The 230,686-nt window shown below is 61.2% G+C and carries 199 protein-coding genes, 3 tRNA genes, 3 rRNA genes and 6 pseudogenes (1 of these 211 running past the window's edge); 113 read left to right on the top strand and 98 right to left on the bottom strand.

Going from position 1 to position 230,686, the window contains the following annotated elements; all coding sequences use genetic code 11:
• Nucleotides 1-243 precede the first annotated feature (243 nt).
• The 11 genes from U5A08_RS03750 (at nt 244) to U5A08_RS03700 (ending at nt 7,427) form a co-directional block, all read left to right on the top strand.
• Complete coding sequence (locus tag U5A08_RS03750) at nt 244-1,170, top strand: sigma 54-interacting transcriptional regulator (protein WP_301294880.1); 927 nt, start codon at nt 244-246, stop codon at nt 1,168-1,170.
• Nucleotides 1,171-1,347: 177 nt separating this feature from the next.
• Complete coding sequence (locus U5A08_RS03745; RefSeq protein ID WP_253393304.1) at nt 1,348-1,557, top strand: hypothetical protein; 210 nt, start codon at nt 1,348-1,350, stop codon at nt 1,555-1,557.
• Nucleotides 1,558-1,676: 119 nt separating this feature from the next.
• A complete protein-coding gene (locus tag U5A08_RS03740; RefSeq protein WP_253393303.1) occupies nt 1,677-2,042 on the top strand; it encodes a hypothetical protein in 366 nt (121 codons plus the stop codon).
• 6 nt (nt 2,043-2,048) lie between these two features.
• Nucleotides 2,049-2,855, top strand: coding sequence for a type III secretion system inner membrane ring lipoprotein SctJ (gene sctJ, locus U5A08_RS03735; protein ID WP_321850373.1), 807 nt, complete (start codon nt 2,049-2,051; stop codon nt 2,853-2,855).
• Nucleotides 2,827-3,405, top strand: coding sequence for a type III secretion protein (locus U5A08_RS03730; RefSeq protein ID WP_321850371.1), 579 nt, complete (start codon nt 2,827-2,829; stop codon nt 3,403-3,405). Before sctJ ends, U5A08_RS03730 begins: the two co-directional genes overlap by 29 nt.
• Nucleotides 3,406-3,407: 2 nt before the next feature.
• Nucleotides 3,408-4,004 (top strand): type III secretion system stator protein SctL, encoded by a 597-nt coding sequence (gene sctL, locus U5A08_RS03725; RefSeq protein WP_253393300.1) that lies wholly within the window; start codon nt 3,408-3,410, stop codon nt 4,002-4,004.
• Nucleotides 4,005-4,090: 86 nt separating this feature from the next.
• Complete coding sequence (locus U5A08_RS03720) at nt 4,091-4,309, top strand: hypothetical protein (protein ID WP_247397449.1); 219 nt, start codon at nt 4,091-4,093, stop codon at nt 4,307-4,309.
• Between the two features lies 1 nt (nt 4,310).
• Entirely contained in the window at nt 4,311-4,703 is a 393-nt protein-coding gene (locus U5A08_RS03715; RefSeq protein ID WP_253393299.1) for a type III secretion protein, read from the top strand.
• A gap of 14 nt (nt 4,704-4,717) precedes the next feature.
• Nucleotides 4,718-6,859: a type III secretion system outer membrane ring subunit SctC gene (gene sctC / locus U5A08_RS03710; protein WP_253393298.1), complete on the top strand. Its 2,142-nt coding sequence runs from the start codon at nt 4,718-4,720 to the stop codon at nt 6,857-6,859.
• Entirely contained in the window at nt 6,856-7,059 is a 204-nt protein-coding gene (hrpT, locus tag U5A08_RS03705; protein WP_321850368.1) for an HrpT family type III secretion system protein, read from the top strand. Before sctC ends, hrpT begins: the two co-directional genes overlap by 4 nt.
• Nucleotides 7,056-7,427 (top strand): transcriptional regulator, encoded by a 372-nt coding sequence (locus U5A08_RS03700; RefSeq protein WP_253393297.1) that lies wholly within the window; start codon nt 7,056-7,058, stop codon nt 7,425-7,427. Before hrpT ends, U5A08_RS03700 begins: the two co-directional genes overlap by 4 nt.
• Here U5A08_RS03700 and sctU read toward each other — a convergent pair whose 3' ends face one another.
• Genes sctU through U5A08_RS03645 form a run of 11 tightly spaced genes read right to left on the bottom strand, consistent with a single transcriptional unit; the run spans nt 7,428 to nt 17,564 of the window.
• Entirely contained in the window at nt 7,428-8,525 is a 1,098-nt protein-coding gene (sctU, locus tag U5A08_RS03695) for a type III secretion system export apparatus subunit SctU (protein ID WP_321850365.1), read from the bottom strand.
• The gene (sctT, locus tag U5A08_RS03690) at nt 8,522-9,310 is read right to left on the bottom strand and encodes a type III secretion system export apparatus subunit SctT (protein WP_321850363.1); all 789 of its coding nucleotides are present in this window, start codon (nt 9,308-9,310) and stop codon (nt 8,522-8,524) included. Before sctT ends, sctU begins: the two co-directional genes overlap by 4 nt.
• A gap of 9 nt (nt 9,311-9,319) precedes the next feature.
• Nucleotides 9,320-9,583 (bottom strand): type III secretion system export apparatus subunit SctS, encoded by a 264-nt coding sequence (gene sctS, locus U5A08_RS03685; protein WP_247406579.1) that lies wholly within the window; start codon nt 9,581-9,583, stop codon nt 9,320-9,322.
• Nucleotides 9,584-9,590: 7 nt separating this feature from the next.
• On the bottom strand, nt 9,591-10,244 hold the full coding sequence (sctR, locus tag U5A08_RS03680) for a type III secretion system export apparatus subunit SctR (protein ID WP_253393294.1): 654 nt from the start codon (nt 10,242-10,244) through the stop codon (nt 9,591-9,593).
• A complete protein-coding gene (locus U5A08_RS03675) occupies nt 10,241-11,254 on the bottom strand; it encodes a FliM/FliN family flagellar motor switch protein (protein ID WP_321850359.1) in 1,014 nt (337 codons plus the stop codon). Before U5A08_RS03675 ends, sctR begins: the two co-directional genes overlap by 4 nt.
• The gene (locus U5A08_RS03670) at nt 11,251-11,709 is read right to left on the bottom strand and encodes a type III secretion system HrpP C-terminal domain-containing protein (protein WP_253393292.1); all 459 of its coding nucleotides are present in this window, start codon (nt 11,707-11,709) and stop codon (nt 11,251-11,253) included. Before U5A08_RS03670 ends, U5A08_RS03675 begins: the two co-directional genes overlap by 4 nt.
• The gene (gene sctO, locus U5A08_RS03665; RefSeq protein ID WP_321850356.1) at nt 11,706-12,134 is read right to left on the bottom strand and encodes a type III secretion system stalk subunit SctO; all 429 of its coding nucleotides are present in this window, start codon (nt 12,132-12,134) and stop codon (nt 11,706-11,708) included. The genes U5A08_RS03670 and sctO overlap by 4 nt, the downstream gene beginning before the upstream one ends.
• Nucleotides 12,121-13,479 carry a FliI/YscN family ATPase gene (locus U5A08_RS03660; protein WP_321850354.1) on the bottom strand — a complete coding sequence of 453 codons (1,359 nt, stop codon included), beginning with the start codon at nt 13,477-13,479 and terminating at the stop codon, nt 12,121-12,123. The genes sctO and U5A08_RS03660 overlap by 14 nt, the downstream gene beginning before the upstream one ends.
• Nucleotides 13,476-14,378, bottom strand: coding sequence for an FHA domain-containing protein (locus U5A08_RS03655; protein ID WP_253393290.1), 903 nt, complete (start codon nt 14,376-14,378; stop codon nt 13,476-13,478). The genes U5A08_RS03660 and U5A08_RS03655 overlap by 4 nt, the downstream gene beginning before the upstream one ends.
• A gap of 37 nt (nt 14,379-14,415) precedes the next feature.
• On the bottom strand, nt 14,416-16,509 hold the full coding sequence (gene sctV / locus U5A08_RS03650) for a type III secretion system export apparatus subunit SctV (protein ID WP_253393289.1): 2,094 nt from the start codon (nt 16,507-16,509) through the stop codon (nt 14,416-14,418).
• Nucleotides 16,506-17,564 carry a TyeA family type III secretion system gatekeeper subunit gene (locus U5A08_RS03645; protein WP_253393288.1) on the bottom strand — a complete coding sequence of 353 codons (1,059 nt, stop codon included), beginning with the start codon at nt 17,562-17,564 and terminating at the stop codon, nt 16,506-16,508. Before U5A08_RS03645 ends, sctV begins: the two co-directional genes overlap by 4 nt.
• A gap of 263 nt (nt 17,565-17,827) precedes the next feature.
• Here U5A08_RS03645 and U5A08_RS03640 point away from each other — a divergent pair, with 263 nt between their 5' ends.
• On the top strand, nt 17,828-18,379 hold the full coding sequence (locus U5A08_RS03640; protein ID WP_253393287.1) for an RNA polymerase sigma factor: 552 nt from the start codon (nt 17,828-17,830) through the stop codon (nt 18,377-18,379).
• 50 nt (nt 18,380-18,429) lie between these two features.
• Here U5A08_RS03640 and U5A08_RS03635 read toward each other — a convergent pair whose 3' ends face one another.
• Nucleotides 18,430-19,626, bottom strand: a complete 1,197-nt coding sequence (locus U5A08_RS03635; RefSeq protein WP_253393286.1) for an MFS transporter — start codon at nt 19,624-19,626, stop codon at nt 18,430-18,432.
• Between the two features lie 416 nt (nt 19,627-20,042).
• Between U5A08_RS03635 and U5A08_RS03630 the strand changes: the two genes are divergently transcribed.
• The 10 genes from U5A08_RS03630 (at nt 20,043) to U5A08_RS03585 (ending at nt 28,275) form a co-directional block, all read left to right on the top strand.
• Complete coding sequence (locus U5A08_RS03630) at nt 20,043-20,282, top strand: hypothetical protein (protein WP_247405696.1); 240 nt, start codon at nt 20,043-20,045, stop codon at nt 20,280-20,282.
• A gap of 152 nt (nt 20,283-20,434) precedes the next feature.
• Nucleotides 20,435-20,511: transfer RNA gene (locus U5A08_RS03625), tRNA-Met, on the top strand.
• A gap of 166 nt (nt 20,512-20,677) precedes the next feature.
• Nucleotides 20,678-21,919 carry a tyrosine-type recombinase/integrase gene (locus U5A08_RS03620; protein WP_321142545.1) on the top strand — a complete coding sequence of 414 codons (1,242 nt, stop codon included), beginning with the start codon at nt 20,678-20,680 and terminating at the stop codon, nt 21,917-21,919.
• Between the two features lie 555 nt (nt 21,920-22,474).
• On the top strand, nt 22,475-22,792 hold the full coding sequence (locus U5A08_RS03615; protein WP_083224186.1) for a helix-turn-helix transcriptional regulator: 318 nt from the start codon (nt 22,475-22,477) through the stop codon (nt 22,790-22,792).
• A complete protein-coding gene (locus U5A08_RS03610; protein WP_253393283.1) occupies nt 22,789-23,094 on the top strand; it encodes a hypothetical protein in 306 nt (101 codons plus the stop codon). Before U5A08_RS03615 ends, U5A08_RS03610 begins: the two co-directional genes overlap by 4 nt.
• Before the next feature lie 530 nt (nt 23,095-23,624).
• Nucleotides 23,625-23,909, top strand: coding sequence for a hypothetical protein (locus tag U5A08_RS03605; protein WP_321850344.1), 285 nt, complete (start codon nt 23,625-23,627; stop codon nt 23,907-23,909).
• A complete protein-coding gene (locus U5A08_RS03600; RefSeq protein ID WP_321850341.1) occupies nt 23,906-24,178 on the top strand; it encodes a DUF3077 domain-containing protein in 273 nt (90 codons plus the stop codon). The genes U5A08_RS03605 and U5A08_RS03600 overlap by 4 nt, the downstream gene beginning before the upstream one ends.
• The gene (locus tag U5A08_RS03595) at nt 24,175-27,063 is read left to right on the top strand and encodes a DUF927 domain-containing protein (protein ID WP_321850339.1); all 2,889 of its coding nucleotides are present in this window, start codon (nt 24,175-24,177) and stop codon (nt 27,061-27,063) included. Before U5A08_RS03600 ends, U5A08_RS03595 begins: the two co-directional genes overlap by 4 nt.
• Nucleotides 27,064-27,158: 95 nt before the next feature.
• Nucleotides 27,159-28,001 carry a chromosome segregation protein SMC gene (locus tag U5A08_RS03590; protein WP_321850337.1) on the top strand — a complete coding sequence of 281 codons (843 nt, stop codon included), beginning with the start codon at nt 27,159-27,161 and terminating at the stop codon, nt 27,999-28,001.
• A gap of 94 nt (nt 28,002-28,095) precedes the next feature.
• A complete protein-coding gene (locus tag U5A08_RS03585) occupies nt 28,096-28,275 on the top strand; it encodes a hypothetical protein (RefSeq protein ID WP_482221446.1) in 180 nt (59 codons plus the stop codon).
• A 91-nt stretch (nt 28,276-28,366) separates the two neighbouring features.
• Here U5A08_RS03585 and U5A08_RS03580 read toward each other — a convergent pair whose 3' ends face one another.
• The 7 genes from U5A08_RS03580 to U5A08_RS03550 form a co-directional block, all read right to left on the bottom strand.
• Nucleotides 28,367-28,810, bottom strand: a complete 444-nt coding sequence (locus tag U5A08_RS03580; protein WP_321850332.1) for a response regulator — start codon at nt 28,808-28,810, stop codon at nt 28,367-28,369.
• Nucleotides 28,807-29,565 (bottom strand): sensor histidine kinase, encoded by a 759-nt coding sequence (locus U5A08_RS03575; RefSeq protein ID WP_321850330.1) that lies wholly within the window; start codon nt 29,563-29,565, stop codon nt 28,807-28,809. The genes U5A08_RS03580 and U5A08_RS03575 overlap by 4 nt, the downstream gene beginning before the upstream one ends.
• Nucleotides 29,558-30,472: a restriction endonuclease gene (locus U5A08_RS03570; protein ID WP_321850328.1), complete on the bottom strand. Its 915-nt coding sequence runs from the start codon at nt 30,470-30,472 to the stop codon at nt 29,558-29,560. Before U5A08_RS03570 ends, U5A08_RS03575 begins: the two co-directional genes overlap by 8 nt.
• A gap of 52 nt (nt 30,473-30,524) precedes the next feature.
• Nucleotides 30,525-30,818: a DCL family protein gene (locus U5A08_RS03565; protein WP_321850327.1), complete on the bottom strand. Its 294-nt coding sequence runs from the start codon at nt 30,816-30,818 to the stop codon at nt 30,525-30,527.
• Between the two features lie 23 nt (nt 30,819-30,841).
• Nucleotides 30,842-33,430 carry a DEAD/DEAH box helicase gene (locus U5A08_RS03560; protein WP_321850325.1) on the bottom strand — a complete coding sequence of 863 codons (2,589 nt, stop codon included), beginning with the start codon at nt 33,428-33,430 and terminating at the stop codon, nt 30,842-30,844.
• Nucleotides 33,427-34,377, bottom strand: coding sequence for a HamA C-terminal domain-containing protein (locus U5A08_RS03555; protein ID WP_321850323.1), 951 nt, complete (start codon nt 34,375-34,377; stop codon nt 33,427-33,429). The genes U5A08_RS03560 and U5A08_RS03555 overlap by 4 nt, the downstream gene beginning before the upstream one ends.
• Before the next feature lie 1,724 nt (nt 34,378-36,101).
• A complete protein-coding gene (locus U5A08_RS03550; protein ID WP_321850321.1) occupies nt 36,102-36,539 on the bottom strand; it encodes a hypothetical protein in 438 nt (145 codons plus the stop codon).
• Nucleotides 36,540-36,908: 369 nt separating this feature from the next.
• Here U5A08_RS03550 and U5A08_RS03545 point away from each other — a divergent pair, with 369 nt between their 5' ends.
• Nucleotides 36,909-37,130 (top strand): hypothetical protein, encoded by a 222-nt coding sequence (locus U5A08_RS03545; RefSeq protein WP_321850319.1) that lies wholly within the window; start codon nt 36,909-36,911, stop codon nt 37,128-37,130.
• Nucleotides 37,131-37,687: 557 nt separating this feature from the next.
• Here U5A08_RS03545 and U5A08_RS03540 read toward each other — a convergent pair.
• Together U5A08_RS03540 and U5A08_RS03535 are read right to left on the bottom strand one after the other, a co-directional pair.
• Entirely contained in the window at nt 37,688-38,128 is a 441-nt protein-coding gene (locus tag U5A08_RS03540) for a hypothetical protein (RefSeq protein WP_321850317.1), read from the bottom strand.
• Between the two features lie 46 nt (nt 38,129-38,174).
• Entirely contained in the window at nt 38,175-38,477 is a 303-nt protein-coding gene (locus U5A08_RS03535) for a DUF7660 family protein (RefSeq protein ID WP_093121147.1), read from the bottom strand.
• A 20-nt stretch (nt 38,478-38,497) separates the two neighbouring features.
• Here U5A08_RS03535 and U5A08_RS03530 point away from each other — a divergent pair, with 20 nt between their 5' ends.
• Entirely contained in the window at nt 38,498-38,647 is a 150-nt protein-coding gene (locus U5A08_RS03530; RefSeq protein ID WP_321850310.1) for a hypothetical protein, read from the top strand.
• Between the two features lie 894 nt (nt 38,648-39,541).
• On the opposite strand, the gene U5A08_RS03525 is transcribed toward U5A08_RS03530, so the two are convergent.
• Nucleotides 39,542-40,102: a hypothetical protein gene (locus tag U5A08_RS03525; RefSeq protein WP_253393271.1), complete on the bottom strand. Its 561-nt coding sequence runs from the start codon at nt 40,100-40,102 to the stop codon at nt 39,542-39,544.
• Between the two features lie 238 nt (nt 40,103-40,340).
• Between U5A08_RS03525 and U5A08_RS03520 the strand changes: the two genes are divergently transcribed.
• The 4 genes and pseudogenes from U5A08_RS03520 (at nt 40,341) to U5A08_RS29790 (ending at nt 43,509) form a co-directional block, all read left to right on the top strand.
• Entirely contained in the window at nt 40,341-41,057 is a 717-nt protein-coding gene (locus tag U5A08_RS03520; protein ID WP_321850307.1) for a hypothetical protein, read from the top strand.
• 2 nt (nt 41,058-41,059) lie between these two features.
• A pseudogene (locus U5A08_RS03515) lies at nt 41,060-41,383 on the top strand (Fic family protein); the annotation flags it as partial.
• Nucleotides 41,384-41,634: 251 nt separating this feature from the next.
• Nucleotides 41,635-42,651: pseudogene (locus U5A08_RS29795) on the top strand (HAMP domain-containing protein); the annotation flags it as partial.
• Nucleotides 42,652-42,714: 63 nt separating this feature from the next.
• Nucleotides 42,715-43,509: a methyl-accepting chemotaxis protein gene (locus U5A08_RS29790; RefSeq protein ID WP_425262668.1), complete on the top strand. Its 795-nt coding sequence runs from the start codon at nt 42,715-42,717 to the stop codon at nt 43,507-43,509.
• Nucleotides 43,510-43,993: 484 nt separating this feature from the next.
• Here the strand turns inward: U5A08_RS29790 and U5A08_RS03505 are convergent, their stop codons facing one another.
• From U5A08_RS03505 to U5A08_RS03480, 6 genes are read right to left on the bottom strand one after another with little or no spacing between them, the layout of a single operon-like run.
• Entirely contained in the window at nt 43,994-44,761 is a 768-nt protein-coding gene (locus U5A08_RS03505) for an ABC transporter ATP-binding protein (RefSeq protein WP_253393269.1), read from the bottom strand.
• Nucleotides 44,762-44,767: 6 nt separating this feature from the next.
• The gene (locus U5A08_RS03500) at nt 44,768-46,099 is read right to left on the bottom strand and encodes an ABC transporter substrate-binding protein (RefSeq protein WP_253393268.1); all 1,332 of its coding nucleotides are present in this window, start codon (nt 46,097-46,099) and stop codon (nt 44,768-44,770) included.
• Between the two features lie 48 nt (nt 46,100-46,147).
• A complete protein-coding gene (locus U5A08_RS03495; protein WP_321850301.1) occupies nt 46,148-47,215 on the bottom strand; it encodes a branched-chain amino acid ABC transporter permease in 1,068 nt (355 codons plus the stop codon).
• A gap of 21 nt (nt 47,216-47,236) precedes the next feature.
• Nucleotides 47,237-48,118 carry a branched-chain amino acid ABC transporter permease gene (locus U5A08_RS03490; RefSeq protein WP_253393266.1) on the bottom strand — a complete coding sequence of 294 codons (882 nt, stop codon included), beginning with the start codon at nt 48,116-48,118 and terminating at the stop codon, nt 47,237-47,239.
• Between the two features lie 2 nt (nt 48,119-48,120).
• Complete coding sequence (locus U5A08_RS03485; RefSeq protein ID WP_253393265.1) at nt 48,121-48,921, bottom strand: ABC transporter ATP-binding protein; 801 nt, start codon at nt 48,919-48,921, stop codon at nt 48,121-48,123.
• A gap of 8 nt (nt 48,922-48,929) precedes the next feature.
• Nucleotides 48,930-50,021, bottom strand: a complete 1,092-nt coding sequence (locus U5A08_RS03480; protein WP_321850298.1) for an AMP-binding protein — start codon at nt 50,019-50,021, stop codon at nt 48,930-48,932.
• A gap of 432 nt (nt 50,022-50,453) precedes the next feature.
• Between U5A08_RS03480 and ssuD the strand changes: the two genes are divergently transcribed.
• From ssuD to U5A08_RS03440, 8 genes are all read left to right on the top strand, one after another.
• Nucleotides 50,454-51,599, top strand: coding sequence for an FMNH2-dependent alkanesulfonate monooxygenase (gene ssuD, locus U5A08_RS03475; RefSeq protein ID WP_128191646.1), 1,146 nt, complete (start codon nt 50,454-50,456; stop codon nt 51,597-51,599).
• Nucleotides 51,596-52,441: an amidohydrolase family protein gene (locus U5A08_RS03470; protein ID WP_321850294.1), complete on the top strand. Its 846-nt coding sequence runs from the start codon at nt 51,596-51,598 to the stop codon at nt 52,439-52,441. The genes ssuD and U5A08_RS03470 overlap by 4 nt, the downstream gene beginning before the upstream one ends.
• Before the next feature lie 79 nt (nt 52,442-52,520).
• Nucleotides 52,521-53,693: an acyl-CoA dehydrogenase family protein gene (locus U5A08_RS03465; protein ID WP_321850292.1), complete on the top strand. Its 1,173-nt coding sequence runs from the start codon at nt 52,521-52,523 to the stop codon at nt 53,691-53,693.
• A 200-nt stretch (nt 53,694-53,893) separates the two neighbouring features.
• A complete protein-coding gene (locus U5A08_RS03460; RefSeq protein ID WP_253393261.1) occupies nt 53,894-55,321 on the top strand; it encodes an LLM class flavin-dependent oxidoreductase in 1,428 nt (475 codons plus the stop codon).
• Nucleotides 55,322-55,352: 31 nt separating this feature from the next.
• Nucleotides 55,353-56,603: an acyl-CoA dehydrogenase family protein gene (locus tag U5A08_RS03455; protein ID WP_321850289.1), complete on the top strand. Its 1,251-nt coding sequence runs from the start codon at nt 55,353-55,355 to the stop codon at nt 56,601-56,603.
• Nucleotides 56,604-56,796: 193 nt separating this feature from the next.
• Nucleotides 56,797-57,576: a PhzF family phenazine biosynthesis protein gene (locus U5A08_RS03450; protein ID WP_321852169.1), complete on the top strand. Its 780-nt coding sequence runs from the start codon at nt 56,797-56,799 to the stop codon at nt 57,574-57,576.
• Between the two features lie 36 nt (nt 57,577-57,612).
• Nucleotides 57,613-59,442 (top strand): gamma-glutamyltransferase, encoded by a 1,830-nt coding sequence (ggt, locus tag U5A08_RS03445; protein ID WP_321850286.1) that lies wholly within the window; start codon nt 57,613-57,615, stop codon nt 59,440-59,442.
• 77 nt (nt 59,443-59,519) lie between these two features.
• The gene (locus U5A08_RS03440) at nt 59,520-59,699 is read left to right on the top strand and encodes a hypothetical protein (protein WP_276196373.1); all 180 of its coding nucleotides are present in this window, start codon (nt 59,520-59,522) and stop codon (nt 59,697-59,699) included.
• A 34-nt stretch (nt 59,700-59,733) separates the two neighbouring features.
• On the opposite strand, the gene ddlA is transcribed toward U5A08_RS03440, so the two are convergent.
• Entirely contained in the window at nt 59,734-60,828 is a 1,095-nt protein-coding gene (ddlA, locus tag U5A08_RS03435; RefSeq protein ID WP_253393257.1) for a D-alanine--D-alanine ligase, read from the bottom strand.
• Nucleotides 60,829-60,872: 44 nt separating this feature from the next.
• The gene (locus U5A08_RS03430) at nt 60,873-61,511 is read right to left on the bottom strand and encodes a LysE family transporter (RefSeq protein WP_321850282.1); all 639 of its coding nucleotides are present in this window, start codon (nt 61,509-61,511) and stop codon (nt 60,873-60,875) included.
• Between the two features lie 138 nt (nt 61,512-61,649).
• Between U5A08_RS03430 and U5A08_RS03425 the strand changes: the two genes are divergently transcribed.
• Complete coding sequence (locus U5A08_RS03425) at nt 61,650-62,459, top strand: AraC family transcriptional regulator (protein ID WP_253393255.1); 810 nt, start codon at nt 61,650-61,652, stop codon at nt 62,457-62,459.
• Nucleotides 62,460-62,465: 6 nt separating this feature from the next.
• Here the strand turns inward: U5A08_RS03425 and U5A08_RS03420 are convergent, their stop codons facing one another.
• The 4 genes and pseudogenes from U5A08_RS03420 to U5A08_RS03410 form a co-directional block, all read right to left on the bottom strand.
• Nucleotides 62,466-63,053, bottom strand: coding sequence for a flavin reductase family protein (locus U5A08_RS03420; RefSeq protein WP_321850279.1), 588 nt, complete (start codon nt 63,051-63,053; stop codon nt 62,466-62,468).
• A gap of 59 nt (nt 63,054-63,112) precedes the next feature.
• Nucleotides 63,113-63,541 (bottom strand): annotated as a pseudogene (locus tag U5A08_RS29785) (methyl-accepting chemotaxis protein); the annotation flags it as partial.
• Nucleotides 63,542-63,652: 111 nt separating this feature from the next.
• Nucleotides 63,653-64,339 (bottom strand): annotated as a pseudogene (locus U5A08_RS29780) (PAS domain-containing protein); the annotation flags it as partial.
• A gap of 195 nt (nt 64,340-64,534) precedes the next feature.
• Nucleotides 64,535-64,867, bottom strand: a complete 333-nt coding sequence (locus U5A08_RS03410) for a DUF2790 domain-containing protein (protein WP_321850275.1) — start codon at nt 64,865-64,867, stop codon at nt 64,535-64,537.
• A 607-nt stretch (nt 64,868-65,474) separates the two neighbouring features.
• Here U5A08_RS03410 and U5A08_RS03405 point away from each other — a divergent pair.
• Together U5A08_RS03405 and U5A08_RS03400 are read left to right on the top strand one after the other, a co-directional pair.
• A complete protein-coding gene (locus tag U5A08_RS03405) occupies nt 65,475-66,149 on the top strand; it encodes a heavy metal response regulator transcription factor (RefSeq protein WP_046384814.1) in 675 nt (224 codons plus the stop codon).
• Nucleotides 66,146-67,582, top strand: a complete 1,437-nt coding sequence (locus U5A08_RS03400) for a heavy metal sensor histidine kinase (RefSeq protein ID WP_321850273.1) — start codon at nt 66,146-66,148, stop codon at nt 67,580-67,582. The genes U5A08_RS03405 and U5A08_RS03400 overlap by 4 nt, the downstream gene beginning before the upstream one ends.
• Here the strand turns inward: U5A08_RS03400 and U5A08_RS03395 are convergent.
• The 5 genes from U5A08_RS03395 to U5A08_RS03375 form a co-directional block, all read right to left on the bottom strand.
• Complete coding sequence (locus U5A08_RS03395; RefSeq protein ID WP_321850270.1) at nt 67,497-70,652, bottom strand: CusA/CzcA family heavy metal efflux RND transporter; 3,156 nt, start codon at nt 70,650-70,652, stop codon at nt 67,497-67,499. The genes U5A08_RS03400 and U5A08_RS03395 overlap by 86 nt on opposite strands.
• A gap of 18 nt (nt 70,653-70,670) precedes the next feature.
• A complete protein-coding gene (locus tag U5A08_RS03390; protein WP_321850268.1) occupies nt 70,671-71,777 on the bottom strand; it encodes an efflux RND transporter periplasmic adaptor subunit in 1,107 nt (368 codons plus the stop codon).
• A gap of 16 nt (nt 71,778-71,793) precedes the next feature.
• The gene (locus U5A08_RS03385) at nt 71,794-73,017 is read right to left on the bottom strand and encodes a TolC family protein (RefSeq protein ID WP_321850265.1); all 1,224 of its coding nucleotides are present in this window, start codon (nt 73,015-73,017) and stop codon (nt 71,794-71,796) included.
• A 109-nt stretch (nt 73,018-73,126) separates the two neighbouring features.
• A complete protein-coding gene (locus U5A08_RS03380) occupies nt 73,127-74,032 on the bottom strand; it encodes a cation diffusion facilitator family transporter (RefSeq protein ID WP_321850263.1) in 906 nt (301 codons plus the stop codon).
• 85 nt (nt 74,033-74,117) lie between these two features.
• Entirely contained in the window at nt 74,118-75,407 is a 1,290-nt protein-coding gene (locus U5A08_RS03375; RefSeq protein ID WP_321850261.1) for an MFS transporter, read from the bottom strand.
• A gap of 185 nt (nt 75,408-75,592) precedes the next feature.
• Here U5A08_RS03375 and U5A08_RS03370 point away from each other — a divergent pair, with 185 nt between their 5' ends.
• From U5A08_RS03370 to U5A08_RS03355, 4 genes are all read left to right on the top strand, one after another.
• On the top strand, nt 75,593-77,011 hold the full coding sequence (locus U5A08_RS03370) for a short-chain fatty acid transporter (RefSeq protein ID WP_321850259.1): 1,419 nt from the start codon (nt 75,593-75,595) through the stop codon (nt 77,009-77,011).
• A 142-nt stretch (nt 77,012-77,153) separates the two neighbouring features.
• Nucleotides 77,154-78,854, top strand: a complete 1,701-nt coding sequence (locus tag U5A08_RS03365; RefSeq protein ID WP_321850257.1) for an acid phosphatase — start codon at nt 77,154-77,156, stop codon at nt 78,852-78,854.
• A gap of 122 nt (nt 78,855-78,976) precedes the next feature.
• A complete protein-coding gene (locus U5A08_RS03360; RefSeq protein WP_253393240.1) occupies nt 78,977-80,146 on the top strand; it encodes a hypothetical protein in 1,170 nt (389 codons plus the stop codon).
• Between the two features lie 145 nt (nt 80,147-80,291).
• Nucleotides 80,292-80,816, top strand: coding sequence for an SET domain-containing protein-lysine N-methyltransferase (locus U5A08_RS03355; protein ID WP_253393239.1), 525 nt, complete (start codon nt 80,292-80,294; stop codon nt 80,814-80,816).
• On the opposite strand, the gene can is transcribed toward U5A08_RS03355, so the two are convergent.
• Complete coding sequence (gene can, locus U5A08_RS03350; protein WP_253393238.1) at nt 80,813-81,457, bottom strand: carbonate dehydratase; 645 nt, start codon at nt 81,455-81,457, stop codon at nt 80,813-80,815. The genes U5A08_RS03355 and can overlap by 4 nt on opposite strands.
• A gap of 151 nt (nt 81,458-81,608) precedes the next feature.
• On the opposite strand from can, the gene U5A08_RS03345 reads away from it, so the two are divergent.
• Nucleotides 81,609-81,983, top strand: a complete 375-nt coding sequence (locus U5A08_RS03345) for a serine kinase/phosphatase (RefSeq protein WP_321850253.1) — start codon at nt 81,609-81,611, stop codon at nt 81,981-81,983.
• 113 nt (nt 81,984-82,096) lie between these two features.
• Here the strand turns inward: U5A08_RS03345 and rimI are convergent, their stop codons facing one another.
• Together rimI and U5A08_RS03335 are read right to left on the bottom strand one after the other, a co-directional pair.
• On the bottom strand, nt 82,097-82,549 hold the full coding sequence (rimI, locus tag U5A08_RS03340; protein WP_247405947.1) for a ribosomal protein S18-alanine N-acetyltransferase: 453 nt from the start codon (nt 82,547-82,549) through the stop codon (nt 82,097-82,099).
• A complete protein-coding gene (locus U5A08_RS03335) occupies nt 82,542-83,285 on the bottom strand; it encodes an energy transducer TonB (RefSeq protein WP_321852167.1) in 744 nt (247 codons plus the stop codon). Before U5A08_RS03335 ends, rimI begins: the two co-directional genes overlap by 8 nt.
• A 187-nt stretch (nt 83,286-83,472) precedes the next feature.
• Here U5A08_RS03335 and mksB point away from each other — a divergent pair, with 187 nt between their 5' ends.
• The 3 genes from mksB to mksF are packed head-to-tail and all read left to right on the top strand — an operon-like array spanning nt 83,473 to nt 88,284.
• Nucleotides 83,473-84,750, top strand: coding sequence for an Mks condensin complex protein MksB (gene mksB, locus U5A08_RS03330; RefSeq protein ID WP_253393236.1), 1,278 nt, complete (start codon nt 83,473-83,475; stop codon nt 84,748-84,750).
• Nucleotides 84,740-85,447: an Mks condensin complex protein MksE gene (gene mksE / locus U5A08_RS03325; RefSeq protein WP_247404127.1), complete on the top strand. Its 708-nt coding sequence runs from the start codon at nt 84,740-84,742 to the stop codon at nt 85,445-85,447. Before mksB ends, mksE begins: the two co-directional genes overlap by 11 nt.
• Nucleotides 85,444-88,284 (top strand): Mks condensin complex protein MksF, encoded by a 2,841-nt coding sequence (mksF, locus tag U5A08_RS03320; RefSeq protein WP_253393235.1) that lies wholly within the window; start codon nt 85,444-85,446, stop codon nt 88,282-88,284. The genes mksE and mksF overlap by 4 nt, the downstream gene beginning before the upstream one ends.
• A 186-nt stretch (nt 88,285-88,470) precedes the next feature.
• On the opposite strand, the gene U5A08_RS03315 is transcribed toward mksF, so the two are convergent.
• From U5A08_RS03315 to aptA, 10 genes are all read right to left on the bottom strand, one after another.
• On the bottom strand, nt 88,471-90,774 hold the full coding sequence (locus tag U5A08_RS03315) for a PqiB family protein (protein WP_321850249.1): 2,304 nt from the start codon (nt 90,772-90,774) through the stop codon (nt 88,471-88,473).
• Nucleotides 90,767-91,390 (bottom strand): paraquat-inducible protein A, encoded by a 624-nt coding sequence (locus tag U5A08_RS03310; RefSeq protein WP_046384829.1) that lies wholly within the window; start codon nt 91,388-91,390, stop codon nt 90,767-90,769. The genes U5A08_RS03315 and U5A08_RS03310 overlap by 8 nt, the downstream gene beginning before the upstream one ends.
• On the bottom strand, nt 91,377-92,036 hold the full coding sequence (locus U5A08_RS03305) for a paraquat-inducible protein A (protein ID WP_321850248.1): 660 nt from the start codon (nt 92,034-92,036) through the stop codon (nt 91,377-91,379). The genes U5A08_RS03310 and U5A08_RS03305 overlap by 14 nt, the downstream gene beginning before the upstream one ends.
• Before the next feature lie 168 nt (nt 92,037-92,204).
• A 5S ribosomal RNA gene (rrf, locus tag U5A08_RS03300) occupies nt 92,205-92,320 on the bottom strand.
• 157 nt (nt 92,321-92,477) lie between these two features.
• Nucleotides 92,478-95,368 (bottom strand): 23S ribosomal RNA (locus U5A08_RS03295).
• Nucleotides 95,369-95,615: 247 nt separating this feature from the next.
• Nucleotides 95,616-95,691: transfer RNA gene (locus U5A08_RS03290), tRNA-Ala, on the bottom strand.
• Between the two features lie 27 nt (nt 95,692-95,718).
• A tRNA-Ile gene (locus U5A08_RS03285) sits at nt 95,719-95,795 on the bottom strand.
• A gap of 82 nt (nt 95,796-95,877) precedes the next feature.
• A 16S ribosomal RNA gene (locus tag U5A08_RS03280) occupies nt 95,878-97,414 on the bottom strand.
• The 16S, 23S and 5S rRNA genes sit together here with 2 tRNA genes alongside, the layout of an rRNA operon.
• A gap of 623 nt (nt 97,415-98,037) precedes the next feature.
• A complete protein-coding gene (locus U5A08_RS03275) occupies nt 98,038-99,531 on the bottom strand; it encodes a CoA-acylating methylmalonate-semialdehyde dehydrogenase (protein ID WP_321850246.1) in 1,494 nt (497 codons plus the stop codon).
• Nucleotides 99,532-99,570: 39 nt separating this feature from the next.
• Nucleotides 99,571-100,920 (bottom strand): omega-aminotransferase AptA, encoded by a 1,350-nt coding sequence (gene aptA, locus U5A08_RS03270; protein ID WP_253393231.1) that lies wholly within the window; start codon nt 100,918-100,920, stop codon nt 99,571-99,573.
• 125 nt (nt 100,921-101,045) lie between these two features.
• Between aptA and U5A08_RS03265 the strand changes: the two genes are divergently transcribed.
• From U5A08_RS03265 to U5A08_RS03240, 6 genes are all read left to right on the top strand, one after another.
• The gene (locus U5A08_RS03265; protein ID WP_247402090.1) at nt 101,046-101,966 is read left to right on the top strand and encodes a LysR family transcriptional regulator; all 921 of its coding nucleotides are present in this window, start codon (nt 101,046-101,048) and stop codon (nt 101,964-101,966) included.
• 88 nt (nt 101,967-102,054) lie between these two features.
• The gene (locus tag U5A08_RS03260; RefSeq protein WP_253393230.1) at nt 102,055-103,446 is read left to right on the top strand and encodes a uracil-xanthine permease family protein; all 1,392 of its coding nucleotides are present in this window, start codon (nt 102,055-102,057) and stop codon (nt 103,444-103,446) included.
• Between the two features lie 87 nt (nt 103,447-103,533).
• Nucleotides 103,534-104,193 (top strand): TetR/AcrR family transcriptional regulator, encoded by a 660-nt coding sequence (locus U5A08_RS03255; protein WP_253393229.1) that lies wholly within the window; start codon nt 103,534-103,536, stop codon nt 104,191-104,193.
• 12 nt (nt 104,194-104,205) lie between these two features.
• Nucleotides 104,206-104,787 (top strand): IMPACT family protein, encoded by a 582-nt coding sequence (locus U5A08_RS03250; RefSeq protein ID WP_321850242.1) that lies wholly within the window; start codon nt 104,206-104,208, stop codon nt 104,785-104,787.
• A gap of 56 nt (nt 104,788-104,843) precedes the next feature.
• Complete coding sequence (locus tag U5A08_RS03245; RefSeq protein WP_247402083.1) at nt 104,844-105,530, top strand: SDR family oxidoreductase; 687 nt, start codon at nt 104,844-104,846, stop codon at nt 105,528-105,530.
• A 172-nt stretch (nt 105,531-105,702) separates the two neighbouring features.
• Nucleotides 105,703-107,061 (top strand): 8-oxoguanine deaminase, encoded by a 1,359-nt coding sequence (locus U5A08_RS03240; protein ID WP_253393227.1) that lies wholly within the window; start codon nt 105,703-105,705, stop codon nt 107,059-107,061.
• Between the two features lie 89 nt (nt 107,062-107,150).
• Here the strand turns inward: U5A08_RS03240 and U5A08_RS03235 are convergent, their stop codons facing one another.
• Entirely contained in the window at nt 107,151-108,239 is a 1,089-nt protein-coding gene (locus U5A08_RS03235; RefSeq protein WP_321850240.1) for a calcium:cation antiporter, read from the bottom strand.
• Between the two features lie 192 nt (nt 108,240-108,431).
• Between U5A08_RS03235 and U5A08_RS03230 the strand changes: the two genes are divergently transcribed.
• Nucleotides 108,432-109,385 (top strand): adenosine deaminase, encoded by a 954-nt coding sequence (locus U5A08_RS03230; protein ID WP_321850238.1) that lies wholly within the window; start codon nt 108,432-108,434, stop codon nt 109,383-109,385.
• A 64-nt stretch (nt 109,386-109,449) separates the two neighbouring features.
• Here the strand turns inward: U5A08_RS03230 and U5A08_RS03225 are convergent, their stop codons facing one another.
• The 3 genes from U5A08_RS03225 to U5A08_RS03215 all read right to left on the bottom strand — a co-directional run bounded on the left by U5A08_RS03225 (nt 109,450) and on the right by U5A08_RS03215 (nt 112,686).
• On the bottom strand, nt 109,450-110,820 hold the full coding sequence (locus tag U5A08_RS03225; RefSeq protein WP_321850237.1) for an MFS transporter: 1,371 nt from the start codon (nt 110,818-110,820) through the stop codon (nt 109,450-109,452).
• Nucleotides 110,821-110,926: 106 nt separating this feature from the next.
• Entirely contained in the window at nt 110,927-111,622 is a 696-nt protein-coding gene (locus U5A08_RS03220; protein WP_321850235.1) for an ArsR/SmtB family transcription factor, read from the bottom strand.
• A 137-nt stretch (nt 111,623-111,759) separates the two neighbouring features.
• The gene (locus U5A08_RS03215) at nt 111,760-112,686 is read right to left on the bottom strand and encodes a transcription regulator VimR (RefSeq protein WP_247402553.1); all 927 of its coding nucleotides are present in this window, start codon (nt 112,684-112,686) and stop codon (nt 111,760-111,762) included.
• 118 nt (nt 112,687-112,804) lie between these two features.
• Here U5A08_RS03215 and U5A08_RS03210 point away from each other — a divergent pair, with 118 nt between their 5' ends.
• The 3 genes from U5A08_RS03210 to U5A08_RS03200 all read left to right on the top strand — a co-directional run bounded on the left by U5A08_RS03210 (nt 112,805) and on the right by U5A08_RS03200 (nt 114,465).
• The gene (locus U5A08_RS03210; protein ID WP_321850234.1) at nt 112,805-113,098 is read left to right on the top strand and encodes a putative quinol monooxygenase; all 294 of its coding nucleotides are present in this window, start codon (nt 112,805-112,807) and stop codon (nt 113,096-113,098) included.
• A gap of 25 nt (nt 113,099-113,123) precedes the next feature.
• Nucleotides 113,124-114,137 (top strand): zinc-binding alcohol dehydrogenase family protein, encoded by a 1,014-nt coding sequence (locus U5A08_RS03205; RefSeq protein WP_247402559.1) that lies wholly within the window; start codon nt 113,124-113,126, stop codon nt 114,135-114,137.
• 145 nt (nt 114,138-114,282) lie between these two features.
• Nucleotides 114,283-114,465 (top strand): hypothetical protein, encoded by a 183-nt coding sequence (locus U5A08_RS03200; protein ID WP_253393220.1) that lies wholly within the window; start codon nt 114,283-114,285, stop codon nt 114,463-114,465.
• Nucleotides 114,466-114,477: 12 nt separating this feature from the next.
• Here the strand turns inward: U5A08_RS03200 and U5A08_RS03195 are convergent, their stop codons facing one another.
• Complete coding sequence (locus tag U5A08_RS03195; RefSeq protein ID WP_321850233.1) at nt 114,478-115,671, bottom strand: multidrug effflux MFS transporter; 1,194 nt, start codon at nt 115,669-115,671, stop codon at nt 114,478-114,480.
• Between the two features lie 83 nt (nt 115,672-115,754).
• Nucleotides 115,755-115,946, bottom strand: coding sequence for a heavy-metal-associated domain-containing protein (locus U5A08_RS03190; RefSeq protein WP_253393218.1), 192 nt, complete (start codon nt 115,944-115,946; stop codon nt 115,755-115,757).
• 147 nt (nt 115,947-116,093) lie between these two features.
• Between U5A08_RS03190 and U5A08_RS03185 the strand changes: the two genes are divergently transcribed.
• The 3 genes from U5A08_RS03185 (at nt 116,094) to cueR (ending at nt 119,146) form a co-directional block, all read left to right on the top strand.
• Complete coding sequence (locus U5A08_RS03185) at nt 116,094-116,474, top strand: hypothetical protein (RefSeq protein WP_253393217.1); 381 nt, start codon at nt 116,094-116,096, stop codon at nt 116,472-116,474.
• A 66-nt stretch (nt 116,475-116,540) separates the two neighbouring features.
• Entirely contained in the window at nt 116,541-118,742 is a 2,202-nt protein-coding gene (locus U5A08_RS03180; protein WP_321850231.1) for a heavy metal translocating P-type ATPase, read from the top strand.
• Nucleotides 118,743-118,744: 2 nt separating this feature from the next.
• Nucleotides 118,745-119,146, top strand: coding sequence for a Cu(I)-responsive transcriptional regulator (gene cueR, locus U5A08_RS03175; protein WP_253400332.1), 402 nt, complete (start codon nt 118,745-118,747; stop codon nt 119,144-119,146).
• Nucleotides 119,147-119,659: 513 nt separating this feature from the next.
• Here the strand turns inward: cueR and U5A08_RS03170 are convergent.
• Together U5A08_RS03170 and U5A08_RS03165 are read right to left on the bottom strand one after the other, a co-directional pair.
• Complete coding sequence (locus tag U5A08_RS03170; RefSeq protein WP_247404467.1) at nt 119,660-120,556, bottom strand: PA4780 family RIO1-like protein kinase; 897 nt, start codon at nt 120,554-120,556, stop codon at nt 119,660-119,662.
• A gap of 135 nt (nt 120,557-120,691) precedes the next feature.
• Nucleotides 120,692-121,969, bottom strand: coding sequence for an acetyl-CoA C-acetyltransferase (locus U5A08_RS03165; protein ID WP_253393215.1), 1,278 nt, complete (start codon nt 121,967-121,969; stop codon nt 120,692-120,694).
• 114 nt (nt 121,970-122,083) lie between these two features.
• Here U5A08_RS03165 and U5A08_RS03160 point away from each other — a divergent pair, with 114 nt between their 5' ends.
• Nucleotides 122,084-123,436 carry a 3-oxoacyl-ACP reductase gene (locus U5A08_RS03160; RefSeq protein WP_253393214.1) on the top strand — a complete coding sequence of 451 codons (1,353 nt, stop codon included), beginning with the start codon at nt 122,084-122,086 and terminating at the stop codon, nt 123,434-123,436.
• Between the two features lie 2 nt (nt 123,437-123,438).
• Complete coding sequence (locus tag U5A08_RS03155; RefSeq protein WP_321850228.1) at nt 123,439-124,287, top strand: MaoC family dehydratase; 849 nt, start codon at nt 123,439-123,441, stop codon at nt 124,285-124,287.
• A gap of 35 nt (nt 124,288-124,322) precedes the next feature.
• On the opposite strand, the gene U5A08_RS03150 is transcribed toward U5A08_RS03155, so the two are convergent.
• The 5 genes from U5A08_RS03150 to pbpC all read right to left on the bottom strand — a co-directional run bounded on the left by U5A08_RS03150 (nt 124,323) and on the right by pbpC (nt 129,073).
• Nucleotides 124,323-124,880, bottom strand: coding sequence for a DUF4136 domain-containing protein (locus U5A08_RS03150; protein WP_253393212.1), 558 nt, complete (start codon nt 124,878-124,880; stop codon nt 124,323-124,325).
• Nucleotides 124,881-124,925: 45 nt separating this feature from the next.
• The gene (locus U5A08_RS03145; RefSeq protein WP_321850227.1) at nt 124,926-125,528 is read right to left on the bottom strand and encodes a DUF4136 domain-containing protein; all 603 of its coding nucleotides are present in this window, start codon (nt 125,526-125,528) and stop codon (nt 124,926-124,928) included.
• 24 nt (nt 125,529-125,552) lie between these two features.
• Complete coding sequence (locus U5A08_RS03140; RefSeq protein ID WP_253393210.1) at nt 125,553-126,302, bottom strand: methyltransferase; 750 nt, start codon at nt 126,300-126,302, stop codon at nt 125,553-125,555.
• Nucleotides 126,295-126,603, bottom strand: coding sequence for a MazG-like family protein (locus U5A08_RS03135; RefSeq protein WP_038843772.1), 309 nt, complete (start codon nt 126,601-126,603; stop codon nt 126,295-126,297). The genes U5A08_RS03140 and U5A08_RS03135 overlap by 8 nt, the downstream gene beginning before the upstream one ends.
• A 157-nt stretch (nt 126,604-126,760) precedes the next feature.
• A complete protein-coding gene (gene pbpC, locus U5A08_RS03130) occupies nt 126,761-129,073 on the bottom strand; it encodes a peptidoglycan glycosyltransferase PbpC (RefSeq protein WP_321850224.1) in 2,313 nt (770 codons plus the stop codon).
• A 224-nt stretch (nt 129,074-129,297) separates the two neighbouring features.
• Between pbpC and U5A08_RS03125 the strand changes: the two genes are divergently transcribed.
• A complete protein-coding gene (locus tag U5A08_RS03125; protein WP_253393208.1) occupies nt 129,298-129,591 on the top strand; it encodes a hypothetical protein in 294 nt (97 codons plus the stop codon).
• Between the two features lie 158 nt (nt 129,592-129,749).
• Here the strand turns inward: U5A08_RS03125 and U5A08_RS03120 are convergent, their stop codons facing one another.
• Complete coding sequence (locus U5A08_RS03120; protein WP_321850222.1) at nt 129,750-134,648, bottom strand: alpha-2-macroglobulin family protein; 4,899 nt, start codon at nt 134,646-134,648, stop codon at nt 129,750-129,752.
• Between the two features lie 424 nt (nt 134,649-135,072).
• Between U5A08_RS03120 and U5A08_RS03115 the strand changes: the two genes are divergently transcribed.
• Together U5A08_RS03115 and U5A08_RS03110 are read left to right on the top strand one after the other, a co-directional pair.
• Nucleotides 135,073-136,422 carry an MATE family efflux transporter gene (locus tag U5A08_RS03115; protein ID WP_321850221.1) on the top strand — a complete coding sequence of 450 codons (1,350 nt, stop codon included), beginning with the start codon at nt 135,073-135,075 and terminating at the stop codon, nt 136,420-136,422.
• Nucleotides 136,423-136,527: 105 nt separating this feature from the next.
• Nucleotides 136,528-136,842: a hypothetical protein gene (locus U5A08_RS03110; RefSeq protein WP_253393205.1), complete on the top strand. Its 315-nt coding sequence runs from the start codon at nt 136,528-136,530 to the stop codon at nt 136,840-136,842.
• A gap of 73 nt (nt 136,843-136,915) precedes the next feature.
• Here the strand turns inward: U5A08_RS03110 and speA are convergent, their stop codons facing one another.
• Nucleotides 136,916-138,829 carry an arginine decarboxylase gene (gene speA / locus U5A08_RS03105; RefSeq protein ID WP_247400117.1) on the bottom strand — a complete coding sequence of 638 codons (1,914 nt, stop codon included), beginning with the start codon at nt 138,827-138,829 and terminating at the stop codon, nt 136,916-136,918.
• 144 nt (nt 138,830-138,973) lie between these two features.
• Nucleotides 138,974-139,345 (bottom strand): translation initiation factor Sui1, encoded by a 372-nt coding sequence (locus tag U5A08_RS03100; protein WP_017849660.1) that lies wholly within the window; start codon nt 139,343-139,345, stop codon nt 138,974-138,976.
• A gap of 134 nt (nt 139,346-139,479) precedes the next feature.
• Here U5A08_RS03100 and U5A08_RS03095 point away from each other — a divergent pair, with 134 nt between their 5' ends.
• Nucleotides 139,480-139,680 carry a hypothetical protein gene (locus U5A08_RS03095; protein WP_253393204.1) on the top strand — a complete coding sequence of 67 codons (201 nt, stop codon included), beginning with the start codon at nt 139,480-139,482 and terminating at the stop codon, nt 139,678-139,680.
• Here the strand turns inward: U5A08_RS03095 and U5A08_RS03090 are convergent.
• On the bottom strand, nt 139,669-140,205 hold the full coding sequence (locus U5A08_RS03090; protein ID WP_247400113.1) for an NUDIX hydrolase: 537 nt from the start codon (nt 140,203-140,205) through the stop codon (nt 139,669-139,671). The two genes, U5A08_RS03095 and U5A08_RS03090, sit on opposite strands and share 12 nt — an antisense overlap.
• A 2-nt stretch (nt 140,206-140,207) precedes the next feature.
• A complete protein-coding gene (locus tag U5A08_RS03085; protein ID WP_425262841.1) occupies nt 140,208-141,191 on the bottom strand; it encodes a DUF2333 family protein in 984 nt (327 codons plus the stop codon).
• 398 nt (nt 141,192-141,589) lie between these two features.
• Here U5A08_RS03085 and U5A08_RS03080 point away from each other — a divergent pair, with 398 nt between their 5' ends.
• The 10 genes from U5A08_RS03080 to purH all read left to right on the top strand — a co-directional run bounded on the left by U5A08_RS03080 (nt 141,590) and on the right by purH (nt 153,462).
• A complete protein-coding gene (locus U5A08_RS03080) occupies nt 141,590-143,260 on the top strand; it encodes a GGDEF domain-containing response regulator (RefSeq protein WP_321850218.1) in 1,671 nt (556 codons plus the stop codon).
• 53 nt (nt 143,261-143,313) lie between these two features.
• Entirely contained in the window at nt 143,314-145,275 is a 1,962-nt protein-coding gene (locus tag U5A08_RS03075; protein WP_321850217.1) for a methyl-accepting chemotaxis protein, read from the top strand.
• Between the two features lie 296 nt (nt 145,276-145,571).
• Nucleotides 145,572-146,027 carry a type II 3-dehydroquinate dehydratase gene (aroQ, locus tag U5A08_RS03070; protein ID WP_247408687.1) on the top strand — a complete coding sequence of 152 codons (456 nt, stop codon included), beginning with the start codon at nt 145,572-145,574 and terminating at the stop codon, nt 146,025-146,027.
• Between the two features lie 24 nt (nt 146,028-146,051).
• Nucleotides 146,052-146,507, top strand: a complete 456-nt coding sequence (gene accB / locus U5A08_RS03065; protein ID WP_253393200.1) for an acetyl-CoA carboxylase biotin carboxyl carrier protein — start codon at nt 146,052-146,054, stop codon at nt 146,505-146,507.
• 17 nt (nt 146,508-146,524) lie between these two features.
• The gene (gene accC / locus U5A08_RS03060; RefSeq protein ID WP_253393199.1) at nt 146,525-147,886 is read left to right on the top strand and encodes an acetyl-CoA carboxylase biotin carboxylase subunit; all 1,362 of its coding nucleotides are present in this window, start codon (nt 146,525-146,527) and stop codon (nt 147,884-147,886) included.
• Between the two features lie 217 nt (nt 147,887-148,103).
• Complete coding sequence (gene prmA / locus U5A08_RS03055) at nt 148,104-148,982, top strand: 50S ribosomal protein L11 methyltransferase (RefSeq protein WP_247408069.1); 879 nt, start codon at nt 148,104-148,106, stop codon at nt 148,980-148,982.
• 30 nt (nt 148,983-149,012) lie between these two features.
• Complete coding sequence (locus U5A08_RS03050) at nt 149,013-150,257, top strand: DUF3426 domain-containing protein (protein ID WP_253393198.1); 1,245 nt, start codon at nt 149,013-149,015, stop codon at nt 150,255-150,257.
• Nucleotides 150,258-150,442: 185 nt separating this feature from the next.
• Nucleotides 150,443-151,456, top strand: a complete 1,014-nt coding sequence (dusB, locus tag U5A08_RS03045) for a tRNA dihydrouridine synthase DusB (RefSeq protein ID WP_253393197.1) — start codon at nt 150,443-150,445, stop codon at nt 151,454-151,456.
• Complete coding sequence (gene fis, locus U5A08_RS03040; RefSeq protein WP_043049474.1) at nt 151,453-151,773, top strand: DNA-binding transcriptional regulator Fis; 321 nt, start codon at nt 151,453-151,455, stop codon at nt 151,771-151,773. The genes dusB and fis overlap by 4 nt, the downstream gene beginning before the upstream one ends.
• Nucleotides 151,774-151,854: 81 nt before the next feature.
• Nucleotides 151,855-153,462 (top strand): bifunctional phosphoribosylaminoimidazolecarboxamide formyltransferase/IMP cyclohydrolase, encoded by a 1,608-nt coding sequence (gene purH, locus U5A08_RS03035; RefSeq protein WP_321850215.1) that lies wholly within the window; start codon nt 151,855-151,857, stop codon nt 153,460-153,462.
• A 15-nt stretch (nt 153,463-153,477) separates the two neighbouring features.
• Here purH and U5A08_RS03030 read toward each other — a convergent pair.
• Nucleotides 153,478-153,591, bottom strand: a pseudogene (locus U5A08_RS03030) (outer membrane lipoprotein carrier protein LolA); the annotation flags it as partial.
• A gap of 21 nt (nt 153,592-153,612) precedes the next feature.
• Here U5A08_RS03030 and purD point away from each other — a divergent pair.
• The 3 genes from purD to U5A08_RS03015 all read left to right on the top strand — a co-directional run bounded on the left by purD (nt 153,613) and on the right by U5A08_RS03015 (nt 159,378).
• Entirely contained in the window at nt 153,613-154,905 is a 1,293-nt protein-coding gene (gene purD / locus U5A08_RS03025) for a phosphoribosylamine--glycine ligase (protein WP_253393195.1), read from the top strand.
• A gap of 101 nt (nt 154,906-155,006) precedes the next feature.
• A complete protein-coding gene (locus tag U5A08_RS03020) occupies nt 155,007-157,778 on the top strand; it encodes a hybrid sensor histidine kinase/response regulator (protein WP_253393194.1) in 2,772 nt (923 codons plus the stop codon).
• A 1,003-nt stretch (nt 157,779-158,781) separates the two neighbouring features.
• Complete coding sequence (locus U5A08_RS03015; protein WP_003171467.1) at nt 158,782-159,378, top strand: MarC family protein; 597 nt, start codon at nt 158,782-158,784, stop codon at nt 159,376-159,378.
• Here the strand turns inward: U5A08_RS03015 and U5A08_RS03010 are convergent.
• From U5A08_RS03010 to cobG, 5 genes are all read right to left on the bottom strand, one after another.
• Nucleotides 159,375-160,154, bottom strand: a complete 780-nt coding sequence (locus tag U5A08_RS03010) for a hypothetical protein (RefSeq protein ID WP_253393193.1) — start codon at nt 160,152-160,154, stop codon at nt 159,375-159,377. The genes U5A08_RS03015 and U5A08_RS03010 overlap by 4 nt on opposite strands.
• Before the next feature lie 227 nt (nt 160,155-160,381).
• On the bottom strand, nt 160,382-162,019 hold the full coding sequence (gene cobJ / locus U5A08_RS03005) for a precorrin-3B C(17)-methyltransferase (RefSeq protein ID WP_253393192.1): 1,638 nt from the start codon (nt 162,017-162,019) through the stop codon (nt 160,382-160,384).
• Nucleotides 162,019-162,753, bottom strand: coding sequence for a precorrin-2 C(20)-methyltransferase (locus U5A08_RS03000; protein ID WP_253400331.1), 735 nt, complete (start codon nt 162,751-162,753; stop codon nt 162,019-162,021). The genes cobJ and U5A08_RS03000 overlap by 1 nt, the downstream gene beginning before the upstream one ends.
• Nucleotides 162,750-163,376 carry a precorrin-8X methylmutase gene (locus tag U5A08_RS02995; protein ID WP_253393191.1) on the bottom strand — a complete coding sequence of 209 codons (627 nt, stop codon included), beginning with the start codon at nt 163,374-163,376 and terminating at the stop codon, nt 162,750-162,752. The genes U5A08_RS03000 and U5A08_RS02995 overlap by 4 nt, the downstream gene beginning before the upstream one ends.
• On the bottom strand, nt 163,369-164,721 hold the full coding sequence (gene cobG / locus U5A08_RS02990) for a precorrin-3B synthase (RefSeq protein WP_321850212.1): 1,353 nt from the start codon (nt 164,719-164,721) through the stop codon (nt 163,369-163,371). The genes U5A08_RS02995 and cobG overlap by 8 nt, the downstream gene beginning before the upstream one ends.
• 38 nt (nt 164,722-164,759) lie before the next feature.
• Here cobG and cbiE point away from each other — a divergent pair, with 38 nt between their 5' ends.
• From cbiE to U5A08_RS02950, 8 genes are all read left to right on the top strand, one after another.
• Nucleotides 164,760-165,965 (top strand): precorrin-6y C5,15-methyltransferase (decarboxylating) subunit CbiE, encoded by a 1,206-nt coding sequence (gene cbiE / locus U5A08_RS02985; protein ID WP_253393189.1) that lies wholly within the window; start codon nt 164,760-164,762, stop codon nt 165,963-165,965.
• A complete protein-coding gene (locus tag U5A08_RS02980) occupies nt 165,962-166,687 on the top strand; it encodes a cobalt-precorrin-6A reductase (protein ID WP_321850210.1) in 726 nt (241 codons plus the stop codon). The genes cbiE and U5A08_RS02980 overlap by 4 nt, the downstream gene beginning before the upstream one ends.
• A gap of 181 nt (nt 166,688-166,868) precedes the next feature.
• Entirely contained in the window at nt 166,869-167,192 is a 324-nt protein-coding gene (locus U5A08_RS02975) for a helix-turn-helix domain-containing transcriptional regulator (RefSeq protein WP_253393187.1), read from the top strand.
• 102 nt (nt 167,193-167,294) lie between these two features.
• Nucleotides 167,295-167,690, top strand: coding sequence for a DUF2946 domain-containing protein (locus tag U5A08_RS02970; protein WP_253393186.1), 396 nt, complete (start codon nt 167,295-167,297; stop codon nt 167,688-167,690).
• Between the two features lie 47 nt (nt 167,691-167,737).
• Entirely contained in the window at nt 167,738-168,220 is a 483-nt protein-coding gene (locus U5A08_RS02965; protein ID WP_247407431.1) for a copper chaperone PCu(A)C, read from the top strand.
• 11 nt (nt 168,221-168,231) lie between these two features.
• Entirely contained in the window at nt 168,232-168,645 is a 414-nt protein-coding gene (locus U5A08_RS02960) for a DUF2946 domain-containing protein (RefSeq protein ID WP_253393185.1), read from the top strand.
• Nucleotides 168,646-168,738: 93 nt separating this feature from the next.
• Nucleotides 168,739-170,814 carry a TonB-dependent copper receptor gene (locus tag U5A08_RS02955; protein WP_253393184.1) on the top strand — a complete coding sequence of 692 codons (2,076 nt, stop codon included), beginning with the start codon at nt 168,739-168,741 and terminating at the stop codon, nt 170,812-170,814.
• A gap of 114 nt (nt 170,815-170,928) precedes the next feature.
• Nucleotides 170,929-172,299 (top strand): PepSY-associated TM helix domain-containing protein, encoded by a 1,371-nt coding sequence (locus U5A08_RS02950; RefSeq protein WP_253393183.1) that lies wholly within the window; start codon nt 170,929-170,931, stop codon nt 172,297-172,299.
• Between the two features lie 62 nt (nt 172,300-172,361).
• On the opposite strand, the gene U5A08_RS02945 is transcribed toward U5A08_RS02950, so the two are convergent.
• Nucleotides 172,362-177,002, bottom strand: coding sequence for a DUF4329 domain-containing protein (locus U5A08_RS02945; RefSeq protein ID WP_321850205.1), 4,641 nt, complete (start codon nt 177,000-177,002; stop codon nt 172,362-172,364).
• A 279-nt stretch (nt 177,003-177,281) separates the two neighbouring features.
• On the opposite strand from U5A08_RS02945, the gene urtA reads away from it, so the two are divergent.
• The 12 genes and pseudogenes from urtA to ureC all read left to right on the top strand — a co-directional run bounded on the left by urtA (nt 177,282) and on the right by ureC (nt 187,612).
• Nucleotides 177,282-178,547 (top strand): urea ABC transporter substrate-binding protein, encoded by a 1,266-nt coding sequence (gene urtA, locus U5A08_RS02940; protein WP_247404496.1) that lies wholly within the window; start codon nt 177,282-177,284, stop codon nt 178,545-178,547.
• Nucleotides 178,548-178,691: 144 nt separating this feature from the next.
• On the top strand, nt 178,692-180,194 hold the full coding sequence (urtB, locus tag U5A08_RS02935; RefSeq protein WP_321850204.1) for an urea ABC transporter permease subunit UrtB: 1,503 nt from the start codon (nt 178,692-178,694) through the stop codon (nt 180,192-180,194).
• Nucleotides 180,194-181,273, top strand: coding sequence for an urea ABC transporter permease subunit UrtC (gene urtC, locus U5A08_RS02930; RefSeq protein ID WP_321850203.1), 1,080 nt, complete (start codon nt 180,194-180,196; stop codon nt 181,271-181,273). Before urtB ends, urtC begins: the two co-directional genes overlap by 1 nt.
• Nucleotides 181,270-182,118: an urea ABC transporter ATP-binding protein UrtD gene (urtD, locus tag U5A08_RS02925; RefSeq protein WP_321850202.1), complete on the top strand. Its 849-nt coding sequence runs from the start codon at nt 181,270-181,272 to the stop codon at nt 182,116-182,118. The genes urtC and urtD overlap by 4 nt, the downstream gene beginning before the upstream one ends.
• A 24-nt stretch (nt 182,119-182,142) precedes the next feature.
• A pseudogene (locus tag U5A08_RS02920) lies at nt 182,143-182,229 on the top strand (outer membrane lipoprotein carrier protein LolA); the annotation flags it as partial.
• A 22-nt stretch (nt 182,230-182,251) separates the two neighbouring features.
• Nucleotides 182,252-182,950, top strand: a complete 699-nt coding sequence (gene urtE / locus U5A08_RS02915) for an urea ABC transporter ATP-binding subunit UrtE (protein ID WP_321850201.1) — start codon at nt 182,252-182,254, stop codon at nt 182,948-182,950.
• A 30-nt stretch (nt 182,951-182,980) separates the two neighbouring features.
• The gene (locus tag U5A08_RS02910) at nt 182,981-183,820 is read left to right on the top strand and encodes an urease accessory protein UreD (RefSeq protein ID WP_321850200.1); all 840 of its coding nucleotides are present in this window, start codon (nt 182,981-182,983) and stop codon (nt 183,818-183,820) included.
• 147 nt (nt 183,821-183,967) lie between these two features.
• Entirely contained in the window at nt 183,968-184,270 is a 303-nt protein-coding gene (locus tag U5A08_RS02905) for an urease subunit gamma (protein ID WP_010213535.1), read from the top strand.
• Nucleotides 184,271-184,279: 9 nt separating this feature from the next.
• Complete coding sequence (locus U5A08_RS02900) at nt 184,280-184,792, top strand: GNAT family N-acetyltransferase (protein WP_247400810.1); 513 nt, start codon at nt 184,280-184,282, stop codon at nt 184,790-184,792.
• A 5-nt stretch (nt 184,793-184,797) separates the two neighbouring features.
• On the top strand, nt 184,798-185,331 hold the full coding sequence (locus U5A08_RS02895; protein WP_253393174.1) for a GNAT family N-acetyltransferase: 534 nt from the start codon (nt 184,798-184,800) through the stop codon (nt 185,329-185,331).
• The gene (locus tag U5A08_RS02890; protein ID WP_017849702.1) at nt 185,328-185,633 is read left to right on the top strand and encodes an urease subunit beta; all 306 of its coding nucleotides are present in this window, start codon (nt 185,328-185,330) and stop codon (nt 185,631-185,633) included. Before U5A08_RS02895 ends, U5A08_RS02890 begins: the two co-directional genes overlap by 4 nt.
• Before the next feature lie 278 nt (nt 185,634-185,911).
• Nucleotides 185,912-187,612: an urease subunit alpha gene (gene ureC / locus U5A08_RS02885; RefSeq protein ID WP_321850199.1), complete on the top strand. Its 1,701-nt coding sequence runs from the start codon at nt 185,912-185,914 to the stop codon at nt 187,610-187,612.
• A 58-nt stretch (nt 187,613-187,670) separates the two neighbouring features.
• Here ureC and U5A08_RS02880 read toward each other — a convergent pair whose 3' ends face one another.
• Nucleotides 187,671-192,842, bottom strand: a complete 5,172-nt coding sequence (locus U5A08_RS02880; RefSeq protein WP_321850197.1) for an NEL-type E3 ubiquitin ligase domain-containing protein — start codon at nt 192,840-192,842, stop codon at nt 187,671-187,673.
• 87 nt (nt 192,843-192,929) lie between these two features.
• Nucleotides 192,930-193,874: a DnaJ C-terminal domain-containing protein gene (locus U5A08_RS02875; protein WP_253393171.1), complete on the bottom strand. Its 945-nt coding sequence runs from the start codon at nt 193,872-193,874 to the stop codon at nt 192,930-192,932.
• Nucleotides 193,875-194,161: 287 nt separating this feature from the next.
• On the opposite strand from U5A08_RS02875, the gene U5A08_RS02870 reads away from it, so the two are divergent.
• A complete protein-coding gene (locus tag U5A08_RS02870; RefSeq protein WP_321850195.1) occupies nt 194,162-195,430 on the top strand; it encodes an Hsp70 family protein in 1,269 nt (422 codons plus the stop codon).
• A gap of 110 nt (nt 195,431-195,540) precedes the next feature.
• Here the strand turns inward: U5A08_RS02870 and U5A08_RS02865 are convergent, their stop codons facing one another.
• The 3 genes from U5A08_RS02865 to U5A08_RS02855 all read right to left on the bottom strand — a co-directional run bounded on the left by U5A08_RS02865 (nt 195,541) and on the right by U5A08_RS02855 (nt 197,875).
• A complete protein-coding gene (locus tag U5A08_RS02865; protein WP_247400743.1) occupies nt 195,541-196,554 on the bottom strand; it encodes an AI-2E family transporter in 1,014 nt (337 codons plus the stop codon).
• Nucleotides 196,555-196,715: 161 nt separating this feature from the next.
• Nucleotides 196,716-197,015 carry a PsiF family protein gene (locus tag U5A08_RS02860; protein WP_253393169.1) on the bottom strand — a complete coding sequence of 100 codons (300 nt, stop codon included), beginning with the start codon at nt 197,013-197,015 and terminating at the stop codon, nt 196,716-196,718.
• 71 nt (nt 197,016-197,086) lie between these two features.
• Nucleotides 197,087-197,875 carry an AraC family transcriptional regulator gene (locus tag U5A08_RS02855; protein ID WP_253393168.1) on the bottom strand — a complete coding sequence of 263 codons (789 nt, stop codon included), beginning with the start codon at nt 197,873-197,875 and terminating at the stop codon, nt 197,087-197,089.
• A 97-nt stretch (nt 197,876-197,972) separates the two neighbouring features.
• Between U5A08_RS02855 and U5A08_RS02850 the strand changes: the two genes are divergently transcribed.
• Complete coding sequence (locus tag U5A08_RS02850; protein WP_321850191.1) at nt 197,973-198,860, top strand: DMT family transporter; 888 nt, start codon at nt 197,973-197,975, stop codon at nt 198,858-198,860.
• A gap of 112 nt (nt 198,861-198,972) precedes the next feature.
• Here U5A08_RS02850 and U5A08_RS02845 read toward each other — a convergent pair whose 3' ends face one another.
• On the bottom strand, nt 198,973-199,863 hold the full coding sequence (locus U5A08_RS02845; RefSeq protein ID WP_321850189.1) for an esterase/lipase family protein: 891 nt from the start codon (nt 199,861-199,863) through the stop codon (nt 198,973-198,975).
• Between the two features lie 176 nt (nt 199,864-200,039).
• Between U5A08_RS02845 and U5A08_RS02840 the strand changes: the two genes are divergently transcribed.
• The gene (locus U5A08_RS02840; RefSeq protein ID WP_321850187.1) at nt 200,040-200,570 is read left to right on the top strand and encodes a ferritin-like domain-containing protein; all 531 of its coding nucleotides are present in this window, start codon (nt 200,040-200,042) and stop codon (nt 200,568-200,570) included.
• Nucleotides 200,571-200,714: 144 nt separating this feature from the next.
• Here the strand turns inward: U5A08_RS02840 and U5A08_RS02835 are convergent, their stop codons facing one another.
• On the bottom strand, nt 200,715-202,784 hold the full coding sequence (locus tag U5A08_RS02835) for an AsmA family protein (protein ID WP_253393164.1): 2,070 nt from the start codon (nt 202,782-202,784) through the stop codon (nt 200,715-200,717).
• A gap of 358 nt (nt 202,785-203,142) precedes the next feature.
• Between U5A08_RS02835 and U5A08_RS02830 the strand changes: the two genes are divergently transcribed.
• Together U5A08_RS02830 and U5A08_RS02825 are read left to right on the top strand one after the other, a co-directional pair.
• Complete coding sequence (locus U5A08_RS02830) at nt 203,143-203,514, top strand: hypothetical protein (protein WP_321850185.1); 372 nt, start codon at nt 203,143-203,145, stop codon at nt 203,512-203,514.
• Nucleotides 203,515-203,675: 161 nt separating this feature from the next.
• Complete coding sequence (locus U5A08_RS02825; RefSeq protein ID WP_253393162.1) at nt 203,676-204,308, top strand: TetR family transcriptional regulator; 633 nt, start codon at nt 203,676-203,678, stop codon at nt 204,306-204,308.
• A 4-nt stretch (nt 204,309-204,312) separates the two neighbouring features.
• Here the strand turns inward: U5A08_RS02825 and U5A08_RS02820 are convergent, their stop codons facing one another.
• Complete coding sequence (locus U5A08_RS02820; RefSeq protein ID WP_253400330.1) at nt 204,313-204,819, bottom strand: C40 family peptidase; 507 nt, start codon at nt 204,817-204,819, stop codon at nt 204,313-204,315.
• 339 nt (nt 204,820-205,158) lie between these two features.
• Here U5A08_RS02820 and ureE point away from each other — a divergent pair, with 339 nt between their 5' ends.
• The 5 genes from ureE (at nt 205,159) to U5A08_RS02795 (ending at nt 208,842) form a co-directional block, all read left to right on the top strand.
• On the top strand, nt 205,159-205,659 hold the full coding sequence (gene ureE / locus U5A08_RS02815; protein WP_253393161.1) for an urease accessory protein UreE: 501 nt from the start codon (nt 205,159-205,161) through the stop codon (nt 205,657-205,659).
• Complete coding sequence (locus tag U5A08_RS02810) at nt 205,656-206,330, top strand: urease accessory protein UreF (RefSeq protein WP_253393160.1); 675 nt, start codon at nt 205,656-205,658, stop codon at nt 206,328-206,330. The genes ureE and U5A08_RS02810 overlap by 4 nt, the downstream gene beginning before the upstream one ends.
• Nucleotides 206,331-206,339: 9 nt before the next feature.
• Entirely contained in the window at nt 206,340-206,954 is a 615-nt protein-coding gene (gene ureG, locus U5A08_RS02805; RefSeq protein ID WP_017849719.1) for an urease accessory protein UreG, read from the top strand.
• 22 nt (nt 206,955-206,976) lie between these two features.
• Nucleotides 206,977-207,549 carry a HupE/UreJ family protein gene (locus tag U5A08_RS02800; protein WP_321850179.1) on the top strand — a complete coding sequence of 191 codons (573 nt, stop codon included), beginning with the start codon at nt 206,977-206,979 and terminating at the stop codon, nt 207,547-207,549.
• Nucleotides 207,550-207,720: 171 nt separating this feature from the next.
• On the top strand, nt 207,721-208,842 hold the full coding sequence (locus tag U5A08_RS02795; protein WP_321850177.1) for an AGE family epimerase/isomerase: 1,122 nt from the start codon (nt 207,721-207,723) through the stop codon (nt 208,840-208,842).
• Between the two features lie 141 nt (nt 208,843-208,983).
• Here U5A08_RS02795 and U5A08_RS02790 read toward each other — a convergent pair whose 3' ends face one another.
• The 8 genes from U5A08_RS02790 to amaB all read right to left on the bottom strand — a co-directional run bounded on the left by U5A08_RS02790 (nt 208,984) and on the right by amaB (nt 218,925).
• On the bottom strand, nt 208,984-209,748 hold the full coding sequence (locus tag U5A08_RS02790) for an SDR family oxidoreductase (RefSeq protein ID WP_321850175.1): 765 nt from the start codon (nt 209,746-209,748) through the stop codon (nt 208,984-208,986).
• Between the two features lie 727 nt (nt 209,749-210,475).
• Complete coding sequence (locus tag U5A08_RS02785) at nt 210,476-211,192, bottom strand: ABC transporter ATP-binding protein (RefSeq protein WP_253393157.1); 717 nt, start codon at nt 211,190-211,192, stop codon at nt 210,476-210,478.
• Entirely contained in the window at nt 211,189-212,064 is an 876-nt protein-coding gene (locus U5A08_RS02780; RefSeq protein WP_253393156.1) for an ABC transporter ATP-binding protein, read from the bottom strand. The genes U5A08_RS02785 and U5A08_RS02780 overlap by 4 nt, the downstream gene beginning before the upstream one ends.
• Complete coding sequence (gene livM, locus U5A08_RS02775; RefSeq protein WP_017849725.1) at nt 212,061-213,338, bottom strand: high-affinity branched-chain amino acid ABC transporter permease LivM; 1,278 nt, start codon at nt 213,336-213,338, stop codon at nt 212,061-212,063. The genes U5A08_RS02780 and livM overlap by 4 nt, the downstream gene beginning before the upstream one ends.
• A gap of 2 nt (nt 213,339-213,340) precedes the next feature.
• Entirely contained in the window at nt 213,341-214,255 is a 915-nt protein-coding gene (locus tag U5A08_RS02770) for an ABC transporter permease subunit (RefSeq protein ID WP_012721939.1), read from the bottom strand.
• Between the two features lie 200 nt (nt 214,256-214,455).
• The gene (locus U5A08_RS02765; protein WP_253393155.1) at nt 214,456-215,592 is read right to left on the bottom strand and encodes a branched-chain amino acid ABC transporter substrate-binding protein; all 1,137 of its coding nucleotides are present in this window, start codon (nt 215,590-215,592) and stop codon (nt 214,456-214,458) included.
• 386 nt (nt 215,593-215,978) lie between these two features.
• Nucleotides 215,979-217,262, bottom strand: a complete 1,284-nt coding sequence (gene amaA, locus U5A08_RS02760; protein WP_253393154.1) for an L-pipecolate oxidase — start codon at nt 217,260-217,262, stop codon at nt 215,979-215,981.
• A 172-nt stretch (nt 217,263-217,434) separates the two neighbouring features.
• Nucleotides 217,435-218,925, bottom strand: coding sequence for an L-piperidine-6-carboxylate dehydrogenase (gene amaB, locus U5A08_RS02755; RefSeq protein WP_253393153.1), 1,491 nt, complete (start codon nt 218,923-218,925; stop codon nt 217,435-217,437).
• Between the two features lie 154 nt (nt 218,926-219,079).
• Here amaB and U5A08_RS02750 point away from each other — a divergent pair, with 154 nt between their 5' ends.
• The 3 genes from U5A08_RS02750 to nadE all read left to right on the top strand — a co-directional run bounded on the left by U5A08_RS02750 (nt 219,080) and on the right by nadE (nt 222,238).
• Nucleotides 219,080-219,970, top strand: a complete 891-nt coding sequence (locus U5A08_RS02750; protein ID WP_253393152.1) for a LysR family transcriptional regulator — start codon at nt 219,080-219,082, stop codon at nt 219,968-219,970.
• Nucleotides 219,971-220,192: 222 nt separating this feature from the next.
• A complete protein-coding gene (pncB, locus tag U5A08_RS02745) occupies nt 220,193-221,407 on the top strand; it encodes a nicotinate phosphoribosyltransferase (RefSeq protein WP_253393151.1) in 1,215 nt (404 codons plus the stop codon).
• Nucleotides 221,408-221,410: 3 nt separating this feature from the next.
• Nucleotides 221,411-222,238 (top strand): NAD(+) synthase, encoded by an 828-nt coding sequence (gene nadE / locus U5A08_RS02740; RefSeq protein ID WP_253393149.1) that lies wholly within the window; start codon nt 221,411-221,413, stop codon nt 222,236-222,238.
• 136 nt (nt 222,239-222,374) lie between these two features.
• Here the strand turns inward: nadE and azu are convergent, their stop codons facing one another.
• Nucleotides 222,375-222,821, bottom strand: a complete 447-nt coding sequence (azu, locus tag U5A08_RS02735) for an azurin (protein ID WP_253393147.1) — start codon at nt 222,819-222,821, stop codon at nt 222,375-222,377.
• 333 nt (nt 222,822-223,154) lie between these two features.
• Here azu and U5A08_RS02730 point away from each other — a divergent pair, with 333 nt between their 5' ends.
• Nucleotides 223,155-223,337, top strand: a complete 183-nt coding sequence (locus U5A08_RS02730) for a DUF3510 domain-containing protein (RefSeq protein ID WP_253393146.1) — start codon at nt 223,155-223,157, stop codon at nt 223,335-223,337.
• A gap of 102 nt (nt 223,338-223,439) precedes the next feature.
• On the opposite strand, the gene U5A08_RS02725 is transcribed toward U5A08_RS02730, so the two are convergent.
• From U5A08_RS02725 to U5A08_RS02710, 4 genes are all read right to left on the bottom strand, one after another.
• Nucleotides 223,440-224,330 carry a transglutaminase family protein gene (locus U5A08_RS02725; protein WP_321850172.1) on the bottom strand — a complete coding sequence of 297 codons (891 nt, stop codon included), beginning with the start codon at nt 224,328-224,330 and terminating at the stop codon, nt 223,440-223,442.
• Complete coding sequence (locus tag U5A08_RS02720) at nt 224,330-226,816, bottom strand: circularly permuted type 2 ATP-grasp protein (protein WP_253393135.1); 2,487 nt, start codon at nt 226,814-226,816, stop codon at nt 224,330-224,332. The genes U5A08_RS02725 and U5A08_RS02720 overlap by 1 nt, the downstream gene beginning before the upstream one ends.
• 174 nt (nt 226,817-226,990) lie before the next feature.
• Nucleotides 226,991-230,281: a transglutaminase family protein gene (locus tag U5A08_RS02715; RefSeq protein ID WP_253393133.1), complete on the bottom strand. Its 3,291-nt coding sequence runs from the start codon at nt 230,279-230,281 to the stop codon at nt 226,991-226,993.
• A 201-nt stretch (nt 230,282-230,482) separates the two neighbouring features.
• Nucleotides 230,483-230,686, bottom strand: partial view of a hypothetical protein gene (locus U5A08_RS02710; protein ID WP_253393131.1) — the 3' portion only. The gene runs 291 nt beyond the window's last position; 204 of the gene's 495 nt are visible here — the last part of the coding sequence; the start codon falls outside the window, past its right edge; it ends in the stop codon at nt 230,483-230,485.

Here is a 230,686-nt window from a genome sequence, read left to right as displayed (position 1 = left end):
ATATCTGCCCCCTCATCAGACTCCCCAACTATTCTTCATCACTCTAAGATTTGTCTTACACTAACCACGGGCAACTAGCCCAAGCAGCACTTGCAACTTTATAGTTCTTGCGGTTCAAATACCCGAGCGTCTCTACAGCTCAAGCAGCGCATCATGACAACACTAAGGTTTCCTGTTTAACTGCGCGCCGGACCATAGGTTAATTGCCCCCCTGAAGTGGCAACAGTATCGGAGCACAACACTATGTCGACGCTCTGCGAAAACGGTCCTATAACGGACATGGCCTTTAGCGATTGCCCGGTCATCGAAATGACGGTCAACAACACGGCCGTTCTCGATATCGACATTCTGCTATTGGGAGAAACCGGCACAGGTAAAGATACGTTGGCGCAACGCATACACCACCTGTCCCGTCGCAAAGGGAACTTCGTTGCAGTTAACTGTGCTGCCATCCCGGAAACCCTTGCGGAAAGCCAATTGTTCGGCGTCAACAGCGGCGCCTATACGGGCGCCATGCAATCGCGGGCGGGGTTTGTCGAAGCCGCCCATCTGGGCACCCTATACCTCGACGAAATCGACAGCATGCCGCTGTCACTGCAAGCCAAGCTGTTACGTGTATTGGAATCGCGCGGGGTCGAACGCCTGGGTTCCACACGCTTTATCCCGGTAGACATGCGCGTGATCGCCTCGGCCCAGCACGCCTTGCACGAAATGGTCGAGCAAGGCACTTTCCGACGCGACCTCTACTTCCGTCTGAATGTCGTCAATATCCACCTGCCAGCCTTGCGGGATCGGCGAGAGCGGATCATTCCCTTGTTCCTGAGCATGATTGAGCAAGAGGCCGAGCACTTCCGGCTCGCCGCACCTTCGCCCCCCGGCAAGCAGCTATTACAACAACTGCTGTGCCACCCGTGGAAGGGCAATGTGCGCGAACTGCGCTCGACGGCCAAGCGCTTCGTGTTGGGCCTGCCGCCGTTATCAACGGCGGTGATAACCCGACATGAACTTGAAATGAACCTGAAGACGCGACTGCAACAGATGGAGAAATCGCTGATTGAAGAGTCGCTTCGTCAACACGACCACTGTGTGGACAGTGTGGCAATAGCGTTAGGCGTCGCCAAGCGAACGCTCTACCACCGAATAAAGCATTTGGGAATATCACTAAGCTGAGACATGACAACCTTGCCGAACGTAAATACATTTTTTGAAACATACCCACCCGCCATCCATGGAACGCATAAAAAACATCAACCACATAAGTTATGGAACAGCGGTGCAAGTGTGCAATCGCGTCGTTTGATGCATCGCTGAACCCAGTGAACTAACATTAAGCATGGAGAAAAAAACATGACTATTGGTGCGATCGGTGGGGGCTATTCAGCTATGGCCAATGCAGCTTCATCTATGGGTGGCGACATGTCTGCTGAAGAGGCAGATGCAGGTATGGAGGCTGCAGAATCAAAGAAGCGCATAGACGGCGTAAAAAACGCATTTAAAGCAGCAGAGAACGCTAATACCAACGGTATTAAAGCAGCTGCTGACATGCTCCGTCTGTAATAGCTGAACCTTTGCTGACCTTCCCGACAGGCTATGCCGGGAAGGTCACGCCGCCACGAGCGTTGTCAGCAACAACCCTAAACACGCTCATCTTCTAACCCTTATCTAACAGGGGCAACATGATGATAGGAAGCATCCGCTCGACTGAAACCAATCAACTCCCTGGCGCCTCCGGAACACAGGAGGCATCCACCTCGGCCACCGATGTAAACTTTTTCAACTCAACTCTCACGCCGTCCTCACTCCCGAGTACGGCGATCAATCATGCGATGCCACAGAGCATGCTTTCCGAGGCCGCAGGCAAGCTGAATTCCGTGACTGAGCGTATGACCAAAAGCCTGCGTGCATTAAGCAGCAAGAACAAACTGGACGAGGCGCGAAAATATCCCGGCCAACTTTCCGATGCCCTCCTGCTGACGCATATGTTATCGAAGAGCGTCGGTAAAACCGCGCAGTGCATCGATAAAATCAGCAACCTGCAGTAGGCCAACATGACTCGCCCGCTGCTTATCCTGGTAATCCTGTCGCTCTCATTCTTGCTCAATGCCTGCAGTGATCGTGTCGAACTTCATCGTCAGTTAACCGAACAGGAGGCCAATGAGGTCGTTGCCGAACTGGCAGACAAACATATCCGCGCCACCAAAGTTCCCGCGAAAGATGGCGTTGTCGTGGTGGTCAACGCCACCGATATCGGCCGCGCCGTGCGAACGCTGGAGGCCGCCGGCCTCCCTCGGGTCGCGCGCGCGACGCTGGGCGACACCTTTCGCAAAGAAGGCGTGATCTCTACGCCGCTTGAAGAACGCGCACGCTACATCTATGCCTTGTCCCAAGAGCTGGAAACCACGTTATCGAACATCGATGGCGTCATCGTCGCTCGCGTACACGTGGTGCTGCCCGAGCGCGTCGCTCCGGGAGAACCCGTACAACCGGCGTCCGCCTCGGTGTTCATCAAACATGACCCCCGACTCGACCCCGACAACATCAGGGCCCGTGTGCGCAGGATGGTTGCGAGCAGTATCCCGGGGATGACCGCCGCAGTGGAAAACCCGCAAAAACTGACCGTCGTCTTCGTACCTGCGACCGCCTATTTGGAGCAGCAAAAACTGGCTTACTTCGGGCCTTTCCTGGTGCCCGGAGATGACATCGGTTTTTGGCGGGCCAGCGTGATATTCGCACTGATCGCCTTGGTGCTGATGGTTGCTGGGGGCGTGTTCTGGCATAGACGCACACAAAGAGCCGCAGACGCGCTGCCGGACGGCCCATCCCCTGATGCGCCTGTCCATGCACGCAATGAGTAATCTCTCATGGGCCCAATGGTGGGCCACGCCTTGGTTGTGTGCCCACGAAGACTGGAAAACCCCCGATCAACACGCCGCGCTAACTGAGCTGCATCGCAGCCGGCAGGTCGTCGCGGGCACACCTTATGGTGTTGCCCCGTGCCTGCCGCCAATGCCCGATCCCGCACTCCTGCAACTGGCACTCGCCTCAGCGAATCAACTCGACCTGGGGCTCGCACTGATTGACGGCATCTGCCGTCCCGCCTATGCAACAGCACTCGATGACAACCATCGGCAGTGGTGCAACAGGCTGTCCAAGGCCCTGCCTCTGGATATGGTGCAGCCCGACAATGACCCGCTGCAATTGCTCTGCGCCTGGGTCACACCGGCCACCTGGCAGCGCATCAGGTTGCGCTTTCCCCGCCGGCGCATTTTGGATCTGGAAGAAAAGGCGCTTTCGCTCGGTGACTCCCATAGCCGCCTCGACACCCTTTGGCATGCGGTGGTGTGGCGTATTGGCGCAATGAACAGGAACGGTAGTGCTGCTGCCTCAAAGGAGCACGGAGATTAACGATGTTATGTCGATATAAAATCAACTCGCCAGGCGGCGCGCCGCCCCTGCCGGGGAGCATGATCTCTTGCGAAACACTGGCGAGCTACACACAGGCCAGCAGTGTGGTGGATCAGGCAAAGGCCGAGGCCAGGCAATTGCTGAAGGCGGCACACGCCCAGCGCGAAGAGCTGCTCGAAAAAGCCAGCCTGGAAGTATGGCAACGTGCCAACGCGCAACTCAAACGCTGGGAAGTCGAGCGTCAGGCCTTGTGTGACAACCTTGAACGATACGCCACCGCCATCGCCAACCAGGCCATTCACCTGCTGCTTGAAGACACCCCCGCCCCCCAACGCATGGCTGCCCTGATCAAGCAGTTGCTGGCGAGCCATGTGCCAGCGGTCAAGGCCGCACTGGTTTGCCATCCGCTCGAACTGGAAGCCGTGCGGGCCTGCCTGGCCAACCGCGGCAGTACGCACTGGACACTGCGCGCGGACAATACGATCAAACCGCAATCGCTCATATTGAATACCGAAGAGGGGGACTTTCGGATCGACTGGACGTCCTTGGTCAACCTATTCCTGAAGCCTGACGACAGCCATTCAAACGATGGGCTTTAAACACACTTAATGAAATATAAATTGCCACACATGGAACCAATTCGACATACAAACCAAAAAGGAGAACATCCCAACGGAGTGAATCCATGAACTATTACGACGGTTATACCAATCGGCTTCTAAACGACGCACGGGTGGTTAAAAGAGACCTCACCCAAGCAGCAGAAAGCAATTCCGGGGCGGACGAAGACATGGCGTTTTTTTTCGATCTCGTCGCCAAGCATCGAACATCCGAATACGTCTTCAACGAACACACCCGCGTAAAACATATGCTCCTGAAGTCCGGCCTGGACAGCGGACAGTAAATTGAAAGCGCTGCTGGCCGAGTGCTTGAGACGCGGCACTGGAGAGTTAAGGTTATTCGAAAACAATGACGAAATTGTCCTGCGTCATTGTTCGAACAGCCTGCTGCTAAGTGTTCAGCTGACCCCACTTCGCCCAGATAAATCACTGCTGATGACCTGGCTGCGACTGGGCGAGGTCAGCCTGGATCACTTTCAGGGCGCTCTCGCTCAGGCGCCAGCCAGTGGCGCGCTCTGGCTGCTGCATTGCCTGCATGACAAGCACGACGAACAGCTGCTGCAGCGCTGTCTCGAGTCCCTGCTCAACCAACGCGATACCTGGCGCGCCACCGTCGCGCGCCTTCACAGAGCGGCGCCTCAACGCAACCCCACCTCCCTACGTTCGTTGCTGTACTAATCAGAGAAGCCTCTATGCACAACAAGATCCACAAGCGCGACAGCTTGCGCATTGACCCGCCTGAAACTTCATCACGACGAGCCGATTGGCGGTACCTGATCGCCCTGACCTGTTTGCTGGCCCCGGCGCAAGACGCCCTCGCCGCCATCCCCGCAGAATGGAAGAACACGGCATACGCCTATGAAGCCCAGTACAAGCCACTGCGTGAAGTCCTCGAGGATTTTGCCCAGACATTTGGCACCCAACTCCAGATCGAGGGCCTGCTGGAGGGCAACGTCAATGGCAAGATACGCGCCAATACCCCGCAGTCGCTGCTCGACAGGCTTGGCGTAGAACACCGCTTCCAGTGGTATCTCTACAACAACACCCTGCACATCAGCACCCTTGATCAGCAGGAGTCCGCACGCCTGGAGGTGTCGTCCGAAACCATTGCCGACCTCAAGCAAGCACTGACCGATATCGGCCTGCTCGACAGTCGTTTTGGCTGGGGTGAATTGCCGGAGGACGGCGTCGTCCTGGTCTCCGGTCCCCGGCGCTATATCGAACAGATCAAGCAGTTCAGCAGCCAGCGCCGCTCCCCGGACGAAAAGCAGAGCGTGTTGAGCTACCCGCTCAAGTTCGCCAATGCCGCAGACCGCCAAATTGAATACCGCAACGAAAGAATCACCCTCCCAGGCGTCGCCACCATGCTGCGCGGGCTGCTGGACCCGCGTAATCCCACGATGCTCACGGGCATGGCTCAACGCTCCGCCGCGCAGTCCCAGCCCGCGCCGCTGGCGCCTGCGTTCCCGCGCCTGAGCAACCCGCTGCTGGGGCAAATGCTCAGCACACCCGCGCCCACCGGGCCGGTGGACGCCGGCATATCGGTGACTTCCCGGGCGCCGGTCAACCCCAGCCGAATCCGCGTCGAGGCCGACGTGCGCAACAACGCGGTTCTGATTTATGACCTGCCGGAGCGTCAGGGGATGTACCGCGACCTGATCAGTCAGCTCGATGTGGCGCGCAAGCTGGTGGAAATCGACGCAATCATCCTCGACATCGAACGCTCGCAATTAAGCGAATTCGGCGTCAACTGGGGGTTTCAAAACAGTCGCTTCCGCGGCGCCGTCAACATGGCACCCGGCACCTCATCACAATTGTCGATCGAAAATCGCGAGCGTTTTTACGCCGACGTGCGCGCCCTGGAAGCTCGCGGGCTGGCAACCATGGTTTCCAACCCGTCAGTGCTCACCCTGGAAAACCAACCGGCGGTGATTGATTTCAACCGCACCCAATACCTGACGGCCGGCACCGAAAACGCGACCATCTTGCCCATCACCGTCGGCACCAGTTTCCAGGTCGTGCCCCGCGTCATCACCAGCCGCGGCGGCCATCAGATCCATCTGGCGGTGGATATCGAAGACGGTAACTTCGACGAGTCCAACCCCGAACGCTTCGGCCCCGATGTGCGTCGAGGCAAGATCAGCACCCAGGCCGTCATGGCGGAAAAACGCTCACTGGTGGTGGGCGGGTTCCATGTGACGAATAGTGCGGACAGGCAAAACAAGATCCCCTTGCTGGGGGATATTCCGTTGCTGGGCAAAGCGCTGTTCTCCTCGACGGAGCGCCAGAACAACCGGCGCGAACGGTTGTTCATTCTCACCCCACGCGTGATCGGCGATCAGTCCGACCCGTCACGTTATTTGCCTCAAGCCGACCAACGCGAGTTGCAAGCCGCGCTAAAACCCTTGGCACGACGCCTGGAGCCGCATCAGCCGGTGATCAACCGCAACGAAATCACCAGCACCCTGGCGCACCTGGTCAGCGGCCAAGTGCCCAAGGCCTTCAAGGCCGCAGCGATGCCGCTGGCGTTGAACACGTTGTGTGCCCCTCGCGAGCTGTTGGCGCTCAATAGCGAGCGCAGCCAGTGGTACACCGGGCCGCAGTTCAATGTGGCCGTCGTGGTGCTGCGCAATCAGTACAAGCGCAATGTGCGCATCGATGAAAAGGAATGCAGCAACAGCCAGACCCTGGCGGTCACCGTTTGGCCGCGCGCCTGGCTCAGGCCGGGTGAAGAAGCCGAAGTGTTTATCGCCATGCGCCCCGTGGTGAAGGATGAACACCTGAATGTGCCGCGCCCATCCCTGCTCACGCCAACCCGGAAGACCACGCCATGAAGCCAAGACTGTTGTGCGCCACCCTGATGACTGCCGTGTTGTTCATCAGCGGTTGCACCCCGACCTGCAAAGGGGACTCCTGCTCACGCCCACAATCGACCAGCGATAAGATGGTGATCTGGTGGCCGCCACAGATGCGCGTCGAACCCGGCCCGGCCGGGGAGCGTTCGGACTATCAAACGGTGTCGCTGGAGCGATGAACACCGGGAGGGTGCCTGACGATGAGCGGCATCGGCGGGCATTCTTCGATAGCCTGGTGAGCGGCGATGCCGCTCATCTGCCGTTGTGCCAGGGCATCTCCCTGCACACACAGCATGCCAACGCCCGCCCGGGGTTGGCCTTGAAAATCACCCAGGCGGCCTTGCGCGCCGGGCAACTGCAACGCGTGCTGGAGCGCCGCTTCGATCAGGCAATGGCGTTTGACGGCTGCTATATCTGCCTCGATACCCAGGGCGCACTGCTCATCTGGCACGCCCTGCCTGCCCAGCGTGAGGCCGTGGATCAAATCCTCAGCCGGATGCTGTCGCTGGCCGACCTTGAAGCCTTGGATGGGTTCGCCAGCCGCTGATCAGCGCTGCTCCAACTCCGGCAACTCAAGGGTTTCACGCTTGGCCTCATCGTCAAGGTCGCGCAAGGTCCGGTAGATCAACGCCACCGCGTGCAAGGTCTCGCGCGGAATGCTCGCCCCCAGTTTTGCCTCGTACAGCGTGCGGGCCAACCATACGCATTGAATCACCGGGACATCCGCCGCCTTGGCTCGATCGATCAGCTTACGCGCATTCGCGTCCGTGCCCTTGGCCACCAATTTCGGCAGCGGCGTTTGGCCGGGGCGGTAATACAACGCGACGGCAAAGTGCGTCGGGTTGACCACCAGCATGTCCGACTCCTCCAGCTTGGGCAGTTTTTTCTTGGGTTCTTCCTGGGCCAATTGATAGGCCAACGAGCGCCGTTGGCCTTTGACGTGGGGGTCGCCCTCCATGTCTTTGTACTCTTTGACCACCTCGACCTGGGTCATACGCATGCGCTTGGCAAAAAAGTATTTCTGCAACGTCAGGTCGATCAGCGCCAGCACCAACAGCACCCCCAGACACGCATGCAACAAGTGCCGAAAGAGTGTGATCAGCGCGAGGATGTAGGTTTGCAGATCGCTGTTGGCAAGGTTGATCAAGGCCCCCAGTGACGGGCCAATCACCACGTAGAGTATCAAGCCCAGGAGCAATGACTTGCCGATGCCCATCAACAAGTTCATCAGGGACTGGGCGGAGAACATCTGCTTGAGCTGGGTAAGCGGGTTCACGCGATTGAAGTCCAGCTTCAGGGACTCGGGGGCGAACAGCAGCCCGAACTGCATCCAACTGCTGATCAACTTCACCCCGATCGCGACCCCGACCATCATCAGGCCGAAGGAGAAAAACAACACCAACGCCTCCGTCAGCACCTCTTCCAGGGCACGCACAAACGGTTGCCCAATTCGCGCTATCGGCAGCGCCATCATCTGCTGGAAGCGCTGCATGCTGGTGTCGGCCGTGAACAAGGCGATCTCGCTCAAGGCCGTCAGCACCAGCAACTTGGGCACGTCCTGGCTCTGCGCGACCTGGCCTTTCTTGCGCTGATCACGCAGTTTCTTGGCACTGGCGGGGTGTTTTTTTTCCCCCGAGTCACTCATGTCCAAGGCCCCTTGAACAGCAGGCGCAGGAAGTGCTTGAGGTCACCGAGCAGCGCCATGCGTCCGACGATCAAGTCCTGCAGCAGCGCGAAATACAGCAGCAAAATACCGATGCCGGCCAGGCACTTGATCGGCGGGGCCAGCGTACTCACCTGCAGTTGCGGGCTGTAGATCCCCAGTAGCGCGACGCCGAACTCGAGCAACAGCAGCACGGCGATAAAGGGCGCGGCGTACAGCATCATGTGGGTGAAGGTGTCGCCGACCAGCTCGACAAACACACTGAAGCCATTGGCCGCCGGCAATGGAAACCACACCGTAGGCGGCCAGATCAGGTAGCTGTCCCAGATCACCTGAGTCAGCGCGCCCAGGCCCAGGCTGACCATCAATAAAAAAATCGCCAGTTGCTTGAACATGTGCCCTATTGGCGTTGCGTCGGGACCCAGCGACGGGTTGAGCTGGCCACCGGCCAAAGCCCCCCGCTGGTTATCCAGCAGCGCCCCGACCGACTCGAACATCCAGAACGGCATCGATAGCAACACGCCCAGCAAAAAGCCGAGGATCGCCTCCTTGAACACCAGCGCGCCCAACATCATCGCGGAGAGCTCCTGGCCCGCCAGCGCCGCGTGAATACCCGGCGCCGGCATCAATGCCATGACCATCACCACGGCGTGCCTGGGCATGCCGCGGATGTGCTGGAAACAGAACGCCGCGACGAGAAAAGCGCAGGGGTAAATGCGAGCCATGCCAATCAGCAGGCTCGGCATAAAATCAAGATAGAGCAGCATGGGCACGCCTCAATTCAAAGCCGAACGGGCGATCATGTCGAACGTCAGGTTGATCAACTGGACCAACTCCAGGCCAATCCAGCGCCCGGTCACCACCAGCGTGATGCCAACGGCGACCAGCTTGATACCGAAGGGCAGCGTCTGGTCTTGTATCTGCATCAACGCCTGGATCAGCGACGTCAGGACGCCCACGATCACCGCGACAATCAGCGGCGGCGCCGTCAGCACCACCACCAGCAGCATGCCCTGCTTGAACAGTACAATCGGTTCCATAGGCAGCTCAGAGATAGGAAAGGAACAGGCTGTCCAGCAGCCGCGACCAGCCGGACACCATCACAAACAGCAGTAATTTGAGCGGCAGCGAAATGGTCATGGGCGAGACCATTTGCATACCCAGCGCCAGCAGCAGGTTGGAGACAATCAGGTCAATCACGATAAAGGGGATGTAGATCAGGAACCCGATCTCGAACCCCGCCTGCAACTGCGACAACACATACGCCGGGACCAGCAGGATCAGGTCTTCACGCTGGACCTCCTGCGCCATGGCCGGCGGCCACATGCGCGCGGTGTTTTCCAGCAGGTGGGTGAGGATGTCCGGGTCACTGTTACGCACCATAAAAGCCCGCAACGGCTGCACCGCTTCAAGCCCGGTCTGTTGCAGCGTGCTCACACTGCTCAAGTCCAGGGGCGTCACCTTGACGACCTCCGCGATCTCATACCCCACGGGCGCCATGATGAACAGGGTCGCCGCCAACGCGATGCCGTTGATGGCCATGCTCGGCGGCACCTGCTGCACACCGATCGCGTTGCGGGTGATCATCAGCACAATCACGATCTTCAAGAACGCGGTGCAGACGATCAACAGCATGGGCATCAACGACAATGCGCCCACGAACATGGCCAGAACAATCGGGTCTATCCCTTGAAAACTCATCGGGAAAAGATCACACGAGACATCTGCAACCCCAAGCGCCCGTCCACTTCCACCAATTGCCCCACGCCCAGCGGGCGGTCGCCGTAATACAACCCGGCCATGCCCGGCGCATACCCGGAAATGCCCAGCACCGCGCCGGGCGCCAGGTTGCGCAGCTCGCCGAGGGTCAGGTTGAGCGTGCCGCATCGCACATTGAGCGCCATGCTCAGTTCGTCGAACGGTTCATGCCCGAAGACATCCACCACCGGCGTGTCGTCTTCATGCCCCGAGTAGGGCGGTGTTGCAAAATCGTCGTCCAAAGGCGCTTCCTCGATCGAAGTAAGGGTCAGGCAGATAGGCCCGGATTCATCATCAATAAACACACACAGACGGTGCCCGCCGACCTGCACATGACCCTCGCCATGGGCTTGGAAAAACGCCTGTTCGAACACCAGCACGTCGCCGGCCCGCAGACCGCGCAATTGGCTGAGGGGGACGCGCAGGCGCCCGATCGTCACGGGCAGCGCCAACTGAAAACGCGCCGGCATCGGGCTGGCCATGCGGCGCCACGCCCCCGCCTCGCACAACGCCAGAAAGCTCTGCGCCGACAGCCACAGGTAACCCACGACGTGGGACGCGCCGAGCGTCACGCACAGCCGGCAACCGAAGTTCAAAGGCCGCGCAGAGGGCAGTAGCCGCAAATGCCCCAACAGCGCCCGCACCTGGGCGCTCAAATGATGCTGAAACAAGGCCCAGAACCAGGAGTCCGGATCGTTGCCCGCCTGTGCCAACGTCACCGGGCATTCACCCAGCAAGCTGAATTGCGGCCCCGGCTCACTGAACCCCAATACGCCGCAGGCGGTTTCGAAACACAGCGGCTGGATGCCCACGGGGGCAGCGCCGGGCTCCAGCCGTAACTCGCCACGCAGCTCGCCCACCTGATACGGCATACGCAATCCGCGCCCCAACCGCAGACGGGCCGCCGCCACATCGCCCTTGACCGAGGGCAACGCCAGAGCGGGCATCATCATGCCCGCGCCGTGGGGGTTAAGCGCAGGCTGACAGGCCGCGCGAGGCTCTCGGCAAGCCTTTGCTCACACTGCTGCCGTACCCCGCTGAGCCAGCGCGTCGTGCTCTCGCGCTCGGCCTGCAACTCAATCGTCCAGGCGCCCTGCTCTCGACCGATGCTGCTGTCGATCCGCCCCAGGTGCGGCAAGTACAAGACCGCCGTCAGCGGCCACTGCGAAGCGCCGTCAATCCGCGAAACCAGGCGCTCGCTCAACGCATCGACCAGGGAGATATCGCCTGAAGCCTTGATTCCGGCCAGGGACGGCCATTGGCCTGCGTCGTGGCTGTCATCATTCAACAACTGGGCAAACAGTCGCCGGTCCTCCCACGGCACCAAGGCGTCGATCACCGGTACACGATCTAGCCGAAACTCACGCAGGTTCAGGCGTTCAGGCGAGATGGCGGAAACGGGGTTCATAGCGGTTCCTGCGTCAGCAAATGGGAGAGCTCCTGGATTTTTTCCACCTGGCGCAGACACAACGTCACCTGTTTTTGCGCACTGCCGACCTGCACCGCCTGCTCTTCGCGCTGCCCTTGCAGGTCCTTCAACTGGCTTTCTTCGCGGCGGGTGCCGGCCGACAAGTGGTGTTCCTTGGCGCTCCAGGTTTTCAGCGCCTTGAAGGTCACCACCTGCCCCTGGTGTTCACTCAACAGCTGCGCGCATTGTCGGGCCTCTTCCAGGCGCGTTTGCTCAAGCGTCGCCTGGGCCTGCTGGATATGCGCGACCAGCGCTTGCTGCGCTCGCTTGGCCTCGCGCAGCGCACGTTCGGCGCGGTCTGCGCGGTAGCGACGCAAACGCCGCAAGGTGTCGATTTCACCCGACAAGACTTCAGAAAGGGACATAGGCAGTCAGCTCCATCAAGTGATCCAGGGTCGTGGCGATCGGCGAGGGCTCACGTAAGTCCTGGCGCAAGAAACCATCCACCGCCTGGCGGCTGTCCACGGCCAGATCGGTCAGCTCATCGTTACCGGGCTGGTACTCGCCCAACTTGAGCATCAGCTCGATCTGCTGGTAAGCCGACAACAGACGACGCAACGCCGTACCGGCCTGGATGTGCCCAGGCTCGGCAACGTTGCTCAAAATTCGCGAAAGGCTGGCCAACACATCCACCGCCGGGTAGTGGCCACGCTCGGCCAGCTTGCGGGACAGCACGATATGGCCGTCGAGCAGCGAACGAACTTCATCGGCCACCGGATCGCTCATCGAGTCCTGCTCGATCAGCACGGTGTAGATCGCGGTGATCACGCCTTCGCGCGTTAACCCGGCGCGCTCCACCAAGCGCGGCAACAAGCTGTACACCGAGGGCGGCAAACCGCCGCGGCCCAAGGGTTCGCCGGCGGCCAGGCCGATTTCGCGCTGGGCCCTGGCGAAACGGGTCAAGGAGTCGATCAGCAACAACACGCGCTTGCCCTTGCGCCGGAAACCTTCGGCCAGTGCGGTCGCCGTGAACGCGGCCCGCGCCCGTTCCATGCTGGAGCGGTCGGACGTGGCGCACACCAGCACGGCTTTGGCGCGCAATTGGTCATCCAGTTCGTGATCGAGGAACTCGCGCAATTCACGGCCCCGCTCACCGATCAAGCCGAACACAATCACATCGCACTCCACGTTACGGGCGATCTCGGCCAACAACGTGGTTTTGCCGCAACCGGCGCCGGCAAACAGCCCGACGCGCTGGCCCTCGCCCAACGTCAGCAGACCATCGATCGAGCGCACGCCAGTGCCCAACGCGCGGCTGATGCGCGGGCGCTCCGTGGGCAATGGCGCCTCGCACAACACTGCAGTCGCGTCGGGCGTATCCGCTTCGACAAACGCACTCGGGCCCTCGCCTGCGATCGGGCGACCAAAACCATCCAGCACCTGGCCCAACAGTTCATCACTGACCCGCACCCGGTGCGGCACCCCCAGGCGCTCCACGGCGGCGCCGACGCGCACGCCCTCCAGATTGCCCAGGGCACTGAGCACCGCATCCTGCTGATCAAACCCGATGATTTCGGCCAGCATGTAATCGCCGGGGTTCTTTTCGACCTGGCACAGATCACCGATACGCGCCTGTGGCAGCCGGCACTGCAGCAGCATGCCGTTGACGCGCTGGATACGACCGCGCATCGACACCGGCGCAAAACGGGCCAGCCCCTGGGACTGAATCAATTGCCACGCGTCGAGACGCTCCTGCACCGTGCCGCTCACCAGCTCACCTCAAAGCGTTGCGTGCCGTCGAACACCACCTTGCTGTTGTCGATCAACACCAACCGCAGGCCATCCACTTCATCGCCGACGAACAAACGATCGCCGTGTTCCAGCACCACATGGCCGCTCGGCCCGCCGACGATCTGCAAAATCTTGAACGGCAGGACGTTGTCACGCACCCGCACACGGCTGATCACCGGCACGGCGGTGTCGAACTGTTCACCAAACCGGCTGAGCATGCGCGCGACGAGCTCCACCTCCTCCTGGGACACATCGCCATTGAGGGCGATCTGCCCATTGATCACCTGCAAGCTGATCCGATGGTCCAGCTCGCGCTCGCCGAGCATCTTGAGCAACTGCTGGCGCACCTCGAACGGCGAAGCGAGGTTGGGCTTTTGCGGCACGACGGGCATCAGCGATGCCTGGGCCTCATGCTCGCCGGTGGACGCCATGCCGACCGCCACGATGATGACCGCGCACGCCAGCACCAGGCTGATCAGGCGCTTCTGCTGAAACGGCGGGATGGCCGACAACACCAGCGTTGCCGGCACCTCGCGGCGCGGCTCGGCTGCCGGGGGGGCCTGCGGGGCCGCTGCCCGGGGCCAAGGCTGATCGGCCAAGGCGACGCACAGGCGAATGCTGCCCAGCGAAAACGGCGTATTGAGCGCCAGGTCGGCGATCTGTGCCAGCGCCTGCCCGCTGCTGCTTTGCAACAGCCCGGCTTCAGCCTGCACCGACCAGAACCCGTCGGTCAGCCGCAACTGCGCGTGATACTCGACCACTCCCGCGTCGGTCAGCAGCAGATCCGCGTCAGCGTGGCAACCCAGGCTCCACTGCTCGCCAAACAACGGCAACGCAGCGCCCTGATTCAAACCTTCCAGCACGCGCAGCTCAAACATCAGCACGTCCTCCCCGGCGCGGTTATATAGGTTGCGCTCATGCCGCCGCTCCTCGCATCAGCTCTTCCTGGCCAAGGTCAAAGCGCCCCAGCACCTTGACCTTGGAGGCGCTCCCCAGCTCAGCAAACGACAGCACCGGCACATGGCTGAACTCTTCAATCAGTAACGTGCGCAAGGGGCTGCGCAGGTCCTGGGCCACCAACATCACACTCTTGCTTTTGGGCCGCACGGAAAACGCTTGGTTAAGCAGGTTGACCAACGAAGCGCCGCTGTCGCTATCGAGGGCGAAGAACACCCCGGTCTGGGTCTGGCGCAGCGCCTCGCGCAGCACGTTTTCGGTCTGCGGCGACAACAGCCAGGCATGCAGGCCGTCCGCTTCGCTGTACTGGTGGAAGATCTGCGATTTAAGCGCAATGCGCGCGTAGTCCGCCAAGGCGTCCGGCTCACGTTCATGCTGGCCGTACTCGATCAACGACTCGACGATCAAGCGCACGGCACGCAACGGCACACCTTCACCCGCGAGGCGCTGCAACACCGCCGAGAAGCGCGACAGCGGCATGATCCGCTGCAGCTCCTGCACCAGCTCTGGCTGGTTGTGCTCAAGCCAGCCGAGGATCGCCTTGCTCTCCTGAATCCCAAGAAACTGCGGGCCGCTGAGCATCATGGCCTGCTTCATGCGGTCGATGATCAGGCTGGTCGCGCTGAAGCGTTCCAACTGCGGGTCATCCAGCAGCGGATCGTCGGGCGGCAGCCACAGCCAGTCCTGCTCGTCGCGCTCGGCCAACCCCTGCACCGCGTGGGCCGGCTCGTCTGCCAGCGCCTTGCGTTCCACCGCCACCAGCATGACCACCGACGCCTTGATCATCGGCACTTCGTGGACGCAAAAACGCATCTCATCGTCGGCCAGCGAAGCATCGAGTTCGACTTCGAACGGCGGCAGCGTCAGGCCAATGTTGGCGACCATCGCATTGCGCGCCTGGCGAATCCCGTGGATGAGTTCCGTGACCTCGGGCGAGCCTTGTAGAACCGGTGAAAACTGCAACAGGTAGGGACGCGACGGATCGAACCCGCGCAAATCTTCCTCGCCGTTGTCTTCAGGGCGAACCACATCGGTGGCTTCCGCTTGCGGCTCTTCCTCGCGCTGGCGTTGACGCGCCAGGTAATAACCGAGGCTGCCCGTCATCATCGAAATGAGGATGAATACCAACGTAGGCATGCCAGGCAAGGCGGCAAAAGCCAGCATGCCCACCGACGCGATCATCCAGCTCTTGGGTTCGCTGGTCATCTGCCGGGCAATTTCCGCGCCCATGTTATTGGCACCCTTGCGCCCATCCGGCGCCGCACGGGTGATGATCATGCCGGCGGTCAGCGAGATCAGCAGCGCGGGGATTTGCGCAATCAGGCCGTCACCGATGGTCAGCACCGAATACAACGCCATCGAGTCGCCAGCGCTCATGCCGTGCTGGAACATCCCGGTGGAAAAACCGCCCAACAGGTTGATCACCACAATGACCAGCCCGGCAATCGCATCGCCTTTAACGAACTTCATCGCGCCGTCCATTGCGCCGAACAACTGGCTCTCGCGACCCAACTGCTCACGCTTGTCACGCGCCTGGCCGCCGTCGATCAAACCGGCACGCAGGTCGCTGTCGATGGACATCTGCTTGCCCGGCATCGCGTCGAGGCTGAAACGCGCCGCCACTTCGGCCACCCGCTCCGAGCCCTTGGTAATCACCAGGAAGTTGACGAGCGTCAGGATCATGAAAATCACCAGCCCCACCGCCAGGTTACCGCCCACCACGAAGTTGCCGAACGCTTCCACGATGTCGCCCGCGTCCTGCTCCAACAGGATCAAACGCGTGGTGGCAATCGACAGCGCCAGACGAAACATGGTGGTCAGCAGCAAAATCGAGGGGAAGGAAGAGAACGCCAACGGCCCGGGCAAATACAGCGCCAGCACGATCAACAGGCAGGAAATACAGATATTCAGCGCAATCAGAATATCCACCAGCCAGGTCGGCAACGGCACGATGAAGATGAACACAATGGCCATGACCACCACCGCGCCCAATACTTCGGCACGCCGCGCCACCTTGAGCAGCACAGCGTTGATGGTCGCCAGCACCTTCATGCGCTGCCCCTCAATTCGCTGGCAATGTGGGTGTTGCCCCGCTCCACTCGTGTGAACTCGTCCATCACCAACAAGAATTTGTGCAAGGCCTCCTGGCGCCCGCGGCTGTCACGCCACAAGGTCTGAGGCAGGCGCTGGATCACCGGGTACAGGCCGTTGAGGGACACCAGTTGGCCGCTCGCCAGCTCGCCACCGAGGTCTTCGGCCAGGCGCAAGACCTCGCCCGAATCGACACCCGTGGAGGTATATCCCAACAGGCGCTGCAACAGACTCACCGAATCCTCATCGGTGCTCAGGCGCTCCAGCAATGCCTGGCAATTGGCTAACACCCCGCCCAACTGAGCGCAGCTTTGCAGCCCCAGCAGCAACGTGCGCAAACGCGCCGTGGGCACCGAGGGCGAATGCGCGGCGATGTCATCGGCCAGGGCGCGGCGCATCACTTTGAGGCCGTCAGCGAAGCGGTCACCGCCGAACAGGCCCAACAACGATTGCATCATCGTTGCCAAGGATTGGCGCGTGACCACACTGGCGTAATACAGCCCTCGCACGGCCTGGCGCTCTTGCGGGTCGCCGGCGGCCTGCTCCAGCGCGGAGGCAATGTTCAGGCCGGCCTGGATCTCGCCCCTGTAGCGCACCTGCAACCGATCGATCGCCTCTTGCGCCAAGGCCACCTCGGTGGCGTGTGCCTCGGCTTGCGCTGCCACATACTTGAGCACCACGAACGCGCGGGCCGAGTCGCCGCCGGTCAGCGCCAGCCACTTGTCCGTGCTGACGTTGTGCGCCAGTTGCGAACGCACCCGGCGCGCCATTGACGCGAGGGGCTCCTGGGCCGGATGGCCGAGCTGATCATAGAGCCGCACGAGCTGCTCGACGGCAGGTACCGTCAGGCCCATCGAGCGCCGGCTCAGCGCCTGATTATTGAGCGCGACCTCTTGATTGAAAACCTGCGCAATGTCATCGAAACCTGTCGCCGTGGCCGCTGTTTTGTCAGGGCTGACGCGGGGAGGGTCCACGCGTTGGAGCTGTTGCACATCGTTGAGCGATTCGACTTTCATGGGGCGGGCCAGGACGTAGAGTTTGTGTCCCTATGTGGCAAACGCAGGCTTTACGGTTCCAACAAATTTCCCCTCTGCGGTATTTTGAAATTACCGGCACAAACCCGCCTGGGCTTTTGCAAAAAACCGCACAGAATTCTCTGAATAAAAAATATTTATTTATATAAATCAACGTCTTGTGATTTTTTTCTGGTTGGCACAGCCGGTGCAAAAGGGGTTCCCGTCGAAACCATTTCGATCGCGTCCACCCTGAGGAAAAAATCATGGATATCCCTATTGGTGCTTTAGCTCACCTTGTTGGCGGCTCGCCTCAATTCATGCTCCACCTGACGGACGACCAGCAAAAGAAGCTCCGGCGTTTCATACACAAGCGCGTGCTCAACCCGGAAGATGCGGACGATATTCTGCAGTTGACGTACCTGGAGGCCTGGCGCAACAGAGAGCGTTTCAGTGGCCAGGCGACCCTTAGCACCTGGATGTGCGGCATTGCGCAGAACCTGATCCGCAACCACTTCCGGCGCATGTACGCCAAACCGGTGCATTGCGAATTCGATGAAGCGCTGTGGCACGGCCAGGAAGACAGCCAGAACCTGGATTGGGAATTCGAGGTCAACCGCCGCCTGGAAAAAACCCTGGTCGCCATCAAGGACCTGCCCACCGAAATGCGTAAAACGCTGTACGCCTCGCTGGAAACCGACGGCAGCTATCAAGACACCGCCGATGCCCTGGACATCCCCATCGGCACCGTGCGCTCACGCCTGTCACGGGCGCGCGAACACCTCAAGCGCGCCACGCGCACCCCGTTGCAACCGTAGCCCAGCCTAGCTGGCAACCGTTGGGCGAGAGGGATATCTGCCCAACCGTATCAGACCTTTTTCGTGCGCGGCAGCAAGATCGCCAGCAGCCCGAACAGCGGCAAGAACGCGCATAGCCGGTACACGTACTCGATGCCGCGACTATCCGCCAGGTGCCCCAGCAGCGCCGCACCGATCCCGCCAAAACCGAACATCAGCCCGAAGAACACCCCGGCGATCATTCCCACATTGCCCGGCACCAACTCCTGCGCGTACACCACAATCGCCGAGAACGCCGAGGCCAGCACGAAGCCGATGATCACGCTGAGCACGCTGGTCCAGAATAGGTCCACATGGGGCATCAACAACGTGAACGGCGCCGCGCCAAGGATCGAAAACCAGATCACCGCCTTACGCCCGATCCGGTCGCCAATCGGCCCGCCAAAGAACGTCCCCGCCGCCACCGCGCCGAGGAACAGGAACAGGTGCAACTGCGAGCTGGCCACCGACAGGTCGAACTTCTCGATCAGGTAAAACGTGAAGTAACTGGTGATGCTCGCCATGTAGAAGTACTTGGAAAACACCAGCAGCCCCAGCACCACCAGCGCCGCCATCACGCGCTGTTTCGACAAGCCATGCGTCGCCGCCTGACCGGCCTTGAGCTTGAACAGGCTCAAGTGCGTGCGATACCAACGGCTGATCGCATACAGCAGCACCAGCGCAAAGACCGCGAACAGACCGAACCAGGCCACATTGCCCTGGCCGAACGGAATGATGATCGCCGCCGCCAGCAACGGGCCGAACGCCGAGCCCGCGTTGCCGCCGACCTGGAACGTCGACTGTGCCAGGCCATAGCGCCCGCCCGACGCCAGCCGCGCCACGCGGGACGCCTCCGGGTGAAAGGTCGACGAACCGATCCCGATCAACGCCGCCGCCAGCAAAATCAGCGGGAAGCTGCCGACCTGGGACATCATCACAATCCCCACCAGGGTGCAGACCATCCCGCACGGCAACAGAAACGGCTGGGGATGCCGATCGGTGTAATAACCCACCCACGGCTGCAACAGCGAAGCGGTGAGCTGGAACGTCAGGGTAATCAGCCCGACCTGGGTGAACGTCAGGCCATAGCTGGCCTTGAGCATCGGATAGATCGAGGGCAGCACTGACTGGATCAAGTCATTGATCAAATGCGCCAGCGCCACCGCGCCGATGATCCGCATGACCAGCGGGCTGGTTTGCCCGGCGGCGGGGGAATTGCCAAGAGCCATAAGAGGGTTCCGTACAGCGGGGGAATGCACAGGTGCAGGTGCGACAATGTGCCACTTTTACACGCAGCAAGGCTATCCCGTTAGGGAGCTAACGAGGTTGCGGTCATGCTTTGTAAAAGGCCAGCAGGGTGGATCGCTTTAATTTGAAGGACGTTTCCTAGACAATCCCCGGCGCCTTGTGCCTGTGGAAACCGCTGGCTAGTCTTCGATCCGTCACTGGAATCAGTGATCGGGTTTAGTCGCCCGGATTCTTAATCAGGCGCATGCACCTCCATGAGTTTTATGGTGGCTGTGCGCAGGGCACCTTCGGGTGCGCCGGGTTTTCCTGATTAGCCGGTCGACTAACCTGCGTACAGCCGCCACCCATTCGTTTAGTCGCGACGGGGCCGGCTTTTGACTTAATCAGGAGTTACACCATGACCAAAGCACTCCCCGATCCGCCCATCGACTGCCTCGCCGTCAACGAACACCTCAGCTTCGAAGACGCCCAGCTCTACATCGCCCACCTGATCCACAGCGCCTCGGCCACCGTGCTGGACTGCGGCGACCACCTGCCCCCCCACGACCGCGCCAAAATCCACGCCGTGTGGCACCTGCTGGAAATGGCCAAAACCGTGGTCGACCGCTCCATCGACTGCATGCCCCGCACGTCCTGACCGTCAACGCCGATCAACTGCGGGAGACCTGCAAATCCCCCACCACCCGTCGGCCCAGCCAGGGCTTTTCGTTAAACAGTTGAAAGCGTAGATAAAAATTCAATAAAAACGCTTGACGCTTTGTCGTTCTCCGCGAATAATGCGCGCCACTTGGCTACATAGCTCAGTTGGTTAGAGCATAGCATTCATAATGCTGGGGTCCGGGGTTCAAGTCCCTGTGTAGCCACCAAGTACCGATCCATAGATGTCTACAGCAGTCTATGAATCACCTCAAGAAGCCCGCCTAGTGCGGGCTTTCTTGTTTCTGGCTGTCCACCTCTATCTATCCCTATCCTTCCCCTCCGTGTATGCCCACGTGTATGCTTCATAAATAATTGAACTGAAGGCATACAAGGATGAAACGCACAGATATCAAGCGACGCCCTCTCGCTGACACGACACTTTCCAGCCTGGAGCCTGAGGCCGGGGCATACCGCGAACTAGATAGCCCAGGGCTATATTTCAGGGTCAAGCCAAACGGCCAAAAGTCCTGGGAATTACGCTACAAGAAGCCGGACGGCAAATGGTCATGGCTTGGTCTTGGCGGCTACCCGGAAGTGGGTGGCGCTTTCGCTCGACAGAAAGCGGCTGATCTACGCTCCGACGCATCGGAAGGTAAGAACCCGATCACCTCCAAGAAAGCTCGCCAAGCCGCCGAGATCGATGCGGCCAACGACACCTTTGAAGCATTGGCAAGGGAGTGGCACACGTCTCGCCTTAGCGGCTGGGATGCTGGTACGGCCAAAAGGATACTTGGCGCACTTGAACGCCATGTATTCCCCTCGCTAGGTAAACGCCCCTACACCTCAATCATGTCGATGGAGTGGATGGAGCTATTGAGAGGGCTTGAGCGTCAGGGGATTCTGGAACAGATGAGCCGTGTGAGGGCCTACTGCAAAGATATCTATGACCTAGCTCGAGTGACCGGCAGAGCAGTCAACAATCCGTTGGAGGGTGTGCATAAATTTCTGTCCTCGGGAAAGGCAGAGAACTACGCCCACGTCTCCCCCGATGAGCTTCCAGGGTTACTCCGAGCGATACGCTCCTATCCCCACGCCAAAGATGTTCAGCTTGGCCTAAGGCTGTTGACCCTGATGGCTGTACGCCCCAGCGAACTCCGAGAAGCACACTGGGTAGAGTTCGATTTCGACAAGAGGCTGTGGACTGTTCCAGTCGAGCGCAAGGGTCGCAAGAAAGGTCGTGAGCATCTGGTGCCACTATGCATTCAAGCAGTGGAAGCACTATTAGAGCTTCGGCAAATAACCGGCGCTTACCCACTTCTGTTTCCAGGTAGAAGCGACCGCACTAAACCCCGCAGCGATACCGTATTCCTAATGGCACTCAGACGCCTTGGTTACGAGGGCCGCCAGACCGGCCATGGCTTCCGCCACATCGCCAGCACGATCCTCAACGAGCACGGATATCCAGCTGACCATATCGAGGCCCAACTCAGCCACAAGGCACAAGGTGTTCGAGGGATTTACAACAAGGCTCAGTACCTTGAGCAACGCACACAGATGATGCAGTGGTACGCCGATCATCTCGATTCCCTAGAGGCCGGGAATGTAGTGCAAGGTCAATTTGGGAAGGCAGTGTGAGAGCACTTACCCTGCCCCCTCTAAATCCGGTGTAACGCGTGTTACTCGTGTAACGCCACTCGCCAAGCACCCGGATTCATTGGCTTTCACGCCCGTTACACAGTTGAGCGACATAGCGTACATCCGATGTAACGCAGCCCCAACGTGTAACGCAAAAGTCAGCGCTCTGGTGCTGCGGGCAGGCGTTTTTCGCCCGAGCCCACCAAGCGACCTTCGCTGGCTCCCCCCTTCAAGCGCAGGGCGTGGGACTTTCGGTTACACAGCGCCTGAGACACTTGGCAATGACTGATCGCCAAACCGTATTGCATTCGGCGCTAAGCCGCGGCCTGCTCAGATCTCTCTCAGCGCAACCGCTCTATGATCTCTGCCGTGGACAGGTCGCTGACGCCTGCCACCTGATCGACCAGTGCTAGCTGCGCAATTACTAAACCGCCGCGTTCACCCTGCGTTGCCCCCATATTGACTACACATTGACCGGTCTAGGGGAAAAGTAGTTTTCTTCATCTAGATAAATGTATAGATAGATACCCCTGTATCCATAACCAGGGGTTATCCATGAATGATCATAACTGCAAGTCCGCAAATCCCACCGAAATCCGCTCTTACGAAACAAGCGATCTGAACGCCAAGCGAACCAGTCATTTTGCCGCAGACCCTTCAGCAATTCTGATCCGCATGCCGGAAGTAATGGCCATAGTTGGGTTAGCGCGCCCAACGATTTACAAACTAATGCAGCAAGCGGATAGCGGCTTCCCACTTCCAGTAAAACTCAGCGCTAGTAACGCCCGTAGCGCTCCCGTCGCATGGGTACTGGCTGAAGTTTTAGATTGGACGCGTGCACGAATCGCAGCTCGAGACAGGGTGGCGGCATGAAAAATCGTGTCGCCAACAGGGCCATCTTGCAGCCCTTTTCTGTACTCAGAACAGTCGGATTTACCCCTCGCTGGATGCAACGCTTCGAACGCTACCGTACAGAGCAAAAACGCCTGAGCCGGGACGTTTTGGTGATGCGCTGGGCAGACGGCATCTGGTGCGTATTGTCAGTTCCTTGCCAAGCCCCGCAAGCAATCATCGTCGACGAAGGCCAACAGATATACGCCTACGAGGATGCACGCGCTTGCCTCGATAGCGACTTCTTGCCCTTTGTTTCCCTGAGCTGGGAAATCCATGCCTGAAATGAAAACGCCCCCGGCGGCAACCGGAGGCGTTGAGGTAAATCTACATGCCTGATCAATTTATGCCGCATCGAAAAAATCCGCAAGTGATCCGCACAGTTGCACTTTCAAAAACCGGGCGTTACTCTCTGGCTGTCGCTGCAAATTCAGCGACCGGGTTTGGCGACCCGGATAGAAAAGGCGCACAGGCGCCCCCATACCGATTGCAGGCGCTTTTTTTGTGCCCGCATTCCTATTTTATGGTGGCTGTGCGTGGGAGACCTTCGGGTCTGCCGGGTTCCTTTTCCCCGGTTCGCCAACCTGCGCACAGCTGCCACCCTAATTCGTTTGGCGACGATCAGTGGCAGCTCCTACACAGAAAAGGAGCTACACCACATGCACGCCCTCAATCCGTCCAAAATTCGCGCCGCCGCTCATCGAGCAATGGCTCTCGCCGCTTTACACGCCAACTCCAGCCTCGCTACACGCCTTTCCCGTTACAACGCCCATATGTCCAAGGCTCGCGCCCTGGAAGCCGCAGGGGGTGCCCAATGAGCATGCTCCCAGGCTTTGCACTACCCGAGGATCTGCTCTGCGTCAGCCAAGACGCCGAAGCCGGTCTGCCTATCGACGCCATCACCTGTGCGCTCGACCGTGCCGATTCAGTTCTCATGCTGTTGGAAGATCACTTAGACGGCGATAAACCCCTGCTGTCCAACCGCGTGCTGTCGTCTGTTATTTGGGACGTTCGCGGCACCTTGGGTTTGATCAAAACACTCACCATGTACGGTGATGCCTCTTCTGTGCCGATGGGCCAGAAAGGCGGTGTGCTGTGACCCACTCCAGCACGCGTGGACGCTCCGAGTTTTCCCCTGCCAACGGTAACGGCCAAAACCTGTTTCGGGTAAATGCCGGTATCCCGCTGGAGGACGCACTTGAAGCCGTCTCCCAGATTCTGCACCACGCCAATCAACTGATCCTCGATGCCGCCATCAGCGATACGGGCGAGCGTTTTAGCTGGCCTGCGTTCTACCTCGGCGAGATGGCCAAGGCGCTGATCGACGACGTGAACGAGGCGCTGCTTGAGTCGAGGACCGCACCATGACTCAGCGCACCGGCAACACCTCAAAACGTCCGAGCTTTGCCGACGTAAAAAGTGCCGCACTGAAGAACATCGACCGTGTACTTGCTCACTGGCTGCCGAACGGCAAACGCGTTGATGGAGGCAAGGAATTCACCGCACCGAACCCGACGCGCACGGACAAACGTGCGGGCTCACTCAAGGTCAATTTGAGCAAAGGCACCTGGGCGGATTTTGCCACCGGTGATAAGGGCGGTGACCTGATCGATCTGGTGCGCTATATCGACGGCGGCACCGATGTTGAGGCCTGCAAAAAACTGGCGGATATGTTCAGTGTTTCCGCTGGATCTGCGACCACCAAAGGCGCACCGGCTAAGAGCGCATCACCGGAGTGGATCGCCATTCAGCCAATCCCAGCCGAGGCCATGAACAAGTGCCCAGCCAAGCACCGGCAACACGGTGCTCCATCCAAGGTGTGGATCTATCGCGATGCTGAGGGCCAGCCGGTCATGGCGCTGTATCGTTTCGACCTCGGCCCCGATGAAGACGGCAAGCCGCGAAAGGTCTTTGCGCCGTTGACCTGGTGCAAGCGCTCCAATGGGCAAACCACACAATGGCGCTGGCAAGGCTTGCCTGAACCTCGGCCTTTGCTGCGCCTGGATGAGCTGGCACAGCGCGCCGATGCGCCCGTGGTGGTGTGTGAGGGAGAGAAAGCAGCTGATGCCGCTGCTGAGCTTATGCCGGACTACGTCTCCACCTGCTGGCCGAACGGCTCCAACTCTTGGCACAAGGCCGACCTGACGCCACTCAAAGGGCGAAGCGTTGTGCTGTGGCCGGATAACGATGCCAGCGGCAAGACCTGCATGGACGCCATCGCGCTCAAGTTGATTGAGCTGGGCGCCGCTTCGGTACAACGAATCTCGGTCGACGTATTCAAGCTCAAGCCCAGCAGCAAAGGCGGAAAGCCCACGCTCATCAAGGGTGGAAAATGGTCGGACGGCGACGACGCAGCGGATGCATTAGCCAAAGGCTGGACCGCTGGCCACGTCGCCGAGCTGGTGCGCAGCGGCGAGTTTTTCGGCACTGTCGCTGAGCCCACTGAGCCACAAGAACCGAAGGCTAAGGCGCCCGCCAAACGCCCTGCGAAGTTGAAAAATGACCTGTTGCCTGGGGGCTTTCGTCTGACGTCCGAAGGGGTGTTTTATTCCAGCGATGATGGTGAGGCGCGCCCCGTATGTTCGCCTCTCGAAATCATCGCTCGCACTCGCGACGACAAGGGCCACAACTGGGGTTTGCTGGTCGAGTTCGACGACCCGGACGGCGCAAAAAAACGCTGGAATATTCCGGCCCGAACCATGACCGGCGACTTCGGCAAGGACGTACTCGGTCCACTGGTAGACATGGGCCTGCGCCTCGCGGGAAGCCGATCAGGACGCAATGCCCGCAATGACCTGCAGAGTTATCTCGGCGGCTTCGACAGCGCCCAGCGCGCACGCTTGGTGACTCGCCTGGGCTGGCACGACAATGCGTTCCTATTGCCCGAACAACAGATCGGCTCGCACGCCGAACACCTGCATTTTTATGAGGCCGGTGCCCAGTTACCACCGATCAGCGAGGCGGGCTCTCTGGAGCAGTGGCAGCAGCAAATCGGCGCGTTGTGCGTTGGTAACCATCGCTTGGCGTTTGTCGTCTCTGTGGCCTTTGCAGGGCCTCTGCTAAACCTGCTAGGTCATGAGTCGGGCGGCTTCCACCTGTATGGCGATAGTTCCGGGGGCAAGACCACTCACCTGCAAGTCGCTGCCTCGGTCTATGGAGGGCCGCGTCTGGTGCGTTCGTGGCGCTCGACCGATAACGCCTTGGAGTCCATCGCTGCTGCACACTCAGACGGCCTCCTGGTGCTGGATGAAATCGGCATGTGCGACCCGCGCATTATTGGCGAGACGGTCTACATGCTCGGCAACGGCACCGGTAAGGCCCGGGCGAATGATCGAGGGCAAGCAGGCCGACAGGTGCAGGAGTGGCGCTTGCTGTTTCTCTCGACCGGCGAGAAGACGTTGGCGCAGCACATGGCGGACGCAAACAAGGAATTGAAAGCGGGCATGGAGGTTCGCATGCTCGCCGTGCCTGCGGATGCGAGCAAAGGACTTGGCATGTTCGATGTGCTGAACGGCTTTGAGGACGCAGCCGCCCTTTCCGACGCGCTCAAGGCCCGTGTAGCCAAATACTACGGCACACCCCTCACCGCCTTCCTGCAAGCATTGTGTGCGCCTGGAGAAATGCTCAGGTGGTCGGTGATCGTTCGCCGCACGGTGGAGCAGTTCATCACCCAAAACCTGCCCGCCTCGGCCAGTGGTCAAGCCCAGCGTGCCGCCCTTCGCTTTGGCCTCGCAGCAGCGGCCGGAGAGTTGGCCACCGCCTTCGGTGTCACCGGATGGCCGGATGGCACGGCCACGACCGCCGCACGGGTATGTCTGCATGCGTGGCTGGCCGAACGCGGCGGCGCCGGTAACTTCGAGGGGGATGCGATTGTGGCTCGACTGCACCAGGTCATCGAACGCTTTGGAGAAAGCCGCTTTACCCGTTGGGAATCTGCCGCCGCCAAGATCGATGAACACGGCCCACGCACAATTGATCGGTTGGGCTTTCGTAAGACGATGGAACACGGCATGGGCGACGCCCTGCACACCACCAACACCTACTACGTTCTGCCTGAAGCCTGGAGGGCCGAGATCTTCAAGGGCATGAATATCAGTGCAGTGAACAAGGAGCTTCTGCAACGAGGTGCGCTGGAACCGTCCAGCGACGGCAAGGCGTCGAGTCTGGTTCGGTTACCCGGTCTGGGTCAGCAACGCTGCTACATCGTGAAGACGATTCCGGGCACGGATGAGAGCGAGGTCCGGGCTGCCTGACGGCATGCCTGCTGATCGAGGTAGCGCCGGCTCATCCCCGGCCTCGCCAGCCGTTCAACCATCCTTATCAATCGTAATGCACAGAGACAATACAGATGAACACTATCCAAGAACTGAAAGACCGCCGCGACAAAATGACCCTCGAAATGGAGAGCATTCAGCGCGATCTCGCGCCTTTGGAAGTAGCACTAGATAGCCCTGAGGTGATCCAGCAGCGCCGACAAAAGGCTGTGCAGGATGAAATCAACGATCACAAAAGACGCATCGACTCGCGAGGTCTTGAGATCCACCTCCTGAATCAAAAGATCGATCGCCTCGAGGCACTTGCGAACCGTGAGAGCTTGGCTGCGGGCTACATCAGCGCTATGGCGAACTGGAAAGCCGACGAGATGGAACTCAACGAAAAGCGCAACAGCATTGAGACACGGTTGCAGCAGGTCCGCCAGAGCGATAAGGAAGACATGGCAAAAGCTCGACAAGCTGAAACGGACGCTGCCACCGCTTATGCACAGGCTGTCGCCTGGGGCGATGTAGAGGGCGAGAAAGCCGCTAACGCCGAAGCTCAAAAGGCAGCAAAAAACCTCGCAGTTGCGGTTGAGCATCACCGCCGCCAACAACTACTCATCACCGCGCTGGAGCAGGAACTCGTGACGATTGATCAGCACATCACAGAGGCACAAAAAGAACGCGCCAAGATCGAGAACAAAGCGGCTCACCTGGCGAATACTGTGCTGGAAGAACAATGGAATGAGGCCGCGGAAGCACTGCTGGAGACCGGCGGCAAGCTGTGGGCTGCACGCAACCTGATTAGTCGGGACCCGGTTGCGTTGATGAAGCTAGATATTCCCGAACAGGGCGAGCGCTTTGGAAGCTGGACCTGGCAAGAACTTGCAGATCGCTCTCGCCAACACAGCCTGATTGATCTATTGGCCGCCTAAATTAAACCGTCCCCGAAGCAGCCTGCGAGAAACAGGTTGTTTCGGGCCTACCATCGGTCCAATCATGAACAAACCACCACAGAATAGCGCACAGATGCCTGATTACCTGAAGGCCCGAAAGCTTCATTTGAACGGGATAATTGTCGCCCTGGCCGGCATGAAAAAGTTGAATGCGAGCGCAAACAAAGACACTAAAGTCGAGACGCTCACGATTGATGCAATCAAGGCAGAGCTTGATTTCATTGACCTTCAACTCAAGAGAAAGGACGGGTAATTGAGAAGCGGAAGCCCATCAGGCTTCCGCTTACAGGTCTACTGCAATGTGATTCACCCAACGACATCTAGCCCCCCTCAGTGACTGACTGTTATGTTGCACCAGTAGCTTTAGGGTCAAACTCAGTCGCAGCCTTTATCGTGCCTTTTATAAGCTTCGGCCTTTGTTTAGAAACATATTCACAACCAAATTTTTCTATCTCCGCTGCAAGCTCTTCGGTTTGGTAAACCGAATATATTATAACTCTACGCTGGTTATTCCCAATATTTCTAGCAAACCTTGCTATGTGAAGCCCTGGATATTGATTGTATAACGTCGGCTCATTTCCTTGCGGATGAAAGCCCACACCTTTAGGGATATTCAAATCAACTATCACAGCCCTATAGTCGTCTGCTTGTAGTTTATTTATCGCTTCGCTTGCTGTTAAAGCAAGCTCAACATCAAAGCCTATATGCTTAATGTAGTCAATCAACCAGTCTAGGTTTGTTGGTTCATCGTCTGCAATGAGTATTGTTTTTTCGAGATAATTTTTCATGACAAATACCAAGACCCCTTCGGAAAAATCACAGTAAAAGTTGAAATTCCACGTTTTTTACTATGTCCTGCAATTACGTCCCCGTTGAAAAAGCTCCGCATAATCTCTCGACACAAATATAAACCGAGCCCTGTGCTCAGTGCGATGGATGACTTAGCCTCTACACTACGGAACCCTAACAAGAAAATATTTTCCGCATCGCTCGAAGAGAATCCAATACTGTGATTCTCAAACAAAACCCTTAGCGCTCCAGTCTTTTTTTGCACAGAGGGGGTGACAGTTATTGTTGTATTGGAAAGCCCGTACTTAACCGCATTATCAAACAAGTTCATGAAGACTTGCCTCAAAGCCTCAGGTCTTCCTTTGATTTTGTACTGGGTGACTTTATCCATCAAGCCGATCTTGATACTTCTCTTCGCTCCAAGCTCGGCGTAAAACTGAAGAGCTTCGATTATCGACTGAGGCAGAATAACAACTCCCTCTTTCTTCGGAGCACTTAAGATTTTTTGCTCAGACGAAATCTCCGAAAAAAACGCAAGGTTTTTTGTGAGGTGAATGCATTGTTCAATTTGCGCTCTAGCAGCGTTTATTTTTTGATTTATCTCCGCACCTTTGTATACTCCTTCAACAACATTATCTAAAGTTCCCGCCACACCATTCAAGGGATTAACCAGCTGATGAACGAAATTCCCTAAAAATAAAAGGTCAATACGCTGAGCTTCATTTCTTTGTTTATCTTCGTCGACATCACTCATATATTTTTATAACCCCTGCTTGGTGTTCGACCTGGAACGATCCCCAAAACGCTACAAGATTCAACAATTCAATATCACTCTTTGGTTGCATCGAGACATCTGCATCAATAATGAATGACCTATCTTGTTGAATTGAGTCAACATTGATCGTACCGCACTTTTTTATCATATGCACAAAGGCCAATATAGCTCTGAGCGCATATTTATCTACCGAGTATAATTTTTCCGCATAATTGTCGCATTCAAAACCGTCGATATCAGCCTTGAAGGGCGAGGGGCTTATTCGGCCTTCAAGTTCATATTGCAACATTTTTGCTTGCATCAACTCCGCAAGTGTCCCGGCAAATGTAAGCTCTAGATTCTCTTGATCTGTAGACTCTAGTGAGTCTCTACCCATAGCAGCGGCGGTTGCTTTCGCTACTGTTTGGGCTAATTCAAGGAATGCGGGGGGAACTATAGGCTGGTTTGAAGCAAGGCCATACTTCAAAAGAATTGATGGAAAAAGCTGGAGTGAGTTTTCAAGATAATATCCAGGCCACCACCTTATTTTTGGGTATTTGTGCATCCTGTTCCAGTTATTAACCTCATCCACGCAGTTAGTCGACAAATTTGAGGTGGTGATCATTAGGAGATAATCGGCGCCATTACTCATAGCGTAGGAAAGTTTACCGAATACGGTAGGCCAATCGATAGATGACTCATATCGCTTACATTCGATATACCATTTCTCAGTAAAACCAGTGCCGCTAAAGTCAATGACAGGGTTCTCGCCTTCTAAATCCCTACCTCTGTCAGCACCGGGTGTTCGCCATACTAAGTTAGTTATGCCCGACTGTATAAGAAGGTCATATGATAGGTTTTCAAACAATCTTGGATCGAGAGCCTTTAACTTGTCTAGTATACTCAACTGAAACTCCTTTTAAGTTTACCGTTCGGATGAGCCAGCACTAATCTGCTTATTAACCGTGAATGGCACCTGTGATGGAAAACTTCTCGGTCGTTCCGTCAGATCGATTCACCCAGAAGCACTTAGTGCCGTAGTCTGCACTTCGAACACTAAAGTCGGTGATACCGCACCCGATCTTTATGGCAGCATCTGGGTGGTGTTCTAATGCCGCTTGCAAAATCACTGCATCGTCGGCGTTGACCCGATCGCCAACGTCATACCGGCGAAGCATGGCCCTTAAGTGTTTGACGGCGTCTCCCCTTCTGTCGAATTCCAAAGGACCGAGGGTGATGGGTTTTGCAGGCATGTGTAACCTCCAATTCGGCGGGATTATTTGGCAAGCACGAGACGCTCACGGACTTCGCGGACGATGATGGCGGGGATATCCATCGCTTGCAGATGGTCCACGCGCTCAGTAATCCAGATTACGCACTCTTCTCTATTAAGGTCATCACGGGCAATTTTCTCGTACAAAGCGACAGCGCTCATGCGGGAAAGACCAAGCTCCATCAGCGAGAGAAGGGTGGTCGACGAAACACCGAACTCAAGCTGCGTTCCAATATCCAGACCGTCCTCGATCAGATCTTCGCGGCCAATTTCGCGAAGATGTAGATGTAGCACATCCATATAAGCCGAGAGGTACTTTGGTGCCTTAAATCGAGCGATCTGCTCAACTAATTCCATCGTGCTACGGATCAGCTCCGGCAGCTTGAAGGATCTATTAGCGTTTTGGTGCCATTCAATACTATCGCGAATAATCCTGGCCAACGAGTATCCCTTTAGCCATTTGAAGATGATCAGCGCATAGAGCCTGATACGGTTCTCGGGGGCGAAGGCGAGAAACAAGTGTTTATTAATCCGTCCCATAATAGTTACGAATCTATCGTAGCTGTCGTTACTCGCTACTTCAGCTGGCAGCAGATTTTCGACATCACCAGCGTAGGAACGGAAAGCTTCAAGAAGGCGCTGAAGGCCCAATGCGCTTACCCCAGGATGCCGAACGGCCAAATCAATGTTGATCTCAATCTGCGCTACCAAAACACTGAGAGCCTGGTCGAGCTTCGCGATTGTAGCCGCGTCATGCCGCTTCGCAAGACTCGCCGCTGATATGGAACCGAGACGCATGTAGGTGGTAAGCAGATAAGCACCGACCTGCTCGAATGTATCAGTGTCTTCAATGCTGGACAGATCCGATAGCCCACGCCGAAGTAGATAGTCCGCCATGCCGTCACCATGTTCGAGGACTGCGTCGCTTTCACGCTTAATGGGATAGCGCGCGCGGCGAGGAACGCCAGCGGGCCAAGCTTGTTTGTCCTCTGGATCTATGCAGATGATGTTTCCTTGGAATTCGTCACCCCATCGGCCTGCGCGGCCGGCCAAATTCCAGAAATCGTGAGGCTCCATCGGGTGCCCCTTCCCTTTGCGCGGTCCGCGCACCACGATTGAGCGACACGAAAGGTTCACTCCCTCGATCAGAGTTGAGGTGCATACAAGGAAGCGAATCTTCCCTGATCGGAATAGCCGTTCTATCTCTAACCGAAGTAGCGACGGCATATTGCCGTAGTGGAACGCCACACCTAACTCTACTAACGGTGCAAGGCGGAAGTCCTGGTGCACGCCCTTTCGAGCAAGCTCAGCGAGTTCCAGAAGCTCCGGATCAATGCCCTCAAGACTGGGCAAGAGTTGACTGATGAGATCAGCGACATCTTCTGCCTCGCTAGCGCCGTTGGTGTAAACGAGCGTTCCACCTCTCTCGCCGATTGCTGCGGCGATAAACGCGAGTCTCTTTTTGAGCCCATCGGGCGTACTCGCAAGCTGAAGAATCCCGATTGGTAACGTCGAATCCTGCTGTCGAAGTGTTAGCGACCATAGCTTCGCTTTTCGCGGCATCTGGGTTGCTACTATCAGGTTCTGAAGGACAGTGGAGGAATCACTATCAACTGCGATGGTCTGTACACCATCGGGCGCATCTGTCAGCAATTCTTCGGGGTTCTGGGTCGCCGGGCTGATAAATACAGCTTTCAGTTTTGGGTTAGCCCGAGTGGCCCGCTCTACTGCATCCTGCAAAATTACGCCGCGCTGGTTGTCACCGATTTTGTGTGCCTCATCCACAATGAGCAGGTCAATTGAGAACGAATTATTAAGAATGTTCGCGAGAAGGTGTAAACGTTCCTGAGTGAATACTAGGATCAATCGCGCACCGCCAGCGCGAGCAGCTTTGTATTTATCTGGGAGAGGAAGGGATGACACCACAACTAGCTCCGTATCACTAAGAAGCTCCGTAAGACTGGTTTCTATCTCAGAAACCAGTGCACGCGTTGGGGCGAGATACACCGCCACCCGGGTCTCACCCGTTATTACTTGATCGATCAGCCACTGAAGCACGAGAAACGTCTTGCCAGAAGCAGTTGGTGCGGACGCCGAGAGCCACCTATCCCCCGTCGCATTAGTCCAGAACCGTTGCTGAAAATCGTTTACTTGTAGCCAGGCGCCGCTCGATTGCACGAGGATAGAACGATCCATCTCGCGGCGCTGAGCTTCGAGACGCAACGCGACGCCTAGTCGCCCGTCGAGGCCAGGAGCCACTAGACCCCGTTCGACTGCTAACGCGATAGCGCGGAAATTAGAAAGCTTGCCCAACAGTACAGCACCCGCGTCCTTGTATGCCTGGTCTTCGGTCAATGAGATAGCAGCGGTTGCGATTCGAAGCGCTGCTTCTTGATCGACCCTTTGGCCGGATCGAGCCAGAATGCTGCCGGCGAGTAACAATCTGGGCCAATCAATAACTGAAGCAGAAGGAGCAGAGGAGTCGAGCGCCAGATTATCGAGCTCATTGCGTACCGTGAGTAGCGTAATCGCACTGAGATCTTCTCGCACACCATCCTCGAGAAGCCACGATTGAAGGGTGGCGAGGCTCATTGTCCTTTAATCCCCATAGCCTTGAGAAACGCGACGCGGAAGCCTTCAGCTGAAGGCAAAGGTACGCAAAACACCTCGATTTCCATCTGATCAAGCTTCTCCAACTTGAGCCGATTTCCGATACTTTTACTCCAGCCCGTAAGCTCTGCTCGGGAGGCATTGACGAGCTCCTCAGCAACTGCCTTTGCATTTTCTTGAGGGTAGAACGGTGCATCGAAGCCCACCAGTGCCACGCCGCAGTATTGAACCCGCTTAGACATGACCGATGACTTATCAAAATACTTCTTAAGCGCATCGGTGAGTGCTGGGTCACTAAGGTCGGCTTTGTCGCTCAGGAGCATTAGATCGCGCTCCCGTCCTGCGTCCTCGTGTTCGGGCTCAATCAGGAAAGGGGCAAGGGAATTAAAACAATCGCGAATCGCGGCACTCGGATCGGAGTATATTTTTGACTCCCCCCAGTAGAGCTTTAAGGTGCCTTCAGGTGAAACACCTGCATACACTCCATCTGCACCATGGAAGTGCATACGGGCGTCTGTCTTAAGATCCATTTTGCAGAGAATTTGTGGAAGCTTGAGGAAACGCTCAGCTAATAGAAACAGCAGCATTTCTCCACCCTCACCGGTCTTCGCCAAATCGGTGAACGAGCGCTTGGCGCGCTCGACGAGTTCGGCGACGGCCTCGGTGCTGTTAAACCTAGTGTCGCGTGCTTTCGCTTCGGCAAGCTTCGAGCGCGGGATTGCATAATCAACTATGGCGTTCCGCATGAATTCTGCTAGTCGATTTGGTTGAATACGGCCATTTCCATCGACCGAAAGACAGTGACAATGGATTTTGACTAAATGTCCGTCAATGGACACGTCTCGCTCTACTAGCGTGAGATGGACCTGAAGTGCCTCTGGATTTCCTGTCAGAGCACTCTCGAGATCGGTGGTAGTGATGGTCGACAAATAGCCTCCGTGGCGTCTATCCATCTGCCTTCAGATGGGGGTCGTATAAGCAGCAAATGTAACCGCCTGCGCCTTCTTAGTCCACGGACTTGCTGACGCTAGACGCCCGTTAGGCCAAGTCTCAGATCGTTTGAATTCTGCTGTAACACGTGCCGGGGTTGTAACACGACTTTCAATCAACGCCCGCCCAATGTGTAACATAAATTAATACCAATAAATTCAATCAGTTGCGAATCATCGTAACATTGGTAACACCCGTAACACGGGTTTCTGAGCGCCCCCCACACCCCGTAGGTAGTGCTCCCTCAGCGGAGAGGATGGCAACATAACGCTAAAGGTGCTGGAGGTTTGTCGGGGTCCCTGGCACATACTAAGAAGCACGGGGTAGGAAACCCGCGTGATCGTGTCAGCGGAAAGGTGCCCAGCTTAGTGAACAGGTGAACCAGATGAACTGCTGTTCACCAGTGCATTTGCCCTATGAATCGTAAAGCCGCTGGGGACCCTGGGCATTTCGGATAGACACGGGGCAAAGAACCCGCCGGATCTCGTTAGTGGCTGGGCTCCAAAGTTAGTTGACTGGTTGACTGAGTTGACCGAGCCATCCGTTCACAATCCTGAACAAAACCGAGGACCGTTACCGTTCCGGTAAGGATCCCCTTTTTTCTTCAAGATCCTTTCAATTTCAACGATTGAAATTTCAGTAACTTTCAGCACCTCCCACTAACTCAGTCCCGCGGGTTTCATGCCCCGTGTGAAGCTAAAGCTCTCAGGGTCCCCAGCGTGATTTCCTCTCATCGAAAGGCAGAGCCCGCGAAATTCGCTTGGTAGGCTTGAGCGCAAAGCGCCTGCCCACAACACCCGGATGCTGACTTTAGCGTTACACGCAGTGGCAGCGTTACATCGGAGGTACGCTATGTCGCTCAACTGTGTAACAGGCATGAAAGCCAATGAAACCGGGCGTTTGGTGAAGAGCGTTACACTCGTAACACCGGTTACACCAGTTTTGGAGGGGGCTGGATACGTGCTCTCATGCTGCCTTTCCAAATTGGCCCTACACCACACGGTTGGCCTCTAGGGTGGGTAATTGCACTCAACCTGACCACCCATTTACATTGCACTTGCCCACTCATTTGCATTCGACTTGGCAAGTCGTTCGCATCGGATTTGACCAGCACACTGGGTGGCCCTGATTGGCAGAAGTCGACCCAATGTGGATACTGCAGAGATGAAATCACGCTCGCTTAAAAGCAACCTTAATCGCCGCACCAGCTTGACCAGCGAGCAAAGCTATCTCAGAGTTGATGACAACCTCGCCCCAAGACAATTTGGTTGCGACGCACACTATTAAATATAGCTCACAGTAGCGCCCCCCGAGTTCGGTTTTGACCCAAGCAAGGGTGCCCCCTAAGGCAGCCATCGTGACTGGGATAGAGATATACCGGCTTCCGTCCGTCACTCGCATGCCGCCACGACGACATTCGAAGTGAACGGCCAGTCGTTCGTAGGTCTCAATGTCAATGCCATGCACGACGACGAAATAGCTTAAGCAATCATCTTGGCTCACTGTAGTGATCATATTTTTACAGCCTACCTCACAGGCCAACTCGTCATTGGTGTCATAGCAGATAAATTCCGCTTTTGGCCCACTCCTGCCAGTGGCGACCGGCTGTATTGGGTCGTTTTCTTCCGTCTCGCGACGGGCAGAAGACGACCCATAGCTGTCATTAAATTGAGGTAACGAAGCGGGTTTCGAGACCTACACTTACTGGCGGTAGCGCATTAATCAATACGACGGCGTCGTCGCCCTGGTTAAGGTAGATCAATGAGTCACCGGTCTCGAACGTAACTCTGAATCCGGCCAGCCAAGGCTCTTGCCCGTTGAAAGAGTCAAGAATCCCCTCAACTGCGCAAATTTTTGTGTTCTCGAGGTGGGTTGCTGATAGACCTGCAAGTAGGTTTTCCCTCTTCCAGGAGCAGGTCACGTTCGGCTCTATCTCGAAGGAAACCGGCGTATCACAAGGCAACAAGTCCGCGCCTACTCTCTCGCCATCACTCAAGAGATACATGGATACAACTTCTCGCTCGCCAAAACGCCACTCTAGAGAACCTATGTCTCCCAGATCTTTCTCGTCGTTGAAATAGTACTGATCGTGCAGCAGCACACTCAGCCGCTTTCCCAAAAGCGAACGTGCGTTTTGTAGGTCTAGGGCAGCTCTTGTAGGGGATGGGGAGTGTCGGCTAGACATCGGGCACCTCATACAGGTGGGAAGAGAGGCAGATACTACACAAACGCCATTACGTCCGCTTCTGGCCGTTTTCTGCCGATCAAGGCCACCCAGTGTGCTGGTCAAATCCGATGCAAACGATTGGTCAAGTCGAATGCAAATGGGTGGTCAAGTCCATGCAACTACGCATCTAGGGAATCGAGATGACCAGCGTGATTTCCAATCACCAGGTGGTGAGGACTGCTGATATGCAATGCGACTGGCTCGAGGTAGATTGACTACCTGAAAACACGGCGGGAGAACATCATGGAAGACACCCCTTTGCTTGCGTCATTACTCACGCGCATGAATGAAAACCAACTGGCGCTGGGGGCAGCTATCGAGGAGCTGTCAAACTGGGTTGAGCAAAGAGGATCTACAGAAGTGGCACAGAACATCCGTGGGGCACTAGAAACCCTGGATGGGAATGCAGGATTCATCACCCTTGCCCTCGCCTCATTGTCGGCAGAAAGTCGGACAAAAAAGTGACTACCTGGCCGAATGGCTATACATCACCTACCAACTGGTGGTGCTTTACCTAGCGGGGATACCAATACATCCGTAGGCAGAAGCATGCAGCGTGTATGCCCACGTGTATGCCTAACCGATAGGAACTTTACGAAACCCTTTAAATACAGTGCATTACAAGATCAGTTCAAATGACTGTGTACCACCAAGTACCGATCCATAGACGTCTACAGCAGTCTATGAATCACCTCAAGAAGCCCGCCTCGTGCGGGCTTTCTTGTTTCTGGCTGTTCACCTCTGTCTCCCCCTATCCGGCCATGCTGCAAAAATAACGGCGATCATTGCTGAGCTGGGTTAGTGCACGGACTTGCCCACCTATTTGCATTCGACCGGACCAGTCATTTGCATCGGATTTGACCAGTACGATTCGTGGGCATGACCGGCAATCGGCCGATTGTGTTGAAAAAGTCCGGCTTGGTTCCCACGGCTGAAAAGTACACGTCTGAGATTGAAATCCTTACCTTCAGCAGAGGCTGCCTGACTCGGATTTCACGTAGCAGCGTGCAAAAAAGGTGTTTTCACCCATCAATATTCGAGCAGTTTTGGAAAACCGACTTTTTCAACAGAATCGGCCGATATCCGCTACCACCCTGAAACTCACGCACTATCTGCACAACCAGCGGCTTCACATATTTCTCAATGGTATCAATCTCCGGCGGATCATCATGGCGCACCCACTCCCCCTGATCAAAGGCCTGATAAAGCGAGAAAGCAGGCTGCGGCATGTCATTGGTCATGCCCACATCAACGATGGCAGCGATGAGCCCGTTCATGACGCCATCGCAGAACTCGTAAGTCAAAGCCCCTGCCAAGTAGCCTTCAGCAACCGCTATGGATAGCTCGTTCAGCAAATTGCTGGGGGCCACGCCGAATTCCTCGCAGGTGGCAGCAAGATCATTCAACGTTAAACCGTAGGCTTCGGCTTCAACCAAAAGCTTATTGCGTTGGTTCTTTGGCAACCTCCCGTCCACGGTTCCCTTCCACGTTGCGGATGTCGTACCCGTGTCACTCATAATACTTCCCAGCCAGCAAAATGGCCGCACAGCGATGCCAAACATTGGGTATCGACCTATCCTCTTGGGCAAGTCGGGAACTGGCGTCTGCCCACGAAGCTGCCGCATCAAAAAACGCGTCAACGGACACATTTTCCCAGCCAAGAGCACTTGGCCCATAGACCGATGAAGGCGATGTCTTTTCAATTAAACGCCCGCTGGCGAAATCTACACCGAGGGCTTCGATAAATCGTATGAACGACGGTTCATCTCTGACGTGCGCCAACAACTCATGAAGATCTACAGGGCTATGCATAGGTTTCCTGGAAGCACTTAATGATTGATCACATGCTGCTGCACAGCATCGTGAACGGTCAACTCGGCTATCCAGGCTTTCAGGCCGGGGATGTGATGCGCAGTGACCGCTTCTGGCCGAGGCTGTGTAAAAACGTTTTTCAGCGCGACAGGTACTCAAAACCGGACTGAAGATCGCGCTTCTACGCGAAATCCACATCTGCTGACGTGCCGATAAATTTCAGATTTAACGTAGACGCGCACACTTCAATTTTGGCGAAGCGTTTTTACACACTCAGGGCCGGTAGCGGCCCTCTAAGCGAAAGCCCCTAATTTGATAACACCCTCCTTAATCATCACAAACCGCTCCTCCCAGAGCATTCATTGATGTAACACCTATTTGCCATGTAACACGCATATCGGCAAATCAGTCACAGCTGTGTAACGCCAAATAAATCATTTAAAATCATACAGTTATCTACTTCAGCAACACGCGCAACACCCGTAACACGGTTTTATCAGGGTATCCCCCTAGCCCCATTAGTATTGCTCCTCCAGCGAAGCGAGGCGGGTCATGCTCTTGGCTTTGGTTCGATAGTGGGGACCCTGGAGCATTCTTGAAGGTACGGGGCAAAGAACCCGCAGGATCGTGTTAGCGGAAAGTCACCCAGCTTAGTGAACAGGTGAACCAGGTGAACTCCAGTTCACGGTAATTGCACGGACTTGCCCACCTATTTGCATTCGACCGGACCAGTCATGTACATCGGATTTGACCAGCACGACTCGTGCGCATGACCGGCAGAAATCGGCCGATTGTGTTGAAAAAGTCGGCCATGGTTTCCACGGCAGAAAAGTATGCGCTTGAGATTGAAATCTTTACTTTGAGCAGAGGGTTCCGGGCTCAGATTTCGCGTAGCCGCGCACAAAAAAGGCATCTTCAGCAGTCAGTACATGCGCAGCCTGGAAGGATCGACTTTTTCAACACAATCGGCCAGAAACGGCCGTTCACCTGAGATAAATTTTGAACGTCCCAACGCTTGGAATGAGTCCCTCGTAGCCGCAAAACAAAGCCTGTTAACATGCCTCTCAACGCGTCGCACATTGACCTATCCGAAGAAAATCTTTAAGCGCCGCCTGATAGAGCGCCAATGGCTGATTGTCCGTATTGAATAGTGCAAACGGAATCATCGTGAGATGTGAAAACGACGTGGAGTTTATCGAGTAGGTTTTCTGCCTGCAAAAGCGCTGATCCTTATTCAATATAAAATCAAACTTGAAAAGGTTTGTCCGCGTACACCAACTGGGGATCAAACCCAGACTCAGGCCCGTCAAGTAATCTTGTCCGCAAGCGCCGCCAGATGAGAATTCCGAGATCTTTATTTCTAATGCCGGCAGGGTCGGGGCGGCAAGGCTGGAGCCCGTATCCTGTACATCGGGAATAACTTTGAGTGTCGCTGCGTATGCGTCCTTGCCGAAGCGACTGTCTTTCCATGGGGAGTTTATTGCGTAACTGAAGCTGGAGATGATTTCTTTTGTTTCGGGCTCAGCGGGTTCGTTGATTGTCGGCTGGGACGAATAAGATGTGCAGCCGGAACAGAGTATCGCAATGCTGACAAACACAAACCCGTTGGCTATTTTGCGACGCATACTCAGTTTTCCCTAACTATCAATTAGCCGACATTCCTGTCACTTAATGCCGTATAGCATTTTTTCTACACGCCGGATTGCTGAATCAGAATAACAGGACAGACTGTACGCGCGACACATCGGGAGAGAGAAAAGGCCGCCGCCATGCTTTTTTTGCCCCAATCCAATCCAATCCAATCCAATCCAATCCAATCCAATGCGAACCCGCGAACTTTGCGCCACTAACAGGGAGAAAATAATGAAGCAGGACGCCAGCAAGCGCTCATCAATTCATACCGGCTTGGGCACTGTCATCGCACGCCTGGGGCTGTTGCTCATCGTGCCGTTGGCTGTCGGGGGCTGCACCTTCAAGAAAACCGATGTCCAGAACCCGGCCGAGATGGCCAAGTACGACCCCGCCAGTACGGCGCGCATCCGCCTGATCAGCGGGCAAGGGGCATACGCAGGTTTCGTATCCGGCCAAAGTTGCGAGCAGTATTTCAACGACACTTACAGAAAAGCGCTGGCCGCCCGCGAGCGGCCGCAAGGATGGAATCCTTCGCGTATCGAGCCCAGCGGTCAGAGCACGGATATCTTCGGCATGTGGCCTTCCGACTACCAGAACAATGTCATCGGCATGCCGGCCTCCCCGGTCAGCGCGAAGATCGATGAGACGCGCAGGTACTTCGATGAACGTGTGGTCCCGGCCGGCCAGCCGCTGATCGTGTTTGTGGCGTTCGTCACGTCCGGGTCCAGTTGCTCTTCAGCGCCCGTGAGTTTCGTGCCACGCGCAGGCGCCGACTATGAAGTCCGGCAGGCATTCCAGTCGCAAACATTCCAGACAACGTGCCGCAATGAGGTGGTTGAGTTGAAAGCCGGCGAGGAAAAACCGATGTCCCCGAATTACTGCATCCAGGACTCGTCGGGCGATTATCACACCCGCAGCGTTACCCCTGTCAGCCAGGCTGGGCTATAGGATGGCTGACCAAATGCATACTCGTCCCTGCCGTGGCCTTCGCACGGGAACGAAAATGGATCACGGAGACGGAGGAGGCGGTGCTGTCGGCCGCCATAAAATTGAAGGTCGTAAAATCTGCAGATGTAGCAGCCGTACTCCCTCAGCAGTCGAGCAATCAACGGACTTACCTGATCAAAAAGCTGGTGGACCAAGGGATGCTTCTACCGCTAAACGCAGGCGCGAGGCAGTACACGATCGGATTTTCTAACAACTCTCTCATTCGAGGTGTAATCAAGTCTCTCAGGGAACAAGGCTTCATACCTGAGCCGCTGGAAAGCCCCTAAGCATCGATTAAAAACCGGATGAGCGGAAATCGCCCTTCGCTGTGCAGCAGTCCATGAATCACCTCAAGAAGCCCGCCTCGTGCGGGTTTTCTTGTTTTTGACTGCCTCTCCTTACCCCCCTCCACCTTCCCCCCGCATATCCCCTACCCCTCCAGCGCGGCCACCAACCCCTTCACACCTAAAGGTTTACCGGGCTACTGCCGATACGCTTGGACAGTCCCCCCCAAAAGACCCAGTGAACTCAATACGCCATGAATAAAAGTCTTCGTTTCAGTCACAAAATTCTTTTGGCCGTGTCGCTGATAGTGATGCTCGCCTTCACCCTATTCACGTTGTACAACGACTATTTACAGCGCAATGCCACTCGCACCAGCCTGGAAAACTATTTGACTGAAATGGGTGACTCTACCTCCACCAATATTCGCAACCTGCTGGAGGGGCGGATTAATTTGGTGAGGAATCTGGCACAGAACATTGCCAGGGAGCCTGCCAATGCCGAGACGCTGATGGATGAGAGCGTCCTGACCTCAAGTTTTCTCACCGACTACCTGGGCAAGGTCGACGGCAGTTTCAGTATTCGTCCGAACACCAAGATGCCCGATGGCTATGACCCGCGTTCCCGCGCTTGGTACAAGGACGGTATGAACGCCAACGGCGCCATACTGACTGAGCCTTATATTGATCTGGCCACCAACAAGATGGTCATTAGTGTCATCAGCAAGGTTTCCAACAGCATCGGTGTGGTCGGCGGTGACCTGGCGTTGGATGGTCTGGTGGAACTGATCAACTCGTTGAAGTTTGGCGGCATGGGCTATGCGTTCCTGGTCAACGATCAGGGCAAGATCCTAGTCCATCCGGACAAAGCGCTGGTCATGAAGTCGCTTTCGGATTTGTACCCTACACACACACCGAAACTTTCCGGTGAGCTGACCGAGGTCCAGTTCAACGGGCAAGCCCGCTTGCTGACCTTCGCACCGATCAAAGGTCTACCTTCCGCCAACTGGTACATCGGCCTGTCTATCGATAAAGACAAGGCTTACGCGACGCTGAGCCAATTCCGCTATTCGGCGGTGATTGCCACCATCGTTGCGGTGATCCTCATCATCGTCCTGCTGACTTTTCTGATCCGCGTACTGCTCCAACCGCTGCACGCGATGACCCGCGCAATGGAGGACATTGCCCAAGGCGAAGGTGACCTCACCAAACGCCTGGTTATCCACACGCAAGACGAGTTCGGCACCCTGGGCAATGCGTTCAACGATTTTGTCGAACGTATCCACACCTCGATCCGAGAAGTCTCCTCAGCGACCGAGCACGTCAACGAGGTGGCGATGCGCGTGGTCAGCGCCTCCAACTCATCGATGCTCAACTCCGACGAACAGGCCAGCCGTACCAACAGTGTTGCCGCTGCCATCAACGAACTCGGCGCTGCGGCTCAGGAAATAGCCCGTAATGCCGCTCAGGCCTCGCAACAGGCCAGCGACGCGCGGGGTATGGCTGAGCAGGGTCAGCAAGTGGTCGAGCGCAACATCAGCGCAATGAATCAGCTGTCGGAAATGCTCAGCGCATCGAGTACGAATATCGAATCGCTGAACAGCAAAACGGTGAATATCGGGCAGATCCTTGAGGTGATCACCAGTATTTCCCAACAAACCAACCTGCTCGCGCTCAACGCCGCTATCGAGGCCGCACGGGCCGGGGAAGCCGGACGCGGGTTTGCGGTGGTGGCCGATGAAGTACGCAACCTGGCGCATCGCACCCAGGAGTCGGCACAACAGGTGCAAAAAATGATCGAGGAGCTGCAAGTCGGCGCCCGGGATTCGGTCAGCACCATGGGCGACAGCCAGCGCCATAGCCAAGACAGCATGGAAATCGCCAACCTGGTCGGCGAGCGCTTGAACAGCGTGACCCAGCGCATCGGCGAGATCGATGGCATGAACCAGTCGGTCGCCACCGCCACCGAGGAACAGACCTCGGTGGTGGAGTCGATCAACATGGACATTACCGAGATCAACACGCTCAATCAGGAAGGCGTGGAAAACCTGCAATCGACCCTGCGCGCCTGCGCCGACCTGGAACAGCAGGCGGCACGGCTGAAGCATCTGGTGGGCAGTTTCCGCATCTGACCTATTCCAGGCGCCGATCCATAGACGTCCACGGTCGTCTATGAATCCCCAAGAAGCCCGCCTCGTGCGGGCTTTCTTGTTTCTGCGGTTCCACTCTATGGCTGGAATGGATGGCGCGGTTACAGCATGCGCAAATCCAGCGGCAACAGGCGGATATCACCGGCATGGAGTACCGGGCGCGGTAACGGCAAAAAACGCAGACAAAGCGGCGACTTTACGCATGATGTTCTCTTCAAATTATTAAGGCGGTAGGGATGCAAAAAATGCTGATCTTCCCGCAACAATCCGAAAAACATGCCAACACAATAAAATCATATATTTCAATTAGTTAAATAAACTTAACAACTATTTATCGCAGGTATTAATCCGCACTTTGTGAACTCGGCGTTGCACTGTAAACACTTGGCACACGTTAAGCTTGTCTGGCACACAAACAAAAAAAGGAAAGGCTTACGACCTTTCCTTTTTCAACACGCAACACCGCCTAAGCCTGCGCAGCGCCCAGGTAATAGTTCTGCATTTGCTTACGTGTCGCCAGTTCGGCTGCCGAGCCTTCGTCCACTACCCGACCGTTCTCCAGCACAAACGCGTAATGCGCGTAATCCAGGGCGATGTTGATGTTCTGCTCGGCCACCAGCAGGCTCAACCCCTCATTGCGATTGAGCCGGGCAAGGATCTCGAAGATTTCTTCGACCACCTGGGGCGCCAGGCCCATGGACGGTTCGTCCAGCAACAACAGGCACGGCTCGGACATCAGCGCACGACCGATCGCGACCATTTGCTGCTCGCCACCGGAGGTCAGGCCCGCCAGGCGTTTGCGCAGCAGGCGCAACCTTGGGAAGTAGCCGTAGATGCGCTCCAGACGCTGGTTCAACACCTTGCGCGACGGTCGCCCGGAAAAGCCGCCGATCAGCAGGTTCTGCTCGACCGTCAGGTGCGTGAAGCAATGTCGCCCTTCAAGCACCTGGGCCAACCCCGACAGCACCAGGTTGGCGGGGTCGCTCTCGGTGACCACGTGCCCTTGGTAAACCACCCGGCCCTCGGTCACTTCACCGCGCTCTGCGCGCACCAGGCTGGAGATGGCCTTGAGGGTGGTGCTTTTGCCCGCACCATTCGCCCCGAGCAACGCCACCATCTGCCCCTTGCCGACCTGTAGCGTGACGCCGCGCAAGGCGAGGATCGACTGTTCGTAGAAGACAACGACCTGCTCGACGCTCAGCAAGGGTGGGTTGGCGTATAGGCTCTGGCTCATCGGACCTTATTGCTCCTGGCTGCAATTGCGCGGGGTGATGCCTTTTTCCTTGGCGTACTGGGCAGCGGAAGCCTCGATGATCGGCCGCAACAACGCACGGTCGGCCTGGACCCAGTCGCTGATCAGGTTCCAGCGCTGGCCGTCCCATTGCTGAAAGCGCACCGCACCGCCGCCTTCATGATCGGCGCACGACAACTTCAACGGCTGCACCAGGCCCTTGGCGCCCAATGCCTGCAACCGCGCATCGTCGAGGTTCAGGTGTTCGAAGCCCCAACGCACCTGCTCGCCGGTCAATGGCTTGGCGCCGTATTTGGCCTGCGCAAGGCGCACGGCTTCGACGTTGAGAATGCCGTTCACCACACCGAGGTTGTAGTACACCGTACCGAAGCGCTTCGGATCGGCCAGGTTGCCCTTGCCGGCGTCCACCACGCTTTGCTTGATGCCCTGCAGCACCGGGAAATCTGTGCCGGAAGGGTGGGTGGTGATGGAAATGAAGCCTTTGGCGGCCGCGCCTGCCGGCACCACGTCCTCTTCCGAGTTACTCCAGATGTTGCCGATGATGTGATCCACCGGGTAACCGACCTTTTGCGCGGACTTCAGCGCCACCGGATTCATCACCCCCCAACCGCGCAGGATCACCCAGTCCGGCTTGAGGCGACGGATATTGAGCCACTGCGATTGCTGCTCGTTGCCGGGGTGCGGCACTTCCAGCAGGGTCAGTTCGAAACCGGCGTTCTTCGCCAGGGTTTCCAGGACGCCATTGGTTTCCTTGCCATACGGGGAGCCGTGGTACAGCACGGCGATTTTCTTGCCTTTGAGTTTGTCGGCCCCGCCTTCGCGCGTGCCGATGTAGTTGATGATTGCCGAGACTTCCGAATACGGGTTGAGCTGCAACGGGAACACGTAAGGGAACACGCTACCGTCGGTGGAGTCGGTGCGGCCGTGGTTGATGGTGATCAGTGGCAATTTGTCGGCCGTCGAACGGTCCAGCGTCGCGTAGGCAATGCCCACCGACAGCGGGTTGGTCGCGGCGGCCGGCGCACCATTAAGGCCGCCCTTGAGGCGCTCGTAGCATTCGACGCCCTTCTCCACCACATACTCCGTTTCGCACTCGCTCCAGGTCAGCTTGACGCCGTTCACTCCACCCTTTGCGTTGATGTATTGCAGGTAGTCGATAAAGCCGCCGAAGAAGCCGGTGCCACCGGCGGCGTAAGGTCCGACCCGATAGCTCTGCAAGGGGAAGTACTGTTCGTTGTCGGCGTGAGCGCCGGCACTGAGCCCGGCGGTGATCAAGGCCAAGCCTAATAGCAGGCGGCGCAGCGGTGTGCGGTGAGTCATGAAGGCAGTTCCTCGTGAACGAAGGATGGGGGTCAGGGATGAGAACAATCAGTAACGCAGCGGCCAGATCCGCGCCCGTTGGCGAAAGCGTTGCCACAGTCGGGCCAGGCCCTCGGGTTCCTTGATCAGAAAAGCGATGATCAACGCGCCAAAGAGCATTTTCTGCAGGTTTTCCAACTGGCCGGAATCGATCAGCCCGCCGGGCAACAGCCCGAAGAGGTTGGCCAGCAGAATCGGGAACAGCACGATAAAAGCGGCGCCCAGGACATTGCCGAGCACACTGCCCAGGCCGCCGATAATGATGATGAAGAGCACTTGAAATGAGCGGCTGAGATCGAAGCCGTGGGGCTCCACCGTGCCCAGGTAGGCAAACGCCCACAGCGAACCGGCAACCCCGAGGTAGAAGCCACTGATGGCAAACGCCAGCAGCTTGGCCTTGAACAGGCGGATGCCGATCACGGCGGCGGCGGTGTCCATGTCGCGCACGGCCATCCAGTTGCGGCCCAACTCGCTGCGCACCAGGTTTTTGCCCAGCCAGAACAGCACCACGACCACCGCCAGGGTCAGCAGATAACGCCCACGGGGCGAACTGAAATCCAGCCCCGCGATGAGCAGCGGTGGCGAGGTGATGACCCCGGAGGCGTTGTCGTTGGTAAACCAACTGAACCGGGTCAGTACCCACTCCACCACGAACTGCGCGGCCAGGGTCGCCACCAGCAGGTAAAAGCCCTTGATCCGCAGGCTCGGCAAACCGAAGAGCACAGCCACCAGCGCAGCAATCACTCCGCCCAGCGCGAAACTCACCAGCAGCGGCAAACCCGGCACGCGCAACTGCAGGTTGTAGGCCGCGAACGCCCCCACCGCCATGAACGCCGCCGACCCGAGGGACAGCTGCCCGGCATAACCGGTCAACAGGTTCAGCCCCAGCCCCGCCAGGGACAACACCAGCAGCGGCAACAGAATCGCACTGAACCAATAGTCATTGCCCAGCCAGGGCACCGCAATGAAGGCAACCCCCAAGAACAGCCACAGGCCTACGCGGTCCTGGCGCAAGCGGAACGTGCGCCGTTCCATCGCATAAGAGGTGCTCAGTTGACCGGCTTCTCGATAAAGCATGAAGGCATTCCTTGAAAAAAATCAGACCCGTTCGATCGCCCGCTCGCCGAATAACCCGGCAGGCCGCACCAACAGAAACAGCATGGCGAGGACGTAAGGCACCCAGTTTTCGATGCCGCTGCCGATGATCGGGCCGAGGTAAATCTCCGCGACTTTTTCCGCCGCACCGATGATCAACCCGCCGACAATCGCCCCGCCGATGGAGGAGAAACCGCCGATGATCAACACCGGCAAGGCCTTGAGCACCACCAATGACAAGGAGAACTGCACCCCCAGACGAGCGCCCCAGAGCAACCCGGCCACCAGCCCGACGAACCCCGCCACCGCCCAGACCAGCGCCCAGATGCGTGGCAGGCGGATGCCCACGGCCAGGGACGCCAACGGATCATCGGCAACCGCGCGCAGCGACAAACCGACCCGGGTCCGGTTGAACAGCAGCGACAAGGCGATCACCAAAGTGGCCGCCGTTCCGGCCGCAAACAGGTCGAATTGCGAGAGCAACATGCCGCGGATTTCCAGCGGCTCGTCGGCGATGCCCAATTCCAGACCGTGGACTTGAGCGCCCCAAAGAAACTGCGCAAAACCTTCGATCATGTAGGACAGCCCGAGCGTGGCCATGAACAGGATGATCGGTGCGCGATTGACCAGGGGCCGCAGCACCATTTTTTCGATCAGCAACGCCAGCACCACCATGCTCGCCAGCGTGACAACAAACGCCCACACGAACGGGAAGCCGCGTTCGAGCAGGCTGACAAAGGTCAGCGCGGCGAACAGCACCATTGCCCCCTGGGCGAAATTGAACACCCCGGAGGCCTTGTAGATCAGGACAAAACCAATCGCCACCAGGGAGTACATGACGCCCGCCAGCAGCCCGCCAATCAGCACTTCGAAGAAAAATTGCATGTTCAGTGGCTCTCCGCACGGGAACGCCGCGTGCCCAGGTAAGCGGCGATCACATCGGGATTGGCGCGCACTTGCTCGGGCGTGCCATCGCCGATCTTGCGGCCGTAATCGAGCACGACCACGTGGTCACACAAGCCCATGACCACCCCGATGTCGTGTTCGATCAGCACCACGGTGGTGCCGAACTCACGGTTGATGTCGCGGATGAATTGGCTCATCTGGCCCTTCTCTTCAGCGTTCATGCCGGCCATGGGTTCATCCAACAGCAACAACCTGGGCTCAGCGGCCAGGGCGCGGGCCAGTTCGACACGTTTCTGCAAGCCGTAAGGCAACTTGCCCACCAGCACATGGCGCCAAGGGTGGATGCGCAGAAACTCGATGATTTTTTCCGCGTGACGGCGCTGCTCGTCATCCTCGCGAGGCGCACGGCCCAGGCGCAGCACCTGTTCGACCCAACTGCTGCGGCGCTTGAGGTTGCGGCCGGTCAGCACGTTGTCGAGCACGCTCATGCCCTTGAACAGCGCGATGTTTTGAAAGGTCCGCGCAATACCGCGTTCGGCGGCCTGGTGCGGGCGCATGCGCCGCCGGGCCTGTCCGGCATAGGTGACGCTGCCGCTCTGGGCCTGGTAGACGCCGTTGATCACATTGAGCAGCGAACTTTTGCCCGCGCCGTTGGGGCCGATCAATGCACAGATTTCCCCAGCCTTCACGGCGAAGCTGATGGAGGTAATGGCCTTGACCCCCTTGAACGACAGGGAGATGTCATCGAGCCGCAGTAATTCGGATTCAGTGGTTGCGCTCATAGGGCTCGTCAGACGGATTGAGAAATCTGGGGGGTGCGGGTATCGGCACGCTCCTGCCGGGCGGACGGCTCCTGCCAGGTGCCCGGATGGATACCCAGGGCACCAAAAAAAGCCGCGCTCTCTTGGCTCAGCGCAGGCCCGACCAGCAACGGCACGCGCAGGCGGCTCATGCCCAACACATCGAGCAAGGGTCTGCGGATCAGCCAGTAGCCGAGCCAGCGTCGAAAAACCTGCGCGTCCGGCACCATCGCCCAGCGATACAAGCGATGACCGAGCGTGCCGGGCAACGGCAGACGCTCTCGCGCCCACTGCTCCAGACGGGCATAGGACTCACGCGTGCCCAGCACCAGGGTTGGCCCCAACTCACGGCGGTCGGCGTCGCGCGTGGCCATGGCTTCCGGGAAATTCAGGCAGAACCCGGCGCAAAGCCAGGGCGCCAGCAGGTAACGCGCCTGACCGCTGGCGGCGAACACACGGGCCGCCAAGGCTTCTTCGGCGCCGCTCAGGTGCTCGCGCGCCACCAGCTTGCGGGCGCCTCCCAGCAACTGCGCATGGCTCAACCGCAGGGAAGGCCCGTGCGTATCGGCATGGAACACGAAGGCGACGGCTGCAGAGTCAGTGGCGCAGGCCGGCGGTTCCGCCGCCACGCCCGCGGACAAATCGGTGTAAGCACTCAACCCCTTCCCGTCACCGGCATTCAGGCCGCGCCCGTCGAGGAACAGCAATACACAGGGTGGAAGATCGGCATGCCGGACCTGTTGCACGGCATCCTGGGCTTCGGCCAGCACGAAGCTCGGGCGCAAACGGGCCAGCAATGCGCGGTTGTCGCGTTCGGGGTCCAGCAGGGTGACGCTGCCGCCCAGCCACTGCGCGGCCAGGGCCAGCAACAAGGCTTCGGAACGCGCCTGGCTGATGATCAGTAAATCGTCGTGGCGACCGAACCCGCGCTGATGCAGCGCTGCCGCAAGACGGCCGACCTCCTGCGCCAACTCGCTCCAACTGCGGGTGTGCCAAATGCCCAGGCGTTTGTAGCGCAGGGCTATCGCCGAACCTCGGGCTTGGGCTTGCTGTAACAACGCCAGCGGCAGTGTCTGGGCCATGGGGACTATCCTTCAGAGTGCTATACAGCCACTTTTGCAGTCTCCATGCCAAGATTTAAATCGTTACTTATCAACAAGTTATATGCAATCTGCGTAAACAATCATGTATTGATTCGGCACAGCCTGCTTAAAGCCTGTTGCCCAGCGAACACTTCTCTCTTTGCGCCCAACTGTTTGCCAGGCAACAGCGTTTCAACACTTCTCCTCTTCCAGCGACAGTCATCGCCGCATACAAACCAATCATTACCTTATAAATCAACAAGTTGATCGGTTGGTACGATGCTTGCTCTCTTGGAACTATCGGCCACAGCCACAGACTTGTTCCAACAAGCGCCTCCATAGAGCCGGGCCGGCCCTGCGTTGCACAACCTGCTGCCGTCTTACCTTACCCAAGGCAGCGGGCTTCTTATTTTTGCAGCGAGGAGCATGTTGATGAGTCTTGATATTTTTTGGTTTCTGCCCACCTCCGGCGACACCCGTTATCTGGGCCGATCCGACAGCGGCCGCCCGGCCACCAACAAATACATGCAACAAATCGCGGTAGCCGCCGAGAGCCTGGGCTATGACGGGGTGTTGATTCCCACCGGCAGCAGTTGCCTGGACCCGTGGATTACCGCCGCCAGCCTGGTACCGGTCACCCATCGCCTGAAGTTGCTGGTGGCGCTGCGCACCTCGCTGGGCAACCCCACGGCGTCGGCCCGTCAGGCGGCCACACTGGACCAGGCCAGCAACGGCCGCCTGCTGCTCAACGTCGTACCCGGCGGCGATGCCACCGAGTTGGCCGCCGACGGTATTTTCCTCGACCACGACCAACGCTACGAAGCCGCTGGCGAGTTCCTGAGCGTTTGGCGGCGCTTGCTCAGTGGCGAGGTGGTGGATTTCACCGGTAAGCATGTGCGCGTCGAAGGCGCGCAGAACTTCTTCAAACCCGTGCAGCAACCGCACCCGCCCCTGTATTTTGGCGGGTCGTCCCCTGCCGCCCATGAGCTGGCGGCCCAACAGGTCGACGCCTACCTGACCTGGGGCGAACCGCCGGCGGCCGTGGCCGCGAAAATCGCCGATGTGCGCGAGCGTGCGAAAAAATATGGGCGCACCCTGCATTTCGGTGTGCGCCTGCATGTGATCGTGCGTGAAACCAACGAGCAGGCCTGGGCCGCGGCCGAAGAGCTGATCAGCCACCTCGACGACGATGTGATCGCCGACGCCCAAGAGAACTACGCCAAGATGGACTCCGAAGGCCAGCGCCGCATGGCCGCCCTGCACGGTGGACAGCGCGACAAGCTCGAGGTCTCGCCCAACCTGTGGGCCGGTGTCGGCCTCGTGCGCGGAGGCGCCGGTACGGCGCTGGTGGGCGACCCCGAGACCGTCGCCAAGCGTCTGCAGGAATATGCCGACCTCGGCGTAGACCGCTTTGTACTGTCCGGCTACCCGCACCTGGAAGAGGCTTTCCGCTTTGCCGAACTGGTGTTCCCGCTGTTGGGCAAACAGCCTGTCACGGTCCGCGACCAAGTACTCACCGGCGGCGCGTTCGACGTGCGGGCCGGCCATACATCGGCCAAGGAAGAGGCCACGGCATGAACGTGATTGATATGCGCTGCCGCCCGGCGTACCTGCACGATTTTTTCGGCGCCACCCCAGGCAGCGCCGAGACCGCCACCGCCCGCTGGCTGAACCGGCGGGTGGGCACGCGTGGCGACGACGAGCACTTCGCCCGCTCGCGCACACCCCAGGGGTTTCTCGATGAAGTGCGCGACGCCGGGTTGAGCCGGGCGGTGGTGGTCGGTCGGCACACACCCGGCCAGCATCTGCCCAACGACCTGATTCACAACATCGTGCGCGACCACACCGAGTTGCTCGGCATCGCCAGCATCGACCCGGCGCTGCAGGGTATCGAAGGCGCGCTGGGCGAGATCGAGCGCGCCATCTCGACACTGGGCCTGGCCGGGATCGACCTGGAGCCGGGGTTTGGCGAACCGGCCAGGCAGCCGGATGACCCGCTGTACTGGCCGATCTACGAGCATTTGCAGGCACGCGGCATTCCGCTGTTTCTGATGAGCGGGCCGACCACCCCGGACCCCGCCTTCAACAACCCCGAACACCTGGCCAAGGTCGCCCGGGCGTTCCCGCAGCTGTCGATCGTCTGCTACCACGGCTACTGGCCCAACGTGCAGCAAGCGCTGGGCGTGGCGTTCCGCTACCCGAACATCTACCTGGTGCCGGACATGTACCTGTTCCAGCCCGGCAGCGACGCCTACGTGCAAGCGACCAACGGCTTTCTGGCAGAGCAGTTGCTGTTCGGCTCGTCCTATCCGTTCCGCCCGATTCGTCAATCCATCGAGGATGTCCTGCGCCTGGGTTTCAAACCCGAGGTGCTCGACAACGTCCTCTACGGCAATGCCGCCCGGCTGTTTGGGCTGTAGAACACCTCGCGCTACACGCCGGGACCGGCCGTCATCCAGGGGCGGCCCGGCGCTGTTTTCAACATCAAGGAGTTCCCCTGTGACCACCCCCAACGATCCTGTGCACGTCGCCCGCCGTCTGGCGGCCGACTGGGCCAGTACGGCTGCCGAGCGTGACGAGCGCGGCGGCACGCCAAAACGCGAGCGTGATGCCCTGCGCGACAGCGGCCTGCTGACCCTGAGTATTCCCCGTGAATTCGGCGGCCTCGGCGCCAGTTGGAGCGACACGCTGAACATCGTGCGCGAGTTCGCCAAAGTCGACAGTTCGATGGCCCATGTGTTTGGTTTCCAACACTTGATGCTGGCCACTGTGCGCCTGTTCTCGCGGCCCGATCAGTGGCAGCCCTGGCTGGAACAGACCGTCCGCCAGCGCTGGTTCTGGGGCAACGCCCTCAACCCGCTGGACACCCGCACCGTGGCCACGCGCGTGGACGACGGGCGCGAGTTTTCCGGGATGAAAAGCTTCTGCTCCGGGGCCAGCGACTCCGACCGGCTGATTGCCTCGGCGCTGGAGGACAGTGGCGCAGGCAAACTGCTGATCGCCGCAATCCCCACTGACCGCGTCGGCATTACCCTGCTCAACGACTGGAACAATATGGGCCAACGCCAGACCGACAGCGGCAGCGCCCGTTTCGAACGCGTGCGGGTGGCCGAAGATGAACTGCTGCTCGACCCTGGCCCGCTGAGCACGGTGTTTTCCGGGCTGCGACCGCTGTTGGCGCAACTGACGTTCGTCAACCTGTTCCTCGGCATTGCCGAAGGCGCCTTTGAGCAGGCGCAGCACTACACCACCCACGAAGCACGCGCCTGGTTCAAGTCCGAGGTTGAGCGGGCGGTCGACGACCCTTATGTGCTGGCCCACTACGGCGAGTTTTGGGTCGGCCTGGAGGCGGTACGCGCCCTGGCCGAACGGGCCAATGCGTTGTTCGACAAGGCCTGGAACCGCGGCGAACAGCTGCGCGCCGAGGAGCGCGCGAACCTCGCCCTGGCCATCGGCAGCGCCAAGGTCCATGCCACCCGGGTCGGCCTGGACCTGAGTTCGAGGCTGTTTGAGGTGACAGGCGCCCGCGCCACCCATGCCTCGCGGCGCTTTGATCGCTACTGGCGAAACCTGCGGACCCAAACCTTGCACGACCCGGTGGACTACCGCATCCGCGAACTCGGCGAGTGGGCCTTGAAGCAGAAACCGCCGACGCCGAGTTTCTATTCCTGACCACACGCGCCGGGTGTTCGCCACCGTTCACCAGAACAACAAAGTGTTGCTCCAGTGATAGGCAGCCAGCCCCATGAACCGACAAAACCCAGGCATTACAGGCCTTTGGCACTCGGCATGAACTATGCAATCACCCCCTTAAACCACGATTGAACCGCCGTGCGTGCCCCATGAATCAAGACAACTGGAGTTAATCGACTATGGCTTCCCGCATTATCCTCAATGCGTTTGAAATGACCTGCGTGAGTCATCAGGCCGCGGGCACCTGGCGTCACCCGGACAGCCAGGCATGGAAATACAAAGACCTCGATTACTGGGTCGAGTTGGCCAAGCTGCTTGAGCGCGGCTATTTCGACTCAGTGTTTATCGCCGACGTTGTCGGCGTGTATGACATCTATCGCGGCTCGGTGGAAACCTCCCTGCTCGACGCCGACCAGGTGCCGGTCAACGATCCGTTCTTTCAAGTGCCGGCCATGGCTACCGTCACCAAGCACTTGGGCTTTGGCGTGACCTCGGCGCTGACCTACGAACAGCCTTACGCCCTGGCGCGAAAGTTCTCGACCCTCGACCACCTGACCAAGGGCCGCGTGGCGTGGAACGTGGTGACCTCGTACCTCAACAGCGCGGCGGTCAACCTGGGCCTCAAGCAACAGATTTCCCACGACGAACGCTACGACATCGCCGATGAGTTTCTGGACGTGACTTACAAACTGTGGGAAGGCTCCTGGGATGAAGACGCGGTGCTGCGTGACCGTGAACGCGGGATCTTTACCGACCCGAGCAAAGTCCACCCGATCGGTCACAAGGGCAAATACTACGATGTGCCGGGCATCCATTTGTCCGAGCCGTCGCCACAGCGCACCCCGGTGATTTTCCAGGCCGGCGCCTCCAGCCGTGGCCGCGCCTTTGCCGCCAAGCACGCCGAAGGGGTGTTCATCAGCCCGGCCACCGCAGAACAGGCGCGCGAGGTCTCCGATGACATCCGCAACCGCGCCGTGGAGGCGGGCCGTAGCCGTGATTCGGTCAAGGTGTTCACGCTGTTGACGGTGATCACCGCTGAAAGCGATGAAGCCGCGCAAGCCAAATACCGCGACTACCTGAGCTATGCCAACGGTGAAGGCATGTTGTCGTTTTACGGCGGCTGGACCGGCATCGATTTCTCCGAATACGACCCGGACCAACCCCTGGAGGCGATCGACAACGACAGCATCCGCTCGGTGCTGGAACTGCTCGCCACCGCCGACCCCGACCGCAAGTGGACGCCGCGCGACATCATCAAACACCGCAGCATCGGCGGCCTGGGCCCGGTGCTGGTGGGCGGCCCGAAAACGGTGGCCGACGAGATGGAGCGCTGGGTGGACGTCGGCGGGATCGATGGCTTCAACCTGGCCTATGCGATCACCCCGGGCACGTTCGAAGACCTCGTCGAGTTCATCGTTCCGGAGCTGCAACGCCGGGGCCGTGTCCGCACTTCCTATGAGGGCGACACCCTGCGCGAAAACCTGCTCGACGGCACTTCGCCGTATGCCGCAGACGACCATCCGGCGGCACGGTATCGCGGTGCATTCAAAACCGGCGCCAACGCCACCGATCACACCAAACCGTCCAGATTCTCTGACCTGACTTGACGCTTATCTGCGCTGAAGAGGAATCCATTCCATGTCCAGTTTCGCCACGCTGAACACACTGTCCGTCGGTACTGATTACGAGGCGCTCGCCGCGCGTTTTCGGCCGATCTTTACGCGTATTGCCGAAGGCGCGGTCGAGCGCGAACGCACTCGCACGCTGCCGTTCGAACCGATCCAATGGCTCAAACAAGCCGGGTTTGGCGCCGTGCGTGTGCCGGTCGAATTCGGCGGGGCCGGCGCCTCGCTGCCGCAACTGTTCCAACTGTTGATTGAACTGGCGGCTGCCGACTCCAACGTGACACAAGCCCTGCGCGGGCATTTTGCGTTTGTCGAAGACCGCCTCAACGCCCAGGCATTCAGCCCACAGAACGCCTGGTTCGAGCGGTTTGTGGCCGGGGAACTGGTCGGCAATGCCTGGACCGAAGTCGGCGACGTGAAGATCGGCCAGGTGATTACCCGCATCAGCCGCCAGGGCGAGCAATGGGTCGCCAACGGCACCAAGTTCTACAGCACCGGCAGCCTGTTCGCCGACTGGATCGACCTGTACGCCCAACGGGACGACACCGGTGCCGATGTGATCGCGGCGGTCCGCGTGCAGCAACCGGGTGTGCGGCAAAGCGACGATTGGGATGGCTTCGGTCAGCGCACCACCGGCAGCGGCACTTCCGTGTTTGAAAACGCAGTGGTCGAAGACGACCACCTGATCGATTTCTCCACGCGCTTTAAATACCAAACGGCGTTTTACCAACTGACCCTGCTGGCCGTGCTGGTCGGGTCGGGGCTGGCGGCCGTGCGAGAGGTGGCCCAACAGGTACGGGTTCGCGCCCGGGTGTTCAGCCATGGCAATGCGGCGGCGGTGCGTGACGATGCGCAGGTGCAGCAGGTGGTCGGCAAAGCCTCGGCGCAGGTCTACACGGCCGAAGCGGCGGCCCTGCGCGCCGCAGCGGCCTCGCAACGCGCCTATGTGGCGCACTTCGCCAAGGATGCGCAGGCCGAACGCGAAGCCAATATTGCCGCTGAGCTGGAGTCGGCCCAAGCGCAAGTGGTGATCGCCGATCTGGTGCTTCGCGCTACCAGCGACCTGTTCAACGCCTTGGGCGCATCCGCCGCACGCACGAGCCTGCAACTCGACCGCCACTGGCGCAATGCGCGCACCGCGGCCTCACATAATCCATTGATCTATAAAGAACGGATCATCGGCGACTGGGAAATCAACGGCACCGAACCGCCCTACGTGTGGCAGATCGGCAGTGGCGGCCAGCAAAACCACGCGCAGAAATAGCACCAGAGCGTGTAAAACCGCGAGTTGAAAATGCCCCGGCCTGTCGGGGCATTTTTCTGAGACACCGAAAAAGCTGCGCCGCGCCCTTCCCTGCAGCGTGCATGCGCGCAAAAAAACACGCCTTCTGTATTTTGACGCTCCCCAGAGCCCGCTGTTAGTGTCCAGCCTCCCCGAACGCATGGAGTACACCACGGTGAAACTGGACATCTACCAAGTCGACGCCTTTAGCCAACACCCCTTCGGCGGCAACCCCGCAGCGGTGTGCCCACTGACCGAATGGCTGAGCGACGCGCAACTGCAAAACATCGCCGCCGAAAACAACCTGTCCGAAACCGCCTACTTCGTGCCCCGTGACGATTTTTATGAGTTGCGCTGGTTCACCCCGACCGTCGAAGTCGACCTGTGCGGCCATGCCACACTCGCGGCGGCGTGGGTGTTGATCAATGCGTTGGCGGATGCGCCTGATGTGCTGCGATTTGCAACGCGCAGCGGCGAGCTGCGGGTAACCCGCGAGGGCGATGAACTGGCGATGGATTTCCCGGCGAAAGCGCCACACGCGTGCGAGCCACCGGCCGGAATGTTGAGCGCGCTGGGAATTGAACGCGCCGAGGTGTTCGGCACCGATGACTACATTGTGTTGCTCGACGATGAAGCCCAGGTTGCTGCGCTCACGCCGGACTTCGCCCAGCTCAAGGGCCTGCCCAAACGCGGGATTGCGGTGACGGCCAAGAGCACGCGGTGTGATTTCATGTCCCGTTGGTTCGGGCCGAATGTGGGGGTCAATGAAGACCCGGTCACCGGTTCCGCGCATACCTCACTGGCGCCGTTCTGGGCCGAGCGCCTGGGCAAGACAAGCCTGACCGCCGAGCAAGGCGGTGCGCGCAAAGGCCAGTTGCGCTGCGTACTCAAGGGCGACCGGGTGATTATTTCCGGCAAGGCCGTGCTGTATATGCAAGGCACGATTTACCTGTAAAAAGCAGCCCCCCTGGAACGACAGATCATTCTCAAAATGAACGGAGTTCAGCGCGTGTTTTCGATTGCCCGCCGTCAACTGACGGTCATTGCCGCAACCCTGGCCCTTGCGGCCTGCCACGCCCCGGTCAACGAACTGCCTCCGGCGCCGGAGCTAGGCTCGGGCTATCGCAGCGACCTCAGCCCGCGCCACGCCGAGCGCCATATGGCGGCGGCCGCCAACCCGCTGGCAGCCGAGGCCGGGCGTGAGATGTTGCGCCAGGGCGGTTCGGCCATCGATGCGGCGATTGCCATGCAGGCGGTGTTGACGCTGGTGGAGCCGCAGTCGTCGGGGATTGGCGGCGGTGCCTTCATCATGCTGTGGGACGGGCATACCGTGCACGCCTATGACGGCCGGGAAACCGCACCGGCCGGGGCGACGGAGCGCCTGTTCCTCAAGGCCGACGGTCAGCCGATGGGGTTCACCGCCGCGCAGATCGGCGGGCGCTCGGTGGGCACGCCGGGGGTGTTGCGAGCGCTGGAGATGGCGCACAAGAAGACCGGGCACCTGCCATGGGCCAAGTTGTTCGAGCCGGCGATCCGGCTGTCGGAACAGGGTTTCGCCCTCTCGCCGCGCTTGCACAGCCTGATTGCCGCAGACCGTTTTATCCCACAGTCGCCGGAGATGGCGGCCTACTTTCTGAACGCCGATGGCACACCCAAAGCCACCGGCACCCTGTTGAAAAACCCGGCGCTGGCTGCAGTGTTCAAACGCATCGCCAAGGAAGGCCCGGACGCGCTGTACCACGGTCCGATTGCCGACGAGATTGCGCGCAAGGTGCAGGGCCACCGCAACGCGGGCAGCCTGTCCGAGGCCGACCTTGAAGGCTACGCGGCCAAGGAACGTGCGCCGCTGTGTAGCGACTACAAGCGCTGGAAAATCTGTGGCATGCCGCCGCCGTCGTCGGGCGGGATTGCCATCGCGCAAATCATGGGCACGCTGCAGGCCCTGGAAGCCCGCGACCCGCGCCTGGCCATCGCGCCCATGACGCCGCTCAACAGCGCCTCGCTCGCCGGCCTTGAGCCCACGCCCGAGGCGGTTCACCTGATCGCCGAAGCCGGCCGCCTGGCCTTTGCCGACCGCGCACTGTATGTGGCCGATGCGGACTTTGTGCCGGTGCCGGTCGCAGGCCTGGTCGCCCCCGACTACCTGGCCCAGCGCGCCGCCTTGATCGGTGATCGCAGCCTGGGCATCGCGCAGCCGGGCCAACCGGCGGGCATTCAAGTGGCGTATGCCCCGGACCGCTCGCCGCTGCGCATCTCCACTTCGCAAGTAGTGGCGGTGGATGACCAGGGCGGTGCCGTGTCGATGACCACCACGGTGGAGGCCGCGTTCGGCTCGCACCTGATGGTCCAGGGCTTTTTGCTCAACAACCAGATGACCGACTTCTCGTTCATTCCCGAGGAAAACGGCCAGCCGGTGGCCAACCGCGTACAACCCGGCAAACGCCCGCGCTCGGCCATGGCGCCGACCCTGGTGTTCGACCGCCACAGCGGTGAATTGCTGGCTACGCTGGGGTCGCCAGGCGGTTCGCAGATCATCGAATACGTGAGCAAATCCCTGGTGGCGATGCTCGACTGGCAACTCGACCCGCAAGCCGCCATCAACCTGCCCAACTTCGGCAGCCGCAATGGCGCAACCGAACTGGAAAGCGGCATGTTCAGCCCGGCGTTGAAACAGGCACTCAAGGACAAGGGCCATGCACTGAGCGAGATCGAGATGACCAGCGGCATCCAGGCGATCGTTCGCACACGGGATGCGCAGGGCAAGGTGATGTTGAGCGGGGGTGCCGATCCTCGGCGGGAGGGCGAGGCGTTGGGTGATTGATGTTTACGCTGACGCCAAGGGCGCTACCGAGCATACTCCAGCGCATATCCTGTACAAGATCGCGAAGGACATGAAACATGCCACTCACTGAGAAACAGCTGAAGGAACGTGACGCCAAACGCAATATCGGCGAAGAGTTACTGACCGCCATTCAGGAGGTCAAAGCAGGGCTTTACGGCGCAGTACACCCGGTCGAAATCACTCGAGCCGCCGACACTAGAAGTAAGACCGGACGTTTTCCGGGAAGTCCTCAGTAACGCCTGATGGCGTTACTGACGCGCCGGCCGATGGCTATCGGCTGATCTTCAACCCCTTGCGCCCCGCATGCCGCTCCAACGCCAACTCAATCAAGCGGCTGACCAACTCGCTGTAGCTCATCCCCGCCGCCTGCCACAGCTTGGGGTACATGCTGATGCGGGTAAAACCCGGCAACGAGTTGATTTCGTTGATCAGCACTTCGCCGTCCTCGGTGAGGAACACATCGACCCGCGCCAACCCCGCGCACCCCAACACCTCGAACGCTTCGACGGCCAGGCGGCGAATCCGCTCGCTGGCTTGCACGCTGATATCGGCCGGCACCACCACCTGGGCCGCCTGGTCGTCGATGTATTTGCTGTCGTAGGAATAGAAGCCGCTGCTCACCACGATCTCGCCGCAACCGCTGGCGATGGGGTTGTCGTTGCCCAGCACCGCGCATTCGATCTCGCGGCCCTGGACGGCAGACTCCACCAGCACTTTCTCGTCAAAGCCCAGGGCCAGTTCGACGGCGGCGTGGTATTCGGCCTCGTCGTTCACTTTGCTCACGCCCACCGAGGAGCCTTGGTTGGCGGGTTTGACGAACATCGGCAAGCCGAGCGTGCGCACCGCCATGTCAAACGAGGTGCGTGCCGCGTTGTTGCGGTTGAGGGTGATAAACGGCGTGACGGCAATACCAGCGTCGCGCAGCAGGCGTTTGCTGATGTCCTTGTCCATGCACACTGCCGAGCCGAGCACGTCGGAGCCGACGAAAGGCAGGTCGGCCATGCGCAGCAGGCCTTGCAGGCAACCGTCCTCGCCGAGGGTGCCGTGGACGATGGGGAAGATCACGTCGATGTGGGCCAGCAGGCCGCTGCCGGTGGTTTCCACCACTTGCTGGCTGGCCTTGCCCGGCACCACCGCCAGTTCGCGGTTGGACTGGTTGAGGGCGATCAGCGCCGGGTTTTCCTGGTTGATCAGGAAGTTCGAGGTGTCGTTAAGGTGCCAGTGACCGGCCTTGTCGATGCCGATCAGCACCGGCTCAAAGCGCGAGCGGTCGAGGGCATCGACAATGTTGCGCGCCGACTGCAGCGAGACTTCGTGCTCGGCCGAACGGCCACCAAAAATAATCCCTACGCGCACCTTGCTCATGACCCGACCTCACTGTTGAAAGTAAGGCTTCTTACCATGAGCGGTCAGCGATTCGCTACCAGATGTACACCGAACAGCATGTAGCACCCCCCCGCAAAACGGTCGAGCCATTTGCGCGAGCGGCTGTAGAGGTCGGCCATGCGCGCACTGGAAAACACCAGGGCCACGCTGGAATACCAGCTGAACGACAAGGTGGCCATGATGATCACCGCCAGGGTCAACAGCATCGGCGATGGCGACGGCGGCATGGTGGACGCGAAGATGGTGGCGACGAACAACGCGGCCTTGGGATTGGACAGATTGCCCAGTAACCCTAGGCGCCAGGCGGAAAACAACGAGCGTCGAGGCCCGTCCGGCAACAGGCTCTGCCCCATCGCCGGCGCTGAGCGCTTGAACAGCTTCAACCCCAGGTAGATCAGGTAGCAGCCACCGATGATCTTGAACGCCAGGTACAGCATGGGTGCGGCGCTAAACAGCGACTTTATGCCCAGGCCACCCGCCACCCCCCACAGGATCGTACCCGTAGCCACACCCGCCGAGGCCACCACACCATGGCGGCGCGAACAACTGGCGGCCAGTTGCGCCGTGTTGAAAAAGTTGGGGCCAGGCGTGACCACCGCCACCGTCCACAGCAGGGCCAGCGAGCTCAGGGGCGCCACGTAGGCAGGGTTGAGGACATCCATGGGGGCGCTCCATCAGCACAAGGCACGAACAGCGATCATAGGCCTCGCCTGCCCTCCTGCACAATCGTACAAGACCCCGGCAGACAAGGGCTTCAGACTCGGCTAACGTGTTTCCACCTCTTCTTGTGACAAGTCACCATGGGTAAACCCACCCCCACCCTCGACTGGCTGCACCGCGCGCCGCACGCCAGCGGCCTGGACCGCATCGAGGCGTACTTTGCCGGCTTCGCGTTCGACCCGCATCGCCATGACACCTATGCCATCGGTCGTACCTTGTTCGGCGTGCAGAGTTTTCATTATCGCGGCGGCATGACTCACGGCCTGCCCGGCACCACCATGGTGATTCATCCCGACGAGACCCACGACGGCCGCGCCGGCAGCGAGGAAGGTTTCAAGTACCGCATGATCTACGTGGAGCCGGCGCTGATCCAACAGATCCTCGGCGGCAAGCCGTTGCCGTTTATCCCCGGCGGAGTGTCCACCGACCCGTGGTTGCACCGCGCCAGCGAAGTGTTGCTGCAAAGCCTGGACTGCCCGATCGACCCGTTGCAGGAGCAGGACGCGATGTTCGACCTGGCCCAGGCCTTGAGCAACGCCTCGGGAGCGATCACCACCCGCAAGACCTTCGATTACGTCGCCGCCGAACGCGCCCGGGAATTTATCCACAGCGCCCTGGGCCGCAGCATCACCCTGGATGAAATGGCCGAACACGCCGGTCGCGACCGCTGGGCCTTGTCGCGGGATTTTCGCTTGTTGTTCGGCACCAGCCCCTACCGCTACCTGACCATGCGCCGGCTGGATCTGGTACGCAGCCTGCTGGCCCAGGGCAAACCGCTGGTGGACGCGGCGATGCTCGCCGGCTTCACCGACCAGAGCCACATGACCCGGCAATTTCGCAGCACCTACGGCATGCCGCCGGCGCGCTGGGTGAAGATGCTCGGGCGCTGAACAGGCTCAACCGGCGGGCGTTAGCTGCTGCCCGTCAATCGGCTGGCCGATGGTGAGGAAATGCCCGCCCGCCACATGGTGCAGGCTGCGCAGTTGATCAAAGCCTTCGAAATGCCAACGCCCGTCGCTGAACACGCGCTCGTCGGCATACGCGGCAACCACTTCGCCGAGGAACAGGTCGTAGGTCTGCTGGGTATGCGGCTCGGGCAGCAGGCGGCATTCCAGCCAGGCGACGCAGCCTTCGAGCAAGGGCGCTTCAGTGTGTTCGCCATTGAAGGTGTGCAAATCATAGGCGGCGAATTTATCGAGATCGGCGCCGCTGGTCGTGCCCACGGTCTGTACGAGATCGGCCTGGGCCGCGCAGGGCACCTGCAGCACGAAGGTACCGGCGCGTTCCAGCAGTTGGCGGGTCCAGGTGGCCTTGTCCAGCACGACCGCGACTTTCGGCGGTTCGAAATCCAACGGCATGGCCCAGGCGGCGGCCATGATAGCGCGCTGGCCATTATGCGCGGCGCTGACCAGTACGGTCGGGCCGTGATTGAGCAAGCGGTAGGCCTTGGACAGCGGAACGGGGCGGCGGTGGTCAGGGCTCATGGAGGATCGGCTCTTCAATCGTGAAAAACCTACGATACCTCAAGCACAAGCCCTACGGGTCAGCTCGATAGCTGGTTAGCGAACTGTCCGACAGCACTGACGACCTTTTGCGCGCCGTCCTGGATTTCCACGATCACCGTGCCGGCTTCGGCGGCCAGGGCCAGGCCCTGCTCGGCTTGCTGGCGGCCGTCGGTCATCAGGTTCACGGCGTCGCGAGCCATGTCCTGGTTCTGACGCACCACCCCGACAATCTCTTCAGTGGCCTTGCTGGTGCGCGACGCCAGTTGGCGCACTTCGTCGGCCACGACCGCAAACCCGCGCCCCTGTTCGCCGGCACGCGCCGCTTCGATGGCCGCGTTGAGCGCCAGCAGGTTGGTCTGTTCGGCGATGCCACTGATGGTCTTGACGATGCTGCCGATCACTTGGGACTGGGCATTCAGCGCCTCGATGCCCTCGCCGGCCCGCTGCATGTGGTGGGCCAGCTCGCGCATCACGTCGACCGCCTGCGTCACTACCGTGGTGCCGCGCTGGGCACTGCTGTCGGTGTGCAGCGAGGTGCTGTAGGCAATGTTGGCCGCCTCGGCAATCGCCTGCTCACGGTTGACCTGCTCGGTGATCACGGTGGCGAACTTGACCACTTTGTACAGACGATCATTGGCATCCAGCACCGGGTTATAGGTGGCTTCAAGCCATACTGCGCGGCCATGGCTGTCCACGCGCTTGAAACGCTCTGCGACAAACTCGCCGGCGTTCAGGCGTTTCCAGAAGTTCTGGTACTCGGCGCTGTTGTATTCCGCCGGTTCGCAGAACATACGGTGATGTTTGCCCTGGATCTGCGCCAGGCTGTAACCCATCGCATTGAGAAAACGCTCGTTGGCGGTGAGCACATGCCCGTCCGGGTCGAACTCGATCACGGCCGTGGAGCGCACCAGCGCGGTGATCAGGTTTTCGTGCTCGCGCGACGCCTCGATGGTGCGCGTGAGGTCGCTGGAGAACATCGAAATATGCTTGATGCGCCCGTCCGAGCCGCGCACCGGCTGCACGATCGAACGCAACCACGCTTCCTTGCCGTTGCCGCGCAACAGGCGCACGGCACCGGCAAAGTGTTCGCCACGCACCAGTGCGTTCTTGAAGCGCTGCTGGAATTCGTCCTGACGCAGGTAGGCCGGCACCAATTCGTCAACGGGCCGCCCCAGCAGTTGCGACATCGAGTAAGCCAGTTCCTGCAGGAAGTTGGCATTCGCCCACTCCACCCGACCTTCAGCGTCCAGGGTCAGGCACAACATTTCGCTTTCCAGGCTTTCCTTGACCTGCTGCAAACTGGACAACTCTTCGCGAAGAGCGGACAGCTCCTGCTTCAAACGGGTGTTGAACATGAGACACCGATGGTCATGAGAAAAGGACGGATCTGACCTGCATCGGCGTGGCCGGCGTTTTCTGAAGAGCGGTTCAATGCCCGGCGTCACTCTTTTTTGCAGTGGTCAGCTGCCATTGTTTCGGCAGATACCCATCACTTGATATTCCAGGGTCTTGAGCTGGCCGCTGGCGTCTTCGTAGGTCATGCGCGAGGGCACGGGGCCGCATGCACGGACCGGTGGCGTCACGCTGACCACCTTGGCGATGTCCAGGGTCATGCCATAGCGATAGTTCTGCACCACCGGGGCCGCTTTGCCCTCTCTGGCCGCGTACTCGGTCATGGATTTTTCATTGCGCTCCATCATCAGCGCAAACGTGCGATCACCGCCGCCCTCGGCCAATGCACCGAAGGACAGGACGGCCGTCAATATACCCAGGCTAGTGTTATAAAAGTTCATTGTTCACTCCTCGACTGAAAGTTCAGTGTCGAGATTAACCAAACAACCCTGACGCGATGTTCACCAGAAGATTACGTATTTGTTAGGTGGCACTAAGGTTCCAGAATTGTAATGTTCGCGCAACACAACCGCTAACCACGGTTTGCAACTATCAGCCCGACGGTTTTATCGAAGGCAGCCGCCTGAACGTGCTGGCACGTAATGTTTACTTCAACCGCACCGGGAAGAAGTTCGGGTCATTATCGAGTATCCACTGGCGGCGCTCTAAGTAACGCTTACATTTACTTGCCGATGAAGTACATCTCTTCACAGGTTCAAATCTGTCAGAACTGTAATATCGGCCTCACCTTCGCGTTAAGTTGCAGTTTTTATACTGCTTATCGAACACATTCATCTCTGCAGCTTTTGTGTAGCTCCTTTGGAACGGAGATGAACTTTTACGCCCCGTATGGGGCGTTTTTTTGTTCACCCGCACAGCGACGAATCGTCGCAGTTGCCTGACGTGGCTTGACCCTAAAGCTACTTCACGGTTCAGAGTTTTCCTACAGCCCACTCGCCGCCTCTATGCGGCCATGCCCCTCTCCGTTTTCTTTGAAGGTAAATCCCCATGCGTATCCTTGTGGTTGAGGACGAGCAGAAAACCGCCGATTACTTGCAGCAGGGCCTGACCGAAAGTGGCTACGTCGTCGATTGCGCCGCCAGCGGTGTAGACGGCCTGCACCTGGCCCGGCAACACACCTATGAACTGGTGATCCTCGACGTGAACCTGCCCAACACCGACGGTTGGGAAGTGCTGGAACACCTGCGCCGCGACGGCAACCAGCGGGTCATGATGCTGACCGCCCGTGGCCGGCTGGCCGACAAGATCAAGGGCCTGGACATGGGCGCCGATGATTATCTGGTCAAGCCCTTCGAATTCCCCGAGCTGCTGGCCCGCGTGCGCACGCTGTTGCGCCGCAGCGAACACATCCCGCTGCCGGACGTGTTGCGCGTCGCCGACCTGGAACTGGACCCGCGCCGCCACCGCGCCTATCGCGGCACACGGCGGATCGACCTGACCACCAAGGAATTCGCCCTGCTGCACGTATTGATGCGCCAGGCCGGCGAGGTGATGACCCGCACGCAAATCATCTCCCTGGTGTGGGACATGAACTTCGACTGCGACACCAACGTCGTCGAAGTCTCCATCAGCCGCCTGCGCGGCAAGGTCGACGACCAGAGTGAGGTCAAGCTGATCCACACCATTCGCGGCGTCGGTTACGTGCTGGAGGCGCGCCAATGAGGACCACCAGCTTGTCGATGCGCCTGGGCCTGACGGTCAGCCTGATGGGTGCCGGCCTGGTGGTGCTGTTGGCGACCCTGGCGTACCTGGCTTTGACCCACGAGTTGGACAAGCTCGCGCGCAAGGGCCTGGAAAACAAGCTGGAGCAGTTGGAACACAGCCTGAGCCAGGGCCTCACCCCCCGCGACATCAGCAGCCGCCCCCACTCACTGCTGGATCTGGTGATGGGCCACGACAACATCTACCTGACCATCATGGGCACCCAGGCCGATGCGCCGGTGCTGCTGAGCGTGGGCGCGAAACCCCAGCAACCGTTGTTGCTCGACGTACCGGCCGGCAAGACCCTGGCCTACCTGAACTGGGTGGACGGGCACGGCGACCGCATCCTCAGCGCCACGCGCCTGGTGCCGTTGTACAGCGGCGAGAACGTGCGCGTGCTGCTGTCGCTGGACCGCTCCGATGATGAAGCGCTGCTCAGCGCCTACCTGCGCTCCACGGTGATCGCCCTGCCGCTGCTACTGATCCTGATCGGCATGGGCGCCTGGTGGCTGGTGCAGCGCGGGCTGGCGCCGTTGCAGCAGTTCAGCCGTGTGGCGGCCCAGGTCAGCACCCAGGACCTGACCCATCGCCTGGCGCTGGACAACCTGCCCAAGGAACTGGGTGAGTTGGCCCAGGGCATCAACTTCATGCTGCATCGCCTGGACGACGGCGTGCGGCAACTGTCGCAGTTCTCCGATGACCTGGCCCACGAACTGCGCGCGCCGTTGACCAACCTGATGGGCAAGGCGCAGGTGACGTTGTCCCGCGAGCGGCCTTCGCAGGAATACAAAGCCGGGCTGGAATCCTGCACCGAGGAAATGGAACGCCTGTCGCGCATCGTCTCCGACATGCTGTTTCTGGCCCAGGTCAGCCATCCGGCGGCGCGGGCCGGGTTTGCCCAGGTGTCGTTGGGCGAAGAAGCGCAGCGGGTGATGGAGCTGTTTGCCTTGAGCGCCGAAGACAAGCAGGTGACCCTGAACCTGCGCGGCGACGCCTGGATCATGGGCGATCGCCTGATGATCCAGCGGGCCATCTCCAATTTGCTCTCCAACGCCATCCGCCATACGCCGCAGGCCTCGACCGTGTTGCTGCTGGTGGAGACCTACGGCCAGAGCGTCTCGCTGTCGGTGGGCAACCCCGGCCGGGGCATCGAAGCGCACCACCTGCCGCACGTGTTCGAACGTTTCTACCGCGCCGACAGCAGTCGCACCCGCGCCGAGGGCGGCACCGGCCTGGGGCTGGCCATCGTGCAGTCGATCATGCACCTGCATCAGGGCCACGCCGACGTCAGCAGCCAGCCGGGGCGCTTTACGCGCTTGCGTCTGGTGTTTCCTCGTCCTTGCGATGCGCCCAGTGATACAACGCCGGCAGCACCAGCAAGGTCAGCAACGTAGAGGAAATAATCCCGCCGATCACCACCGTCGCCAGCGGCCGCTGCACCTCGGCGCCGGTGCCGGTGGCCAGGGCCATGGGGATAAACCCGAGGGACGCCACCAGCGCCGTCATCAACACCGGACGCAGCCGGGTCAGCGCGCCTTCGTTGATGGCCATCGACAACGAGCGCCCTTCCTCGCGCAGGTTGCGGATAAACGCGATCATCACCAGGCCGTTGAGCACCGCCACGCCGGACAAGGCGATAAAGCCCACCCCGGCCGAGATCGACAGCGGAATATCGCGCAGCCACAGCGCCATGATCCCACCGGTCAAGGCGAACGGAATCCCGGTGAACACCAACAGCCCATCCTTGAGGTTGTTGAACATCATGAACAACAGCCCGAACACCAACAGCAGCGCCACCGGCACCACGATGCGCAGGCGGTCGGAGGCCTCCTTCAACTGTTCGAACTGCCCGCCCCAGGTGGTCCAGTAGCCAACCGGCACTTTGACCTGGGCGCCGATGGCGGCTTCGGCCTCTTGGACAAACGAGCCGATATCGCGCCCCCGCACGTTGGCGCTGACGATCACCAGGCGCTTGCCGTTCTCGCGGCTGATCTGGTTCGGGCCCAGCACCAGGTCGAGGCTGGCAACCTGGGACAAGGCGATAAAGCCCAACTGCCCGGAGGCGTTACCCGCCAATGCCGGCACCGGGATCAACAACCGCGACAAGCCGTCGATATCGGTGCGCAGTGCGTCGGACAAACGCACGACCATGTCGAAACGCCGGTCGCCTTCGTACAACGTACCGGCCTGGCGCCCACCGACTGCGACGGCAATCGTGTCCTGCACATCGCCGACATTCAGGCCAAACCGCGCGGCCTTATCGCGGTCGATATTGATGGTCAGTATCGGCAGGCCGGAGGTCTGCTCGACCTTCACTTCCGAGGCGCCGTTCAGGCCTTGCAAGGTCTCGGCAATTTCCCCGGCGGTGGCATTGAGCACCGCCATGTCATCACCGAACACCTTCACCGCCACGTCGCTGCGCACCCCGGAAATCAGCTCGTTGAAACGCAGCTGGATCGGTTGTGACAATTCATACGCACTGCCCGGCACAATCGCACTGGCGCGCTGGATATCGGCGATCAGCGTTTCGCGGGACTTCTGCGGATCGGGCCACTGATCCTTGGGTTTGAGCATCACGTAGCTGTCGGAAATGTTCGGTGGCATCGGGTCGGAGGCAATCTCCGCAGTGCCGGTGCGGGCGAAGACCCGTTCGATTTCCGGCACCTGGGCCATCAAGGTTTTTTCCAACTGCTGTTGCATCTGCACCGACTGCGTCAGGCTGGTGCCGGGCACGCGCAAGGCTTGCTGGGCGAAGTCGCCTTCGCTGAGGCTGGGGATGAATTCGCTGCCCATGCGGCTGGCCACCAGCCCCGAGGCGACGATGGTCAACAGCGCCAAACCGAACACCAGCGGGCGCCGCGCCATCACCCAATCGAGCACTGGCGCATAGACCCGACGCGCACTGCGCATCACCAGGTTTTCTTCTTCCTTGACCTTGCCGGTGACAAACAGCGCAATCGCCGCCGGCACAAAGGTCACCGAGAGGATCATCGCGCCGAACAGGGCGATCACCACGGTGAAGGCCATGGGGTGGAACATTTTCCCGGCCACGCCGGTGAGGGCGAAGATCGGCAGGTACACCACCATGATGATCAGTTGCCCGAAGATCAGCGCGCGCCGCGCCTCCTTGGCCGCCGCGAACACTTCGTGCAGGCGCTCGCTGCGGGTCAACAGGCGGCCGTGACGCTGTTGCGCATGGGCCAGGCGGCGGATGGCGTTCTCGACGATCACCACCGCACCGTCGACGATGATGCCGAAGTCCAGTGCGCCGAGGCTCATCAGGTTGGCGCTGACTTTGTTGGTGAACATGCCGGTAAAGGTGAACAGCATCGCCAGCGGAATCACCATCGCGGTGATCAGCGCCGCACGGATGTTACCGAGGAACAGGAACAACACTGCGACCACCAGCAGCGCGCCTTCGAAGAGGTTTTTCTTCACCGTGGCGATGGCTTTTTCGACGAGGTTGGTGCGGTCGTAAACGGTAACGGCGACCACGCCCTCGGGCAGCGAGCGGTTGATCTGTTCGAGTCGCGAAGCCACGGCTTGGGACACGCTGCGGCTGTTTTCGCCGATCAACATGAACACCGTGCCCAGCACCACTTCACGACCGTTTTCGGTGGCGGCGCCGGTACGCAGCTCACGGCCGATCTCGACCTGGGCCACATTGCGCACGCGGATCGGCGTGCCGCCCGAGGTGGTGATGACGATGTTGGCGATATCGTCGATCGACGCCACTTGCCCTGGTGCGCGGATCAGCAACTGCTCGCCGCTGCGCTCGATGTAACCGGCACCGACGTTGGCGTTGTTGCGCTCCAGGGCGGTGACCAGATCGTTCAAGGTCAGGTTGTAGGCCGCCAGGCGCTTGGGGTCGGGGGCGATCTGGTATTCCTTGGCGAAGCCACCGATGGTATTGATCTCGGCCACGCCGGGCACGTTGCGCAGTTGCGGCTTGATGATCCAGTCCTGGATCACGCGCAGGTCGGTCGGCGTGTAGGGCGTGCCGTCGTCCTTGCGCGCGCCCTCTTCGGCTTCCACGGTCCATAGGAAAATTTCCCCTAGGCCGGTGGAAATCGGCCCCATCGCCGTTTCGATGCCGCTGGGCAATTGCTCACGGGCGACTTGCAGGCGTTCGTTGACCAACTGACGGGCGAAGAACAGGTCGGTGCCGTCCTTGAAGATCACCGTCACCTGGGACAAACCGGAGCGCGACAGCGAACGGGTCTGCTGCAACCCCGGCAACCCGGCCATGGCGGTTTCGATGGGAAAGGTGATGCGCTGTTCGGTTTCCAGCGGCGAAAAACCAGGCGCCGCCGAGTTGATCTGTACCTGCACATTGGTGATGTCGGGCACCGCGTCGATGGGCAGTTTCTGATAGCTGGCGATGCCGACACCGGCCATCAGCAGCACCGCCAGCAGCACGATGATGCGCTGCTCGATGGCGAATTGGATAAGGCGCTCAAACATGGGAAATCACTCGCGGGATCAATGGGCGTGTTCGGCCGAGCCTTTGCCCAGTTCGGACTTGAGGATGAAGCTGCCGACCGTGGCCACCTGCGCCCCGGCGTCGAGGCCCTGGCGCACTTCGACGTAGCCGTTTTCGCTGACGCCCAGTTCCAGATGGCGGGTGACGAAGCCGTCCGCCGTGCGCACGAACACCGAGGGTTTGTCCTCGACGGTCTGGATCGCGGCCTGGGGCACCGTGACCTTGGCCTGGTAGGTGTCGGTGGCGATCTGTACGGCGACGAACAACCCCGGGCGCCACACGTCATCGGGGTTGGGCACGCTCACGCGCACGGTGGCGGTGCGCGTCTGCTCGCCCAGCAAGTTGCCCACGTAGGCCACGGTGCCGAGCACTTCGGTGCCCATTTCGGTGGAGCTGACTTTCACCGGCTTGCCGACGCGAACCTTGTTCAAGTCCTTGGGAAAGACGCCGAAAGTGACCCACACCTGCGACAAGTCCGACAAGGTGAAGGCATTGCTGGTCTCGCTGACCACCTCGCCGACGCCCAGGTGTTTTTCCACCACCACGCCAGCGAACGGTGCGCGCAATTCGTAGCGATTGCCGCCGACCAGTACGGCGCTGCCGCTGAGGGCGGTCATCTTTTGGCGGGCGTTGTTCTGGGCGATTTCGGCTTCCTGCAAAGCCTGGCGCGCCAGCAGGTAATCCTGCTCGGCGGAGATCTTGTCCTGCCACAGTTGGCGCTCGCGCTGGAAGGTGGTGCGCGCCAGTTCGACCCGGCGCTGGCTGGCAGCCAGTTCGCTGCGCTGATCGGAAATCTGCTGGCTGGCGATCACCGCCAGCAGCTCGCCTTGCTTGACCGCCTGGCCGAGGTTGACCTTCACCGCCTCCACCACCCCCGCCGCACGCGGCACGATGTGCGAGGTGCGGTCTTCATCGAAGCGCACTTCACCCGGCAGCGACAGCACGCTGCTGATCGGCCGGGGCTGGGCCTGGGCCAGTTGAATACCGGCGGCCTCGATCTGCTGCTCGGTAAGTTCGAGCGTGCCTTCTTCTTCCTCGGCGTTTGCCAGGCCGGACAGCATCAGGCCCAGGACGACGGCAAGCGCCACGCCATGTTTAGTCTGCATAGAGGACTCCAAAAAATCAGAAACGGGCGAGGTCGCCGTAGATCCGTTCGATGCGCACCCAGGCGTCGGTGGCCTGGGCGGTCGCCGTGAGGTATTGGGTGCGGGCCGCGATCAAGGTGCGCTGGGCGTCGAGGACGTCGAGGAAGTTGAACTTGCCCATCTCGAAGCCACGGGTGGCGCTGTCCACCGCGCTCTGCGCGGCGGGCAGGATCTGCTGGTTGAATGCGCGCACTTCGGTGTTCGCGGTTTGCCACAGGTCCAGGGCCTGGCGGGTTTCGGTGCGCAGGCGCAGTTCGGCGGCGTTGCGCAGGTCACGGGCCTGGTCGGCGCGGCGGGTGGCGGCGAGGACGTTGCCCTGGTTGCGGTTGAACAGCGGGATCGGCATCGACACGCCCACCAGGTTCACGCGCTCGCGCACGCTGGCGTCGTACTGGCTGCCAATCGACACATCGAGGTCGGGGATGCGCTGGGCTTTTTCCAGGCCGACGCTGGCTTCGTTCTGTAGGATTTGCAGTTCGGCCAGGCGCAGCTCGGCGGTCTGCTCAAGACGCGCCAGCAGTTGCGCGGCGGGCGGCAACGTCGCCGGGACGCTGCTTGGCGTGGCGACGGCGGCGAAGTCGGGCGCGGCGCTGCCGGTGCTGGCAGCCAGGCGGCGATAGGCGTCGCTCACGCCCATTTGGGCGCGGTTGAGTTCCAGGCGGATTTCCGACAACTGCACCTGAGCGCGGGTGGCTTCGACCGGCGACGCTTTACCGGCGCTGACCCGGCCGTTGGCGACCACCAGACCGCGCTCGGCCAGTGCCAGGGAGCGTTGCGCCAGGTCGAGGCGTTCCTGGGCGCGAAGGGCGCCGTAATAGCGGTCGATCACCTCGGCGCGCAAGTCGTTGCGGCGCTGTTCCAAGGTCAGCGCCGCAACGTCCTGACCACGCGTCGCCAGCGCGATGCGCGCACCGCGCTTGCCGCCCAGTTCCAGGGTCTGGCTTAACTTGAGCGTGGTGGTGCGGGTGTCGCGGCGGGTGTCTTCGGCATCCCATGAGGCCACCGGGTTGGGGATCAGCCCCGCCTGCTGACGACCACCGCTGGCGATGTCGATCTCCCATTGCGCGGCGGCCAGGTCGGGGTTATTGGCGAAGGCGGTTTGCAGGGCGGCGTCGAGGCTCAGGGTCTGGGCGCCGACCCCTTGTGCCGTCGCCAGCAACACGACGATCGAGCACAGTAATGTTCTTGCACGAGTTGGCATAACGAGAGTTCCAGGCCCATGAAATGGCGGATAAATCCAAGCCGGGGCACTGTAACTTTCGGTACTTATCAGGGGGGTGGGGCGAACATTACAAATCCGTTAGCAAGGCTCAAGCATGGGCTTCTTCGAGCCCGTCACGATGAAAACCCTCGCCCTCGACCTGCAGCGTGACGTGGGAAATATCGAATTGTTCATGCAGCAATTGCGTCACTTGAGCGAGGACCTGTTGCTCGACGCCCGGCACCGCGTCCGCCACCAGATGGCTGCTCAGCACGTTCTTGCCACTGGTGAGCGCCCAGATATGCAGGTCATGTACATCCTTCACGCCAGGTACGCCACGTATGGCCTGTTCCACGCTGTCGATATCGATGCCGTCGGGCACACCTTGCAGCAGCACATTCATGCTCTCCTTGAGCAACACCCAGGTACGCGGTAACACCCAGAAACCAATTGCCGCCGCCACCACCGAGTCGACCCAACCCCAGCCGGTCAACATGATCACCACAGCCGCGATGATCACGCCGACAGAGCCGAGCATGTCGCTCCAGACCTCCAGGTACGCACCTTTGACATTCAGGCTTTCGCCGCTGCCGGCGCTGAGCAGGCGCATGGCGATCAGGTTGACGAGCAGCCCCAGCACGGCGATCACCAGCATGCCGGTCGACTGGATCTGCGCAGGCGCCTGCAGGCGTTGATAGGCCTCAAACAGGATGTAAAACGCCACCGCAAACAGCAGCAACGCATTGAAGGCCGCCGCCAGGATTTCAAAGCGGGCGTAACCGAACGTGCGCTTGCGGTCTGCGGGGCGCTTGGCGATCTGGATCGCCACCAGGGAAATCGCCATGGCCAGGGCGTCGGTCATCATGTGCGCGGCGTCGGACAACAGCGCCAGGCTGCCGGTGATAAAGGCACCGATCACCTCGGCAATCATGAAGCTGCTGGTCAGCCCGAGGGCGATCCATAACTGGCGTTCGTGACCGGCGCGTACCTGGGCGTGGTTGTGTCCTGCGCTCATGGAACATCCTCGTGGGGAGTGGTTGCATGAATCATAGCGCCATAGCAGAAGATTCGGATGTGCTCGGCACTTCCGGACCGCGCCCTCAGGCGGCTAACGTGTGGCGCTTGCTGAACAGCGCCACACTCACCACCCCCACCGCGCCCATCACCACGCAATAGCCCACGCAAATCCACGGGCTGGTCGGCATCAGTGCAATCAGGATCAAGGGCGTGGTGCTCGCCCACAGCGCGTAGGCAATGTTGTAGGTGAAGGAAATCCCCGACACCCGCACCGGCGCCGGGAACAACCCGACCATCACCGACGGCACTGCGCCAACCACGCCGCAGCTCAAGCCTGCCACGGCATACGCCGCGCCGAGCCAGACGCCACCGGCGATCAGGCTGGCGTATAACACCGCGATCCCCAGCGGCAGCAACAGGCTGTAGACCAGCACCGCGCGCCAGGCGCCGATGCGGTCCACCAACAGGCCGGCCAGGACGCAGCCGATGTTCAGGAACACGATGCCCAGCGCGCTCAGGGCGAAGGTGTGGCTGGGCGTCATGCCGAAGGTTTTCTGCATCATGGTTGGGGTGATGACCACCAGCACCACCACGGCGGAGGTGAGCACGCAGGTGAGGATCATCGCCGGCAGCAACACGCTGCGATGGTCGCGCAATACGGTGCGCAGCGGCATTTCGGCGGCGGCTTGGCGGCGCGCCTGCATTTCGAGGAACACCGGGGTTTCGTTGAGCCAGCGGCGCAGCCACACGCCGATCACGCCGAAGACACCACCGAGCAGGAAGGGGAAGCGCCAGGCGTAGTCGAGGATCTCCGCCGGGGTGAAAAGTTGCGCCAGCAGTGTGGCGGTCAGCGCGCCGAGCAGGTAGCCGAAGGTCAGGCCGGCTTGCAGGAAGCCCAAGGCGTAACCGCGGTGATGGGTCGGCGCATGCTCGGCGACGAAGGTCCAGGCGCTGGGCACTTCACCGCCCACCGCTGCGCCTTGCAGCACGCGCAGCACCAGCAGGATCAGCGGTGCGAAATAGCCGATCTGCGCGTAGGTCGGCATGATCCCGATCAGCAGGCAGGGCAAGGCCATCATCAGGATGCTCAGGCTGAACACGCGCTTGCGCCCCAGGTGATCGGCGAAGTGCGCCATCAGGATGCCGCCCAGCGGGCGCGCGAGGTAGCCGGTGACGAAGATCCCGAAACTTTGCAGCAGGCGCAGCCACTCGGGCATTTCCGGCGGGAAGAACAGTTGGCTGAGGGTCAGCGCGAAAAACACGAAGATGATGAAGTCGTAGATTTCCAGGGCACCGCCGAGGGCGGCCAGGCCCAGGGTTTTGTAGTCGGAGCGGGAAAAACGCTGCGCCTGTGCAAGCGAGGTGGCAGTCATGTTGAGGCTCGGCAGACAAACAAAATGGCGTGCAGGTTATGAGCTGAGGCGGATGATGGCAATCGCGGAGGATATATTTGTTTTCCTCATTGATCGATGAAGATAACTGCATTCCCCTATCAATGGCCGTAGCGGAACATGGCGTAAAACTACCAAAACCATAACAACTATAAGAGGAATGCCTCGTGGCCGATGCTCTCGAAGAAAGCCGCTATGCCCGATTTGCCCTGCGCTGCTCCAATTTCGCCGAACGCTGGTTTCCTGACTCCTGGGTGTTTGCCGCCCTCGCCGTGATCATTGTCGCCGTGGCGACCCTGGGCATGGGCGCCGCGCCGAGCGAGGCCGCCAAGGCGTTCGGCGATGGGTTCTGGAGCCTGATCCCGTTCACCATGCAGATGGCCTTCGTGGTGATCGGCGGTTATGTGGTCGCCAGTTCGCCGCCGGCGGTGAGGCTGATCGACCGCCTGGCGCGCATCCCGAAGAACGGCCGCTCGGCCGTGGCCTGGGTGGCGTTGATTTCCATGGTTGCCTCCTTGCTCAACTGGGGCCTGTCCCTGGTGTTCGGCGGTTTGTTGGTGCGCGCATTGGCGCGGCGCACGGACTTGCGCATGGACTACCGCGCTGCCGGCGCCGCGGCCTACCTGGGCCTCGGTGCGGTGTGGGCGTTGGGGCTGTCGTCGTCGGCCGCGCAGTTGCAGGCCAACCCGGCCAGCTTGCCGCCGTCGATCCTGTCGATCACCGGGGTGATCCCATTCACCGACACCATCTTCCTGTGGCAATCCGGCGTACTGTTGCTGGCGTTGATCGTGGTCTCGCTGATCATCGCCTACGCCACCGCGCCCGGCCCGAGCAGCGCCCGTGATGCCAAGGCCTGCGGGGTCGACCCAGCCTTCAACCTGCCCACGCCGCAGGCCCCGACACGCCCGGGCGAATGGCTGGAGCACAGCCCGGTGCTGACGATCCTGCTGGCGGTGCTGGCGGCGGGTTGGTTGTTCCACGAGTTTTCGACCAAGCCGGCGATCAGTGCCATCTCCGGGCTGAACACCTATAACTTCCTGTTCATCATGGTCGGTGCGTTGCTGCACTGGCGCCCGCGCAGCTTTCTCGATGCGGTCGCCCGCGCGGTGCCAACCACCACTGGCGTGCTGATCCAGTTCCCGCTGTACGGCTCGATTGCCGCGCTGATGACCGTGGTCAAGGGCGGCGACGGCCAGACGCTGGCTCACCATATCTCGACCTTCTTCACCTCCATCGCCTCCCACGACACCTATGCCCTGTTGATGGGGGTGTATTCGGCAGTGCTGGGCTTCTTTATCCCGTCGGGTGGCGGCAAGTGGATCATCGAAGCGCCCTATGTGATGCAAGTGGCCAATGACCTGCAATACCACCTGGGCTGGGCCGTGCAGATCTACAACGCGGCCGAGGCGCTGCCGAATTTGATCAACCCGTTTTATATGCTGCCGTTGCTGGGCGTGCTGGGGCTGAAGGCGCGGGATTTGATCGGGTTTTCGTTCGTGCAGTTGCTGGTACACGCGCCGTTGGTGTTGTTTTTGTTGTGGGCGTTGGGGACGACGTTGAAGTATTTGCCGCCGGTGATGCCTTAAACGCAGCGGCAAACTTGAGGTTTTTAGCTCCAGGCTTGCCGCTTAAAGCGTGTAACTTCGAGCTGTCTTCCCTGCGTCACATTCCACTGCTACCGTCCTGGCGAAATATCTTGCAACAAATAGCCAGCAAGGACTCCCCGCAATGAGTGACGAGCACGAAGACCGCCCTGCCTCTGATTCCATCGACCAACCGCCGGTAGACACCAGCCGGCGGCGCTTCCTCGGCGGCGCAGCGGTGTTGGGGGTGGGCGCGACCTTGAGTGGCTGCGGCAATTCCAGCGAAGCGCCGGGCAAACCGGTGGCGCGGCCGCTTACGCCGCAGGAGTTGGATAAAGCGTTACACGACCAAGTGAAAACCGTCGTGGTGATCTACGCCGAAAACCGCAGTTTCAACAACCTGTTTGCCGACTTCCCGGGGCTGGAGAAACCGCTGTCGGCGTTGTCCGCCGCCGACTATCAGCAGCGCGACCGCGACGCCAGCGTATTGACCACCCTGCCCCCGGTGTGGGGTGGCGTGTTGCAAGTCGGCTCGCAAAGCGTCGACGGGGTGACCTACCCCAGTGAAGTGCAATTCCAGGAGAACCTGCCCAACGCCCCGTTCGCCCTCAAGGGCCCGAACGCCGAAGACCTGCCCTTGAGCCTGGTCACCCGGGATTTGTGGCACGTGTTCTACCAGAACCAGATGCAGATCAACGGCGGCAAGAACGACGGCTTCGTCGCATGGGGCGATTCCGGCGGCCTGGTGATGGGGCATTACGCCCAGAGCCGTTATTCCCTGCGCCTGTGGGACGTGGCCAAGGAGTTTGTGCTCTGCGATAACTTCTTCCAGGGCGCATTTGGCGGCTCGTTCCTCAACCACCAATACCTGATCAGCGCCACCGCACCGGTTTATCCAAACGCGGCGCAGTCGGTGGCCAAGGCGCAGATCGCCACGCTGCAAAGCGATGATCCCAACGACCCACGCCTCAAGCCCCTGGACAAATCCCCGGCCAGCGCCATGAGCGGCCCGCCGCAGTTCGGCCCGAGCGCACTGACCCCGGACGGTTACGCCGTGAACACCCTGGCCCCGCCCTACTGGCCGACCTGGATTCGCGACCCGCAAAACCCGGACTACGCCAAGCCCGACCTGCCCAACGTGCTGGTGCCGCAGACCCACGAACACATCGGCGACAAGCTGTCGAAAAAGCACATCGACTGGGCCTGGTACGCCGGGGCCTGGCAGGCGACGCTGGAGCAGTTCAAGGACTCGGGCGGCATTCCGAAGATCCCCAACTTCCAGTACCACCACCAGCCGTTCAACTACTTCAAGCAACAGGGCCCGGAAAACCGCGCGGAGCGTGACAAGCGCCTGCGCGACGCGGGCCTGGGCGATGAGTCGAGCACCAACACGTTCTTTGCCGACGCGCAGGCGGGCAAGCTGCCCGCCGTGACCTTCTACAAACCCCAGGGCAACCTCAACATGCACGCCGGTTATGCCGATGTGGCCTCGGGTGATCGCCATATCACCCGCGCCCTGAAGGTGCTGCAGGAAAGCCCGCAGTGGAAAAACATGGTGGTGGTGGTGACCGTCGATGAAAACGGCGGCTGGTGGGACCATGTGGCACCGCCCAAGGGCGACCGCTGGGGCCCTGGCACGCGGGTTCCGGCGCTGGTGGTGTCGCCGTTCGCGCGCAAAGGCACGGTGGACCATACGGTGTACGACACGGCGTCGATCCTGCGCCTGATCACTCGCGTCTTTCAGCTAGAGACACTCGACGGGCTCAAGCAGCGCGACGACGCCATGATCGCCCGAGGCCAGAAACCGATGGGCGACTTGAGCAATGCGCTGCAGTTCGAGGTGTAGGACGGCTTATCCAATAGCGACACGCCCAGCAATTTTGCACGCGGTTTTCCTGGTCAGCCGCTACTGTGTGAGGGTGGGCTTTCACCCCGCACAGGCGGGCTTTCGCGGACAAGGAATCATCTATGTTTAAACCGACCAGGTTGTCCTTCACCTTGGCCGCACTGATGGCGAGTGCGGTCGTACAGGCCGACATCGAAGTGCCCCTGGGCAGCACGCAACGGGTTACCCAGTTGTTCGCTTACCCCAATAACTGCAATGTGATCTGCTTTCGGCCCTGGACGCTGGAGCAGACCGCCGAGCATTACCTGAACCAGAGCCTGCAGCGCGACGGTTACAGCCGCGCCAAGGTCAGCGTCAAAATCCATGATGGCCAGGTCGCGGCGACCTTCAGCGGCGTGCCCGAGAGCTATGGCCTTCCGCTGACGAGCTTGCTCGCGACCGCCGACCTGGCCTACCAAGGCGCGAGCCGGCTCAATAGCGACGGCAAGTGGGCCTACAACTGGTACTTGTTCCTGCCGCTGGGCATGGCCCTGGAAAACCGCAAAAGCATCGAGCTGCTGCACTTCCCGCCGGATTATTCACTGACCCAGGCCCAGGATTACCTGGAATCGGCCACCACCGACCGCTGGGCCACCCTGCTCGTCGACAATGGCATTCCGGCCAGCGAAACCCCGGCCTACCAGACCATCATCGACATCGCGCCGATCGCCGCGCCGTCCAACGCCGGTAAAGACCTGGAAAACGTCTACAGCTACTTCACCGACTACCAGACACGCATGGTCGCGGAGCTGAGCCTGCCGCCCAAAGGTGCATTGCCGATGGTGGCGTTCGGCGCGCCGGTGCGCAGTTGGATCAAGCAACAATACGGGCAAACCGTGGGCGTGCTGGGCCTGGCGCAGATCAGCCCGGCCCCCGGTAAAACCGTCTCGGTGCTGGGCGCCAACCACCCCAGTTACATCTGGTACGCGGCCAGCCCGGACACCTATGACGGTAACGCGCAGAAGGCCGACGAGGCCGGTTTGAAAGTGATGGGCCAGGACTTGAGCGCCGCCTGCTGGCAAGCCGGAATGGGCCAGAAGCCAGCGAGCGATGCGAATGTGCTGCTCAAGGCGTGCATGAACACCTGGCAAGTCACGCGCAAAGAGCAGACCTGCGAACTGTTCTACACCTCGGTGCGCGACCTGACCCCGGAGCAGGCGAACGCCAAATGCGCCACGCCCGCGATCAAAACCCAGCTCAAGCAACTGAAAGACGCCGCCCCCGCCCCGGCAATCACCGCCCCTGCGCTGTAAAGTGCAGAAAAAAGCCGATTTCTACTGTCAAACTTGACAGTAGAAATCGGCTTTATGTTCAGCGAGTCTTGATCCGGGCCCATCCGCTGCAAGACTGGCAGTCAGACACCACCCGCAGGTCGATGCAGCCCAACCAAGGAGAGTTATGAAGACTCGAGCCATGGATAAGGCTGTAAACGCTATGAATGATTGCCTTTATCCGTTCAAGACACTGTTCGTCGAGCAGGGCTACCCTTCGTCCAAACACTTCCAGGTCATCCGAACCACGGACGGCACCGGAGCCGGGATCAAGGCGCGCATTCCCTTTGACAGTCGCGTGCGCATTGCCAAGGTCTCCGGCTACGCGGTGAACGAGCGACGCCCGCACACCTTGCAGGTGTCGCCGCGCATCCACTTGTACGACTGTTGGTTCTGCGGCCTGTTGCACCACTCCTGCAACCCGAATGTATTTTTAGACACCACCTACCTGGAGCTCTGGACCGTGCAGTCCATCCCCGCCGACACCCGGCTGACCCTGGATTACGCCAGCACCGAGGACACGCTGTTCCGGCAGTTCGCTTGCCAATGCGGCGAGCTGAACTGCCGGGGCTGGATCACCGGCAGCCAGGAGCCGTTGAACGCCGAGGGGCAGGCGTTCATGACCGAGTGGCGCGAGCGCAAGCGCCCTTAGACTTCACCCAGCGGGCGCAAGCGATACTGCGGCGGTAACTGCTCAAAGCCACTGAGGGTGGTGTTCAAGCTCTTCCAGCGGCCATCCTTGATGCCGTAGATGCAGCCGTGGATCGACAGGCTCTGCCCACGGTGCCAGGCGTTTTGCACAATGCTGGTGTGACCGACGTTGGCCACCTGCTGAATCACATTCAGCTCGCACATGCGGTCGACGCGTTCTTCTTCACTCGGCAACTGCGCCAGCATCTCGCGGTTTTCGTAGTACAGGTCGCGAATGGTCCGCAGCCAGCCGTCGATCAGGCCGAACTGGCGGTCCTGCATCGACGCCCGCACGCCGCCGCAACCATAGTGACCGGTGACCAGGATGTGTTTGACCTTGAGCACATCGACGGCGTACTGGATCACCGACAGGCAGTTAAGGTCGGTGTGCAACACCACGTTGGCCACATTACGGTGTACGAACAGATCACCCGGCAGCATGCCGACGATCTCGTTGGCCGGTACACGGGCGTCTGAGCAGCCGATCCACAGGTATTCCGGGGCTTGCTGGCGGGCCAGCTTGGCGAAGAATTCGGGATCTTCCTGTGTGATCGCATCCGCCCAGCGTTCGTTGTTATCAAGCAGGTCTTGTAGTTCGTTCATCAGGGAAAGCCTCAGGAATGATGCGCAGCTTTGACAGACGACCGCCCGTCCGGGTCACGTAGGGAATAAAGATAGTCGGCGGGCAATTACTTGAATCTTGGGGCGCCAGGCCTGTCCACACACTATAAGCCCCACAGTATGAGGATTGGCCATGACTGAATCACGACGTCCATACGGTGCTACCCAGCCGGAACCGATTGATGACAACGAGGATCGCATGGGCTCAATGCGCGAGTTGGACTTTGACGAGGAAGAGCCAACGGCAGAAATCGGCGATGAAATGCCACGTGGCGAGCGCAAGCACCGGATGCCCGACGAACGGGTGGGCGAGGCCGAGACGACCGATGACGAGATGAGCCCGGAGAACCTGATCCGCGAGGACGGCGCACGGGATGCGCGGGAAGAAGGCGAAGGCGAACAGGCCGATTGGGACCTGAGCATCGTCGACGAAGATGATATTGGCGGCGGCAATGGCTTGGATGAAGCCGAACTGGCCGAGCGCGAGCCTGTCGACGGCAACCGCTGACACACCGTAGATCCAAATGTGGGAGGGGGCTTGCCCCCGATAGCACACTGTCAGCAATACATGTGTTGACTGACACACTGCCATCGGGGGCAAGCCCCCTCCCACATCTGTGTTCAGTCGACCAGGGTGCAGGCCATCACGACCGCATCTTCGCGACCGCCGACGGCCGGGTAGTAGTCGCGCCGACGCCCGATTTCATTGAAGCCATAGCGCTCGTACAGCCGGAACGCGCCGGTATTGCTGTCACGCACTTCGAGGAAACATTCCCGTGCAGTGGCGGCATAGGCGCGGGACATCAGGTGCTCCAGCAGCGCCAGGCCAAGGCCGCGGCCCTGGTTTTCCGGTTTGACGGTGATGTTCAGCAAATGCGCTTCATCGAGGATGATCTGCACCACCCCGTGGCCCACTTGCTGTTCACCTTCGAACATCAGCCAGATCTGGTACTTGCCCAACCCATCGAGAAAGATCCCGCGGGTCCAGGGGTGGCTGTACGCCGCGTATTCGATTTTCAGCACGGCGTCGAGGTCGGCCTCGGTCATCGGGCGAAAGGATAAAGCCTCACTCATCGGTTGTTTTCCAGCGCGCCATCAGCCGGCGCATGGCTTGCCAGACATCAGCCTTACGCTGTGGCTCTTCCATTAATAATTCCAGGCCCGGCAGGGCCCATACCGAGCCCAGGCCTTCGACCTGCAGCTCGCGGTACCAGACTTCGGCGTCGGCTTCGCCGGCAAACCGCACGGCGGGCAGGCCGATCAGCCACAGGCACACGCAGGGTTCGTCTTCCAGGCGCGCCGACACAAAACCTTGCACAAAATCTCGCGCGGCGTCCGGGCCCTGGTCCATCGTGCCGCGCACCAGCAGCGGCCAGCGCACCGGGTCGCCGACGATTTGCGGGCTGTCGGGCAAGCCGGCGGCGCGCAGCATGTCCTTGAGCAACATGTAGGCCGGGTCGCGGGTCTGGAAGCGCTCGCCGGTCGGCAGCTCCACCAGCAACAGGCAACGCCCGGCCCGCAGCAGTTGCAGGGCAAAACGCGGGGGTGGAACGACAGCCGCCTTGACCACCGGCACCGCCTCTTCAGCCACCACCGGTTTGGCCATCGGCAACGGGCGTGGCACCTCGACCTTGGCGCGTTCTACCACCGGGCGCACCGGCGGCTCAGGCTTGACCACCGCCACCGGCGCTGCGGCCTCTTCCCCCGAGGTCTCGAAGGCCTCATCGGGCTCGAGCGCCTGCAGCAGCTCGGGCCGCGACGGCGCGGCAAACGGCAGTTCGGTGCGGGGCAGCCAGTTGACCACCTGCATGGCGGTCAAGTAAGCGCGACGTCGGGACTCGATAAGCACAGCTCGGCCACTTGTGGATAAGTAAAGAGCGGGGATTCTACCGCTGTTCGGTAACAATCGCCCACTGCGCACTGACCGGCTGTGGATAAATCCCGCGCCTGATGCAGTACAATCGCGACTTTTAATCGCCAACCAGCCGGCCATTCCCATGATCGAACCCAAGCGCGTCCTGCGCGCCCTCGCCGAACACTGGGCCTTACTTGAGCCACTGTGCGAACACTTCGACCAAGGCACCCTGAGCCTCGGCGAGCTGCGCGCACAACTGGCCGCCCAACAACTGGACAGCACGCCCCAGGACATCACCAGCCTGCTGGACGTGTGGATTCGCCTGGATATCCTGGTGCCTGTCGCCAAGAGCCCGAACCGATTCGAGCTCAATGCGCAGATCCACGACTTCCTCGCCTATCTTCGCAAGGAGCACCGGCTCGGCCTGTGCCTGGAAATCGAAGCCTACCTGCGCCACCTCGAGCGCCTGGCCGGTTATATCCAGGACGCCTTCGACATCCGTGACGGCCACGACCTGGCCCGTCAACTGCGCCTGCTGGACATGCGCGTGCGCGATGTGCTGAAAAAGCTCGCCAACGACGAGCAGGCCCTCGTCGCCGTGGCCGACCGCGCCAAGACCAGCGATCGGCAGATCCCGTTGCGTCAGCGTTATGCCGAAGTGCTGGCGACCTGGGACGAATACGTCGAACCGATGATCCAACTGGTGAACGCCGACGGCGCCTTCGAACAGGGCGTGCGCAAGGTCGAAAACGTGCTGCTGCGCATGCTCACCGAGCAGCAGCGTCTTGGCCATCTGGTCGACGACGACATGCTGTTGCGCACCCACGCGCGCATCCTCGAAATGCAGACCAGCGCCCAACTGACCCTGCGTCACGCCCGCGAGCTGCTGCTGCCGTTGCGTGAAGAAGCACGTCGGCACAACGCCGTGACCCGTGGCGCAGCGCTTGCCCTGTCGGCCATTCGCCGTAAAGGCCTGGACGCGGTGCCGCAGGCCGCGATGCCGATGTTTACCCGGCCGCAAAGCACCTTTCTCGGCAGTGCCAGTCAGGTCGAAGCCTATGTGTATGCCCTGGCGAACTTCGAGCCGAAACCGGCGCGTTTCCCCAAGGCGCACAAGTCCCATACCGGCGAAGCCCAGCGCGCACCGCGCACGGTCAAGGAAATGCTCGAACGCTGCGAAGACGCGCTGCCGATGCCGGACCTGATGACCTGGCTGCTGGAACAGGAACCGGACGGCGCCACCGACGAATTGCTGTACTGGTTCTCGCGCCTGTCCCGCGAAAAACGCTTCAAGCGCGAGCGCCTGGAGCGCCGCGATTACCACACACACGAGCATCAGGTCAGCCTGCGCTCATTCGCCCTGCTCCCGGCCAGCACAGACGCGGCCGAGCATTCTGCGAGCACCCCTTATGCATCTTGATCTATCCGAACTGTCCCAACTGGCGCCGATCTTTCGCGAGCTGTTCAAGGGTTACCACGTCAGCCGCCGCGACCCGGAGCTGTACGCGCAACTGTCGAACTTCCAGGATCAGTACCGCACGCTGTTCAAGGCCCTGGGCTTTGAGCTGGTCTGCGATACGCGTGGTTTCTACTATTTCGTGCCGGACTCCGCCATCGCCAGCGCGCAGGTGAACAAGACCGCGCAACGCCTGGCGCTGTTCACCTTCATCATCGTCGAGCACCTGGCCGACCAGGGCCGCGACCCGATTGCCGTGCTCGACGGCGGCAGCCTCGGCCGCGATGAACTGCCGTCGCTTTTGGAGAAGTACCGCGACCTGTTTATCCAGGCCGAAGTGCAGACCCAGGAAGAGCTCGAAGAAAAAATCATGCGCCGCATGACCCAGCTGGGCTTTGCCAGCGAAGACAACGGCATCTATCGCTTCCTGCCGCCGATGCACCGTTTCCTCGATGTGTGCCTGTCGGTGCAGCAGGACCGCGACCTCGCGGCCAGCATCCACAGCGTGCTGCCATTGCCGGCGCCGGTGATCATCAACGAAGACAGCGACGAAAAACTGCTGGAAACCGATGACCCGCTGGACTTGAGCGACTTTGCCGACGACAGCGAAGAAGACGCCTTGGCCCGCGCCATTGCCGAAGAACAGGAGACCGATGCATGAGCAAGGAACGCTACGGCATCCGCCGCTTCGCCCTATTGAATACCGCCGGCTACAGCCTGGGTTTGTTTCCGCTGGAAGAACCGCTGTCGGTGTATGGCGCGAACAACCTGGGTAAATCGGCGTCGATCAACGCTTTGCAGTTCCCGATCCTGGCGCGCATGTCGGACATGAGTTTCGGCAAGTACACCCTGGAACAATCGCGGCGCTTCTACTTTGCCACCGACACCAGCTACATCCTCGTGGAAGTCTCCCTGCCCCACGGCCCACACGTGATCGGCGTGGTCGGACGCGGCCCGGGCGGTGGTTTCGGTCACCAGTTCTTTGCCTACGCCGGCAAGCTGGACCTGGCCCATTACCAGAAAAACGACACCTGCCTGCGCCAGAAAGAGCTGTTCACCAACCTTGAACGCGAGGGCCTGAAAGCCTACGAACTCAAGCCCGATGAACTACGTCGTTTGCTGGTGGGCGGCCACACGTCGATCCCACTGGACCTGACGCTGATCCCGCTGCGCTCCACAAGCGAACAGAGCCTGAAGACCTTCCGCGCGCTGTTTATCAACCTGCTGCACATGCGCGAAATCACTGCGGCCAAGCTCAAGCAATTGTTCCTCGATGCGTTCGAGCACAGCTTGCGTTCCGGCAGTGTCGATTACATCGCCGCGTGTGAAGAAGCCTTCCGCGACGTGCGACGCATGGAGCAGGACTACAACTCGCTGGTCGCCGCCGGCCCGTTGGTCGAGGCCCTGGCCAATGGCGTGAAACAACGCGACATCCTGCGCGGCAAATTGCATCGCCTGTCGCCGCTGTTGGACTCGCTGCTGGGCACCTGGTCGGACTACGCCGGTGCGCGCAAGGAAGAGCTGACCCTCCAGGCCGAGCACTACCGTAACGAGCAGGACGCGCTGCAGAACGACCAGCGCGGCGGCACCCAGGAGCTGATGCGCCTGGAGCGCGAAATCAGCGGTATCCAGCGTTGGCTGGGCGAGCTGTCGGTGCTCAAGCATCGCTTTGCGCTGGTCGATGACGTCAAGGTGCTGGAACAGCAACTGCTGGCGGCCAAGGATGCCCACGATGAACTCGCCGGCGCCCTGGCGCAGTCGCGGCAGTTCAGCGCCGAGGACTTGGACGAGCGCCTGCGCGACCTGGAAAAACGCTTGAAGTCGGTCAAGCAACAGCTCGACCACGCCGACAACAACAGCTACGCCAAACTGCGCGAGGAATTCTCACAGCAGGATGTCGAGCGTCTGATGCGTCTGTTCAACAGTTCGTTGTTCAGCCTGCCGTTGGGTGAGCATGGCATCACGCTGGATGAGGACGGCCAGTGGGTCAAATCCCTGGAACTGATCCTCGATGGGTTCAAGGGTGAGCGCTTTGAAGTGCCGGGGCTGTCCATCGACATCTCCCACATCGAGCCACCCGCCTTGCAGGCCCTGGCGGATCGCGCAGCCTTGCGCGACCAGAAAGAGCGTCTGGAAAAAGAACTCAAGCAGCTCAAGACGCAACAGGCGGTCGCCTCTGACCGCGCCGCGAGCAAAACCCAGACCGAAGCGCTGTACCAGCAAGTGCTGGACGCGCAAAAGGCCCTGGAAGATTTCCGCCGTGCGCAGACCCTGAGCGCCGAAGAAGGCGAGAAGCTGGAACAGCTGGCGCAGATGGAAGCGGCCCAGGATGAATTGAAGCGCTCCAGCGATGCGTTCACCGAACGCGTGCAGCAACTGTCGGCCAAGCTGCAACTGGTCGGTCGCCAGATCGGCGATATGGAAGCCAAGCAACGCACCCTGGATGACGCGTTGCGCCGTCGCCAGTTGCTGCCGGCGGACTTGCCGTTCGGCACGCCGTTCATGGACCCGGTCGACGATTCCATGGACAACCTGCTGCCACTGCTCAACGATTATCAGGACAGCTGGCAGGGCTTGCTGCGCGCCGATGGCCAGATCGAAGCGCTGTACGCCCAGGTACGCCTCAAGGGCGTGGCCAAGTTCGACAGCGAGGACGACATGGAGCGGCGCCTGCATCTGCTGATCAACGCGTATGCGCACCGGACCGACGAAGCCCTGACCCTGGGCAAGGCGCGGCGCGCGGCGGTCACCGACATCGCGCGGACCCTGCGCAATATCCGCAGCGACTACGACAGCCTGGAACACCAACTGGCCTTGTTCAACCGCGAGATCAACAAGCGCCAGGTGTCGAACCTGCAGAGTTTCCGCATCGTGCTCGCGCCGAACAAGGAAGCGCTCAAGCATATCGACCAGATCATCCACAGCGCCGGTCAGTACGAAGAAGGCGAAACCCTGTCGGTATTCGACTTGAGCCAGAGCGCCGAGCAGGACAACAAGAACGAAGAGGCCAAGGAATACCTGGCGCGCCTGGTGGCGGCCAACCATAACCAGTTGGGTCTCAAGGACTTGTTCGAGCTGGCGTTCGAGATCACCAAAGTGAATGGCCAGCCGGTGATTCACACCGACATCGACGGTGCGGCGTCCAACGGCACGACCATGACCATCAAGGCGCTGACCAACATGTATTTGTTGCTGCACTTGATGGACCGCGACCAGGCCGGGCGTGTGCGCTTGCCGTACTACCTCGATGAAGCGGCCGACATCGATGAGAAGAACCAGGCGGCGCTGCTGGAAACCAGCCTGCAATTGGGCTTCGTGCCGATCCTGGCGAGTGTGAAGCCGCAGGTGTCCGCCCAGGTGGCGATCGACCTGGAAGGCGGTAGCGGGCCGAATGGCATCTACATCGATGAGGCGGACTGGAAGTACATCCGTCGCCATGATGCGGTGAAGGTGACGGTGAATGTGCAGGCGGATGAGCCGGAGTTGGATGAGGTCTGACAGTTTGCGCTGAAAGACAGAAAGGCCGCGATCTTATGGATCGCGGCCTTTTTTGTGGGCTGGGGTTTGGTGGTGTTTTTTAGGGCCTCGTCGCGGGCAAGCCCCCTCCCACATTTGACCGAGTTTATCCTGTAGGAATGCGGTCGAATGTGGGAGGGGGCTTGCCCGCGACAGCCGCGCCTCGGTCTACTTACCCAGCGGAATCTTAGGTGCCCAGGTCAGCCACTCATCTTCAAACTTGTCGAACAGCGGGAAGGTTTGCTGCGGCCGTGCGGCGCTGCCCATGCGTTCGCCATCGGGCGTGGCAAAGGCGATGCCGCCGGCGACCAGGGTTTCCAGAGACTCGGTGCGCACCGTCGCGCCTTTGAACAGGCCGAAGTCGAGACCAAAGCCGCTGGAGTTCCAGAAGCGGCTGCCGCTGCGCACCAACGCCGCGTATTTGGGTTCGATCAGGATGTGGATCAACACGCGGTCGGCGGTCTGGCCCAACTCGTAGCCGGTGACTTTGCCCACGGTGACTTCGCGGTAAGTGACGGGCACGCCTTCTTTGAGCGAACCACGGCGTGCGGCGCTGAGTGTCAGGCTCAGGCCGGCCTCCTGGTGGGTGGCTTCGGGCGGTTGGTCCAGCGCAACAAAGCTCTTTTGTGGCCCGGCGTTTTTCACCGCGGGCAGCACCTCGATGTATTGGCCGGTGACCAGGGTTTCCAGGTTCGAGGTTTTCATCAGGCCCAGTTCCGGCTTGACCACCCAGAACTGGCTGCCGACGCGCGCGATGCGATCCGCGACCTGGGTGATGCGCGCACCGAGCAGCACCGATTGCATATCGGCGCTGAGGTCGACGCTCTCGATCTTACCGACGTCCAGGCCTTTGAATCGCACCGGGGTACCGGGGCGCAGGCCGTCGGCGCGGTCGACTTTGATAGTCACCAGGGTGCCACTCTGATTCGCCGCTTCACGATCGGTGAACAGGCGGAAACGTGGAATACGCTTTCTCAGCGGCACGTTCGGTTCCGGCGTTTCGAAGGCGATACCGCCGGATATCAGGCTGGCCAGGGATTCGCTTTTGACCTGGATACCGCCGGTGAGGCCGCCGGTCAGGGTTACACCGCTGGCATTCCAGAAACGCGTCGAGCCATTGACCAGGTTGGCGTATTCCTTCTCGATGTGGACACCAATCACCAGCTGTTTGTTTTTGCGTGAGAACTGGTAGCTCTGCACCGAGCCGACCTTGACCTGCTTGTAGAGGATCGGGCTGCCAACATCCAGGGAGCCGAGGTTGTCAGTGAACAGCACCATGTGCAGGCCAGGAGAACGCAGGTCCAAGGGCGGTGCCTTGGCCCGAGCCACGTACTCGCGTTGGGGTGCAGTGCCTTTGTCACCGGGACGAACCGCGATGTAGTTACCTTTGACCAACGCCTCGAGCCCAGTGATACCGGCCAGGGAAATCGACGGTTTGACCACCCAGAATTGGGTGTCCTGAACCAGGTAGTCTTCGGCCAATGGGTCGAGGGTCAGCTCGGCGTTGGCGCTGGACAGATCCGGGTCGATCTTCAGGGTTTTCAGGCTGCCGACCTGGATACCTTTGTACATCACCGGGGTACGCCCGGCCTGCAGGCCTTCGAAGTCGCTGAGTTTGACCTTGACCTTGATGCCGGCGGCGGCGGCGTCGAAGTCTTCATACAGGCGGAAGGGCAGGCTCGGGTCGGTCGGCGGGCTGTCCTTGCGATTCTCTGGGGTGGCGAAGGCGATACCGCCAGAGACGATGCTGGAGAGGGATTCGCTGCGCACCTTCACACCGGAGAAGTTGGCGTCGATGCTGATGCCGCTGGCGTTCCAGAAACGCGTGTGTTTGCGCACCAGGCTGGCGTAGGTCGGCTCGATGTAGACCTTGATCTCGACGGTGCTCTGGTCCTCGGACAATAGATAGCTTTTGACCTGGCCGACCTGGATCTGCTTGTAGAACACCGGGCTGCCGCGGTTTAGCGAGCCGAGGCGGTCGGCCTTGATGGTCAAGTGCAGGCCGGGCTTGGCGTCGGACAAGGGCGGCTCTTCGGACAGCGCCTTGAATTTGCGCGTGGACTCACCATCGCCAGGGCTGGCGGCAATGTAGTTACCCGACACCAGAGTCTCCAGGCCGGTGATGCCGGCGAGGCTGACGCTGGGCTTGACCAGCCAGAAGCGCGTGTTGGTCTTGAGGTATTGCTCGACGTCCTTGTTCATCTCGATGGTGGCAATCACCCCGCGATTGTTGCCTTCGTCGTCCAGGGCCAGGGTCTTGACCTTGCCCACGGGCATGCCTTTGTAGACCACCTCGGTCTTGTTGACCTGGATACCTTCGCCGCTTTCGAAGCGTACCTGGATCTCGATGCCCTGCTGGGAATAGGCACGCCAGCCCAACCAACCGCCGATGATCAGGGCGATCAGGGGCAGTACCCAAATGGCCGACCAGTTGGAGGCCGGGCGGGTTTTAGCTTTAGGCAAATTACTCATGGTCGTCGTCCGACTCCGTGTTATCCCAAATCAGTCGGGGATCAAAAGTTACTGCGGCAAGCATCGTCAAGATCACCACACTGGCGAACGCCGCCGCGCCGAGATTGGCCTCGACACTGGCAAGCCGCCCAAAGTTTACAACCGCCACCAGGATGGCGATCACGAAGATATCCAGCATGGACCAGCGGCCGATGAATTCGATAAAGCGGTACATGATAATCCGTTGTTGCGCGGACAACGGTTGGTGACGCTGCACCGAGAACAGTAGCAGACCAATGCCCACCAGTTTGAACGTCGGCACCAGGATGCTGGCAATGAACACCACCGCCGCGATGGGGAACATGCCGTGCTGCACCAGTTGGATCACGCCGGACATGATGGTACTGGGGTCACCCTGGCCGAGAGAGTTGACGGTCATGATCGGCAGCAGGTTGGCGGGGATATAGAGAATCGCGGCGGTGATCAGCAAGGCCCAGGTTCGCGTCAGGCTGTTGGGGCGACGGGCATGGACCAGCGCACCGCAACGCGTGCAGGTTTGCTCATCGGTGTCCGGTTCTTGCTTGTTCAATTCGTGGCATTCGGTACAAATCAGAATGCCTGCATCAATCGCCCGCATGATCATCCTCTCCTGACAGTGCTTGCCAGATCTGGTGGGGCGACATCACCACCTCAAGCAGAACCTGAACCATTAATAGGCTGATGAAGCAGACCAGACCCAGGCCAATCGTGATGGAGGCCATGTCGGCGAGCTTTACGATCGCCACCAGGACGCCCATCAGGTACACCTCCAACATCCCCCAATCTCGCAGGTGATGGTAAATGCGATAGAGCAGCAGCCCGTAACTGCGGCCGATGTTCCAGCGAATGCTGAGCAACACCGCCAATTGGCAGAGCAACTTGAGCAGGGGAATGCCCATGCTGCACAGGAACACAACGGCGGCGACGCCGCGCATGCCGGTGTCGAACAGGCCGACTACGCCGGTCCACACGGTGTCCTCTGAGGACTGCCCGAGTAGATTGAGCTGCATGATGGGCAAAAAGTTGGCGGGGATGTACAGCAACAGTGCTGCCAGCACTAAGGCGAGGCTTCGTTCGACGACGTTGTGGCGATGCGCGTACAGCTCGTAACCGCAACGCGGGCACTGGGCTTTTTCGCCGAGGGCGAGCACAGGTTTGCGCATCAATAAATCGCACTCATGGCATGCCACCAGGTCGTCCAGGGGTAAATCCGACACCTTGGGGGCATCATCCGGATCGGGCATAGATAGGGCTCGGACGCTAAAAAAGGTTAGGTGCCTATTCTAGTGGTCTGGTTCAGAAATAACTGTGCAAATTTGTCGGATGCCGGATCGTCGCAAGCCTCTTCGCACTTTTCGAGCGGACAAACAAAACCCCTGTCTGCGTAAGCAAACAGGGGTTCTGGAATTTAATCTTGACGATGACCTACTCTCACATGGGGAAACCCCACACTACCATCGGCGATGCATCGTTTCACTACTGAGTTCGGGATGGGATCAGGTGGTTCCAATGCTCTATGGTCGTCAAGAAATTCGGGTACTGAGTCGCTGCCAGTTGGCCTCGCTTCAGCAAATTGGGTATGTGATAGCTTTCGGTGTTTTGTAAGAGTCGAACTTTCGGTTCGTTTCGTCTTCACACACCGCAATCTGATGCTCTTTCGAGTAGTCAAATTGCTTGGGTGTTATATGGTCAAGCCTCACGGGCAATTAGTATTGGTTAGCTCAACGCCTCACAGCGCTTACACACCCAACCTATCAACGTCGTAGTCTTCGACGGCCCTTCAGGGGACTCAAGGTCCCAGTGAGATCTCATCTTGAGGCTAGTTTCCCGCTTAGATGCTTTCAGCGGTTATCTATTCCGAACATAGCTACCCGGCAATGCCACTGGCGTGACAACCGGAACACCAGAGGTTCGTCCACTCCGGTCCTCTCGTACTAGGAGCAGCCCCTCTCAAATCTCAAACGTCCACGGCAGATAGGGACCGAACTGTCTCACGACGTTCTAAACCCAGCTCGCGTACCACTTTAAATGGCGAACAGCCATACCCTTGGGACCGGCTTCAGCCCCAGGATGTGATGAGCCGACATCGAGGTGCCAAACACCGCCGTCGATATGAACTCTTGGGCGGTATCAGCCTGTTATCCCCGGAGTACCTTTTATCCGTTGAGCGATGGCCCTTCCATACAGAACCACCGGATCACTAAGACCTACTTTCGTACCTGCTCGACGTGTCTGTCTCGCAGTCAAGCGCGCTTTTGCCTTTATACTCTACGACCGATTTCCGACCGGTCTGAGCGCACCTTCGTACTCCTCCGTTACTCTTTAGGAGGAGACCGCCCCAGTCAAACTACCCACCATACACTGTCCTCGATCCGGATAACGGACCTGAGTTAGAACCTCAAAGTTGCCAGGGTGGTATTTCAAGGTTGGCTCCACGCGAACTGGCGTCCACGCTTCAAAGCCTCCCACCTATCCTACACAAGCAAATTCAAAGTCCAGTGCAAAGCTATAGTAAAGGTTCACGGGGTCTTTCCGTCTAGCCGCGGATACACTGCATCTTCACAGCGATTTCAATTTCACTGAGTCTCGGGTGGAGACAGCGCCGCCATCGTTACGCCATTCGTGCAGGTCGGAACTTACCCGACAAGGAATTTCGCTACCTTAGGACCGTTATAGTTACGGCCGCCGTTTACCGGGGCTTCGATCAAGAGCTTCGCGTTAGCTAACCCCATCAATTAACCTTCCGGCACCGGGCAGGCGTCACACCCTATACGTCCACTTTCGTGTTTGCAGAGTGCTGTGTTTTTAATAAACAGTCGCAGCGGCCTGGTATCTTCGACCGGCATGAGCTTACGGAGCAAGTCCTTCACCCTCACCGGCGCACCTTCTCCCGAAGTTACGGTGCCATTTTGCCTAGTTCCTTCACCCGAGTTCTCTCAAGCGCCTTGGTATTCTCTACCCAACCACCTGTGTCGGTTTGGGGTACGGTTCCTGGTTACCTGAAGCTTAGAAGCTTTTCTTGGAAGCATGGCATCAACCACTTCGTCATCTAAAAGATAACTCGTCATCAGCTCTCGGCCTTAGAATCCCGGATTTACCTAAGATTCCAGCCTACCACCTTAAACTTGGACAACCAACGCCAAGCTGGCCTAGCCTTCTCCGTCCCTCCATCGCAATAACCAGAAGTACAGGAATATTAACCTGTTTTCCATCGACTACGCTTTTCAGCCTCGCCTTAGGGACCGACTAACCCTGCGTCGATTAACGTTGCGCAGGAAACCTTGGTCTTTCGGCGTGGGTGTTTTTCACACCCATTATCGTTACTCATGTCAGCATTCGCACTTCTGATACCTCCAGCAAGCTTCTCAACTCACCTTCACAGGCTTACAGAACGCTCCTCTACCGCATCACCTAAGTGATACCCGTAGCTTCGGTGTATGGTTTGAGCCCCGTTACATCTTCCGCGCAGGCCGACTCGACTAGTGAGCTATTACGCTTTCTTTAAAGGGTGGCTGCTTCTAAGCCAACCTCCTAGCTGTCTAAGCCTTCCCACATCGTTTCCCACTTAACCATAACTTTGGGACCTTAGCTGACGGTCTGGGTTGTTTCCCTTTTCACGACGGACGTTAGCACCCGCCGTGTGTCTCCCATGCTCGGCACTTGTAGGTATTCGGAGTTTGCATCGGTTTGGTAAGTCGGGATGACCCCCTAGCCGAAACAGTGCTCTACCCCCTACAGTGATACATGAGGCGCTACCTAAATAGCTTTCGAGGAGAACCAGCTATCTCCGAGCTTGATTAGCCTTTCACTCCGATCCACAGGTCATCCGCTAACTTTTCAACGGTAGTCGGTTCGGTCCTCCAGTTAGTGTTACCCAACCTTCAACCTGCCCATGGATAGATCGCCCGGTTTCGGGTCTATTCCCAGCGACTAGACGCCCTATTAAGACTCGCTTTCGCTACGCCTCCCCTATTCGGTTAAGCTCGCCACTGAAAATAAGTCGCTGACCCATTATACAAAAGGTACGCAGTCACCTAACAAGTAGGCTCCCACTGCTTGTACGCATACGGTTTCAGGATCTATTTCACTCCCCTCTCCGGGGTTCTTTTCGCCTTTCCCTCACGGTACTAGTTCACTATCGGTCAGTCAGTAGTATTTAGCCTTGGAGGATGGTCCCCCCATATTCAGACAAAGTTTCTCGTGCTCCGTCCTACTCGATTTCATGACTAAGAGATTTTCGCGTACAGGGCTATCACCCACTATGGCCGCACTTTCCAGAGCGTTCCGCTAATCTCAAAGCCACTTAAGGGCTAGTCCCCGTTCGCTCGCCACTACTAAGGGAATCTCGGTTGATTTCTTTTCCTCAGGGTACTTAGATGTTTCAGTTCCCCTGGTTCGCCCCTTACACCTATGTATTCAGTGTAAGGTAACCATCTTATGATGGCTGGGTTCCCCCATTCAGACATCTCCGGATCAAAGTCTGTTTGCCGACTCCCCGAAGCTTTTCGCAGGCTACCACGTCTTTCATCGCCTCTGACTGCCAAGGCATCCACCGTATGCGCTTCTTCACTTGACCATATAACCCCAAGCAATCTGGTTATACTGTGAAGACGACATTCGCCGAAAATTCGAATTTCTCAATTAAGAGAACTCACAAATTTTACCTTAGCCTGATCCGTTACCAGTGAAAGTAACGTTCAGTCTATCTTTCTATCACATACCCAAATTTTTAAAGAACGATCTAATCAAAGACTAGAAATCAACATTCACCATCATCACGATGGAATGCTCATTTCTAAGCTTTCAAACTTCAGAAGCAGTAGTGGTGGAGCCAAACGGGATCGAACCGTTGACCTCCTGCGTGCAAGGCAGGCGCTCTCCCAGCTGAGCTATGGCCCCGTATTTCTACAGGTTCCCACACAAAATTGGTGGGTCTGGGCAGATTCGAACTGCCGACCTCACCCTTATCAGGGGTGCGCTCTAACCAACTGAGCTACAGACCCAATTTCGGGCTGCTTCTTATCGTCTTCTTCAATGAATCAAGCAATTCGTGTGGGAACTTATGGAGCAGCTGATGTCGTCGATTAAGGAGGTGATCCAGCCGCAGGTTCCCCTACGGCTACCTTGTTACGACTTCACCCCAGTCATGAATCACACCGTGGTAACCGTCCTCCCGAAGGTTAGACTAGCTACTTCTGGTGCAACCCACTCCCATGGTGTGACGGGCGGTGTGTACAAGGCCCGGGAACGTATTCACCGCGACATTCTGATTCGCGATTACTAGCGATTCCGACTTCACGCAGTCGAGTTGCAGACTGCGATCCGGACTACGATCGGTTTTCTGGGATTAGCTCCACCTCGCGGCTTGGCAACCCTCTGTACCGACCATTGTAGCACGTGTGTAGCCCAGGCCGTAAGGGCCATGATGACTTGACGTCATCCCCACCTTCCTCCGGTTTGTCACCGGCAGTCTCCTTAGAGTGCCCACCATGACGTGCTGGTAACTAAGGACAAGGGTTGCGCTCGTTACGGGACTTAACCCAACATCTCACGACACGAGCTGACGACAGCCATGCAGCACCTGTCTCAATGTTCCCGAAGGCACCAATCTATCTCTAGAAAGTTCATTGGATGTCAAGGCCTGGTAAGGTTCTTCGCGTTGCTTCGAATTAAACCACATGCTCCACCGCTTGTGCGGGCCCCCGTCAATTCATTTGAGTTTTAACCTTGCGGCCGTACTCCCCAGGCGGTCAACTTAATGCGTTAGCTGCGCCACTAAGAGCTCAAGGCTCCCAACGGCTAGTTGACATCGTTTACGGCGTGGACTACCAGGGTATCTAATCCTGTTTGCTCCCCACGCTTTCGCACCTCAGTGTCAGTATCAGTCCAGGTGGTCGCCTTCGCCACTGGTGTTCCTTCCTATATCTACGCATTTCACCGCTACACAGGAAATTCCACCACCCTCTACCATACTCTAGTCAGTCAGTTTTGAATGCAGTTCCCAGGTTGAGCCCGGGGATTTCACATCCAACTTAACTAACCACCTACGCGCGCTTTACGCCCAGTAATTCCGATTAACGCTTGCACCCTCTGTATTACCGCGGCTGCTGGCACAGAGTTAGCCGGTGCTTATTCTGTCGGTAACGTCAAAACAATCACGTATTAGGTAACTGCCCTTCCTCCCAACTTAAAGTGCTTTACAATCCGAAGACCTTCTTCACACACGCGGCATGGCTGGATCAGGCTTTCGCCCATTGTCCAATATTCCCCACTGCTGCCTCCCGTAGGAGTCTGGACCGTGTCTCAGTTCCAGTGTGACTGATCATCCTCTCAGACCAGTTACGGATCGTCGCCTTGGTGAGCCATTACCTCACCAACTAGCTAATCCGACCTAGGCTCATCTGATAGCGCAAGGCCCGAAGGTCCCCTGCTTTCTCCCGTAGGACGTATGCGGTATTAGCGTCCGTTTCCGAACGTTATCCCCCACTACCAGGCAGATTCCTAGGCATTACTCACCCGTCCGCCGCTCTCAAGAGAAGCAAGCTTCTCTCTACCGCTCGACTTGCATGTGTTAGGCCTGCCGCCAGCGTTCAATCTGAGCCATGATCAAACTCTTCAGTTCAAACATCTTTGGGTTTTTAAGAAACCCTAAACTTGGCTCAGCAATCGTTGGTTACATCTTTGATTTCTCGCGGAGTAACTTGTGATGCTGATAATCTTGTTGACTATCAGTCTGACTCCACAAGCACCCACACGAATTGCTTGATTCAGTTGTTAAAGAGCGGTTGGTTAAGATCTTTCGTCTCAACCGAGGCGCGCATTCTACAGCAGCCTCATTTGCTGTCAAGTGATTATTTTAAGAAGTTTTCAAAGTTTCCTTTGTAACTTCAACCACTTGCGCTTCCGATCTCTCGTTAGCGGGAGGCGAATTCTACAGCGTTACACGCTGCTGTCAACACCTCTTTTTCTCCGCTTTCGACCGAGAAGATCGAAACGTTAATAGAGCCAAACAACCCTGCTCTACCAACTCCCTCCAGGCTTCGATGAACTGAAGCGGGCCGCTGTCGAATCTTGCGTAACTCTTTGTTTACCAAGGAGTTTTCCGTTTCGACTGCGCCGGAAGTGGGGCGAATTATAGACGTCCAGGATTTGCCGTCAACACCTTTCTTCACAATTCTGTCATATAGGTCAAAAAGGCCCCAGAAACGCGAAAGCCGGCCCCAAAGGGCCGGCTTTCAACACGTCTTACAAGCTAGGGAAGGCAAACTGTGACGCTTCATGACTGGCCCGTTGCGGCCAGCGCTGGGTAATTGCCTTGCGCCGGGTATAGAAGCGCACCCCATCCGGCCCATAAGCATGCAAGTCACCAAACAACGAGCGCTTCCAGCCACCAAAGCTGTGGTAGGCCACTGGCACCGGCAGTGGAACGTTCACGCCGACCATGCCCACTTCAATCTCGTCACAGAACAGACGCGCCGCTTCACCGTCACGGGTGAAGATGCACGTGCCGTTGCCGTACTCGTGATCGTTGATCAACTGCATCGCCGCTTCCAGGCTATTGACCCGCACCACGCACAGCACCGGCCCGAATATCTCTTCTTTATAGATACGCATCTGCGGCGTCACGCGATCAAACAAACTGCCGCCAAGGAAGAAACCCTGCTCATGCCCGGCAACGCTCAAGCCGCGGCCATCGACCACCAGCTCAGCCCCCGCAGCCACGCCGTCTTCTATATAGCCACTGACCTTATCCCGCGCCTGGCCAGTGACCAGTGGCCCCATATCCAGACCGCACGACGTGCCCGCACCAATCTTCAGCGCCTTGATCTGCGGCACCAACTTGGCGATCAATGCATCCGCGACCTGGTCACCCACGCAGACAGCTACCGAGATCGCCATGCAACGCTCACCACAAGAACCATACGCCGCGCCCATCAAGGCACTGACCGCGTTATCCAGGTCCGCATCCGGCATCAGCACCGCATGGTTCTTCGCACCGCCCAGCGCTTGCACGCGTTTGCCGCGTTTGGTCGCTTCGGCGTAGATGTACTCGGCAATCGGCGTAGAACCCACAAAGCTCAAGGCCTTGACCTCCGGTGCTTCGATCAGCGCATCCACCGCACCTTTGTCGCCATGCACCACGCTCAGCACGCCCTTAGGCAGACCGGCCTCCTGCAGCAATTGCGCGATCAACAGCGTCGAACTCGGATCACGCTCCGACGGTTTGAGGATAAAGCAGTTGCCGCAGACGATCGCCAGCGGGTACATCCACAACGGCACCATCGCCGGGAAGTTGAACGGGGTAATCCCGGCAACCACGCCCAATGGCTGAAAATCCGACCAGGCATCGATGTTCGGCCCCACATTGCGGCTGTACTCGCCCTTGAGAATTTCCGGCGCCGAGCACGCGTATTCCACGTTCTCGATCCCACGCTTCAACTCCCCTGCCGCGTCTTCCAGGGTCTTGCCGTGCTCCTCGCTGATCAACTGCGAGATACGCGCTTCGTTCTGCTCCAGCAACTGCTTGAAACGGTACATCACCTGGGCACGCCTGGCCGCCGGCGTATTACGCCAGGCCGGGAACGCCGCCTTGGCCGAGTCGATCGCGCTTTGGATGGTTTCGCGACTGGCCAGCGGCACCTGGTGAATCACTTGGCCGGTGGACGGGTTGTACACGTCGGCAGTGCGACCGGACTCGCTGACCAACTGGCCGTTGATCAAATGCTGGATAAGGCTCATGCAGGGCTCCTGAAAAGTTGTTCTATATAGAAGGAGAAATCAGTCGATCTTGTTCAGCACTTCGCCGACCGCATCGAACAAGCGATCCAGGTCCTGCGGCTTGCTGTTGAAGGTCGGCCCGAACTGCAGGGTGTCGCCGCCAAAACGCACGTAGAAGCCGGCTTTCCACAAGGCCATGCCGGCCTCGAATGGACGCACGATGGCATCACCGTCACGCGGGGCAATCTGGATCGCGCCGGCCAGGCCGTAATTGCGGATATCGATCACGTTCTTGCTGCCCTTCACACCGTGCAGCGCATTCTCAAAGTGCGGCGCGACTTCGGCTACGCTCTGCACCAGGTTTTCCTTCTGCAGCAGGTCCAATGCCGCCAGCCCGGCCGCGCAAGCGACCGGATGCGCCGAGTAGGTGTAGCCGTGGGGAAATTCCACCGCGTACTCAGGCGTCGGCTGGTTCATGAACGTCTGATAGATCTCGCTGCTGGCAATCACCGCGCCCATCGGGATCGCGCCGTTGGTGACTTGCTTGGCGATGCACATCAGATCCGGGGTCACGCCGAAACTGTCGGCACCGAACATCGAGCCGGTACGACCGAAACCGGTGATCACTTCGTCGAACACCAACAGGATGTTGTGCTGGTCGCAAATCTCACGCAGACGCTTGAGGTAGCCCTGCGGCGGCACCAGCACGCCAGCGGAGCCAGCCATCGGCTCAACAAACACGGCGGCGATGTTCGACGCGTCGTGCAACTCGATCAACTTGAGCAGCTCATCGGCCAACGCAATACCGCCCTGCTCCGGCATGCCGCGCGAGAATGCATTGCTCGCCAGCAAGGTGTGAGGCAGATGGTCAACGTCCATCATCGCCTGACCAAACATCTTACGGTTGCCGTTGACGCCGCCCAGGCTGGTACCGGCGATGTTCACCCCGTGATAGCCACGGGCACGGCCAATCATCTTGGTCTTGGTGGCCTGACCTTTTAGGCGCCAGTACGCACGCACCATCTTCACCGCCGTATCGGCGCACTCGGAGCCGGAGTCAGTGAAGAACACATGGTTGAGGTTGCCAGGGGTCAGGTCGGTGATTTTTTCCGCCAGTTGAAACGACAACGGATGACCGTATTGGAAGGCCGGCGAGTAGTCCAAGGTACCCAGTTGCTTGGCGACCGCTTCCTGGATTTCCTTGCGGGTGTGCCCGGCGCCGCACGTCCACAAGCCCGACAACGAATCGTAGATCTTGCGGCCCTTGTCATCAGTCAACCAACTGCCTTCGGCGGCCACGATCAGGCGCGGGTCACGCTGGAAGTTACGGTTGGCGGTGTAAGGCATCCAGTGAGCGTCCAACTTCAGTTGGCTGGCCAGGGACGAAGGGGCGTTTTCGGGCATGTTCATCAGCAAAACCTCGCAAGGCAAAAGGCAGCGTCGGGATTGAAAAGCGTTCTTGCAGCTAAATTGCCATGGGGATAAAGTCGGTGAAATCCAACTTTTCTAACCTTCAGTCAGGTCTTCACTAAACTATGAGCATCCGTCGACCCGATCCGCTGGCCCAAGTCAGCGACTTCGATATTCGCCTGCTGCGCATCTTTCGCAGTGTGGTGGAGTGTGGCGGCTTCTCGGCGGCGGAAACCGTGCTCGGCATCGGGCGCTCGGCCATCAGTCAACAGATGAGCGATCTGGAACAACGCCTGGGATTACGCCTGTGCCAGCGCGGGCGTGCCGGATTCTCCCTGACCGAAGAAGGCCGCGAGGTCTATCAGTCGGCGCTGCAACTATTGAGTGCCCTGGAAAGCTTTCGCACCGAGGTCAACGGCCTGCACCAGCATTTGCGCGGCGAACTGACCATCGGCCTCACCGACAACCTCGTCACCCTGCCCCATATGCGCATCACCCACGCCCTGGCGCAGTTGAAGGAACGCGGCCCGGACGTGCAGATCCAGATCCGCATGATTGCCCCCAATGAAGTGGAACAGGGCGTGCTCGACGGCCGCCTGCATGTCGGCGTGGTGCCCCAGGCCAGCGCGCTGTCCGGCCTTGAATACCAGGCGCTGTACAGCGAACGCTCGCTGCTCTACTGCGCCGTCGGCCATCCGCTGTTCTACGCCGACGACAAGCAGTTGGACGATATACGGATCGACAGCCAGGATGCGATCGCCCCCACCTTTCGCCTGCCCGCCGAGATCCAGGCCCACTACCAGGCACTCAACTGCACCGCCAGCGCTTCGGACCGCGAAGGCATGGCGTTCCTGATCCTCACCGGCCGCTACATCGGCTACCTGCCCGATCACTACGCCAGCCTGTGGGTGCAACAAGGCCGACTACGCGCGCTGAAACCTACTACACGTTTTTACGATTTGAGCCTGGCATCGGTCACGCGCAAGGGGCGCCGCCCTCATTTGGTGCTGGAAAGTTTCCTCGAGAGCCTCGCGGCAACCCGCTAACTCGGGCCTTGCGCAAAAAGCTGAGCAAGTGGACAGCTTTTTGCAAGAGCACAAGGACCTAGAACCGTCCGACTCGAGTTTGCCCGCCATGCCACCAGAAACTTCCAGCCCCAGCGACCTGATCTACGGCCTCAACGACCGCCCAAAACCCCTGCCCGCCCTACTGGCCGCCCTGCAACACGTATTGGCCGCCTTCGTCGGCATCATCACGCCGCCATTGATCATCGGCTCCACCCTGGGCCTGGCGGCTCACCTGCCCTACCTGATCAGCATGGCGCTGATGGTCTCCGGTGTCGGCACGTTCATCCAGGCGCGTAGGCCGTTTGGCATCGGCGCCGGCATGATCTGCCTACAAGGCACCAGCTTTGCGTTTCTCGGCGCCGTCCTGTCGGCGGGCTTCCTGGTGAAGCAACGCGGCGGCAGCCCGGAAGACATCCTGGCGATGATCTTCGGCGTGTGCTTTTTCGGCGCCGCCGTACAAATCGTCCTGAGCCGGTTTATCGGGCAACTGCGCCGGGTGATCACGCCGCTGGTCACCGGGATCGTGATTACCCTGATCGGCATCAGCCTGATCAAAGTGGGTATCACCGACCTCGGCGGTGGTTTTAATGCCCCCGACTTCGGCGCGCCCCTCAACCTGGCATTGGGCCTGTTCGTGGTGTTGACGATCATCTTGCTCAACCGCTCGAACACACCCTGGGTACGCCTCTCGGCGATCATCATCGGCCTGGCCCTCGGCAGCCTCGCGGCCTGGTTCAGCGGAAAACTGGTGCCCCACGCCCTGCCCGACCTGCCGTTGATCAGCCTGCCGATGCCGTTTCGTTATGGTTTCAACTTCGACTGGAGCGCTTTCCTACCGATCGCGCTGATATATCTGATCAGCAGCATCGAAACCGTGGGTGACCTCACCGCCAACTGCATGATTGCCCGCCAGCCCATCAGCGGCCCTTCTTATATAAGCCGACTCAAGGGCGGCGTACTCGGCGACGGGGTGAGCTGCATGATCGCCGCGACCTTCAGCGCGTTCCCCAACACCACGTTCGCCCAGAACAATGGCGTGATCCAACTCACTGGCGTGGCCAGCCGTTATGTCGGCCTGTACATCGGCGTGGTGCTGTTTTGCCTCGGTTTGTTTCCGTCGATCGGCGCGGTGCTGCAGCAAATCCCCAAGCCGGTACTGGGCGGCGCGACCCTGGTGATGTTCGGCAGCGTGGCAGCCGCCGGCGTGCGTATTCTCGCCCAGGCGCCGCTGGACCGACGCAGCATGCTGATCATCGCCACCTCGTTTGGCGTCGGCCTGGGCATTGCCGCCCAACCGAACCTGCTGCACTTGATGCCGACGCTGGTACAAAACCTGTTCGACTCGGCCATCACCAGCGGCGGGCTGACCGCCATCGCGTTGTGCCTGTTACTGCCGGAAGCCAAAGCGAGCGCCGCCGCAAACGGCGCGCCGCAAAGCGATACGCTGGAACCGCTTTAATGGTTTTATTGCTTCAGGACTTGTCTGGGGCTTGAGGGTGGGTTATCTGTGCATACGTCGTCTCTATCGATCAGCACGGAAACCTCCATGAGCCTCGAAGTTCCTGCCCACAGCACCCACGCCGGGAAGCCCGCCAGCCGTATTCGGCAAAAGAACGAGCAAGCGATTCTTCAAGCGGCTGAAGACGAGTTCGCACGTCACGGCTACAAGGGCACCAGCATGAACACCATTGCTGCCAGCGCCGGGCTGCCCAAGGCCAACCTGCATTACTACTTCACCAACAAGCTGGGCCTGTACATCGCGGTGCTCAGCAATATCCTCGAACTGTGGGACAGCACCTTCAACGCGCTGACCGCCGAGGACGACCCGGCCGTGGCCCTCACCCGCTACATCCGCACCAAAATGGAATTTTCCCGACGACAGCCCCAGGCCTCGCGGATCTTCGCCATGGAGATCATCAGCGGCGGCGAATGCCTCACCGAATACTTCGGGCAGGACTACCGCGCCTGGTTCAGTGGCCGGGCGGCGGTGTTCCAGGCCTGGATCGACGCCGGCAAGATGGACCCCGTCGACCCCGTCCACCTGATCTTCCTGCTGTGGGGCAGCACCCAGCACTATGCCGACTTCGCCACCCAGATCTGCCGCGTCACCGGGCGCACCAAGCTGACCAAACAAGATATGGAAGACGCCGGCACCAACCTGATCCACATCATTCTCAAAGGCTGTGGCATCAAGCCTGCCCTCTAGACGACGCCTCTTATGCCTTTCACGCTCATCGGCTTTTGCGAATTTCGCGAAGAAATACGCAAAAGCCGCTTTATCACCCTCGCCGCACCGATCACCAGCGCGCAAGAAGCGCAGGCGTTCATCGAGCAGCACAGTGACCTGAACGCCACGCACAACTGCTGGGCCTGGAAGCTCGCCGACCAGTACCGCAGCAACGACGACGGCGAACCTGGCGGCACCGCCGGGCGACCGATCCTCGCCGCCATCGAGGCCCAGGGCTTCGATCAGGTGGTGGTGCTGGTGATTCGCTGGTACGGCGGCATCCAACTGGGCACGGGCGGGCTGGCGCGGGCGTATGGCGGCGGCGCGAATAAATGCCTGCAAATGGCCGAGCGCATTGAGCTGATCAGCCGCGTGCCGTTGAGCTGTGCCTGCGGGTTTTCCGAGCTGAACCTGGTCAAGTTGCGCGTCGCCGAACTCGGCGGGCTGGTGGTGGAGGAACACTTCACCGCCAACGGCGTGGAGCTGCAACTGGCCCTGGGCGAAGCACACATCGACACCCTGCAAAACCAACTTGCCGACCTGAGCCGGGGGCGTATCCTGCTGCAACGTTGAAACTGCTACTGTTGTTCGCTGAACTCCCTGAACCGCGACGCTAAAGGAAGCTCTTCATGTCTACGCCAAAAACCGCACTGATCATCGGCGCCTCACGCGGGCTGGGCCTTGGCCTGGTCAAGCAATTGCTCAAGGACGGCTGGGACGTGACCGCCACCGTGCGTGACCCGAACAAGGCCGACGCCCTGAAAGCCGTGGGCCCGGTACAGATCGAGAAACTCGACATGGACGATCAGCAAGCCGTGATCGCCCTCAGCCAGCGCCTCAAAGACCGCACGCTCGACCTGCTGTTCGTCAACGCCGGCGTCAAGGGCCCGGCGAACCAGGAGCCAGGCCACGCCACTCTGGCAGAGGTCGGCCAGTTGTTCTTCACCAACGCCGTAGCGCCGATCAACCTGGCCCAGCGCTTTGTCGGGCAGATCCGCAAGGACTCCGGCGTGCTGGCGTTCATGAGTTCAGTCCTGGGTAGCGTGACCATCCCCGACGGCTCCGACCTGGCGCTCTATAAAGCGAGCAAAGCGGCCCTCAACTCGATGACCAACAGCTTTATCACCCAGCTCGGCGAGCAAAAAATGACCGTGCTGTCGCTGCATCCAGGTTGGGTCAAGACCGACATGGGCGGCGAAAACGCGCTCATCGATGTCGAGACCAGCGTGCGCGGCCTGCTCGATCAGGTGAATGCCTACACCGGCAAAGGCGGCCACCACTTTGTGGACTACCGGGGCCATACCATTCCCTGGTAAGCCGCCATCAAAGGTGGGAACACGCTTCTCGAGAGCAGCGCGTTCCTACCGGTAGACCGGATCTGGAACTACACGTAATCTAGCCACCTCGCCCCCACCGGCGACCCTGGATCAGCAGACAGGGCAACACTGAGCTGGCAAACCTGAACCCATCATTCAGAGGAGCCGGCCCATGCCTGCGACCCGTATCTGGTTAAAAAACCCCCTCGCGATTTTCACTGCCAATGGCCTCGATGCCCGTGGTGGCCTGGTGCTGCAAGACGGTGTGATCAGCGAACTGCTGGGCATCGGGCAAGCGCCTGCACTGCCCTGTACACAGGTGTTCGACGCCCGCGAACATGTGGTCCTGCCGGGCCTGATCAACACCCATCATCACTTCTACCAGACCCTGACTCGCGCCTGGGCGCCGGTGGTCAATCAACCGTTGTTCCCCTGGTTGAAAACCCTGTACCCGGTGTGGGCGCGGCTGACCCCAGAAAAACTCGCCCTGGCCAGCAAAGTCGCGCTGGCGGAATTGCTGCTCTCAGGCTGCACCACGGCGGCAGACCACCACTACCTGTTCCCGGACGGCCTGGAACATGCCATCGACGTGCAAGTCGACGCGGTGCGCGAACTGGGCATGCGCGCCATGCTCACTCGCGGGTCCATGAGCCTGGGCGAAGCCGACGGCGGCTTGCCGCCGCAACAAACCGTGCAACAGGGCGCGGTGATTCTGGACGATAGCCAACGCCTGATCCGCCAGTACCACGAACGCGGCGACGGCGCGCAAATCCAGATCGCCCTGGCGCCCTGCTCGCCGTTTTCCGTCACCCCGCAAATCATGCAAGCCAGCGCCGAACTGGCCGAGAGCCTCGACGTGCGCCTACACACGCACTTGGCGGAAACCCTCGACGAGGAAGACTTCTGCCTACAACGCTTTGGCCTGCGCACCGTGGATTACCTCGACAGCGTCGGCTGGCTCGGCCCGCGCACCTGGCTGGCCCATGGCATTCACTTCAACCCGGATGAAATCGCCCGCCTGGGCGCCGCCGGCACCGGGATCTGCCATTGCCCAAGCTCGAACATGCGCCTGGCCTCCGGCATCTGCCCGACCCTGGACCTGCTCGCCGCCGGGGCCCCGATCGGCCTGGGCGTGGACGGCTCGGCGTCCAACGATGCGTCGAACATGATCCTCGAAGCCCGTCAGGCCCTGTACATCCAGCGCCTGCGTTATGGCGCGGAAAAAATCACCCCGCAAGGCGTGCTGGGCTGGGCGACCAAAGGTTCGGCGCAGTTGCTTGGCCGTTCGGATATCGGTGAGTTAGCCGTAGGAAAGCAGGCCGATCTGGCGCTGTTCAAACTGGACGAACTGCGCTTCTCCGGCAGTCACGATCCGATTTCGGCGCTGCTGTTGTGCGGCGCCGACCGGGCGGACCGGGTGATGATCGGCGGGAAGTGGCGGGTGATCGACGGCCAGGTTGAAGGCCTGGACCTCAAAGGCTTGATTGCCGATCACAGCCAGGCCGCCCGTAACCTGATCAATCCCTTGTAGGAGCGAGCTCGCTCGCGAAAAACGTCAACGATAACGCGGGCGTTCTGGTTCACGCGGCGCTCTCCGATTGTTCGCGAGCAAGCTCACGCCTACACCCCCAACAGCGACAACATGATAAAGGTCGCAAACAGCACAAAGTGGGTCATCCCTTCGATGGCGTTGGTTTCGCCATCGTTGAGGTTGATCGCACTGACGATCAGCGTGATCAACACCATCACGCTTTGCACCGGGCTCATTGCCATCTGGAACGGCTGGCCGGTGTAGAGCGCCATCGCTTCCATCACCGGTACGGTCAGGATCACCGTCGACAACGATGCGCCCAGTGCGATATTCACCACCGACTGCATGCGGTTGGCCAGGGCGGCGCGCAAGGCGGTCAGAATCTCCGGCGCCGCCGAGATGGCCGCGACCACAATCGCCGTCACCACCGGCGGTGCGCCCGTGCCTTCCAGGCCCAGGTCGAGTGTCTTGGACATCACCTCCGCCAGCGCCCCAATCACAATCACCCCGAACACCAGCGTACCGATGGAAAGTGCCAGGTTCACCGGCGGCGCCTGTTCTTCCGGCAACGTCTTGCGGCGTTTATCCGGGTAGCTGTAGCTGAAGAAATAACTGTGCGGGCCCACCTGCATGCGCAGGAACAGGGTGTAGAGCACCACCATCGCGCCGATGGTGAAGGCCGAGTAAATCTTCCAGTCCGCTTCGGGGATGAATTCCGGCACCACCATCGACACGCTCATGGCGGTGAGGATCATTACGCTGTAGGTCCGCGCCGAATCATCATTGTAGGACTGTTCACCATGCTTGATGCCGCCCATCAGCGCGGCCAGGCCGAGGATGCCGTTGATATCGAGCATGACCGCCGAGTAGATGGTGTCGCGCACCAGCGTCGGTGACGGTTCGTGACTCATCATGATCGCCAGGATCACCACTTCCACCAGCACGGCGGCCAGGGTCAAGATCATGGTGCCGTAGGGGTCGCCAACCTTTTCCGCGAGTTGCTCGGCATGGTGGGCGACGCGCATCGAGGCGACCACGATAAAGCCGATCAGCGCCATGCCGGCCAGCAGCGCGACCATTTGCCCGTTATGGAGCATCCAGTGCTCCAGCGGGTATGCGGCGATGGCGGCAATCAGCGCCAGCAGCATGAATTTTTCTTGCTTGAGGAGTGTGAGCATTGCGGGCCTTTTGTGCGGCAAATCAGTCGTGGATGGGGTACAGACTGCACCACACCGCTAACGTTTCGTTACATTTTAGTTCGCAGCGCCCTTGCGCGAATAGAACCAATACTCTCCTCCTGGTCAGGTTTTGCCGATTATTTCAGTCATCGCCTGTAGAATGCCGCCATTGCACCTGATGAGATTTTAGACATGTACGATTGGCTCAACGCCCTGCCCAAGGCTGAACTGCACCTGCACCTGGAAGGCTCGCTGGAGCCTGAGCTGCTGTTCGCCCTGGCCGAGCGCAACAAAATTGCGCTGCCCTGGAACGACGTCGACACCCTGCGCAAGGCCTACGCCTTCAACAACCTGCAAGAGTTTCTCGACCTGTATTACCAGGGCGCCGATGTGCTGCGCACCTCCCAGGACTTCTACGACCTGACCTGGGCCTACCTGCTGCGTTGCAAAGCGCAGAACGTGATCCACACCGAGCCTTTCTTCGACCCGCAAACCCACACCGACCGTGGCGTGCCGTTCGAAGTGGTGCTCAACGGCATCGCCGCCGCGCTCAAAGATGGCGAGCAGCAACTGGGCATCACCAGCGGTTTGATCCTCAGCTTCCTGCGCCACTTGAGCGAAGCCGAAGCCGAGAAAACCCTCGACCAGGCGCTGCCGTTCCGTGACGCGTTTGTGGCCGTGGGCCTGGACAGTTCGGAAATGGGCCACCCGCCGAGCAAGTTCCAGCGCGTGTTCGACCGTGCCCGCCACGAAGGCTTCCTCACCGTGGCCCACGCTGGCGAAGAAGGCCCGCCCGAGTACATCTGGGAAGCCATCGACCTGTTGAAAATCCAGCGTATCGACCATGGCGTGCGCGCCATCGAAGACGAGCGCCTGATGCAACGGATCATCGACGAACAGATCCCGCTGACCGTGTGCCCGCTGTCCAACACCAAGTTGCGCGTGTTCGACGACATGGCCCAGCACAACATCCTCGACATGCTCGAGCGTGGGGTGAAGGTGACAGTGAACTCGGACGATCCGGCGTACTTCGGCGGTTATGTCACCGAGAACTTCTATGCGCTGTACACCGCCCTGGGCATGACCCAGGACCAGGCCAAACGCCTGGCGCAAAACAGCCTGGATGCGCGGCTGGTGAAGCCATAACGGAATAAACACCGACCAACCATGTGGGAGCAGGCCCGCTCCCACATGTGTTGTGTATTACCGGTTAAATTTCGCTCAACTCTTCCAGCGTCTTCCCCTTCGTCTCCATCCCAAACAACCACACCACCAACGCCGCTACCGCAAAGCACAGCGCGCCGAGGGCAAACACCCCGCCCTGCCCGGTGATCGGGAACACCAGCCCGGTCACCAGCGGCCCGAGCAACGACCCGACCCGCCCGATCGCCGATGCAAACCCGGACCCCGTCGCCCGCGCCGAGGTGGGGTACAACTCCGGCGTGTAGGTGTACAGCACCGCCCACATGCCAAACAGAAAGAACTGCATCAACAGCCCCGACGTGATCAGCAGGCCAACATTGCCGCCGAACACTGCGCTTTGCCCATACAGAAACGCCATCACCCCACCGCCGAGCAACGTCACGACGCACACCGGCTTGCGCCCCCAACGCTCCACCAGCCAGGCCGCCATCAGGAAGCCGGGAATCCCGCCCAGGGAAATGATCACCGTGTAATACACCGACTGGGTCACCGCAAACCCCGACTGCTGCAACAACGCACTCAACCACGATGTCAGCCCGTAGAACCCGAGCAAGGCGAAGAACCACACACTCCAGATCATCATCGTGCGCTGGCGATACTGCGCCGACCATAACTGCTGGAACGCCGAGAAGAAGTTCCCCGGCACACTCTCCACCCGCGGCAGGCGAATGGGCTCCGGTAACTCGGCGCGGCCCAGGGAGTCCCGCACTTTCTGCTCGATCCCCAGCAACACCCTATCTGCTGCCGCGTGTCGCCCGGCCTGCTCCAGCCAGCGCGGCGACTCCGGGATAAAAAACCGAATCGCCAACACAAACACCGCCGGCACCGCCAGCACCAGGAAGATGTCGCGCCAGCCAATCACCGGCAGCAAAAAGTACGACAGAACCCCCGCGGCCACAAAACCCAACGGCCAGAAGCCATCCATCAACGCGATATAGCGCCCGCGCTTCTTGGCCGGAATCAGCTCCGAGAGCATCGACTGCGCGATGGGAAACTCCATGCCCATGCCAATCCCGAGCAGGATGCGAAACAGCGTCAGCGTCTCCACCGTCTGCGCCGTGGAACATAAGTAGCTGGCGATCCCCCACAACACGATGCTCCACTGGAACACCGGCTTGCGCCCGAAGCGATCCGCGAGCATCCCGGACAACGACGCGCCCACCACCATGCCGAAAAAACTCGAACTGGCCAGCAAGCCCGCCTGGGCAGTGCTCAGACCGAACTCGGTTTTGATCGAGCCGAGCAGGAAGGTCATCATTGCCAGATCCATGGAGTCGAAGAAAAACGCCAGGGCAATGATGATAAAAATGACTCGGTGGTAACCGCTGATGGGCAACCGTTCCAGCCGTTCTGCTGCGCTATAGCCGTGCGTACCCATGCCCCATCCCCCGTGTGAAAAATCCCTATTGGGAGTGTGGGGCATCGTTTTTCCGGGTTATTGCTGGGGGCGACCTGATCGCAACTCTGAACGACGCCATCCGGCATCAGAGCGCGTCGGGCCCGGCCAACCGCGTGATTTCCGCGAGCCCGACGCCACTGACCAGCAAGGCGCGGGACTCGTTGATCGCACTGATCCAGTTCGACTGCAAAAACAGTTGCAACAGCCCGGCCCCCAACGCGCCGCCCAGATGCGGTTGTTGCTGGCTCCAATCGAAACAGTCGCACACCAGCGGTAACGCCAGCGCCTGGGTAAAGATGCCCAGGCCGGCCAGGTGCTGCGCGCCTTTGACCGTGACTTGGGTGCGGTGCTCGCAGCGCTCGATCCAACCAGCCGCGATCATCCGCTGATACAGCTGCGCCGCCAGCTCGCCACCCAGGTGGCCATGGCATAACCGCGCATGACGCAGCAGCGCCGGGGCCGCTAGCGTCATCGGTGAAGCCTGCGGTGTGCTGCGCGCGGCACTGGCCATGGTGGTGCTGGCCAACGCATCGATCGCGGTGCTGACATCAGCCGCCGCCACACGAAACAGGCGCTTGCCGCGACGGGCCTCGACGCGCAGCAAACCACCCCCGGTAAGCCGCGCCAGATGCGCATTCGCCGAGGCCGGCGACAGCCCGACGAGCGTCGCCAGTTCGTGCGAAGACTTGGCCGAGCCGTCCATCAACGCCCAGAGCATAGCGGTGCGTTTTGGCTCGGCGAGCAAGCTGGCAATCTGACTGATGCAAGGTACCTGTTCCATCGGTTCACTCCTTGTTAGATCATTTGTCTGCTGTGGTTGGCGCCAAAGTATAGGTGCGCGAGCAGCCAGTTCCCCGGCGTCTGACAGCGCGGATAGGGACAGGATCTGAGTGAAATTTCCTGCTTTCGTGGAGGCTATTACCCACTGGTGAATTGTTCCGACCATTGCGCGGTCAATGTCGCACAGCGGGACACGAGCATTTCCCGCAGCAGATTGATGGGCTTACTCAACTGCGCACGATGGGCGCATAACAGGTTGAGCGGCGTACGTTCGCCGCGCAGCTCAGGCAGAATCACGCGTAAGCGCCCGGCGAGGACATCGCTGCTCACATCCAACCAGGACTTGTAGGCGATGCCCACGCCTGCCACCGCCCATCGCCGTACAACGTCAGCATCGTCACTGAAGCGGTCGCCGCCGACAGTCAGGCTGACTTCGCGTTTGCCGTCATGAAACGTCCAGTGGTCATGCACGCGACTGCCGAGCATATACAGCAGGCAATTGTGCTGCGCGAGTTGCTCCAGATGCCGCGGTTCGCCGTGGCGTGCGAGATAGCTGGGCGCCGCGCACAGCACGCGCACGTTATCCGGCGCGACAGGCAGCGCGACCAGGCTGGAATCTTCCGGTTCGCCATAGCGCAGGGCGATATCCACCGGCTGGCGGAACAGGTCGGCAATGCGGTCACCCAGCAACAGGCGCACGGTCAGTTGCGGGTATTCACGCTGGAACTCGTCAAGCCAGGGCAACAGCTGGTTGCGGCCAAAATCCGAGGGCGCCGACAGTTGCAACACGCCGCTGACACGGTCCTGGGCACTGGCCAATAAGCGTCGCCCCTCATCCAGAGAACTTAGCGCAGCGCGCGCATATTCGAGAAAGCCTTCACCTTCAGCGGTGAGGCGCAGGCTGCGGGTAGAGCGTGCCAGCAAGCGCGTGCCGAGTTGCTGTTCGATGCGCTTCAACGCCGCGCTGGCCACCGCCGGCGACAGGTCCATGACCCGCGCTGCGGCCGACAAACTACCCAGGTCCGCCGCGCGCACGAACAACTGCAAATCATCAAAGCGCAGCATCCAATCCCACCCATTATCAATATATTGTTGAAACAGCCTGCTGTTTTAGCCGCTTTTATCTGCACGGGAAATAGCCAATCATCTGCCCATCCCATATATCCCGCCTCAGGAGTTGAATATGTCCTCTGCCTTTAACGTCATCGCCACGCTGGTCGCCAAACCTGGCCAACAAGACATCCTCGAGCCTCTGCTGCGCGGCCTGCTGGAACCGACCCGCCAGGAAGCCGGTTGCGAGCAGTACGACCTGCACCAGGACCTGCAACATCCCGAGACGTTCTACATGCTCGAACGCTGGCGCGACGACGCCGCCCTGGCCGACCACGACCAGAGCGCACACATCCAGCGTTTCCGCACCAAGGCCGCCGACGTGCTGGCGCACTTCGAACTCAAGCGCCTGAAGTTTCTTGCCTGATCACCGCCCTTTTTCCGGAGCCCCCATGAAAGCCATTGCCTACTACGCCTCACTGCCGATCAACGATCCAAAATCCCTGCAAGACATCGAGTTGCCGGAACCGATCGCCGGCCCGCGCGACCTGCTGGTGGAAGTCAAAGCCATCTCGGTCAACCCGGTGGACACCAAGGTCCGTCAGAACGTCGCCCCGGAAAACGGCGCCGCCAAGGTGCTCGGCTGGGACGTGGCCGGTGTGGTCAAGGCCGTCGGCAGTGAAGTGACGCTGTTCAAGGCCGGTGACAAGGTGTTCTACGCCGGCTCCCTGGTACGTCCCGGCGGCAATAGCGAACGGCACACCGTGGACGAGCGCATCGTCGGCCATATGCCCAAGAGCCTGGGTTTTGCCGAAGCGGCCGCCTTGCCGCTGACCGCCATCACCGCCTGGGAACTGTTGTTCGAACGCCTGCAAGTGCGCGAGGGTCAAGCGGATGAAGGCCAGAGCCTGCTGATCGTCGGCGCCGCCGGCGGCGTGGGTTCGATCCTGACCCAACTGGCCAGCCGGCTCACCGCATTGAAGGTCATCGGCACCGCATCGCGCCCGGAGACCCAGGCCTGGGCCAAGGCCCTCGGCGCCGACCTGGTGATCGACCATCGCCAGCCGCTGAGCGAAGCCCTGAAACACGCCGGTGTGGCCCACGTGACCCACGTCGCCAGCCTGACCCAGACCGACCAGCATTTGGATCAACTGGTCGAAGCCCTGCAGCCCCAGGGCAAGCTGGCGCTGATCGACGATCCCAAGGCCCTGGACGTGAGCAAACTCAAGCGCAAGAGCCTGTCGCTGCACTGGGAGTTCATGTACACCCGTTCGATGTTCGAGACGCCGGACATGATCGAACAACACAACCTGCTCAATCGCGTGGCCGAACTGATCGATGCCGGCACCCTGAAAACCACGCTGGGCGAACACTTCGGGGTGATCAACGCCGAGAACCTGCGCCGCGCACATACGCTGCTGGAAAGCGGCAAGGCCAAGGGCAAGATCGTGCTGGAAGGGTTCTGAAAAAGGTCTGTCAGTGTCGTCCGTCATTCGTGTGAGTGATGGACGTGGCCACTAGTCAGAGAATTGACCTTTGTCATATTTGTGAGCGTATTCGGGTTTATATTGGCGGCCTTTGCCACGATTTTTTTACGTGAGGAAGTCAGCAATGAAGATCCTGATAAAAGCGTTAGCAAAATCCCCGGGCAACAAATGGCAGGTCCGTCTCGACGGCGACGCCATCACCTTCCGCAGTGAGGCCGAGGCCCGCGCCTTCGCCGAGACGCTGCAAGCGCGCATCCAGGCGCCCCACCGGTTCCCACTCGGCCAGCAACGTTCCGCCGCTGGCTGACCGACACTTTTTTCAGACCTGCGCCTGTAGGGCTCGTGCCCGTTGCAGGCGCTGGGTCGACATCGCAATCGTCACCGCCAAGACCCCGCACAAGCTGATGACCATGGCCATCGGCATCGCCGTGCCGTCGTGCAACACGCCCACCAACGAAGCCGCTCCCGCCGCCACGCCGAACTGAATGCAGCCGAGCATTGCCGAGGCGCTACCGGCCCGTGCGCCCTGCCCGCTCATGGCGCAAGCCGAGGTGTTGGGCAAAATGCAGCCCAGGCTGGCGATGCAGATAAACAGCGGCACCAGCAACGGCCACAACGCATCGGTGCGCAAGGCCGCAACGCCGAGCAGCGCCAACGCCGCCAGCATGTAGAGCCACACCGTGCGCGACAGCAAGAACGCCGGCCCGCGCTTGGCGAGCATGCGCGCATTGACTTGGGCCATGAGGATAAAGCCGGCGGCGTTGGAGCCGAATACCCAGCCGTAATGCTCGGCGGGCACGCCATAGAGTTTGATGAATACGAACGGAGAACCGGCGATGTAGGCAAACATCCCGGCAATCGAAATGCCCCCGGTCAGGGCGTAACCGAGATAGACCCGGTCCGACAACAGGTCGATATAGCGGCGCAGCGACCCGGACAACGGTTGCCGTGGCTGATGGGCCGGAAAGGTTTCCGGCAGGCCGACCGCCACCGCGATCGCGGCCATCACGCTGAACACCGTCAGGGCCAGGAAGATCGACTGCCAGCCCCACACACCGACCATCAACCCGCCCGCCAATGGCGCGAGGATCGGCGCCAGGCCGGTCACCAGCATCAGTTGCGAATACACCTTGGCCGAGGTCACCACATCACACTTGTCGCTGACCACCGCGCGGGAAATCACCATACCCGCGCAACCGCCGAGGGCCTGCACGAAGCGTGCGCCGATCAGCCATTCCAGGGACGGCGCATAGGCGCAGGCGAAGGAGGCCAGCGTAAACAACGTGACCCCGCTGAGCAGCGGCACACGGCGACCAAAGCGATCCGCCAGCGGACCGTAGATCAATTGACCGATGGCCAGCCCGCCGAAATACACCGCCAACGTCAGCTGGATATGTTTTTCATCGGTGGCAAACGCCGTGGCCATCGCCGGGAAGCCCGGCAGGTAAAAGTCGATCGCCAGCGGCGCGAAGGCGCTCAAGGCGCCCAAAATCAGGAGTATGCGCAGGTTCATCAGGCACCCAAGTGTGTCGGCAGCCCGACAGTCTAGCCGCGCTTGGGTGCGTTGAACATTACGATAGCTCGCTAACTATTAAATCAGGCGACGATGTAGCCTTCTTCGCGGATCAAGCCGGCGATCACGTCGCGGCTCAACTGGCTCTGCACGCTGACTTGCTTTGCCGCCAGGTCCACTTTCACTTCGGCTGCCGGGTCCTGATTCTGCACCGCCTGGGTCACCGCCCGGACGCAATGGCCACAGGTCATTCCTTTAACATCGAATACTTGCATGACATGACTCCTTGAATGAGGGTGGACGCAGTCTCGACCTTGCCACGATGGCAAGGTCAAGCGGCAAAAATAGCCGCCGGGCTGGTATTCGGTGACGCAGTCGGCCAAGCTTCACCCATCTTTGATGTGAACCACGGAGCATGCGCCATGCGCTGGTCGTTTTTTGCCCTTGTCGGCCTGATGAGTTTGTCTGCCGCTGCGCCCATGGCCAGCGCCGCCGAAGATTATGCGGTGTTGATCATTTCTCGCGAACGCCTGGAAGTACCGACCAACTGCGAGATCGGCCTGTACATCCAGGACCAGTTGGCCGGGCGCCTGTTCCAGGAACAGTCCACCTCGTTCAACCTGCCGGCCGGCAATGTGTCGCTGCGCCTGAAGCTGCTGCCGGGCCAAGCGCCGGGTTGCCTACCGGGCCTGCTGGCGCCAGCCGCGCAGAACATCACGCTGAAAGCCGGTGATGTGCGCAAATTGCGCATCGCCCAAGGCCCGGAAGGCATGTACCTCAAGCCTGCGACATTGGGATATTAAAGACGCTTGACCTTCCCCACAGGTCAAGGTTGATCCTAGGGGCAACTTCTTCAGGAGGACTGCCCCATGAATGGAACCACCACGTTTGACCTGCCCATCGGCGGCATGACCTGCGCCAGCTGCGCCGGGCGTGTCGAGCGCGCGCTGGGCAAGGTGCCGGGGGTGCAACGTGTCAGCGTGAACCTGGCCAACGAGCGCGCCCATATCGAGGTGCTCGGCCAGATGGACCCCGCCGTGTTGATCGCCGCCGTCGACAAGGCCGGCTACAGCGCGTCCCTGCCCCAAAGCGAAACCAAGACCGAGGCCGATCAAGCCCAGCGCCTGCACCACGAGCGCTGGGCGCTGTTGCTGGCGATTGTGCTCGCATTGCCGCTGGTGCTGCCGATGCTGGCACAGCCCTTCGGCCTGCACTGGATGCTGCCGGCCTGGGTACAGTTCGCCCTGGCCACGCCGGTGCAGTTCATCTTCGGTGCGCGCTTTTACATCGCCGCATGGAAAGCCGTGCGCGCCGGCGCCGGCAATATGGACCTGCTGGTCGCGATCGGCACCAGCGCCGGTTACGGCCTGAGCCTGTATGAATGGCTGACCGCGCCCGTCGGCAGCATGCCGCACCTGTATTTCGAAGCCTCGGCGGTGGTGATCGCGCTGGTGCTGCTCGGCAAATACCTGGAAAGCCGCGCCAAACGCCAGACCGCCAGCGCGATCCGGGCCCTGGAAGCCTTACGCCCGGAGCGCGCGATTCGGGTGGTTGACGGCCGCGAAGAAGACGTCGCCATCAGCGCGCTCAAACTCGGTGACCACGTGCTGGTCAAACCCGGCGAGCGCTTCCCGGTGGACGGCGAAGTGGTGGACGGTCAAAGCCATGCCGATGAAGCGCTGATCAGCGGCGAAAGCCTGCCGGTGCCGAAACAACCGGGCGACAAAGTCACCGGCGGCGCCATCAACGGCGAAGGGCGCTTGCTGGTGCGCACCGTGGCCCTCGGCGCGGAAAGCGTGCTGGCACGCATCATCCGCCTGGTGGAAGACGCCCAGGCGGCCAAGGCACCGATCCAGAAACTGGTGGACAAAGTCAGCCAGGTCTTCGTGCCGACGGTGCTCGTGCTGGCCTTGCTCACGCTGCTGGGCTGGTGGCTGTACGGCGCCTCGCTGGAGATCGCGATCATCAATGCGGTCGCCGTGCTGGTGATCGCCTGCCCCTGTGCCCTGGGCCTGGCCACACCGACCGCGATCATGGCCGGCACCGGCGTTGCCGCACGCCACGGCATTCTGATCAAGGATGCGGATGCGCTGGAGCGCGCCCATGCCGTGAGCGCGGTGGTCTTCGACAAGACCGGCACGCTCACCTCCGGCACGCCGAAGATCGCCCACTTGGCGGCAGTCGACGGCAACGAGCCGCTGCTGCTGCAACAGGCCGGCGCCTTGCAACGCGGCAGCGAACACCCGCTGGCCAAGGCGGTGCTGGATGCATGCCGCGAACAAGGGCTGAACGTCGCCGATGTGAGCGCCAGCCAGTCCCTGACCGGACGCGGCATTGCCGGCACCCTCGACGGTCGGCCGCTGGCCCTGGGCAACCGCCGTCTGCTGGAAGACAACGGGCTGGACGCGGGAGCACTGAACGCTTCGGCCAAGGCCTGGGAAGCCGAAGGCCGCACCTTGTCCTGGCTGATCGAGCAAGGCGCGCAACCGCGTGTACTCGGGTTGTTCGCCTTCGGCGACACGCTCAAGCCCGGCGCGCTGGAAGCCGTGGCCCAACTCAAGGCGCGGCACATCAGCAGCCATTTGCTCACCGGCGATAATCGCGGCAGTGCGCGGGTCGTCGCCGAGGCGCTGGGCATCGACGATGTCCACGCCGAAGTGCTCCCGGCCGATAAAGCCGCCACCGTCGCCGAACTGAAAAAAACCGGCGTAGTGGCGATGGTCGGCGACGGCATCAACGACGCCCCGGCCCTGGCCGCCGCCGATATCGGCATCGCCATGGGTGGCGGCACCGACGTGGCCATGCACGCCGCCGGCATCACCCTGATGCGCGGTGATCCACGCCTGGTGCCGGCCGCGCTGGAGATCAGCCGCAAGACCTACGCAAAGATCCGCCAGAACCTGTTCTGGGCCTTTGTGTATAACTTGATCGGCATTCCCCTGGCGGCGTTCGGCCTGCTCAATCCGGTGTTGGCCGGCGCGGCGATGGCGCTGTCGAGCGTCAGCGTGGTGAGCAATGCGTTGTTGTTGAAAACCTGGAAACCCAAGGATCTGGAGGACCCACATCCATGAGCATGAACATCGGCCAGGCGGCGCGTTCAAGCGGTTTGAGCGCCAAGATGATCCGCTATTACGAATCCATCGGGCTGTTGAAAGCGGCCCACCGTACCGACAGCGGCTACCGCGTGTACGGCCCCGACGACTTGCACACCCTGGCGTTTATCAAGCGTTCGCGGGACCTGGGGTTTTCCCTGGAAGAGGTCGGCAAGTTGCTGACCTTGTGGCAGGACCGACAGCGGGCCAGCGCCGATGTGAAGGCCTTGGCGCGCCAGCATATTGAAGAGCTGAATCAGAAGATTCGCGAACTGGGGCAGTTGCGCGATACGTTGCAGGACCTGGTGGCACACTGCCACGGCGATCATCGGCCGGATTGTCCGATTCTCAAGGAATTGGCGTCGGGTGGTTGCTGCGCCTGAAGGCGTAAAGGGTGTACACAAAACCAATGTGGGAGGGGGCTTGCTCCCGATAGCGGTGGACCAGTCAATGTAAGTATCGACTGACACGGCGCCATCGGGGGCAAGCCCCCTCCCACATTTAGATCTCCAATTGCCTGGAGATCACTTCCATACCTCGGGAAGTTGCTGCGACTGAAGGGGGAAGCGGTAAGGGGTGTACACAAAACCAATGTGGGAGGGGGCTTGCCCCCGATAGCAGTGGACCAGTCAATATAAGTATCGACTGACACGGCGCCATCGGGGGCAAGCCCCCTCCCACATTTAGATCTCCAATTGCCTGGAGATCACTTCCACACTTTTTAGATCTCCAATTGCCTGAAGATCACTTCTACACTTTTTAGATCTCCAATTGCCTGAAGATCACTTCTACACTTTTTAGATCTCCAATTGCCTGAAGATCACTTCCACACTTTTTAGATCTCCAATTGTTTGAAGATCACTTCTACACTTTTTAGATCTCCAACAGATTGAAGATCACTGCATCCAAGGCGGCGGCGGTTCTTCCGCTGTTTTGCTCGCGGGGGCATCATCCGCCGCGCGGATCGCCTGGCGCCGTTCGTCATCCAGTCGCGCCGCTTCGATCTCGCGGATCACGCCACCGACATCCGCCAGTTCTTCCGGTTCGTCGAACTCGCCGGTCAAGATGCTGCCAGGGTGCAAGGTGCCGGCTTCGTACAGCGCCCACATTTCCTTGGCGTACTTGGTGGTCTTCAACTCCGGGGCAAAACGCCCGAAGTAGGAAGCCATGTTGCCCACATCCCGCTCCAGCATGCTGAACGCGTGGTTGTTGCCCGCCGCATCCACCGCCTGGGGCAGGTCGATGATCACCGGACCCGTCGGCGTGAGCAGTACGTTGAACTCGGACAGGTCACCGTGCACCAGGCCGGTACACAGCATCAGCACGATCTGGGAGATCAGGAATGCGTGGTACTCGCGTGCCTGGTCCGGTTCCAGCGTCACGTCGTTCAGACGCGGCGCCGCATCGCCGTACTCGTCCGCCACCAGTTCCATCAACAGCACGCCTTCCAGGAAGTCATACGGCTGGGGCACGCGAACGCCCGCACCGGCCAGGCGGAACAACGCCGCGACTTCGGCGTTCTGCCAGGCATCTTCGGTTTCTTTCTTGCCGAATTTGGAGCCCTTGGCCATGGCCCGGGCCTGCCGGCTGTTACGGACCTTTCGGCCTTCCTGGTATTCGGACGCTTGACGAAAACTTCGTTTGTTCGCCTCCTTGTAAACCTTGGCGCAACGCAATTCATTGCCGCAGCGCACCACATAAACAGCTGCTTCTTTACCACTCATAAGTGGGCGCAGCACTTCGTCGACCAGACCGTCTTCGATCAGGGGTTCAATGCGTTTAGGAGTCTTCATCAGCTTTTATTGTGGGTCCTTTATTACCAAACACGCGTATGGCACTCGTTATACGGCAATCGGCTCGCCTCGGGGAGGGGCTAGCGAGCTTTGACCACCGAAGAATGCATCCAATATGCCAGTTTTCCACGCAATTCAACGCTCAATGATCGCCGTCATGCCCTGCCCTCCGGCGGCACAGATCGAAATCAGCCCGCGCCCCTTGCCCGCGACGTCCAACAGCTTGGCCAGGTTGGCGATGATACGCCCGCCCGTCGCGGCAAACGGATGCCCGGCGGCCAGGGAACTGCCCTTGACGTTGAGGCGGCTGCGGTCAATCGAACCCAGCGGCGCGTCGAGCCCCAGGTGGGTCTTGCAGTAGTCCGCATCTTCCCAGGCCTTGAGCGTGCACAATACTTGGGCAGCGAATGCTTCGTGGATCTCGTAGTAATCAAAGTCCTGCAGTGTCAGGCCATTCCTCGCCAGCAAACGCGGCACGGCGTACACCGGCGCCATCAACAGGCCTTCGGCACCGTTGACGAAATCCACCGCCGCCGCTTCGCCGTCGCGCAAGTAAGCCAGGATCGGCAAGCCGCGCTCCCTGGCCCAGGCTTCGCTGCCGAGTAACACCAGGGAAGCACCGTCCGTCAGCGGCGTGGAGTTGCCGGCGGTGAGCGTGCCTTTGGCGCTGAGCTCGAAGGCGGGCTTGAGGCCGGCGAGTTTTTCCAGGGTCAGGTCGGGGCGCAGGTTGTTGTCACGGGTGAGACCCAGAAACGGGGTGAGCAAATCGTTGTGCCAGCCTTCGGTGTAGGACGCGGCCATTTTCTGGTGACTTTCCAGGGCCAACTGGTCCTGCTCGGTGCGGGGGATCTGCCAGGTCTGCGCCATCAGTTCACAGTGCTGGCCCATGGATAAACCCGTGCGCGGTTCGCCATTGCGCGGCAGTTCCGGCTTGAGGTGATGCGGACGAAGTTGTAACAAGACTTTTAGTTTGTCCGGCATAGACCGGCTGCGATTGGCCTGCAACAAAATCTTGCGCAGCCCTTCATTCACCCCGATCGGTGCGTCGGACGTGGTGTCCACCCCACCGGCAATCCCGCATTCGATCTGACCCAGGGCAATCTTGTTGGCCACCAGCAACGCCGCTTCCAGCCCGGTGCCGCAAGCCTGCTGAATGTCATAGGCCGGGGTTTGCGGCGACAGGCGCGAGCCCAGCACGCATTCGCGGGTCAGGTTGAAGTCGCGCGAGTGCTTGAGCACCGCACCGGCAGCCACCTCGCCCAGGCGCAGGCCGTGCAGGTTGTAGCGCTCGATCAGGCCCTCCAGGGTGGCCGTCAGCATCGCCTGATTGCTCGCTGTGGCATACGGGCCATTGGAGCGGGCGAAAGGAATGCGATTACCGCCAATGATCGCTACACGGCGCAATTGAGTCATGGAAAGCTCCCTGTCGGTTGTGGGGTAAGTCCCTCAGACTAGCCTAGGCTCAATCGAACGACTGCCGCCCCGGGGTGGTCAACCCTTTGAACCCCAGCCTTCGGAGAGCGTTCCATGTCTGACCGTTATATCGACTTCGCCAACTCAAGCCTCGGCCATCGCCTGGTCGCCGCCATTGGCCTGCCGTCACCGGTACGCCTGGAGCGCTGGCAAGCCGGGCGCCTGCGCCCGGTCGACGGCGCACTGCTGCTCGGCGGCGGCGCGCTGGCGGCCAAGGTGCTGGCGTTCGCCCCTAAACTCACCGAGGCCATTTATAGCTACGGCACCGGGGCACTGGAAGCACCGGCCTGGATTCCCGGGCACGGTCCCAAACTCAAGGCGCTGGTGTTCGACGCCAGCGACGTGCAACACACCGACCAACTCAAGCAACTGCGTGAGTTCTTTCAGCCACTGCTGAAAAATCTCGATCACAGCGCGCACCTGGTGATCCTCGGCCGCGCCCCGGAAAGTCTCAGCGACCCGTTCGCCGCCAGCGCCCAGCGTGCCCTCGAAGGGTTCAGTCGCTCCCTGGCCAAGGAACTGCGCAACGGTGGCGTGTTGCAATTGCTGTCGGTCGGCCAAGGGGCCGAGGACCAGTTGGAAGGGGCGCTGCGGTTTTTCCTGTCGCCCAAAAGTGCCTATATCTCGGGTCAGGTGATTCGTCTGGAAGCCTGCACCACCCCCGTCGAAGACTGGACGCGCCCGCTTGCCGGGCGCAAAGCGCTGGTCACCGGCGCGGCGCGGGGCATTGGCGCCGCCATCGCCGAAACCCTCGCCCGTGACGGCGCCGAGGTCATTCTGCTGGATGTGCCTCAAGCCAAGGCCGACCTCGAAGCCCTGACCGCGCGCCTGGGAGGGCGCGCCGTCGTGCTGGATATCTGCGCCGAAGACGCCGCCTCCCAGTTGATCGAACAACTGCCGGATGGCCTCGACATCCTGGTCCATAACGCCGGCATCACCCGCGACAAAACCCTGGCCAACATGACCCCGGAATACTGGGACGCCGTGTTGGCGGTCAACCTCAACGCGCCGCAAGTGCTGACCAAGGCCCTGCTCGACAGCGGCACCCTGCACGACAACGCGCGCGTGGTGCTGCTGGCCTCCATCAGCGGGATTGCCGGCAACCGCGGGCAAACCAACTATGCCGCGAGCAAGGCCGGGCTGATCGGGCTGGCCCAGGCCTGGGCCCCGCTGTTGAAGGCGCGGGGGATCAGCATCAACGCCGTGGCCCCCGGTTTTATCGAAACCCAGATGACTGCGCATATCCCGTTCGCGCTGCGAGAGGCCGGGCGCCGCATGAGCTCGCTGGGCCAGGGCGGCTTGCCGCAGGATGTCGCCGAAGCGGTGGCCTGGCTCGGTCAGCCGGGCTCCGGCGCGGTCAGCGGCCAAGCGCTGCGGGTGTGTGGGCAAAGTGTGCTGGGAGCGTAAGCATGGAATGGAAAACTCTGGACAGCCCGCCAATGCTTGCGCCGTTGTACTGGCACGCGGTGCTCAAGCGCAAGATCACCGGCAGCCACTTGCCCGAGCAGGGGTTTCGCTGCCGCGTGAGCGTCAACCCCCAGCATGTGGCGGCGTATCGCAAGGTGTGCGGCTTTGCCGACAGCCCGATGCTGCCGGTAACTTATCCACACCTCCTGGCATTCGGTCTGCAGTTGCAACTGCTGACGGCCCCATCGTTTCCGTTCCCGCTGTTGGGGCTGGTCCACCTAAGCAATCGCATCCGTGTTCACCGGCCCTTGGGTGCGGTGAGTGACCTGACCATCGCCGTACACGCAGAAAACCTACAGCCCCACGCCAGGGGCGCGACGTTTGAGGTGGTGACCACCGTCGAAGATGCCCTCGGCCTGCTGTGGGAAGCGCAGAGCCGCCTGCTCTGCCGTGGCGTGAAGCTCGACGGCGCGGCGGCGAACGACGCCTTGCCCACGCCGACCCAGGTCAGCGAACTGACCCGCTGGAAAGCCCCCGCCGATATCGGCCGTCGCTACGCCTGGGTGTCCGGCGATTACAACCCGATCCATTTAAGCGCCCTGACCGCCAAATTATTCGGTTTCCCCCAAGCCATCGCCCACGGCCTGTGGAACAAGGCGCGGACCCTCGCCGCCCTCGGTGAGCACCTGCCCGTGGCGAATATCGACATAGAGGTCGAGTTCAAGAAACCGGTACGCCTGCCCAGCGAGGTCGCCCTGCACGCCAGCGGCGCCGGTTCCAGTGGCGAGTTGTGGTTAAAAGGCTCGGGGGATATTGAACACATGGTGGGTAGATGGCGGCCGATTGGCTGAAACCGGCCGGGGATCTCTCTCGGGGCAACGCGGTTTCAGTGCGGCGGGTAGCTGGTAAGGATTCGGCTGACCGTCTTACGGATGGCGTTGCTACGATCCTGTGGGTCCGGCGAGTTGGCCATGATCTGCTCGTCGCTGCCGCGCCAGACGAGTTTGCCGTCCTTGCCGTCGAGCAGGTCGATCTGGAGAGTCGCCACCTTGTAGCTGATGTTGCGCGTTTCGTAGTACATCGGCCCGCCCCAGTAGCCATTCCACGGCACGCCCCAGGCGCCGCCGTAGTTGGTGCTGACTTGTTGCTGACGGTCTTCGACGATCAGGTAGACCTGCGCAGTCAGGTCCGCCCTGGTGCCCGCCGCTGCGGGGCGCAGGCCGCGTTGGTCGAGTTGTTCGCCGACAGCCTGGCGGATCCGTTGTTCGGTGAGGTCGCTCTTGATCCGCGGATCATCGGGACGGTATTGCACAGCCGGGTCTTTCCACGCCCAACTGCGGTAGGCACCGAAGTCTCGGCTGGCATCGAAGTCGTGGTTGACCTGACTGGTCTGGCAACCGCCCAACAGCGCGACAAAAGCGAGCGTTGCGATACGTCGAAACATGGTGATTCTCCAACGAGCGATCCGGGCATTAAATGAGAATAGCTGTTAACTGGGAGGATACGCCGTCATTGCCTTTTGCACCGCCTGGCGCAACGCATCCGCCCGCTCACTGAGGCTGCCCTGGCTGCCGGTTTCGGCACTGGCACTCCACACCGGCTGACCGCTGCGCGCATCGAACAGATTGACCCGCACGACGACGACCTGAACTTCATAGGTGCGCACGATCGGCGCCGAGTTGTACATGCCGTAGCCGTTGCCGTAGCGATTGTAGCCGCCATACCCATAGCCGTAGTCATCCTGGACCTGCTTGAGGCGCTTCTCCAGATGCACGTCGGCGCTCACCAGCAGGTCGGGCGCGCGGTTGTCGTGCAGGGGGCGCAAGCCACGCTGGTCGAGGGCGCCGCTGACCGCTTCGGCCACTTGCGCCGAGTCCGCCCAGGCCGTGCCCGCCGGCAACTGGCCGTTGCGCCAGGCCCAAATGCGATAGGCACCGTAGTCACGTACCGGCGCGGGGTACGCGCTGGCATCAAAGGTCTGGGCCGCCTGGGCCGGCGCCGGCGGCATCGGCGCCGAGGCGGCCACGTAAGGATTGGGGCTGGAGCAGGCGCCCAGCCCAAGGGACAACAGGATTAACCCGAAACGACGCATTTCGACCTCCACTGACTGGGCCGCTTAAACCGGACGGCAGATCCAGTGCAAATAACGCCCAAGCCCGGCAAAACTTGGGTGACGACGATGAGCGAGCTCCATCTCCAACACCTCCTTCAAATCCACGCGGGCCTGGAATTCCACCGGCATATAGTCGTGGAACACCCGCACGCCGCTCTGGCTTTCGACCTGCCAAAGCCCATCGAGTTGCGCCGCCAGCTCTCGCGGATCGAGCGGCTGTTGCGGGGTCAGGCTCTGTTTTTCGCCGGCCATGTCGTTCTTGCGCATTTTGCGGAAGTGGCCTTTGAGCAGGTTGCGGTAAATCAGCGCATCGCGGTTGTAGAACGCCAGCGACAGCCAGCCGCCGGGCACCGTCAACTGGTGCAACACGGGCAGGATCGCGTGGGGTTCGGCCAGCCATTCGAGGACGGCGTGACACAGCACCACATCGTAGGGCTCGGTGAGTTGGCCGAGCAGGTCTTGCCAGGGCGCGTGGATAAAGGTCGCGGTCTGCCCGGCCTCGGCGAAGCGTTGGCGCGCACCGCTAAGCATCGGCTCGGCGGGTTCGGCCAGGGTCACCTGATGCCCGCGCTCGGCCAGCCACAGCGACATATGCCCCAGGCCCGCGCCAATATCCAGCACACGCAGTGGCCGCTGCGGCAAGGCTTCGGTGAGGTCGGCCTGCAACACTGCCAGGCGAATCGCGCCCTTGGCGCCGCCGTAGATTTTCTCGGCAAAACGCGTGGCCAGTTGGTCGAAGTGACGATCACTCATGGGCAAACCGCCGTTCGCTGTCGGCCAGCTTGGCGCGCACCACCTCGTTCATGTCCAGGCCCAACTCGCTGCACAGCAACAGCAGGTACAGCACGATATCGCCGACTTCCTGGCCGGCGTGGGCGAGTGTGTCGGCGGGCAACTGGCGCGACTGGTCTTCGGTGAGCCATTGGAAGATTTCGACCAATTCGGCCATTTCCACACTGGCGGCCATGGCCAGGTTTTTCGGGCTGTGGAATTGTTTCCAATTGTTGGTATCGCGGATGCGATGCAGGCGTTCGGTGAGGTGTTCGAGGTTCATGGGGGGCTCCTGAAGGCGTATAGCTTCGGGGGGATCAGGGATGAAGGCAAGTGAATCCGGGTGGTGGACTTTAGGGCGCTATCGCAGGCAAGCCTGCTCCCACATTTGAATGGATTCACACAGCAGAATGTGGGGGCTAGCTTGGCGATGATGGGGTTTAGTCGACGACGCTGAATTCGATTCGGGCGGTTTGGCCGGCCTCGTCGAGAACGCTGAGCTGATAGCGGCCCAATTGCTCGAAACTGGCGTTGATGCTCTCCTGGTTGGCGCTGTCGCCCAACGGCGCGCCGTTGAGGAACCACCAGCGCCGGCCACTGCCGCCCAGGGCGGAGAGGTTCAGGCGCAGCGCCTGTTGGCTGGCGGCAGGCAGGCGCAATTGATCGCCCTCGCGCACGCCGACGATCGACAACGGCGACGACGCGGCCAGTGCCGGCGGCGGGCAATCGGGGTCAGCAGCCGGCAGGCGCGCGTCGCGGCGTTCGGCCCGCGGCAGCCAGGGCTCCAACGGCGCAGGCCACAGGGCAATGTTTTTCAACACGGCGCCGGGGCAATGGGCGTCCACCCTCAAGCCCTTGGGGTTGACCCAGACGCTTTCCATCAAGCCCACACTCAACGGCTGATCCAGTGCCTGCAAGGTCGGCGGCGTGGTGTTGTCCAGCGTCCAGGCAAAGCGCTGGCGGCGGCAATTGGGGTCGTTGCGGCTCATGGGCTGGCCCAGCGGCCAACAGATCGCCGCCACACCGACATTCGCCGGCACCGGTTTGACCGGCGCGCTGATGCCACGCTGGCTGTCGCGGTTGGTCAACACGTCATGCACCTGCAACATCAACGGTGCGGCCGAGGCCAAGCCGAACTGCCCCGGCACTGGCGTGCCGTCGGGGCGGCCAATCCACACACCGATCAAATAGCGCGGCCCGACGCCGATCGCCCAGGCATCCCGGAAACCGTAGCTGGTGCCGGTTTTCCAGGCCAGCGCCGGGCGCTGCACCAGTTCGGCACGCGGGTCGCGGTCGGGCCGCGCCTGACCGCTGAGGATACGCCGCACAATCCAGGCGGACCCTGGCGACAGTAATGGCCGTTCTTTAAGCGTATCGTCCGGCTGTAATCGAATCGTGGCGCTCCTGCCGTCACGGGCGAAGGCGCTGTAGCCGCTCACCAGATCTTCCAGGCGACTGCCCGCGCCGCCCAGGATCAACGCCAGGTTCGGCTCGGCCAACACCGGCAACGCCAACGGCACCCCACCGATACGCATCTGCGCGGCAAAGCGCTTCGGCCCGTAGGCTTCCAGCAACTGCACCGCCGGCAGGTTGAGCGAACTGGACAACGCCGTACTCGCCGGCACCGCGCCGGTAAAACCCATGGAGAAGTTACCCGGCCGGTAATCGCCATAACGCCTGGGCACATCCTGCAACAGTGATTCGGAGTGAATCAGCCCCTCGTCCAGGGCCATGCCATACAGGAAGGGCTTGAGGGTCGAGCCCGGCGAACGCAACGCGCTGATCATGTCCACATGGCCGAAGCGCTTGGCGTCATTGATATCCACCGAGCCTAAGTAGGCGCGCACGGCCATGCTGTCTTCCTCCACCACCAGGATCGCCGCCGAGGTGTATTCCGGCAAACGCGCGCGCCAGCCCAGCAGCAGGTCTTCGAGACGGCGTTGCAGGGTGGCGTCCAGGGTGGTGCGGATCAGCGGCGGGCTGTCGGGTCGGTTCAGGCGGCGGGCAAGCAAGGGCGCCAGGCTGGGCTCCAGGCGCGGCGCGAGCAGCAACGGTTCTTCCAGGGCCTCGGCCACCGCCGATGGCGGCCAGACCTGGAACTCGCCGAGGCGGCGCAGCACCTTGTCCCGGGCCTCCTGGGCGCGCTGGGGGTGGCGGTCGGGGCGCAGGCGGCTCGGCGCCTGGGGCAACACCGCGAGCAAGGCGGCTTCGGCATGAGTCAGTTGCGCCGGCGACTTGCCCAGATAAGCCCAACTGGCCGCTGCCACCCCTTGCAACGTGCCGCCAAACGGCGCGCGGTTGAGGTACAGATTGAGAATCTCGGCCTTGGACAAGTGCCATTCCAACTGTGCGGTGCGCCACAGTTGGCGCAGCTTGCCGTGGAATGTGCGCGAATGGGGATCGAGCAAACGGGCGACCTGCATCGACAAGGTACTGCCACCCGACACCACCCGCGCGCCGGTCAGGTTCTGCCACGTCGCCCGCGCCAGCGCCAACGGGTTCACGCCGGGGTGCTGGTAGAACCAACGGTCCTCGTAGGTGAGCAGCGCATCGAGGTAATACGGCGACACCTCAGCGGTTTGCACCGGGTAACGCCACACGCCATGGGCATCGGCAAACCGCCACAACGGCGTGCCATCCTCGGCCAGCACCACCCGCGCCAAATCATCCTTGGGCAACGGCAACGGCCAGATGCGGTCGGCCGCCCACAACAGCGCAACAACCACCACCACAAAACCCAAAGCCCAACGCAACCAATGTGGGAGCGCGCTTGCCCGCGATGGCGCCAGACCAACCGGCACAGACGTCACTGCCCCACCCCCACCGCGAACAAACCCGCTCCCAAATCAAACCGAACACATCCAACCATGATTAATCGCAAATTCAAACGGGCAAACCTCTATGCTTGCAGGGAACTAGCCGGCGTTATCAACAACCAAAGGCACAGACACGCCCACCTTCTCATCAGGACACGCACATGCAGGTAGAAAGCTTTTTCGAATGGTTGGGCCAGGCGCTCGGCTCCGTCATCCGTTTTATCGTCGACGGCCTCAGCGGCATCTTCGGTGCCTTGACCCACGCCGGTGGCAACTTCATCGATGGCCTGTCGCGCACCTTGGGCATGGACACTTCCATCATCAGCATCATTACCCTGATCCTCGGCCTGATGCTGCTGTACTCGGCGGTTCGCGCGTTCATGCGCGCATCAATCATCATGGGCATCATCTGGCTGATACTCGGCCTATGGCTACTCAGCTGGGTAGTCCACTAACCCCAAAAAAACACCACAAATCCCTGTAGGAGGGGGCTTGCCCCCGATAGCAGTATTTCAGTCAATGCATCAGGTGACTGACCCACCGCCATCGGGGGCAAGCCCCCTCCCACATTTAGCCCTCATTCCACATTTAGTCCCCCTTCCACATCGCGCTTTCAACGCCCCTTGATCACCAGATCCACCGGCGTCTCCCCCACCGCCTGCCAGTTCGGCCGATACATCGACTCCACCTGCGGCGGCGGCACCCGATACGTCCCCGGCGTCACCGCCCGCGCCAGATACAACAAGTGCGTGGTGCCATAGCCATCCAGATTCATCGCCGCCACATAGCGGTCATCACGAAACTCCTGATGCTTGAGTGACGCGTTCTGCATCGACTCGCGCCATTCCTTCACCTGGCTGCTGGCGTTTTCCAGGCTTGCGGCGCTTTGCGCGAGGTTCTGGTTTTCCAACTCCAGGCCCGCCGGCAGCAGGTCCACCACCAGGGCATCCGGCACGCGCTGCTTGGCGCTCACCGCCAGATGCACCAGCACCAGATCGCCGCTGTTGAGGCTACGCAGGTTCAGCGGCTGGCCGTTCATGCCCAGGTATTCGCGGCGGATGCTCAGGTTGTCGCCGCCGGCAGCCGGTGGCACCTGTGGATAACCCGAGATCGTCAACTGCTGGTACACCGGCGTCTCGCCCTGATTGCTCAGGCTCAGGTCGCTGGACAACAGCGCGCCGGCCAACGCCAACGTCGACTGTTGATTATTCAATTCGCGCACGCCGCCACTGCCGGTGAGCGACACCTGCCAATTCGACTCAGGCTGGGCGAACCCGAGGCGCCCGGCGAGGAACAGCGAGTTACGTTCCTGGGTCGACAAGTACGGGCTGGCCGCCAATTGATCCGACAGCGTAAACAAACGCTCTTCACGCTTGCCCTTGGCCAGGTCGTTTTCTTCGAGCAACGCCAGGATCATCGCCTGGTCCCGCAGCGGGCTGCCATAGTCGGCCAGCCATTCCTTGGCATTGCGCTGCGCCGCCAGCCCTGCGAGCAAGGCTTGATCGGCGCGCGGCTGGTCGCCCATCTTCTGCAAGGCGATGGCCAGTTGCACCAACGGCAACCCGGAGCGCGCATCGCTGCGCCGCTCGAACAGGCTGCGCAACGCGCCCAACGGTGCCTGCTGACTGCGCGCCAGTACCAGACCGGCGTAGGCCTGCACGGCAAAGCGGGTGTGTTCGGCGTTGTCGCTGTAGTCGACTTCGATCAGGTTGCGCTCCTGCACATAACGCAGCAGGCGCTCACTGGCTTTTTTCAAGGCGTCCGGCGGTACGGCAAACCCCTGGTCGCGAGCGCGCAGCAGGAAGTCAGTGACGTAGGCGGTCAGCCAGTATTCCTCTTCGCCATCGGCGCCCCACAAGCCAAAGCTGCCGTTGTAGCGCTGCATGCCCAGCAGGCGTTCGATGCCCAGCTCGATCTTGCGTTTGCGCTCGGCGTCCGGCTCGCCCTTGACGCCCAGGCGCTTGAGCAAGGCATCGTCGGCATACAGCGACGGGTACAGGCCGCTGGCGGTCTGCTCCAGGCAACCGTAGGGGTAAGCCTTCAGCGCCGTGATTTGCGCGCCGAGGTTCAACGGCGGCCGGCTCGACAGGCTCAACAACGCCTCGCGCCCCGAGCTGTCGAATTGATCGAGCGCGCCCGCCGGCAGGCTCCACGGCTGCTCCTTGAGCACCGCACGATAATGCTTGAGCAAGGCCGGGTAGGCCGGGCGCACGCCCAGGGTCCATTCGCGGCTGAACGGCGGCAGGTTTTCACCGGGCAGGTCCAGGCCGTTCACCGTGACCTTGACCTTGCCTTGCCCCAGGCCGCCCCAGGCTTTCACCGGGATGCGCAGCGTGGTGCGCTGGCCTTGTTTGAGTTCGACCGATTGCGCGCCACCGTTGACCAGCTCCAGTTGCCCTTCGGCACTCAGTTGCACGTCGAGCTTTTGCGCCTTGCCCGACAGGTTGGAGAGGTCCAGCGCCAAGGTGGTCTGGTCGCCACCCGCAAGGAAGCGCGGCGCCGACAATTCGGCAATCAGCGGTGCGGCGATCACGGTTTTGGCTTCCGCCATGCCGTAGCGGTCATCACTCCAGGCCTGGGCCATCAGGCGCAGTTCGCCGTTGAAGTCCGGGATATTGACGCTGACTTCGCCCTCGCCCTGCTCGTTCAACATCACCGGCGCGCTTTGCAGGGCGACGATGGTCACGCTGGTGTCCGGGCGTTTGCCGCCTTTGGCCAATGCAGCGTCACCGCCGAAGGCCAGGCTCGCCAGGCGCCCCTGGCCGGCCTCGATCAGTTGGCCATAGATGTCGAACTGGTCCACGCCATACGCCTTGCGGCCGAACAGGCTGGAATACGGATCGGGTGTCGGGTATTCGGTGATATTGAGGATGCCCACGTCCACCGCCGCCACCAGCACATGCACCTGTTTGGGCACGCTGCCATCGGCATTTTTTGCGGCGACTTTCACCGTCAGCGCTTGTTTGGGGCGCATTTTTTCCGGTGCGGTGAGGGTCAGCCCAAGTTTGCGCTGGGTGCGATCCAACGGCAGGTGCAGCAGGCCCACCGCCCGTTTGGGGGTGATATTGGCTTTGCGCTCACCGGGGCGAATCACCAGGGCGCTGATGTAGAGATCATGACGCGCCCATTTCGGGTCGAGCTTCACGGCGAAACGTTTGCCCTCGGCCGGCACGTCGATTTCCTGCCACCACAGCGGCCCCTCGGCGGACTCCACCAGCAGGTAGCCTTTACCGGCCGCCGGCGGCGTCACGGTGACGTTGGCGGTATCGCCGTCGCCATAGGCGGGTTTGTCCAGCGCCAACTTGACCTGATCGGGGCGCACGGCGCCGCCTTCGGTGTTGTCCTGGGCCTGGTAGCCGGCCCAGAAGCGCAGGCTGCTGACCAGCCCGGTCTGCGGGTCTTCGACCTCGACGCGGTACGGGCCCCACTCCACCTGGAAGCTGACCTTGGCGGTGTCGCCGGCTTTGATGTTCAGGGTCTGCTCGTCGAGGTTGAGGAATTTCTGGTTGTAGTGATAGCTCCAGCCGTCGCTCTCCGAGTAATTCCAGTAGTAGTCGCGGCGCTCGCGCACCAGACGCACCTTGAGGTTTTTCGCGGCAAGTTTCTGCCCGGCCTGGTTGGCCAGCAGCACTTCAAATTCCGCCGGGCCGTCGCCGTTGGTTTCCTTGCCGTCAAACAGCCCACGCAGCCCCGGCAGTTGCTCGGCCGGCCAGATCGGCTGCACCAGGCGCCGGGTGATCGGCCGTCCGCCCGACTCATGCAGGCTGGCTTGCACGATCAGTTGCAGCGGCGACTTGGCGTCGGCCCACTTGCTTTCCAGGCTCAGGGCTTCCTCGCCCTTGGCGTCGAGCACGCTTTCATCCAGTTCGAAATCCTGGCTCAGCTCTTCTTCAGTGACGGAGCCGAACTGGTAACCCGGCAGCGATTTCACCGCCTCGCGCAGCGGGCGCACATACACCTGCCCGCTGACCCGGTTGCCCGCCGCCGGCGCGCCGTAGAGGTAGCGGCCATTGACCTGGATGACCGGGTTCTCCGCCGGGCGCAATGCCGTATCGCTGCCCTTGAGTTCCAGCGCCAGGCGCTCGGGCAGGAAGTCTTCGACGAGGAATTCATACAACTGTGGCTTGCCGTCGCCCAGGTCGAACACCAACTGCCAACGCCCGGTCGGCGCTTCGCCGGCCAGTTGCAGTTGATATTGATAGAGGCCGGACGCGTCGGCATCCCAGACGAATTTACGGCTGACCTGCTCATCCGGGCGACGCACTTCGACGCTCACCGGCTGCGGCTTGACCGCGTTGCCGTCCTTGTCGCGCAACAAGGCGTTAAGCAGCACGGTTTCGCCAGGGCGATACAGATCACGCGGGCCGAACACAAAAAACTGCAGCGGGTGCGACGGTTGCCCGCCGATATCGAACTCCGCCAGATCCAGGGCGGCACTGTCCAGGCGCAACAGGCTGGTCTGTTCGCCCTGCTTGGCCAGCAGCACCTGGGCCTTTTTCGGCAACGGCAGTTCGGCGTGACCGCCCTGCTCGGTCTTGCCCTGGCCCACCACCCGGCCCTCGGCGTCGAGCACTTCAAGGTCGACGCCATCCAGCGCCTTGCCACCGTCCAACGCCTGGGTAAACACGTCCAGGCGATTGGCGTAGCGGTGAACCGACAAGCCGATATCACTCAAGGTGAACAACGTGGCCGGTTGCGAATAGTTATAGGTGCCCGACGCCCGCATCACCGCCAGGTATACGCCCGGCTGCTGCAGTTGCTTGAGGCCGGCGATCGGCAGCAACAGGGTTTCGCGGGTATTGCGCGCAGGATTCAGGTCGAAACGGCCGCCGTAGACCAGATCGGCCAGCGGCAGCAGTTCGCGCGATTCATAGCTTTGCAGGCTGGTATTGCGCCCCCACTGCGCAAGGAACGACGGCAGGGATTCGGGCTTGATCCGAAAGAATTCGACGTCGACCTTGTCGACATTCAGCGCAATCACCGGCAACCCCTCGGCCAGGCGCGTGGGCAACAGCGTGCCACGGCTGGCGAAGCCGACAGTGGCTTGCAGGTCGCGGGTTTCCAGACGGGCGATGTACTCGGCGGGCAACAGATTGTTATTCACCGCACGCACGCCGGGGTCGACCGTCAGCACCAACTTGCGCTGCGGTTCCAGGTGGCGCAGGCGCAGTTCCATCAGGTTATCCGACAGCTCCCAGGCGCCATCGACCTTGCCCGACTTGCTGTCCACCAGATGCAGCTTGTCGGCGAATTTCTGCTCCGGGTCCAACGGGATGGAAAAACTCACCGACAACGTGCTGGCACCGTCCAACTGCACCTCGGACACGTCCACCACACTCAGCTCACGCCCCGCATACCGCTGCTTCAACGCCGACACATCCACCGCCGCCTTGACCGCCTTCGGCGCTACGCTGCTCGCGGCTGGCGCGGTCGGGGCGGCCGGTTTATCGGAGGAATCGCAGGCGCTCAGCAGGGCCAGCGCACAAGCCAGGAACAGTCCTTTGTTAAGCATGGGGCACTCGTAGTCAGAGGGAACCGAGGGGTGAACTATATATCAGCGCCGGCCAAGCCGATGTGGCGCCGGTCACATTGACCGACGGAGGGCAGTTTGGTTCTGGCCGGCCACCGATCCAAGCCAAATCCCACAAACACAAAAGATCAAAATCACAAAAGATCAAAATGTGGAATGAGGGGCTAAATGTGGAATGAGGCCTAAATGTGGAATGAGGCCAAATGTGGGAGGGGGCTTGCCCCCGATTGCAGTGGATCAGCTACAAATAAGCTGACTGACTCACCGCCATCGGGGGCAAGCCCCCTCCCACATTTGGCCCTCCTCCCACATTTGGCCCCCCATTCCACATTTAGCCCCCCATTCCACATCGGTTCTGCGGCGTGCTGGGGGGACAGTTACAATGCCGCTCCCCCAAGGAGCCTGCATGTCCACCTTACTGACCGACTGGCGCCACCGCCCAACCCACCGCCGCGTCTGGGCCCTGGCCGCGCCGATGATCCTGTCGAACCTCTCGGTGCCGCTGGTGGCCCTGGTCGACAGCATGGTCATCGGCCACCTGCCCCACGCCCACCAACTGGGCGCGGTCGCCGTCGGGGCCAGCCTGTATACCTTCCTCGCCTGGGCCATGGGTTTTCTGCGCATGGGCTCCACCGGCTTCGCCGCCCAGGCCGCCGGGCGCAATGACGGCGCGGCGCTGCGGCAAATCCTGCTGCAAGGTCTGTTGCTGGCGCTGGGGCTGGCGATGTTGCTCGGCACGGTGGGCATCCCCCTGAGTCACCTGGCCCTGGAGTGGATGCAACCCTCCCCCGAACTGAACCAACTGACCCGCGAATTTTTCCACACCCGCCTGTTCGGCCTGCCCGCCGCCCTCGCCAGCTACGCCCTGGTCGGCTGGTTCCTCGGCACGCAAAACGCCCGCGCGCCGCTGGCGATCCTGCTGACCACCAACCTGGTCAACATCGCCCTGAACCTGTGGTTTGTACTCGGCCTGGACTGGGGCGTGGTCGGTTCCGCGCGGGCGTCGGTGCTCGCCGAATGGACCGGCGCCCTGCTCGGCCTGGCCCTCACGCAAAAAGCCCTGCGCGCCTACCCCGGGCATATCGCCTGGGCCGCCTTGCAACGCTGGCACAGCTGGCGCCCGCTGCTGGCGGTGAACCGCGACATTTTTATCCGCAGCCTGGCGTTGCAGTCGGTGTTTTTCATGATCACGGTGCAAGGCGCGCGGCTGGGCGATGCCACGGTAGCGGCCAACGCGCTGTTGCTCAACGGCCTGCTGCTGACCGCCCACGCGCTGGACGGTTTGGCCCACGCCGTCGAAGCCCTGTGCGGCCACGCCATCGGCGCCCATGACCGTCATGCGTTGCGCCGCTCACTGGTCGTCGCCGGCGGTTGGTCGCTGATCGCCAGCGTCGGTTTTGCCCTGCTGTTCAGCTTCGCCGGCCATCTGTTCATCGCCATGCAGACCGATATCCCCAGCGTGCGCGAAACCGCCGACATCTACCTGCCTTACCTCGCGGTGCTGCCGTTGATTGCGGTGTGGAGTTATCTGCTGGACGGGCTGTTCATCGGCGCCACACGTGCGCGGGAAATGCGCAACGGCATGCTGCTGACGGTGGTCATTGTGCTGCCGTTTGCCTGGGAGTCACAGAGGTTCGGCAACCACGGCCTGTGGATAACCTTCCTACTGTTTATGGCGGTACGCAGCTTGACGCTTTGGATCATTGCGTGGCGAATCAAGCGGCAGGGTCGATGGTTCGGCGGCAGCGCAAGCTAACATCACCTAACCCTACCTGTAAGGTTTGACAGGTTACAAACCTGTCCTTCGCGCGTTGAATGGTGCTGAACAACGCCCATTTCATCTGCCCGGAGAGAATCGAAGATGAACATCTCACAACGTGTCGGCATCACCGCTTTAGTGTTACTCACCGCGTTTATGCAAACGGCCATCGCTGATACCGCCAGTCAGGCCAAGATAGCCGGAACACTGCGGATCGAAAACAAAACAGATTACACACTCACGGTAACAAATCGTGACGAAAAACAGAAAGTTACCGCAGGAGCATCGGCTGACATTGCGATGAGTGCTGCCGACATCACGGTTGAGCCAGAAGAGGGCAACGGCGAAGTGAGCCAGTTGAAGCTTTCCTTCAATCCCGGAAATTGCTCTGTGGCGCTGTGCCTATCCGTGAACTGAACCTCACAGCGCACCTCGCAACCGCCCCTGGGATATTGCCCGGCTCCCACATCGGAGAGCCGGGGCACTTCACTTACGAAGACAGGTACGACGAACGCGTCAACCCCAAGCGCAACGCATCCAGAAACTGCGTGCGCTCGCTGGCGCTGATCTTCGCGCTCGCGCACTTGTCCCGGTAATGCGTCATCAACTCTTCCGGCGACAAGTGAACATAACGCAGCATGTCTTCGATGGTGTCGTGGGTCTCGATCCCGGCGCTGTACACCGAACCGTCGGCACGCTGGTAGATGTTCACCGAGTCGGTGTCACCGAACAGGTTGTGCATGTCACCGAGGATTTCCTGGTAGGCGCCGACCAGGAAGATACCCAGCAGGTAGTCTTCGCCATCCTTCAATGCGTGTACCGGCAGGCTGGTCTCGATGCTCTGCTCGTCGACGTATTGCTTGATCTTGCCGTCGGAGTCGCAGGTCAAGTCCTGCAATACCGCGCGGCGCATCGGCTCTTCGTCGAGGCGGTGCAGCGGCAGGATCGGCAGTACCTGGCCGATGGCCCAGGTATCGGGCAGGCTCTGGAACACCGAGAAGTTGCAGATGTATTTATCCGCCAGCTTGTCGTTGAGTTCGTCGAGCACCTGGCGGTGCGAACGCTGGCGCGCCTTCAGCGAGTTATGCAGGCGGCGGCACACGGCAAAGTAGCATTGCTCGGCCAGGGCTTTTTCCGCCAGGGACAGTTTGCCGTCAGCGTACTGAGTGGCCACGTCGCTCATATAGTGAGTGGCGCGCCAGTAGGTTTCGGTGACCATCTCGATATCGGTCGGGCCGAGCAGGTCCACCAGCCATTGCACGGTTTCCGGCAGGTTTTCCTTGTTCTCGATCTGCGGCATTTCGTCGTTGTGCTTCTCGACGTCGGTGACTTGCACCACCAGCATGGCGTGGTGCGCGGTCAGGGAACGGCCGCTCTCGGAGAAGATGTTCGGGTGCGGCAGGCTCTGCGCGTCGCAGAATTCCTTGAGCATGCCCACGACCACACCGGCGTAGTCGTCCATGTCGTAGTTGATCGAGCTGGCGTTACGCGAGTGGGTGCCGTCGTAGTCCACGCCCAGGCCGCCGCCGACGTCGATGTGATCCACTGGCAGGCCGAGGTTGCGCAGTTCGCCGTAGTAACGAATGGCTTCCTTGAACCCGTGCTGGTAGTCGGCCAGGTTGGCGATCTGCGAGCCCATGTGGAAGTGCAGCAGGCGGATGCCCTGGTCCAGGCTGGCGGCGCGGAAGCGCTCGACCACCGACAACAGTTGCGCCGCCGACAGCCCGAACTTGGACTTCTCGCCGCCGGTGTCGGCCCACTTGCTCGACGCCAGGGACGACAGGCGCACGCGCAGGCCGACCTGCGGCTTGACCTTGAGGTTGGCGGCTTCTTCGATCACCAGCTCAACTTCGGACTCTTTCTCGATCACGATGAACACGTTGTGACCCAGCTTCTGGCCCATCAGCGCCAGGCGGATGAATTCGCGGTCCTTGTAACCGTTGCAGACGATGGTCCCGCCTTTCGGCGCCAGGGCGAGCACGGCCAGCAGTTCCGGCTTGGAGCCGGCTTCCAGGCCGATGGACACGTCCTGGGTGGCGATGATGTTTTCGATCACCGCTTCCTGCTGGTTCACCTTGATCGGGTACAGCGCGGTGTATTTGCTCTGGTATTCCAGACGCTCGATGTTCGAGTCGAATGCACCGGTCAACTGGCGCACGCGGTCTTGCAGGATGTCGGGGAAGCGCACCAGCAACGGCAAGGACAAGCCGCTTTTGCGCAGCGCGTCGACTTGCTCGTACAGGTCGACCGGCGTGCTTTTCGGGCCGTTCGGACGAACTTCAACGCGACCGGCATCATTGATCGCGAAATACCCGGCCCCCCAATGGCGAATCCCGTAAACACTGCGGCTGTCCGCAACTGTCCATTGGCTGCCATCGTCTTTGCGTGTGCGTCGTACGGACATTGAAGTCCCCTATAAATGAAGTCGAAGGCGCCGCCCCTCGTTCGAGGCTGGCGCAGTCTAAAGAATGAAAATGACGATTTGCCTGTAAGCAAGGTAAGACCCCACTCGCAGGACAGAGTTTAGACACAGGTTGGGAAGAGGCTTTCAGCCGCCGGACTTCTTGGCCTTGTACCCGAGCTTGATCAGCTCGGCCAACAGCAACTCGACGTGATCGCCCTGGATCTCGATAACCCCGTCTTTCAACGCGCCACCGGTGCCACAGCGCTTTTTCAGCGTGGTAGCCAGTTCCTTCAAGGCGTCTTCGGCCAGCGGCACGCCGGTGATGGTGGTCACCGTTTTGCCGCCACGGCCTTTGCTCTCGCGTCGCACGCGGGCAATGCCGTCGCCTTCGGGGATCAGGGTTTGTTTGCAGGTACAGGCGTCCACGGGCTGACGACAGTCCGGGCAGTGTCGACCTGCGTCGGTGGAAAATACCAGGCCGCCGAGGGCGGCGAAGGATGCGGCTTTTTTGGCCACCGGCAATCCTCTTGTGAGGACAAAGACTGATCGGCACACGCTCAGGCGGTTGCCGACCGCGAAGCCCCACTCAGGCAGGGGCAGCGCTACCGCTCCCCCCATGTCATTGCCCCCGATTCCCTGTAGGAGCGAGCTTGCTCGCGAAGATCGCCAACGATGACGCGGGCATTCAGGATGCCCGCGGCGCGCTTGAGGTTTTCGCGAGCAAGCTCGCTCCTACAGGAATCAGGGGGTGGAACAAGGGTGGTTCGGGTGAAAAGTCGCGCAGTGTAACCACAAAAAGCTCACTTGCTAAGGGCCAAATCGCGCCAATTTATACAACTTTAGCGACGTGAGGCCAGATAGCGGCGCAAGCCCTCTTGCGCGTCCGGGCAGTAGGGCTTTTGTTCAGCTTCCTGTAGGACTATTTCAAGGGGTAAAAAGCGCGCTTCCATGACTTCTTCAGGCTGCAGGCTCAGCGCGCCATCCCACACGGCTGCGTAGGATTTGCACCAGAGCCGGCTGTCGCCATCCTCGAAGTAGAAATGGTCGTGTTCAACCAGCTCCACCCCGCCGACGCCGAGTTCTTCTTCAAGCTCCCGGGCGGCCGAGTCGGCATAACTCTCGCCGTCCGCCACCATCCCGCCCGCGGCCGTGTCCCAGAATCCGGGGTACAGGGCTTTGCTCAGGGTGCGGCGATGCACGCACAGTTCACCTGCCGAGTTGAACAGGAAGATAAAGGTACAACGGCCGATCAGGCCGCGCTGGCGAAGGTCGGACCGGACCAGGGCGCCGAGCAGGTTGTCGTGCTCGTCGACCCAGCAGATCAGTTCCGCATCGGAGGCCGCACGGTGCGCGGCCTCCTTTTGAGTCACGTCCATCATCACCCTTGGTTAAGGAGCTGACGCAAGTCGATCACGGCCGCGTTGGCCCGGGAAATGTAGTTGGCCATCACCAACGAGTGGTTGGCCAGTATGCCAAAGCCGCTGCCGTTGAGGATCATCGGGCTCCAGACCGGCTCTTGCGAAGCCTCCAGCTCACGAATGATCTGGCGCACGCTGACCGTAGCGTTTTTCTTGGCCAGCACGTCGGCAAAGTCGACTTCGATAGCGCGCAACAGGTGGGACAAGGCCCAGGCCTGGCCACGGGCTTCGTAGAACACGTTGTCGATCTGCATCCATGGGGTTTCCACCACTTCTTCATCGAGCTGCGGCACTTCGCCCGGCGCCAGCGCTTCGGTTTTCAGCGAGGTATTCAGCTTGACCCGACCGACACTGGCCGACAGACGTTGCGACAACGAACCCAGGCGTGTGGCGACATCGCCCAGCCAGTTGTTGAGGTTGTCGGCGCGCGCATAGAACAGGGCGCCGCGCTGGTTCGGGTCGGACAGGCGCGCTTCATAGCGGCTCAGGGAGTTGATGCCTTCCTGGTACTCCGACTCGCTGGAAGGCAGCACCCAGCTTTTGTTGTCGAAGTTGAAGCGCGGCTCGGCCTTGGCCAGGTCGGCATCTTCTGCCGACTGCGACTGGGAACGGGCGAAGTCCTTACGCAAGGCACGGGTCAGGTCGCGCACCTGCACCAGCACGCCGTATTCCCAGCTCGGCATGTTGTCCATCCACAGGCCCGGCGGGAAACGGTCGTTGGAAATATAGCCACCAGGCTTGTTCAGCAAGGTGCCGGCCACGGTCTTGAGGGTTTCCACGGTGGTGTAACCCAGCACCATCTGCTTGCCTTCCTTTTCGGCGGCAAGCTGGGCGTTCTGCTGGACCGGGAACAGCGCCGGCTCTTCGCTCCAGTACCAACCCAAAGTACCGGTGACCAACAGATACAAGCCGAGTACGCTGAGCACCGCTCGGCTCATCAGCATGCTACGCAAATAGCTGCGATTGGCCGACTTGGGTTCAGGGGCGGGGCCTTTGGCACTGCCTGCACGGTTTTTCCAGTCCAGCATAGCGATATCCTTTCAATCACTTGAGTTCATGCACTTCAAATCGACGGCGTGCGTTCAAACACTCCGACAGCAACCCTACCCCATCGTGCCCGTCAATGCGGGGCTTTTCATCGAACAGCCGTCATCCAATGGGCGTACCTGAGGGCATCCGACTATAAAGGATGCAGGTTTTTTTCGCTGTGCGACCAATGAGTCAATAACTGAATGCCAGGGATACGCAGTTAATTGACGTATGACACTCATCGAACCGAAAAGAGGTGCTAGCATAGAGCCATTAGTCGACCTCAGTACGCACCTTCACTAGTAGTCAGGATATGACCGAGCCAGAAGACCCCAGCCGTGAGCGTCTCAAGCAGCACTTTGCCCAGCGGGTAATTCATCAGGCACGTCAAATTCTTGAGATCTGGCAGCGCCTGCAGCGCAGCGAATGGTCCGACGCCGACTTCTCCGAACTCAGCGAAGCCAACCTGCGACTGCTGCGCTTCGCCGAACGCTTCGAACAGCCCGAACACGGCCAACTGGCGCGGCATATCGGTGAGTCGCTCAAAGCGGTGGACGCCAATCGCGGCCGCCTGAGCAGCCAACTGATCACCGAAATCAACCGCCTGATGCAACGCCTGTCCCGCACCGGCCTGCGCCAGGGCGACCAGCTCGAGCAAACCTTCCTGCCGCCGATGCGCAAGCCGATCTACGTGATGCTGGCCGATCACGATCGCGCAGAGCGCCTGGCCAAGCAACTGGAATTCTTTGGCTTGAGCGCCCACTCTCTGGACAGCGTCGAGGCATATCGTGTGGCGATGGCCGAGCGCCTGCCGTCGGCGATTGTGATGGACGTGGACTTCTGCGGCCCGGGCCTGGGCCTCCAACTGGCCGCCGAGGCCCAGGAAGGCCTGGAGCAAAAGCTGCCGCTGCTGTTTTTCAGCCTGCATGAAACCGACACCCCGACCCGCCTCGCCGCCGTGCGCGCCGGCGGCGAAGAATTCCTGACCGGCACGCTGGAAGCCTCGAGCCTGCTGGAAAAGATCGAAGTGCTGACCTGCGTTGCGCAGTACGACCCCTATAAAGTGCTGATCATCGATGACTCACGGGCGCAGGCGCTGCACACCGAGCGCCTGCTCAACAGTGCCGGCATCATCACCCGCACGCTGATCGAGCCGATCAAGGCCATGGCCGAGCTGGCGGATTTCCAGCCCGACCTGATCATCCTCGACATGTACATGCCCGCCTGTACCGGCACCGAACTGGCCAAGGTGATTCGTCACAACGACCGTTACGTCAGCGTGCCGATCATCTACCTGTCGGCCGAGGACGACCTGGATAAACAGCTGGACGCCATGAGCGAAGGCGGCGACGACTTCCTCACCAAGCCGATCAAGCCGCGCCACCTGATCACCACCGTGCGCAACCGCGCGGCCCGTGCGCGCAACCTCAAGGCGCGGATGGTGCGCGACAGCCTGACCGGCCTGTACAACCACACCCATATCCTGCAACTGCTCGAAGACTGCAGCTTCCGCGCACGCCGCGAGAACAAGCCGTTGAGCTTTGCGATGCTCGACATCGACCACTTCAAGCGGGTCAACGACAGCCACGGCCACCCCATGGGCGACCGGGTGATCAAGAGCCTGGCGTTGTTTCTCAAACAGCGCTTGCGCAAGACCGACTACATCGGCCGCTACGGCGGTGAAGAGTTTGCGATTGTGATGCCCGATACCGACCTGGAATCGGCCTGCAAGGTGCTGGATGAGATTCGTGGGCGCTTTGCCGAAATTCACTACCCGGCCCAACCGCATGACCTGTGGTGCACCTTCAGCGCCGGGCTGGTGGAGCTGTGCGACGATTCCGACAGCCTGATGATGGCCACCCTTGCGGACGAGGCGCTGTACCGCGCCAAGGATGCCGGACGCAATCGCGTTCAAGCCGCACGCACATCAAAGCAAAGTGCCATCTTTTCACCGGAATCCAGTGATTCCGTCATAACTTTGTAATGGAAACGCAATAACTTCAGGCACTTAACTTTTGCTGTCGGTTGAAACCACGCATGCGCCTGAAGCTGCTGACCAATCTCAATACCCTCCTGCTGGTGGCCGTGTGCCTGGCACTCGGGGCGACGCTCTGGTGGTCGCAACGCGCGCTGGAGCGGCCTTACTTGTTGATGGAACGCTACCTGGGGTTGTCGCAGACCTTCCAGAACCAGGCCGCACGCAATATCGACGACTACCTGACCAGCGGCGACGCCCTGCGCTTGAGCAGCGCCAGCCAGAGCCTGGAAAGCCTGCTGCAGCACTTGGATGAATTGCCTGCCGACCTCGCGCAAAGCCTGCGCCCCAGCCTGAAGGAACTCGATACCTTCAGCAAAACCGACCTGCTCGCCGCCGGCAAATTGGCCGGCGACCCGCAAGCGCTGCTGCTGCAAGCCGAGCGCGAATTGGGCGCGAACCTGGAGCAACTGAGCCAGTACGCCAGCGGGGTCAATTCGCCCGACGCGGCGCGCTACCTGCCGCCGCTGCTGGCGGCCTCGCAGCACCTGGGCAAGCTGTCCCTGGCCCGCGACAAGCTGGTGAGCAGCGGGCGGGCGGAACTGGCGGACGATGTGGAGCGCGAAGTCGCCAATATGCGTGGCCAGGCCGACCTGCTGGAGCAACTGCCCTTACTCGGGGTCAAGGCCAGCGCCGGCTCGAACACCGATGACTTTTCGGCACTGATGGGCCTGGAAAACAGCGAAAAAGCCGAAACACAAGACACCGGCGTCGACCTCAAGCGCGAACTCAACAGCCTGCTGACCCGCTACCCGGCCGAACTCAAGCGCACCCGCGAGCAAATCCAGCAGCGCGCCAACCTGGCCGCCGGCACCCAACTGAAAATCGCCGCCGTGCAACAGGCCATCGCAGGCCTGGAGCCGGTCGTGCGTGGGCAACACGCCGCGATCCAGGGCGAAGTGCGCCTGATGCAAGGGGTGATGATCGGTCTGATCCTGCTGATCGCGCTGCTGATCGATACTCTGCAACGGCGCCTGGCGCGGGTGCTGACCAACCTGGCACCGGCCCTGTCGACCTGGGCCGAAGGCGACTTCAGCCAGCCGATTGCCCTGGGCAAGACCAACCGCGAACTGCGCGACATCGAAGCCTCCCTCAACCGCCTGCGCGCCTATCTGGTGGACTTGGTGGGCACCATTCGCGGCAATGCCGAGGAAGTGGCGGGCAGCAGCCGCGCCCTGGCCGAGTTGAGCAGCGGCCTGCACGACGGCGCCGAGCGTCAGGCCGGGGACACCGCACAGATCCGCGATTCGCTGGGCGAACTGGAAGCAACCATCCAGCAGGTGGCCGGCGACGCCAGCCAGGCCGCTGGCGCCAGCCGCAGCGCGGGCCAGGCGGTGGAACAAGGCCAGCGGGTGATCGGCCTGAGCCTGACCGGGCTGCATGCGCTGGTGGGCGAAGTGCAGCAAAACGCACAGATGATAGAGAAACTCGCCGAAGAGTCCGCGACCATCGGCGGCGTGTTGACGGTGATTCGCTCGATCGCCGACCAGACCAACCTGCTGGCGCTCAACGCGGCCATTGAAGCCGCCCGCGCCGGGGAAGCCGGGCGTGGTTTCGCCGTGGTTGCCGACGAAGTGCGCTCCCTGGCCCAACGCACCGCAGGCGCCACCGCCGAAATCCAGGGCCTGATCGCCGGCCTGCAAACCGCTGCCCGCCAGTCGGTAGAAGGCATGCGCGCACAGGTCGAACACGCCGAAGCCACCGCCCAGCAAGCACAGGCGGCCGACGGTGCGCTGGATGAAATCGTCGGGGCAATACAGACCATTTCCGACACCGCCGTGCGCATCGCCGATGTGACCGCGCAGCAGAGTGGTGCGGTGAGTGAGATTCGCGATAACAGCGAACGGATTCATCAGCTAGGTGAGGACAACCTGCTGCGCATCGGCCAGGGCCGCAGCCAGGGTGAACACCTGTTGGTGCTGGGCGGCCAACTCAACACTGCCGTCCAGGCCTTCCGCGTCTGACCCGATCCAGCGCCATGCGAAGAACCAATGTGGGAGGGGGCTTGCCCCCGATAGCGGTGGATCAGTTGCAGATATTGAGACTGGCACACCGCGATCGGGGGCAAGCCCCCTCCCACATTTGACCTCCTGTGTTTTCAAAATCGTGTTGCCAATGACCAGACCGGGCGACTTGGTCACATACTTTGCGCAATCCTCGCTAATCGTGCAGCCTACTGCATAGAACTGGACAGTCATAAAGACTTTGCGGCATAGTCGCCGGGTTCTGCCGTACCCACATCAATAACAAGGAACAGCCGATGGCGACCTTACTGGTTCTTCACGGACCCAACCTGAACCTGCTCGGCACCCGCGAACCGGGCGTCTACGGGGCAGTGACCCTGGAACAGATCAACCTCGATCTGGAGCGACGGGCCCGTGAAGCCGGCCACCATCTGCTGTACCTGCAAAGCAATGCCGAGTACGAATTGATTGATCGCATCCACGCCGCGCGCGGCGAAGGCGTGGACTTTATCCTGATCAATCCCGCCGCTTTTACGCACACAAGTGTTGCATTACGTGACGCGCTGCTGGCGGTGAGCATCCCATTCATCGAAGTGCATTTGTCGAACGTGCACAAACGCGAACCTTTCCGCCATCACTCCTACTTCTCCGACGTAGCGGTAGGTGTGATCTGCGGCCTTGGCGCCAGCGGTTACCGACTGGCCCTGGAGGCCGCCCTGGAACACATTGAACAACCGGCCAAGCGCCCCTGACCGACCCTTGGGAGTTGATGATTCATGGATATCCGTAAAGTTAAGAAACTGATCGAACTGCTGGAAGAGTCCGGCATCGACGAGCTGGAAATCAAGGAAGGCGAAGAGTCCGTCCGGATCAGCCGTCACAGCAAGACCCCGGCCCAGCAGTTCTACGCGCCACAGATGCAAGCCCCGGCACCTGCTGCTCCGGCCGCAGCACCTGCTGCCGCAGCGCCTGCCGCCCCGGCCGCGCCTGTGCTGAATGGCTTCGTGGCCAAGTCGCCAATGGTCGGTACGTTCTACCGCACCCCGGCACCGGGTTCGCCAGCCTTCGTTGAAGTCGGCAAGACCGTGAAAGTGGGCGACACCATTTGCATCGTGGAAGCGATGAAAATGATGAACCACATCACGGCCGAAAAAGCCGGTGTCATCGAATCCATTCTGGTAGAAAACGGTCAGCCGGTTGAGTACGACCAGCCGCTGTTCACCATCGTTTGAACCGCGGAGCGCCTTCGATGTTGAAACCTGCGAAGAAACTGCAAAAAGTCCTGATCGCCAACCGCGGCGAGATCGCGCTGCGTATCCTGCGCGCCTGTAAGGAAGAGGGCATCAAGACCGTCGCTGTTTACTCGACGGCCGATACCGAACTGATGCACGTGAAACTGGCGGACGAAAGCATCTGCATCGGCCCGCCACTGGCCACGAACTCGTACCTGAAAGTCTCGAACATCATCGCCGCCGCAGAAGTGACCGGCGCTGACGGCATTCACCCAGGCTACGGCTTCCTCGCGGAAAACGCCGATTTCGCCGAACAGGTGGAAAAATCCGGGTTTGCCTTCATCGGCCCGAAAGCCGAGACCATTCGCCTGATGGGCGACAAGGTCTCAGCCAAGGACGCCATGATCGAAGCCGGCGTGCCAACCGTTCCCGGTTCCGACGGCCCGCTGCCTGAAGACGAGACAACCGCTCTGCGCATTGGTCGCGAAGTCGGTTACCCGGTGATCATCAAGGCCGCAGGCGGCGGCGGTGGTCGCGGCATGCGCGTGGTGCATAAAGAAGAAGACCTGATCGAAGCCGCCAGGCAGACTCGCTCCGAAGCGGCTGCCTGGTTCGGCAACCCGATGGTCTACCTGGAAAAGTACCTGACCAACCCACGTCACGTGGAAGTGCAGGTGCTGTCCGACGGCCAGGGCCACGCCATCCACCTCGGCGACCGCGATTGCTCGCTGCAACGTCGTCACCAGAAGGTATTGGAAGAAGCACCGGCACCGGGCCTCGACGAGAAAGCCCGCCAGGAAGTGCTGGCGCGTTGTGTCAAGGCGTGCATCGACATCAACTACCGTGGCGCCGGGACCTTCGAGTTCCTCTACGAGAACGGTCGTTTCTACTTCATCGAGATGAACACTCGCGTGCAGGTAGAGCACCCGGTTTCGGAGATGGTCACCGGTATCGATATCGTCAAGGAGATGCTGAGCATCGCCGCCGGTAACGAGCTGTCCTTCACCCAGGACGACGTGAAGATCCACGGCCACTCCCTGGAGTGCCGGATCAACGCCGAAGACCCGAAAACCTTTATCCCGAGTCCAGGCCTGGTCAAGCATTTCCATGCTCCGGGCGGCAACGGCGTTCGCGTCGATTCGCACCTGTACAGCGGCTACAAGGTTCCGTCCAACTACGACTCGCTGATCGGCAAGCTGATCACCTGGGGCGCCACCCGCGACGAGGCCATGGCCCGCATGCGTAACGCCCTGGACGAAATCGTGGTCGACGGCATCAAGACCAACATCCCGCTGCATCGGGATCTGGTCCGCGATGAAGGCTTCTGCGAAGGTGGTGTGAACATTCACTATCTGGAACACAAACTGGCCAACCAGTAAGTGCTCCACCCAACCAAGCCGCCTTCGGGCGGCTTGGTTGTTTGTGGCCCCTCCATTTTGAAGATGTACGCCGACCAAATGTGGGAGGGGGCTTGCCCCCTCCCACATTTGGTCGGCGCACTGTCAGTACAGTCGTCTTCTTCTCCACGCTCGCGTAAACTTGCGCGCTTTCGCAGCCCCTCCCCGCTGCACACTCATTTTTTCAAAGGTGCCCGCCATGCCTTGGCTGCAAGTCCGTCTCGCCATCAGCCCAGAACAAGCCGAAACCTACGAAGACGCTTTCCTTGAAGTGGGCGCCGTCTCGGTGACCTTCATGGACGCCGAAGACCAGCCGATCTTCGAGCCGGAACTCAACACCACCCCGCTGTGGTCCCACACCCACTTGCTGGCCCTGTTCGAAGACGGCACCGATGCCGCCAGCGTCCTGGCCCATATGGAACTGCTCACCGGCGCCCCGCTGCCCGAGCACCACAGCGAAATCATCGAAGACCAGGACTGGGAACGCAGCTGGATGGACAATTTCCAGCCGATGCGTTTCGGCCAGCGCCTGTGGATCGTCCCGAGCTGGCATGCCGCGCCTGAACCAGAGGCGGTCAACCTGCTGCTGGACCCGGGTCTGGCGTTTGGCACCGGCACGCACCCGACCACCGCGCTGTGCCTAGAATGGCTGGACGGCCAGGACCTGAACGATTGCAACGTGCTGGACTTCGGCTGCGGCTCGGGGATCCTGGCGATTGCCGCCCTGTTGTTGGGCGCCAAGGAAGCCGTCGGCACCGATATCGACGTACAAGCCCTGGAAGCCTCCCGCGATAACGCCGGGCGCAACCACATTGCTGAAAGCAAATTCCCACTGTACCTGCCGGAGCAATTGCCCCAGGTGCAGGCCGATGTGCTGGTGGCCAATATCCTCGCCGGTCCGCTGGTGGCCCTGGCGCCGCAGTTGTCGAGCCTGGTCAAGCCGGGTGGCCGCCTGGCACTGTCGGGCATCCTCGCCGAACAGGGTGACGACGTTGCCGCCGCCTATGCCCAGGATTTCGAGCTCGACCCGATCGCCAATCGTGATGGCTGGGTACGCATCAGCGGGCGTCGGCGCTAGAATGAGCGCTTGCCTGAATCGGATGGCCGCATGACCGACAGTTTCGTCACCCAGTGCCCACATTGCCAAACGCGCTTTCGCGTCAGCCACGCTCAGTTGAACGTGGCACGCGGCGTCGTGCGCTGCGGCTCGTGCCTGCAAGTGTTCAACGCCGCGCGCCAGTTGCTGGAGCAGCGCGCCCACGCGCAAGCGCAGAAGCCTGAACAGCCGGCCACAGCGGAACACGCCGCCGAGACGCCCCGGGCAATCAGCCAGAAGCAGTGGACAGCCCAAGAGCTGGACCTGGACAACCTGGACCTGGACGAAGAACTGGCCAAGCTGGAACGCCGCGAGATTCAGCACACCCAGCCGCAGGGTGCGGAACGCCGTCAAGGCGCCGACCGGCGCAAAAAGGAAGAAGCCCTCAGCGCCAGCCGCGACACGATCAAGGCCGAGGAAGAAAAATGGGCCGCCAGCCTGTTCAGCGAACCGCCTGAAGAACGCGCCAAGGCGCCCGAAGACGAACCTGAACCGGCAAATCCCTCTGCGACCAAACAGCGCACCGAGCCGTCGATGTCTCTCGGTACCGACGACATCGACGATGAACCACCACTGCGCGCCACGCCCGCCAATGAGGACGAGCAACCCGACCCGCCCGTGAGCGCTGTCAGCGACGAAGCCGACGAACCGGAACCCGACGAGCGCCCCCTGTCCGGCCGCAAGCGCTCGCGCACCGCCGCCAGCGCCCACGACGACCTGTTGCAGGACCTCGAAGATGACCCGCTGCACTTGTACTCGGGCAAACGCCCGTCGAGCTGGGGCCGCCGCCTGATCTGGCTGCTGCTGGTGCTGATCGCCGCCGCCGGCCTCGCTGGCCAGTACATTGCCTACCAGTTCGACGACCTGGCGCGCCAGGACGCCTATCGCCCGTGGTTCCAGCAACTGTGCCCGACACTGGGCTGCACGGTGCCATCACGGGTCGATATCGCGCACATCAAGAGCAGCAACCTGGTGGTGCGCAGCCACCCGGAATTCGCCGGCGCGCTGGTAGTGGATGCCATCATCTATAACCGTGCGACGTTCTCCCAGCCGTTCCCGCTGCTGGAGTTGCGGTTTGCCGACCTGAACGGCAGCCTGATCGCCAGTCGTCGCTTCAAGCCCGCCGAGTACCTGAGCGGTGAGCTGGCCGGGGTCAGCGAAATGCCGTCGCAGACGCCGATCCATATCTCGCTGGACATCCTCGACCCCGGCAACAAAGCCGTGAATTACAGCCTGAGCTTCCATTCGCCTGAGTGAATCGGCTCGGTCACCGAGGTTTGACGGCAGATTATTGACCGGACCGCCGGCAACCAAACCAGCGGCGATAAAGAAATAACTGTTCAGATTTTATCCAATTCAGCCTTTATCCAGTCATCGAGAGCGGGTATCATGCCAACCCTTTTTCGAACTCTAATGATCCGGCCCCACAACAGGGAAGTCCTATGTCGGCGGTACGCATCGGCCCATACACATTGCACAATGGCTTGATTCTCGCCCCAATGGCGGGGGTCACCGACCAGCCCTTTCGTCAGCTGTGCAAGCGTTTGGGCGCGGGTCTAGTAGTCTCGGAAATGGTCACCAGCGACATGAGCTTGTGGAACACCCGCAAATCGCGGCTGCGCATGATCCACGAAGGTGATCCCGAGCCCCGCTCGGTGCAGATCGCCGGTGGCGATGCACAGATGCTGGCGCAGGCGGCCCGGGCCAACGTGGAGCTGGGCGCGCAGATCATTGATATCAACATGGGCTGCCCGGCCAAGAAGGTCTGTAACAAGGCCGCCGGTTCCGCGCTGCTGAAGGATGAACAGTTGGTCACCGAGATCCTGCAGGCCGTTGTCGCCGCAGTGAATGTACCGGTCACCCTGAAGATTCGTACCGGTTGGGACCGGGACAACAAGAATGGCCTGACGGTGGCGAAGATCGCCGAACAGGCGGGTATTTCAGCGCTGGCGGTGCATGGCCGCACCCGCGCCGATCTTTACACCGGTGAAGCCGAGTACGACACCATTGCCGCGATCAAGCAGGCTGTGTCGATGCCGGTATTTGCCAATGGCGATATCGACTCAGCCGAGAAAGCCCGGCGCGTACTGCACGCGACCGGCGCCGATGGCCTGTTGATTGGCCGGGCCGCCCAGGGGCGGCCGTGGATTTTTCGTGAAATCGAGCATTTTCTGCGTACCGGCGAGCTCCTGCCGGCACCGGGGTTGATCGAGGTGGAACGTATTCTGCTAGAGCATCTGGCCGCCCTGCACGCCTTCTATGGAGACGTGATGGGAGTACGTATTGCTCGCAAGCATGTCGGCTGGTATCTCGCAACCCTGCCGGGCGCCAGGGAGTTTCGCGCCCAGTTCAATCGTTTGGATGATACGCAAGCACAGGTCGCCACCGTTCGAGAGTACTTCAGCGAGCGTGACAAGAGCCTGGTGACAGGGGACGGAGAAGGGGTGGCCGCATGACGACGATGACCGAGACTTTAGTGAGTGGAACAACACCCGTGAGCGACAACGTCAATTTGAAACAGCACCTCAACACGCCGAGCGAAGAAGGCCAGACCCTTCGCGGGAGTGTCGAGAAGGCGCTGCACAATTATTTCGCCCACCTTGAGGGCGCTTCCGTCACGGACGTGTACAACCTCGTGCTCTCCGAAGTCGAGGCGCCCTTGCTCGAAAGCGTGATGAACTACGTCAAGGGTAACCAGACCAAAGCCAGTGAACTGCTGGGTCTGAACCGTGGCACCTTGCGCAAAAAGCTCAAACAATACGATTTGCTGTAAGCATTCAATCCGACCAGAAAGGCGCCCGCGTAAAACCGGTCGCCTTTTTTGCTGACTCCTTTGCTTTTGATGGAAATTGAAATGACCGACCAGACCACCCGCCTGCCGATCCGCCGCGCCTTGATCAGTGTCTCCGACAAGACCGGGGTTCTCGAATTTGCCCGGGGGCTGGAAGCCCTGGGTGTGGAAATCCTCTCCACGGGCGGGACCTTCAAACTGCTGCGAGACAACGGCGTGGCCGCAGTAGAAGTCGCGGACTACACCGGTTTCGCAGAAATGATGGACGGTCGGGTCAAGACCCTGCACCCGAAAATCCACGGTGGCATCCTCGGCCGTCGCGGCATCGACGACGCCATCATGAACGAGCACGGCATCAAGCCGATCGATCTGGTGGCGGTGAACCTCTACCCGTTCGAAGCCACCATCAACAAGCCGGGCTGCGACCTGCCGACCGCCATCGAAAACATCGATATCGGCGGCCCGACCATGGTTCGCTCGGCCGCCAAGAACCACAAAGACGTGGCCATCGTGGTCAACGCCAGCGACTACGCCCAGGTGCTTGAAAGCCTGCAAGCCGGTGGCCTGACCTACGCCCAGCGTTTCGACCTGATGCTCAAGGCGTTCGAACACACCGCCGCCTATGACGGCATGATCGCCAACTACATGGGCACCGTGAACCAGGCCGCCGAGACCCTCAGCACAGAAGGCCGCAGCCAGTTCCCACGGACCTTCAACAGCCAGTTCATCAAGGCCCAGGAAATGCGCTACGGCGAGAACCCGCACCAGAGTGCGGCGTTCTACGTGGAAGCCAAGCCGGCCGAAGTGGGCATCGCCACCGCGACCCAACTGCAAGGCAAAGAACTGTCCTACAACAACGTGGCCGATACCGACGCCGCGCTGGAATGCGTGAAGAGCTTCGTCAAGCCAGCCTGCGTGATCGTCAAACACGCCAACCCATGCGGCGTGGCCGTGAGCCCGGACGCTGAAGGCGGTATCCGCCAGGCCTACGAACTGGCCTACGCCACCGACACCGAATCGGCCTTCGGCGGCATCATCGCCTTCAACCGCGAACTCGACGCCGAGACCGCCAAGGCCATCGTCGAGCGTCAGTTCGTCGAAGTGATTATCGCCCCGTCCGTCAGCGAAGAAGCCCGCGCCATCGTCGCCGCCAAAGCCAACGTGCGCCTGCTGGCCTGCGGTGAGTGGTCGGCTGAACGTGCCGCTGCCTGGGACTACAAGCGCGTCAACGGCGGCCTGCTGGTGCAAAGCCGCGACATCGGCATGATCAGCAGCGCCGATCTGAAAGTGGTGACCAAGCGCGCCCCGACCGAGCAGGAAATCAACGACCTGATCTTCGCCTGGAAAGTGGCCAAGTACGTTAAGTCCAACGCCATCGTCTACGCCAAAAACCGCCAAACCATCGGTGTCGGCGCCGGCCAGATGAGCCGCGTAAACTCGGCGCGTATCGCCGCGATCAAGGCTGAACACGCCGGTCTGCAGGTTGCGGGCTCGGTGATGGCGTCCGATGCGTTCTTCCCGTTCCGCGACGGCCTGGACAACGCGGCCAAGGCCGGCGTCACTGCGGTGATCCAGCCAGGCGGCTCGATGCGTGATGCCGAAGTGATTGCTGCTGCTGACGAAGCCGGCATCGCCATGGTCTTCACCGGCATGCGCCACTTCCGTCACTAAACAGCACCGCTTCCCGACTGTAGGAGCGAGCTTGCTCGCGAAAAACTCAAAAACGCCACGAGGTGTCAGGTTTCCCTCGTTATCGTTGACGACCTTCGCGAGCAAGCTCGCTCCTACAGGAAAGCACAGCGTTTCTCAGAGGTTTTTGAAATGAATGTTTTGATCATTGGCAGCGGTGGCCGTGAACACGCCCTGGCCTGGAAAGTTGCCCAGGACCCACGTGTCCAGAAAGTCTTCGTCGCCCCCGGCAACGCCGGCACCGCCATTGAAGCCAAGTGCGAAAACGTCGCCATCGACGTGCTGGCGCTGGAGCAACTGGCGGATTTCGCCGAGAAAAACGTTTCCCTGACCATCGTCGGTCCGGAAGTGCCGCTGGTTGCCGGCGTCGTCGACCTGTTCCGCAGCCGCGGCCTGGATTGCTTCGGCCCGACCGCCGGCGCGGCCCAACTGGAAGGTTCCAAAGCGTTCACCAAGGATTTCCTGGCGCGCCACAAGATCCCGACCGCCGACTACCAGAACTTCACCGAGATCGAGCCGGCCCTGGCTTATCTGCGTGAAAAAGGCGCACCGATCGTGATCAAGGCCGACGGCCTGGCTGCGGGCAAAGGCGTGATCGTCGCCATGACCCTGCCGGAAGCCGAAGACGCCGTGCGCGATATGCTCGCCGGCAACGCCTTCGGTGAAGCCGGTTCGCGCGTGGTCATCGAAGAGTTCCTCGACGGCGAAGAAGCCAGCTTTATCGTGATGGTCGACGGCAAGAACGTCCTGCCGATGGCCACCAGCCAGGACCACAAGCGCGTCGGCGACGGCGACAGCGGCCCGAACACTGGCGGCATGGGGGCTTACTCCCCCGCCCCGGTGGTCACCAGCGAAGTGCACAAACGCGTAATGGACCTGGTGATCTGGCCAACCGTGCGTGGCATGGCCGACGAAGGCAACGTGTACACCGGTTTCCTCTATGCCGGTCTGATGATCGACAAGGCCGGTAACCCGAAAGTCATCGAGTTCAACTGCCGCTTCGGCGACCCGGAAACCCAACCGGTGATGCTGCGTCTGCAATCGAGCCTGGTGCTGCTGGTGGAAGCTGCACTGGCCCAGGCCCTGGACAAGGTTGAAGCGCAGTGGGACCCACGTCCGAGCGTCGGCATTGTGCTGGCGGCCGGTGGTTACCCTGCCGACTACGCCAAGGGCGATGTGATTGAAGGCCTGGACGCGGCGGCGACGCTGGAAGGCAAGGTGTTCCATGCGGGCACCGCGCTCCACGACGGCAAGGTCGTAACCGCCGGTGGCCGCGTGCTGTGTGCCACGGCGATGGGCGCCAGTGTCGACGCCGCGCAGCAACAGGCCTACAAGCTGGCCGCGAAAATCAGCTGGAAAGGCTGCTTCTACCGCAAAGACATCGGCTATCGCGCGATTGCCCGTGAACGTGGCGAGACGCATTAAGTCGCTATCCGTTCGGTTAGGTAAGGGCCTCTGGCCCTTGCCGTACTCGTGTGACCCCGCGCATAGTTAACCCGTGCATCAACCTACGAAGGGATTTCGCCGTGCGCTGGCTCAGGATCGCCATAGGTTTCACTGTCAGTCTGCTGACACTGCTCTGTTTGCTCCCGGCCCAGGCCGCCGCGCAAGGCAGTGGCTGGGCAGTATTGCTTGATGAACAGGCCGACCTGCAACTGAGCGACATCCGTTCCCCGCGCTACACCAATCAATTCAGCCCCACCGAACTGGACCGGATCACCGCCGCCGAGCCGGACGGTGCGTTGTGGGTACGTTTCAAGCTGCAACCCGGCCAGCACGAGCAAGTGCTGCGGATATTCGCCCCGGACGTTTCCCACCTGAGCCTCTATGTGCTGGATGGCGACACCCTGGTGGAACAGCAAACCACCGGCACCCGCCAGCCCCAATCCGAGCGACCACTGCCCAGCAGCGACTTCATGCTGCCGATGCCACAGAGCCCGAAGCCCCTTGAGGTCTACCTGCGCCTGGTCTCGGAACACGAACTGCGCCCCTATATCACCCTGGAGCCGGCCGTACTCGCCGCCGCCGACCAGACCCAGACGCTGATCTACGGCCTGCTGTTCGGCTGCCTGCTGATGCTGATCCTGCACAACCTCTCCCGCTTCGCCTACCACCGCTCACGCAGCAGCCTGTGGCTGGCGGCCAGCGAATTGCTGTTGATGCTCAGCCTGGCGTTGCTGCTCAACCTGCTGGGGCCATGGCTGAAAAATTGGCATGCGGTCCAGACACCAGGCGCCTACCTCGCCCTGCTGCTGACCGCGCCGTGCGGGCTGATGTTTGCCTATCGCTTCTTCATGCCCCTGGGCCAGCACCCGCTGAACAAACTGTTGATGGCCGACATTCTGCTGATCGTGCTGTGCGGCTTGCTGCTGTTGTTCGTCAACACCTTGCCGCTGAATATCATCACCTACGCCCTGGTGGCCCTGGCCGGCCTGAGCATGTTGTTTGTCTCGGCGTATCACTGGCAAAAAGGCTACCGGCCGGCGCGGTTGTTCGTGGCGGGGATGGTGGTGTTCAACATCGGCATACTGATCATCCTGCCCGCCCTGCTTGGCCTCACGCGGCTGGCGCCACAAGGCTTGATCATTACCCTGCTCGGCTTTATCTGCCTCAGCGGCCTGCTGATGAGCCTGGCCCTGGGCGAGCGCCAACGCGCCCTTGTCGAAGCACGCTTCAACCTCAGCCGTGAGCTGGCGGCCAGCAACGCCGAAATCGCCGCCAAGGCCGAGTTCCTGGCGAAGATCAGCCACGAAATCCGCACCCCCATGAACGGCGTGCTGGGCATGACCGAGCTGCTGCTGGGCACGCCGTTGTCGGTGAAGCAGCGCGACTATGTGCAGACAATCCACAGCGCCGGTAACGAACTGCTCACACTGATCAACGAAATCCTCGATATCTCCAAGCTGGAATCCGGCCAGATCGAATTGGACGACGTGCAATTCGACCTCAATGCGCTGATCGAAGATTGCCTGAGCATCTTCCGCGCCAAGGCCGAGCAGCAGAACGTCGAGCTGATCAGCTTTATCCAGCCCCAGGTGCCGCGGGTGATCAGCGGCGACCCGACGCGCCTGCGCCAGGCAATGTTGAGCCTGCTGGAAAACGCCCTGCAGAAAACCGACGAAGGCGAAGTGTTGATCGTTGTCGCCCTCGACGAGCGCAGCACCAAGCCGCGCCTGCGCATTGCCGTGCAGGACAGCGGCCTGCCGATGGAAGCCGCCGAACGCGATGCGTTGCTGCACAGCGAACTGCACAGCAAGAACTTCCTCTCGGCCACCCGCTTGAGCGGTCACCTGGGCCTGGTCATCGCGCGCCAGTTGATCCTGTTGATGAACGGCGAATTCGGCATCAAGAGCGGCGCGCAACAGGGCAGCACCCTGTGGCTGACCCTGCCGCTGGACCCGGAACGCCTGGAACACCCGACCTCCGACCTCGACGGCCCGCTCAAGGGGGCGCGGGTGCTGGTGGTGGACGACAACGACACCTGCCGCAAAGTCCTGGTGCAGCAATGCACCGCGTGGGGCCTCAACGTCAGCGCCGTGCCGTCGGGCAAGGAAGCCCTGGCGTTGTTGCGCACCAAGGCGCACCTGCGTGATTACTTCGACGTGGTGCTGCTGGACCAGAACATGCCCGGCATGACCGGCATGCAACTGGCGGCAAAGATCAAGGAAGACCCGAGCCTCAACCACGACATCCTGCTGATCATGCTCACCGGCATCAGTAACGCGCCGAGCAAGATCATTGCGCGCAATTGCGGGATCAAGCGCATCCTCGCCAAGCCGGTGGCCGGTTACACCCTCAAGACCACCCTGGCCGACGAACTGACCCAGCGCAGCAAAGGCGGCGGGCAGCCACGCGCGCCCCTCAATATCCCGGCGCCCATCACCGTGCCCAGCGACTTCCGCATCCTGGTGGCCGAAGACAACAGCATCTCCACCAAAGTCATCCGCGGCATGCTCGGCAAGCTCAACCTCGACCCAGACACCGCAAGCAACGGCGAAGAAGCCCTGCTGGCGATGAAAGCCCAGCGCTACGACCTGGTGTTGATGGACTGTGAAATGCCGATCCTCGATGGCTTCTCCGCAACCCAGCAGTTGCGGGCCTGGGAAGTCAGCCACCAGCGCATCCGCACCCCGGTGGTGGCGCTCACCGCACACATCCTCTCGGAACACAAAGAGCGCGCACGCCAGGCCGGGATGGACGGGCACATGGCCAAGCCAGTGGAGTTGTCGCAATTGCGCGAGCTGGTGGAATACTGGGTAGCGCAGCGCCAGCCACAGCCGGAGCACGCGCCCTCTTAACGTCAAACACGATCAAATGTGGGAGGGGGCTTGCCCCCGATGGCGGCGGACCAGTCACTTATGCATCGACTGAAAGACAGCGATGGCAAGCTCGCTCCCGATAGCGCTGGAACAGTTACAAATAAGCTGACTCTCACACCGCTATCGGGGGCAAGCCCCCTCCCACACTGAGCCTGCGTCTGCCACACAAGGAATGAATACCACAGATCCTATGTGAGAGGGGGCTTGCCCCCGATGGCGGCGGATCAGTCATCTATGCATCGACTGAAAGCCGGCGATGGCAAGCTTGCTCCCGATAGCGCTGGAACAGTTACAAATCAGCTGACTCTCACACCGCCATCGGGGGCAAGCCCCCTCCCACACTGAGCCTGCGTCTGCCACACAAGGAATGAACACCACAGATCCTATGTGGGAGGGGGCTTGCCCCGATGGCGGTGGACCAGTCACCTATGCATCGACTGAAAGACAGCGATGGCAAGCTCGCTCCCGATAGCGCTGGAACAGTTACAAATCAGCTGACTCTCACACCGCCATCGGGGGCAAGCCCCCTCCCACACTGAGCCTGCGTCTGCCACACAAGGAATGAACACCACAGATCCTATGTGGGAGGGGGCTTGCCCCCGATGGCGGTGGACCAGTCACCTATGCATCGACTGAAAGACAGCGATGGCAAGCTCGCTCCCGATAGCGCTGGAACAGTTACAAATCAGCTGACTCTCACACCGCCATCGGGGGCAAGCCCCCTCCCACACTGAACCTGCGTCTGCCACACAATGGATGAACACCACAGATCCTATGTGGGAGGGGGCTTGCCCCCGATGGCGGCGGATCAGTCACCGATGCATCGACTGAAAGCCAGCGATGGCAAGCTCGCTCCCGATAGCGCTGGAACAGTTACAAATAAGCTGACTCTCACACCGCCATCGGGGGCAAGCCCCCTCCCACATTTGTGCTCTGTCGCCTGATAGACTCCGCCAATCTCCTTCTGTCGCGAGCCATCCCCATGCTCCACGTGTTATTCAGCGTTTACCTGAAGATGCTGGTGCTCTACAGCCCGTTCTTCGTGTTGTCCTGTTTTATCAGCCTGACCCGCGGCTACTCCAGCAAAGAACGGCGACGCCTGGCCTGGAAAGTGGCGTTGGCGACACTGGTGTCGAGCGTCTTGCTCTACCTGTTCGGCCGGGTGATTTTCAGTGTGTTCGGCATCACCGTGGACGCCTTCCGCATCGGCGCCGGTAGTGTGCTGTTTATCTCGGCCCTGGGCATGGCCCAGGGCAAGTCGGCGGTGCAGACCGATAACGTGCAGCAGGACGTGACCATCGTGCCGCTGACCATCCCCCTCACCGTCGGCCCCGGCACCATCGGGGCGCTGCTGGTGATGGGCGTCAGCCAGCCCCATTGGGATGACAAGCTCACCGCCATCCTCAGCATCGCCCTGGCCAGCCTCACGGTGGGTGTGGTGCTGTATTTATCCAACCGGATCGAACGAATTCTCGGTGACCAGGGCTTGCAAATTGTCAGTCGGTTAATGGGCTTGTTCGTGTGCGCCTTGGCCGCACAAATTATCTTTACCGGGGTGCGCGGCTACCTGGTGCCTTAGATCCGGTATTTGGCGATCGCCAGTCGCACCTTGTCGCCCGCACTCTCACGCATCAACTGGATGGTTTTTTCGTTGACCACCGAGGTATTCAGCACCAGGCAGGTTTGCCCGCTGAAGGCCTCGAACGAGGAACTGTCCCACTCAAGAAAGGGCAGCCCCACCTGTTTGCTGACGCCATGGGAGCTGTAGGTCACCAGCACCATCATGACTTCGCCGTCGGTTTCGGCGCAGGAGGCCAGGCCAAAATCGCCGCCCTGATGCACCGTGCTATTGCGCTTGAACAGCTCGAACGATGCGGGCATCTGCTTCAAGGCATCCAGCGCATCGGCAGCCAATTTCGGTAGGGTCGCCAGCAGTGGCCCGGCCAGTGAGGTCGAGGCCAGCAGGGTCGCGATGATATTCAGCGCCGCCAGTTGCACCGTCAGGCCCTTGCCGGCGCTTGAGACCCGCTCGAAACGGCTACGCACCGGCAGCCAGCCCAGGCTGATCATCACCTTGATAAATTCGTCGTACCAATCCTCCGTGCCGCGACGAACTTTCAAGACATCGCTCACGTAGCTGCTGGCCAACAGATAACTTTTGCGGATGTATTCGCGGTTCAGGCCGCTCAGGCCATCGGCGAACGAGATCACGCCATTGTTGACCACTGCCGCGTTGCAGTCGTCCTCGGTATCCAGCGGTAACACAGCGTGCGTCCCCGGCGCACCCGGCAGCTTATAGGCGGCAATCAATTTGCGCCGTTTGGCGCTGTTGATCCTTCTGTGATGTCGCTCCATTTTCAGTTCTCCACAAGCACCCCACATGGGGCGTGTGTCCACACTAGTCCAGGCGTCGGCGGGCTTTCCACACGACAAACATCCCTTGCCGGCGGCGCCCGCACGGCGCTGTCCAGCATTCGCTGGGCACCTTCGGATTTCATCCAATAAAAAAAGAAAAAGCCCCGAATCACGGCAGGCGTTCACCCAGCGTCATTCGGAGCTTTCCGGCGGTTGCGCGGCGGCTTTCAGGAGGCCGGTTTTTCTCCGTACCAGCGCGGCGTGTACACCCACTCACCGCCACCCGCACGCGGGAACACGCAGGTGGTGGACGAGCCGATCAGCACCATGGTGCGCATGTCCACCTGTTCCGGGGTCAGTTGCGCCAGCGTGGTCACGCGCAGGGTCTGGCCCGGACGCCCGATGTCACGGCCCAGCACCACCGGCGTTTCGGCGCTGCGGTGTTGCGCGACGATCTCCAGGGCGCGGCCCAGTTGCCACGGGCGCGCACGCGAGATCGGGTTGTAGAACGCCAGGGCCAGGTCGGCCTGGGACGCAAGGTCCAGGCGCTGCTCGATGATCGACCAGGGCTTGAGGTTGTCCGACAGCGACATCACGCAGAAGTCGTGCCCCAACGGCGCGCCGGCCTGGGCAGCGGTGGCCAGGGACGCGGAAACGCCCGGCAGGATTTGCAGGTCGACCTGGTGCCAGGCCGGGTCGATGGACGCGTGCAGCGCCTCGATCACCGCCGCCGCCATGGCGAACACACCAGGGTCACCGGACGACACCACCACCACCGAACGGCCTTGGGCGGCCAACTCGAAGGCGTGGCGGGCGCGCTGCATTTCTTCGCGGTTATCGGTGCAGTGCTGCACCTGATCGTCACGGAACGGCCCGGCCATGCGCACGTAAGTCTCGTACCCCAGCACATCGGTACAGCGCGCCAGTTCGGCCTTCACCGCCGGCACCATCAGGTCGGCGGCGCCAGGACCGAGGCCGATCACCGCAAGGCGGCCACGCGGGCGACCGACCTGGGACACGTCCAGCGGCTGCTCGGCGACCGAAACAACGATGTCTTCCGTTTGCTCCACCTCGGCGAAACGCAGCGGCACGCCTAATTCCAACGCGGCTTCGTGCAACGACGGCTCAGCCATCTGGGTATCGCTGGCCAACAGGCAGGCCAGGGACTGCACGGCAATCCCCGACGCATGCAACGCCGCGCGCACACGCTGCGCCAATTGCGCAGCGGGCTTGCAGGTGACGCACACGGTCTGTGGATAAATCAGCAACTCGTTGGCCGCCGGTACACGCTCGGCGCTGCCCACGTGGATCGCCAGGCGCGCCTGTCGGTCCTGCGGCAGGTTGGCCTGGTCAAGCCACGGCGCTGCGCCTTCGATACGCACGCTTTCCCCGGCGAGCAGGTCAGAGACGAAGCGCTTGCCCAGCTCCAGGTCCGCCAGTTGATACCCCGTCGGCGGGTTGAGCAGGCACGTGCCGAACCGCAGCTCGCCACTGGTGGTGATCGCCGCGGCCACGCCCAACGCAGCGGCAATCTCCCGCGCCATGCCATTCACCCCGCCCAGGCCACCGAGCAATGGCACCACCGCGCTGCCGTCTTCGGCCACGGCCAGCACGGCGGGTTCTTCGCCTTTTTCCAGCAGCAGCGGCGCCAGGGTGCGGATCACGATGCCGGCGGCGCACAGCGCGATCAGCGGCGTACCCTGCTGATAGAGCTGGCGCAGGGTCGTGCCGAATTCGCTGTAGGTCTGGTCTGCGCCGTCAACCCGGCCCAGCAGGCCGTGGATCACCGCACCCGGATACACCTGCGCAATCCGGCGCGCCGTGGCCAGGCTGCCCTGCCCCAGAATGACAATCGCCGGGCGCATCAACCTTGCCACCGTTCACCGGGCACGATGATCAGCGAGAAATACGGCGAGGACATCGGCTCGACTTGATCCAACGCCACGATCTTCTGGTTGGTCATGGTCGCGCGTTCCACATACAGCGCACGCTCGGCCAGGCCGAGTTCTTCGAGCACCTGGCGGACCTTGGGGAAGTTGCGCCCCAGCTTCATGATCACCGCCGCGTCGGCATCCGCCAGGCGGCGCTTGAGGTCTTCATGGGGCAGCACCCCCGACAGTACCGACAGGCTCTGGTTGCGATACACCAGCGGGGCGCCGAGCACCGAGGCACCGCCGAGCATCGAACACACGCCGGGGATGACCTGCGCTTCGTAACGCTCGGCCAGGCGGTCATGCAGGTACATGTAGGAGCCGTAGAAGAACGGGTCGCCTTCACAGATCACCGCCACATCGCGGCCGGCGTCCAGGTGCGCAGCGACGTCGAGGCTGGCGCTGTCGTAGAAATCGCTGATCACTTGTTCATAGGACAGCGGCGCCGGCAACGCCTCGGTGGTCACCGGGTACACCAGCGGCATCAGGGTTTGCTGCGCTACCAGGTGGTCTTCGATGATGCCGAAGGCGTTGCCCTTTTTGCCCTTGGCCACGAAGTACGCCACCACGGGCGATTCGCGCAGCAGGCGCAGGGCCTTGAGGGTGATCAGTTCCGGGTCGCCGGGGCCTACGCCCAGGCCAATCAAACGTCCGCGTGCCGACATTATTCGACCTCCGTGGCCAGGGCATTGACCGCCGCAGCCGCCATCGCGCTGCCGCCCAGACGGCCCTGCATGATCACGAACGGCACGCCACGGCTATCGGCGGCGAGCATTGCCTTGGATTCGGCGGCGCCGACGAAACCCACCGGGAAGCCAAGGATCAACGCCGGTTTCGGCGCGCCGGCGTCGAGCATTTCCAGCAGGTAGAACAAGGCGGTCGGCGCGTTGCCGATCACCACCACACTGCCTGCCAGGTGCGGGCGCCACAGCTCCAGGGCGGCGGCGGAACGGGTGTTGCCCAGTTCCTGCGCCAACGCCGGCACGCGGTCGTCGCGCAGAGTACAGATCACTTCGTTGTTGGCCGGCAGGCGCGCACGGGTCACGCCTTCGGACACCATCCGCGCATCGCACAGAATCGGCGCACCGGCGGCCAGCGCTTCGCGCCCGGCCTTGCCCGCGCCTTCGGAGAACTGCAGGCCGTCGATCGCCTCGACCATGCCGCAGGCATGAATCACCCGCACCGCGAGTTTTTCCAGGTCGGCCGGGATGCGCTCCAACTTGGCTTCCGCGCGAATAATGGCGAAGGAGTTGCGATAGATCTCCTGACCGTCGCGGATGTAATCAATCATCGGTGTTGCTCCGTGGGTGAGCGCGCAGCAGGGCGCCCGCCGCTTCAATAGAAAGAGTGCGTGCGTGCAGCCGGCCGAAACCGGGCTGGGTTGCCTCGCGAAAATAGACGTCGTAATGGCCGGGGCTGACCGCCAGCAAAGTGACCGGCGCACTGTGCGCCGCCGCGCAGGAACGCGGGCAGCCGGACAGGTGTACCGCGTGGCCGGGGTGCAGCACGGCCAGTTGCACGGCGTCGGCTTTGGTGTCGGCCAGGCCTTTGCCGCAGCCGCTGGAACCGGTGCAGGCGATCAGGTGCGCCAGCGGCTGCTCGGCCGAGCAGAGGAAGCCCAACTGTGCCAGGCGCGCAGTGATCGCGGCGGCATCGTGGCTTTTCGCGTTGGGCAGCAGCAGGCCTTGCCAGGGGGTAAAGCGCAGCGTGCCGTCGCCATACTCATTGGCGAGTTGGGCTGCGCCCTTGAGCATGCTTGAGTCGAGTCGGCCCAGCGGCGTCACGGCGGCGACGTAGACCCGATCCTGCTGACGCTGTGGATAACTTCCCAGGTGCAGCCACGCCCCGCTGGCCGGGCGTTTGAAGCCATCGACCGGCAACAGCGGCAGGTGCAGACCCGCGAGGAAGTTATCCACAGGCAGATGACGCATCCGCGTTTGCGCCGGCGTGGCCAGGTCCAGAAACCGTTCCAGCACCGCCACCACCAAGGCATGCCCCTGCTCCAGTCGCACCGCTGCCAGCGGCGCATCCAACCCCGGGCAGCCGGCCAGGCCGAACGCGAGCAGCGTCTCGCCGTGCTGTTCAAAAGCCGACAGCCACAGGTCATGGTGATGTTCGAGCATCGCCAGGGCTTCGCCTCCATCCAGTTGCACGGCGAACTTGGCCGACAGCTCATGGAAGCGCGTGTGATTTTGCAGGCTGGCGAGAATCTGGTCGGCCAGCGGGCGCGTGTCGAACAGCATCTGCGGGTCGATACCGGCGCTGGGGCTGAGCATCAGGTTGCGCACGTCGTCACCGGCGGCGGTGCTGGGCCCGAGGCCTGCGGCAAGGAGCATCGCGATCAAGGCCTGCTGCTCGGCGCCGATCCCGCGGATCTGCAGGTTGGCGCGGTTGGTCGCCTCGATCACCCCGCCCGCATAGGCCTGGGCCGCGTCCGCCACGGCATGGGCTTGCGCGGCACTGATTGCGCCGCCGGCCAGTTTGATCCGGCAAATGCCGCCGTCCAACGCCTGGACGATACGCAGCAACCCCGGACAAGCCGAGGGGCGCAAGGTGTTCAGAGCAGGGATTGGGTTCACGGGGCTACCGGTTCGCGGGTCAAGGCGCGGTATTATGCCTGCTTTGTCCGACGGCATGAAAAGCCTGCCCGTCGGATGTCGTTCAAGGAATTCATATGTCGCCCTGGCTGACGGTAATAGGCATCGGTGAAGACGGCTTCAAAGGGCTCGGCAGAAACGCCCGGCATGCCTTGTTGCGCGCGTCGCGGATCATCGGTGGCCAACGCCAACTGGACCTGTTGCCCTTGTGTATTCGCGGCGAGCGCCAGTTATGGCCGAGCCCGTTTTCCCTGGAACCGGTGTTGGCGCGGCGCGGTGAACCGGTGTGCGTGCTGGCCAGCGGCGATCCGATGTTCTACGGCGTCGGCGCCAGCCTGGCGCGGCAGGTGCCGGCTGAAGAGTCGCTGATTTTGCCGGCGCCCTCCTCTGTGTCGCTGGCGGCGGCGCGCCTGGGCTGGCCGTTGCAGGACGTGATGACGTTATCCGTGGTGGCCCGGCCCCTGGCGGCGCTGAATGCGCATCTGGCCAGCGGCGTGCGCTTGCTGGTGTTGAGCAATGACGGGCAGAGCCCGGCGGCGATTGCGGCGCTGTTGGTTGAATCCGGCTTTGGGCCGAGCCGTCTGAGCGTCTTTGAACATCTGGGCGGTGCGCATGAGCAGCGTCTCGATGGCGTGGCCCACGCTTGGCCGCATGCCTCGGTCGCCGATCTGAACCTGGTCGCCATCGACTGCCTGGCCGACGCCAATACCCCGCGCCTGTCGCGCCTCGCCGGCCTGCCGGACGCAGCGTTCAAGCACGACGGTCAACTGACCAAACGCGACGTGCGCGCCATGACCCTGGCCCGCCTGGCGCCACTGCCCGGCGAACTGCTGTGGGACGTGGGCGCGGGCAGCGGCTCCATCGGCATCGAATGGATGCGCGCCCACCCGAGCTGCCGCGCCTTGGCGATTGAAGCCGATGCAGGCCGCCAAGGCCTGATCGAACACAACCGCGACGCCCTCGGCGTGCCCGGCCTGCAACTGGTGCGCGGCACCGCGCCGGCGGCCCTCGACGGCCTGGAAACACCCGACGCGATCTTCATCGGCGGCGGCGTCACCCGCGACGGCGTGCTCGAGACCTGCTGGCAACACCTGCGCCCCGGTGGCCGCCTGGTCGCCAATGCGGTGACCCTGCAAAGCGAAATGACCCTGATGGCCTGGCGCGCCCGACACGGCGGCGAACTGACCCGCCTCCACGTGGCCCAGGCCCAGCCGCTCGGTGAATTCGACACCTGGCGCCAGGCGCTGCCGATCACCCTGCTGGACGTGGTCAAGCCACTATGAAACGCATCCTGCTGCTGGGCGGCGTCACCGAAGCCCTCGCCATCGCCCGAACCCTGGGGCCGGAACATATCTACAGTTTGGCCGGAGTGGGCCGCGTGCCGACTGACCTCACGTGCCAGGTGCGGGTCGGGGGCTACGGCGGGTTTGAAGGCTTGGCGCAGTTCGTTCGCGACGAGCAGATCAGCCTGATCCTCGACGCCACCCATCCTTACGCGGCACAGATCAGCCACAACGCCGCCCAGGCCGCACGGTTGTGCGGTGTTCCGTGTTGGGCCCTGCGCCGCCCGGCGTGGCAACCGCAAGCGGGCGATGACTGGCGCGAAGTCGCTGACTGGGCCGAGCTGATCGACGCCCTGAAACCCTTCAAGCGCCCGCTGTTCACCTTGGGCCGCGAGCCGTTGCAGCATCTTGATGAGATCCCGCAGGAGCAGTTCTGGACGCTGCGCGCGCTGGAGGTGTATCCGGGCAATGAACGCTGCGAAGTGATCGGCGCGCGTGGGCCGTTTCTGATCGAAAACGAGCGCGCGTTGTTCGAACGACAACAGATCGATGTGCTGATCAGCAAGAACAGCGGCAGCACCGCCACCGAACCGAAGCTGGAAGTGGCGCGCGAGCGTGGGGTGCCGGTGTTGGTGTTGAGGCGGCCGGTGTTGGCTCAAGTGGATCGGGAACTCTTGTCGCCGGAAGAAACACTCATCGCGTTGGCAAACTTCATTCGATAAGTCAGGATCGCTCGCCTGCTTGATTAGTAACCTATTTGTTACCTTCAGCACGGCCAATGATTGAGATTGAAGAATACCGACGCGACAACCACGTCAGCCCAAAACGCGATCTCACCGCATTAACATCGCTGATCGCAGAGTATCAGCGGCGCAAGGCATCGGAACAAAAGAGGTAACCAGCATGGCACTAACCCGCAGCTACAAACACACCATCGCCGAACGCGCTCAACGCGACCCTGAATTTGCCCAAGCACTCCTGGATGAGGCTGCTACGCTTTTTCTCAATGGCGAGCCGGAAATTTCACGCGTAATTCTGCGTGATTTGGTCAACGCCACAGTAGGATTTGAAGGGCTTGCGACAGAGACCGCAAAACCTAGTAAAAGCCTGCACCGGATGTTGTCAGCCAGCGGAAACCCAAGCATGGATAACCTGGCAGCGATTTTTGCAGTGATTAGAAAAGCGTTAGGTGTCGATATGCAGGTCCACGGCGTACCAACGGCATAACTTGGTAGAGCTGCGACACCAAACCACACCGCCACTTTTTACTTATCCCCCCCGATCAGGCTAAATACCCACCTGATCGTTTAACCCTACGGATTGTCCGCCATGGCCCGTCAACGCTTTGCAATCGTCTGGATCGCCTGCTTTGCAGTGCTGTTCAACGCCTTTGCCATGCCGTTGGCCGGGGCGATGCAGCAGTCCAAAGACCCCGTGCAGCAACTGCTGTGGGGCAGCTTCTGTTCGTCCAATGGCGCCAGCCTGAAAACCGTGGCCCTGGGCAAGTTGGACATTCCGGCACCGCAGCAGGACGATCACTCCGCCATGCAGCATTGCTGGTGTTGCTCGGGCTCGGCGCCGTTGGTGGCGTTGCCGGGGCATGTGCCGCAGTTGTATGTCACACGGTTCGAGGCGGTGCAGAGTCTGCCGCCGCCGTCATTGCAGTCGCCCACGCCGCGCCAGCAATGGCCGAGCCTTAACCCGCGCGCCTCTCCAACGGTCTGATGGTCTTCGCAAATCAACTGCGTTTAGAACCGTTCTGGAGAACTGCCATGCTCAAATCTTCCCTGCTTCTGGCCGCGTTGCTGCTGCCGGCGTTCAGTGCTGCCAATGCCGATGACTACAAGGCCGGCGACCTGCTGGTCAGCGATCCCTGGTCCCAGGAATTGCCCCCCAACGCGCCGACCGTCGCGGCCTACTTTGTGGTTCACAATACCGGCGAAACCCCGGACCGCCTGCTCAGCGTCAAGACGCCGGTGGCAGACACCGCCGAACTGCATGAGCATGTGATGCAAGGCGCCTTGATGAAGATGCAACAAGTGCCCAGCGTTGCCGTGCCGGCCAAGGGTGACTTGACCTTCGCGCCCATGGCGTATCACGTGATGTTGTTCGGTCTCAAAGACCGCAGCGTGCTGGCTGACGGCAAACACTTCCCACTGACCCTGACCTTCGAAAAAGCCGGGGACGTCGAGGTGCAAGTGTCCGTACAGAAAGTCCCGCAGATGGCCCCCCACGAGCATAAACACGCGCAGTAGGCCAACACTCGATGGGCGCCCCACGCGCCAGGCTGTCCGTGCAGCGCCGCAGGCCTGTGAGCCTTAAGCGCGGCAGTTGGATCAGCCTGTTCGCCATGCTGATGATTTTTATCGGTCCGCTGATTTCCCAAGCGATGCCGATGAATCAGCACGCCGGTATGTCCATGGACATGCCCGAGTGCCATGGCGAACCGCAACAGCGTCCGACTCAAAAACAGGCCCCCGACGAACACCACGTCCTCTGGGAAAAGTGCGGCTATTGCAGCCTGCTCTTCAGTTGCCCGGCACTGCCCGGCAGCGTGTCCTACCTCACCCTCGGCGCCCCATCGCCGGCCAACGCCCTCACCCCCTCACCGCGCCTGGGCCATGCCCGGCAGAGCATTTTCCCCGGCGCGCGCAGTCGTGCCCCACCCATCGCCGCGTAAGCACTTGACACCGTTACTTCACCCCGGCCGACGTTAGACAGACAGCCGCAGGCTGCTGGCCGTGTTGTTTACGATTGATAGATGGAATTTTTCATGTCCAGGTTTTCTGCTGACACCCGCTTGGGAAGCACTCCCGTGTTCGCCGTTCTGTGCGGCGCGCTCTTGATGCCACAGGCCCATGCCGCTACCGATGAGCACGCCGAGCACGAACTGAGCCCCACCGTGATCACGGCCATCGCGCCCAGCTCGCCACTGACCGTGGTCACCAACCCGAAAGACCCACGCCAGCCGGTGCCCGCCAGCGACGGCGGCGACTACCTCAAGACCATCCCCGGCTTCGCCCTGGTGCGCAACGGCGGCACCAATGGCGACCCGGTATTGCGCGGCATGTTCGGCTCACGCCTGAACATCCTCACCAACGGCAGCATGATGCTCGGCGCCTGCCCTGGCCGGATGGACGCGCCTACGTCGTACATTTCCCCGGAAACCTACGACACACTGACCGTGATCAAAGGCCCGCAAACCGTGCTCTGGGGCCCGGGCGCATCGGCGGGCACCGTCCTGTTCGAGCGCGAGCCCGAGCATTTTGGCGAACTGGGCACGCGGCTCAACGCCAGCGTGCTGGCCGGCTCCAACGGGCGCTTCGACAAAGTCGTCGATGCCGCTGCCGGCGGGCCCCTGGGCTACGTGCGGGTGATCGGCAACCAGGCGCACTCCGACGACTACAAGGACGGCAATAACGACACCGTCGCCTCGCGCTACGACAAGTGGAACGGCGACGTCGCGGTCGGCTTCACCCCCGACGCCGACACCCTGCTCGAACTCACCGCCGGCCGCGGCGATGGCGAGGCGCGCTACGCCGGGCGCAGCATGGACGGCTCGCAGTTCCTGCGCGAAAGCCTGGGGCTGCGCTTCGAGAAGTCCAATATCGGTGAGGTGCTGGACAAGGTCGAGGCCCAGGTCTACTACAACTACGCCGACCACGTCATGGACAACTACAGCCTGCGCGTCCCGTCGGGCACCGGGATGATGGCCGGCCCCATGGCCTCCAACGTCGACCGCCGCACCCTCGGCGCGCGAATCAAGGCGACCTGGCGCTGGGCCGACCTGCAACTGATCGGCGGCCTGGATGCGCAGACCAACGAACACCGCCAGCGCAGCAGCATGGGCGTCGACACCTACAAGGATTTACCGCGCAACAAGGACGCCAATTTCCATAATTACGGCGTCTTCGGCGAACTGACCTGGTACGCCGCCGACCGCGACCGCCTGATCACCGGCGCGCGCCTGGACCGCGCCTCGGCCAGGGACTTCCGCCAAACCATCGGCTCAGGCATGTCGGCACGCGCCAACCCGACCGCCGATGACACCCGCGCCGACACCCTGCCCTCAGGCTTCATGCGTTATGAGCACGATCTGGCAGACACCCCGACCACGCTCTACGCCGGGCTGGGCCATGCCGAACGCTTTCCGGATTACTGGGAACTGTTTTCCCCCAACACCGGCGCGGCCGGTTCGGTCAACGCGTTCGATGGCGTGAAGCCGGAGAAAACCACTCAGCTCGACTTCGGCGCGCAATACAAGACCGCTGACCTCGAAGCCTGGGCCTCGGGTTATATCGGCCAAGTGCGCGATTTCATCCTCTTCGATTACAAAGCCGGAATGATGGGCACCACTTCCCAGGCGCGTAACGTCGACGCACGGATCATGGGCGGTGAGTTGGGCGCAGCGTACAAGCTGACCCAAAACTGGAAGGCCGACGCCACCCTCGCCTATGCCTGGGGCAAGAACAGCAGCGACGGCAAGCCCCTGCCGCAAATGCCGCCGCTGGATGCGCGCCTGGGCCTGACCTACAGCGAGGACGACTGGAGCGCCGGCGCCTTGTGGCGAGTGGTCGCCGCACAAAACCGCATCGACCAGAACAAAGGCAACGTGGTCGGCAAGGACTACGACAAGAGCAGCGGCTTTGGCGTGTTCTCGCTGAACGCGGCGTACCGCATCAATAAAAACTTCAAGGTCAGCACCGGCGTCGACAACCTGTTCGGCAAAGCCTACGCCGAGCATTTGAACCTGGCCGGCAACGCCGGGTTCGGCTACCCGGCCAACGATCCGCAAGCCATCAATGAGCCGGGCCGCACGCTCTGGACCAAGGTCGACATGAGCTTCTAAAGCATCGGGGGCAAGCCCCCTCCCACACCTGGAATGCATTCCAAATGTGGGAGGGGGCTTGCCCCCGATAGCGGTGTAACTGCCCCCAAAAAACAAAACCTTGCGGAGCCCCCGATGAGCACACAAAAAATCTCCTTCTACAACCTGGCCTGGCGTTGGCACTTCTACGCCGGGCTGTTTGTCGCCCCCTTCATGGTGCTGCTGGCGTTGACCGGCATCATCTACCTGTTCAAGCCCCAACTCGACCCGCTGATGTACGGCGACCTGCTCACCGTCCCCGCCGCCGAACACGCGCTGAGCGCCGACGAGCAACTGCAACGCGCCAAGGCCGCCTACCCGCGGGGCACGCTCAGCAAATACCTGCCACCGGCCGACGCCACCAGCAGCGCCCAGTTCGTCATGCACGACGGCGGCCGCGAAATGACGGTGTTCGTCGACCCGTATCGCGGCACCGTACTCGGCACGCAGGACGCGAAAAACAACCTGCAAGCCATCGCCCGCGCCCTGCACGGCGAGTTGATGATCGGCACCGTGGGTGATCGCCTGATCGAGCTCGCCGCCGGCTGGGGCGTGATGCTGGTGATCTCAGGCGTGTACTTGTGGTGGCCGCGCGGCAAGTCATCGTCCGGCGTGCTGTGGCCACGCTTCACTACGCGTGGCCGAGTGTTCTGGCGCGACCTGCACGTGGTCACCGGCTTCTGGGGCGCCGCATTATTGCTGGTGATGCTGCTCAGCGGCATGGCCTGGACCGGCTTCTGGGGCAAGCAATACGCCGAGCTGTGGAACCGCTTCCCGGCGGCGATGTGGAACGCCGTGCCGACCTCCGATCAACAGGCCCGCGTGCTCAACACCGCGACGCAACAGACCGTGCCCTGGGCCATGGAAAACACACCGATGCCGGTGTCCGGCGACCATGCCGAACACATGAACCACGGCGCGATGCAGGCCGCCCCTGCCGCGCCCACCATCAGCCTGCAACAGGTGGTCGACCTGGCCACTGCACGCAAGGTCGAACCCGGCTACAGCATCACCCCTCCCACCACTGCCGAGGGCGTATTCACTGTCGCCGTATTCGCCAACGACCCGCGCAATGACGCAACCCTGCACGTGGACCAGTACACCGGCAAGGTCCTCGCCGATGTGCGCTGGGAACACTACAACGGCGTGGCGCGGGCGACCGAGACCGGCGTGATGTTGCACGAGGGCAAGATGTTCGGCTGGGTCAATCAACTGATTGTGCTGCTGATCTGCCTGATGATCCTGCTCAGCGCCGTCAGCGGTGTGGTGATCTGGTGGAAGCGGCGACCGGCCGGCGGCCTGGGTGTGCCGCCGTTGCGTCATGACCTGCCGAAGTGGAAAACCGCGATGGTGATCATGCTCGGGTTGGCGATCATCTTTCCGTTGGTGGGCGCGTCGCTGATCGTCGTGTGGGCGTTGGATCGCCTGCTGCTGTCGCGGCTGTTTGCGCAACCTTCGCGCGTTTGACGCCGACGCCGCCGTGGATCGGTCGATCCACGGCGGCCGGCTTCAGCAGCGCTGAACACCGCTCAGAGTTCGTCCTTGTCGCGACCGTACAGCACGTCCTGCGGGTCCGGCTCGGCGAGTACATCCTTGACCTGCCATTCCGCCCCCAGCGGCCCCGGACGCGTCCAGAAGGCGTCGGTATCCAGCACACTCAGCGTACCGGCCTCGCGCAAGCCGCTGACCAGCACACTGGGCAACGGCGACGCGTCGACACTCAGCAGTCGCGCCTCGTCGGCCGTGAAACCCGGCACATACTTCAGGAGCGCACCGCCGCGGCACGCCAGGTAAACACTCTCGGCGACCGGACGGTTACTGCGGATGATGCCCAGGTACAGGCGCAGATCATTCTGGTCGGCGAAGTTGTCCAGCAAGCGCTGATCCAGCGACGACAGATCCGGGCGCAACGGGATGACTTTGTAAAACGCCTGGACCGCCTGGATGGTGTAGAAGAACAGCGGATGCTCGGGCGTGATATCGAAGCCCAGATGACCGAACCAGAACAGCCGTGAAATCGTGTCTTCCAGCCACCCACGGCGATCCTCCACCGGCTCAAGCGCGACGAACCCCAGCCCCCTGGGCGACGCCAGCACGGCGCCGAGGTATTCGAGGCCCTTGAAGCCGCCCAACTGTTTCACGGCCCAACGCGCGGCGTCATCGGCATGGCTGAACAGCGGTCCGCAAAAGGACAGAAAATGCGGGTTGTCCTGCACAGGCCAGGGCGCGGCCTTGGGTTGCCACTGCGCGGTCACCGCTTGTTCCTTGCCCCACACCGCGCTCGGGACCCGCACATACAATTGGCCCTTGGTCGCGAGCCCACGCACGTAGTCGGCGACGCTGGCGGTGCCCTCGAGCAATTGCGGGCCGAGCGTTCGGGCTTCAGTGCTCAGCGCATCCAGTGCTTGCCGCCCGTTCTTTGTGAATGAATACCGTAGCAACGCGCCGTCGGCGCACAGCAGATAGAGCGGCAAGGCGCCATTGCCGGCCAGGTTGCAGACAAAACTGACGCCGTTGACCAGGTCCTGGGGCGAGAAAAAGCTAAGCGCCATCTCATCGCTCGACGGCGCGATCGCCACGCTAGAGGCGCACAAATACAAGCCATCGAGCGAATACCCCTGGGGCAACAGACCATCGACGAAGACCTGCTCGAAGCGCCAGTATTCGGCGCGGACCAACGGCAAGGTCGTCATGTAGACATTTTTGCGCACGTCCTTGAGAACATAACCGAACTGCAACTGCTGCTGCGGCGACGACAAGCGCTGTGCGTAACGCACTGCGTCGTAGGCCTGGGTAAAGCTCGGGCCGCACGGCGCATCGGCAAACATCTGCTTGATCTTCAGCGCCGTGGCCTGGTCCACGTTCGGCACGAACGGCCCGCTCAACTGTCGCGGGTAGCCCCACAGACGATTACCGTCGACCACCCGCAGATCACCGGCCTTCGCCACCTGCGTGACGAAATCGACAGGCAGCAGCGCGCCGCTGCGCAGTTGCCGTTCAATTTCATTGTCCGCGACATCCCCCTTGACCAAATTCAATGGCGCCAGTTTCAGCTTGAGCGCCTCCTCCTCAGCCGACCCCTTCAGTTGGTAACTCAGGATGACGCCCTCGGGGCCGAACACGTATTCGCGCTTGATGTGGACTTGACGGTGCAACAGATCCGACAGCACGCCCGTGGGCACCATGCTCTGGTAGACCGCCTTTTCGGTGGCCGACATCAGCATCTGCGTCTCCTTCCCGAGCACCGAGCGGTAACGCGCGACGATGGTACTTCCCGACGGATACAGCCCTTGTGCGATCGCCGAATCAGGATAAATCCAGTTCAGCTCAAACCCCTGGGGCGGCACCACCAGCGGGTCCGTCGCGACGAACAAGTTATTGAGCAGCCTGAGCAGGACGCCGCCGTAGGTGCGATGACGGCCCTCACCGACAATGGCCGCGGCATACCGCGCCGCATCGTCCGGGTTGGCAAACGCAGGCCCGACGCGACGGCGGGTCAGGTGTTCGTAGCCGGACCAGGTGCGCGGCACCCGCCCTGGCTGGTCCCAGCATTGACTGGTACGCACCACGCGCAGATCCCCGCCGTTGGCCCACTCCCGGACAAAGGTCTGCGCCGTCTTTTGACCAGAGGCCAACTCGGTGACCGCCGCTTCAAAGGCGCTTTCCACCGGCCCGCCGCTTCCCACATTGAAGGGCAGCGGTACGAATCGCAACAAGGCCCCCTCTTGCGTCGAAAAATACACCGGCAGGTTTCTATTGCTGTTGTATTTCGCCCCTCTGCGCTTGCTCTCGTAAAGCACGTCGTACAACACCATCGGCATCACAAAATAGCGGGTCAGCCAGGCGCTGGACGGCGACAACCCGGTCGGCTGCCATTGCTGCGAACGAAACAGCCCGCAGAGCGAAAACCCAGCGGGAAACCGATAGTCATTGTCGTCTGTCGGTGCAAACACGCTGTTGAGACTAAACAGCTTGACCCGTTCACTAACGCCCACCACCTCGGTGGCCACGTACAGCTCCTTGTCCTGGTGCTTGAGGATAAACGCAAAGTACGCCTGCTCCGGCAGGTTGCGCCCATGCACCCGCGCGTGCAGATCGCGGGCGGCTTCGTCTGCCGTGCTGAACAGCGCGCCATAGGTCGCATAGTCGGGAGCGCCTGCTCTGGGTGCGTACTCGAAAGAGGGCGTCCAGTCTTTATAGATCGGCGAACGCGGGCCCCACAATGCGTTGCCTTGGATCACCCGCAAATCACCCGCCTCAGCCAACCGGGTGACCCACATCGCGGGCTTGAGAAGCCCTCTGTCCAGGCGTTTTTGCAACACGCTGCCAGCCGCTTGTGGCGCGGCGCCGGTTGACACCAATGCCTCCTGCTCCGAGCCGCTCGGGGTGTACGCCAGCAAACAGTCCTCGGCGGCCGACAAGTACACCGGGTGCCTGGCCGGGATCACGTCGTGGATTTCAGCAGGGCTAAAAATCTGCAGGTTGATGAGGGCATCTTCGCGCGTCCAATTGCGTTGTTTGACCCAGCCGGGGTCGACCATCGACAGCGCCGGGCGGGAGCCGTAACGGCCATAAAGCGTATAAAACTCGGGCGGGATCAACGGGCCGGGTATATCCACCGGAAAAAACAGCTTACGCGCGAACGGGTTGGCGTCGCTGGCCAGGGGCAGGGTGATAAAGAAGCGGCCTTCCCTGTCCTTGAGCACATAGCCGCCGTAGGCTCGCTCGCGCCTTGGGCCGATCTGCTCGTGGGCATACACCGCGGCGTCATGGGCGTTAATAAAGGGCGGGCTCAATACCGCCTGATAGAAACCGTTCAACACCGCCGAATGATAGTCCAGCGGACCGACGACCCGCCAGAACAAGCCGGCCTCGACCACCGACACCGACGTCGCGCCGATCACTCGCCGCACATAGTCGCGCGGGCTGAGGCTGCCGGCCTTCAATGCGGCCTGGGCGCCATTGTCGTCGAGCACACCGTCGCCGACGGTGCTGACCAGCGCGCCGGCATCACTGGCCGCAGGCACCTTGAGTTCAAGCAGGGCGCCATCCGAGGTCTGTGCGTAAAGACGCAAGCCGCGGCTTTCCTGCTGCAACTCCAGGGTCGCCGCCGATTGAACGATGGCAGCCACCACCTCCGCCGGCGTAGGGAACGTGCTGTACAGCCAGGATTCGCGCTCGGGAATATCGGCGGTCACGACGGTGGAGCGGTAGTAGATCGCCTCCAATCGGAAGTTGGACGGCAGCCTCAGTTTGCCCGGGGTCCGCTCGGGGAACAGCCCTGCCGCCGAGAACGAGGGCGAGTGCTCCACGACTGGAAACGTCGCCACATAAAGTTCATCGGTCAGATGCTTGAGCACACAGCCGAATGTGCGGGCGTCAAGCGCCGTGGTGTCATACCGACGCGCCGCGATCAGCGCCTCTTCGGCGCTGCCAAGGATCGAGGTGAACAGTGGCTGGCGGGTCACGGCGTCAGACGTGAACGGCTCGAACACCACCCAGTCCGCCGGTACCGTGCCGATGGAGCCGCCCCATAATGAAGCCGATACGATCAGGCTCAATTCGCCCAGGGTGGAGACCTTCTTCACCAGCTCGCTGAACGGGCCATACACCCCCACCGGGTTACCTGCGGGCTTGCCGGCGCGCAGCCACAGCGCGAAACTCCGTTCCCGTGGCGAGCCACTGGGCGCATAGCGAATCAGCGAACCGTCCGGCCCGGACAAATACGCCGCCGGGAAAAACTGTTGCTCATTGATGTCGGCAAACAAGTCGCTCGCCGAGAAAAAATTCACGAAAGCCTTCGCCATGCGCTCGTCGAACGAAGGGTTTCGCTGCAGGATTTCAGCCTGGATCGCCGGGTGTGAATGGTAGCTGGCCACACAGGTGTAGCCCTTGGGCTGCTGATAATAACCGTCGGCGCCGACCGCCAGGACCTTGAGCAAATCGAACTCTCTGTCATCGCCAGGTACGGGCTCGGTCGCCAGAAACCGGCCCGTCGCCCCGCGCACAATCACACCACCGTATTCGCGGTCTCTTTTCGCGCCGATCTGGGTGTGCGCCCAGTAAGCGGCATCCTCTTCCTTCAAAAATTCCGGGCTCAGCAGCGGCAAGCTCGTGGCGCCCCTGCGTGAACCGGCGGCACGTTCTTCGCGCGTTAATCTGATAGCCATAAACACTCCCTGTGGAACACCTGAATCGATGTGGTCAGGGGGCATTCTCGTCACACCGAACCCGGCTCAAGCGGTAGCTAATTAATCACCGTCCAAAACAGCCCCTTTCAGGTGCGCGAGCATGCACGACGCCCCCGCAACGGCCCCGAACTGGTGCGCCGCCGCGCCTCAACGGGAGACATCGAAGTGCGCGGCCCCGCGAACAGGCACCTCGGCACAGCCTTTGCAAAAGCCTGAGCAATGCCCTCATAACAACATCGAGTTCCCGGAGATCGCACCATGAAGCGTCGTAGCTTGATCAAGGCTTTCACACTCACCGCATCGATTGCCGCCATGGGCATGACCTGGACCGTGCAGGCCGCCGAGACCATCAAGGTCGGCATTCTGCATTCGCTCTCCGGCACCATGGCGATCTCCGAAACCTCGCTCAAAGACATGGCGCTGATGACCATCGACGAGATCAACGCCAAGGGCGGTGTGAACGGCAAGATGCTGGAACCGGTGGTGGTGGACCCGGCGTCGAACTGGCCGCTGTTCGCCGAAAAAGGCCGGCAGTTGCTGACCCAGGACAAAGTCGCCGTGGTCTTCGGCTGCTGGACCTCGGTGTCGCGCAAATCGGTGTTGCCGGTGTTCGAAGAACTCAACGGCCTGCTGTTCTACCCGGTGCAATACGAAGGCGAAGAAATGTCGCCAAACGTGTTCTATACCGGTGCGGCGCCGAACCAGCAGGCGATCCCGGCGGTGGAATACCTGATGAGCGAAGAAGGCGGCAGCGCCAAGCGCTTCTTCCTGCTGGGCACCGACTACGTGTACCCGCGCACCACCAACAAGATCCTGCGCTCGTTCCTGCATTCCAAGGGCGTTGCGGATAAAGACATCGAAGAGGTCTACACCCCGTTCGGCCACGCCGATTACCAGACCATCGTCGCCAACATCAAGAAGTTCTCCGCCGGCGGCAAGACCGCAGTGATCTCCACCGTCAACGGCGACTCCAACGTGCCGTTCTACAAAGAGCTGGCCAACCAGGGCCTGAAGGCCACCGACGTACCGGTGGTGGCGTTCTCGGTGGGCGAAGAAGAACTGCGCGGCATCGACACCAAGCCGCTGGTGGGCAACCTCGCCGCCTGGAACTACTTCCAGTCGGTGGAGAACCCGGTAAACACCAAATTCGTCGCCGACTGGAAAGCCTACGCCAAGAAACACAACCTGCCGGGCGCGGACAAAGCCGTGACCAACGACCCGATGGAAGCCACCTACGTGGGCATCCATATGTGGGCGCAGGCGGCCGAGAAAGCCAAGTCCACCGACGTCGACAAAGTGCGTGAAGCCCTCGCCGGCCAGACCTTCGCCGCGCCGTCGGGCTTCACCCTGACCATGGACAAGACCAACCACCACCTGCACAAGCCGGTGATGATCGGTGAAATCCAGGCCGACGGGCAGTTCTCGGTGGTGTGGCAGACCCAGGAACCGATCCGCGCCCAGCCATGGAGCCCGTACATTCCCGGCAACGACAAAAAACCTGATTACGCCGTGAAAAGTAACTAAGCCCCAGCGCAGATCGACATGTGGGAGGGGGCTTGCTCCCGATAGCGGTGGATCAGTCAGCCCATGCATTGCCTGACCCACCGCTATCGGGAGCAAGCTCCCTCCCACATAAAGCCGATGCGCGCACGATCAGGACATATTGTTATGCCCACTGCCCTCTACCGCTTGATCCTCGCGGCCCTACTGTTGCTGCCTGTTGGCGCACACGCCGGTGACGCCGACGACTTCCTCACCGCCAACCCGACGCAACAAGCCAAACTGCTGCAGGACTGGGCCGCCCAGCCCGACCCGGCGCGCATCGAGCTGGTGGACGCCCTGCAACAAGGCCAACTCACGGTCAATGGCGAAACCAAGACCGTGCGCCTGAACAACCGCCTGCGCGGTCTGATCGACAACGTCCAGGCCAGCCAGCAACTGCTCGCCGCCGACCCCAAGGTGCGCCTGGCGGCCGCGCAAACCCTGCAAAAAACCGCGCAACCGGCGCAGCTCAAATTCCTCGACCAGCGCGTCGCCGCCGAAACCGTCGAAGACGTCCACACCGCCCTCAGCCTGGCCCTGGCCAACCTGCAATTGGTCGACGCCGACCCGCTGGTGCGCCTCGCCGCCGTGCGCTTGCTCGGCAGCACCGGCGACCCGCTGGCCCGCACCCGCCTGGAAACCCTGCTCGCCCCCGGCGTAGAAACCGATGCCGCCGTACATACCGCCGCCGAGACCAGCCTGGCCCAGGTCAAACGCAAATTGATGCTGGGCGAGATCCTCGGCCAGGCCTTCAGCGGCATGTCCCTCGGTTCGATCCTGCTGCTCGCGGCCCTGGGCCTGGCGATCACCTTCGGCCTGCTGGGCGTGATCAACATGGCCCACGGCGAGATGCTGATGCTCGGCGCGTATTCCACCTATGGGGTGCAGTTGCTGATGCAGCGCTACGTGCCGCACGCCATCGAGTTCTACCCGCTGATCGCGCTGCCGGTGGCGTTTTTCGTCACCGCCGCTATCGGCATGGCCCTGGAACGCACGGTGATTCGTCACCTGTACGGCCGCCCCCTGGAAACCCTGCTCGCCACCTGGGGCATCAGCCTGATGCTGATCCAACTGGTGCGCCTGGTGTTCGGCGCGCAGAACGTCGAAGTGGCCAACCCCGCCTGGCTGTCCGGCGGCATTCAGGTGCTGCCCAACCTGGTGCTGCCGTACAACCGCATCGTGATCATCGCCTTCGCTTTGTGCGTGGTGCTGCTGACCTGGCTGCTGCTGAACAAGACGCGCCTGGGCCTCAACGTGCGCGCCGTCACCCAGAACCGCAACATGGCCGCCTGCTGCGGCGTGCCCACCGGGCGCGTGGACATGCTCGCGTTTGGCCTGGGCTCCGGCATCGCCGGGCTGGGCGGCGTGGCGCTGAGCCAGATCGGCAACGTCGGCCCGGACCTGGGCCAGAGCTACATCATCGATTCCTTCCTGGTCGTGGTGCTCGGCGGTGTCGGCCAATTGGCCGGTAGCGTGATGGCCGCGTTCGGCCTGGGGATCGCCAACAAGATCCTCGAACCGCAGATCGGCGCCGTGCTCGGCAAGATCCTGATCCTTGCGCTGATCATTCTGTTTATCCAGAAACGCCCGCAAGGCCTCTTCGCACTCAAAGGACGGGTGATCGACTGATGAACCAGCCATTGATGCTCACGGCCACACAAAAGGCCGGCCCCAAGCTGACGATTGCCATCGGCGCGGTAACCCTGATCCTGCTGCTGGCCCTGCCACTGTGTTCGCTGTTGGCGCCGGACAATCCGCTGCACGTGTCGGCCTACACGTTGACGCTGGTGGGCAAGATTCTCTGCTACGCCATCGTCGCCCTCGCGCTCGACCTGGTGTGGGGTTACGCCGGGATGTTGTCCCTCGGCCACGGCTTGTTCTTCGCCCTCGGCGGTTACGCCATGGGCATGTACCTGATGCGCCAGGCCTCCGGCGATGAGTTGCCGGCGTTCATGACCTTCTTGTCGTGGACCGAATTGCCCTGGTACTGGGTCGGCACCGAGCACTTCCTCTGGGCCTTGTGCCTGGTGGTGTTGGCGCCAGGGTTGCTGGCGCTGGTGTTCGGCTTCTTCGCCTTTCGCTCGCGGATCAAGGGCGTGTATTTCTCGATCATGACCCAGGCCCTGACCTTCGCCGGGATGCTGTTGTTCTTTCGCAACGAGACCGGCTTCGGTGGCAATAACGGCTTCACCAATTTCCGCAGCATCCTCGGCTTCGGCATCACCGAACCGGGCACGCGCGCGGCGTTGTTTGTGGCCACCGTGGTGTTGCTGGTGAGCAGCCTGTACATCGGCTGGCGCCTGGCCAAGAGCAAGTTCGGCCGGGTACTGACCGCCCTGCGCGATGCCGAGAACCGCCTGATGTTCTGCGGCTACGACCCGCGTGGCTTCAAGCTGTTCGTGTGGGTGTTGAGCGCAGTGCTGTGCGGCCTGGCGGGAGCGTTGTACGTGCCGCAGGTGGGCATCATCAACCCCAGCGAAATGTCGCCGACCAATTCCATCGAAGCCGCCGTGTGGGTGGCCTTGGGTGGGCGCGGCACCTTGATCGGGCCGCTGCTCGGCGCCGGAGTGGTGAACGGCATGAAGAGCTGGTTCACCGTGGCGTTCCCGGAGTATTGGCTGTTCTTCCTGGGGGCGCTGTTCATCATCGTCACCCTGTATTTGCCCAAGGGCGTGATCGGGCTGTTGAAGAAACGGGGTGAACAATGAGAGTCACGGCGACCGCAGAATTTATGCTCGAACCTATTCTCGACGCCGGCAGCGGCCGCGACGCGATCGGCATCGGCCAGGCCGCTGGCACGGGCCTCAACACGCGCCACGGCACGATCCTGACCCTGGAAGACATCAGCGTCAGCTTCGACGGTTTCAAGGCACTCAACGCCTTGAACCTGTACATCAGCGTCGGCGAATTGCGCTGCATCATCGGCCCCAACGGCGCGGGCAAAACCACGCTGATGGACGTGATCACCGGCAAGACCCGGCCCAGCCACGGCAACGCCTGGTTCGGCGAAACCCTCGACCTGACCTCGATGAGCGAAGTACAGATCGCCCAGGCCGGCATCGGCCGCAAGTTCCAGAAACCCACGGTGTTCGAAGCCTTGAGCGTGTTCGAAAACCTGGAGCTGGCGCAGAAGACCGACAAGTCGGTGTGGGCCAGCCTGCGCGCACGCCTGAGCGGCGAGCAGAAAGACCGCATCGATGAAGTGCTCGACACCATCCGCCTGACCGCCTCGGTGCATCGCCCGGCCGGCCTGCTGTCCCACGGCCAGAAGCAATTCCTGGAAATCGGCATGCTGCTGATGCAAGACCCGCAACTGTTGCTGCTCGACGAACCGGTGGCAGGCATGACCGACGCCGAAACCGAATTCACCGCCGAACTGTTCAAGCGCCTGGCGGGCAAGCACTCGCTGATGGTGGTGGAGCACGACATGGGCTTTGTCGGCTCGATTGCCGACCATGTGACCGTGTTGCACCAGGGCAGCGTGCTGGCCGAAGGGTCGCTGGAACAGGTGCAGGAAAACGAGCGCGTGATCGAGGTATACCTCGGGCGCTGAGTTCGTTTTTTTGTAGGCGCGAGCTTGCTCGCGAAAATCGTTAACGATAACGCGGGCATCCTGAATGCACGCGGCGCCCTCAGGTTTTTCGCGAGCAAGCTCGCTCCTACAGGGAATTGAGGAGGTTTTGAGAATGCTGCAAGTCGACAAGCTGCACCAGTATTACGGCGGTAGCCACATCCTGCGCGGGCTTTCATTCGAGGTGCAGATCGGCGAAGTCACCTGCCTGCTCGGCCGTAACGGCGTGGGCAAGACCACCCTGCTCAAGTGCCTGATGGGCCTGCTGCCCGCCAAAGAGGGCGCGGTGAACTGGGAAGGCAAGGCCATCACCGGCTTCAAGCCGCACCAGCGCGTACACGCCGGGATCGCCTACGTGCCCCAGGGCCGGGAGATTTTCGGGCGGCTGACGGTGGAAGAAAACCTGCTGATGGGCCTGTCGCGCTTCCCCGGCGCCGAAGCCAGGGAAGTCCCGGCGTTTATCTACGAACTGTTCCCGGTGCTGCTGCAAATGAAGCACCGCCGTGGGGGCGATTTGTCCGGTGGCCAGCAACAGCAGTTGGCGATTGGCCGCGCGCTGGCCAGCCGGCCGCGCCTGTTGATTCTCGACGAGCCAACCGAAGGCATTCAGCCGTCGGTGATCAAGGAGATCGCTGCGGTGATCAAGAAACTCGCGGCCCGTGGCGACATGGCGATCCTGTTGGTGGAGCAGTTCTACGACTTTGCCGCCGAACTGGCCGACCAGTACCTGGTGATGTCGCGCGGTGAAATCGTCCAGCAAGGCCGTGGAGAAAATATGGAAAGCGACGGTGTGCGCGGCCTCGTAACCATCTAATCTGTAGCTTCCTAACGATAAGCCCACGCCATGAACCTGCCCGTTTCTCCTGCCCTGTTCACCCCTAGCTGGCACGCCGAGCTGGAACTCGGCTACGCGCGTTTCGGCGACACCACGCGCCCGGTGATGCGTCGCCACCTCGGCCCGCTGCGCGTGCAAAAACACTTGTACGCCGAAGGCCCCGAGGTGTGCCAGCACATCATTGTGCATCCGCCCGGCGGGATTGCCGGCGGCGACCGCCTGGACATCCGCGCCCACGTCGCCGAGGGCGCCTGGGCGCAATTGACCAGCCCCGGCGCGGCCAAGTGGTACCGCGCCAGCGGCCCGGCGTTTCAGCAACTCGAGCTGAGCGTCGAGGCCGGCGCCACCCTGGAATGGCTGCCCCAGGAAACCATCGTGTTCAGCGCCGCCCAGGCCGAACTCACTACGCGCATCGCGCTGCACGGCGATGCGCGGCTGTTCTACTGGGACGTGGTCGCCCTGGGCCGCCCGGCCAGCGGCGAGCGCTTCAACCTCGGGCACTTTCAAGCGCACCTGGACATCCGTCGCGACGGCCAGTTGCTCTGGCACGAACGCCAGCGCATTGTGGGCGACGATGGCTTGCTCGACTCGCCGATTGGCCTGGACGGGCAACCGGTCTTCGCCACCTTGTTGCTGACCGGCGATATCGAGCCAGAATTACTCGAACACTGCCGCTCGCTGCCCCATGCGGTGCGCGGCGACCTGACCCAACTGCCCGGCCTGCTGGTCGCGCGCTGCCTGGCGAGCGAGGCGCTGCTGGCGCGGGGCTGGTTGATTGATTTATGGCGGCTGCTGCGCCCGGCGGTACTGGGGCGAGAGGCCGTGGCACCCAGAATCTGGAGCACATGAAGATCAAAATGTGGGAGGGGGCTTGCCCCCGATGGCGGTGGGTCAGTTACAGATGCATTGCCTGACACTCTGCTATCGGGGGCAAGCCCCCTCCCACACTTGATCTCCATTGTATTTAAGAATGCATTTTATGAAGGACCTTGAACCATGGACCTGACCCCACGGGAAAAAGACAAACTGCTGATCTTCACCGCAGGCCTCGTCGCCGAACGGCGCCTGGCGCGCGGTGTGAAGCTCAACTACCCGGAAACCATCGCCTACATCTCCGCGGCGCTGATGGAAGGCGCCCGCGACGGCCGCACCGTGGCCGACCTGATGCACTTCGGCACCACCCTGCTCAGCCGCGAGCAGGTGATGGAAGGCATCCCGGAAATGATCCCGGATATCCAGGTGGAAGCCACCTTTCCCGATGGCACCAAACTGGTGACCGTCCACCAACCCATCGCGTGAGGCCCCGCCATGATCCGTGATGCAACCGAGCACGATCTGCCAGCGATCCGCGACATCTACAACGACGCGGTGCTGAACACCACGGCGATCTGGAACGAACAGCCGGTGGATCTGGCTAACCGCCTGGCCTGGTTCAGTGCGCGCCAGGCGCAGCGCTACCCGATCCTGGTCGCGGTGGAAAACCACGAAGTGACGGGCTACGCCTCGTTCGGCGACTGGCGCCCCTTCGAAGGTTTTCGCTACAGCGTCGAGCACTCGGTGTACGTGCGCAACGATCAGCGCGGCAAAGGCCTCGGCCCACGCCTGATGCAAACCCTGATCGAACGCGCCCGCGCCGGCGGCAAACACGTGATGGTCGCGGCCATTGAAAGCGGCAACCAGGCCTCGCTCCGCCTGCATGAGCGCCTGGGTTTCAGCACCACCGGGCAGATGCCGCAAGTGGGCATCAAATTCGGCCGCTGGCTCGACCTGACCTTTATGCAACTGACCTTGAATCCGGGCGCCGAACCGCCCCAGGAGTGAGATCGATGAACGCCGCGCAACTGCGTCGAGTCAATGCTGAAAGTTTTGCCCACTATCGCCAGGGCTTGATCGAGCTGTTGCTGGATGCGGTCAGGCACGGCGCGTCGATCGGCTTCATGGCCGACTTCGATGAGGCCCAGGCGCGCGCGTATTTGCACAGCGTGCAAGCGAGCATCGAAGACGCCAGCCTGTTGCTGTGGGTGGTGGTGCGCGACGAGCGCGTGATTGCCAGCGTACAACTGGCGCTGTGCCAGAAAGCCAACGGTCTGAACCGCGCCGAAGTGCAAAAACTGCTGGTCCACAGCAGCGCCCGCCGCCACGGCCTGGGCCACCAGTTGATGCACGCCCTGGAACTCGCCGCGCGCCAACACAAGCGCGGCCTGCTGTACCTGGACACCGAAGCCGGCTCCGAGGCCGAAGCCTTCTACCAGGCGCTGCGCTACACCAAGGTGGGTGAACTGCCCGATTACTGCCAAAGCCCGGACGGGCGTTACAGCCCGACCGCCATCTACTACAAGACCCTGGGGCAACCTGCATGATTCCTGGTGAATTTCAGATCCAGCCTGGCGACATCGAACTCAACGTCGGCCGCCGCACCGTCAGCCTGAGCGTGGCCAACAGCGGCGACCGGCCGATCCAGGTGGGCTCGCACTATCACTTTTTCGAAACCAATGACGCACTGACCTTCGACCGTGCGCTGAGCCGCGGCATGCGCCTGAATATCCCGGCGGGCACGGCGGTGCGGTTTGAGCCGGGGCAGAGTCGCGAAGTTGAGTTGGTCGATTTCGGCGGAGGGCGGCGGGTGTTTGGGTTTGCCGGGCGGATCATGGGCGACCTTTAGGGCCTCATCGGGGGCAAGCCCCCTCCCACATTGGATCGGGTTCACACAGTTTGATTTGTGAATACAGCCAAAAGGTGGGGGGGCAAGCCCCCTCCCACATTGGATCGGGTTCACACAGTTTGATTTGTGAATACAGCCAAAAGGTGGGGGGGGCAAGCCCCCTCCCACATTGGATTGGGTTCACACAGTTTGATTTGTGAATACAGCCAAAAGGTGGGAGGGGGCTTGCCCCCGATAGCGATTTCACATTCAACACATTTTTTTCAGGGCAACCACACATGAAAATCAGCCGCCAAGCCTACGCCGACATGTACGGCCCCACCGTCGGTGACAAGGTCCGCCTGGCCGACACCGAGCTGTTCGTCGAAGTCGAACAAGACTTCACCGTCTATGGCGAAGAAGTGAAATTCGGCGGCGGCAAAGTGATCCGCGATGGCCAGGGCCAGAGCCAGTTGCTCGCCCATGAAGTGGTCGACACCCTGATCACCAACGCACTGATCATCGATCACTGGGGCATCGTCAAGGCCGACGTCGGCCTCAAGAACGGCCGCATCCACGCCATCGGCAAGGCCGGCAACCCGGATATCCAGCCCGGCGTGACCATGGCCATCGGCGCCAGCACCGAAGTGATCGCCGGTGAAGGCATGATCCTCACCGCCGGCGGCATCGACAGCCACGTGCATTTCATCTGCCCGCAGCAGATCGAAGAAGCGCTGACCAGCGGCGTTACCACCCTGATCGGCGGCGGCACCGGCCCGGCCACCGGCACTAACGCGACCACCTGCACCTCCGGCCCGTGGCACCTGGCGCGCATGCTGCAGGCCAGCGACGCGTTCCCGATGAACATCGGTTTCACCGGCAAGGGCAACGCCAGTTTGCCCGAGCCGCTGATCGAGCAGGTCAAGGCCGGCGCCATCGGTTTGAAGCTGCACGAAGACTGGGGCACCACGCCCGCGAGCATCGACAACTGCCTGAACGTCGCCGACCAATATGACGTGCAGGTGGCGATCCACAGCGACACCCTCAACGAATCCGGCTTCGTCGAAACCACACTGGCCGCGCTCAAGGGCCGCACCATCCACACCTACCACACCGAAGGCGCCGGCGGCGGCCACGCACCGGATATCATCAAGGCCTGCGGCTTCGCCAACGTGCTGCCCAGTTCGACCAACCCGACGCGGCCATTCACACGCAACACCATCGACGAACACCTCGACATGCTGATGGTCTGCCATCACCTCGACCCGAGCATCGCCGAAGACGTGGCCTTCGCCGAAAGCCGCATCCGCCGCGAGACCATCGCCGCCGAAGACATCCTGCACGACCTCGGCGCGTTCTCGATGATCAGCTCCGACAGCCAGGCCATGGGCCGCGTCGGCGAAGTGATCACGCGCACCTGGCAAACCGCCGACAAGATGAAAAAACAGCGCGGCGCCCTGCCCGGCGACGGCCCCGGCAACGATAACTTCCGTACCAAGCGCTACATCGCCAAGTACACCATCAACCCGGCGATCACCCACGGCATCAGCCATATCGTCGGCTCCATCGAAGTCGGCAAATGGGCCGATCTGGTGCTGTGGCGTCCGGCGTTCTTCGGCATCAAGCCAACCCTGATCCTCAAGGGCGGCGCGATTGCCTCAAGCCTGATGGGCGACGCCAACGCCTCGATTCCCACGCCGCAGCCGGTCCACTACCGGCCGATGTTCGCCAGCTTCGGCAGCGCCCTGCACGCCACCAGCCTGACCTTTATCAGCCAGGCCGCCGAGGATGCCGGCTTACCGCAAGCCTTGGGTTTGAAGAAGCAGATCGCGGTGGTCAAGGGCTGTCGCAATGTGCAGAAAACCGACCTGATCCACAACGACTACCTGCCGCACATCGACGTGGACCCACAGACCTATCAGGTCAAGGCCGACGGCGTGTTGCTGTGGTGCGAGCCGGCGGATGTGCTGCCGATGGCGCAGCGCTATTTCTTGTTTTAGCGCCGGAGATTCAACCCTGAAAACCGAGGTTTTCAGGGTTGCGTTGCACCCCGCATGATCAATCGACACTGCGCCCCATCGCCTGATCGCAGAGGCGGCGCAGGATGTTTTTACTTTCCTCGGCCAACACGGCGATATCGGCGTAGTACTGCGCGTCGCTCATCACCTGGCCGGGGGCGACTTCGCTGACGGGCTTGCCCAGGGTGCGGGCCGTGCTTTCGATGATTTTTCGTTGTGCGGCCTTTTGCGTGTCCGACAGGTTGCCATTGCTGGCCCAGGCCGTCTGCGCCTCCAGCAGGTCATCCAGGGCCCGGCTCTTGTTGAGCACCACCTCGAACGCCTCGGCGTGGGTGGCTTCCAGGTAGTTGCGCCAGAAGTCCTGTTCGATCAGTTGCTCGCGGAGCAGGTCGCCCTCTTCCAGGCGCGTGACGCGCTCATAGGCGTCATCGAGCATCTGGGGCGTCACATCCGGTTCGTCGAAGCGCATGCTGCGCGATTGCCAAGGCAGGTCCAGCCGTTGGGCGAGCCCGGTGACGAACGCCAGATGGATCTCGACTTCATCCAGCGTGCGTACCGGGTTGCCGCGTTCATCGTATTGGGTGAGCAGATGCCCGTCTTCGTCATAGAGCGGAAAACGCCGGCCCTGCGCGCGCAGCGCCTCCACGCGGGCGCGGGCGATCCGGCCCACTTCGTCCAACCGGCACTTGCCCTTGGCCAGGTCCAGCAGTTCAAGCAGGACCCATTCCGGACGCCCCGCCGCGTGGGCTTCCCACTGCATCACCTCGACCCCCATGGCATTGAATAACTGCGCCCCGGCGTCGACGCAGGTGGTCGGCGCCGTGGCCATCTGGAACAGCTTTTCGCGCAGCCGGGGTTCGGCGTCGGCGGCCTCCAGCATGCGCCAGACTTTGCTCGTCAGCTCGACCTTGTAGGGCGCCAGAAGCGCATCGGACGACTCCGATAACTTTCTGATCTCATCAAAAAACGGCTCCGAACCGCGCGCGCCTTCCAGTGCATCCCAGACCGGCTGCTTGGCCAGCCATTCGTCCTGCGTCAAACCGGCCATCCAGTGCGCGCTGTCCTGCGTGCCGGCCGGCGGGAGACGCCGATCCGGGTCAATACCGACGGATTCCATATAGCCCCTGAGCGTGCGGTTCACCTCCGGCGTCAGGCGTGACGGGTCAACACGCGTGCGGGCAAGCACACCGGCATGCTCCGAACCCAGCGCCACAGCGGGTATGCGCTCGATGGGGTTGGCGCTCAAGTCCAGCAGGAACGAACGCGGCCGTGGCACTTCAAGCAGGCCCGGCGGCCAGTCGGTCAGGCCAGTGCCGCCCAGCCACAGCAGGCGCAGCTCGTGCATCTGGCTGATATCGGGCGCGAGCCCCAGCGGATTGCCGTCCAACCAGAGCGTCCGTAAATGCCGCATCGAGCGCAACCGCGCGACCGCATCAGCATCCAGAACGATATGGTTCTCCGCCATTTCCAGTTCCTGAAGACGCGCCATCTGCGTGATCTGCGGCGGCAATCGGGTCAACTCGCACGCGGCGATATCCAGGGTGTGCAAGGCGCGAAAGTGCGCCAGGAACGACACGTTCGCATCGCTGAAACCGGAGTTGGACAGACCCAGCCCGCTGACATGCTCAAAGTTGGCACTCAGCGCGGGCAGGCTCAGCAGTTGCTGCTGAAGCGGTTTGTCCGCCAGTTCGATTTTCTGCCCCAGGTAGCGCCCACTCTCGTCGTAATGCCGCGGCCCGATGCGGCGCCAGGCATCCTTGAGGGCGCGGACAATCTCGCTGCGCCTGAGCAACTGTTCGCGATAGGCCTGGCTGCCGAACTCGCCCACGCCTTCGATCGGCTGACTCATCCAGGTTTGCAGCGCGGCATCCAGCACCTTGTACTCGCGCTCCAGCGCCTTGAGCCACTGATCGCTGTAGGGATCGTTGGCCGCACGCAACGCGATCACCTCCTCGTCGGTAAAGTCCGGGTACAACGTGCGCAAGCGCTCCTCAATGATGCGATCCCAGTCGCCCAGACCCACGCCTCGACCGCTCAACGGATACCCACGGCGATTGCCGGGCAAAACGCTGGGCGCGAGGAAGAACGGCCGGCTCTCGGGCAGGATATGCAACAAACGGCGCAATTGCGGCCGGGGCAAGGCATATCGCTGGATCAGCGCCTTCAACTGCTGGCCCTGCGCGACGTGCGGCAGGCCCAGGGAGGCGCGATGCCCATCGGTCAGCGCATGCTGGATCGCCCCATAGAAACTGTTGATGCCGGACAGTGCGTTGGCTTCTTCATCGAACGGCTGATAGCGACCTAGGGCAACCCATACCAGCACCTTGCGGCTGCTCGCATCGATGGGGCCGAAACTGGCGCGCAATGTGCCGTCATAGTCATGTTCGCGCACCTCCAGGCGCAAGTCGTCTTGCCAGCCGGGCAGCGTTTCGAGGGTGTTGAGCACCAGTGTCTCGGTGTCCGGGCCGGCCAGCGCCTCCAGGTATAAGCCTTGATAAGCGCGCACCAGGCGCATCTGGCGCTGCATGCCGCGCGCCTGCCGGGCCAGCGCCAGCGGCAGCTTGCCGGTGTTTTTGAGGCTGGCCAGCGCAGCTGCGGGCGCAGCGTCGAGCAGCTCGCGGCCCATGGCGTTCGACAACCCTTTGAAATCCCGCTGCAGCACTTGCAGCGCCGAGTCGGCGGCGGGCGCCTGGCCGGCGTATAAGCTATTGAACAACCGCGCGCGTTGCCCGACCGCAAAATCGGCCAGGGCCGATTGCACCAGCGTCACGCGTGCGCTGTTGTCTTCGGGAATGTACTGAAAGAACTGACGCAGGATGTGCGCCACCTGCTCGCGACTGAGCGCCTGGACGACCCGCTCGGGCAGTTTGCCGGCCATCAGGTCGGCCATGTCGAGGTTGATCACCTGCGTCGCTGGCGGCCCCACAGGCGCATAACGCACGCGCTTGGCCGCCGCGCCCGAACCTTCGACCACCTCGATAGCCCACGCCGCTGGCCAGCCGGGCAGTTCGACCGTCAACGGCACGGCATACTGGGCCAGCGGGCTGGACAGGTTGCCGCTGCGGATCAGCTCGCTTACCGTCACCGCATCGGCATAGGCCTGAAACTGGCTGGCCGTGTCGAGGAGCACGGCGGGCGGCGCCTCGCTCTCGCTATGCACACGGCGCAGCGCATCGTCATCCACGTCACAGACCGTGCGAATCTGCTCCAGTTCGATGTCCTCGAAGGCGTCCATGGACGGCCCCAGACGTCGCATCAGGCGTGGCTGTCGCCAACCCCGCGGCTGCTCCACTTCATGGCGCCAGCCACCGGAACCGTTGTGGCGGATCTCAGGTTGGTAGGCATCGGGGCGGCGCGGGTGTTGAATGCGATATTTGCCGGGGTACGGGTCCTTTTTCAGCTCCAGGGGTTGGCCTTCCAGCAACAGGATCTGGTCGCGACCGTAGGTGTGCAACCCTTCGGCCGAGGGCTGCGAGTCGGTGGCGATGTTGATGTTGCGCACATAGGGTTTCAAGTCCGGCTTCCACAGCCGAACTTTGCCGTCGGGCAACTTGACCAGCTTCAGGCCTTCGATAAACGGCGAGACGGTAAAGTGGAACACCACCGCGCCCGCACCGAGCATCACCAGGCTTTCCAACACATCGCCCAAGTGCAACCAGCCGGCCTCGCGGTCGCCCGTGCTCAGCTCATGCACCCCGTCAAATACTTCATGCAACAACTGCGCGGCCGTGACCGCCAGCATCGCATACCCCAACGGCGGCACCACCATCGAGACCGTGTTCAACACCAACATGCCCAGGCCCAGGTAGTGCGACCAACGGCGGGAGCGGTTGGCGGCATCGGTGTGCGCGGTCGTAATCGCGTCGGCGAGCCCATCGTCGAGCAAACGCTCGAGTTGGCTTTCGTAGAGTTCGTCCCACAGGTCGATAACGCTCCAGAGCCCCTTGATCGGGTCGCTGTTGATATCCAGATTCGGGCCTTTGATGGGGATTCGAACGGTATGGGCGGGATCACCCAGCACCTGGGTGAACGGCGTCGGGGCGAGCAATTTTGACCAGAACTGCCCACGCTCCGAGCGCATCCACTGCACCGCCCAAGACTGTTGTGGCGCGTCTTTGACCAGCTCAGTCAACCGGCGAAAGTAATAGGGGCGGTCCTTTTTGGCGACGAAACGGCTGAAAAACACCTGGTATTGCGTGGGTTCGATGCCCTTGGATCGGTCGTCGTCTTGCGTGCCGTGGGTCAGGCGGTCCGTCATGTCCTGGCGGAATTCGGCAAACGACTCATAGCGCTTGATCGGCTGGACCGGATCGTCGGGAAACCAGGCGATAAACCAGGTGCCATAACGCCGGATCACGCTCGGTTCGATGAGCAAACAGCCTTGAAGCCGCAGGTGCATCAGGCACGGCGTGCTGTACCAGATCTGTTTGTCGCCGATCCGGATGTCTTTCTCGCCGTTGGCCACTCTCAACAGCAACGCAAAATCATCGGCACCGATATCCCCCTTGAGCAACGCGAGGTGCGCCTCCACCTTGAGGGCGTCTTTTTTCCACGTGGTAAAGCGCAGGCGCAACAACGCATCATCGATCACATTGCCCGAGCGCAGGTGACCATTGAGGTAGGCCTGGTACTGAGCGCCCAGGTCCAGCTCACGGCAGAGCGTGACAAACGTATCGATGGGAAGCGCGGTAGCGACCCGCTCAAAACGACCGGTGTCATCATCGGGCCGGGAGATGAAACCTGAAGCACTGTTGAAAAAGCCGGGCGCCGCTTCCGGCGCTTCAAAGTTGTTCAGCGCCGCTTGCAGCAGGGAAAACGTCTTGGTCTTGAACCCGCCCGTTTGCCGGCCGAAGGCGTCTTCTGCCGGGACATACAGCAGCAGATACGTTTGCTGCACATCCAGCGTGTAACCGGCGTCTTTTAATGCGGTTTCCAACAACGGTTGGGCGAACTCCGTGACCGTCTGCAGCTTCGCCATCTGCGCTTCCCATTGGCTCAATGAGTTCCAGCTGGCGTCGATGAAGGTCTTGAGCGTGTCTTTTTGCTGCAGGCTGGTCGAGATGTACCAGCCAGGCAGCTCAGGGCTGAGCTGGCGCAGCGCAGCGCGGTTGTGTGGGGAGGCTTTGACGAGTGCCTGCGGAATCAGGCTGGCGAGCGTTGCGTAGTGCTGCCCCTGGTCTCCCGGAGGGAGCGGGGCTTGAGCGTGGGCCATGAAAAGTACCTCATTGTGAAAATGAGCAGCTTATTCATGGCCCCCACGGGCCTGGGCCTAACTATGCAAGACAGTTGCCCGGGTGGATCAGTTGTTCCAGCCTTTGCGCGGATCGAAGGCGGCGCTGTCGGCCAGTGCCTTCCACAACCCGAGCACTTCCTCGCTGGCCTCTTTGGGCATCACCACTTTCAGTTGGATGAACAGATAACCGCGCTGCCCGCCCTTGTTCATCAGGCCATGGCCCTTGGCGCGCATGCGCTGGCCGTTCTGGCTACCGGCCGGGACCTTGAGGTTGATCTTGCCGGTCAGGGTCGGCACGGCAACTTCGGTGCCCAACGCCAGTTCCCACGGCGCCACCGGCACGCTGATCACCAGGTTTTCGCCTTCGACCTCGAATTTTGGGTGCGGCGCAAACTTGACGATCAGGTACAGATCACCGTTGGCCCCACCGCCAATGCCCGGCGCGCCCTGGCCTTTGAGGCGGATGCGCTCCCCGTCGGTGACCCCGGAGGGGATCTTCACGTTCAGGCTCTTGACGGTGTTGCTGACATGCCGGCCCGAAGCGTCGTATTGCGGTACCTGGAAGCTGATCTGCTTGGACTCGGTGGACAGCGTCTCTTCAAGAAACACCGACAGTTGCATCTCCACGTCCTGGCCTTTACGCCCGGTACTGCGGCGCTGACCGCCGCCGAAGCCGTCGCCACGGGCGCCGAAGATCGAGCTGAAGAAGTCCGAAAAATCCCCCTGATCCTCGCCGCCACTGTAGCCGCCACGGCTCTGCCAGCCCGGTGGCCCCTGGAACGGCTGGCCATGCTGGCCGTATTTGCGCAACTCGTCGTACTCGGCGCGCTTGTCGGCGCTTTTCAGCGCTTCATAGGCTTCAGACGCGTCCTTGAACTTGGCTTCGGCGTCTTTTTCCTTGCTCACGTCCGGGTGATATTTGCGCGCCAGCTTGCGATAGGCGGTCTTGATCGCCTTGTCGTCCGCCGTCGGCTCCACGCCAAGGATCTTGTAATAGTCTTTAAAGTCCATCTGGGGGGTCACCCTCCGTCATCGATATCGCACAGCCAAGGGCACAGCATGCGCCGGTTTGCAGCGTTTGGATTGACTGAACTCAATCCCAAGCCGATGGCTGCGTCTAGTAGTTTATCGGCACCGCACGAATAATCTTGCAGCCACCGACGGTATGCGGGACAAGTTGGGGGCAAACGCTGGCCTTTCAAGGCGCGGCGCCGGCTATTTAACAGATCGTCGGCCTACGCATCTGCACGCGGGTGGCATACACTGCGCGGCCGTTTTTCAACCGGAACCCGATAGACATGAAAAACCCATCCCCAGCCCGTGCCTGCGGCATCGACTTTGGCACGTCCAACTCCACCGTCGGCTGGATTCGCCCCGGCATGGAAACGCTTATCGCGCTGGAGGACGACAAAATCACCTTGCCGTCGGTGGTGTTCTTCAACTTCGAGGAGCGCCGCCCGGTCTACGGTCGCCTGGCGCTGCACGAATACCTGGAAAACTACGAAGGCCGGCTGATGCGCTCGCTCAAGAGCCTGCTGGGTTCCAAGCTGATCAAGCACGACACCAGCGTGCTGGGCACGGCGATGCCGTTCACCGACTTGCTGGCGCTGTTTATCGGCCAACTCAAGAGCCGTGCCGAAACCGCTGCGGGCCGCGAGTTCGAAGAAGTGGTACTGGGTCGCCCGGTGTTTTTCGTCGATGACGACCCGATGGCCGACCAGGAAGCCGAGAACACCTTGGTCGACGTGGCGCGCAAGATCGGCTTCAAGGACATCTCGTTCCAGTACGAACCGATTGCCGCGGCCTTCGACTACGAGTCCACCATCGAAAAAGAAGAGCTGGTGCTGATTGTCGACATCGGCGGCGGTACCTCGGACTTCTCGCTGGTGCGCCTGTCGCCGGACCGTCGCCACAACGACAACCGCCACGACGACATCCTCGCCACCGGCGGCGTGCACATCGGCGGTACCGACTTCGACAAACAACTCTCGCTGGCCGGCATGATGCCGCTGTTCGGCTACGGCAGCCGCATGAAAAGCGGCGCGTACATGCCCACCAGCCATCACATGAACCTGGCCACCTGGCACACCATCAACTCGGTGTACTCGCAAAAATCCCAGTTGGCCCTGGGCAGCATGCGCTACGACATCGAAGACACCGGCGGCATCGACCGCCTGTTCAAGCTGATCGAACAGCGGGCCGGGCACTGGTTGGCGATGGAAGTCGAAGAAACCAAGATCCAGCTGACCCACGCAGACAGCCGCCATGTGCTGCTCGACCGGGTGGAGCCAGGGTTGAGCGTGGACCTGAGCCGTGCGCTGTTCGAGTCGGCCATCGATGCGCTGCTGGAGCGCGTGCGCAACAGCGTCACCCAATTGCTCGCCGACGCGTCGGTGGATGTGGCGCAGGTGGACACGGTGTTCTTTACCGGCGGTTCCAGCGGCATTCCGGCGCTGCGCCACAGCATCTCGGCGATGCTGCCGAATGCGCGGCATGTGGAAGGGAATATCTTTGGCAGTATCGGTAGTGGGTTGGCGATTGAGGCCAGTAAGCGTTACGGCAGCTGATCTGCCCCCAACTCACTGGCACTGAAAATCAAAATGTGGGAGGGGGCTTGCCCCCGATTGCAGTGGGTCAGTCACCAGGAATATTGACTGACACATCGCCCCTTCCACATTCAGACCATCCCGCCGAGCTTCAGCTCACTCTTCAAATACGCGTAGTAAATCGGCCCCGCCACCACGCCCGGCAGGCCGAACGCAGCCTCGAACACCAGCATCGCCAACAACAACTCCCAGGATTTGGCACTGATCTGCCCGCCGACGATCCGCGCATTGAGGAAGTACTCGACCTTGTGGATCACGATCAAATACCCCAGCGCCGCCACCGCCACCCAGATCGACAGCGACAGCGCGACGATGGTGATCAGGGTGTTGGACATCAGGTTGCCGATCACCGGCAGCAGGCCGAGCAGGAAGGTCAGCACGATCAGGGTTTTGGTCAGCGGCAGGTGAATCCCGCACAGCGGCAGCACCACCGCGAGGAACACGGCGGTAAACACGGTGTTGAGGGCGGCGATCTTGATCTGTGCAAAGACGATGTTGCGAAACGCCTGGACCAACAGGTGCAGACGATCGAACAGCGCGGCGGCCAGGGGTTTGCGCTTGGTCAGGTCAGGGATGCGCTGCAGTGCGATGATCGCGCCGAGCACCATGCCGATCAGCAGGGTGACGAACATGTGGGCGGCATCTTTGCCCACCAGTTGCAGGTCGCTCAGGTGTTTGCTGATCCAGTCGCCGATGGCCACCCGGAATTCGGCGGCGCTGGCGGGCAGGTAGGCGTCGAGGAACGGCGGCAACTGGCCGCGCGCGCGGTCGACCACGCCCATGAATTTGTCGAGGGAGGCCCCGGGGTTTTCCGCTTCGTGGAGCAGGAAGCTGATCGCGCCGGCAAAGATCAGGGCCAACACGCTGACGATCAAGGTGCCGAGCAAGGCGACGGCGAGCCAGCGCGCACGCCGACCTTCGATCAGCCGTTGCAGTTGAGGGGTAAGCATGTTGACCAGTTCAAACACCAACAGACCGGCCAGCAGGCTGGGCAGTAACTTCAGCGGCAGAACCAGCAGTAACCCGCCGAAAATGATGATGTAACTGGCCAGCAACAACACGTGACGCTGAGAAAACGTTGGCATACAGCCTCAAAACGAACGGCGTTAAAGGATGGGCAGTCTGCCAGCCTTGGGGGAATCAAGCGAGGGGATCGGTGGTGAATGCGATCAAGTGTGGGAGCTGGCGCGCTATCGCAGGCAAGCCAGCCTCACACATTTGATCTTCAGCGGCCGCGAAATCGCAATCAGCCTTTGAGGCAGGTGCTCATGAACGTCTTGCGTGCGTCACCAGTCAGCGCCTTGGTTTTCGCCGACGCATTGCAATCCTTCATCTTCTGCTGCTGCGGGGTCAATGTCTTCGCGTCATTGGCCGCCGGCGCCGACAGGCAGGTTTTCATGAAGGCCTTGCGCTCGTCGCCCTTGAGCGTCTTGGTGGTGGCCTCGGCATTGCAGGTGGTCATTTTATTTTGCTGGGCGGTAGCGGCAAAGCCTTGGGAACACAGCATCAGGCCCATCATCAACAACGGAATTCGCAGCATCTTCATGGAGTTTTCTCCCTGTTACCGTGCCGGAGGGCACGGCCTACCGACGAGTGTAGCCAAACCCTGTTACATATTCACCGGCCGCGAATGTTCGCCCGTCGGTACTGCTCCGGGGTACAGCCGGCGTGGCGCTGGAACATGGCGATAAACGCCGAAGCAGTGCTATAGCCGAGGTCGAAGGCCACCTGTTGCACGCTGCGCGGGCTGTCGAGGGCTTCGATCGCTGCCAGGTAGCGCAGGCGCTGGCGCCATTCGCCGAAGCTCATGCCCAGTTCGCGCACAAACTGGCGGGCCAGGGTGCGTTCGCTCACATGCACCTGCTCGGCCCATTGCGCCAGGGGGCGGTTATCCCCCGGTTCGGCCTGCATGCCTTCGAGCACGCCGAGCAGCCCGGATTGGCGCGCGTAGGGCAGGAAACCATCGTGGATCGGGGCTTGCTTGAGCTGGTCTACCAGCACCTGGGCCAGGCGGATATCGGCTTCGGTGTGGGGGATGTTGACGTCACGTTGGGCGAAGTCGCTGAGGATCGCCTTGAGGATATCGCTGATCGCCAAGGTACAAGGCTGCTTGGGCAGTTGCGCACACAACGGCGGGGCAAGGCCCACCGAGCGGTAGACAATGGCCTGGGCATTGTAGGAACTGTGCTCGGTGTCCGGCGGTATCCACACCGCGTACTGCGGCGGCGACATAAAGCGGCTGCCGGCCACTTCCATGCGCATCACCCCGCTCGCCGAATAATCCAACGAACCCCAGAAGTGCCGGTGCGGGGTGCATTCGGTGTTCGGGGCAAAATCGGAGTAACGGAAGTACACCGGGCTCGGCAGGCTGGGGAAATCCGCAAGGCGGACGGTGTGTCTGGGCATGTTGTCTGGATTCAGAGGTCGTTTGTCTGGATCGCAGTATAGGCTTCGATCCAGACAGGGGATAATCCCGTCTCATCAACACACTGGGTTGCTTTCAATGCAATACGCGTATCCCCTGCTGGCCATTTTCATCTGGGCCGGCAACACCGTGGTCAACAAACTGGCCGTGGGTTCGATCTTCCCTGCTGAAATCGGCTTCTACCGCTGGTTGTTGGCGGCGCTGCTGTTTACCCCGTTCATGCTCAAGCCGGTGATTGCCCATTGGCCGATCATCCGCCCGAACCTGGGCAAGATTTTTATCCTCGGCGTGCTGGGCATGGCGGTGTATCAAAGCCTGGCCTATTACGCCGCGTCGCTGACCAGCGCCACCAACATGGGCATCATCCTGTCGCTGATGCCATTGATGGCGTTGACGGCGGCGATCATCAGCCTCGGCCAACGCCTGACGTTTGGTGCACTGAGCGGCGCGGTGCTGTCGTTCGCTGGCGTGGTGGTGGTGGTGTCGTCCGGTAGCCTGGGCGCGTTGCTGCAACACGGGGTCAACCTGGGCGACGCGATGATGCTGGTCGCCACCCTGGCCTACGCGGTCTATAGCACCCTGTTGAAAAAATGGCAGCTGCGCCTGCCGCCGTTGGTGTTGCTGTATTTGCAGGTGCTGGTGGCGGTGGTGGTGCTGTTTCCGCTGTTCCTGTTTTCGGCAAAAGCCGGGCTGGGCTGGGCGAATATCCCGTTGGTGCTGTACGCCTGCCTGCTGGCCTCGATGCTCGCGCCGTTGGCCTGGATGCACTCGGTGAAAACCCTGGGGCCGAGCCGCACCACGTTGTTTTTCAACCTGCTGCCGCTGATTACCGCACTGATCGCGGCGCTGGTGTTGAAGGAAGAGTTGGCGCTGTATCACCTGGTGGGCGGGCTGTTGACGTTGGGCGGGGTGATTTTGTCGGAGCGCTGGACCACGCCGGTCGGGCGTAGGCTGGGCGTTGCCTGAGCTATCGCTATCGGGGGCAAGCCCCCTCCCACAGTTGACCGAGGCGCCAGGGCGAACGCGGTCCAATGTGGGAGGGGGCTTGCCCCCGATGAACGATAACGCGGTGCACCTGCTACACCCCAGCCGCCTTGAGCCGCCGCACATGCTCGACGAACAAGCGGATCGGCTCCGCCCCCTTGCCCACCAACCCCAGCGACTGGTTGACGATATCGAAATGGTCGAGGGCGTAGTCATCGCCGATCACCGTGCCCAGGTGTGAGCTGTAGCGTCCGACCATGCCATCGCACTGGCCCTTCTCGCGCACGAAGCTGCGGGCGAACAGGCGGCAACTGCGATTCGTGCCATCGAACAGGTTGCGCCCGCGATCGGTCTTACCCGGTTGCAAGGTGCCGGACCACGAGTAATAGCGCACGCCATTCACCTCTGCGGCGCCCTGCCCGCCCCACGTCTGCGGCAATCCCTGGGGATATTCACGATTAAACAACGCCACCCCCGCACTGGTCAGCGACTGGTGCGAGGCGTGCAGGTCCGCCTTGAAGCGCGGGCCACGGTAGCCGGTTTCGAGCAGGCTCATGACGGCGGCGACCAGATGAAACAGCACGCTGACGATCCGGCCTTTGACGCTGTCCATCGGGTAATGGGTATGGAAATAATCCGCCAGCTCCGAGCCGTGATTGGGCCCGGCCACCGACGTCACCGACGCGATCCAGTCCGGGCGCTTGGCGGCGGCATAACGCGCGGTGAGCGCGCCCTGGCTATGGCCGATCAGGTTGACCTTGTCGGCGCCGGTTTCGCGGCGAATCCGCTCGACCTGCACCAGCAACTGCTCACCGCGCACCTCGCTGGAATCGAGCGGCGCCACCTGCACCGCAAACACCTGCGCCCCACCCGCCCGCAGCGCCGGGACGATGCCATACCAGTAAGGAAACAACCCCAGGCGCACAAACCCCAGCATGCCCGGCACCAGTACCAAGGGGTAACGCGTGGCTAACGACTGCGACATGAAGCGAACGTCCTTGATCAAGAAAGGATGCGAGCAGGCTAACCCAATCCGGCGACGCGCTGATGACACCTGCCGGTAAATCCAATAAAACTTTTTGCGTTGCGCATGACTCACAACTTGGAGCGATCACGCCGACAGAGCGTGGCGTAAAACCGGATTAGCCCCAGGAGGTTGAGATGACTGCAGCAAACCTGACTGACGTTGCGACCCTGCGCCAACGCGCCCGCCAGAACGTCGAAAACGGCGCCGTGACCGAAGGCTACAGCGCCGACCGCGAAGAGATCATTCGCCTGCTCAACGCCTCGCTGGCCACTGAACTGGTGTGCGTGCTGCGCTACAAGCGCCACTACTTCATGGCCAGCGGCGTGAAAGCGCAGATCGCCGCGGAAGAATTCCTCGAACATGCGACCCAGGAAGGCGAACACGCCGACAAACTCGCCGAACGTATCGTGCAGTTGGGTGGCGAGCCCGAATTCAACCCGGACCTGCTGTCGAAGAACTCCCACGCGCAATACGTGGCCGGCAACACCTTGAAGGAAATGGTCTACGAAGACCTCGTCGCCGAGCGGATTGCGGTCGACAGCTATCGCGAAATCATCCAGTACATCGGTGATAAAGACCCGACCACTCGCCGCCTGTTTGAAGAAATCCTGGCTCAGGAAGAAGAGCATGCGGATGACATGGCGGATATTCTCGAAAGCCTATAAGCCGCTGCAAAAAGCGCCGAAATCCCCCTGTGGTAGCGGGCTTGCGTGCGATTGTAGAGTGTCCGTCAGCGGATAAATTGACTGACGCACGCAACGCTATCGCGAGCAAACCCGCTACCATTTTTTTCATCTCCGTCGGGTCAGTTAGCCTTTCACAGTCTTCGGCGCCTTGCCTTCCCTCATCTGCTGCAACAACGGCGCGCACTGGTTGGGCACGTCCCCGCTCGGCGCGACCAGTGCCAGCAACCCGGCGGCCGGGCCGGCGATGATCCCCAGCGCGACCATGCCGGCGCCGCGCAGTGCCAGGGGGACGGCTTTCACGCCGGCATTCGGTTTGATGAACGGACCGTTCACATACAGCGGTGAGCGCAGCGAGAACAGGCGGAAGCCTTTCGACTCCGGGGTGATGGTCAGGTCGAGCTGCTCCGAAGCCATGTTCGCCGTGCCATCGATGTAGATGATGGCGTTCTCGGTGTCGAACACAAACAAGCGTGTGGTCGCGAGCCCGGTCTTGATGCCGAAGTCCGCCGCCGCGCAGTTGATCTTCACTTCCTTGTCGCCAAACAAACGTCCGACGACGTAGTTGCCCACGTTGAGCCCGACGATTTCCATCAGGCCCCGGCTGATGGCGCCGTCGTTGATCAGCATCTTCAGGTCGCCGTTGGCCGAGCCAAGCAACGCCGCCACCGAGTTGCCGCGCCCGGCGATATCCGCATCGCCGTTGAGTTGGCCAAAGCTGGTTTTCATCGGTTCGAAGGTCGGGAACAACTGTTTGAGCTGGAAGTTGCGCGCAGTCAATTTGGCGCGGCCTTCCATTGGCGTGACGCGCCCGTTCAGGCGAATCTGCGCATCGAGCTTGCCGCCAGCCACGCCGAACCGCAGGGGTTGCAGGCTCAGTTCGCCATCCGTCAGCACCACGTGCGTGTAGAGGTCGGTGAAGGGTAAGTCGGCGCTGTGGACGATGCGTTTGCCGGTGAATTCGACGTCGGCATCCATGTCACGCCAGCGCTCGGTGCGGAACGCTTCCACCGGCAGTACTTTGGTCGCCGGCTGTTTACTCATCCCGCCACGGGCCTTTTGCTTGGCGTTGGAATCAGCGCCAATCAAGGGTGCAAGGTCGGCCATCAACAGTTGGTTGGACACCAGCGCGCCGCTGAGTTTGGGGCGTGGCTGACTGGCGACGTAGGCCAGGTTGCCGCGGATATCGCTGGCGCCGATCTTGCCGTTGAAGTTTTCGTAGCGGAACGTCGCGCCGCTGGCTTGGCGCAGTTGGGCGGTCAGGTGCCCATCGGTGGAGTAGGCCGGTGAGTCCGGCAGGGTGACACCGGTCAGCGGGTACAGGTTACCCAGGCTTGCGCCTGCGAGTTTCAAGCGCAGGTCCAGGGCGCCGAGATTGAGCGGGTCGGTCAGGGTGCCGGCCAGGGCGATGCGGGTGTCGGCGATGTTCACCTGGGCTTGCAGCGGGAACGGCTTGGCCGCGTCCTGCAAGGCGAGCAGGCCGCCGATCTTGCCGCTACCGTCGAGTTTCTGGCCGTGGTACTGGCCTTTGACCTTAAGACCGAACGCGTAGTCCTGGGGGGCCGCGCCTTTTTCCAAGACTTTTTTGGCATCGGCATCGCCGACGATTTCGCCAAACGGAATGGGTTTGCCCAGCGGGTCGATGATCACGTCCAGCTGGGTTTTGAGGGGCTGGTCGTCGAGCGTCACGTGGCCCTTGTCGAAGCCGATGGCGCCGATCTCCACCACCCAGTTGGAGGGCTCAGCGTTGGGGTCCTTGGGATCGAATGTGAATACCCAGTTGGCACGTCCATCGGCCAGGCGCTGCAACTCGGCGCTCGGCTCGGTGAGGTCGATGCGCGGGATCACCACGCGTTGCACCAGCAAGGCCAACGGCGAGATACGCAGCTCCACACGCTTGAGCGTGACCATTTGCGGTTTTTTCGACCACTCGGGGTTGCCCAGGCTCAGGTCTTCGGCGATCACATGGGGCCATGGCACCCAGGCACGCCAGCCGCCCTCGTCCAGTTCACGGCGCCACACCACCGCCAGGTTGCCATTGATGGCAAACGGGCGATGCAGCTCTTCGGAGACCTTGGCATTGAGCGGCGGTTTGATGCGGTTCCAGTCGAAGAACAGCAAAAACACCACCGCCACGACGATTGACAGAACGATGCTGGCGCAGCACCAAGCGACGATTTTACGAGTGCGCGTCATTGCACAGAACTCCTGAATACGACTGGCCGAGTCACAGCCCTTAAGACAGCTTATACAGCTAGGACTGGCAAACCACCTCGGGGTTTAACCCGATCGACGTTTTGCCAGAAAAACCACATTTTTCTGACCGACTCGACAGATTTTTTCTACGCCAGTGCACCATTGATACCCAGGTACGTGTCGAAAATACCCAGTACGGTGCAATACCGCGGGCTTGAGAGGTCCGACTTAGAGCCTCCTACGGGAACAATCAATTCCGTTGATTATTACCATTGTGTTTATGAACTTTTATATCGACTTATCGAGAGTAGCATTAGCCCCGTACCCACTTAATTGCCCTCCCAAGGAACAACCGATCATGAAACGCCAAGTACTCGCTACCGTGCTGCTGTCTGTCCTCGCTTCCAGTGCCTTTGCCCTGCCGGCCGCTGAACAAGCGATCCCACAAGTCAAAGCCGATGCCGCTCAGTTCAGCCAAACCCTCGCCCGTAGCGGGTCGCAAGAACAAGAGAACCGTGACTACGCCAAAGGTGCCGTTGCTGAAAATGGTTCGGAACAAGCCAACAAACGCGCTTACGCTGAAGGCGTGACCGAAAACGGCCGCAACCGCCTGGAAGAGAAAGGTCTGGTTGAAGGTGGTGCTGAACAAGCCAACAAGCGCGCCTACACCGAAGGTGTTGCTGAAGGTGGTGCTGACCGCCTGCAAGAACTGCATCAAGCTCAGAGCTAAGCCCGTGGTGGCCTTAAAAAAAAGCCCGATCCCTGGATCGGGCTTTTGACTTTTTGCAGAACCTGTCACGTATCCACGCAGCAATCCCCCGCCAAGTTCGACGCCAATGAAGCGGTTTTGCTAGAGTGCGTCGCTGTACTTGCCGACAAAGCCCGCCTGCCATGCTGCCCCGCGCCGAACAGAAGCAACAGACCCGCCTCGCCCTGATGGACGCAGCCCGCCATCTGATGGAGTGCGGCCGTGGGTTCGGCAGCCTGAGCCTGCGCGAAGTGGCCAAGACGGCCGGGATCGTGCCCACCGGGTTCTATCGTCACTTTGCCGACATGGACCAACTGGGCCTGGTGCTGGTCAGCGAAGTCGGCCAGACCTTCCGCGCCACGATCCGCCTGGTGCGCCACAACGAATTCGTGATGGGCGGCATTATCGATGCGTCCGTGCGGATCTTCCTGGATGTGGTCTCCGCCAATCGCTCGCAATTCCTGTTCCTGGCCCGCGAACAGTACGGTGGCTGCCTCGCCGTGCGCCAAGCCATCGGCGCCTTGCGCGAAGACATCACCCGTGACCTGGCCGCCGACCTGACCTTGATGCCCAAGCTCCAGCACCTGGATGCCGACGGCCTGCACGTGATGGCCGACCTGATCGTCAAAAGTGTGTTCGCCACCCTGCCCGACATCATCGACCCGCCCGCCCACGCGCTGCCCGCCCACCTCACGCCCCAGGCGAAAATCACCCAGCAGTTGCGCTTCATCTTCATTGGCCTCAAGCACTGGCAGGGCCTCGGCAGCACCGAGTAAGCCGTCAACCCGCCTTATGGAAACGCTTGGCGCCGGTGTAGTTCTTGTTCCAGTAGTTGTTGCCGAGCGAATCGATGCGCACGTTCTTGCCGGTGCGCGGCGAATGAATGAATTTACCTTCGCCGATATACAGCCCCACATGACTGACCTGACCGCGCCCGTTACCTTTGAAAAACACCGCATCCCCCGGCTTGAGTTCGCTGCGCTTGACGGTCGCGGCCGTTGAACGGTGCATCGCCGCCGTGGTGCGCGGGATGTGAATGTTGGCTTCGGTCTTGAACAGGTAGACCAGGAAACTACTGCAATCAAACCCTTGCTCGGCCGAGGTGCCCCCCCATTTGTACGGGGTGCCCAGCAGGGCATGAGCGCGGTCGATCACATTCGCTACTGACGACGTTGGGACACCTGGCAGCGAAGAGCCGAATGTCGATTGGGGTTTCAGGTTGGCCGAGGCCGATGAAATGACACAGGAAAGACTGAAAAGAATTAAAAAGAAAACTGACTTGAACATGATGAACATCGCTGTGGTTTTAAGACGGCGCAAATCCTAAAGAAACAGCACGTAACTTTTTGAACGCCGAATCCGGATGTCCCGTAGGAAAAATCCGAAAAACCATCAGCACGAAATAGACGAAGGAAAATTCACGCAATACGGACACAGCATCCACGCAAAACGCACCTATCCAGTGCCACACCACCTATCACGCACCAGATTGAAGCAGCCAGCAAAATGGCTGACGCCCTATTCGGTGGCATGGCTGTGCTTGCCTACAGGGAATTCCTACTCCTGCGCAGGATTGGCAAGCCCCTTGCTCTAGCACTCTTATTGCCCATAGCTGGAAGCCTTCTGATGCTGGTGATCCACCGCCGAATCGCCCCGCAAGCCCTCTGGGCCGCCGAGTTGCTGCTGAACTTCGAAGCACGCAGCAAAAGCCGCCTGCGCTGTTTCAGTGCCGACGGCGAAGACGTCGGCCTGTTCCTGGAGCGTGGCCAGCCGCCGCTGCACGATGGCGAGTTCCTACAGGCTGAAGACGGACGTGTCGTGCGTGTCTGCGCGCGCCCTGAACAATTGCTGCACGTCACCTGCCGCAACGCGTTTGAACTGACCCGCGCCGCGTATCACCTGGGCAATCGCCATGTGGCCTTGCAAGTGGGCGACGGCTGGCTGCGCCTGCTGGATGATTACGTGCTCAAGGCCATGCTTGAACAGTTGGGCGCGCAGACCGAAAGCCTCGAAGCGCCGTTCCAACCGGAACACGGGGCCTACGGCGGCGGGCACCATCATTCACGCCATGGCGATGAAGACTTCAACTACCCGCCGAAGCTGCATCAATTCGGCGTGCGTGTATGAACCCAGCCTGGGCGCTGCTGCGTCTGGCCAGTCCGCAATTGCCGATTGGCGGCTACAGCTATTCCCAGGGCCTGGAAATGGCCGTGGAGAATGGCCGCGTCAAGGACGCGGCCGGCGCCCGCCGCTGGATCAGCGACCAGTTGCTGCTCAACCTCGCCCGTTTCGAAGCTCCACTGTTACTCGCGCACTGCCGCGCCGCCGTGGCCGGCGATTGGGCGCAACTGGCGCAACGGTGCGAAGAACACCGCGCCAGTCGCGAGACCCGCGAGCTGTATCAGGAGAGCCGGCAGATGGGGTACTCCCTGCAGCAACTGCTCAACGGCCTGCCGGAACTGGACGACGCGGCTCGCGGTTTTCTCGCACAACACGCCGAGCCACATCTGGCGTTGGGCTGGGCCTTGGCCGCACGCGCCTGGGGCATCAGCCCGGATGACGCCCTCGCCGCCTGGCTGTGGAGCTGGCTGGAAAACCAACTGGCCGTGCTGATGAAAACCCTGCCGCTCGGCCAGCAAGCCGCGCAACGCCTGACCAGTGAACTGCTGCCCCTGCTGCAACACGCCCAGCAGGACGCCAGCCACATCGACCCCAACCATTTCGGCAGCGCCGCGTTCGGCCTGTCCCTGGCGTGCATGGCCCACGAGCGCCAGTACAGCCGCCTGTTCCGTTCCTAGGAGAAGCACATGAACACACAACCTTTGCGTGTCGGCATCGGCGGCCCGGTGGGCTCCGGCAAGACCGCCCTGACCCTGGCCCTGTGCCTGGCCTTGCGCGATCGCTACAACCTGGCGGTGGTCACCAACGACATCTATACCCGCGAAGACGCCGACTTCCTGGTGCGCAACCAGGCCCTGGCGCCCGAACGCATCATCGGCGTGGAAACCGGCGGCTGCCCGCACACGGCGATCCGTGAAGACGCCTCGATCAACCTGGAAGCGGTGGACCAACTCAACCGACGCTTTCCCGGCCTGGACCTGATCCTGGTCGAGTCGGGCGGCGATAACCTGTCGGCGACGTTCAGCCCGGAACTGTCGGACCTGACCATCTATGTGATCGATGTGTCGGCCGGCGACAAGCTGCCGCGCAAAGGCGGTCCGGGTATCTGCAAATCCGACCTGCTGGTGATCAACAAGATCGACCTGGCGCCCCTGGTCGGTGCCTCGCTGGAGCTGATGAACAGCGACACCCAACGCATGCGCAACGGTAAACCCTTTGTGTTCAGCAACCAGAAAACCGGCGTCGGCCTGGATGAGATCGTCGCCTTCATCGAACGCCAGGGCCTGCTGACCGCGGCCTGATCAACCCATAAGGAACCTGTCCATGCGCCTGAAAAAACTCTTCGCCGCCGCCAGCCTGCTGCTCGCCCCAGCCCTGGCCTTCGCCCACCCGGGTCACGGTGACAACGGCCTGGTGGCAGGTATCAGCCATCCATTGGGCGGTCTCGACCATTTGCTGGCCATGGTGGCGGTCGGTTTGTGGGCCGCCCAGCAAAAAGGCGCGGCACGTTGGGCGCTGCCCTGCACCTTCGTCGTCACCATGCTGCTGGGCGGCCTATTGGGCTTTGAAGGCCTGGCGTTGCCGGCGCTGGAAAGCGGGATTGCCGCTTCGGTGCTGGCTCTGGGCCTGGCCGTTGCACTGGCGGTGCGGCCGCCGTTGTTCATGGCGCTGGGGGCTACGGCGTTGTTCGCGCTGTTCCACGGCGTGGCCCATGGTTTGGAGCTGCCGGACATGTCCAGCCCTTGGGCGTATGCCGCCGGATTTGTCGGCGCGACCGCTGTGTTGCACGCGGCGGGTTATGCGGTGGTGCGCTGGCTGCCGACTGCAGCGGCGCCGTTGGTGCGGGTTGCCGGGGCGGCTTCGGCGGCGACTGGGGTTTGGTTGCTGGCTGGCTGATTTGCGGCGCGATTAAGCGCCTCATCGGGGGCAAGCCCCCTCCCACATTTGATCGGGTTTACACAGTCAAAGGTGGGAGGGGGCTTGCCCCCGATAGCGGTGGCGCAGACACCACTGATCCCAAGCCTGCTACCATGCGCGCCTACACCCCTGCCGTGACGACGCCAGCCGATGCCCATCGCTCCAAGCTCCGCCCCTCAGCCTTCCTTGAACGCCGTGCTCACGCACTTCCATGACCTGATCGTGCCGCTCTGGCAGGGCCCGGGCTGGAACGCCGAGCTGGCGCTGCCCTATGAGGCGCTGGACGCCGACCACCGGCCGTTACCACCGCAACGCTACCGCGCCATGGCCTGCGCCCGGCAGTTGTACCTGTTCGCCAGCCTGATCGGCGAACCCGGCGCAGCCTTTGCCGAAGAACGCGCCGCCGCGTTGTTCCGCTCGCTGCAACGGCATTTCCACGACGCCGAGCACGGCGGCTGGTTCTACAGCATCGACCCCGCCGGCCAGCCGCTGGACAAGCGCAAGGATCTCTACACCCACGCCTTCATCATCTTCGCCTGCGCCCATTACTGGGCCAAAGTACGCGAACCGCTGGTGGAGTCGGTGCTGAATGCCGCGCTGGCAGTGGTCGCCCAACGCTTCGCCAGCGGCGATGGCCTGTACGAGGCGGTGCTGGAGCGTAACTGGTCGTCGCTCAAGTCCGGCCCATTGCAAAACCCGTTGATGCACCTGGCTGAAGGCTTCCTCGCCACCCTGGCGGTGCGTGAAGACGCCGACGTGCAAAGCGCATTACTGGCCTTGGCGACGGCCATGCAGCAGCGTTTCATCGAGCGCCAGCATGGCGTGATGATGGAAAAACCGCTGGGCGCTGTGGATAACTGGTTTGAGCCGGGGCACCAGTTCGAATGGTTCTTCTTGCTCGAGTCTTCAGACGTGCTGCGCGGCACACCGCTGCATGCTTCGCTGACGCGGGCTTTTGCCTATGCCGAGCAAAAGGGTGTGGATAACCAGACCGGCGCGGTCAGCGGCATGCTCGCCGTGGACGGCAGCGTGCGCGACGGCACCCAACGCATCTGGGCCCAGGCGGAATACCTGCGCGCATTGACCTTGCGCGCGGGCAGCGAAGCCGTGCTGCAGCGCCAGTTGCTCGCGTTGCGGCAGCGCTTCCTGCATGCCAAGGGCTGGCATGAGTGCCTGGATGCCCAGGGCAACGTGAGCCGACGGGATATGCCGTCGACCACGCCGTATCATCTGGCGACTTGTTATCAGGGGTTGGTCAAGGTTCTCGGTTGACCTTCAGGGCCTCATCGGGGGCAAGCCCCCTCCCACCTTTGAAGGTGGTTCACAGATATTGATGTGTGAACCCAAACCAATGTGGGAGGGGCGGTGCGACGATTCGACTTGCCCCCGATGCAGGCAACTCGGTCTAACGCCTTACTTGGCCCCACGCTCAATCGCAAACCCGGCCCAGGTCTGGCTCACCGGCATCAGCTCCAGGCGGTTGATGTTGACGTGCGCCGGGGTGTTGAGCACCCAGAAGATGGTGTCGGCGATGTCCTGCGGCTGGATCGGCTCGGCGCCAGCGTAGGTGGCGTCGTAGCGCGCCTGGTCGCCGCCGAAGCGCACCAGGGAGAACTCGCTTTCGCACAGGCCCGGCTCGATGTTGGTCACACGCACGCCGGTGCCTTGCAGGTCGCAGCGCAGGTTCAGCGAGAATTGCTTCACGAACGCTTTGGAGCCGCCATACACGTGGCTGCCCGGGTACGGGTAGCTGCCGGCGATGGAGCCCAGGTTGATGATCCCCGCACCGCGACCATGAGCGATCAGGCGTGGCAGCAGGAGGCTGGTGGTGGTCAGCAGGCCCTTGATGTTGGTATCGACCATGGTTTCCCAGTCGTCGAGGCTGCACTTGGGCGCAGGGTCGGTGCCCACGGCCAGGCCGGCGTTGTTGATCAGCCCACGCAGCGTGGCGAACGATGGCGGCAGGTTGGCAATCGCCGCTTCCACGCCTTGGCGGTCACGCACGTCCACCACCAGGCCGTGTACTTCGGTCTGCTTGGAAAGCTCTTCGACCAGCGCGTTCAAACGCTCGGCACGACGACCGGTGAGCACCAGTTTCCAGCCGGCTTCGGCAAACCGACGGGCGCAGGCTTCGCCGAAACCTGAGGTTGCGCCAGTAATAAACAGCGTGTTGGACATGGTGTTCTCCTTGCGGGCATCGGGGAAAAAATCAGCCAGCAGAATGCCCTTACGCCGTCGTCGCGGCAACCGCTATACACATCACGCCATGCACGCCTGATCAGTTTTTAACCAAACCACGCAAAGCCTTACACACCGTGGCCTGCAGCCATATGCGCGCAGGTTATCCACAACTGCGCCCACAGTCTTTGGGGGCAAGTGCAAAAAGCCCAAAGCCGCTGTGTACAAGGCTCTCAGCCAGTTTTATAAAGTTTTTTGCTTGACCTGGACGAGGCCGTATGTAGGCCCATGCCCGGCAGGAAAATCCGAACGATGGCTCCAGGCCAGTCATTCCGGCCTCTGCGGGAGTCTTTCCAGAGTTTAGTCACAGACTTATCCACAGGCTGGACGGACATAATCCGGTCATATACCTGTGTCTTTAAACAGGTTGACAAACCCCTCGGCAGGTCGTGAAAAAGTCGCTGATCAAAAAACAACCTCTGCGCTGCAGGCCCCGTAATCAAAGGCTTTCAGCCAGCTACTCCCACGTTACCCACAGCCGGTTCCACAGCGGATGGGGACAAGTCAAAACTGTGACAAAACAGCGATTTGCGGCGGCTATATGTCGCGCTTTGGGAGGTGGCCAAATTTGTTTTCCACAATTTGGGATCGCACTTGTGAACACCACAAAAACAAATGTGGGAGGGGGCTTGCCCCCTCCCACAGGGGGACTGCGTTGTGATTTAGGTCAGTGACCACCGAGGTAGGCGTTGCGCACTTCCTCATTCACCAGCAGCTCCTTACCGGTGCCTGTCAGGCGAATCTCGCCGTTGACCATCACATACGCCCGGTCTGACAGACGCAGCGCGTGGTTGGCGTTCTGCTCCACCAGGAAGATGGTCATCCCGGTGGCCGCCAGCTCGCGCAGGGTCGCGAAGATCTGCTTCACCACAATCGGCGCCAGGCCCAGGCTCGGTTCGTCCAGCAGCAGCAACTTGGGCCGGCTCATCAGTGCGCGGGCGATGGCGAGCATTTGCTGTTCGCCACCGGACATGGTCATCGCCCTTTGGTTACGCCGCTCCTTGAGCCGTGGGAACAGCTCGAACATGCGTTGCATGTCTTCCTGAGCGAACTTGTCGCCGATGGGGATGGTGCCCATCAGCAGGTTTTCCTCGACGGTCATGTCGGGGAACACCCGCCGCCCTTCCGGCGACTGCGCAATGCCGTTGGAGGCGATGTAGTGGGACGACTTGTGGGTGATGTCGACGCCGTTGTAGAGGATCTGCCCCGACTCCGCCCGTGGCTGGCCGAAGATCGACATCAGCAGCGTGGATTTACCCGCGCCGTTGGAGCCGATCAGGCTGACGGTTTCGCCTTCGTTGATGTGCAGCGAGACTTTCTTCAGGGCCTGGATCGGCCCGTAGAACACGTCCAGGTCCTTCATTTCGAGGATAGGCCCGTTCATACCAGCTCCTCTTCATCCGCGCCCAGGTAGGCCGCAATCACTTTCGGGTCGTTGCGGATCGCGTCCGGCCCGCCCTCGGCAATCACGTTGCCGTGGTCGAGGACCACGATGTGGTCGGAAATACTCATCACCATGCCCATGTCGTGTTCGATCAGCACCACGGTGAGGTCGTGTTCGTCGCGCAGCAGGCGAATCATCGCGCTGAGGGCTTCGGTTTCCTGAGGGTTGAGGCCCGCTGCCGGTTCGTCGAGGCAGATGATCTGCGGCCGCGTACACATGGCGCGGGCGATTTCCAGGCGGCGCTGTTGGCCGTAGGACAGCTCGCCGGCCAGGCGGTTGGCGCAGTCCACCAGGTCGACCACTTCCAGCCAGTAGAACGCGTGGTCGAGCGCGTCGCTTTCAGCCTTGCGGTAGCCCTTGGTGTTGAGGATGCCCGCGAGCATGTTGCGGTTGACCCACATGTGCTGGGCGACCAGCAGGTTTTCCAGCACCGACATTTCCTTGAACAGGCGAATGTTCTGGAAGGTCCGCGCCAGACCGGCGCGGTTCACCAGGTGGGTGCCGCCGAACATCTTGTAGTACACACGGCTGAAGAAGCTTTTCGGCGAGACGAAATCGATGGCCTCAAAGCGTTCGCCGAGCAGTTGGATCACGTTGGTCTTCTGGCCGCGCACGTTGAGTTCGATCTTGCCGCCACTGGCTTTGTAGAAGCCGGTGAGGCAGTTGAACACCGTGGTCTTGCCGGCGCCGTTAGGGCCGATCAGGGCGAAGATCGAGTTGCGTTCGACCTTGAGGCTCACATCGCTCAAGGCCTTGATGCCACCGAAGTGCATCATCAGATGTTCCACGGACAGGACGACTTCCTTGCTCATGGCGCCACTCCTTTACGTGGGGTCACACCGGTACGGCTGATCCGGATCAAGCCGCGCGGTCGCCAGATCATCATTACCACCATCAATACCCCAAACAGCAGCACGCGGTACTCAGAGAAGCTGCGCAGCAGTTCCGGCGCCACGGTCAAGACGAACGCCGCGATCACCACGCCGACCGTCGAGCCCATGCCGCCCAATACCACGATGGCCAGGATCAGCGCCGACTCGAAGAAGGTGAACGACGACGGGTTGACGAAGCCCTGGTAGCTGGCAAAGAACACCCCGGCCAGGCCAGCGGTGGAGGCGCCGATGGTGAACGCCGAGAGTTTGACCAAAACGTGGTTCAGGCCCATGGAACGGCAGGCAATTTCATCTTCGCGCAAGGCTTCCCAGGCGCGGCCGACCGGCATGCGGGTCAGGCGATGCTTGATGTACAGCACGGCCAGCACCACCAGGAACAGCACGATGTAGATGAACATGAACTTGATGTTGGGGTTGTAATCGAGGCCGAAAAACTCATGGAACGGAATCCCGCCATCCTTCGCTTTGCGCCCGAATTCCAGGCCGAGGAAGGTCGGCGAAGGCACCGGCATACCGTTTGGCCCGCCGGTGAACGACAGCCAGTTGTTCAGCACCAGGCGGATGATTTCGCCAAAACCCAGGGTCACGATTGCCAGGTAGTCGCCGTGCATGCGCAACACCGGGAAGCCGAGTATGCACCCCGCCAGCGCCGCCGCGATGGCCGCCAGCGGCAGCACCGTCCAGAAACCCAGGCCGAGGTATTGATACCCCAGCGCAAGGCCGTAGGCACCGATCGCGTAGAACGCCACGTAACCCAGGTCGAGCAAGCCGGCCAGGCCGACCACGATGTTCAGGCCCAGGCCGAGCAACACGTAGATCAGCCCGAGGATCACTACGGTGAGCAGGTACTTGTTGGCGAAGATCGGGAACACGATGGCGATCACGATCAGCGCCGGGATGATCCAGCGCAGCCGCGACTTATAGTCCGGCGCCAGCACGTGGACGCCGGAACCGCTGCTCTCGAAGCCCTGCAGAATCTTCACGCCCTTGGGCGTTTGCAGGAACAGGCTGAGGGCAAAGCGACCGGCCATCACGATGGCGACCAGGATCGCCACGCGCGCAGGTTGCAGGTTGAAGCTGTAGCCGTCGAGCACCACGCCGACGATCGGACCGAACACGATCAACGCAATCAGCCCGGCGAGGATCGTATCGACCACACTTTTTTTGATATCAATCGATTTGGCAGCAGACATGTTTACACCTTCGCCACGAGTGGGCGACCAAGCAGGCCCTGGGGACGGAAAATCAGAATCACCACCAGCAGGGAGAAACTGAACACATCTTTGTAGTCAGAGTTGATCAACCCCGAGAACAGCGACTCCGAAATACCGAGGATGATCCCGCCCAGCATGGCCCCAGGCAGGGAACCGATGCCGCCGAGTACCGCTGCGGTGAAGGCCTTGATGCCGATGATGAAGCCGGCGTAGAAGTCGAACGTGCCGTAGTTGAGGGTGATCAACACGCCAGCCAGGGCCGCCATGGCGGCACCGATGACAAACACGTAGGAGATCACGCGGTCGGTGTTGATGCCGAGGATCGAGGCCATCTTGCGGTCTTGCTGGGTCGCGCGGCACATGCGGCCGAGCTTGGTGTACTTGATGATGTAGGTCAGCAAGGCCATGCCGGCGAAGGCCGCGACCAGGATGAAGACCTTGGTGTACGTCAACTGGACGAACCCGCTGCCGATATCGACGCGCCAGGCGCCGGCCAGCAGGGTCGGGATGCCTTGTTGCTTGGCACCCTGGGCGATCTGCGCGTAGTTCTGCAGGATCAGGGAGATACCGATGGCGCTGATCAGCGGTGCCAGTCGGGTGGAGTTACGCAGCGGTTTGTAGGCAACCCGCTCGATGACCCAACCGTAAACGCCGGTGACGACCACGGTGAAGACCAGGGTGCCGAGAATGAGCAGCGGGAAGGATTCGATGCCGAAGTAAGCCAGCAGTGCCAGACTGATCGCCGCGAGGTAAGCGGAAATCATATAAACCTCGCCATGGGCGAAGTTGATCATGCCAATGATGCCATAAACCATTGTGTAGCCGATGGCGATCAGGCCATAGACCGACCCGAGGGTCAGGCCGTTGACCAGTTGCTGCAGGAAAATACCATCCATAACGCAATCTCACGCGGTGAGAACCTGCACACCGCTAGGTGTGCGGTTCTTCTGGAGGAAAAGACAGATCTCAATAACAACACTGTCCCAATGTGGGGGGGGCTTGCCCCCGATTGCGGAGGGTCAGCTATACATCGGGTGGCTGATACACCGTCATCGGGGGCAAGCCCCCTCCCACACTAGGTCTGTGGCACTCAGGATTACTTCTGCTTTTCCAGCTGGTGGTATTTGCCGTCTTTGTCCCACTGGTAAACCACGTAGTCGGAGATTTTCAGGTCGCCTTTGGCGTCCCAGTTCTTCTCGCCCATGACGGTTTTGACCGGGTGAGCCTTGAGCCACTTGGCGGCTTCTTCACCCTTGTTGGACTTGGCACCGTTGAAGCCGGCCGCCAGGGCCTGGACCGACGCGTAGGCATACAGGGTGTAGCCTTCTGGCTCGGTGCCGTTTTTACGGAACTCTTCAACCACCGTCTTGCTGTCCGGCAGCAGACGCGGGTCGGCGCCGAAGGTCATGTACACGCCATCCACATATTGCTTGCCACCGGCGGTCGCCACCAGTTCGTCGGTCACGATGCCGTCGTCGGACATGAATTTCACGTCCTTGAGGCCGGCTTCACGAATCTGGCGAACCAGAGGACCGGCTTCCGGGTGCAGGCCGCCGAAGTACACGACGTCGGCGCCCAGGGAGCGGATTTTGGTGACCAGGGCGCTGAAGTCTTTCTCGCCACGGGTCAGGCCTTCTTCGAGCACCGGTTTCACGCCGCGCTTGGTCAACTGGGCAGCGGTGGCGTCGGCCAGGCCTTTGCCGTAGGTGTCCTTGTCGTTGATGACCGCAACTTTCTTGCCCTTGAGCACGTCGACGATGTAGTCGCCGGCCACGATGCCTTGCTGGTCGTCACGCCCGCACATACGGAACATGGCGCCCAGGCCGCGTTCGGTGACCTGTGGGTTGGTGGAGCCCGGGGTGATTGCGATGATGCCGGCTTCGTCGTAGACCTCGGACGCCGGGATGGTGTTGGACGAGCAGAAGTGCCCGACCACGCCGATCACTTTGTCCTGGTCCGCCAGGCGGTTGGCCACAGCCACAGCCTGCTTGGGTTCACAGGCATCGTCGCCGGCAACCAGCTTGATCTGCTCACCGTTGATGCCGCCGGCCTTGTTGATGGCATCGGCTGCCGCCTGGGCGCCCTTCATGTACTGCTCACCGAAAGCGGCGTTGGCGCCCGTCATCGGCCCCGCTACGCCAATCTTCACATCAGCTTGAACAAACGTAGAAACACCCAGCGCCGCTGCAACGGCGAGGGCCAGAAAACCTTTCTTGTAAAACGTCTGGGACATGAGTGGTGCTCCGAGGTTTTTGTTTATTGGCACTACGTATTCACTGCAAACCTTCAACTAAAACTTTCAGTGAAAGCCCAGAGCAAGCCGCGTGCCATTACGTTTTTATTCTTCAAAAAGACACGGTGTCATTGTTATTGCAGGTGTTTCGGCTCCGTTCGTCGGGACGTGCAACCCTCTAACTTCAACAGGTGCAACCCATGGATCAAAAAAGTACAACCTCCACGGGTCGCACCTGCAACCAGAGCGCTAAACGACACTTCCTACAGCTGTAACCATGCACGTAACGGAACTGCACATTTACAGTGCGTGATTGCTACAACTTGCACCAATACAGATTAGTCGTCGGCGAAGAACATGCCGGCTTCTGAAGGCTATTTCGCTGATCAGATCACGATCCGCAAGCATTGGCCGGCGTGATACAGCGAAAATCCGGCTTCATACAGGCAACTGCGCAGGCCTACCCCGGCCAGCGGTTGCATCGGCGCAAACGGAATCGGCAACGCCTGGGGATTCTGGTGACACAAGTAGTCGGCAAAGGCCTTGCCGACCACGCTGCCGGTGGTCACGCCGCGGCCGTTGTAGCCGGTCACGGCCACCAGGCCGGGCGCGGGTTCGAACAAGCGCATCAGATGGTCCGGCGTGAACGCGATGCAGCCGGTCCAGGTGCATTCCCACTGCACCGATTTGAGGTACGGAAAGTAGTGCTGCTGCACCCGATCGGCCCACGCCTTGAGGAACCACGCCGGTTTTTGGTTGCCGTTGCCCAGGCTGCCGAGCAACAGGCGGCCATCGGCATCGCGGCGGATGCTGCTGAGCACCTGGCGCGTGTCCCACGACCCCTGGCCGCCGGGGAGGATGTGTTTGGCCGCGTCGTCGGTCAGCGGCGCGGAGGCGACCTGGTAGTAATAGCCAGGGAAGAAATTGCGCCGCAGCTCGGTCCATTCGCCTTCGGTGTAGGCATTGGAGGCGATCACCACTTGTGCAGCCTGCACCGCACCGTTCGCGGTCTGCACCGACCAATTCGCACCTTGGCGTTCCAGCCGCGTGACCGGGGAATGGTCGAAAAGCTGCCCGCCCAACCCCACAGCCGCGTTGGCCAGGCCGCTGGTGTAGGCCATCGGATTCAAGGTGCCGGCCCGTCTATCCAGCAACGCAGCGGCGATTTTTTTAGTCCCGGTGGCTTGCTCGCAGGCCGCGCCGGTGAGCAACTCAACCGGCGCGCCACGGCGCTGCCATTGTTCTTCACGACTGCGCAAATCCGCCTCGCCCCGGGCGTTGTGCGCCATGTGCAAAGTGCCCTCGCGGCGCAATTGGCAATCGATGTTGTATTTGTCGACCAGGCTGAACACCAGCGACGGCGCCGCACCCAGCATGCGGTTGAGCTGGCTGCCCACCGCCTCGCCGAAACCGGCTTCGATCTCGTCCGGGGGAATCCACAGCCCGGCGTTGACCAGCCCGACATTGCGCCCCGACCCGCCATGGCCGGTGCGATGGGCTTCGAGCACGGCGACAGTTTTACCCTGTTCCAGCAAGTGAATGGCCGCCGACAAACCGGTAATCCCGGCGCCGATCACGCACACATCCACCTTCACTTCACCCTTGAGCGCGGCGCGATCCGGCCGGCCAGGGGTGAGTTGTTCCCACAAACATGTTTCGCGCAGTGCCATTGCCAGACTCCGATGAGACCTAACAAACATCTATTCCGAACTGTAAATGAGGTCGCAGGTGGGAGGGGCTTGCTCCCGATGGCAGTGGATCAGCTGGACATCTGTTGACTGACACACCGCCATCGGGGGCAAGCCCCCTCCCACATTTTGACCGCACTTCGACTTAAGGTAATCAGTCGAAGGTAATGCCCTGGGCCAGCGGCAGTTCCAGCGAGTAGTTCACGGTGTTGGTCTGGCGACGCATATACCCGCGCCACGCATCCGAGCCCGACTCACGCCCGCCGCCCGTTTCTTTCTCTCCGCCAAACGCGCCGCCGATTTCCGCGCCGCTAGGGCCGATGTTGACGTTGGCGATGCCGCAGTCGCTGCCCACCGCCGACATGAACTGCTCGGCTTCGCGCACATCGGTGGTGAAAATGCACGACGACAGGCCTTGCGGCACGGCGTTGTTCAGGCGCAGGGCTTCGGCGAAGTCGCTGTAGCCGACCACGTACAGGATCGGCGCGAAGGTTTCAGTGCAGACCACGTCGCTTTGCTCCGGCATTTCCACAATCGCTGGCGACACGTAGTAGGCATTCGGGAATTTGTCTTCCAACTGGCGCTTGCCACCAAACACCTTGCCGCCTTCGCTCAGGGCTTGCTCCAGGGCGTCCTGCATGCTGTCGAAGCCGTGCTTGTCGATCAGCGGGCCGATCAGGTTGCCTTCCAGCGGGTGGCCGATGCGCACCTTGGAATAGGCGGCCTTGAGGCGGGTGACGATTTCTTCCTTGACCGATTCATGCGCGATCAACCGGCGCAGCGTGGTGCAGCGCTGCCCGGCGGTGCCGACGGCGCTGAACAGGATGGCGCGCACGGCCATGTCCAGGTCGGCGCTTGGGCCGAGAATCATCGCGTTGTTGCCGCCCAGTTCGAGGATGCTGCGGGCAAACCGCGCGGCGACTTTCGGCGCCACTTCACGGCCCATGCGGGTGCTGCCGGTGGCGCTGATCAGCGCGACACGCGGGTCATCCACCAGCGCGGCACCGGCCTCGCGGCCGCCGATGATCACTTGGCTCAGGTATTGCGGCGCGTCGTTGAATTTTTTCAGCACGCGCTCGAACAGCGCCTGGCAGGCCAGGGCGGTGAGCGGGGTCTTTTCCGACGGTTTCCAGATCACGGCGTTGCCGCACACCAGGGCCAGGGTGGTGTTCCACGCCCACACGGCCACCGGGAAGTTGAACGCGCTGATCACGCCGACCACGCCCAGCGGGTGCCAGGTTTCACGCATGTGGTGACCGGGGCGCTCGGAGGCGATGGTCAAGCCATACAACTGGCGCGACAGGCCGACGGCGAAGTCGCAGATGTCGATCATTTCCTGCACTTCACCCAGGCCTTCCTGGGTGATCTTGCCGGCTTCCCAGGAGACCAGCTCGCCCAGGTCGGCCTTGTATTCGCGCAACACGTCGCCGAATTGGCGCACCAGCTCGCCGCGACGCGGGGCCGGCACTTTGCGCCAGGCCTCGAATGCATGCTCGGCACGACTGACCTGTTGCTCCACCTCGGCGGCACCTTCCCAGTTCACACTGCCGATACGGCTGCCATCGATCGGTGAATGCACGGGTTGTTTCCCCGCTTGGTACAGCGCCGGGTTTACCCCGAGACGATCAAGCAATGCGGCGACCATGGGTCACTCCTTCAATCTACAAACAGAAAAATTGCGCCGCAGCCCGCACGGCGATCCAAGGCTTATTTGTAGCTGGCCCAAGACTTGCCAACAAACGACGATTAGGCGAGATATCATTCCGTTTATTCATGCAAAGCATAAAAAGAGGCATGCCGTGCTGAACAAAAGACATTTGCCCTCGATCACTGCCCTGCAGTGTTTCGAAGCCGCCACCCGCCACCTGAGCTTCACCCGCGCCGCCGAGGAGCTGAACCTCACGCAAAGCGCGGTGAGCAAACAGGTGGCGCAGTTGGAAGAACTGCTGCAGCACCTGCTGTTTCGCCGGGTACGCCGACGCTTGCAAATGACCCCGGCGGGCAATTTGTATCTGGTGGAAGTGCGCAAAATCCTCACGCAGGTGGAGATGTCCACCCATTACCTGCGCTCCTACGGCGGCGAGACCGAAGTATTACGCGTGTCCACGCCCTACACCTTCGGCGCGCGCTGGCTGGTGCCGCGCCTCAAGGGCTGGCGCTTGCGTCACCCGCAGATCCACCTGGACCTGTGCAACGAACAGGAACCGGACGAGTTGCTGCAAGGCAAGGCCGACATGGCGTTCTACTTCGGCCAAGGCTCACGCCCCGGCACCGAGAGCCTGAAACTGTTCAGCGAAGAACTGATCCCGGTGTGCGCCCCGGAAAGCCTGCCCGCGCAGCCGTTCACCGACCCCACGCAACTGAGCAACCTGGTGCTGCTGCAAAACGCCTCGCGACCCCAGGGCTGGCACGACTGGTTCGCCGACCAGGGGTTTCACACCGAGCACAGTTATCACGGGCCGCGCTTCGACACCTTTTATATGTGCATTCGTGCAGCGCAGGTGGGCTGTGGCGTGGCGCTGTTGCCGCGGTTCCTGGTGGAGGAGGAACTGGCCGACGGTAAGTTGGTGATCCCCTGGCAGCATGCGATGCCGAGCCAGGATGCGTATTACCTGGCGTACCCCGAGCATTCGGCGGAGGTGCCCAAGGTGCGGGAGTTTGTGAAGTGGATGATGGAGCAGGTTATTTAGTGCCTGGAATACCGCTATCGGGGGCAAGTCGAATCGTCGCACCGCCCCTCCCACATTTGAAACGCATTCCAACCTGTGGGAGGGGGCTTGCCCCCGATGAGGCCAGTGGCCTCACTGAAAAAATCACTGGCAAAAACCCACAGGTCTATGCGCCACTACCCCCCTTCCCTAATTGTGCGTAAAGGTCGGCGCCCATCGCCGTCCCGTCTGGAGATTCCCGTTATGAGCGAGAGTGTGTTTGCCGATCGAATCGTGCAGAACCTGCTCGACACCGACTTCTACAAGCTGACCATGATGCAGGCGGTGCTGCACAACTACCCCAATGTGGAAGTTGAATGGGAGTTCCGTTGCCGCAACAGTGAAGACCTGCGCCCGTACCTGGCGGAGATCCGTTACCAGTTCGAGCGCCTCGCCGAGTTGAGCCTGAGCGCGGACCAACTGAGTTTCCTGGAGCGCATCAGCTTCATGAAACCGGATTTTTTGCGTTTCCTCGGCTTGTTCCGCTTCAACCTGCGCTATGTCCACACCGGCATCGAAAACGGCGAGCTGTTTATCCGACTGCGCGGGCCGTGGCTGCATGTGATCCTGTTTGAAGTGCCGATGCTCGCGATCATCAGCGAAGTGCGTAACCGCTATCGCTACCAGTCCGTGACCCTCGAACAGGCCCGCGAGCAGTTGTACCGCAAGTTCGACTGGCTGACCGCGAACGCCAGCAGCGACGAGCTCGCCGAGCTGCAGGTGGCGGACTTCGGCACGCGCCGACGCTTCTCCTACCGCGTGCAGGAAGAAGTGGTGAGCGTGCTCAAGCACGATTTCCCCGGCCGGTTTGTCGGCACCAGCAACGTCCATCTGGCCCGCGAGTTCGATATGAAACCGCTGGGCACCATGGCCCATGAATGGATCATGGCCCACCAGCAACTCGGCCCGCGCCTGATCGACAGCCAGATCGCCGCCCTCGATTGCTGGGTCCGCGAATACCGCGGCCTGCTGGGTATCGCCCTGACCGATTGCATCACCACCGATGCCTTCCTCGGCGACTTCGACTTGTACTTCGCCAAGCTGTTCGACGGCCTGCGCCACGACTCCGGCGACCCGGTGCAATGGGCGGAAAAAGCCATCGCCCACTACCACAAGCTGGGCATCGAGCCGATGAGCAAGACCCTGGTGTTCTCCGACAGCCTGTCGCTGCCCAAGTCCCTGGAAATATTCCGGGCGCTGCGCGGTCGGATCAATGTGAGCTTCGGCATCGGCACCAACCTGACCTGCGATATTCCAGGTGTGGAACCGATGAGCATTGTGCTTAAAATGACGGCCTGCAATGGCCAGCCCGTCGCGAAGATCTCCGATGAAGCGGGCAAGACCCACTGCACCGACCCGAATTTCGTCGCCTATTTGCGACACGTTTTCAAAGTACCTGCCCTTTCCAGCAAGGAGTGAATCATGCAAGCCGTACAGCGTGAGATTGCGCAGCAGCTCAAGGTTCAAGCACCGTTCAAAGACCAGGCCGCCCTTGAGTCCGAAATCGCCCGGCGCGTGACCTTTATCCAGGACTGCCTGCGCAATTCAGGGCTCAAGACATTGGTGTTAGGCATCAGCGGTGGCGTCGACTCCCTGACCGCAGGCCTGCTGGCCCAACGCGCCATGCAGGAACTGCGCTCCAGTACCGGCGACGAAGGCTACCGCTTTATCGCCGTGCGCCTGCCCTACGAAACCCAGTTCGATGAAATCGACGCCCAGGCCTCGGTGGACTTTATCGAACCGGACGAGCGCCACACCGTGAACATCGGCCCGGCGGTGAAATCCCTGGCCAATGAAGTGGCGGCGTTTGAAGGCAAGGCTGCGGTATCGCGTGATTTTGTGCTGGGCAACACCAAGGCGCGCATGCGCATGGTCGCGCAGTACACCATCGCCGGCGCGGCCAGTGGTCTGGTGATCGGCACCGACCATGCGGCGGAAGCGGTGATGGGCTTTTTCACCAAATTCGGCGATGGCGCCTGCGATCTGGCACCGTTGAGCGGGCTGGTGAAGAATCAGGTGCGGGCGATTGCGCGGAACTTTGGGGCGCCGGAGTCGCTGGTGGAGAAGGTCCCGACTGCCGACCTGGAAGACCTCTCGCCGGGCAAGCCGGACGAGGCGTCACATGGCGTGACCTATGCCGAGATTGATGCGTTCCTGCACGGCGAGCCGGTGCGGGAGGAAGCGTTCAGGATCATTTGCGAGACGTATCGCAAGACCGAGCACAAGCGGGTGATGCCGTTTGCGCCGTGAGGTGAACCAGATAGTGTTGTGTTGATTGTGAGGTAGCCATCGGGGGCAAGTCGAATCGTCGCACCGCCCCTCCCACATTTGAAACGCATTCCAACCTGTGGGAGGGGGCTTGCCCCCGATGAACGATAATGCGGTCTTACTTGACGACCACAGTGCCTTTCATCATCGAGATGTGGCCTGGGAACGAGCAGAAGAACGCATAGTCAGTGCCCGCTTTCAGCTTGGACACATCAAAGCTCACCGAATCTTTCTCGCCAGCACCAATCACCTTGGTGTGGGCGATGATGCGCTCGTCGCCTTCTTTCAGGTAGTTCTTGTCGAGGCCAGCAGCCATGCCATCGGTCGCAACCGGTTGCATGTCGGCGGCGCTGGCCAGTACCCAGTTATGACCCATGACGTTTTTCGGCAAGCTGCCGGAGTGAGTCAGCTCGACGGTGAACGTCTTGCAGCTCTTGTCGATCACGATTTCCTTGGTGTTGTAGGACATCTGGTCGGTAGAGTCGACGGTGACCTTGCACTCTGCAGCAAGCAACTGGCCACTTGCCAGAGTCAGCAGGGAAACAGCAACGAGTTTGGCAAACATGTGAATCTCCAAGGCAGGGTTTTAAAAACGCGTATTGCGACAAGCGTGCCTGAGACAGGCAGAAATTCTTATGACCTGAATCAACAAATTGTATACAACTTTAGGCTATCAGACTTATCGACACAATCAACCAACCAAAGTGCCACACCGCGCCTATGATCGGTCCATCACCCACTGGAGTCCGGATCATGCACCTCAATCAACTATTCAGCGGTCTGTTGGCCGCATACGCCTGCGGTAAGTGAAGGCCAAGCGCGCCGCGAAGCTGCTACCATAGCGACCCAAGGCAGCTGCGCGCCGCCCACCCTCACCTTCGACCCTAGAGGATCGCCCATGGCCAAACCTAATTACTCCTTCGCCAAACGTCAAAGAGACTTGGCCAAGGAACAGAAGAAAGAGGAAAAGCTGCAACGCAAGAAAGCTGCTGCAGATGAAGAGGCCGGCGCACTGAACCCGGATGCGGAAGGCGAAGCGGCAACCGACGACACCGAAACACCGAAAGACCCGGCCGAGTAAGCATCACTGTAGGAGCGAGCTGGCTCGCGAAGTGCGTTAACGATAACGCGGGGTGCCTGGTTCAACGCGGCGCCCTCGGTTTTTTCGCGAGCAAGCTCGCTCCTACAAGAGCGGCATCACCGTCACCCGCACTTCCGGGTCATGGCTCCCTCCCCCCAGAATCACCCCGCGCAACGGCGAAACATCGGAGAAGTCCCGGCCCCAGGCCAGGGTGATGTGTTCCAGTGCCGGCTGCACATTGTTGGTCGGATCAAAGTCCACCCAGCCCAGCACCGGGCAATACACCGAAATCCACGCATGGGACGCATCGGCGCCGATCATCCGTGGCTGGCCGGGCGGCGGCTGGGTCAGCAGGTAGCCGCTGATATAGCGCGCCGCCAGGCCCCGTGAGCGCAGGCAGGCGAGCATCAGGTGAGCGAAGTCCTGGCACACGCCGCGTCGGCGCTCGAGCACTTCCACCAGCGGCGTGGCGACTTGGGTGGCTTCGGCATCGAAGGTGAATTCGCCGAAGATTTTTTCCATCAATGCCTGGGCGCCCAACAACAGCGGACGGCCCGGCGGGAAACAGCTTTCGGAGAAATCGACGAAGGTTTTCTTCAAATGCACGTAGGGCGATTCGAAGCGAAAGCGGCAGGCTTCGATCAACGCCGGTGACAGCGGCTGGCTGCTGTAGGTCAGGCTGTCACGGGTCTGGTCCCAGGCCAGCGACTGTTGGAAATCCAGCTGCGGCCGCGCGAGCACTTCCACGGTCAGCCCGGCATTCACCAACAATTCATCATGGGGCCGCTCGAACGCCAGGCGGGTGATCGGGTTGCCGAACACGTCCAGTTCATCGCGGCGCGACGACGGCAACGGGCTGATATCCAACTGCTGCGAGGTGCAACGCTGCCAGGCGCATGGCCGTGGCCACAGATGCGCCAACTGCTGGGCCAGGGACACCGGGCTGTCGTAGTGGTAATGGGTATCGTGAAAAATCTGATAGCGCGCACTCATCACACCGACACCGTTCGCTGGCTGACATCATCCACATGGGCAAAATGGCGCAAGGCCAGGCGATCCGACACTTGCCCGCTCTCATCGGCGACCGCTTGCAGCAGGTCGGCCAGGCCGTCCAACGCAGCACGCACGCTGGCCTCGCCAAACAGCGAGTTTTCCAGGCAACCCAGGTCGAACCGCGCAAGGCGCTCGACCAAAGGCGCCAGGCCGGTTTCCCGGGGCACACCGAAATCGTCGTTGAGGCGACGCAAGGTGCGGCTCACCAGCTTCAACTGGAACAGCACGGCGTGGGGGTTCTGCTCATCCAGCAGCAACAAGTCGAGCACCGGGATCAGTTGCGGCACCGCCAGGTAGCGCGAGCGGTAGGTGATGCTGCTGTTGCCCAGTTCCAGCAGCCACTCCAGCCCGGCTTGATCGAACACCGCCACGCCACGCAGGAACGCCGCGAGGCTGCTGCTGAGGAACTGCAGGCGCTCGATGCGCCGGCCCATCATCAGAAAGCGCCAGCCTTCGTCGCGGGTCATGTCGTCCAGGGCAAACCCGGACAGCGCCGCCAGGGACATCACCAGGCGGTTGAGGAAGTCCAGCAACTCGCCAAAGTCCGGGGTTTCGCTTTCCAGCTCAATGGCTTCGCGTTGCAGCTCCACCAGGGCCTGCCAGTTCTCCCGGGACAACTTGCCGCGCACTTGGGACGCGGCCCACTGCAAGCGCTGCAGGTTGGCGCGCAGGCTCGACGGCCAGTCGTCGCCGAGCAAGGCCGCGAGCAGGCGTTCGGGCAGCTCGCCCTCCTCCGGCAGCAGGCGCAGGCTTTCGCCCAGCTCGACCGCCGCCTGCAATGCCAGCGGATCGTCGCCGTCGACATAGCGCGCCAACACAATGCGCAGCCAGCGCGCGCTGTCATCGCAGCGCTCGCAATACCGGCCAAACCAAAACAGGTTTTCCACCACCCGCGACGGCAGATAAGGATCGCGGCGCACCAGGTCATGGGCGCCGATCGGCCGTTGCGCGCGCCACTGCTCGCCGCCGGCAGCGCGTTCGCCGAGCACCCAGGTGTCCTTGCTTGCGCCGCCGCGTTGCATCGACACCACTTCGGCATCGGCCTCGGCAGCCACGCGGGTCAGGCCGCCGGGCAATACCCGGTAACCGTCAGCGCTGGCCACGGCGTAGACGCGCATACCGATGGCGCGGTGTTGCAGGTGATCCTCGACGGTGTGCCACACCGGCGCCTGGGACAGCTGCGCCAGCTCCTGGGCGACATACGCGTAAGGCCGTGCGCGCATGCGCTCGGCCAGGGCCTGGCGTTGTTCGTCATCCAGGTCGCGACCGAAGATCGGATTAAAACTCTGCGAAGGGAATGCCGGCTTGATCAGCAGCTCGGGCAGTTTCTCCAGGGCTTCGGCAAGCACCGGCGCTTCGCCGCACCACCACGTTGCAATGGACGGCAGGATCAGTTCTTCGCCAAACAAAAACTCGTTGATCTTCGGCAGAAAGCCCAACAGGCCAGGGGATTCCAGCACGCCGCTACCCAGGGCATTGGCCACCAGCACGTTGCCTTGGCGCGCGGCGTCGAGCAGGCCGGGCACGCCGAGGGCCGAGTCGGTGCGCAGTTCGAGGGGGTCGCAGAAATCGTCGTCCAGGCGGCGCATGATCGCGTGTACCCGGCGCAGGCCGCTGAGGGTTTTCAGGAACACCGTGCTGTCGCGCACCGTGAGGTCGCCGCCTTCCACCAGCGGGTAGCCAAGCTGGCGGGCGAGGTACAGGTGTTCGAAATAGCTTTCGTTGAAACGCCCGGGCGTGAGCAGCACGATCAATGGCGGTTGCTCATCGCTGGGCGCCTGGCGTGCCAGGGTTTCCTGCAGGGTGCGGAAGAAACCGGTGAGGTGCTGCACCTGCAGGTCGCGGTACAGATCCGGAAAGGCACGCGACACGATGGTGCGGTTTTCCAGCGCATAACCGGCGCCGGACGGCGCCTGGGTGCGGTCGGCGGTGACCCACCAGCGGCCATCCGGAGTGCGCGCCAAATCGACGGCATACAGGTGCAAAAACGCGCCGTCGGGCGGCTGGATGCCCTGGCACGGCCAGAGGAAGTTGTTATGCCCGAACACCAGTTCGGCCGGCAGCAAGCCTTCCTTGATCAAGCGTTGCGGGCCGTAAAGATCCGCCAGCACCGCGTTGAGCAGCCGCGCACGCTGGGCGATGCCGGCCGACAAGTGCTGCCATTCATCGGCCGCCAGCACGTGGGGCAGCAGGTCCAGTTCCCACGGGCGATCAGCGCCCTTGGGATCGGCGTAGACGTTGTAGGTCACGCCGTTTTCCTGGATCTGCCGGGTCAGCAACGCCTGGCGCTGGGCCAGTTGCGCGGGGGTGCTGCGTTGCAGGTGGTCGAGCAGGCGCTGCCAATGGGCACGCACCGCGCCGCTATCGTCCAGCAGTTCGTGATAAGTGCCCGCGGTCAGCGGGTAACGGTCGAGCAAGTCGGACATGGAACGCTCGGCAGGGGCAAGGGGGCTCAGGTTAACTTAAATTCACCGCTATCCAATGTGGGAGGGGCGGTGCGACGATTCGACTTGCTCCCGATGGCGGTGGGTCAGTCAACTCATGTATCGGCTGATTCATCGCAATCGGGAGCAAGCTCCCTCCCACATTTTGGCTTGCATTCAGTCATTTTTATTGGGGAAGCGTCGCAAATCCAAAGTCATCGGCAATTCGTCATTGATCACGACGGTCGGCACAGGCAGCTTGCCCGGGCTATGCCCCAGGCGGAAAAACCGCGCCATGCGCCGGCTCTCGGCTTCATTGGCGTTCACTGGCAGGCTGTCGTAGTTCCGCCCGCCCGGATGCGCCACATGATACTGGCAACCGCCCAGGGAGCGCTGCATCCAGGTGTCGAGCAGATCGAACACCAACGGCGCATGCACGGCAATGGTCGGTTGCAGACAGTTGGCCGGCTGCCAGGCGCGATACCGCACGCCGGCGACGAACTCGCCGATGCGCCCGGTCGGTTGCAGCGGCACCGGGATACCGTTGCAGGTCAGCAAATAGCGCTGCGGCGGCAGCCCGCTCAATTTCACCTGCAGACGCTCCAGGGACGAATCCACATAGCGCACCGTGCCGCCGACCGCGCCCTCCTCGCCCAGCACATGCCAGGGCTCCAGGGCCTGGCGCAGTTCCAGTTCAATGCCGCTGACGGCGTAGTCGCCGACTTTGGGAAAGCGGAATTCCAGGTGCGCGGCAAACCATTCGGCGCGCAGCGGGTAGCCAGCGGCGTTGAGTTCGACGATCACATCGGCAAAATCCTGCTCGATGAAGTGCGGCAACAGGAAGCGGTCATGCAACTCGGTGCCCCAGCGCGCCAGTTTCGGGGGCGCATAGGGTTCGCGCCAGAAGCGCGCCACCAGCGCGCGCAGCAGCAGTTGCTGGGTCAGGCTCATGCGTGCATGGGGCGGCATTTCAAAGGCGCGCAACTCCAGCAGGCCCAGGCGCCCGGTGGCGCCATCGGGAGAGTAGAGCTTGTCGACGCAAAATTCGGCGCGATGGGTGTTGCCGGTCACGTCGATCAGCAGATTGCGCAACAGCCGGTCGACCAACCACGGCGGGCATTCTTCGCCAGGCGCGGGCATTTGCGCGAAGGCGATTTCCAGCTCATACAGCGCATCGTTACGCGCTTCATCGACCCTGGGCGCCTGGGACGTCGGGCCGATGAACAAGCCGGAAAACAGGTAGGACAACGACGGATGGTTGTGCCAGTAGCTGATCAAGCTGCGCAGCAGATCGGGGCGCCGCAGGAACGGTGAGTCCTTGGGTGTCGCGCCGCCCAGCACGAAGTGGTTACCGCCGCCGGTGCCAGTGTGGCGCCCGTCGATCATGAACTTTTCGGTGGTCAGGCGGGTTTGCCGCGCCTCTTCGTAGAGGAACTCGGTGCGTTCCACCAACTCGTCCCAGGTGGCGGACGGCTGCACGTTGACCTCGATCACACCAGGGTCGGGCGTGACCCGGAAGTTGCTCAGACGGTAATCCGCCGGCGGCTCGTAGCCCTCCAGCAGCACCGGGCAGTGCAGTTCTTCAGCGGTGGCTTCGATGGCGGCCACCAGTTCCAGGTAGTCCTCGACGCGCTCCAGCGGCGGCATGAACAGATACAGGCGGCCTTCGCGCGCTTCGGCGCACAGCGCGGTGCGGGTCAGCCAGTCGGCGGACTCGTCGATCTTCGGCAGGCGTTCGGCGCTCGGCGCCGGTTCGCCATGGCGTTGCAATTGCGCTGTGCTCGGCAGCTCGGGCAAGTCCTGATTGGGGTCGGTCGGATGGACAAACGGGTATTCCGCCGCCGTCACCCAGGGCTGCGAGGCCAGCGGCAGGCGATAACCCAGCGGCGAATCCCCCGGCACCAGTCGGCAGTGATTGTCGCGCAGGTACCAGCGCCCACTCTGCCAGCGGTCATTGGCGGCAGTGCGCGCCAGCGGCAGCACCTGGCCGATGATTTTATCCAGGCCCTGGCTGAACACTTTGCGCAGGCGCTCGCGTTCCAACTCATCGCTCAGGCGCGGGTCGAGGGCGGTGACGTTTTGCGGCAGCGCGCCTTCGCGCCACAGGTAGTAGAAGTTGTCCTCAAAGGCCGGGAATACAAACCGCGCCGGCAGCTTCAGGCGCTCGGCAACGCTGGCCAGGAAACGCCCGGCCAATACGCCATCAGCGCCGTAGTCCTGTTGCTCATCGGCGATCAACGCGCTGTTGTGCCAAATCGGCTCGCCGTCGCGGCGCCAGTAACAATTGAGCGACCAGCGCGGCAGTTGCTCGCCGGGGTACCACTTGCCCTGGCCGAAATGCACCAGGCCTTTGGGCGCGTAGTGTTTGCGCATGCGCTGGAACAGCTCGGCCGACAGGCGACGCTTGTCCGGCCCCAGGGCAGCGGTGTTCCACTCGGCGCCGTCGGGGTCGTCGATGGAGACGAAGGTCGGCTCGCCGCCCATGGTCAGGCGCACGTCGTCCGCCAGCAGGTCGCTATCGATCTGCCGACCCAGGGCCTGAATCGCCAGCCATTGTTCTTCGGTGTAGGGCTTGGTCACCCGTGGCGCTTCCCAGATGCGCTCTACCGACATCTCGTGGGTGAATTCGCACTCGCACGGCTCCACCAGGCCACTGATCGGCGCGGCAGACGATGGATCGGGACTACAGGCCAACGGAATATGGCCTTCACCGGCGAACAACCCGGAGGTGGCATCCAGGCCGATCCAGCCGGCGCCGGGCAAATACACTTCGCACCAGGCGTGCAGGTCGGTGAAGTCCACCTCGGTGCCGGACGGGCCATCGAGGGCTTTGACGTCGGCGGTGAGCTGGATCAGATAACCGGAGACAAACCGCGCCGCCAGCCCCAGGTTGCGCAGCAATTGCACCAGCAGCCAAGCCGAATCGCGGCACGAGCCGGAGGCATTTTCCAGGGTGAATTCCGGGGTCTGCACGCCGGGTTCCATGCGGATCAGGTAACCGATATCGGCGGCCAGGCGCTGGTTGAGGCCCACCAGAAAATCCACGGCCGGCAGCGGCGTGCGGTCGATACCCGCCAGGTAAGCGGCGAACTTCGGCGTCAGCGGCAAGGTTTCCAGGTACGGCGCCAACTCGCGCTGCTCGTCGGCGGCGTAGCGGAACGGGATTTTTTCCGCGTAGGGCTCAAGGAAAAAATCGAACGGGTTGAACACCGCCATCTCGGCGACCAGGTCGACTTCGATACGCAGTTCGTCAGTCTTTTCCGGGAACACCAGGCGCGCCAGGTAATTGCCCTGGGGGTCCTGCTGCCAATTGATGAAATGCTGCTCGGGCAGCACTTTCAGTGCGTAGGACAAAATCCGCGTGCGGCTATGGGCCGCCGGGCGCAAACGCACGATCTGTGGGCCGAGTTCGACAGCGCGGTCGTAGCGGTAATGCGTAACGTGGTGCAACGCGACATGAATCGACACGGCGGCCTCCTGCGAGCCAGGGCATGGACACAACGCGCGCAAGACTTATGCCAGAGCGGCGGTCATTGCGCTTTATCGTAAGACCCGGTGCAGTACAGCACCAAAACGGCGCCAACGTTGGTGCGATGGTGCAAGAGCTGCACATATTTGTGGCAGGGAGTGGGTGGGGCGGTATCGGTTTGGTGGGGGCTGGGTGGGGAATCACCTCGGTTTTTTTATTCTGATTATTGCGCGCTCGTGTTTGCGCCGTTTTTCAATGGCAACCATTACCTTTCCGCGCATGTGGCGAAGTTCTACGCATTTGGCACGCATTTCCCGGTGGCGTTTGCTGCGAAGCAGCAGCAGGCCGAGTACCGGCCAAAAGAAGCATTCGGCGTAAATGAATGGGTTCGGTGAAAAATGAAA

Source organism: Pseudomonas paraveronii, assembly GCF_963681955.1.
Classification (GTDB): Bacteria; Pseudomonadota; Gammaproteobacteria; order Pseudomonadales; family Pseudomonadaceae; genus Aquipseudomonas; species Aquipseudomonas paraveronii.
Note: the sequence above shows the minus strand (reverse complement) of the source record. Positions and strands in the feature narration are given on the sequence as shown.

Coding starts and splice junctions, on each gene's coding strand:
- U5A08_RS03750 (WP_301294880.1), top strand. CDS start 244: ATGTCGACGCTCTGCGAAAACGGTCCTATAACGGACATGGCCTTTAGC.
- U5A08_RS03745 (WP_253393304.1), top strand. CDS start 1,348: ATGACTATTGGTGCGATCGGTGGGGGCTATTCAGCTATGGCCAATGCA.
- U5A08_RS03740 (WP_253393303.1), top strand. CDS start 1,677: ATGATGATAGGAAGCATCCGCTCGACTGAAACCAATCAACTCCCTGGC.
- sctJ (WP_321850373.1), top strand. CDS start 2,049: ATGACTCGCCCGCTGCTTATCCTGGTAATCCTGTCGCTCTCATTCTTG.
- U5A08_RS03730 (WP_321850371.1), top strand. CDS start 2,827: ATGCGCCTGTCCATGCACGCAATGAGTAATCTCTCATGGGCCCAATGG.
- sctL (WP_253393300.1), top strand. CDS start 3,408: ATGTTATGTCGATATAAAATCAACTCGCCAGGCGGCGCGCCGCCCCTG.
- U5A08_RS03720 (WP_247397449.1), top strand. CDS start 4,091: ATGAACTATTACGACGGTTATACCAATCGGCTTCTAAACGACGCACGG.
- sctC (WP_253393298.1), top strand. CDS start 4,718: ATGCACAACAAGATCCACAAGCGCGACAGCTTGCGCATTGACCCGCCT.
- hrpT (WP_321850368.1), top strand. CDS start 6,856: ATGAAGCCAAGACTGTTGTGCGCCACCCTGATGACTGCCGTGTTGTTC.
- U5A08_RS03700 (WP_253393297.1), top strand. CDS start 7,056: ATGAACACCGGGAGGGTGCCTGACGATGAGCGGCATCGGCGGGCATTC.
- sctU (WP_321850365.1), bottom strand. CDS start 8,525: ATGAGTGACTCGGGGGAAAAAAAACACCCCGCCAGTGCCAAGAAACTG.
- sctT (WP_321850363.1), bottom strand. CDS start 9,310: ATGCTGCTCTATCTTGATTTTATGCCGAGCCTGCTGATTGGCATGGCT.
- sctS (WP_247406579.1), bottom strand. CDS start 9,583: ATGGAACCGATTGTACTGTTCAAGCAGGGCATGCTGCTGGTGGTGGTG.
- sctR (WP_253393294.1), bottom strand. CDS start 10,244: ATGAGTTTTCAAGGGATAGACCCGATTGTTCTGGCCATGTTCGTGGGC.
- U5A08_RS03675 (WP_321850359.1), bottom strand. CDS start 11,254: ATGATGATGCCCGCTCTGGCGTTGCCCTCGGTCAAGGGCGATGTGGCG.
- U5A08_RS03670 (WP_253393292.1), bottom strand. CDS start 11,709: ATGAACCCCGTTTCCGCCATCTCGCCTGAACGCCTGAACCTGCGTGAG.
- sctO (WP_321850356.1), bottom strand. CDS start 12,134: ATGTCCCTTTCTGAAGTCTTGTCGGGTGAAATCGACACCTTGCGGCGT.
- U5A08_RS03655 (WP_253393290.1), bottom strand. CDS start 14,378: ATGTTTGAGCTGCGCGTGCTGGAAGGTTTGAATCAGGGCGCTGCGTTG.
- sctV (WP_253393289.1), bottom strand. CDS start 16,509: ATGAAGGTGCTGGCGACCATCAACGCTGTGCTGCTCAAGGTGGCGCGG.
- U5A08_RS03645 (WP_253393288.1), bottom strand. CDS start 17,564: ATGAAAGTCGAATCGCTCAACGATGTGCAACAGCTCCAACGCGTGGAC.
- U5A08_RS03640 (WP_253393287.1), top strand. CDS start 17,828: ATGGATATCCCTATTGGTGCTTTAGCTCACCTTGTTGGCGGCTCGCCT.
- U5A08_RS03635 (WP_253393286.1), bottom strand. CDS start 19,626: ATGGCTCTTGGCAATTCCCCCGCCGCCGGGCAAACCAGCCCGCTGGTC.
- U5A08_RS03630 (WP_247405696.1), top strand. CDS start 20,043: ATGACCAAAGCACTCCCCGATCCGCCCATCGACTGCCTCGCCGTCAAC.
- U5A08_RS03620 (WP_321142545.1), top strand. CDS start 20,678: ATGAAACGCACAGATATCAAGCGACGCCCTCTCGCTGACACGACACTT.
- U5A08_RS03615 (WP_083224186.1), top strand. CDS start 22,475: ATGAATGATCATAACTGCAAGTCCGCAAATCCCACCGAAATCCGCTCT.
- U5A08_RS03610 (WP_253393283.1), top strand. CDS start 22,789: ATGAAAAATCGTGTCGCCAACAGGGCCATCTTGCAGCCCTTTTCTGTA.
- U5A08_RS03605 (WP_321850344.1), top strand. CDS start 23,625: ATGAGCATGCTCCCAGGCTTTGCACTACCCGAGGATCTGCTCTGCGTC.
- U5A08_RS03595 (WP_321850339.1), top strand. CDS start 24,175: ATGACTCAGCGCACCGGCAACACCTCAAAACGTCCGAGCTTTGCCGAC.
- U5A08_RS03590 (WP_321850337.1), top strand. CDS start 27,159: ATGAACACTATCCAAGAACTGAAAGACCGCCGCGACAAAATGACCCTC.
- U5A08_RS03585 (WP_482221446.1), top strand. CDS start 28,096: ATGCCTGATTACCTGAAGGCCCGAAAGCTTCATTTGAACGGGATAATT.
- U5A08_RS03580 (WP_321850332.1), bottom strand. CDS start 28,810: ATGAAAAATTATCTCGAAAAAACAATACTCATTGCAGACGATGAACCA.
- U5A08_RS03575 (WP_321850330.1), bottom strand. CDS start 29,565: ATGAGTGATGTCGACGAAGATAAACAAAGAAATGAAGCTCAGCGTATT.
- U5A08_RS03565 (WP_321850327.1), bottom strand. CDS start 30,818: ATGCCTGCAAAACCCATCACCCTCGGTCCTTTGGAATTCGACAGAAGG.
- U5A08_RS03560 (WP_321850325.1), bottom strand. CDS start 33,430: ATGAGCCTCGCCACCCTTCAATCGTGGCTTCTCGAGGATGGTGTGCGA.
- U5A08_RS03545 (WP_321850319.1), top strand. CDS start 36,909: ATGGAAGACACCCCTTTGCTTGCGTCATTACTCACGCGCATGAATGAA.
- U5A08_RS03535 (WP_093121147.1), bottom strand. CDS start 38,477: ATGCATAGCCCTGTAGATCTTCATGAGTTGTTGGCGCACGTCAGAGAT.
- U5A08_RS03530 (WP_321850310.1), top strand. CDS start 38,498: ATGATTGATCACATGCTGCTGCACAGCATCGTGAACGGTCAACTCGGC.
- U5A08_RS03525 (WP_253393271.1), bottom strand. CDS start 40,102: ATGCGTCGCAAAATAGCCAACGGGTTTGTGTTTGTCAGCATTGCGATA.
- U5A08_RS03520 (WP_321850307.1), top strand. CDS start 40,341: ATGAAGCAGGACGCCAGCAAGCGCTCATCAATTCATACCGGCTTGGGC.
- U5A08_RS29790 (WP_425262668.1), top strand. CDS start 42,715: ATGCGCGTGGTCAGCGCCTCCAACTCATCGATGCTCAACTCCGACGAA.
- U5A08_RS03505 (WP_253393269.1), bottom strand. CDS start 44,761: ATGAGCCAGAGCCTATACGCCAACCCACCCTTGCTGAGCGTCGAGCAG.
- U5A08_RS03500 (WP_253393268.1), bottom strand. CDS start 46,099: ATGACTCACCGCACACCGCTGCGCCGCCTGCTATTAGGCTTGGCCTTG.
- U5A08_RS03495 (WP_321850301.1), bottom strand. CDS start 47,215: ATGCTTTATCGAGAAGCCGGTCAACTGAGCACCTCTTATGCGATGGAA.
- U5A08_RS03490 (WP_253393266.1), bottom strand. CDS start 48,118: ATGCAATTTTTCTTCGAAGTGCTGATTGGCGGGCTGCTGGCGGGCGTC.
- U5A08_RS03485 (WP_253393265.1), bottom strand. CDS start 48,921: ATGAGCGCAACCACTGAATCCGAATTACTGCGGCTCGATGACATCTCC.
- U5A08_RS03480 (WP_321850298.1), bottom strand. CDS start 50,021: ATGGCCCAGACACTGCCGCTGGCGTTGTTACAGCAAGCCCAAGCCCGA.
- ssuD (WP_128191646.1), top strand. CDS start 50,454: ATGAGTCTTGATATTTTTTGGTTTCTGCCCACCTCCGGCGACACCCGT.
- U5A08_RS03470 (WP_321850294.1), top strand. CDS start 51,596: ATGAACGTGATTGATATGCGCTGCCGCCCGGCGTACCTGCACGATTTT.
- U5A08_RS03460 (WP_253393261.1), top strand. CDS start 53,894: ATGGCTTCCCGCATTATCCTCAATGCGTTTGAAATGACCTGCGTGAGT.
- U5A08_RS03455 (WP_321850289.1), top strand. CDS start 55,353: ATGTCCAGTTTCGCCACGCTGAACACACTGTCCGTCGGTACTGATTAC.
- ggt (WP_321850286.1), top strand. CDS start 57,613: ATGAACGGAGTTCAGCGCGTGTTTTCGATTGCCCGCCGTCAACTGACG.
- U5A08_RS03440 (WP_276196373.1), top strand. CDS start 59,520: ATGCCACTCACTGAGAAACAGCTGAAGGAACGTGACGCCAAACGCAAT.
- ddlA (WP_253393257.1), bottom strand. CDS start 60,828: ATGAGCAAGGTGCGCGTAGGGATTATTTTTGGTGGCCGTTCGGCCGAG.
- U5A08_RS03430 (WP_321850282.1), bottom strand. CDS start 61,511: ATGGATGTCCTCAACCCTGCCTACGTGGCGCCCCTGAGCTCGCTGGCC.
- U5A08_RS03425 (WP_253393255.1), top strand. CDS start 61,650: ATGGGTAAACCCACCCCCACCCTCGACTGGCTGCACCGCGCGCCGCAC.
- U5A08_RS03420 (WP_321850279.1), bottom strand. CDS start 63,053: ATGAGCCCTGACCACCGCCGCCCCGTTCCGCTGTCCAAGGCCTACCGC.
- U5A08_RS03410 (WP_321850275.1), bottom strand. CDS start 64,867: ATGAACTTTTATAACACTAGCCTGGGTATATTGACGGCCGTCCTGTCC.
- U5A08_RS03405 (WP_046384814.1), top strand. CDS start 65,475: ATGCGTATCCTTGTGGTTGAGGACGAGCAGAAAACCGCCGATTACTTG.
- U5A08_RS03400 (WP_321850273.1), top strand. CDS start 66,146: ATGAGGACCACCAGCTTGTCGATGCGCCTGGGCCTGACGGTCAGCCTG.
- U5A08_RS03395 (WP_321850270.1), bottom strand. CDS start 70,652: ATGTTTGAGCGCCTTATCCAATTCGCCATCGAGCAGCGCATCATCGTG.
- U5A08_RS03390 (WP_321850268.1), bottom strand. CDS start 71,777: ATGCAGACTAAACATGGCGTGGCGCTTGCCGTCGTCCTGGGCCTGATG.
- U5A08_RS03385 (WP_321850265.1), bottom strand. CDS start 73,017: ATGCCAACTCGTGCAAGAACATTACTGTGCTCGATCGTCGTGTTGCTG.
- U5A08_RS03380 (WP_321850263.1), bottom strand. CDS start 74,032: ATGAGCGCAGGACACAACCACGCCCAGGTACGCGCCGGTCACGAACGC.
- U5A08_RS03375 (WP_321850261.1), bottom strand. CDS start 75,407: ATGACTGCCACCTCGCTTGCACAGGCGCAGCGTTTTTCCCGCTCCGAC.
- U5A08_RS03365 (WP_321850257.1), top strand. CDS start 77,154: ATGAGTGACGAGCACGAAGACCGCCCTGCCTCTGATTCCATCGACCAA.
- U5A08_RS03360 (WP_253393240.1), top strand. CDS start 78,977: ATGTTTAAACCGACCAGGTTGTCCTTCACCTTGGCCGCACTGATGGCG.
- U5A08_RS03355 (WP_253393239.1), top strand. CDS start 80,292: ATGAAGACTCGAGCCATGGATAAGGCTGTAAACGCTATGAATGATTGC.
- can (WP_253393238.1), bottom strand. CDS start 81,457: ATGAACGAACTACAAGACCTGCTTGATAACAACGAACGCTGGGCGGAT.
- U5A08_RS03345 (WP_321850253.1), top strand. CDS start 81,609: ATGACTGAATCACGACGTCCATACGGTGCTACCCAGCCGGAACCGATT.
- rimI (WP_247405947.1), bottom strand. CDS start 82,549: ATGAGTGAGGCTTTATCCTTTCGCCCGATGACCGAGGCCGACCTCGAC.
- U5A08_RS03335 (WP_321852167.1), bottom strand. CDS start 83,285: ATGCAGGTGGTCAACTGGCTGCCCCGCACCGAACTGCCGTTTGCCGCG.
- mksB (WP_253393236.1), top strand. CDS start 83,473: ATGATCGAACCCAAGCGCGTCCTGCGCGCCCTCGCCGAACACTGGGCC.
- mksE (WP_247404127.1), top strand. CDS start 84,740: ATGCATCTTGATCTATCCGAACTGTCCCAACTGGCGCCGATCTTTCGC.
- mksF (WP_253393235.1), top strand. CDS start 85,444: ATGAGCAAGGAACGCTACGGCATCCGCCGCTTCGCCCTATTGAATACC.
- U5A08_RS03315 (WP_321850249.1), bottom strand. CDS start 90,774: ATGAGTAATTTGCCTAAAGCTAAAACCCGCCCGGCCTCCAACTGGTCG.
- U5A08_RS03310 (WP_046384829.1), bottom strand. CDS start 91,390: ATGCGGGCGATTGATGCAGGCATTCTGATTTGTACCGAATGCCACGAA.
- U5A08_RS03305 (WP_321850248.1), bottom strand. CDS start 92,036: ATGCCCGATCCGGATGATGCCCCCAAGGTGTCGGATTTACCCCTGGAC.
- U5A08_RS03275 (WP_321850246.1), bottom strand. CDS start 99,531: ATGAGCCTTATCCAGCATTTGATCAACGGCCAGTTGGTCAGCGAGTCC.
- aptA (WP_253393231.1), bottom strand. CDS start 100,920: ATGAACATGCCCGAAAACGCCCCTTCGTCCCTGGCCAGCCAACTGAAG.
- U5A08_RS03265 (WP_247402090.1), top strand. CDS start 101,046: ATGAGCATCCGTCGACCCGATCCGCTGGCCCAAGTCAGCGACTTCGAT.
- U5A08_RS03260 (WP_253393230.1), top strand. CDS start 102,055: ATGCCACCAGAAACTTCCAGCCCCAGCGACCTGATCTACGGCCTCAAC.
- U5A08_RS03255 (WP_253393229.1), top strand. CDS start 103,534: ATGAGCCTCGAAGTTCCTGCCCACAGCACCCACGCCGGGAAGCCCGCC.
- U5A08_RS03250 (WP_321850242.1), top strand. CDS start 104,206: ATGCCTTTCACGCTCATCGGCTTTTGCGAATTTCGCGAAGAAATACGC.
- U5A08_RS03245 (WP_247402083.1), top strand. CDS start 104,844: ATGTCTACGCCAAAAACCGCACTGATCATCGGCGCCTCACGCGGGCTG.
- U5A08_RS03240 (WP_253393227.1), top strand. CDS start 105,703: ATGCCTGCGACCCGTATCTGGTTAAAAAACCCCCTCGCGATTTTCACT.
- U5A08_RS03235 (WP_321850240.1), bottom strand. CDS start 108,239: ATGCTCACACTCCTCAAGCAAGAAAAATTCATGCTGCTGGCGCTGATT.
- U5A08_RS03230 (WP_321850238.1), top strand. CDS start 108,432: ATGTACGATTGGCTCAACGCCCTGCCCAAGGCTGAACTGCACCTGCAC.
- U5A08_RS03225 (WP_321850237.1), bottom strand. CDS start 110,820: ATGGGTACGCACGGCTATAGCGCAGCAGAACGGCTGGAACGGTTGCCC.
- U5A08_RS03220 (WP_321850235.1), bottom strand. CDS start 111,622: ATGGAACAGGTACCTTGCATCAGTCAGATTGCCAGCTTGCTCGCCGAG.
- U5A08_RS03215 (WP_247402553.1), bottom strand. CDS start 112,686: ATGCTGCGCTTTGATGATTTGCAGTTGTTCGTGCGCGCGGCGGACCTG.
- U5A08_RS03210 (WP_321850234.1), top strand. CDS start 112,805: ATGTCCTCTGCCTTTAACGTCATCGCCACGCTGGTCGCCAAACCTGGC.
- U5A08_RS03205 (WP_247402559.1), top strand. CDS start 113,124: ATGAAAGCCATTGCCTACTACGCCTCACTGCCGATCAACGATCCAAAA.
- U5A08_RS03200 (WP_253393220.1), top strand. CDS start 114,283: ATGAAGATCCTGATAAAAGCGTTAGCAAAATCCCCGGGCAACAAATGG.
- U5A08_RS03195 (WP_321850233.1), bottom strand. CDS start 115,671: ATGAACCTGCGCATACTCCTGATTTTGGGCGCCTTGAGCGCCTTCGCG.
- U5A08_RS03190 (WP_253393218.1), bottom strand. CDS start 115,946: ATGCAAGTATTCGATGTTAAAGGAATGACCTGTGGCCATTGCGTCCGG.
- U5A08_RS03185 (WP_253393217.1), top strand. CDS start 116,094: ATGCGCTGGTCGTTTTTTGCCCTTGTCGGCCTGATGAGTTTGTCTGCC.
- U5A08_RS03180 (WP_321850231.1), top strand. CDS start 116,541: ATGAATGGAACCACCACGTTTGACCTGCCCATCGGCGGCATGACCTGC.
- cueR (WP_253400332.1), top strand. CDS start 118,745: ATGAACATCGGCCAGGCGGCGCGTTCAAGCGGTTTGAGCGCCAAGATG.
- U5A08_RS03170 (WP_247404467.1), bottom strand. CDS start 120,556: ATGAAGACTCCTAAACGCATTGAACCCCTGATCGAAGACGGTCTGGTC.
- U5A08_RS03165 (WP_253393215.1), bottom strand. CDS start 121,969: ATGACTCAATTGCGCCGTGTAGCGATCATTGGCGGTAATCGCATTCCT.
- U5A08_RS03160 (WP_253393214.1), top strand. CDS start 122,084: ATGTCTGACCGTTATATCGACTTCGCCAACTCAAGCCTCGGCCATCGC.
- U5A08_RS03155 (WP_321850228.1), top strand. CDS start 123,439: ATGGAATGGAAAACTCTGGACAGCCCGCCAATGCTTGCGCCGTTGTAC.
- U5A08_RS03150 (WP_253393212.1), bottom strand. CDS start 124,880: ATGTTTCGACGTATCGCAACGCTCGCTTTTGTCGCGCTGTTGGGCGGT.
- U5A08_RS03145 (WP_321850227.1), bottom strand. CDS start 125,528: ATGCGTCGTTTCGGGTTAATCCTGTTGTCCCTTGGGCTGGGCGCCTGC.
- U5A08_RS03140 (WP_253393210.1), bottom strand. CDS start 126,302: ATGAGTGATCGTCACTTCGACCAACTGGCCACGCGTTTTGCCGAGAAA.
- U5A08_RS03135 (WP_038843772.1), bottom strand. CDS start 126,603: ATGAACCTCGAACACCTCACCGAACGCCTGCATCGCATCCGCGATACC.
- U5A08_RS03125 (WP_253393208.1), top strand. CDS start 129,298: ATGCAGGTAGAAAGCTTTTTCGAATGGTTGGGCCAGGCGCTCGGCTCC.
- U5A08_RS03120 (WP_321850222.1), bottom strand. CDS start 134,648: ATGCTTAACAAAGGACTGTTCCTGGCTTGTGCGCTGGCCCTGCTGAGC.
- U5A08_RS03115 (WP_321850221.1), top strand. CDS start 135,073: ATGTCCACCTTACTGACCGACTGGCGCCACCGCCCAACCCACCGCCGC.
- U5A08_RS03110 (WP_253393205.1), top strand. CDS start 136,528: ATGAACATCTCACAACGTGTCGGCATCACCGCTTTAGTGTTACTCACC.
- speA (WP_247400117.1), bottom strand. CDS start 138,829: ATGTCCGTACGACGCACACGCAAAGACGATGGCAGCCAATGGACAGTT.
- U5A08_RS03090 (WP_247400113.1), bottom strand. CDS start 140,205: ATGGACGTGACTCAAAAGGAGGCCGCGCACCGTGCGGCCTCCGATGCG.
- U5A08_RS03085 (WP_425262841.1), bottom strand. CDS start 141,191: ATGCTGATGAGCCGAGCGGTGCTCAGCGTACTCGGCTTGTATCTGTTG.
- U5A08_RS03080 (WP_321850218.1), top strand. CDS start 141,590: ATGACCGAGCCAGAAGACCCCAGCCGTGAGCGTCTCAAGCAGCACTTT.
- U5A08_RS03075 (WP_321850217.1), top strand. CDS start 143,314: ATGCGCCTGAAGCTGCTGACCAATCTCAATACCCTCCTGCTGGTGGCC.
- aroQ (WP_247408687.1), top strand. CDS start 145,572: ATGGCGACCTTACTGGTTCTTCACGGACCCAACCTGAACCTGCTCGGC.
- accB (WP_253393200.1), top strand. CDS start 146,052: ATGGATATCCGTAAAGTTAAGAAACTGATCGAACTGCTGGAAGAGTCC.
- accC (WP_253393199.1), top strand. CDS start 146,525: ATGTTGAAACCTGCGAAGAAACTGCAAAAAGTCCTGATCGCCAACCGC.
- prmA (WP_247408069.1), top strand. CDS start 148,104: ATGCCTTGGCTGCAAGTCCGTCTCGCCATCAGCCCAGAACAAGCCGAA.
- U5A08_RS03050 (WP_253393198.1), top strand. CDS start 149,013: ATGACCGACAGTTTCGTCACCCAGTGCCCACATTGCCAAACGCGCTTT.
- dusB (WP_253393197.1), top strand. CDS start 150,443: ATGTCGGCGGTACGCATCGGCCCATACACATTGCACAATGGCTTGATT.
- fis (WP_043049474.1), top strand. CDS start 151,453: ATGACGACGATGACCGAGACTTTAGTGAGTGGAACAACACCCGTGAGC.
- purH (WP_321850215.1), top strand. CDS start 151,855: ATGACCGACCAGACCACCCGCCTGCCGATCCGCCGCGCCTTGATCAGT.
- purD (WP_253393195.1), top strand. CDS start 153,613: ATGAATGTTTTGATCATTGGCAGCGGTGGCCGTGAACACGCCCTGGCC.
- U5A08_RS03015 (WP_003171467.1), top strand. CDS start 158,782: ATGCTCCACGTGTTATTCAGCGTTTACCTGAAGATGCTGGTGCTCTAC.
- U5A08_RS03010 (WP_253393193.1), bottom strand. CDS start 160,154: ATGGAGCGACATCACAGAAGGATCAACAGCGCCAAACGGCGCAAATTG.
- cobJ (WP_253393192.1), bottom strand. CDS start 162,019: ATGCGCCCGGCGATTGTCATTCTGGGGCAGGGCAGCCTGGCCACGGCG.
- U5A08_RS02995 (WP_253393191.1), bottom strand. CDS start 163,376: ATGATTGATTACATCCGCGACGGTCAGGAGATCTATCGCAACTCCTTC.
- cobG (WP_321850212.1), bottom strand. CDS start 164,721: ATGCCGTCGGACAAAGCAGGCATAATACCGCGCCTTGACCCGCGAACC.
- cbiE (WP_253393189.1), top strand. CDS start 164,760: ATGTCGCCCTGGCTGACGGTAATAGGCATCGGTGAAGACGGCTTCAAA.
- U5A08_RS02980 (WP_321850210.1), top strand. CDS start 165,962: ATGAAACGCATCCTGCTGCTGGGCGGCGTCACCGAAGCCCTCGCCATC.
- U5A08_RS02975 (WP_253393187.1), top strand. CDS start 166,869: ATGGCACTAACCCGCAGCTACAAACACACCATCGCCGAACGCGCTCAA.
- U5A08_RS02970 (WP_253393186.1), top strand. CDS start 167,295: ATGGCCCGTCAACGCTTTGCAATCGTCTGGATCGCCTGCTTTGCAGTG.
- U5A08_RS02965 (WP_247407431.1), top strand. CDS start 167,738: ATGCTCAAATCTTCCCTGCTTCTGGCCGCGTTGCTGCTGCCGGCGTTC.
- U5A08_RS02960 (WP_253393185.1), top strand. CDS start 168,232: ATGGGCGCCCCACGCGCCAGGCTGTCCGTGCAGCGCCGCAGGCCTGTG.
- U5A08_RS02955 (WP_253393184.1), top strand. CDS start 168,739: ATGTCCAGGTTTTCTGCTGACACCCGCTTGGGAAGCACTCCCGTGTTC.
- U5A08_RS02950 (WP_253393183.1), top strand. CDS start 170,929: ATGAGCACACAAAAAATCTCCTTCTACAACCTGGCCTGGCGTTGGCAC.
- U5A08_RS02945 (WP_321850205.1), bottom strand. CDS start 177,002: ATGGCTATCAGATTAACGCGCGAAGAACGTGCCGCCGGTTCACGCAGG.
- urtA (WP_247404496.1), top strand. CDS start 177,282: ATGAAGCGTCGTAGCTTGATCAAGGCTTTCACACTCACCGCATCGATT.
- urtB (WP_321850204.1), top strand. CDS start 178,692: ATGCCCACTGCCCTCTACCGCTTGATCCTCGCGGCCCTACTGTTGCTG.
- urtC (WP_321850203.1), top strand. CDS start 180,194: ATGAACCAGCCATTGATGCTCACGGCCACACAAAAGGCCGGCCCCAAG.
- urtD (WP_321850202.1), top strand. CDS start 181,270: ATGAGAGTCACGGCGACCGCAGAATTTATGCTCGAACCTATTCTCGAC.
- urtE (WP_321850201.1), top strand. CDS start 182,252: ATGCTGCAAGTCGACAAGCTGCACCAGTATTACGGCGGTAGCCACATC.
- U5A08_RS02910 (WP_321850200.1), top strand. CDS start 182,981: ATGAACCTGCCCGTTTCTCCTGCCCTGTTCACCCCTAGCTGGCACGCC.
- U5A08_RS02905 (WP_010213535.1), top strand. CDS start 183,968: ATGGACCTGACCCCACGGGAAAAAGACAAACTGCTGATCTTCACCGCA.
- U5A08_RS02900 (WP_247400810.1), top strand. CDS start 184,280: ATGATCCGTGATGCAACCGAGCACGATCTGCCAGCGATCCGCGACATC.
- U5A08_RS02895 (WP_253393174.1), top strand. CDS start 184,798: ATGAACGCCGCGCAACTGCGTCGAGTCAATGCTGAAAGTTTTGCCCAC.
- U5A08_RS02890 (WP_017849702.1), top strand. CDS start 185,328: ATGATTCCTGGTGAATTTCAGATCCAGCCTGGCGACATCGAACTCAAC.
- ureC (WP_321850199.1), top strand. CDS start 185,912: ATGAAAATCAGCCGCCAAGCCTACGCCGACATGTACGGCCCCACCGTC.
- U5A08_RS02880 (WP_321850197.1), bottom strand. CDS start 192,842: ATGGCCCACGCTCAAGCCCCGCTCCCTCCGGGAGACCAGGGGCAGCAC.
- U5A08_RS02875 (WP_253393171.1), bottom strand. CDS start 193,874: ATGGACTTTAAAGACTATTACAAGATCCTTGGCGTGGAGCCGACGGCG.
- U5A08_RS02870 (WP_321850195.1), top strand. CDS start 194,162: ATGAAAAACCCATCCCCAGCCCGTGCCTGCGGCATCGACTTTGGCACG.
- U5A08_RS02865 (WP_247400743.1), bottom strand. CDS start 196,554: ATGCCAACGTTTTCTCAGCGTCACGTGTTGTTGCTGGCCAGTTACATC.
- U5A08_RS02860 (WP_253393169.1), bottom strand. CDS start 197,015: ATGAAGATGCTGCGAATTCCGTTGTTGATGATGGGCCTGATGCTGTGT.
- U5A08_RS02855 (WP_253393168.1), bottom strand. CDS start 197,875: ATGCCCAGACACACCGTCCGCCTTGCGGATTTCCCCAGCCTGCCGAGC.
- U5A08_RS02850 (WP_321850191.1), top strand. CDS start 197,973: ATGCAATACGCGTATCCCCTGCTGGCCATTTTCATCTGGGCCGGCAAC.
- U5A08_RS02845 (WP_321850189.1), bottom strand. CDS start 199,863: ATGTCGCAGTCGTTAGCCACGCGTTACCCCTTGGTACTGGTGCCGGGC.
- U5A08_RS02840 (WP_321850187.1), top strand. CDS start 200,040: ATGACTGCAGCAAACCTGACTGACGTTGCGACCCTGCGCCAACGCGCC.
- U5A08_RS02835 (WP_253393164.1), bottom strand. CDS start 202,784: ATGACGCGCACTCGTAAAATCGTCGCTTGGTGCTGCGCCAGCATCGTT.
- U5A08_RS02830 (WP_321850185.1), top strand. CDS start 203,143: ATGAAACGCCAAGTACTCGCTACCGTGCTGCTGTCTGTCCTCGCTTCC.
- U5A08_RS02825 (WP_253393162.1), top strand. CDS start 203,676: ATGCTGCCCCGCGCCGAACAGAAGCAACAGACCCGCCTCGCCCTGATG.
- U5A08_RS02820 (WP_253400330.1), bottom strand. CDS start 204,819: ATGTTCAAGTCAGTTTTCTTTTTAATTCTTTTCAGTCTTTCCTGTGTC.
- ureE (WP_253393161.1), top strand. CDS start 205,159: ATGCTGGTGATCCACCGCCGAATCGCCCCGCAAGCCCTCTGGGCCGCC.
- U5A08_RS02810 (WP_253393160.1), top strand. CDS start 205,656: ATGAACCCAGCCTGGGCGCTGCTGCGTCTGGCCAGTCCGCAATTGCCG.
- ureG (WP_017849719.1), top strand. CDS start 206,340: ATGAACACACAACCTTTGCGTGTCGGCATCGGCGGCCCGGTGGGCTCC.
- U5A08_RS02800 (WP_321850179.1), top strand. CDS start 206,977: ATGCGCCTGAAAAAACTCTTCGCCGCCGCCAGCCTGCTGCTCGCCCCA.
- U5A08_RS02795 (WP_321850177.1), top strand. CDS start 207,721: ATGCCCATCGCTCCAAGCTCCGCCCCTCAGCCTTCCTTGAACGCCGTG.
- U5A08_RS02790 (WP_321850175.1), bottom strand. CDS start 209,748: ATGTCCAACACGCTGTTTATTACTGGCGCAACCTCAGGTTTCGGCGAA.
- U5A08_RS02785 (WP_253393157.1), bottom strand. CDS start 211,192: ATGAACGGGCCTATCCTCGAAATGAAGGACCTGGACGTGTTCTACGGG.
- U5A08_RS02780 (WP_253393156.1), bottom strand. CDS start 212,064: ATGAGCAAGGAAGTCGTCCTGTCCGTGGAACATCTGATGATGCACTTC.
- livM (WP_017849725.1), bottom strand. CDS start 213,338: ATGTCTGCTGCCAAATCGATTGATATCAAAAAAAGTGTGGTCGATACG.
- U5A08_RS02770 (WP_012721939.1), bottom strand. CDS start 214,255: ATGGATGGTATTTTCCTGCAGCAACTGGTCAACGGCCTGACCCTCGGG.
- U5A08_RS02765 (WP_253393155.1), bottom strand. CDS start 215,592: ATGTCCCAGACGTTTTACAAGAAAGGTTTTCTGGCCCTCGCCGTTGCA.
- amaA (WP_253393154.1), bottom strand. CDS start 217,262: ATGGCACTGCGCGAAACATGTTTGTGGGAACAACTCACCCCTGGCCGG.
- amaB (WP_253393153.1), bottom strand. CDS start 218,925: ATGGTCGCCGCATTGCTTGATCGTCTCGGGGTAAACCCGGCGCTGTAC.
- pncB (WP_253393151.1), top strand. CDS start 220,193: ATGAGCGAGAGTGTGTTTGCCGATCGAATCGTGCAGAACCTGCTCGAC.
- nadE (WP_253393149.1), top strand. CDS start 221,411: ATGCAAGCCGTACAGCGTGAGATTGCGCAGCAGCTCAAGGTTCAAGCA.
- azu (WP_253393147.1), bottom strand. CDS start 222,821: ATGTTTGCCAAACTCGTTGCTGTTTCCCTGCTGACTCTGGCAAGTGGC.
- U5A08_RS02730 (WP_253393146.1), top strand. CDS start 223,155: ATGGCCAAACCTAATTACTCCTTCGCCAAACGTCAAAGAGACTTGGCC.
- U5A08_RS02725 (WP_321850172.1), bottom strand. CDS start 224,330: ATGAGTGCGCGCTATCAGATTTTTCACGATACCCATTACCACTACGAC.
- U5A08_RS02720 (WP_253393135.1), bottom strand. CDS start 226,816: ATGTCCGACTTGCTCGACCGTTACCCGCTGACCGCGGGCACTTATCAC.